Raw genomic sequence first — 230,686 nt, 5'->3', positions numbered from 1 at the left:
CGAAGGCGAATGGTGCCATACCGCCCGCTGGCCGCAGGAAGGCATCGACCTTTCCGGCCGCCGGATCGCCCTGATCGGCACGGGTGCCAGCGGCGTACAGGTGGCGCAGGAGGCGGCAAGCTGCGCGGAGCAGCTGACGCTTTTTCAGCGAACCCCGATTCTCGCCCTTCCCATGCGGCAGGAAAAACTGGACGCTGATCGTCAGCTTCGCGAAAAATCCGAATATCCCGCTGTCTTCCAGAAAAGGCTTACGACAAGTGGCGGTTTCGAATGCCAATCGCTGGACATTTCGGCCCTGGCTGTGACCGAGGAAGAGCGGACTACGCATTTCGAGGATTTGTGGCAGCGAGGAGGGTTGCGCTTCTGGTATCATAATTTCGCTGACATACTGACGAACGAGGACGCCAATCGCCACGCCTACGAGTTCTGGCGTGACAAGGTGCGCGAGCGGATCTGCGACCCGACCATTGCCGAGAAGCTCGCTCCCGATGAGCCGCCACATCCCTTCGGGACCAAGCGACCATCGCTCGAACAGAATTATTACGAGATCTTCGCACAAGACAATGTGACGCTGGTCGATCTGAACGACACCGCGATCACTCGCGTCACCGAGGCCGGGATAGAAACAGCCACTGGCATGATCCCGTGCGATCTCATTGTCTTCGCGACCGGCTTCGATGCCGGTCGTGGCGGGCTCATCGACATGAACATCACCGGCCGCGGAAGGCTGGCGCTGGCAGAAGCATGGAAGAGTGAGATCAAAGCCTATCTGGGCATGGCCGTCGCCCAATTTCCGAACATGCTGTTCGCCTACGGCCCGCTCAGCCCTTCAGGCTTTTCCAACGGTCCGACAAGCGCCGAAATCCAGGGTGACTGGATCTGCGATTTCCTGATCTGGCTGCGCGATAACAGGATCGGCCTTTTCGAAGCCGATGCGCTGGCCGAGCGAAGCTGGACCGATATGGTCGCCCAAGTAGGGTCGATGACGCTCTTCCCCAAGGCTGAATCGTGGTACATGGGCGCCAATATTCCCGGCAAACCCCGACAACTGATCAATTTCCCCAGCGTATCTGGTTACGCCGATCTATGCCACGATGTCGCACGGCACGATTATCGTGGTTTTATCAGGAATACACTATCCGGTATGGAGACTGCGCCGAAATGAATGAAATGAAACCAATCCACGACGGGTCAACAGATATTGATCCCGTATGGGCCGGCGACGGGGCGGATATACCCGAATGGTTCGCCTGGGCGCTGAGCGTGCCCCGTGAGGAAGGCTTCGTAGAGGTTGGTGGCGCGCGGGTGCATTATCTTCGCTGGGGCAGGCGTGACCGGCCCAAATTGCTCATGACTCACGGTTTTCTCGCCCATGCCCGCTGCTTTGCCTTCATCGCACCGTACCTTGCCGAAGACTACGACGTGGTGGCGTTCGATCTGGCCGGTATGGGCGATAGCGAGATGCGCGGCGTGGCCGATATAGCTGCGCGGGGAAAGGAATTTGTCGAGATCAGCGAAGCGCTCGATTTGTTTGCAGATGGAAGCAGACCGACGATCATCGCCCATAGTTTCGGCTCGGGTGCAGCGCTGACCGCCGTTTCCCAATCGCCGGATGCCTTCGCCGGCGTTATTGTCTGCGATCTCATGGTGATGCGGCCCGAAAAGCTGGAGAAATACTGGACCATGGGCAGATCGAGCCCCGGGTCGGGTAATCCTGACAAACCGGTGCGACGCTACCCCACCTACGAAGCGGCGCGCGAGAGGTATATCCTGTCGCCGCCGCAGGCAGTTGGTGAGCCGTTCCTGATGGATTACATGGCCTATCACTCTCTCCGCCGCGATGGCGAGGAGTGGACATGGAAGTTTTCTCCCGAAGTGTTCCGGCGCAGCAACAAGCCCGACGAATGGCTGACAGTAGGCCAGAGGCTGGTCGATGCGCCCGGGCGCAAAGCGATTGTGTACGGCGAGAAAAGTCAGCTCTTTGATCGCGATTCCGCCCGCTATATCCGGGAACTGGGAGGGGGAAAGATACCAATTGTTGCAGTGCCCGATGCACGCCATCATCTCATGCTGGATCAGCCGCTCGCGTTCGTCGCTGCGCTACGGGCGGTACTGGCCTTTTGGAGCCTCTGAGATCCCCCATACTAAGAGGCTGGTTCCTGGTCAGAGGCCAGCGAGATGGGGGCAAAGGGCGTCCATATTCATCTTGTACTATATCCGAACTATTGTCGCCGTCGGCACGGCGAACGCTTCGTTGGTCTCGATGCCAGCTGGGGCAAAAGCTTTATCGGGAGCAACTCGCTTAGCGCGCCAACCATTGCTGATCTTTAGCAAACGTTCACTCCGCGTGCGGTCTGGATCGTGGCCCATGGGGTCAAAAGATAAGGCGCTTTACTAATATCACGCGGATTTATATGCCCATGGACGGGGATTGGGCTAATTCTCTCCCTCTCCTCTCCTTAGACTAAGGGGCGACCCTCGAGGTCGCCCCATTTTGCAGTAAGCGGCGGAGCCAATTATCGTTGCACTGAAGAGATGGGAAGGGATGCTATATGACACTGAGAGCGATGGTGCTCGCCACTTCGGCCATCTTGGCTTGGCCGCAGATGGCTTTAGCGCAGGATTCCACAACTGATGAGGCGGAACCCCAAGGATCCGTAATCATCGTGACGGCCCAACGCCAATCTCAGAGTCTGCAAGAGGTGCCGATCGCGGTCAGTGCCTTCGATGCTACGGCTCTCGAAAGCCAGCAGATCGAAAACGCTGCTGACCTTCAATTGACGCTCCCGAACGTCTCATTTTCGAAGGGCAACTTCACCGGGTCGTCCTTCACCATCCGTGGTATCGGCGATCTTTGTGTTGGTGTGACGTGTGACGCAGCGACGGCTATCCATATCAATGGTTCCCCTCTTTTTGGTACCCGGCTGTTCGAAACAGAATATTTTGACCTTGAGAGAATTGAGGTCCTACGGGGGCCGCAGGGCACCCTCTTCGGCCGCAACGCTACCTCGGGTGTTGTCAACCTTGTGACAGCCAAGCCTGACCTCGGTTCTTTCGGCGCGGCCGGAGAGTTCGAGTATGGGAATTACAACAGCATCAAGGCCGAAGGGATGGTCAATGTCCCGATCGGCGATTCTATCGGCGTTCGGGTAGCCGGATTCTTTCTGAATCGCGACGGTTACACCACAAACCTTTTCGACAATTCGGATGTCGACGACCGAGACATGTACGCTGTTCGTGGTTCTCTTCGTTTTGAACCCGGTGCCGATACCACTCTCGACTTCATGGCATATTATTTCAGGGAAGATGACACCCGTTTACGTAATCAAAAGCAGGCCTGCCAGCGTGACCCGCTCGGCGTGCTGGGTTGTCTGAACAATCGCCGCGACTTTGACATCACCAATGCCAATTCCACAGTCGGCGCAACGCTCAGTTCGCAAGAGTTCTTCGCTATTCAGGGAATTCCCTCAGTACTGGGATTGGGAAGCCTGTACGGCCCCGATGCATTTGCAGGATTCGATAAGCCCGACGATGTGCGCACGGTAAACACGGCGTATACTCCATTCTATTTTGCCGATGAAGTGCAGCTACAGGCCCGTCTCGAGCAGCGCATCGGAGCTATGACACTGACTGCAACCGGTCTTTATCAGGACACCGAAGTCGATTCCCGGCAGGACTACTTTCTGGGCATTCAGGATCGTACCGGCTTTGCTACGGCCTTGAACGTGTTGTCCGGCTTCGCGGCCAACGGTTTGCCTACCGGCCTCCCCGCACCTGCACCGGCGTTCGTGCCAGGTTCGTCGGCGTATTTTACCCCGATTGTGGAGGCTCTCATCCCCAATGGCCCAGGGGGCGTATTGTGCACCTCCGATAACGATGATGGGAACAGGGGCGCGTTCGAAGGTAATGTATTGTGCGGCGAAACGCCGCTATCCTTCGACAGGTCTTCAGAGCAACGCGAATCCTGGAGCGGCGAAATCCTCCTTTCCAGTGATTTCGACGGAGCATTCAATTTCCTGCTCGGAGGGATCTATGCAAAGTCCAGGACTACCGACAACAGTTACTATGTAAACTCATTCGCGCTTGACTACGCCAGTGCCATTCTGGGATCGTTTGGTACTTTGGCAGGCGGTGCACCGCCATCCTACTTCGCAACATCCATGTACCGCAACAATTCTCTCGAGGCTAATCTTGAGAGCTTCGGTGTGTTCGGGGAGATCTACGTCGACCTGACCGAGCGTCTGACCTTCACCGGAGGTTTGCGGTATAACGACGACAAGAAAGACGTGACTGCGCGCACGACCTTGATTAGCTTCCTCAATCCTTACGCGAATGACGGGGAGCCGTTCGACAGCCCGATCACTCCCTTAACCGGTCCCTCTGGTCTTTTTGATGCCGATCCTGGTACGCCAGGTGAGCAGCTAACGCAATTTAGAGAAGTAGGTTTCGATGAAATAACCGGGCGTGCGGTGCTCGACTACGAAGTTACGCCTGACAATTCGATTTACGCATCTTATGCCAGGGGCTATAAATCCGGGGGTATCAACCCGCCCCTTTCGCCCGTTTTCGATGTGGCTGAAAGCTTCGGATCAGAAACCATCGACGCATTTGAAATCGGATCGAAAAATACCTTTGCGAATGGCGCACTGCAATTAAACGCTACTGCATTCTACTATAAGTATAGCGGGTTGCAGCTTAGCCGCATCGTCGCCCGTACCTCAGTTAATGATACTATCGATGCCGATATCTGGGGTGTGGAACTAGAGTCCGTTATCCGGCCCGATCCCGATTGGCTTGTCAACTTGACGTTCAGTTATCTCAACGCGGAAGTTGCCGGCGACCAGTTCTTCTCCAATCCGCGCGACCCGGGTGGCGGCGATCCTGATGCCGTCATCATCAAGGATATTAGCAACGGTGCTAATTGTGCCGTAACCGGGCCAGCCCCCGGCGCGGCCGACGCATTCGTGGCCGGAGTGAACGCAGCTCTGGGTCTTCGTGGTCCCGAAGAATTTCCTAATGACGGCAATCTTGCGTCAAGCGGCGCATTCAGCATTTGCGATGTCTTGGCCGGAGCCGTTCCGGCGGGCAGCGGCCTTGCGGTATTAAGCCCTGGCGTAGAGGTCAACATAAAAGGGAACAAGTTGCCGCAGGCCCCCGAAATGAAGGTTTCGATGGGTGTGCAGTACACCGCCACTTTCGACAATGGCATGACTCTGGTTCCTCGCGTGGACGTAGCGCTGACTGGTGAGCAATACGGCAATATCTTTAACGGCAGGGTCAACCGGATCGAGCCATTCGTGCAAGCCAACGCGATCGTGCAGTTGAACAGTGCGGATGAGCGTTGGTTCGTGCGCGGATTTGTTCAGAACATTTTCGACAGCAGCTCGGTGACAGGATTGTACTTGACCGACGCATCCTCGGGGAATTTTACCAATATCTACACTTTGGATCCTCGTAGATATGGTGTTGCTTTGGGGTTCAGTTTCTAACAGGTCCAGATCGTGTTGGCGGGGAGATCGGTGGTCCTCCCAACGACCCGAACGGACAGTGCCAGCTAGTTCGTATTTCGACCCATGACTTTATAGCTTTTCCAGAGCGGCGTAATGCTCGATGACCGCCTCGTAAGCCTACCGACGAGGCGGTCATCGAACCGGCCAAATGCGAGCTGCACTCGAAATGCCTGTACGATCGCTCGTTGATGTCGCTACGAGATGCTCGCGGAAAGCTTAAGGCCTTACATAGAAACGACAATGAAGAGTCACCGAATAGTGCAATCGGGATATCCGATGGTGATACTGGCAAACGCACTCTGCGAAAGGCGGAAACATGCTGACCCCTATGATCCAAGATTGGGTCGTAGTGCACGAGGTGCTGACGCGTTAGGAAAAGTTGGAAGGGGCTGCGGGGCAGACTTCTGAGAAAACTTATCCTAACTCTGTTCAGGTTTCATAACTGATTTTCGATCGACCGGAGCTGGCTCAACCGACGTGCGATTGTCGCGAGACAATTCGACCCATCCCAACCCAAGCGACTTCTGGATCGCGATCCAGCCATTTGTCATGGCGGCGATCGCCCGATCGAGATTTGCTCTGGCCTGTTCGCGCTTGCGGATCGAAGTGTTGAGTTCGCCTTGCGAGATTACCCCCGCGGCGCGGCGTTGCTCGTTAAGCTCCGCAGCCGTGTCGGCCTGCCGACTGATCTGCGCCAGCGCGGCTACGTTGGCTCTTTGTTGCCCGAACCGAGCAAGCGATTGTTCGGCGTCGCGTAGTGCGCCCAGGACCACTTCAAGATAGCGCGCTTCGGCCTCGTCGCGCGCACTCTCGGCCTGATCGATCGATGCTGCCGTGCGGCCGAAATCAAGCAGGTTCCACTGCAGCCGCGGCAAAGCGATTGCCGATAAGTTGCCCGGGTCCAGGATGTCGTCGGGCTCCGATCCGCCCAAACCGAGAATCCCCATGAAGGAAATCTTGGGGAAGCGAGCAGCCTCTGCCACGCCAATGCGCGCATTCGCCGCGGCCAGCATGCGTTCGGCGGCTCGAACATCCGGCCGCCGCGCTATTAGCGCTGCGGGATCGCCCACCGCGACCCGTTCGGGGGGAAGCGGAATTTCGGCCTGAGCCGCCAGGAGCCCGTCGAGTGCGCCGGGCGCTTCGCCCGTCAGCACCGCGAGCGTGTCTTTGAATACATCGATGTCCGCTTGAGCTTCCGCGATCTGCGACTTGAGCAGTTCGAGCTCGGCGTTCGCGTTACCGACCGGGAACAGCGCGAGAGCGCCCTGTGTATAGCGCTGATAGGTCAGTTCGAGAATTTGCTGCTGCAAGTCGCGCTCTCGCTGGACAAGCTCGAGCCGCCCTTGCGCTTCTCGCAGGCTCACATACGCCCGCGCGATTTCGGCGGCGAGCTGGACTTTCGCATCCTCGGCGTTCGCCACCGAGGCCGCAGCCTGAGCGTTAATGGCCTCGACACGCCGTGCCTGCCCCCCAGCGAAATCGATCTCCCAGTTTGCATTGAGCCCGACGTTGTAGACGCTGAGGCTGTCCTGCTCTTCGGTGTCTGCAGGAGCGCCGGGCGATCCCGGGGGCGGGCCACTGCCGATATCTAGCCCTGGGATATTCGCCTGGACCGCAGTCGCCTGCGCAGCCACGGCGGGTAGCCGGTTGGCGCGCTCCTGGCGGACAGAAGCCCTTGCCTGTTCGATGCGAGCGCGCGCCGCGGCCACGCCCGGATTGCCGACCAGCGCGCGCGCCTCCAGTTCATTGAGAACCGGATCGCCGAGCAGCGTCCACCAGTCGCCGGCAATCGGCGCAAACGGATCGATTTCGGGGCCGGCGCGTACGAACGCATTGCCTGCGGCGGTCGCAAGTTGCGGGGGACCGGCATAGTCGGGACCGGACATGCAACCCGCGAGGAGCGCCATGGGAGCGAGGAGGGTTAGGGTCTTGCGCATAGAGTTCTCAGTGCATCGAAAGGGATAAGTTCTTCGGGAGAGGCTTGAGGAACAGTACCAGCGGCACCGTGACCAGGGTAATCGCGCCCATGGCGAAAAAGACATCGTTGTAGGTCATCACGAACGCATCGCGCTGAATGATGCCGGAAAGCATCTCCAGCGCGGCCTGTGGGCTGCCCAGCGACGCCGTCATGCCGTCCAGGTATTCCTGTAGCCGGGGGCTGTTAGCGTTGAGGGTTTCTTCCATGCGTCGACTATGATGCCACTGGCGCTGATCCTGGAACGAGGCAAGCCCCGCGAGCGCGAACGAGCCCCCGAGGTTTCGCGCCGCGTTGAAGATGCCCGAAGCATCGCCGGCATCCTCCTTGGCAACCGAAGCTACCGTCGCCTGGTTGAGGAACATCATCGTGAGGATCATGCCGATGCCACGCAGGAACTGGCTTTCGGTGAACACTCCACCTCCCGATTCCGCTGTCAGATTTATGCTGACGAAACAGCTTAGCGCCATGATGAACATGCCCGCGCCGACCGCAATGCGGATGTGAATCCTGCGGATCATGAACGGGAGAACGGGCATCAACAGGAAAGCCGGAACGCCCATCCAGAAGATCACAAGTCCGGTCTGCAAGGCATTATAATCGGAAATTATCGCGAGAAATTGCGGGATCACGTAGGTCGAGCCATACATGACCATGCCAAGCGCCAGTGCCATCACCACGACGCTGGCAAACTGCCTGCTGAGCATCAGGCGCAATTTGAGCACGGGTTTGCGCGCGTAAAGCTGTCCGTAGGTCAGAAGTGCAAAACCCACGACCGTCATCAGTGTGAGCTGGACGATCAGCGTGGAATCGAACCACTCCTCGCGGTGGCCTTCTTCCAGAACGATGGTCAGCCCACCCAACCCAAGGATCATACCAGCTATTCCCGCCCAATCAGCCTCGCGCAGGTAAACCCAGTCGGGCTTTTCATGGGGTAGCCCGATGAATAGTAAAGCAAGGAGCAACGCGCAGACGGGCACGTTGACGAAGAAGGCGTAGTGCCAGCTCAGGTTCTCGGTAAGCCAGCCCCCCACCAACGGGCCCATTACCGGCCCAAGAACCACGGTCATTCCGAAGAGCGCCATGCCGATCGGCTGTTGCGATGGAGGCAGTCGCTTTGCGACGATGGTCATAGCGGTTGGAATAAGCGCGCCGCCCATGAACCCTTGACCGGTGCGACCGATGATCATCGTCGTCAGATCGGTGGCAATGCCGCACAACACCGAAAAGGCCGTGAAGGCAGAAACCGCGACGATGAGCAGCGTGCGAAGGCCGAGCAGTCTTTCCAGCCACGCGCTCAGAGGGATGATGATGATCTCGGCAACAAGGAAGGCTGTCGCGATCCAGGTGCCTTCGGTTCCGGTCGCGCCGATTTCCCCCTGGATCGTCGGCAGCGCCGAATTGACGATCGAGATGTCAAGCGTTGCCAGCATCGCCCCCAGCGCACCGGCGGCTACGGCGATCCAGGCCGTAGCATCGGCCTTTTCGACCGGCGGCGAAACCGCTGCAGCGGCGCCTGCCATCGGTCAGTCTCCGGCCGCGTTGCGGATCGAATCGAGTTGGTCTCTAGCGGCGCGCGTATCGACACTCGCGACAACAGACATGCCCGGCACCAGCAGACGCAGGATCTCGGGCGAAGCCTGAATGGATATGCGCACCGGGACGCGCTGAACGATCTTGGTGAAATTACCCGTCGCGTTTTGCGGAGGTAGGATCGAGAATTCTGCCCCGGTCCCGGGGGCGATGCTTTCCACTCTTCCTAATAGCTCGAGGTCCGGCAGCGCGTCGATTTCCAAGGTGACGGGTTGCCCCGGGCGGACAAGTCCGAGCTGCGTTTCCTTGAAATTTGCTGTCACGTAGAGGCGGTCGGTCGGTACGAGGCTCATAAGGCGTTGGCCAGGCTGGACAAATTGTCCAGGTCGGACCGTGAGGTCACCCACCCGCCCGGAAATACTGGCCTGGAGCGTGGTCGATGACAGGTTCAGACGGGCGGCCTCGAGTTGCGCACGAGCGGCGTTGGCTTGCGAATTGGCCTGGTCTATCTGCTCGCTAAGCGTGTTCTGTCGGCGCTGTGCCGCCGTGAGCGCGGCGCGCGCTGCCGCGACTTGAGCCTGCGCTTCTCTGGCCTGGGCCTCCAGCTGATCGAGCCTCTCGCGCGGCTCCGCTCCCGAAGCGGCAAGGGGGCGGTACCGGACAACCTGCTCAGCAGCGAGACCAGCCTGTGCAGATGCTGCTGCGAGCTGTGCACGGGCCTGGGCAATTGCCGCGTCCTGCTCTTGTTGCTGGGCGCGTACCGTATCTGCTCCGGCGAGCGACGCGGCGATCTGGGCTTCGACCTGGTTCGTTTGGGCACGATAATCTCGCACGTCCAGCTGGACAAGTGCATCGCCCGACGCGACCGTTTGATTCTCCGTCACTAATACGCGCTCGACGTAGCCCGCAATTTTGGGGGAGATGATGACGCTGTCGGCGGCAATATAAGCGTTGTCGGTGGACTGCTGGAATCTGCCGTACGTCTGATGATTGTAATACCAGTAGCTCCCGGCGAGCAGGACCAGAATGCCGGCGATCAGCAGACCCAGCCGGACCCGCGGACTGGACAACCCCGTCGGACGTGCGCCTTCATCGCTAGCCCCTGCTGTCTCGTCCGCCATGATTATTTCGCTCCTCGCCATCGTTTGAGCCGCTGCGCGAGCGATATAGCGGCCAAAACAAAATGCGAAAGTCCTTTACTATTTTTCTCCGATCGATAGGAATGTCTCATGCCAGAAGATGAGGGCACTCTCGCACTCGACAATGTCATCACCCACGATGATCGAGCGATCTTCATGATGGACCAGATCAGCCGCGCCGCGCGCAAGGCATTCGATGACCGAGCACAGCCGCTGAGCCTCAATCGTACGCAGTGGCGTGTGTTGGCGCAGCTCATCAGAGCTCCTGCCCTGAACCAGACGGACATCGCCAGGAGACTTGAAATCACATCCTCCAGCAGCGGCCTGGAAGACATGACGCCTTCGCGCTTGAGTGACCGGACGCGGCTTGCGCAAGTCATAGCAATATTCGGTCGCCACGGGCGGGGCGGCATCACGCCCGTGTTGGGACTAGGCCGATCTCAAACCAAAACACATTCGACGCGCCCGGATGCCCCGCTCGTGGCGATTGCGCCAGGGGACGAACCTCGGTCATGTTCTATAGCGGACAACCGAATGGAGCATGCGGGACGCGAACTTTCATTGCACCGGCCCTCTGCCGGACGAACAAACCGCTGGCGGCGTGCTAGATGGAAACTAACGCAAACTTCTCCCTAGTGGCGTGGATCGTTGGCATTCTGATGCTTACGACCATCGCTTTCGCGATGTGGCTAATCGATCCCAGACCAAATCAGGAAACATATCAGATCAAGTTTGATCGCTCCGTGGAAGGCCTTCAGTCGGGATCGACTGTAACACTATCGGGAGTCCCTGTGGGACAGGTAACATCGGTCCGTCTGGCGGAAAATGAACCGGAAAACGTGGTCGTTGTTCTGACTCTCGATCCTTCTGCGGCGAAAGTCCACGGCCTTGAAGCGACAATCAGCACGGATCTGATAACTGGAGAGGCTGCGCTCGTGCTCGAGGGCCGACGGGGTCGTCAGGGCATTTACACCGACAAGTCAGGAAAAAAGATCATTCCCGCCGCGGACGAAACCGGACTATTGGGGAGGGATGCGACCGCCACTGTAGAGACCGTGGCAAATAGCATTCGCGCTCTGAACGAAGGACTGGAGCCAGAAAAGCAACGGGTGATCACCTCCGATCTTGTCCGGCTTCGAGTCACGACGGCCGCACTCGCATCGGACGCCGAAGGTTGGGACGAACGATTGGCCTCAACAAAAGGAAGATTGTTAGACTTAGGGCAAAGGGTTGGTGGATGGGGAAATAATCTTCGAGATGCAGATCGGCGGATCTCAGGGCGGAGCGCTTCTGCTATCGCGCAACGACGCCTTCGCCAATTCAGGGAGGGGGTGCAGAACGCTGAAAACAAACTTTCCCAGATAAGGAGTGGCATTCCGGCGGTCGAAGATTCTTTGGTTGAAGGTGAAACGGACCTTCGCGAGCTTAGTCGCGAACTTGCTCCTCTCAGTGAAAAAATCGAAGATATTCAGGTTGAGGGAATTACATCAAATCCTCCCCTCCCAGACTATCGGCCAAAAAGAAGAGAAGCTGGAACGAATATCGATGATTTAAAGTAAACCGAACGGATGACTGCTTCCGGGCAGAGCGCGCAGCCCGTAGAATAGCGGAGATTGGAGCGCAAAGCGGATAACGACCTACTCCGCGGTCAAGTTTGAAATTGAAATTCCGAGTCCTAAAAAAGGCATCGAACCAATACATTAGAGGGATTTTGCGGGCCTTTTGCGGGCTTTTCAGCTTGACCGAAATATCTAAACATCAGAAATTAAACGGAAAAGAAGTTCGAATGTGATGCCTCTTCTGGCACCATCAACCCGTTCGCTGGTGTTCACGAACGGTTGCCTAAACCCCTAATTTCTGCCATTTTCCTGCCCTCGATCGGTCGTCGGCATTCGGCTTTGTTCGTCAGAATTCGCGATCTACTCGGGGCCTTCCTGGGGGCCCGCCCCCCAAAGGTGGGCTTGAACAGCGGGAAAAATGCGAACGGGGCCCCCAATGCCGCTAACGAACCTTGGAATAAAGCAAGCAAGTCAACGAGATAAGGAATATAAGCTATCGGACGGTGGCGGATTGTATCTGTTGGTTCGTCCAAATGGTTCTAAACTTTGGAAACATTAGCTGCGGATCAACGGACGCGAGCAAAAGCTTTCTTACGGTGCGTTCCCGGTTGTTTCGCTTCGAGAAGCTCGGGAGAGACGTGATGCAACGAAGCTAGCTCTTTCTCGGGGAGAAAACCCGGTGCAGCAAAAGCGTGAGGAGAAGCTCGCAGCGCAATTTCGTGGCAACAACTTGTTTGAAGACGTCGCCAACGAATTCGTCGTGAAGCGCGAGGAAGAAGGACTAGCTTCGTCAACTATCAAGAAATCTCGATGGTTTCTGGCTCTTCTATCAGGGACGATCGGAAACCGTCCGATTGATGAAATTAGCTCGCTAGAGTTTTTGGCCGCACTTAAAAAAATTGAAAAGCGAGGCCACCGAGAGACAGCGAAAAAGACGCGATCATTTGCTAGCCGAGTCTTCCAATATGCAGTGATAACTGGGCGCTGTAGCGCCGATCCCGCTCATCCATTACGCGGAGCATTGGTCGCGCCGGTCACCCGTCAGTACGCGGCAATTACCAACCCAGTTGATCTTGGAAAGTTGTTGCGTGCCATTGATGAGTTCGACGGGTTTCCTTCAAGCCGCTATGCTCTCAGAATTCTACCACATGTGTTCGTACGTCCAGGCGAGCTGCGTCTTGATGAATGGCAAGAATTGGATTTGGCGAAAGCTGAATGGTTGATTCCTGCGGGTCGAATGAAAGCGCGCAAAGCTCATAGGGTGCCATTGTCGAGCCAGGTTTGTGAAATGTTCAATGAGTTGGCTGCCATTCATGGCAACAGCAACCTGGTTTTCCCGTCCCTCCATGCGCGTGGCCGCCCGATTAGCGAAAACACAGTCAACCAAGCATTACGGTGGTTAGGTTATCAAGGGACCGAAATGACCGGACATGGTTTTCGCTCGACTGCATCAACGTTGCTCAATGAAAGCGGCAAGTGGAGCGCCGATGCAGTCGAGCGAGCTTTGGCCCATAAAGACACTAATGTCGTTCGAGGCATCTATCATCGCGGCGAGCATTGGGACGAGAGAGTCAAAATGGCTCAGTGATGGTCAAATTATCTAGATAAACTGAAAACCTCTTTGCCATAGCTTTGAGCGCCGATTTCACGCCGTTGAAGCTGAGTTAATCCATAACATTCATTTGGTCTGCGAACCGAAGGGACCCGCAAACCACTGCAGTCCGAATTTGGGCCGTCTCCAGCCAGTCCGCTTCTAGGCGCCGCGGCGCGAGAAGCGGACCTTTGTTCAGTTGCTAGCGAGACTCCAAACGCCACAATCATGGGCCGGCGCAAGTCGACATAGCGACCCTCCTCGTTCGCCCCAGTCTCGACGTGAGCGTTCCAGCCCGGTATCGCCATGTTGAATGGGAGCAAACCAAGGTTTCTTTTGGAGCTGCGGAAAGATGTAGAATCCATGGAGTTGATCCCAATCCCAGTGTGAAAGGATGACAGGGGCAGATCTGGGATTAACGGAACTCAGATGTGGCGCAGTGTGAGCATTGAACGTCACAGGCCAGCCAGCATCAAAATGGCAAAGAGAGTGACCAATGTCGTTTTGTAGTGAAATGAAACTGGCTTGACCAACATCTCTCACTAGCGCGTTGGTGGGGCAGCCCCTCATCCACACTGCCTTGCGACGAAGGCCGCGAAGTGTTGCTGCGTGTGGAATCAAGCCGCCATTCAATGCGACTTGGCGAACTCGCCGGCGGGAAGCTACGCTGGCCCCAATTGGTTGAGGCGTCGGGTCGCCATCATCAGCTATGTATTAAATGCCCGCGATAAATCCGGAAGAAGCGACCGTGTAACCTCGAGTAGTCAATTGAGCATGGTCGACCGGCCAACCGAGCCCTACAGTATCTCGTGACAGCGAACCAAGTTCCAGATGTGGGATCAATTTGGACTTTACGGGAAAAATCATTCGCCGTGATTTCAAAGCGAATGAGTCCGAACCCATCCACCGCACTTCGATCCAAAAGGAACGAGCCGTAGCTTTCAGCTTAGCATGAGACTCCAAACAACGCTCATCTAAGCCGTCGATCTCAATCGAAATAGGTGGGTCGGCAGCTCCTCTAATTCATCGGTTCGGTAAATCCGCCCTATCAGAGATCGCTCTCGGAACGGTCCAGTTTCGAATTCTTGCTCATTTTTGTTCATTTTTTCCAACCCAGTCGAGCGGCCTCAACCCGCTTTGCTCAAGCACTGGAAGGTCTTAAGAAATACCATCCAGTCTCGGCTATTTGTCCTGCCTCGACAAGAGTATCGTAGCGCGCTTTCAGTTGGGTGCGGTCGTCTGGAGCCGAGCCGTCGCAAAGTTGCACGGCTTCGTGCGCGGTCCGGTAGGTCTTCCCGGTTCCGGGAGGGCCGTAGAGAATGAGATTGGTAGGTCTGGGCATGTGCATTGTCTCATCGTGATCCGAAGCATTACTAGGCTGGGCTGTGTCCTGGCTTTCTCTAACGACCCAAATGAACCCCTGGACGTCCCAGAGATCGCGCGGCTGCCAACCCCATTCCGAATTTAGCGAACAGCGCCTTGGCAAGGTCGAGGACCTCTGAATATTCACCCTCGTTTAGAGGATTGTTTCCGAACGTAGTTTTACCCGTTAGCGCCCTTCCTGCGCGCCACATTGGCTCTGTGTTAATTCCCATCGCCTCCGTGGGTTGCGCAAGGGCCAGCAGCATCGAGGGAATATTGCGGCTCTCACTGTATGGCTGACTTTTGTCCTGGCCCTGGCTGAGGATGGGCCAGGCGGCTTGTACGAAGCGATTAAGCGCTATGGCCGGATCGTCATCGGACAGGATCAGGCTTCCGGCCTCGGCTTCTAATTTTCCTGGGTGGCTGGCGCGAAGGTTTTTAACCCGTGCATCGGTGCGCCAACCGAGAAGTCCTGATTGCGGTCCGGTCAAGGTATCAAGAAAGCGTCCGCCTAGTTCTTGTTCGGACAGGGAACTATCTTCCAGCGCCGCCTGTCTTTTTCAAGCAATGCATCCTTATAACCGCGTTCCTCATCGAAGTATCCGCCTTCGCTCGCGCCAAAACCCAAACGCTCAAAGTCAGAGAATTTGCTGAGAAAGCGTTGTTTGAGCCGCTCAAACTCGGCTGGGTCGAGCCTTTCATCCAGACTGTCGACCACCCTAAACCCCAGACGCGATATGAGTTCGCGCGAACGGGTGGCGTCACGTATCTGGGTATCGGCTCCTTCAACTGCCCGCAGAGCGACGTTAGCTATAGCTTTGCACGGGTAGAAAGTCTCATTCTCAGCAATCCAGTAGGTTCTGGGCCGCCTGAACTTATGCTTGTTGAGAAACGTCCCAGTCCCGAGCTCCTTGCATTCGCGTATCGCAGCAAGGACGGCTGCGCGCGTTAGTATGCCTGTGTCAGATCCTTCGGTTTCGCTGTTCCTAAAGCGCACATAAGCCGCAAGCGATGACTTGTAGCCTGACAGGCCTTCATAAAGGCTGCCTTCGATCTCAATCCCAGAAGGGTTGGGTTTGCCCGCTGTTTGATCGGCTGCAGTATAGCTAAGCTTTTCGAAGATGGTGGCGCAGCCATCCTTGTCGTAAGCGGTGTCAAGGTCGCCGAAATGCCTTTCTACCCGCCTAAGATCAGAGATACGCGTCGAAATCGAGCTGAGTGCCAGTCCCTCACCCGCCATCCATTTTTTGAACTCGTTTTCAGTCACCAACGATACACTCCCGTATGACTGTTCCAAATTTCTTCGTGTTGATCCAGCCGCATCTTCGACTACTTGCCTGATTTTCGAGCCGGGAGGGTGTACTGAGGAGCGGCACGTAATGAAATCTCGCCGCCTGGAACTCGAACAGATCGAGGCAAGCGAGGGCACGCTCGACAGGCTTCAGGGCAATCCGCTTGCGGTGCCGAAGACCCGAAGAAGTGCGCCGAAACGTTCTGCCTGCCTTCGCAATCTAGTTTGCTCGGCAAACAAGAGGTCGAGGACTTCAATTTATATCAGGTCGAGTGGAACGGAGAGCGCTTCGGCATATACGCAGGAAATTATCCCGATTTTGAGGAGCTCGGCAGCGAGTCTATCGCCATCCCACTCGATATGAACGCCAAGCTTCGAATTAACGACAAAGAGGGCGAACTCCTAGCCCAAATAAGTAGGAGTGGCCTAGGTTCGTTCACCTTACAGGTCCATGCTCGTCACGCGCTAAATGCCCTGTAGTTCATTTCGCGGCGGCGATGAGCTCCATGAAGTAGTGACCGCTAACCACCCGCATCTCGTGACGCTCTTACCGAGTTGGAGACATGCCAGGAGCAGACCAGCAACTAGCGACCCGACTACGGAAATTGTCGACCTAAGGATCAAAGCCTATAAGCTACTCGAATGCACTCGGATAAAGGGCTTTACCCAAAAATTCGGCGAGGATTTGCAGCAGCTCTACTCATCTCGACAGTGTTTACTGCGTCATGTTCGAAACAAGAGGCTCCCGGTCAGACCGCTAAGTTTCAACAGATTTCGATGCGTTCATCGCTCTATGCGGAAGCGTCTAAGGTCGTCGCTTCGCCTAAGCCCACTTTTCCATACGAACACGCCAGCGCAGTCTCTTCACAAATTAACGTCGACTATGATCTAACCTTCGCATACTTTGAGACGATATCATCGGCCGATAAGTCGTATGATATCTACGAGGTGGTCGGGGTGCCCGATACTTTTGTGGGCGTCCCACAAGGTGGCAGAGAACTACTCCTGATCACCCTTTGAGCTGAGATGCTCTAGTCCGCTAACCACCCCAATCCTGGAGACTAGTGGACAGACAAATCCGAACCCAATTTAGGTCATTCCCCCGGTTGCCGGACGGCGCTTGAAATCGAAGCGGACAATGCCGCGGTTATGACTACGAAACTAATATTTCGAGGCCTCGCAAAGGCTGGCCTAGCCGTTAATCCAAAAACGGCGCGGCGTGGTCGTCTCTGATGCGGGTCAGGCGGCCGGTATCGCGGTCGATCATCGCCCAAGTGCTCCGCGCGGAGACGATGACTTTGCCGCCCTCATCTCGGAAGTCGACGCAGCGGTCGAAGCGGGCGCCGCGCGGCGGGTCGGGGATGTAGGTCGTCGCCTCCACCCGCTCGCCCTCGCCTATGTTGCCGCGGTAGTCGATCTCGTGCCGGGTCACGACCCAGACGAAGGCCGCGCGGTGCTCGGGCGCGGCGACGGCGTTCCAGTGCTCGGTCGCCATGTCCTGCACCCACGCGAGCCACACCGTGTTGTTCACGTGGCCGAGTTCGTCGATGTGCTCGGCCTCGGCGGTGAAGCTGCGCGAGTAGCTGGCGCTCAATCCTCGACCCCGAGCTGCGTCAGCAGGAACGCGAATTCCTCCGCCTGCTCGTAGAGCCTGCGGAAGCGGCCCGACTTGCCCCCGTGGCCCGCGCCCATGTTGGTCTTGAGCAGCAGCGTGTTGTCGTCGGTCTTGTATTCGCGCAGCTTCGCGACCCACTTCGCCGGCTCCCAATAGGTAACGCGCGGATCGTTGAGGCCGGCGGTGACCAGCATCGGCGGATAGTCTTGGGCAACCACCTGATCGTAGGGCGAGTAGCTGAGGATATAGGCGAAGGCCTGTTTGCTCTCGATCGGATTGCCCCATTCGGGCCATTCGCCCGGCGTCAGCGGCAGGCTTTCGTCGAGCATGGTACTCAAGACATCGACGAAGGGGACATGCGCCGCGACCGCGCCCCATAGCTCAGGATCGGTGTTGATGACCGCGCCCATGAGTTCGCCGCCCGCGCTGCCGCCCGAAATGCTGATTTTGCCCTTGTCGGTATAGCCCTCGGCGATCAGTCCCTTCGCGACGTCGACGAAGTCGTTGAAGGTGTTGGTCCGCTCGTTAAGCTTGCCTTGCAGATACCAGTTGCGGCCCAGATCGTCGCCGCCCCGGATATGTGCATTGGCATAGGCGACGCCGCGATCGACGAGGCTGAGGACGCTGGTGGAGAAGCGCGGCTCGGTCGCGATGCCGTAAGCGCCGTAGGAATAAAGGTGCAGCGGACCGCCCATCGGCCGGTCTTTCCGCATCACGACGCTGACCGGAACCTTGGTCCCGTCGCGCGCGGTGACCGTCAGCCGCTCCGTCTTGTAGAGGTCCGCGTCGTAGCCGCTCGGGATTTCCTGAACCTTCAGCGTTTCAAGCTCGCCGGTCGCAAGGTGGTAGTCGTAGACCGTGGCGGGCGTGACCATGCTCTCGTAGCTCAGCCGCAGCTTGTCGACGTCGTATTCGGAATTGTTTCCGAGGCCGGTGGAGTAGCTCGCTTCGGGAAAGGCGATGGGCTTCACCTGCGACGCATCGCCGTAGGAGCGAATCTGTACCTGATCGAGCCCTTCGAGGCGGCCTTCGGTGACGTAGAAATCCTTGAACAGGTCGAACCCGGTCAGGTAGAATGCGTCCGATCCGGGAATGACCGTCTGCCAGTCGCCGGGCGCGGACAGGGGCGCGCGGGCGAGGCGGAAATTCACATGCTCGTCATTGGTGTAGACGAAGATCTCATCGTCGCGCACATCGACGCTGTATTCCACGCCCTTCTGCCGCGGCTTCACGAGGATCTGCTCGCCGGTCGGATCGTCAGCCCGCACGAGCCGGACTTCGCTCGTCTCGTTGTCGCCGGTGGCGATAACCAGCCAGTCCTCCTGCGCGTTGAGGCCCGTGCCGACCCGGAAGCCCTCGTCAGCCTCCTTGTAAATTTCGACATCTTCGGACACGGGCGTGCCGAGCCGGTGCAGGCGCGCGTTGTCCACGCGCCAGTTCTCGTTCGCCTTGCCATAAACGAGTGCGCTGTCGTTCGCGACCCATACGAGGCCGGACAGCGTCTCGGGTATCTCGTCCTCCAGAAGCTCACCGGTCTCGAGGTTCTTGATCCGGGCGAGGAAACGCTCCGACCCGTTGTCGTCGTAGGAATAGGCGAGCAGCTTGTCGTTGTTGCTGACCGAGATCGCGCCGAGGCGGAAATATTCCTTCCCTTCGGCCAGCGCGTTCTCGTCGAGCATGAGCTCGCGCTCGCCGCCTGCTACCGGGCGGCGGTACCACAGGCGGTATTCCTTACCTTCCTCGAACTCGGTCCAGTAAAGATAGTCGCCGTCCTTCTGCGGAACCGAGCTGTCATCCTCTTTGACGCGGCCCTTCATCTCTTCGAAGAGCGTGTCGATGAGCGCCTGGTGCGGCGCCATCTTCGCTTCGAAATAGGCGTTCTCTGCCTTGAGGTGGTTCAGTACATCCTCGTCGTCGATCGTCGGGTACGACGGGTCCTTCATCCAGTGATACGGATCGGAAATCGTGATGCCGTGGCGCGTGTATTCGTAGTCGCGCTTCTCGGCGACGGGCGGAGCGGCGTTTGTGTCGGTCAAGTCGGTCTGGTCCCTGGAAGATTGTGCTGCTGCCGGGGCGGCGGCCGCCGCGGACAGGATTGCCCATGCGGCAAGGCTTGCAAGTTTCACGGCGAGTATCCCTGTTGAAAGCGGCCCGCAGCTGCTATGTATGAAGGCATGGAATTAACGTTGCGGCCCCGCTTTTACCAGCGCACCGCGCAAACGCCAGATTAGGATCGATGATATGCTGATGCAGACCCACGAAGCGCGCCTCGATGCGCTCCGCACCGAACTCGAAAAGCGCGGCCTCGACGGTTTCGTCGTGCCCATTTCGGACGAGCACATGAGCGAATACGTTGGCTCCTACGCGCAGCGCCTTCAATGGCTCACCGGCTTCGGCGGGAGCGCGGGCAGCGCGGTCGTGCTGAAGGACAAGGCCGCGATGTTCACCGACGGGCGCTACACTGTGCAGGTGCGCGAGCAGGTCGACGGCAAGCTTTACGACTACGAGGATGTGCCCAAGACCTCGCCCGCCAAGTGGATCGCCGCCAATGCCGCGAAAGGCGCTCGCATTGGCTACGATGCATGGCTGCACGGCGTCGAATGGGCGGAAGAGGCGGAGAAGCTCTTCGCCAAGAAGGGCATCGAACTCGTCGCGGTGGACGGCAATCCGATCGATGCTGTCTGGGCCGACCGCCCCGAACCGAGCGGCGCGGTCGCGGTTCCGCACGAGGACCGCTTCGCCGGACGTTCCAGCGCGGACAAGCGCGCCGAGATCGCCGACTGGCTCAAGGAAGAAGGCTACGATGCGACGGTCATAACCGCGCTCGATTCCGTCGCCTGGGTCCTCAACATGCGCGGCGCGGACATCGCGAATACGCCGGTCGCGCTGTCCTATATTCTCGCCCATGCCGACGGCACGGCGGAACTGTTCATCGCGCCCGAGAAGGTGACTCCCGAACTGACCAAGCACCTAGGCAATGCGGTCAGCGTGCGCGAGCGGAGCGACTTCGAACCGGCGCTGGCGAGCCTCAAGGGCAAGACCGTGGCGGTCGATCCGAAACACGCGGTGGCGGGCATCTGCCGCGCGCTCGAGCAAGGCGGCGCGAAGGTCGTGCACGATGCCGACCCTGCCGTACTGCCCAAGGCAATCAAAACGCCCGAAGAACAGCAAGGCCACCGCGACGCGCAGGCCCGCGACGGAGCGGCGATGGTCAAGTATCTGCGCTGGATCGAAGAGAACGCGCCCTCGGGCGAGGTGGACGAGCTCGGCGCCGCCGCCAAGCTGCGCGAGTTCCGCGGACTCAGCGCAGACCTCAAAGACACGAGCTTCGACACGATCAGCGCCGCTGCGGGCCATGCCGCCCTGCCGCACTACAAGGTGGACGAGGACAGCAACATCCCGATCCCGCCGTCCAGCATCTATCTGTGCGATTCGGGCGGTCAGTATCTCGACGGCACGACCGACATAACGCGCACCGTCTGGGTCGGTCCCGGCGAGCCGACAGCGGAAATGATCGACCGCAACACCCGCGTCCTAAAAGGTCACATCGAACTGGCGCTGGCGACCTTCCCGGACGAGACGACCGGCGGCGCACTCGACGCGCTGGCGCGCATTCATCTGTGGAAAGCAGGCGTCGATTACGGCCACGGCACCGGCCACGGCGTCGGCAGCTACCTCTCCGTGCACGAGGGGCCGCAGCGCATTTCCAAGCCCGGCGGCGCATTTCCCGGCACGGAAACGCCGCTTCGCGAAGGTATGATCCTGTCGAACGAGCCGGGCTACTACAAGGCCGGCGAATACGGCATCCGGATCGAGAATTTGGTGCTGTGCGTCGATGCGCAGATCGAGGGTTCGGAAGGCAAATATCTCGCCTTCGAAACGCTGACGCTGGTTCCGCTCGACCGCAGGCTGGTCGAGAAGTCGATGCTGACGCCGACCGAGATTCAGTGGTGGAACGACTATCACGCAGAGGTGCGCGAAACTCTCGCACCGCAGCTCGATGGAGCGGACCTCGAATGGCTCGAACGGGAATGCCTGCCGCTCTGATCTCGCCGGTTTAGCGCCTAGCGCATCAATCCGCCTAGGATGTTGCGCACGAAGGCGGTGGCGCCGGTGCGGATCGGATCGGCGCTCGATTTCTTGCCGAGCACGGCGGCAACCGCGATCGAAGCGACCGATCCCGCCGCCGCGCGCGCCGCGCCCTTGCCCGCCTTTTCCCATAGCGAGGGCGATTTGCGCTCGCGCTTCTCGACTTCCTCGCGGCCATTCTTGGCGACCTCTTGCGCGGTCGCTTGGGCATCGGCGGCTTTCGCTTCGAGGATTTCGGCGGCGCTTTCGCGGTCCACTTCCTCGTCGTACTTTCCCTCGAGCGCGCTGACCGACTGGATGATCGCGCGTTCCTTCGCCGTAACCGGGCCAAGGCGGCTGCGCGGCGGCTTGATCAGCGTGCGCTGCACGACCGACGGCGCGCCGTCGGCCATCAGGGTGCTGACCAGCGCCTCGCCGACGCGAAGCTCGGTAATCGCCTCCTCCACGTCGAGGTCGGGATTGATCCGGAAGGTGTCGGCGGCGGCCTTGATCGCCTTCGTGTCGCGCGGCGTGAAGGCACGCAGCGCGTGCTGCACCCGGTTGCCGAGCTGGCCCGCCACCTCCTCGGGAATGTCGATCGGGTTCTGCGTCACGAAATAGACACCCACACCCTTGGAGCGGATCAGGCGGACGACCTGCTCGATCTTGTCTTCGAGAGCCTTGGGCGCATCGTCGAACAGCAAGTGTGCCTCGTCGAAGAAGAACACGAGCTTAGGCTTTTCCGGATCGCCGACCTCGGGCAGCGTTTCGAACAATTCGGCCAGTAGCCACAGCAGGAAGGTCGCGTAGAGCTTGGGCGAGCGCATAAGCCGGTCCGCCGCCAGTACGTTGACGATGCCGCGCCCGTTCTCATCGGTGCGGATGAAGTCGTTCATCTCGAGCGCAGGTTCGCCGAAGAAGCGGTCCGCGCCCTGCGCCTCGAAGCTCAAAAGCTGGCGCTGGATCGCGCCGACCGACTGTTTCGAAACATTACCGTACCGTGCGGACAGCTCCTTGGCGTTCTGCGCGGCGAACAGCAGGATGGCATGAAGATCCGCGAAGTTCAGCAGCAGCAGGCCGTTGTCGTCGGCATAGCGGAAGACGATCTGCAGTACGCCCTCCTGCGTTTCGTTGAGATCGAGCAACCGGGACAGCAGGAGCGGACCCATCTCGCTGACCGTGGTGCGGATGGGGTGGCCCTGCTCTCCGTAAAGATCCCAGAACACCACCGGATTGTCGGAATAGGCATAGTCCTCCATGCCCAGTTCCTCCGCGCGCTTTTCCAGGCTTCCCGCGTGCTTGAACGTCGGTGAACCCGGCATGGCGATACCCGACAGATCGCTCTTCACGTCCGCCACGAACACCGGGACACCTTCGGCGGAGAAACTTTCCGCGAGCCCTTGCAGCGTTACCGTCTTCCCGGTTCCGGTCGCGCCGGCGATCAGACCGTGGCGGTTCGCCCGCGACAGGTCGAGCGTCTGCCGCCCCCCGTTCTCGCCCAGACCCAAGAAAATATCCGTCATTGCCCGTCCCCGACCGCTTTGCTGTCCGCCGCGTTCACTGGCGCAACGCCGGTCCGCGGGTCAAGCGGCAAGGTGCGGGAAGCGCGCCATGCCTGGCAGGAACGGTCGGCGGGGCATTTGCCTGTTCCAATTCCGCGAGGGCGCATTATGGCAGTTCGGATGGCTGTGGACGCCCCGATGGTATTGCTGGACGACGCCCGTGCGAGCGGCGCCAGCGATGCGCTGCTTTACACGAAGCCGTCGCGCGTTTTCGTCGCACGCCGCCCCGACGAGGTCGTCCGCATCCTCGATGAGGCTTACGCCGCGCTCGGCGAGAACGGCGGATCGCTTGCAGGCTATATTGCCTATGAAGCAGGGCTAGCGCTGGAAGAACGGCTCATGCCGCTTGCCCCGCGGCGGACCGGGGCGAGCGGTCCGCTCGTCTGGTTCGGCCTGTTCGAAGAGCCGCAGCGCATTCCTGCCGCCGACGTATCCGCGTGGCTGGACGATCATGCGGCGAAAGGCGCGCTTCGGCCCTCGCTCGGCCCGCTTGAACCGCAGGTCGGCATCGCTGAGTACCGCTCGGCCATCGCCAGACTGAAGCAGGCGATCCGCAGCGGCGATATCTACCAGGTCAATTACACCCTGCCGCTGGCCGGCGGTTACACCGGCGATCCGCTCGCGCTCTACCGCACGCTGCGTCCGGCGGCGCGGGCCGGTTACGGCGGGCTGATCTTCGACGGGTCGCACTGGCTCCTCAGCCTTTCGCCGGAACTGTTCGTCTCGCTCAAAGACGGCAAGATCCGCGCGAAGCCGATGAAAGGCACGCGGCCCCGCTCGGACGATCCGGAAGAGGACGCCGCGCTAGCCGAAGAACTCGCCACCTCGGAAAAGGACCGCGCGGAAAACCTGATGATCGTGGATCTGCTACGCAACGATCTGTCGCGCGTGGCCGAGCCCGGCAGCGTGGGGGTCGAAGAACCTTTCGCCATCGAAAGCTATCCGACGGTGCACCAGATGGTGACCGGCGTGACGGCGGCGCTGTCCGAAGGTCATGGCCCGGTAGACCTTGTGCGGGCGCTGTTTCCCTGCGGCTCGATCACCGGCGCGCCCAAGATCCGCGCCTTGGAACTGATCGACGAGGCGGAGCGCGATGCGCGGGGTCCTTATTGCGGCGCGATCGGGCGTATCGATGCGAATCGCGACGCGGCTTTCAACGTCGCGATCCGCACGCTGCGCCTGACGCCGATCGAGAACCACCGCGGCAAGGCGGTACTCGGCGTCGGCAGCGCCATTCTCGGCTCTAGCGACGAGGACAGCGAATGGCGCGAATGCCTCGTAAAGGGCGAATTTGCGCGCAAGAGCTCGCCGCATCACTGCGCGCCCGGCGTCGACCTGCTTGAAACCATGCACTTCGATCCCGACGACGGGATCGCGCATCTGGCGTTTCATCTGAAGCGCGCGAAGACCAGCGCACTCGAACTCGGCATCGCGTTCGACCGGCACGAGGCGAGCAACCTGTTGCAGGCGATGAGCTTCGACCTCGACGTGCCGAGCCGCATTCGCATGCGGGTGTCGCGGATCGGTGCGATCGCGATCGAGGTGACGCCGCTGGGCGAACTGCCCTCCTGGAACGAGCCGGCGAAGTGCATTGCGCTGCCCCTGCCCGTCGATCCGGGCGATTGGCGGCTGCGTCACAAAACGAGCGATCGCGGCTTTTACGACGAAGCGCGTGAGGTGGCGATCCGAAGCGGCGCGGACGAGGCGCTGTTCGTGCGCGACGATGGTCTCGTTACCGAGGGTTCGATCACGAACCTCTTCGTGCCAGGCAAGGACGGTGTTTTCGTTACGCCTACCGCCTCGCTCGGCCTGCTGCCCGGTGCGCTGCGCCATAGCTTGCTCGAGGAGGGGAAGGCGCGTGAGGGAGAGGTCCGCATGTCCGATCTCACCGGCAGTTTCTACATCGGGAACGCCCTGCGCGGTCTCGTCAAGGCACGGCTACTGCGCGAATGAGCGATCGCGCAAACCATCCGTCCATCCTGTTCGAGGACGGCGAGGCGCTGGTCATCGACAAGCCCGCGGGCCTGCCGGTCGATCCGCCGCGCCGGGGCGGCATCAGCCTTGCCGCGCATCTCGATGCGCTGCGCCTCGGCTTCATGCGCGAACCTACCCCAGTTCACCGCCTCGATACCGACACGAGCGGCTGCCTGCTACTGGCGCGCAACCCGAAGGCGCTCAAACGCTTCCAGAAGGCGTTCGAGGATCGGCGGGTCGAGAAGCGCTACCTCGGCTTGGTCGCCGGCACGATCGCGGAAGAAAGCGGTACGATCGACATCCCGCTGTCGAAGACAAGCTCGGAAGAGCGCGGATGGCGCATGGTCGGCGACCCTTCGGGTAAGCCATCCATCACGCACTGGCGCAAGCTGACAGGGGGCGAAGGCTTCACGCTGGTCGAATTTGCACCGGTGACGGGCCGCACACATCAGATCAGGGTCCACGCGCTCGAAGGACTGGGCGCGGCGCTAGTCGGCGATCCCGTCTATGGCCAGCCCGATCCGCGCACATCGATCACCATGCTGCACGCAAGCGCACTCACGGTCCAGCGCGACGGAAAGCCGCCGATCGAGGCGGCCGCCCCGCTGCCGCCGCAATATGCACGCTTCGGAATATCGCCGGACGACTGGCGAGACAGCTGATGGACCCGGACCTCATCTCGCGCGCGCACGCACTCGCCGAAGAGCAGTTCACCGCCGGATCGGGACCGGGCGGGCAGAACGCGAACAAGGTCGCGACGAACGTGCTACTGCGGGTCAACGCCTACAAGCTGCGCCTGCCGCCGCCGGTTTTCGCGCGCCTACGCGCCATTGCGGGGAGCAAGCTGACCGCGGCGGGCGATCTTCTCATCACCGCGAATAGCCACCGGACACAGGAGGCGAACCGCTCCGACGCGCGCGACAAGCTCGAGGCTCTGCTGCGCGAGGCACACACGAAGCCGAAACGGCGCGCGAAGACGCGCGTGAACCGGCTGGGCAAGGTAAAGCGGCTCAAAGCGAAGAAGGAACGCGGCGAGGTCAAGGCGAAACGCGGCAAGGTCGACTGGTAGCCGCGTCCGCGCGGAAGCCGTGCAATTCGCTTGACTCGCGCCGCCCCTTCGGTCAATGGCGGGCGCCGGTGAGGCGGCATGGATTGTGCCGCCCTATGTTTTTCGGGCTGGCCGTCAGCCCCTTTCAGATTTTTAGGATACCGTCATGGCGAAGCCAGCAACCGTCAAGATCAAGCTCGTCTCGACCGCCGATACCGGCTTTTACTACGTGACGAAGAAGAACCCGCGCAACATCACGGAAAAGATGACCTTCCGCAAATACGATCCCGTCGTGCGCAAGCATGTCGAGTTCAAGGAAGCCAAGATCAAGTAATTCCGCGGCTTTCGCAGCTACTCGCCGGGTCGGCAGGAACCCCTGCGGTTCACCGGTGGTTCAACGCTCTGACCGTAACTATCGGAGCATGAACAGCTTGATCAAGATCACTCGTAAACCCTCCCGCATCGCGCTGGCAGTATTGCTGGCGCTGGGTGCGCCGATGGCCGTCGCGATTCCCGAAGCGCCTGCATTCGCGCAGAGTTCGCAGCAGCTCGACCGTGCGGCGAATGCGCTGCGATCGATCACGACGATGCGCGCCGATTTCAGTCAGACCGACCGGAACGGCGCGACCGTCAACGGTAAGCTGACCCTCAAGAACCCTGGCAAGATCCGCTTCGAATATGCGAAGGGCGCGAACATGCTCGTCGTGTCGAACGGCAAGTCGCTCTATCTCGTCGACTATGACGTCGATCAGGTCGAACGCTGGCCGATCAGCAAGTCGCCACTTGGCGCGCTGCTCGACCCCAACCGCGACGTGAAGCAGTACGGCAAGGTCGTCGCCACGAGCAATCCGGACGTCGTCAGTATCGAGGTACGCGACAAGGCTCGCCCCGAATTCGGTGTCATCACGCTAATCTTCGTGAAGGATGCGGCCTCGCCCGGCGGGCTCAAGCTGACGCATTGGGTCGCCCTCGATGCACAGAACAACCGTACGACCGTACGGCTGCGCAACCACAAGTACGGCGCGTCGGTTTCTGACAGCGCGTTCACCTTCAACGACCCGCGCCGCTCGTCCCGCCGACCGGGCTGAACGTCTCGTCTTTCTGCCGTTTTCCAGACGCGACGAGAATCGGAAATCATTCAGGGACCAGCAAGCAGGTTAACGGTAAATCTTAATACGCAAACGGGCGCTTTGCCGAGTTCCCCTGTTATTCGGCTCAGCAATTTTTCCCCTGATGCTAAGCGTGACGAACGCGAAACGGAACCCTCGCTCCAAAGCCCCCGGAGCGGGGGTTTTTCGTATCCGTCTTTTGTAAGAGCTCGCCTTGCCGCAATCTGCCAACATACCTAAAGCGCATGGCATGGTTTCCGTTACCACCTGGAACATCAATTCCGTTCGCCTGCGCATGCCGATCGTCGCGAAGTTTCTGAAGGAACACGCGCCCGACGTGCTGTGCCTTCAAGAGATCAAGACGGAGGAAAAGCACTTCCCCTTCGAGGCTTTTCGCGAGCTAGGCTACGAGCATATCGCGGTCCACGGGCAGAAGGGCTATCACGGCGTCGCAACGGTCAGCCGCATTCCCTTTCGCGACTTTTCCAAGCACGACTGGCAGGACAATGGCGAGGCGCGCCATATCGGCGTGGAACTGCTCGGCCCCGGTAAGGGTATGGTCGTGGAGAACGTCTACGTGCCCGCGGGCGGCGATATCCCCGACCGCGAGGCGAACTTGAAGTTCGGTCAGAAGCTCGACTTTCTCGAGCGGATGACCCGCTGGGCCGACGCGGTCGACCGTCCTACCCTGATCGTCGGCGACTTCAACATCGCGCCGCTCGAAAGCGATGTGTGGAACCACAGGCAGTTACTTAAAGTGGTAAGCCACACTCCGATCGAGGTGGATACTCTGCAACGCTTCATGGACGCGCACGGCTGGCGCGACATCGGCCGCGAACAGATTCTGGCACCCGAACGCTACTACAGCTGGTGGAGCTACCGCGCGAAGGATTGGAAGACGGGCGACCGCGGGCGGCGGCTCGATCACATGTGGGCCTCCCCCGAACTGGCGAAGCAAGTGATAGGGCACAGTGTGCTCGAAGATGCGCGGAGTTGGGAAAAGCCGTCGGACCACGTTCCGCTGACGACGGAATTCGACCTCTGAGCGCGGAATCCGCCACCCGCGAAGCCGCGGCACGGCGGGGAGCGCAGGCGGTTGACGCGCTGCGTCACGGCTGGCCGATCCGCATTGCAGATGGGCCAGTGCTTCTACCGATCGAAACGGGCGCAGGCGAATATGTTTCCGCGGAGCTGTTGCTGATCTCCGACGCGCGTGCCGTCACCCTTAAACTGACGAACCAGCGGCCCGCCGCGGTCCCGAATGCGCCCGCGCTGATTAGAGGTGCGGAGTCGTTCGCCCTAGTCGATGCGCAAGCGGTCGCCGACCCGGCGCGCGACCTCGCCAATCCTTTGAAAGGTCCGTTCAAGGCGCTGCCGTGCGATTGGGAGGGAAGCGCCCGCGCCGCGCTCGAACTGGCACGAGTTGCCGGTATCCTGCCAGCCTTCATGGTCGATCCGTCAAGCGCAGGCTTACCGCTGGACCTCGAAATTGGCGATGTCGCCGCGCAGGCAAGCCACGACGACCTGTTCATCGCGGCACGGGCACGGCTTCCCGTCGCGGTGACCGAAGAGGCGGAGATCATTGCCTTCCGCAGCCCGTCCGATATGCGCGAGCATGCCGCGCTTGTCATCGGCAAGCGCAGCGGCGAGCGGGTTCCGCTCGTCCGGCTACATTCCGAATGCCTGACCGGCGACGTCTTCGGCAGCCTCAAATGCGATTGCGGACCGCAGCTCGATGCGGCGCTTACGGCGATGACCAAAGAAGCGCGGGAGAACGGCGGCTGGGGGATCCTGCTTTACTTGCGTCAGGAAGGGCGCGGTATCGGCCTCATCAACAAGCTCAGGGCATACCGCTTGCAGGATCAGGGATTCGATACCGTCGATGCGAACACGCGTCTGGGCCTGCCTGACGAAGCGCGTGATTTCGCAGTCTCGGCGCGGATGCTCGAACTGATGAAGGTCGACCGAATCCGGCTGATGACCAACAATCTGAGTAAGGTCGTAGCCGTCGAGGACGCCGGAGTGAAGGTCATCGAGCGCGTGCCGCACCAGCTTCCCGCCAATCCGCACAACGAACATTACCTCGCGACAAAGCGCGACCGTTCCGGACATCTTCTCCTGTAACGCTACTCAGCGGAGCTGGCTGTCCTTGCTGCCGCGGCGATTGATTGCGGAGTGGCGGACCGCTCCGTCACGTGCGGACTGACACGCTACGCAGGTCCGCACGCCGGGAATGGCTGCGCGCCGCTTCTCAGGGATCGGTTCGCCGCATTCATCGCAATATTCCGCGCTTTCGCCTTTCGGAATGCGGGAGCGCGCCGCGCTCACTGCGTCGTTTACCGTATCGTCGATCTGATCCTGTACCGCGCCGTCGCGCGTCCAGCCGCCAGCCATGTCGTTCTCCTTTATCTGTAAAACCGGCAGACCATACCGCTTGTTCCAATCGCGCTTGTTTGGCAGGCCGATTGCACCTGCGAGCCGCAATGGCTAACGCCGTACCGAAAGCGGCTACGAGCGCCGCGGGCTGTCAAGGAGTATGTAATGCGCCGTTTGTCCTTTTCCATCCTCGCTGCCGGCGGCCTGGCGCTGGCCGGTTGCGCCAATTCGGAAGACGCCTCGACCGAAGCCGAAGCCGACACGGTCGAAATCCCCGCCTTCGATGCGCTGAGCGACGTCGAAAGTACGCCAGTTGCCGATCCCAATGCAAACACCGACCTCGGTCCCGATGCGGAAGCGCCGGTTGAGGAAGGCGCCGAAGGAAGCGAAGACGGCGCTGCTCCCGCTCCCGGTGAGAGCCCGGCGGTAGAGCCTACCGCGACACCAGAACCGGTTACGACCGACGAAACCGAATAAGGACGCACCCGGCATGAGTGAGATAGTCAGCGAAGGCGGCATGGACGCCGACACGTTTGCGCAGTTCACCGACCAGCTGAAACGCTACGTGCGCGAGCGTCTAATGCCGGCGGAAGAACAGGTTCTCGAAGACGACGCGATCCCGCCCGACCTGCTCGGCGAAATGCGGGACATGGGGCTGTTCGGCCTGACCATGCCGGAGGAGTACGGCGGTTCCGGCATGAACGTGCCGCAGTATATCGAGACCATCCGCGTGCTGTCCTATGCACTCCCCGCCTACCGTTCGATCACCTCGATCAATCTCGGCATGGTCTGCTCGGCGCTCAAGAACGCCGGAACCGAAGAGCAGAAATCCGAATGGCTTCCGCGTTTGGCGGCAGGCGAGATCGCCTGTTTCGGCCTGACGGAGCCGGGTTCGGGCAGCGACAGCGCCGCGATGGCGACCACCGCAAAACGCGACGGCGGTCACTACGTCCTAAACGGCTCGAAGCGTTACATTACCAATGCCCCGCACGCGAAGCTGGGCCTGATCATGGCGCGGACCAACCCTGAATCGATGCCGAAGAACGCGCATGTCAGCGCCTTTCTGGTCGACATGGAAACGGACGGCATCACGGTCGGCAAGCCCGACAAGAAGATGGGACAGCGTGGCAGCCATATCGCCGACATCTATTTCGACGACGTGCGCGTGCCTGCGGACGCCCTGCTCGGAGGCGAGGAAGGGCGCGGCTTCGCTACCGCCATGCAAAGCCTCGACAATGGGCGCCTGTCCATCGGAGCGGCGAGCTGCGGCTATGCGCGGCGCATCCTCGATACCGCGCTGCGCTACTCCGGAGAGCGCAAGGCATTCGGCGAGACCATCGGCAACTTCCAACTGATACAGGCAATGCTCGCGGATAGCCAGGCGGAGCTCTACGCCGCCGAATGCATGCTGCGCGATGCGGCAGCCAAGGCGAACAAGGGCAAGGCCATCATCGAAGCCGCCAGCGCCAAGATGTTCGCGAGCGAGATGTGCAACCGCGTGGCGGACCGCTGCGTGCAAATTCACGGCGGCGCCGGATACCTTGCGGAATACGAGGCGGAACGCTTCTACCGCGATAGCCGGATCTACACGATCTACGAGGGTACGACGCAGATCCTGCAGCTCGTCATCGCCAAGAACATGCTGCGCGATTTTGCTTCGGGAGCGGCAGCGTAATGGCGGCAAACACGCTGCGGCGCGCGGCAATCGTCTCGCCCCTGCGCACACCGGTCGGCAAGTTCCTCGGAAGCCTAGCGCCGCTCGAAGCCGGACCGCTCGGAGCGCTCATCATCAAGGCGCTGGTCGAACGCAGCGGCGTCGATCCGGAGCGGGTCGACGATGTCGTCTTCGCGCAAGGCTACGGCAGCGGCGAAGCTCCCGCAATCGGCCGCTGGAGCTGGCTCGCCGCAGGAATGCCGATCGGAACGCCCGGCTATCAGCTCGACCGGCGCTGCGGCTCCGGATTGCAGGCGGTAATCAGCGCCGCGATGATGGTGCAGACCGGCGCAGCGGATTGCGTGCTTGCCGGCGGCGTCGAATCGATGTCGAATGTCGAGCACTATTCGACCGACATTCGCAAAGGCGCGCGCTTCGGCGATCTGACGCTGCACGACCGGCTGATCCGCGGGCGGCTTATGAGCCAGCCGGCGGAGCGCTTCGGCGTCATCTCGGGGATGATCGAAACGGCGGAGAACGTCGCGAAGGACTTCGGCATCACGCGCGAGGAGAGCGACGCCTACGCCGTCCGCTCGCACCAGCGCGCTGCCGCAGCGTGGGACGAAGGCCGCTTCGACGATCATATCGTACCGGTCCCCGTACCGCAGCGCCGCGGCGATCCGGTTATGTTTGAACGCGACGAAGGCTTCCGCGCCGATGCGAGCATGGAAACGCTGGGCGCGTTCAGGCCGATCGAGGGCGGCGTCGTGACAGCGGGCAATGCCAGCCAGCAGAACGACGCGGCGGCGGCGTGCCTCGTGGTAGCGGAAGACAAGCTCGATGCACTCGGCCTCGAACCGCTGCTTTGGCTCAGCGGCTGGGCGGCGGCAGGCTGCGAACCCTCACGCATGGGCATCGGCCCCGTCCCAGCGGTGGAGCGGCTGTTTGCCCGCACAGGTCTCGGCTGGGACGACATCGGCCTTATTGAACTCAACGAGGCTTTTGCCGCGCAGGTTCTTGGCGTCTGCAAGGGCTGGGGCTGGAGCGGGGACGACAGCCGCCGCGAGATGCTGAACGTCAACGGGTCGGGCATTTCGCTCGGCCACCCAATCGGCGCGACCGGCATCCGCATCCTCGCCGACATGGCGCACGAGATGCAGCGGCGCGAGGTGCGCTACGGCCTCGAAACCATGTGCATCGCGGGCGGACAAGGCATGGCGGCGATGTTCGAGCGCGCGCATTGACCGCCTGCGTCGGACGTTAGCCGATAAGGCGCGGCAGGTCATCACCGCGACGCTAAGCAGCCTTGATCAGTCGAGCGGAAAGTCCCGAATCGGCTTCCGTGTTCCGTAGCTTTCCTGGCTTAACCGCGCGACTGATACGCCGACTACGCTGCGGGAATTCGCAAGGCGCGACACTTCGGGAACGGCTTTACGCAAATGCAAGGTTGCGGTGATATCGTCCGGCCATGTCTGCGCCCGCGAAAACCTGTGCGACCGCTTGTCTGTCGCCCTACCATGTTCCCGACGCCGTGCGGCTCAAAGGTATTGGCTGTGCGCGCTATGGCGAATGGCTGGAGCGGCAGGCGCAGAACTGCAAACGGCGCGACCCGGTAGAACATCGACGCGATATCGAGGAATATCGGCAGGCGATCCATAAGGCGGTCGAGAAGAGTTCCGGCGTCGATTGCTACACTGGTGAGCCGCTCGAATGGAACCGTCTCAACCATGACCGGCCCAAGGGCGGCGGGCAGCACAACCACCGTATCATGGGACATTATCCGACGGTCGACCATTATTACGGGACGGGGAGGCTCGAATACCGGATCTGCTGCGGCTCGGTGAACCATGCCAAAGGCGCGCTCGACCATCAGCAATTCGTCGAGCTTTGCCGCAAGGTGGCGCGCCGCCATGAGGGCTGGGGCAAAGCGTAAAGTCCGCGCCGGCTCGATGGCGGTTTGGCAGAATGGGCGCGGAGTGGTATTGCTCAAGATACTTATGAACACACACGATCAGACCATCTTCGAAAGCTCGCGGCACGATTTCACGGTACTGCCGGATATGCCTGCGGATGTTTACACCGCGCCGCTCAAGAAGCCGGAGCATGTGGACGACGACTGGCTTGAGCCCAAGCAGACCGATTACGACAGCGAGGACGACGCGATTTGGAACGACCTGTTCGCGCGCCAGATGGACGTTCTGCCCGGCCGGGCGGCGACCGCGTTCATGCGCGGTCTGGAAAAGCTCGATTTAGGGCGCGGCGGCGTTCCTGAATTCAAGACTATTTCGCAGGAACTGGACAAGCTGACGGGATGGAGCGTCGTGCCCGTGCCGATGCTGATCCCGGACCATGTGTTCTTCTGGCATCTCGCCAACCGCCGTTTCCCGGCGGGCAATTTCATCCGCACGCGCGAGACGTTCGATTACATCCAGGAGCCGGACGTATTCCATGACGTCTTCGGTCACGTCCCGATGCTCACCGACCCCGTCTATGCCGACTACATGCAGGAATACGGTAAGGCCGGGTGGAAGGCGATGCGCTACAACCGGCTGAAGGCGCTCGGCGCACTCTACTGGTACACGGTCGAGTTCGGTCTGCTCATGGAGAGCGGCGAGGTGCGCGCTTACGGGGCCGGCATCCTGTCGGGACCGACGGAGATCGTGTTCGCCACCGAGGGCGAAAGTCCCAATCGGATCATGCTCAACGTCGACCGGGTCATGCGCACCGATTACGTGATCAGCGACCTGCAGCCGACCTATTTCGTGATCGAAAGCTACGAAGATCTCTACCGGCAGACGGTGGAGCGCGATTTTGACCGCCTCTACAAGAACCTGCCGCCGGCTTTCACCTACGCGAATTCGGCGGTCATCGACGTCGACAATGTCGTGCAGCGCGGCACGCAGGAGTATCTGCTGCGCGGCGGGCGCGGAAGCGGGGCCAAGGCGGTCTGAACGTTATCAAGGCTGAAGCGAGAGCCTACGTTCGCCTAAGGCAATTAAAAACGGCCCCGGATCACTCCGAGGCCGTTTTTTAGCTACGAGAGCAGCGAGATTACATCTCGTTGCCGTCCATTTCTTCGCCAACCGTGTCAGCCTGCTCTTCCATGGTGTCTTCCATGGTGTCAGCCTGGTCTTCCATGGCCTCGACCTGAGCTTCCGGAGCGCCGGCTTCTTCCATCTGCTCAGCCTGCATGTCCATGTTGGACTCCATCTGCTCGCCTTGGTCTTCCATGGCTTCTTCCTGCGGACCGTCGCAAGCTGCGATGGACAGGCCGAGCACGGCAGCGGATGCGACAGCAAAAATCTTCTTCATGTGGTATTCCCCTTTTGAAACCGGCGGCTTTGTATCAACATCCGCCACGCGAAGTAAGCTAAATATTTTCAGTTATTTCAGACCCGTATAATTTGGGTGCGACATTCGCGATGACGATTCCGGCGAGGGCGCCGATGCATCCGAGAAGGAAGGCAACGGCCGACAGTCCGCTCCAAGCAATCGAGCCGTTAGCGGCATTACCGACGATCAGCGCGCCCATCATGCCGGCGAGCGCATTGATGGCGATCTGGCGCGAGCCTTCGCTTTGCATGATGATGGCGGTCAACCATCCGAGGATGCCTCCCACGACTATCAAAAGCAACAGACCCATAACGTGAACATTCCTTTCGGCTAAACCCCTTAACCTGAGGGTTGCCGCAAAGGTTCCGCGAATAAGTCACAAATGAGGCACGTGGGACAATATTGTCACAAATCTGGACAGGACTTCGAAAGTATTAGGCGGCCCATAGCCAGAGGAAGGCGGCACTGCCGATGATGATCCGGTACCAGGCGAAGGGCGCGAACCCGTGCTTCGAGATATAAGTCACGAACGCTCTGATCACGATCAGCGCAACGAAGAAGCTCACGAAGAACCCGATGGCAATCTCGTCCCAGCCGACCGCGCTCGTACCTGAAAGCAGCGCGTCGGGCTCGGACAGGATCTTGTAGGTCGCTGCGCCCAGCATGGTCGGCACGGCGAGGAAGAAAGAGAACTCGGCGGCGGTCTTGCGCCCCACGCCAAGCGCTAGCGCACCCAGAATGGTCGAGGCGGACCGGCTCGTACCGGGAATCATCGCAAGGCACTGCACGAAACCGATGGCAATCGCCGTTTTCCACGGCATTGCGGCAACACCGACGTCTTCCTTCGGCTTGACGATCCCCTCGACCACCAGAATTGCGATGCCGCCGATGACCAGCGCGACGGTCACGACGAGCGGGGTTTCCAGCATCACGTCGATCGCATCCTTCGCGAACACGCCGATGACCGCGGCCGGCAGAAAGCCGAGCAAAATGTTGCGGGTAAAGTGCACCGCTTCGGCCTCGCGCCGAAGCAGCCCCGTCCCCATGTTCCAGAACAGCGACCAGTAGGACACCACCACGGCAAGCACCGCGCCTAGCTGGATGACGATGTTGAACTGCGCCCACTGCCCCGGATCGTAGCCGAACAGTTCCGTCGCGAGGATCAGGTGGCCCGTGGAGGAAACCGGCAGGAACTCGGTCAGCCCTTCGAGGATGCCGAGCAGGATAGCGGTGAGGGTAAGGCTCATGGCGCGCTTCCAAGCCGGTAAGGGCGCGGCAAGTCAACGCTTTTCACCCCGCCCCCGCAGCAAAAGGCCCGTCTCGCACGATTGATGCACGAGACGGGCCGATCAGGTCACGTTGATAAGCTTACCAGATATGCACGCGCTCTTCCGGCGGCAGGTAAAGCTCGTCGTCAGGCGTCACATTGAACGCCTTGTACCAGGCATCCTGGTTGCGAACCGCGCCGTTCACTCGGAACTCTTCGGGGGAGTGCGGATCGGTCAGCAGGCGCTGCCGCCCATTGGCTTCGCGCTGCATCGAGCGCCATACCTGCGCCCAAGCAAGGAAGAAGCGCTGGTCTCCGGTGAGACCGTCGATCACCGGCGGTTCCTTGCCGTCCAGCGACAACCGATATGCACGGTACGCCATCGAGAGGCCGCCGACGTCGCCAATATTCTCTCCGAGGGTGAAACGGCCATTTACGCAGGTCGCGCCGTCGTCATACGGGCAGTATTCGTTGTACTGCGCTGCCAGCTTGTCGCCGAGATTGGTAAAGCGTTCGAGGTCGGCGTCGGCCCACCAGTTCCTGAGCGCGCCGGTCGCATCGTATTTCGCGCCCTGGTCGTCGAACCCGTGGCCCATTTCGTGACCGATGACCGCACCGATCCCGCCGTAGTTGACCGCCGGGTCGGCATCGGGGCCGAAGAACGGCTGCTGCAGGATCGCCGCCGGGAACACGATCTCGTTGAAGACCGGGTTGTAATAGGCGTTCACCGTCTGCGGCAGCATGAACCACTCGGTTTTGTCGACCGGCGTGCCGAGCTTTGCGCGGTTGTCGGCAATTTGCCAGTTTGCTGCGGAGATTCGGTTTTCAAGCGGATTGTCGCCGGTGATCTCGAGCCCTTTGTAGGTTTCGAACTCGTCCGGATAACCGATCTTTGGGTTGAACGAGTCGAGCTTCGCATAGGCCTGCTGCTTCGTTTCGGCCGTCATCCAAGGGTTCTCGTCGATGCTCTGGCGCATCGCCTTGCGCAGGTTGGCGACCAGATCCTGCATCGCCGCCTTGCTTTCCTCGGGGAAGTTGCGCTGGACGTAAGCCTTTCCGAGTACCTCGCCGAGTTGCCCCTGCGTGGCCCCGATAGCGCGTTTCCAGCGCGGTTCCTGCTCTTCCGTGCCCGACAGCGTCTTGCCGTAGAAGTTGAAGTTCGCCTGATCGATATCGCTCGGCAGGACCGATGCGTTGTTCGACAGGAATTCCTTCACCATATAGGCCTTGATGAGCGAGAGCGGCGTGTTCGCCAGCATCTTCATCATGCCAGGCGTACCGCCGCCGATCATCTGCGGTGCTTTCGCCTTGTCGATGCCCGCACCCTCCAGTTCCTTGTCGGTCGGAGGAAGCTGGCTCATCAGGAACTGCTGCTGGTCGGCGAAACCGGCAGATTGGAGCAGCGTCTCAATCGGGAAATCGCCCGCGAGCCTTTGCAGTTCGGCTCGGTCGATCTTGTTGTAGGTAAGGTCGCTGTTGCGCAGGACCGTACGGTCCCATTCGAGGCGCGCCACGTCTTCCTCGAACGCATAGACGCTCTCGGCAACCTGTGCCGGATTTTCGTATCCCGCCTTGCCCATCAGGAAGGTCAGATATTCCATGTAAGCTTCGCGGATCTGCTGGTTACGCTCGTTGTCGACGAGGTAATAGTCGCGGTCGGGCAGACCCATGCCGGAAAACCCGGTCGATACGATGTAGGTATCCGGCTCTTTCGAATCGACGCCAACGCCCGCCGAGACCAACGACGGATATGCGCCGTTGCCGAACAGGCCGACCAGTTCTTCGAGCGAAGAAGCCTGCGTGATCTTGTTCAGATAAGGCTGTGCCGGTGCCAGACCGGCGGCGTTGATCGCATCGGTGTCGAGATAAGCGTTGTAGGCATCAACGATGCGCGCTTCCTCGCTGCCCGGCGCGGGGTTTGCTGCGCGCAGTTCCGCGATCAGCGAACGGACGTCGGCCCGCGATTTCTCGTTGAGAAAGTTGAACGCGCCGAAGCGGCTGAAATCGCTCGGCAATTCGTTTTGCTCGATCCACTTGCCGTTCACGAATTCGAAGAAGTCGTCGCCCGGATCGACCGAACGGTCAAGCTGCGCGGGGTCCACACCCCAATCGCCGAAGGTCATGTCGGGGGTCGAGGCTTCGGCCTGCGTGGCCGCGGTCGCCGCACTGTCCTGCGCTAGAACCGGGGCGGCGCACATCAAGGCGAGCGCGCTCGCGCTACCGGTCAAAATCTGTTTGATCATGGAAGATATTCTCCTGTTAGCGGGACTCTGCCTGCCCCGCGCCTTACGCGCTTCGGCCGCTTTCCGGTCCCTGGAAAAGCACCGCGTCGCCGCGTGCGGCGAAGCGTTAAACGAATACGGTTTACCGGAAGATTGGCTCAACCGGTCGCCGCTTGACGGTTTCCATTGTAACTTTGTCGAAAAAACCTGCGCTGAACAGCCTTCGGCAGAGCGCCTCTAGGCCGCCTGATCGGTAAATTGAAGCGCTGCGAGCTCCGCGTAAAGACCGCCGGCTCGCGATAGCTGAGCATGCGTGCCCTGCTCGACGATCCGTCCGTCCGCCATCACGATGATGCGATCCGCAGCCCTGACGGTCGCGAGGCGGTGCGCAATGACGAGGGTGGTGCGGTCCTTCATCAGCCTATCGAGCGCGTCCTGCACCAACCGCTCCGACTGGGCATCGAGGGCACTGGTCGCCTCGTCGAGTAACAGGATCGGCGCGTCGCGCAGAATCGCACGCGCAATCGCCATGCGCTGCTGCTGCCCGCCCGATAGCCGCGTTCCGCTCTCGCCAAGGTAGGTGTCGAGCCCGTCGGGAAGCGTCGTGAGGAACTTTTCGGCATTCGCAGCGCGGGCCGCTTCCCAGATCGCCTCGTCGCTTGCTTCCCAGTTGCCGTAGCGCAGATTGTCGCGCGCATTGGCGCTGAACAGCACGCCGTCCTGCGGGACCAGCGCCATGCGCTTGCGGATTTCCGCTGGATCAACGCGTGTGAGCGGAACCCCGTCGAGGCGGATAGTGCCCGCCTGCGGGTCGTAGAACCGCTCCGCGAGCTGGAAGATCGTGGACTTGCCAGCCCCCGACGGACCGACGATCGCCACCGTTTCGCCGGGTTCGATCTCCAGCGTAAAATTGTCGATCGCCGCGACGTCCATGCGCGTCGGATAGCGGAACGTGACCCCGCGGAACGACAGGCTGCCGCGCGGCGGATCGGGCAACTTCTCTGCCCTCGACGGAGCGGTGATGGTCGCGCGTTCCTCCAGCAGCTCGGACAGGCGGCTTGCCGCACCCGCTCCGCGCAAGAGGTCGCCATAAACCTCGGTAAGCGCACCGAACGCGCCGGCAACCAAACCGCCCGTGATCACGAAGGCGGCAATCGTGCCGCCGCTGATGTTGCCTTCGGCGACGCCGATCGCACCGCGCCACATGAGTATCGTAATCGAACCGAAGATGAGCAGGATGATAATAGAGGTCATTACGGCGCGAATGAGGATGCGCCGCTTGGCCGTGTCGAAGGTCTGCTCGACCGCTTCGGCGAAGCGCCCGCCCTCGCGCCGCTCCTGGTTGAAAGCCTGCACGATCTTCATCGATGACAGCACCTCGGTCACCATCGCGCCGACGTCGGCGACGCGGTCCTGGCTCGAACGCGATACGTCGCGCAGACGTTTGCCGAACAGGGTAATCGGAATGATGATGAGTGGGATGACTAGGAGCAGGCCTAGCGTCAGTTGCGGCGCGAGAAAGAACAGGTAGATCGTCCCGCCGATCGCCATTAGAAAATTGCGCAGTGCAACGGAGACGGTCGTCCCCACCACCTGCTCGATCAGTGCGGTGTCGGACGTCATCCGGCTTGAGATTTCCTTGGGACTGTTCTCTTCGTAGAACGCCGGCGCGAGCCGCAACAAATTGTCGTGCACCCGGCGGCGAATATCGGCGACGACCCGCTCGCCCAGCCAGCTCACGAAATAGAAGCGCAGCGCAGTCCCTGCTGCCAGCACCGCGACGATCATTAGGAGATAGCGGAACCAGCGTCCGATGTCGGCCGGATCGCCTCCAGCAGCGAAGCCGCGGTCGATGATAAGCTTGAAACCGGCCGGAATTGCCAGCGTCGCCCCCGCCGTGATGAGCAGTGCGATTGCCGCGAAAGTGATCTGAACCGGATAGTTCTTTAGTGCGTCGATCACCATTCGCAGCGGTTTGAGTGAACGCGCCCGTTCCGGGGGCTCGTTCTTCCCGGTGCCGATCCAGTCCAATGCGAGTGACGAAGCCTCGCTTTCGTCCCCGCTCCTTTCCGTAACGGAAGGCGTTTGTGAAAGGCGTTCGTCCCTGTCGTCCATAGCGGTCATTTAGTCCGACCCGCGGGGGAAATCCACCGGTACAGGGAAGCCACAGCTGCGTCCTTAAATGAAACCGATCTGCGATCTTGTGCGTTGCACAATGGAAGAGACGCACCAATCTGGTGTAAGCAGGGCCGGCCCCGACAGCGTCATAACCGGCGCCGCCGGGTTAAAATACGGTCCGGGAAGGTAATTCGTCTTGCTTTATCATGCACATGAGTTGCAACAATCGTTTCTGAGCAGTGCCAGCGCGTGGGCTTCCATCGGCGCGGAACTGCTGACCAATCCAGCCAATCCGGCGGCCTATTCCGGTTTCGGCCCGATGGCGGCATCCGCGCTCGATGTGTTCGCGCATGCCTCTGCGCCGCGAGGCAAGCCGGAATTCGGTATCGACAGCGTCGTAGCGGACAGCAAAGAGCAGCCGATCACCGAAAGCATCGTGCTTACACGGGATTTCGGCGACTTGCTCCGCTTTACCCATCCCGGACTGCCGAAAGACGCGCCGCGTGTCCTGATCGTCGCGCCGATGAGCGGGCACTACGCCACGCTACTGCGCGGAACGGTAGCGCGTCTCGCCGTATCGAGCGAAGTCTACATCACCGACTGGCATGACGCGAAGCGCGTGCCGACGTCTTCGGGCCGGTTCGATCTCGACGACTATATCGATTACCTGATCGAATTTCTCGAATTCGTGTCCGAGAACGGCGAGGGAGCGGGCGGCCTGCACATGGTCGCCGTCTGCCAGCCGTCGGTTCCCGCACTCGCCGCGACCGCGCTGATGAACGGCAGCGGTAACAAGGCGCGCCCCGATACGCTTACGATGATGGGCGGACCGATCGACACGCGCGAGTCGCCGACCTCGGTCAACGATCTGGCGATGGACCGCCCGCTCAGTTGGTTCCGCCAATCCGTGATCGCGACCGTGCCGATGCAATATGCCGGGTCCGGACGGCGCGTCTATCCGGGCTTCATGCAACTCGCGAGCTTCATGAGCATGAACCTCGGCAACCACATCCTCTCGCATTACGAGATGTTCAAGCACCTGACCGCAGGCGACGAGGAAAGCGCGCAGGCGACCAAGGATTTCTACGAGGAATACCGCTCCGTTTGCGACATGACGGCAGAATTCTACCTGCAGACCGTCGAAGAGGTATTCCAGAAACACTCGCTGCCTCGCGGCACCTTCAAGCACCGCGACAAGCGCGTCGATCTGGGCATGATCACCGATACCGCGATCCTAGCGGTCGAAGGCGAGCGCGACGACATTTCGGGGCTCGGCCAGACGAAGGCAGCACTGACGCTGGCGACTGGTCTGCCCGAAGAGAAGAAGCAGTATCTGATGGCCGAGGGTGCGGGTCACTACGGCATCTTCAACGGAAGCAAATGGCGCGAGAACATCGCTCCCGAGCTTGAGGCGTTCTTCAAGAAACACGCCTGAAAAGTTGGGTCAGGTCACGCCGCCTCCCCGCTTCTCGCGGCGAATGAGCGTGTAGACAAGCTTGCGCACGAACAGCGCCAGCGCGACCGTCAGCGCTAGCAGCACCGCAGCAATCCCGGCAGCGACGTAGGGGTATTCGTACACTGCGTAGAGCGCTCCGGCGCTCACGACGTCCTCTGCCATTGAAACGGCGACGTTGCTGACCGGCTCGGGACTCGCGTTCACTGCAGCGCGAGCGCCAGCCTTTCCGCCATGGGACAACAGCGCTCCGCCACCGCCTAGTATGAAAGTGATGACCTGCCAAGCCGGATCGCCTGGATCGACGATTGCCATGGCGAGCAATGCGCCGCCGACCGGGCGGATCAGCGTATGGACGCTGTCCCATAGAGAATCGAGCCACATGATTTTGTCGGCAAAGAACTCGGCTCCGGCCGCAAAAGCGGCAATGCCGATGACCCATGGGCTTGCAAGCGCATCGAGACTGGCGAGATGGTCCGGTAGCGGAATGGCGCCCAGCCGCATGGCAAGTCCGGTCGCTGCGATGCAGAGATAAAGCCGCCACCCCGCGAGCAGACTGACACTTCCCGCAATACCCAGAAGTTCGACGATGCCCATCGGGGCAGACTGCGCGCAAACGATCTCCGCGGCAAGTGACGACGCCGCGAGCCATCCCATGATCGAAACAGGAAGGGGCCGAGAACACGCCTGGTGTCCCCCGCCCCCTGTTTATGTCGGTCCTGTGCGCGAAGCTTACAGGACCTCGAACATTCCGGCCGCGCCCATGCCGCCGCCGACGCACATGGTGACGACGACGTATTTCGCGCCGCGGCGCTTGCCTTCGATCAGCGCGTGGCCGGTGCAGCGCGCACCGGTCATGCCGTAAGGGTGACCGATCGAAATCGAGCCACCATTGACGTTGAGCTTGTCGTTATCGATGCCAAGCTTGTCGCGGCAGTAGAGGACCTGCACCGCGAAGGCTTCATTCAGTTCCCACAGACCAACGTCTTCGAGCTTGATGCCGGTCCGCTCGAGCAGCTTCGGAATGGCGAAGATCGGGCCGATGCCCATTTCGTCGGGCTCGGTCCCGGCGACCGCCATGCCGACATAACGGCCGAGCGGCGACAGGCCCCGCTTTTCAGCTTCCTTGGCTTCCATGACGACACACGCGCTCGACCCGTCGGAAAGCTGCGAGGCGTTACCCGCCGTAATCGTGGTGTCGGGACCCATCACCGGCTGCAGCGAAGCGAGGCCTTCGAGCGTGGTCGACGGGCGATTGCCCTCGTCCTTGTCGATGGTGACTTCCTCGTCGGTGACTTCGCCCGTTTCCTTGTTCTTGACCTTGTGCTTGGTCGTGACGGAAACGATCTCGTCGTCGAACTTCCCCGCTTCCTGCGCAGCGGCAGTGCGCTGCTGCGACTGAAGCGCGTATTCGTCCTGATCTTCACGGCTGATGCCATAGCGCTGCGCGACCGTTTCGGCGGTCTGCAGCATCGGCATGTAGATCGCGCCGTGCATGCCCATCAGTTCTGGATCGGGCATGACGCGCATTTCAGGCGTCTGTACCATGCTGATCGATTCCTGGCCGCCGGCCGCGACGATGTTCATATTGTCGATTACGACCTGCTTTGCCGCCGTCGCGATGCTCATGAGGCCGGACGAGCACTGCCGGTCGATCGTCATGCCGCTGACCCCGATCGGGCAGCCGGCGCGCAAGGCGACCTGACGGGCAAGGTTGCCGGCCTGCGCGCCCTGCTGAAGAGCTGCGCCCCAGAGGACATCGTCCACTTCACCCGGTTCGATGCCGGCACGCTCGATAGCGGGCTTCAGCGAGTAGGCGCCGAGCGTCGCGCCCGGCGTTGAATTGAACGCGCCCTTGTAGGCTTTGCCCATGCCGGTGCGGGCGGTGGAAACGATGACTGCGTCACGCATGATGTGATCCTTCGATTGACTTTAACTGGAGTTCGGGAGAGCGGCGCTCAGACGTAAAACATGCTGATCCATTCGCAGATCAGCGCCGGCTTTTCCTCGTCCTCGATCTCGATCGTGATCTCGACCGTCTGCTGCCACTGGCCGGGGCGCTTTTCATCCATGGCGACCAGCTTCCACTGGCCGCGAATCCGCTTGCCGCTGCGCACCGGGGTGATGAAGCGGGTTTTGTTGCCGCCGTAATTCACACCCATTTTGATACCATCGGGCTTCGGAAGATCGGAATTGGCGGACAGGTAAGGGATCATCGACAAGGTGAGGAAGCCATGCGCGATGGTGCCGCCGAACGGCGTCATCTTCGCCGCTTCCTCGTTCACATGGATGAACTGGTGATCACCGGTCGCGTCCGCGAACTGGTTGATACGTTCCTGCGACATTTCGGCCCATTCGGACGTCCCGATATGCTGGCCGACCTTTTGCGCGATTTCCTGGGGGGTCATTCGCCTCTCCTAGCTGCTTGTTCTCCCGCGCTGGCAAGTCCAGGCGCGTCCTGTGATGCCCTCGTCATGGCGCATGGCGCGGTACAGTGCAATCGCCCGCTGGCTGACCTTACGGCATCGCGGCAGGCATCAACCATCCTGCGGAAACAGGTCGCGAGCGATCGCATGTTCGCGAGCGATTCGATTCGCTAGTGCGCGAAACTAGCCCATAACTTTTTCTTGCAAAACACGATTACGGGACCGTTAACTATCGTATGGTACGCGGATCGGCTAAACCTTGCGCAGCGCCTCGCCGTGCCCTCGGCAAAACCGGCGCAGCGCGTATAGATGAAGACGAGAATCGATCGGGTCGCCAGCACTACATGAAGAAGGATCAGTCTTTGATTGCGCACAGCGGCTTTTCCGCTGCCGTCGCGCTTTGGTTCGGCCTCCTTTTCGGCGGCATCGCCGCGGTGCTGCCTGCGCAAATGCTTGCTAGCACCTTCGGTCTGAGCAGGTTGACTGCCGCGCTAATCGCAGCCGCGATCGGTATCGTCACCGGCTTCATCGCGGCGCGGATCGTACGGGCAATCCGCAGGCGCTCCCTCGCCCGCTACGACTTCGTTCCTGCCAGCGAGCCGCCTCGGTGGACCCTGCGCGACGAGGAACGCGCGCGCTTGCAGGACGCCGAAGACGAGGACGATGAAGAACCGCTCTTCGCGCATTTCACGACCGATAATTTTGTCGAGGAACCCGATGAAACGGCGGAGGAGCGCGCAGAGCCGTTTGATCTGCCGGAGGCATGGGAAGAACCGGATCACGAGGCTGGTGTCGCTTCTGAGGATTACCCTTCCGAGCAGGCTATGACTGTCGATCCGGTCGTGACGAACGATGATGCCGCCGGCGAAGCGACCGAGCGTCCGACCATCGACCCCATCCTGTCGGACGTCCCGACGACCGAGGCAGAAGGCGACACGCCCAAAACCGAAGAACAAACCACCGCTCTGCTGGAAGACGAATCGCTCGCTCTCCTCGTGCAGCGGCTGGAGGAAGCGGTCGCGCGGCTTTCCGAAAGGGACGAGCGCATCCAGAATGCGGCGCGCAGCGATTCCGAGCCGGTGCCGCGTCCTCAGAATACGGGAAGTTTTGCTGCCCGGCGCGAGAGCATCGGACCATTTCGCATGCGCACCCGGACGAGGTCGCGCCGCGACAAGTCGAAGTAGGGCTTCGCGCGGTGGCGCGTAGCAGACCGATAGCGGCAACTTTATTGGCCTGAAATAATCCTATTCCCGTTGCAGTTGCGAAAATCTCTTTCTGTCGCCAAAGGGAAGTCTTACGACATTTTGAGCAGCGCCTGACGGACCTTATCGGCATGAAGTTGCCGGACAAAGGGCTCGGCAGGTGTGCGCAGTGCATCGGAAGGAATTGGAATGGGCCTACCCCCCGCCACCGGACTGTACGATCCAGCCAACGAACACGACGCGTGCGGCGTGGGCTTCATCGCGCATATCAAGGGCGAGGCCAGCCATTTCGTCGTTTCGCAGGCACTCGAGATACTTGCCAATATCGATCACCGCGGCGCGGTCGGCGCGGACCCGCTGCTCGGCGACGGTGCGGGTATCCTGCTGCAGGTTCCGGACCCCCTCTTTCGCAAATGGGCCGCTGCCGAAGGGCATGATCTCCCCCAACCGGGTCGCTACGCCGTGGCCATGTGCTTCATGCCGCAGGACGAAGCGGCCCGCGAGTTCCTGACCGACCAGCTCGAGAAGTTCATCGAGAAGGAAGGACAGCGCGTCGTCGGCTGGCGCGATGTGCCGGTCACGCTCGACGGTTTGGGCAAGGCGGTCATCGAATCCAAGCCGGTCATCCGGCAGTGCATCGTCGCGCGCGGCGATAACTGCGCGGATCGGGACGCGTTCGAGCGCAAGCTGATCGTCATCCGCAAGCAGACGCTGAACCCGCTCGCCAAGCTGGCCGTGAAGCACGACCTGCCGGGACTGGTGCAGACGTATATCCCGAGCTTTTCCAGCCGCACGATCGTTTACAAGGGACTGTTGCTCGCAAACCAGGTCGGCAGTTTCTACGACGACTTGCGCGATCCTGATTGTGTCTCCGCCCTAGGCCTCGTCCACCAGCGTTTCAGCACCAACACCTTTCCCAGCTGGCGGCTTGCCCACCCCTACCGCTTCATGGCGCATAACGGGGAGATCAACACGGTTCGCGGCAATGTGAACTGGATGAACGCGCGGCGCCGCACGATGGAAAGCGACCTGCTCGGGTCCGACCTCGACAAGATGTGGCCGCTGATCCCGCATGGCCAGTCGGACACCGCGTGTCTCGACAACGCATTGGAACTGCTGCTGGCAGGCGGTTACAGCCTCGCTCATGCCATGATGATGCTGATCCCCGAGGCGTGGGCAAAGAACGCACTTATGGATCCGGGCAGGCGCGCCTTCTACGAATATCACGCAGCTTTGATGGAGCCGTGGGACGGGCCAGCGGCGGTTGCGTTCACCGACGGCCGGCAGATCGGCGCGACGCTCGACCGCAATGGCCTGAGGCCGGCGCGTTTCTGCACGACCAAGGACGACTTCATCCTCCTTGCTTCGGAAAGCGGAGTGCTGCCGTTCGCGGAAGAGGACATCACGCGCAAGTGGCGCTTGCAGCCCGGCAAGATGTTGCTCATCGACCTCGAAGAAGGCCGCATCATCGAGGACGAGGAGCTGAAAGCGAACCTTGCCGCCGACGAGCCCTATGCGGAATGGCTCGAACAGGCGCAGTACAAGCTCGAAGATCTCGACCATATCGAGCCCGAACTGTCCGAGACACTCGAAGGCGAAACAGATTTGCTCGAACGCCAGCAGGCCTTCGGCTACACGCAGGAAGACATCTCCCGCTTCCTCGAACCGATGGCGCAGCGCGGCGACGATCCCATCGGTTCGATGGGTACGGACACGCCGCTTGCCGTGTTGTCTTCAAGGTCGCGGCTGCTTTACGACTATTTCAAGCAGAACTTCGCGCAGGTGACCAACCCGCCGATCGACCCGATCCGCGAAGAACTGGTCATGAGCCTCCTGTCGATGGTCGGTCCGCGCCCGAACCTGCTCGGCCATGATGCCGGCACGCACAAGCGGCTTGAAGTCAGCCAGCCGATCCTCACTAACGATGCCCTCGCAAAGATCCGCAGCGTGGAAGCGGCGCTCGACGGTGCGTTCCGTACCGAGACGATCGACATCACCTGGGACGCCGCGAGCGGTGCGGACGGGCTCGCGATGGCGATCAAGGAAATGTGCTGGGCCGCAACCGAGGCGGTGCTGCAGGATCACAACATCCTCGTCCTGTCCGACCGGCTGCAAGGGCCCGACCGCATTCCGATGCCCGCAGTTCTCGCGACCTCGGCGGTGCATCATCACCTCGTGCGGCAGGGTCTGAGAATGCAGACGGGCCTCGTTGTGGAAACCGGCGAAGCGCGCGAAGTGCATCATTTCTGCGTACTGGCAGGCTATGGCGCGGAAGCGATCAACCCCTACCTCGCCTTCCAGACGCTCGAAGACATCCGCGCCCGCAAGTTCCCCGAGCTCTCGAGCGACGAGGTGCAGGCCAACTACGTCAAGGCGATCGGTAAAGGCATTCTGAAGGTCATGTCCAAGATGGGCATCTCGACCTACCAGTCCTACTGCGGTGCGCAGATCTTCGACGCGGTCGGCCTGTCGAGCAAGTTCATCGAGGATTACTTCTCCGGCACGGCGACGACCATCGAAGGCATTGGCCTGAAGGAAGTGGCCGAGGAAGCGGTGCGCCGTCACGGGCAGGCTTACGGCGACAACCCGCTCTACAAGGGTATGCTCGATGTCGGCGGCATCTACCAATTCCGCCTGCGCGGCGAGGACCATGTCTGGACGCCGAGCAACGTCGCGAACCTGCAGCACGCCGTGCGCGGCGGCATGAACGAGAGCGGCCACAAGAATTACGAGGAATTCGCGAAAAGCGTGAACGAGCAGTCGGAACGGCTACTCACCATCCGCGGCCTGATGGACTTCAAGCGCGCGGACCAGCCGATCCCCTTGGACGAAGTGGAACCGGCTGCGGAAATCGTGAAACGTTTCTCGACCGGCGCAATGAGCTACGGCTCGATCAGCCGCGAGGCGCACACGACGCTGGCGATCGCAATGAACCGCATCGGTGGACGCTCCAACACCGGCGAAGGCGGCGAGGAAACGGACCGCTTCACGCCGATGCCTAACGGCGATTCCATGCGCAGCCGGATCAAGCAGGTCGCTTCGGGCCGGTTCGGCGTGACGACCGAATACCTCGTCAATTCGGACGACATCCAGATCAAGATGGCGCAGGGTGCGAAGCCCGGCGAAGGCGGTCAGCTACCGGGTCACAAGGTCGACAAGGTGATCGGCGCGGTGCGCCACGCGACGCCGGGCGTGGGCCTGATCTCGCCGCCGCCGCACCACGATATCTATTCGATTGAGGATCTTGCGCAGCTGATCCACGATCTGAAAAACGTGCAGCCCAAGGCGCGGATTTCGGTGAAGCTCGTATCCGAAGTCGGCGTCGGCACGGTCGCTGCCGGCGTATCGAAGGCAAGGGCGGATCACGTTACGATTTCGGGTTACGAAGGCGGAACCGGCGCATCGCCGCTGACCAGCCTGACCCATGCGGGCAGCCCGTGGGAGATCGGCCTTGCTGAAACGCAGCAGACACTGCTCCTCAACGACCTACGCAGCCGAATCGCGGTTCAAGTCGACGGCGGCCTTCGCACCGGGCGCGACGTCGCCATCGGCGCATTGCTGGGCGCCGACGAGTTCGGCTTCGCGACCGCTCCGCTGATCGCAGCGGGGTGCATCATGATGAGGAAGTGCCACCTCAACACCTGCCCGGTCGGCGTGGCGACGCAGGATCCCGAACTGCGCAAGCGCTTCACCGGCGAGCCCGAGCACGTCATCAACTACTTCTTCTACGTGGCCGAGGAATTGCGGGCGATCATGGCGGAGATGGGCATTCGCACCATCGACGAAATGGTCGGGCGCGTGGACTTGCTCGATATGAGCCGCGTCCACCGGCACTGGAAAGCCGACGGCGTGGACCTCTCCCGCCTGCTCGACCGCCACGCGAGCGAGGGGCGCGAGACGCTGCGCCATACGCAGGAACAGCACCACGGTCTGGAAGGGGCGCTCGACAAGGAGCTTATCGAACGCTGCGCACCGGCGCTGGAGAAGGGCGAGGCAGTGCAGTTGGATCTGCCGATCCGCAACGTCAACCGCACGGTCGGTGCGATGCTGTCCGGCCGGATCGCCGAGAAATTTGGTCACGGCGGCCTGCCTACCGATACGATCCGCATAAACTTCACCGGTGTTGCCGGGCAAAGCTTCGGCGCGTGGCTCGCACACGGCGTCACGCTCGACCTCGCAGGCGATGCCAACGACTATGTCGGCAAGGGCCTGTCGGGCGGCCGAATCATCGTGCACCAACCCGAGGCCTCCAGCCTGGAGCCGACCGAGAACATCATCGCTGGCAACACCGTGCTCTACGGGGCCATCTCCGGCGAAGCCTATTTCGAAGGCGTGGCAGGCGAGCGGTTCGCGGTGCGCAACTCGGGCGCGGTCGCCGTCGTGGAAGGCACGGGCGACCACGCCTGCGAATACATGACCGGCGGTGTCGTCTGCGTGCTTGGCAAGACAGGGCGCAATTTCGCGGCGGGAATGAGCGGCGGCGTGGCCTATGTCTACGATCCGGCCGGCGACTTCGCGAAGCTGTGCAACACGGCGCAGGTCGATCTCGAACCGGTCTCTAATGAGCGTGACGAGGACGAGGGCACGGGCCGGCCGCAGCAGCGCGCCATCTCGGTCGACAACCTCGGCATGGGCGACATGCTGCGCCACGATGCGGAGCGGCTCAAGATCCTGATCGAACGGCACAAGCTCCATACCGGAAGCAGGCGCGCCTCCGACCTGCTGGCGGACTGGGAAACCGGTCTCGGCAAGTTCGTGAAAGTAATGCCACGCGATTACGCTCGCGCGCTCAAGGCGCTCGAGGACGAGCGCGAAGAAGCCGCCAGCGTCGCGGCCGAATGATTTATCGAAGGTAACTGCAAGTGGGCAAGGAAACAGGTTTTCTCGAATTCGACCGGCGCGAGCGCGACTACATCGCGCCCGAAGAACGGCTGAAGCACTACAAGGAGTTCATCCACACCCCGGACGAGCCCGTCCTCAAGGAACAGGCCGCGCGGTGCATGAACTGCGGCATCCCCTACTGTCACAACGGCTGTCCGGTGAACAATATCATCCCGGACTGGAACCACCTCGTCTACGAAGGCGACTGGAAGAACGCGCTCGACATTCTCCATTCGACCAACAACTTCCCCGAATTCACCGGTCGCATCTGCCCCGCCCCGTGCGAGGCAGCCTGCACGCTCAACATCGTCGATTCCCCGGTCACTATCAAAAGTATTGAGGCCGCCATCATCGACCGCGGGTGGCAAGAAGGCTGGGTAAAGCCGCAGATACCCGCGCAGAACACCGGCAAGTCGATCGCCGTCATCGGCTCGGGCCCCGCTGGCCTCGCCTGTGCCCAGCAGCTCGCACGCGCCGGACATGCCGTCACCGTGTTCGAAAAGAACGACCGCATCGGCGGCCTGCTTCGCTACGGCATTCCCGATTTCAAGATGGAAAAGCACCTCATCAACCGGCGCGCGGTCCAGATGGAGCAGGAAGGCGTGACCTTCAAGACGAGCGCCGAAGTGGGCGTCGATGTCTCCTTCGCCGCGCTCAAGGACAATTTCGACGCGATCGTCCTGTCGGGCGGCGCCGAGGAAGCGCGCGGGCTCGATATTCCGGGGGCAGAGCTTTCCGGCGTCAGGCTCGCGATGGAATTCCTGACCCAGCAGAACAAACGTAATGCGGGTGACGACGAAGTGCGCGCCGCCCCGCGCGGCACCCTGACGGCGACGGGCAAGAATGTAATCGTGATCGGCGGGGGCGACACCGGCTCCGACTGTGTCGGCACGTCGAACCGGCAGGGTGCGAAAAGCGTTACGCAGCTCGAGATCATGCCCAAACCGCCCGAAAAGGAAGACAAGGCGCTGACCTGGCCGCACTGGCCAATGAAGCTGCGCACCTCTTCAAGCCATGAGGAAGGCGCGAACCGCGACTGGGCGGTGCTCGCAAAGCGCGTGGTCGGCGAAGGCGGCGATGTCGCGGGGCTCGAATGCGTGCGGGTCGAGTGGAGAGACCGGCAGATGCAGGAAATCGAGGGAAGCGAGTTCACCCTACCCGCAGACCTGATCCTGCTCGCGATGGGCTTTACCGGTCCGACCAAACGCGGCCTGCTCGAACGCGCAGGCGTGGCCATGTCCGAACGCGGCAATGTCGAGGCGGACACCGACGCTTACGCAACGAGCGAGTCGGGCGTCTACGCCTGCGGCGACATGCGGCGCGGCCAGAGCCTCGTCGTCTGGGCGATCCGCGAAGGCCGCCAGTGCGCGCGCAGTGTGGATCTGGCGCTGATGGGGAAGACCGAGCTGCCGCGCTAAACGCGTAGGTCAGGCTACCCAGGGCGTAGCCGTGCGATCGATTGCGAGCGGCCCGGCGTAGGGTGTGCAGAGCGCGTAGGCAGCCTCGGCGCTGCCTTCCGTCCATATCTGGCGCTGGTCTTCTGTGAGGACGACCGGCATGCGCGAATGGACCTCGGCCGCATCGCCGGCGCTGTCGGTCATTACCATCGAGTAGCACGAACCCCACTCGCTGGTGTCCCGCCAGATACCCGCCACGCTGAACAGTTCGGCATTCGGAAGCGACATCCAGGTGCGCGTCTTCCCGCCCTTCGGCCCCTCCGCCTCGGCCCACGCAGATAACGGAATGAGGCAGCGCCGTTCCTCGAAACTGTAGCGCCACATATAGCTGCCAAGCTTGTCGCTGCGCGTATTGTTGACCGGCTTCGGCTTCAGCGGTTTGCCGGTCACCTTGCTCGTAAGCTGGAGCGGAAAGCCCCAGGTCATTTGCCTCAAGCGGCCACCGGCGATGACGACCCCCGGATAACCGGGAAACACCTCCGCACCAAAATTCGCTCCGCCGAGTTCGTTGACCGCCCCGAACCAGCGCGCGACCTCGTCGGCCGAATTGGTCATGCGGTAAAGATTGCACATAGGCGAGCGAGTTGCGCTTGCTGGCGCCCGAGGTCAATGCGCGTGGTGACCGGCTCCTGCCGCGGCGTCCGCATCGCGCCTACCTTTTGCTTGCGCGGAGGCCAGCGACAGGGGTGCGGTTACTGCAGGGCCGTCGTTGTCCTGATACTTTGCCCGCAATCCCTTTAGCGCCTGTTTCAGTTCGCGGACCTTTCCCTGCACCGCCGGATCGTCGAACCGGTTGTGCATTTCGTCCGGATCGGTGGCGAGGTCGTAGAACTCCCAAGCGTCGATATCGCCGTAGAAGCGCATCAGCTTGTAGCGGCCCGACTTGACGCCGTAGTGCGCGCGGACCGAGTGGAAGCCGGGATATTCGTAGTAGTGGTAGTAGATGTCCTCGCGCCAATCCGCGGGCGGCTCACCGTCGACTACCGGGCGAAGCGAGCGCCCCTGGATGCTTTGGCGGATCGGCAGCCCGGCGTAGTCGAGGAAGGTCGGCGCATAATCGACGTTCTGCACCGGCGCCTCGACACGGGTTCCCGCGGGGATGTGCCCCGGATACTGCATGACCAGCGGGGTCCTTAGCGATTGCTCGTACATGAAGCGTTTGTCGAACCAGCCGTGCTCACCGAGGTAGAACCCTTGGTCTGAGGTATAGACGACGATGGTGTTGTCCATTTCGCCCGAAGCCTTGAGCCAGTCGAGCACGCGGCCCACGCTATCGTCGACAGCCGCAACAGTACCAAGATACTGCTCCATGTAGCGCTGGTACTTCCATAGCGCCAATTCGCGCTCGTCGAGGTTGGCGGCGTTCAGTGCGTCGTTGTCCGCCTGCAGCGCCGCATCCCACGCCGCGCGCTGTTCTTCGGTCATGCGAGCGAAATCGTTCGGCCAGCGGTCGAAGCGAAGTTCGCTGCTGCCAACCTCTTCGGTCATTTTGAGATCGTGCCCTTCATACGCATCGCGGTAGATGTTCATCTCTTGCGCCGCGGCGGCGGGCCGGCCGTCGTAATGATCGAAGTAATTGGTCGGGACGGGAAAGTCGGTTTGCAGATAGGTCTGCAGATGCCTGATGGCCGGCATGAAATTGCGGTGCGGTGCCTTGTGGTGGATCAGCAGGGCGAACGGCTGTTCGCTGTCCGTCCGCTCGCTCAGCCAGTCGAGGCTCATGTCGGTCACGATATCGGTCGCGTAGCCTTCGACCACGCTCTTGCCGTTCGGCGTGATGATGTCGGGATTGTAGTACTTGCCCTGATCGTCGAGCACCGCCCATTCGCCAATGCCCGCACCCTCCGGCGAATAATTGAGATGCCACTTGCCGAACAGCGCGGTCTGGTAGCCGGAATTGCCAAGTTCGCGCACCCAGTTCCACATCGAATTGTCGAACCGCTGACCGTTCTGCGTGAATCCATGCATATGGCTGAACTGGCCGGTGAGCATGGTTGCCCGGCTCGGCCCGCAGAGCGAATTGGTGACGTAGCTGTTCTCGAACAACGCACCGTTCCGGGCGATCCGGTCGATGTTCGGCGTCGGTGCAAGCCTGCCGATTTCCGTGCCGTAGGCCGAGATCGCAGTCTGCGCATGATCGTCCGACATGATGAAGATGATGTTCGGACGCCGCTCTTCGGCCGAAGCAACGCGCTGTGCTTGCGGAGTGCTTCCCGGCGCGGTGCTGGCGCACCCCGCGGTCAGCGTTCCGATCGTCAGGGCGAATGCGGCGGCGATCCGGTGCATGCGTCTACTCCGTCAGGTTGAACGTAACGGGCGCGCTTGCCTCAAGCCCCGAAGACGGAGCGATCCAGAGATTGAATTCACCCGGTTCCCAGCCGTGCGACATGTCGGCGCGAGTGAAAGCCAGATCTTTCGGCTCGATGCGGAAGCTGACCGTCCGGCTCTCGCCGGGCTGGAGGATGACTTTCTCGAAGCCCTTCAATTCCTGTACCGGGCGGGTCACCGAGCCAACCAGGTCGCGAACGTACATCTGTACAACTTCCGCGCCCGCGCGGTCCCCGGTATTCGTGATTGTCGCGCTTGCAGTAAGCGAGCCATTCGCGCTCAGCGTAGGATTGCTGAGCGTGACCGGCGAGTAGCTGAAGTTGGTATAGCTGAGGCCGTAACCGAACCGGTAGAGCGGATCGTTCGGCGTGTTGAGATAGCGCGACAGATACTTCTGCTGCGGGTTGTCGGCCGAGTAGGGGCGGCCCGTGTTCTTCATATCGTAATGCAGCGGCTCCTGCCCCACGGTAAGCGGGAAGGTGACGGGCAGCTTGCCCGAGGGGTTGTAATCGCCGAACAGCACGTCGGCGACCGCGTGACCGCCCATCGTGCCGGGATACCATGCGTGGAGGATCGCCTCGACATTGTCGTCAGCCCATCCGATCGAATTGGGGCGGCCACTCAATACGACAAGCACCACCGGCTTTCCGGTCGCGACCAGCCGTTCGAGAAGCGCCTGCTGGTTGCCGGGCAGGTCGAGCGCCGTGCGGCTGGCCGCTTCGCCGGTCATGTCCCACTTTTCGCCCATGACGGCGACGACGACGTCCGCCTGTTCCGCCGCGGCGACAGCTTCGGCAAAACCGTCCGTGCTGCCCGAAGACGCGAACTCGTAACTGGCACCCTTGACGTAATTGATGCGTGTTCCCTCGCCTGCGCGCTGCCGCATTCCCTCAAGGATCGTGACGGGCCGCGTTTGCCGGTCGCCCGCGGCTGCCCAACTGCCGATCATATCCGCCTTGCTGTCCGCCAGCGGGCCGATGAGGGCGATATTCTTGGCCCCGGCAACAAGCGGCAGGGTGTTGCCTTCGTTCTTAAGCAGCACCATCGACTTGCGCGCAACGTCGCGGGCAGCTTCCAGAAATTCCGGCTTGTAGAGCGTCGCGTCCTGCCGTGCATTGTCGGAATAACGATAGGGATCTTCGAACAGGCCGAGGCGGTATTTCATCTCGAGGATGCGGCGAACGGCCTGGTCGATGTCGGCTTGGCTTGCGGTTCCCGCGTCGATGGATTGCTTGAGGTGCTCCATGAACACCGCGCCCTGCATGTCCATGTCGACGCCGGCGTTGAGAGCCTGCTCGCCCGCTTGCTGAAGATCGCGCGAATAACCATGCGGGATCATCTCGTTGATGGAAGTGTAATCGGTTACGACGAAGCCGTCGAAGCCCCATTGGTCGCGCAGCACGTCGGTCAGCAGATAGCGGCTACCGCTTGCCGGAACGCCATTGTATTCATTGAACGACGTCATGAACGTTGCCACGCCCTCGTCGACCGCAGCCTTGAACGGCGGCAAATAGACGTCGCGCAAAGTGCGCTCCGAAATATCAACGGTATGATAGTCGCGCCCGGCCTGCGCAGCGCCATAAGCGGCGAAGTGCTTCGCCGTGGCGAGAACGGTGTCGACCGCGCCGAGGTCGTCGCCCTGGTAGCCGCGGACCCGCGCCCGCGCGACTTGGCTGCCTAGGTAGACATCCTCGCCCGCACCTTCGGAAATGCGGCCCCAGCGCGCATCGCGGGCAATGTCGACCATGGGCGAGAAGGTCCAGTGAATGCCTTCGGACGAAGCCTCCGCAGCGGAAACCCGTGCGGACCGCTCGATCGCGTCCATGTCCCAGCTCGCGGCCTCGCCGAGCGAGATCGGGAAGATCGTACGGTGCCCGTGGATTACGTCATAACCGAACAGCAACGGTATCTTGAGGCGCGTTCCCTCGACCGCGAGTTCCTGCAACTGGCGTGTGTAGTCGGCGGTATACGCGTTGAAAATCGATCCCACCCGTCCGGCGCGGATATCGGCCTGATACGTGTCGCGCATGGTGGGACCGGTCGATTCCCAGTCACTCGTCAGAAGCGTAAGCTGGCCGATCTTTTCCTGCAGCGTCATCTGACCCATCAGGTCGTCGATGAACGCATTCATTTCCGGATCGGTTGCAGCCCAGTCCGGCTGTGCTGTCTCGACCGGCACAGTTCCTACCGCGGTCGGCTGCGACTGCGCTGCGATTTCGCGCGGCGGCGCGCCCGCCTCGACGGTAGCGCAAGCGGACAGGGCCAGCGCAGCACAACCTAGTGACAATTTTAGCACATATCCGCGCATGATTCTCTCCCGTAGCCCGAAAATTTTGCGAGTTTCGCGTTGTTTTAGCGCGATTCCGCGCCCCTGTCGCGAAGCTATACAGCTATTATGAAACCGGTTACAAGAGCCGAGTAACCATTCTGATTCGTAACGATCGGCCAAAACCGACGTGCGGATCCCCGGCGCTGCAGGGGCGGCTCCGGTTAGCAGGAGGAACCTAATGAAGGCATCTACACGCTCCCGTTCGCTGCGCAGCGCCACGCTTCGCAAATTCGCCGCAGCACTTGCTGTAGGCACCTGCACCGGCGTAATCGCGATCGCCTCCGCTCCAGCGGCGCACGCGCAGGAGTCGAATGCGTCGCTGCGCGGTACTATTACCGGCGGTGCGACGGAAATCACGGCTGTGCGAGTCGACCGTGACACGCGGCGTACAGTTACGATTTCGCCGAACGGTCGCTATAACTTCGCTTCGCTTGCGCCGGGTCAGTACCGCCTCGAAGTAACGACCGCGAACGGCGTTTTGACGACCGACGTTTTCGATCTTTCGGTAGCGCAGGATGCTTCGCTCGATTTCGACGTGAGCGAACTCGTACCCTTGCAAGACCCCGAAGTTGCGATTGACACGCCGGCGGATGGCGAAAACGTCATCCTAGTGACCGGCGAGCGCATCCGGACCCTGGAAGGCGGCGAGGTCGGCATCGATATCTCGCAGCGTCTGATCGAGCAGATTCCGCAGACGAACCGCAATTTCCTCGCTTTTGCCGATCTCGCTCCGGGCGTGCAGTTTGTCGATAGTTTCGGAGGCGATCGCCGCCTGCAGGGCGGTGCTCAGACTAGCAACTCGGTCAATGTCTTCATCGACGGTATCGGTCAAAAGGATTACGTGCTGCGCGGCGGCGTCACCGGTCAAGATTCCACAGTCGGCAATCCTTTTCCGCAGGCGGCGATCGGCGAGTACCGGGTGATTAGTTCGAACTACAAGGCGGAGTTCGATCAAGTCGGCTCGGTCGCCATTACCGCCATCACCAAGTCAGGAACGAACGAGTTTCGCGGCTCCGGCTTCGTGGACTTCACCAATCAAGATTTGCGCGCTGCGCGCCCGATCGAAATCTTCGGGACCAATCCGAGCGGGAAAACTGAGAGCAAGGACCTGCAGTACGGCGGGACGCTCGGCGGTCCGATCATTCCCGACAAACTGTTCTTCTTTGCCACCTACGAAGGCAAAGAGATCATCACGCCGCGCGACGTGACGCCGGGCCTCGACCTTGCGCCGAGCTATTTTCCGAGCGAATATCAGGGGCTTTTCGGCTCTGCGAGCGAAATCTTCAACGAGAACCTCTACTTCGGCAAAATCGATTTTACGCCGAATATGTCGGACCTATTCCAGTTTTCGGTCAAGTATCGGGATGAAGACGGCGAAGATTTCGGCAGCGGAAACGCCGCGTACAGCACGCGGACGGTTACCAGCGTCAAGGAATGGCGCGGCTTGGCCCGGTGGGAGCATACTGCGGACAACTTCATCAACGACCTGAAGCTGTCGTATGAAGACGTTACATGGAACCCTCGGCCTTTCGTTTTCGAACCGCGTAACATCTACCGCGCGGAACTATTCGAAGACGGGGTGCGGCGTGAAGGTACAATTCTGCAGACGGGTGGTAGCCGCAACTTTCAGGACAAGGGTCAGGACGGATTCCAGATTTCGAACGACTTTACCTGGATCGGCTTCGATCGCCACACAATCAAGGCCGGCGTGAAGGCTAAATGGGTTACGCTCAATTCGATCCAGCAGAACAGCTTCAACCCACAGTATGTGTATAATGTCTCGTATAATCCGGACGGCCCGCTCAACAGCGGTCCGTTCAACGATGACATTCCGTACGAGGTCAATTTCAGCGCCGTCGTGCCCGGCGATGACGTATCGCTTAATTCCGAGACGTTTCAGTTCGGTGCCTACATTCAGGACGACTGGGATGTCACCGAACGGCTCACATTGAACCTCGGTGTTCGCTGGGATTTCGAGCGTACACCCGATTTCCTTGACTACGTGGCCGACCCCGACCGTGTTGCCGCGGTGCAGCCGGATAATTATCCTAACCTCGTCAACGCCAATTACGACATCAACGACTACATCTCGACCGGGACCGAGCGCGAGGTATTCTACGGAGCAATCCAGCCGCGCATCGGCTTCTCCTACTGGCTCGACCCAGACGGGCAGTTCGTGCTGTTCGGCGGTTACGGTCGGTCCTATGACCGCAACCAATTCGACTTCATCCAGCAGGAGCTGGTTCAGGGCGCTTCGTTCGGCCGCACGTTCCGGTTTCAGAATGCGGGCGACCCGCGCGGCGAATGTACGCTTAGCGCAACCTGTGTTCCCTTCGATCCGATCTATCTGACTGAAGAAGGCCGCAACCAGCTTATTGCAAACGCTCCTCCGGGGGCTGGCGGCGAACTGCGCTTTATTAATAACGATCTGAAACTTCCCTACTCCGACCAGTTCAGTCTTGGCGTGCGTAGCACCTTCGATTTGCTGAACGTTGAAGTGGGCTACCGCCACATCGCCAGCCGCGACGGGTTCGGATATTTGCTCGGCAACCGGCGTCCGAACGGCGATTTCTTCCCTGAAACCGGAAATGCCAGTTCGCCTTTCGGAAATCCGCCAAGTCCGTACGGCTCGATCCTGATCGGAACTAACGGGATCAACACTGATCTCGACTCGGGCTATCTCAAGCTGAACAAGCGGTACACCCGAACCTCGCCGTGGTCGTTCGACGCGACCTACACCTTCACGCTTGCTGAAGAAAACCGGCGGTTCGGCGAATACTTCTCGCTCGATTTCCCATCGTTCGAAGACTATCCGGTCATCCGGTCGGCTGGGGTTCGCAAGCATCGCATCGTGATGGCTGCCACCGCAGACTTGCCGCTGGACTTCACGATGGGTGCGAAGCTGCAATATTCCTCGCCGCCTTACCTCCAGTCGTTTACTTCGACGGTTGGCGATCCCAACTCTCGCGATATCATAGCCGTCGAGCGAGACGGGCTCGGCGATCTTTGGGGCTTCCGTCAGTTCGACCTGTCGCTGACCAAGTACATCGATCTGGGTCTGATCAATGACGAAAACCGGTTTTGGGTACGTGCGGACGTCATCAACGTCTTCAACGACAGGAATTACAATAGCTTCAGTTCACTGACCGGCGAACGGAACCGGTTCGGGTACGGCACCGACGGCTTCCCCCGTTTGCTGAAAGTTTCCGCTGGCTTCGAGTTTTAAATAGTCGAGGCCTTCGGGTCGCGGGCGGCGGGGCTTCGGCCTCGCCGTTTCGTGTTTTCAATCTACCGCCGACACTCGGAAATCTTGTATGAAGCCGTTCCTTGTATCCGCCCCCGTTGCTTTCGCCCTGGCGGTCAGCGGTTGTGCGCCAGTAACCGCTCCGCCCGCTGCATCGACCCCGGTCGCCGAGCAAAGCCGCGAAGCGTTTTCCGAAGAACTGACCAAGCGCACCTTCGACTACTTCTGGGAAACGACCGATACCGAGCAGTGCCTTGCGCCCGACCGGTGGCCGAGCAATCCTTTCTCGTCCATTGCGGCGACCGGCTTCGCACTGACCGCATATGGGATCGGTGCCGAGCGCGGCTACGTCACCCGCGAAGAGGCTGCGCAGCGCACCCGCGATTGCCTCGAATTCTATTGGAACGCTCCGCAAGGTCCGGCCGAAAGCGGAACGAGTGGTCACAAGGGGTTCTTCTACCACTTCCTCAACAATGACGACGGTACGCGCAGGGGAAATACCGAGCTTTCGACGGTGGACACCGCTCTGCTGCTCGGCGGTATCTTGTTCGCCCAAAGCTACTTCGACCGGAACGACCCGATCGAAGCTGAAATCCGCGAACTCGCCGAACGCATCTATTCCCGCGTCGACTGGTCCTTCGTTCAGCGCGGCAACAGCGTCATTCCCTCCGCCAATGGCGGCAGTCCGCTGTCCATCGCCATGGGATGGTATCCCGAACGCGAGCCGGGTAGCGTCGGCGGGGGCGACTTCGGTACGCACGACTGGGTAGGCTATAACGAAGCCATGCTGGTCTATATCCTTGCCGCCGGATCGCCGACGCATCCGATTTCCAAGGAGGCCTGGGATACCGGTTGGGCCGCGGATCTGGAAAATGACTGGGGCACCTATTACGGCGAGGAATATCTTCAGTTCGAACCGCTGTTCGGACACCAGTACAGTCATGTCTGGATCGATTTCCGCGCTATCCAGGACGAATTCATGCGCGGCAAGGGCATCGATTATTTCGAAAACAGCCGCCGCGCGACACTCGCGCAGCAGGCCTACGGCGCCGACAATCCGAACCGCTGGACCGGCTATTCCGCTGCCATATGGGGCTGGACCGCGTCGGACGGGCCGACCGGGGCCGCTAATGGACGTATCGTCAATGGTAAACCGCGCAAATTTCTCGGCTATGCCGCCCGCGGCGTAAGTTCCGAGCGGGTGATCGACGACGGGACGCTCGTTCCCACTGCGCCCGGCGGCTCGGTTCCTTTCGCGCCGGAGATCACCATACCCGCTCTGATGGCAATGCGCGACGCGCAGGGGGAGCGGCTTTACACTCGGTACGGCTTCAAGGATGCGTTCAACCCGAGCTACACTTTCACCGATGCGGGCAGCCGCTCCGGCGATGTCGATCCGCAGCAAGGTTGGGTCGCGAGAGATTATCTCGGCATCGATCAGGGCCCGATCCTCGCAATGATGGAAAACCACCGCAGCGGTTTTGTCTGGAAAACCATGCGCAAGAACCCGCATATTCGCCGCGGGCTGGAGCGTTTGGGCTTTGAGGGCGGCTGGCTCGACGAGTCGGCGGACTAAGGAGCGCTGCGTTGCTTGACCGGCGCGAACTTCTGGCCATGGGGGCGGCGTCGTTCACCCTGTCCGCCTGCGCTTCGCTGGCTTCGTCCACTCGGCGGATTCGGGTCGCGACCTTCAACATATGGCATGACGCGGGTGATTGGCCCGCCCGGCTGCCCTTGCTCGTCCAAGCTCTTCGCGGGATCGATGCCGACGTAATCGGTCTTCAGGAAGTTTTGCAGGACAGCGGGAAGAACTTGCCCAATCAGGCGAGAACCATTGCCGATGCGCTTGGCGGATACTCGGTCCATTTCGCTTCTACGGCGCCAAAGAATGCTGCGAACAGATACGGAAACGCGATCCTCTCGCGTTTGCCTGCAGTTTCCGAAGACTGGCGTGCGCTTGCCCCGGCCAGTGACCATCGGACTGCGCTTCGGCTGCGGGTCAATCTCGGCAGCAGATCGGTGGACGTGGTCAATACGCACCTCGCATGGAAGCCGGAACAAGGACCTATGCGAGCTCAGCAGATCGGCGACCTGCTCGAATGGTTGCCTGCCGACAGCGTACCGCGCATCGTGATGGGCGACTTCAACGCCGAACTCTCCGCGCCGGAACTGGCTCCGCTAACGAACCGCTTCACCAGTGCGCTGGCAGCGGGAGCAAGCGATACGACGCTTAATACGGCGGAGGGGCACCGGGCGCGCGTCATCGATCATATTTTTGTCGATCCTGCCTTCTTCACGGTAACAGACGCGCGCCGTTTCGGCGATCTTCCGGTCGGTGCAAACTACCCTTCCGATCATTTCGGTGTTGCCGCCGAGCTCCGTGTCGGCTGATCCGAGATTTACCTGGCGTCCTTACTGATCAATTCCACCATCACCGGGTAGTGGTCGGACGGGAGCCGTCCGCCCCAGTGCTGCGTAATCGTAGCGTGACTTGCGACCCGGACTTCACCCGCGACGAAAATGTGATCGATCGGCTCCGCTGCGGCATGCAGGATATTGAAGCCGGTGAAAGTGCCTGCCGGGCCATAAGGCGGCTGCACGCTCATGGCGCGCGTATCGGAAAGGCGCCGGCCGACGAGCGAGGCGTATGCCGGACTGGAGGGCGCTGCGTTGAAGTCGCCCATCACGATCACGGCTTCCGTTTCCTCAGGCGCACTGTCGACCCAATCGTTGATCAAGCGCGCACTTTGCCGCCGAGCCTCAACGCCGCTGTTGTCGAAATGCGTGTTGAGCACGCGAAATGTAACGCCCGTCGCACGCTCTTTTAGGATCGCCCAAGTCGCCGTGCGGGGGTAGCCGGCGTCCCAGCCCTTGCCGGGAACTTGCGTTTCGGGTGCCAGCCAGAACGTACCGGTTTCGAGCGCTTCGAACCGATCGTCTCGCCAAGCGAGTGGGGCGAATTCACCGGCTTCCCTGCCATTGTTGCGGCCCACGCCGTAAAAGGCGTAACCCGGCATCGCAGCTTCTAGATCGCGCTTCTGATGGAGCAAAACTTCCTGAAAGCCGACGATGTCCGGACGCTCATGTCCTAGCAGCACGCCTACCATGTTTTTGCGCTGCGGCCATGCGTTCTCGCCATCGGAGGCGAGGTCGAGCCTGATGTTGAAGGTCATCACGCGAACGGACAGATGATTCAGGGGCACGGGCGCAGGAACGTGCGCACAGCCGGCAACCAGTAGTCCGATCACCAGCAATACGGCGGCGCGCAAGATGCTCACGTCGTCATTGCCCGGCTTTATCGAGCCTTTGCGATAGGAGCCACAGGTACAGTTCGGGATCGGCGTAGGCAGGATCCCATGCATTGTGGCCGAGATCGGGATAGATTGTGAGCTTGCTCATCCTCCCGCCGCACGCACGGATTGCGCGCGACATCGCGAAGCTGCCTTCCGGTATGACGACATCATCGCGGTCCCCGTGGAACGCCCATACCGGAATGTCGGTCAGGCGGCAGGCGGTTTCGGGATCGCCCCGTCCCGCTACGGGGGCAAGTGCCGCGAACTTGTCCTGTTCGGCCGCGCCCCAGCGCCACGTGGCGTGGCCGCCTCGGCTCAGGCCGGTAAGGTAAATCCGCTGCGGATCGACCGGTAAGGTTTCGAGCGCGTGCGCGAGTATCGCTTCCAGTTTCATGATATCCCAGTCCTGCTCTGCCGGCAGCTGCGGCGAAATCAGGATGAAGGGAAAATCGGGATCGCGGTCCGCATGTTTCGGAGGGCCGTGAACCTTGACCCTGGCGACATCGTCACCCCGCTCGCCCGAACCGTGAAGGAATATCATAAGGGGCCATGCGCCCGTCTTCTCGTCTTCCCCGGACAATGAGCGAGGCAGGAACAGCTGGAATGCGTAACCCTCGTCGGCCAGTCGCTCGTGCGGATGCTGGCCGACCTGGTGCAGCGGCTCTGCCCGAAGCGGTCCGGTGGAAGCGCAGCCGGAGCACACTAAAAGCGTCGCGGACAACAAAGGAAAGAGCAGAGTTCGGCTGGAATTCACGTGTGCGACCTGTCGGCTGGAATGAATACGGTTACATTCTATGCCGCAGCTCTTAATGCATTCCAAGCCCGGGGGCTCGTCCTAATTGCGGAACTCTGCGGTCGAGCCGCGGATAGCCAGCGTCGGTTCGATGACGAGATTGTCGCCAGGCCCCAGTTTTTCACCCCGCATCATTCGCAGCATCATCATCGCAGCCGCACTGCCGAGCCGTGTAATATCGGAATGCACCGTCGTCAGCTGCGGGGTTACGTACCGCGCGAGCGGAATATCGTCGAAACCGGCGACCATTATGTCGCGCCCGGCAATTACGCCGCAATCGCGCAGTTCGCTCATTAGGTCGATCGCCATCATGTCGTTGCCGGCAAACACTGCGTCGATCTTTTCCTTGCTGTCGAGCAGCAGCCGCGCCGCCTTGCGCCCGGCACCCTCGCGAAAGTCTCCCGGGATCACGCGGGGCTCACCTTCGCCGAAGCGCTCTCGCAAGACGTCGCAAAAACCCTTTTGCCGTTCGCGGGCATCGAAGTTTGCCCGCGGTCCGGAAATATGGACGATGTTGCGCGCGCCGCGCTCGACAAGGTGCTCCGTGACGAGGCGAGCTCCGGCGTAATTGTCGACTGTGACGAAGGGGATGCTGCCGTCCTTCGTCTCCGCATTCAGCAGAACGGTCGGAATTGCCTCGTTCAGCGCGCCGCAGATGGTTTCGACCCGCAAGTTGGGGGGCATCACCAGTAGCCCGTCGACACGCCCGCGCATCGCGCGCACCGCGTTCTCGGCCTCTTCCGCGCTTCCGTGCATGTTGCCGAGCAGCAGCGTCTTGCCGGCACCGTGCGAGACGAGGTCGATCCCGCGAATGATCTCCGAGAAGAATTCGCCGAACAGGTCGGGCAGGATCACGCCGATCGTATCGGTACGCTGCCGCGTCAGACTGCGCGCCCCGCTATGGGGCACGTAATTCAGTTTCGCCGCCGCAGCCTCGATCTTCTCCCGGGTACTGCGCGTTACGATCGCGAGGCCGTTGAGCGCGCGCGAGGCCGTGGCGACCGATACGCCTGCCTCCTTCGCCACTTCGCGGATTGTTACCATGCTAGCACCACCAGGCCGTTCTAACGCGGCAATCTTAAAATGCTATCGCTACCATTTTAACGAACCGGCCTCTGAAAGAGGATCGAAACGAGCAGGAGAGCCGCGAGCGCCGCGAAGGCCGCAAGCAGGATGAAGAGCGCGCCGAAACCGAATAACGGTATCAGCGCGAGCGCGAGGCCCGGCACGATCAGCGAAGGCACGGTGTTCGTCAGATTGAATATGCCGAGATCGCGGCCTCTGGTGCTGGCACGCGGCAGGACGCGCAGGGTCTGGCCTGCGTGCAGCGACAGGAATACGCCGGCCATCACGCCGAACAGGATATAGCCGGCGATACCCGCCAGCGGCGTCTCGGCGACGGACAATGCCGCGAGACCGATCGACGCGATACCGGCGCAGATCGCAAGCGGCAGGATGGGCCGCGCGATCCGGTCGGACCACCGACCGACGGCGAGCGATACGGGTACGCTAACGAAGAGCACCACCGTAAAGAGCCGCGCCGTGAAATTATCCGTAAGCCCTTCGTCCACGCTGCGGAACCAGAGCAACAGGAACGAGAAGAGGGCCGCCTCGGCGATCTGGATGCACAGCCGCGCCAGCCACATGCGCGCAACCGGATGCGCGCTGCGCGGCACGCCTCGTTCTTCGGCCCCCGCCCGCTCGTCGAGCATCAGTTGCGGCATCGGCACGGGGTTTCCGAACAGGAGCACCGGCAGGACCATCACGATTGCGATACCGGCGGACAACACCAGCCGCGTATCGGGACCCGCCAATCCCGGTATCGTCAGCAGCGCGCCTGCTAGTGCTCCGCAGGCTGGTGACAACGAAAGCAGCCCGCCGAGCGTGCCCTTCTGCGCATCGGGGATGCAGTCGCCGGCCCATGCAAGGAGCGGCCCGAGCATCATGTTGAGGGCGAACTGCCACAGTATGATGAGGGTCAGCAGCCCAGCAAAGCTCTCCGCGAACTGCATCAGGCAAAGAAGGATCGCCGACAATGCAAGACCCGCTGCAATCCACCCCTTTCGCGAGCCCGTCCGGTCACTCGCCCAGCCGAACAGGATGTTCCCGGCGCTGGCTGCGAGCGCACCCGCAAACAGGAGCGAGGACAGGACGGCAATCGTATTGTCGGTCCAGATTTCGGCGACGCGTGCGGGTAGAAGCAGCGTAAGCAGCGGAACGTAGGAAGCCGATCCTCCGGCCGAGGCGAGCGCGTAGAGCAGGAGAAACCGCCGGCTCTGCCGCCGCGGCGAAGCGCCGGTAATTGTCTCGTTCCTCATCCCGCGGCGGACCTTATCGGCGCGGCCTGTGCAATGACAGCGAAATAGAGCGACGAGGCTTTGGAAACGCTGCGGTTGGAGCGGGTAAGGGGAATCGAACCCCTCTAGCTAGCTTGGAAGGCTAGAGCATTACCACTATGCTATACCCGCTTCGCATCCGGCTGGCGGAAAGGCTCCGATACTGCGCTCCGCCGCCTCAGGTCAACACGGGATTTCGCGTTCCCGGCTACTCGGTCCTAAACCCATTCTTATTTGCAAGGGCGGCAGTTGTAGCTAGCTGTACCGCGAATATGACACGCCCCCTGACCCATCTTCAGCGGCTTGAAGCCGAAAGCATCCATATCCTGCGCGAAGTCGCGGCGACCGCGCATAAGCCGGTCATGCTGTACTCCGTCGGCAAGGACAGCGCGGTAATGCTGCATCTGGCGCGGAAAGCCTTCCATCCCTCACCCCCGCCGTTCCCGCTTCTTCATGTCGATACGACGTGGAAGTTCAAGGCGATGTACGAACTGCGCGACAAGATGGCGCGGGAAAGCGGCATGGAGCTGCTCGTGTGGCGCAACGAAGAGGCCGAAGAACGCGGGATCAATCCCTTCGATCACGGGGCGCTCCATACGGATATGTGGAAGACCCAGGGTCTGAAACAGGCGCTCGACCATTACGGTTTCGATGCCGCATTCGGCGGAGCACGCCGCGACGAGGAAAAGAGCCGGGCGAAGGAGCGGGTAATCTCGATCCGTACGGCAAGCCACGGATGGAACCCGAAGGCGCAGCGGCCCGAACTCTGGAACGTTTACAACACCCGTTTATCCGGCAGCGAATCGATGCGTGTCTTTCCGCTGTCGAACTGGACCGAGCTGGATATCTGGCAGTACATCATGGCCGAGGACATCGAGATCGTGCCGCTGTATTTCGCAGCGCCCCGGCCGACCTTCGTACATGGCGGCCAGCTCTTGATGGCCGATGACCTCGACCGGCTGGAGCGGGTGCTCGGTAAGCGCCCGGAAACGGAAACGCGTTCGATCCGCTTCCGTACGCTAGGGTGCTTTCCGCTTACCGGGGCCGTCGAAAGCGAGGCCGCGACATTGGCTGAAGTGGTCCAGGAAATGCTGCTCACCACTACCAGCGAACGGCAGGGGCGCGTCATTGACCAGGACGAAGGCGGTGCCGGCATGGAGAAGAAAAAGCAGGAGGGCTACTTCTGATGACGCACTCACCAACCCCTTCGGACAGCCCCCGCTACACGCCGGACGAGATGATCGCGGACGACATCGAAGGCTACCTTGCTCAGCATCAGGACAAGACCCTGCTGCGTTTTATCACCTGCGGCAGCGTCGATGACGGCAAGTCCACCTTGATCGGGCGACTGCTCTACGATTCAAAGATGGTGTTCGAGGACCAGCTTGCCGCGCTCGAAGCCGACAGCCGCAGGGTCGGCACGCAGGGGCAGGAGCTTGACTTCGCGCTGCTCGTCGACGGTCTCTCCGCAGAGCGCGAGCAGGGCATCACGATCGACGTCGCCTACCGCTTCTTCGCGACACAGCGGCGCAAGTTCATCGTCGCGGACACGCCTGGCCACGAACAGTATACCCGCAATATGGTCACCGGCGCCTCGACCGCCGATTGCGCGGTGATCCTGATCGACGCGCGCAAGGGCGTGCTGAAACAGACCCGGCGCCACTCCTACCTTGTCCACCTGCTCGGCATCCGGAACATCGTGCTGGCAGTGAACAAGATGGACCTCGTCGACTATACCGAAGACCGCTTCGACGAGATCGTTGCGGATTACGGCAAGTTTGCCGCGGATATCGGTATAGCCGATTTTACGGCGATCCCGATTTCGGGCTTCCGCGGCGACAACATCACGGCCGCGCCGTCGGACAACACCCCGTGGTATCGCGGAGCGAGCCTCATCGAACATCTTGAAGAGGTTCAGGTTTCGGCAGCCGAAGCCGCCGAGCGTCCGTTCCGTATGCCGATGCAGTGGGTGAACCGCCCCAATCTCGACTTCCGCGGTTTTTCCGGACTGATCGCCAGCGGCAGCATCGCGCCGGGCGACACGGTGCGGATCGTACCGTCCGGCAAGACGAGCACTGTCAAAAGCATCGCGACATTCGACGGCGACCTCGATAGCGCGCAGGCGGGCCAGTCGGTGACATTGGTGCTCGACGACGAAGTGGATTGCAGCCGCGGCGACGTGATCGCGGCCGCTGACGATCCGCCCGAAAGTTCCGACCAGTTCGAGGCGACGATCGTCTGGATGGGCGAGGAAGCGCTGAAGCCCGGCCGTGGCTACTGGCTCAAGATCGGCACACAGACGGTGACCGCCTCGGTGCAGGAGCCGAAATACGAGATCGACGTCAACACGCTCGATCATCTGGCGGCGAAAACCCTGCAGCTGAATGCTATCGGGGTTGCCGAACTCCGCACCGAACAGCCCATTACCTTCGAAGCCTACGAAGATAGCAAGGCGCTGGGCGGCTTTATCCTGATCGACAAGGTGACCAATGCGACGGTTGGTGCCGGGATGCTTCACTTCAGCCTCCGCCGTGCGCAGAACGTCCATTGGCAGCCGACGACCATTACCCGCGAAGAGCATGCGGGGATGAAGAACCAGCAGCCCCGCGTGTTGTGGTTCACCGGGCTATCCGGTTCGGGCAAATCGACCATCGCCAATGCGGTCGAGCAGCGCCTCAACCTGATGAATCGGCACACTTTCCTGCTCGACGGGGACAACGTGCGCCATGGTCTCAACCGCGACCTCGGCTTTACCGAGGCCGACCGGATCGAGAACATTCGGCGCGTGGGCGAAGTCGCCAAGCTTATGACCGATGCCGGCCTCATCGTGCTTACCGCGTTCATTTCCCCCTTCCGTGCCGAGCGCCGGATGGTGCGCGAGATGATCGCCGATGCCGAGTTCATCGAGATCTTCGTCGACACCCCGCTCGAAGTAGCCGAGCAACGCGACGTCAAAGGGCTCTACCGCAAGGCACGCGAGGGCAATCTGAAGAACTTCACGGGTATCGACAGCCCCTACGAGCCGCCGGAAGAGCCGGAAATCCGCGTCAACACCGTCGAAATGTCGGTGGAAGAAGCTGCGGATGCCATCATAGCCGCCATCCTGCCGCTGAAATGAGTGATCTGGCTAAGCTGAGCGACGCTGCACTGGCAGCGCATCTGGCAGAGCGCGCCGGGAAGCTGCTGCTCGAACTGCGCGAGCAGACTAGCCTTACTGGCAAGGCGCTCGGCAACGAGGGCGACGCGGCTGCAAACCGGCTGCTGATGCCGCTGCTGGCCGAAGCACGCCCGGAAGACGGTTACCTGTCCGAAGAAAGCAAGGACACCAAGGAGCGGCTCGATAAGGAGCGGGTCTGGATTATCGATCCTGTAGACGGAACCCGCGAGTTCGGCGAGGGACGCAGCGACTGGGCCGTCCATGTCGCGCTTTCCGTCGGCGGTGTCGCCGAAGTGGGTGCGGTCGCCCTTCCCGGCCTCTCCGGCGGAACGGTCCTGCGTACGGACGAGCCGCGTACCCTGCTCGAAGCACCGGCAACGCCGCGCATGGTGGTAAGCCGGACGCGCCCGGCCAAGGAAGCCCTGGCCGTCGCCGAAGCGCTCGGTGCGGACCTCATCCCGATGGGTTCGGCCGGCGCAAAGGCCATGGCCGTCGTGCGCGGCGAAGCGGAAATCTACCTGCACTCGGGCGGCCAATACGAATGGGACAGCTGCGCGCCGGTAGCCGTGGCCATGGCGCACGGACTCCATTGCTCACGGATCGACGGCAGTCCTTTACGCTACAACCAGGAAGACGTGTATTTGCCCGACCTTTTGATTTGCCGCAGCGAACTGGCCGAGCGGACCTTGTCGCTGGTAGCGCGGCTCGATTAGTTCGCTGGGCTGCGCTTCGCAGTCGGCGAGCCCGTAGCTGAAGGTGACGGTGATGCAGCCGCCTCGTCTTCTTCGGCATCGGTCTCCGCCATTTCATCTTCTTCCGGCACGGCGATATGGACCTCCACCCGCCGATTGGCCCGGCGGCCTGCCTCGTTGGGCGTGCCGTCCGGCATCGCGTTCGGCTCGACCGGGTTCTGCTCGCCCATCGCGATGACGGTGATCCGCTCTTCGTCGACGCCATGCTCGACCAGCCAATCGCGGACGAGGTTCGCGCGCCGTTCCGATGCCCGCAGGTTCACCTCGTCGTTGCCGCCGCTGTCGGTATGGCCGCGCAGCGTGATCTGACCCGACTCCCTGAACTGCGGCGACTGGGCGATCTCGACCAACGCCGCGCGCGCTGCTGTATCGAGCTCTCGCTGCCCTTCGGCGAAGGAGATCGTCTCGCGCAGAGGCTCCAGTGCAGCGGCTTCCATATCCGGCTGCTCGACATCCTCGCGAAAGATCGAGCGGCGGGGCACGTCCGTCACCGGCTCCTCTTCCTCGATGATACTCTCTTCGCCGCCGATCAGCGGACCGTCGCGCTCGCGGTCGCGGTCGCAGGCGGAAAGTCCTGCGAGAACGGTGGCGGCAAGTAACAGGCGTCGCATCAATTCCCTCCTATGCCGGCTGCGGATTGCCGCCGCCCCTTTTGCCGGAGCGTTTTGCAGCAGCCTCCTCGGCGGTCTTCGGTTGGGGCGGCGAATAGCTGATCACCGTATCGCCGGCACGCGGTTCGGGCCGGGCGGCATGCGTAAAGAACCGCATCTGCCCGGTATCGCGCAGCAGCATCAGCAAATGGCCGTCCTTCGGCAGCTTCTCCAACGCGTCTTCGAACGTGAATTCCTCGGTAAGCTTGGTCTTGCGGATCACCCAACCCTTCTTGCCGAGCTCGTTGACCTCGGCCACGCCGAAGCCCGCTTCGAACAAGGCGCGTCCGCGCAGCGAAAGCGGAATGGCATGCCGGTCGTCGTCGTCGCCTGCTTCGCCGAGCTGATAAACCGAATCCCGCCCGATCTCATACGCGAACTCGTTGCAGACGAGGGCATTGTAAGCCTCGTTATCGGTCGCCGCGACCAGCGTCTGGAAAGGTGATAGGTCGAGATTGTGCTCGGTCGCTTCGTTGAGGATCTCGCCGTGGTAATAGGGCAGACCCTTCTGGCGCGCGGACGCAAGTCGCTGCCAGCTCGAATCGACCACGGTCACGGGTGTCTTGAGCGCCTGCATCTGCAGCGCGAGGTCGATCGACCACGGCGTACTGCCGACAATGAGCAAGCCAGGCCGAGTGTTGCCTTTCACCTTCAGCAGCCGAGCGACGAGATCGATGGTGAAGCCGTGCGCGACGATCGTGACGACAACCACCGCGAAGCTGAGGCCGATGAGGACGCTGCCGCCCTCGAAGCCCAGTTCGGTCAAGCGCAGCGCGAACAGGCCTGAAATCGCGACAAGCACGATACCGCGCGGGGCGATCCACGCGAGCAGCAGGCGCTCGTTCCAGGGTACGCTACTCCCGAGCAGCGAGATCAACACTGTCGCCGGGCGTACGACGAACAGCAACGCGACGAGGAAACCGGCAAAGCGCCAGTTGAAGAATTCGAGGTCGGAAAAGTTGAGCGAACTCGACAGCAGGATGAAAATGCCGGAAACGAGCAGCACCGCGATGTTCTGCTTGAACGGGTGAATGCTTCGCAGGCTCGATACGTTCATGTTCGCGAGCGCCACGCCCATGACCGTAACGGCGACCAGACCGGCCTCATGTTCGATCAGGTTCGACAGGACGAACACAGCGATGACCGTTGTCAGGAGAACGGGCACTTTCAGATATTCCGGGATCAGTCCGCGCGGAAAGGACCACGCGATCACGACCGCGGCAGCGTAACCGATCAATCCGGCAAGTGCAGCGGCGATGAGCAGCGGCGGCACGACTTCGAACACGGTCGCACCATCGGCGGAGAGGCGGAAATACTCGTAGGCGATGACCGCGCAAAGCGCGCCGGTCGGGTCGTTGACGATGGCTTCCCACTTCAGGATCGAGGCCGGGCGCGCCTGGATCGACGATTGCCGCAACAGGGGAATGACCACCGTCGGTCCGGTCACGATGAGGATGCCGCCGAACAGGATCGCCACAGGCCATGCGAGCCCGGCAATCCAGTTGCCTGCGACGCTTCCGAGGAACCACCCGACGATGACCCCGACTGTCGCCAGCCTGAGCACGCCGCCCCCTGCGTGGCGGAGTTCACGGAAATCGAGGCTTAAGCCGCCTTCGAACAGGATCAGCGCAACGCCGATCGCCACCATCGGCTCCAGCATTTCGCCGAAGGTCAGCTCCGGATCGAAGATGCCGAGCACAGGACCGGCCAGAAAGCCCGCTGCCAGCATCAAGACGATTGCCGGCCAGCCCGTCCGCCAAGCAACCCACTGGGCACCGATGCCCAGTACGCCGACAAGGGCGATGACGAGTGCGGTTTCTTCCATGTCTAGTGTGCTAGCGCCCCCTGCGTCGCCGCGCTTGGCGCGCGGTCACATTACTTAACAAACCGTGTCTCTGTAGGGTTCCGACAATCGCCAATTTCGGCGCTCGGGTCAAATCAGTCGCCGTCGAACTGCATCAGCGCGGAAACGGGTACGCCGTCCGCCTCCAGTTTCGCTGCGCCGCCGAGGTCCGGCAAGTCGATCACGAACCCCGCGCATACGGCATCTGCCCCGGCCTGCCGCAGAAGCTCTGCAGCTGCGAGCGCGGTTCCGCCGGTTGCGATGAGGTCGTCGACGATAGCGATTCGGTCGCCCTTTGCGATTGCACCAGCATCCAGTTCGAGCCGGTCGGTTCCATATTCGAGCGCGTAATCGACACTCAGTGCTTCGACCGGAAGCTTGCCGGGCTTGCGGATCGGGACGAACGGCAACGAGAGGTGGACCGCCACGGCCGCGCCGAAGATGAAGCCGCGCGCTTCCATGCCGACGATCCGGTCGGGAGCGTGCGCTGCGACATTGTCGGCCAATGCGGCAACGCTATCGGCAAGGCCCCGCCCATGATTGAGCAGGGTCGTGATATCGCGGAACTGTATCCCCTTCGCCGGGAAATCCGGCACCGTTCGCACGAGCGCCCGCAGCTCTGCAGGCGTCATGCGGTCGGTTGCGGAAGCGACGGGCTCAGTCCTTGCGCTTGGCCGGCTTCACCGCTGCCCAGATCTGCTTCTTGGACAGGTAGGCAAGGATCGTCGCAAACAGGACGAAGCCAAGCACCGGCCAACCGGTCTGTGTGCGCTTCACTTTGGTCGGTTCCGCCGTCCAGCTCAGGAACGCACTGACGTCCTTCGCCATCTGGGGAATGGTCGCTTCTGTCCCGTCCTCATACGAAACCTGCCCGGTCGCCGTCAGCGGCGGAGCCATCGCGAGGTTGAGGTTCGGGAAATACGGATTGTGATAGAGTCCCTGACCCGGCGCCGCTTCGGGGAATTCGGCCAGCAGTTCTTCCGAAGGCTCCTGATAGCCCGTCAGCAGCGAGTAGATATATTCCGCCCCGCCGTGCCGTGCTTTCGCCATCAGCGAAAGGTCCGGCGGAATGGCGTTGTTGTTGGCGGCAGCAGCAGCCACGGCATTGGGATAGGGCGAAGGGAAATAATCGGTCGGTTCGCCTGCACGCAGGACGGCTTCACCCGTCTGCGGATCGACACCCGGAACCTGCCATTCGGCTGCCAGTGCCTGCACTTCGGGTTCGGTATAGCCGAGATCGGCCAGATCGCGGAACGCGACGAACTTCATGCTGTGACAAGCAGCGCAGACTTCCTTGTAGACGACGTAGCCACGCTGCAGCTGCGCCGTGTCCCACTTACCGAACACGCCGTCATGCGGAAACGAAACGGCCTTCGGTTCGAGGTGGAACTTGTGCTCCGCGGTCTCGGGCGCCGGTTCGGTAATCGAGGTGTAGGTGTCCACCCCGAAGGAAATCAGCACCACCAGCGTGAAGCCGAGGCCAACGAGAATTGCAATCAGACGAGCCATGTTAGTAAGCGCTTTCTTTCGTCTTCAAACCGCGGGCGAGGTGTTTTCGCCCAGCACCGGCTTCTTGTCCGCGTTGAGCACCGCATCGGTAATGGAATAGGGCATCGGCTCGGTCTTCTCGAAGCTCGAGATCAGCGGCAGGATCACCAGGAAGTGAAGGAAGTAATAGGCCGTCGCAAGCTGGCTCAGTGCGATAGTCCACGGGCTGAGGTGCGCACCGCCGCAATATCCCAGCACGAGGATGCAGGGGATCAGGCCGAACCAGAAGAACTTGCGGAACAGCGGACGGTAGTGACCCGAACGCACCGGCGACTTGTCGAGCCACGGCAGGAAAAACCACAGCAGGATCGACGCGAACATTGCGAGCACACCCCACAGCTTCGCGGGCAGGATGAAGTCGAAGGTGAAGGCGCGCAGGATCGCGTAGAACGGCCAGAAGTACCATTCGGGCACGATGTTCGCAGGCGTCGCCAGCGGGTTCGCCTCGATATAGTTGTCCGCGTGGCCGAGATAGTTCGGCAAGAAGAATACGACCGCGAAATAGATGAGCAGGAAGATGCCCAGCCCGAAGCCGTCCTTAGCCGTGTAGTACGGGTGGAACGGCACGGTGTCGCTCTCGCTCTTTACTTCGACGCCGGTCGGGTTCGACGATCCGGGAATGTGCAATGCCCAGATGTGCAGGATGATGACGCCCGCCGTCACGAACGGCAGCAGGAAGTGCAGCGAGAAGAAGCGGTTGAGCGCGGCGTTATCGGGCGCGAAACCGCCCAGCAGCCAGACCTGGATGCTCTCGCCGACCAGCGGGATCGCACCGAACAGGCCGGTGATGACCTTCGCGCCCCAAAAGCTCATCTGGCCCCAGGGAAGCACGTAGCCCATGAAGGCGGTCGCCATCACCAGCAGGAAGATCACGACGCCGAGCAGCCAGATCATCTCGCGCGGGGCCTTGTAGGAGGAATAGAACAGGCCGCGGAAGATATGGAGGTAGATGACGACGAAGAAGAAGCTCGCGCCGTTCGCGTGCGCATAGCGCAGCATCCAGCCCCAGTTGACGTCGCGCATGATGTGCTCGACGCTCGCAAACGCGACCTCGGCATTGGCGGCATAATGCATCGCCAGGATCACGCCGGTCACGATCTGCAACACCAGGGCGAAACCGGCGAGCACGCCGAAGTTCCACATGTAGTTGAGGTTGCGCGGCACCGGATATCCGGCACCGACCGCATTGTAGACGAGGCGAGGAAGGGGCAGCTTCTCGTCCACCCACCTCATCAGGCCGTTCGACGGCTCATACTGCTTGGCCCAGGCAAAACTCATATCGGCTCTCTCGTTTCCTAGCCTACGCGAATGACGGTGTCGGTGTTGAACGTGTATTCCGGCACCACGAGGTTGGTCGGCGCAGGACCCTTTCGGATCCGGCCCGCCACATCATAGTGCGACCCGTGGCACGGGCAGAAATAGCCGCCGAATTCGCCGCGGTTCTCGCCTTCGGTGACGCCCAGCGGAACGCAGCCGAGATGGGTGCATACACCCATCGTCACGAGAAGGCTCAGATGGCCTTCCAGCGTACGGTCGGACAAGGTCTCCGGATCGCGCAGCGCGCTCAGCGGAACCGAGTTCGCCTCAGCGATTTCTGCGTCCGTCAAGCGGCGGATGAACAGCGGCTGCTTGCGGAACACGCTCTTGATCGCCTGTCCAGGCTCGATCGCGCTGACGTCGACGTCGGTCGTGCTTTCGGCAAGCACGTCTTCGGACGGCGCCATTTGCGAAATCAGCGGGTAGAGAACGGCAAGCCCGCCCACGCCGGCGGCACTCAGAGCCGCGATATCGATGAAGTCACGCCGGCGCACGCCGCCCGGCGCGCCTGCCGTGGTGCCGTCCGCGGTAGCGGCGTGTGTATTGGGATCTGCAACCGCGCTAGCGCTTGTTTCTGACATCAGTTCCGCCTTGCCTCGATCCGGCTCATGTCCGCGCGCGGCGCAGAAGTACCGGTCTTGCCGTTAGATAAACGGCTCCGTCCAATCTGGAGCCGGTTTCGGCGCGCTGATAGCTGCAAACCGCCGCCTTGCCAACCGCCATTTTGGCACGCGGACAGCGGCAGGCGGCCCGTCCGCTACGCTTACGCTACGGCAGGCTTACGGGTGAGGAGGGAGGGAGCCGCGATCAGGCTGATCTGGCGCCGTCCGGTCGCCTCGCCCAACTCCGTAGCTCGGCGGAACGAGAAATAGCGGTCGCTCAGACTGCGGGTATCGAGGCCAAGGGCTGCAAAGCGGAATAGCCCTGCCCGGCGCAGCCGTGCACCGACATAGCGCACCAGATCGAAGAAGTAGTGCCCCTGCCTTCCCGGCACGAAGAACGCAGCGTCCTCTTCGCCGAATTCGGCCCGGAAAGCCTCGTCCACTTCGTAGCTTTCCTGCGCAATGCATGGTCCGATAACGGCGTGAATCATCTCCCGCCGGGCGCCTAGCGTCACCATCGCATCGACGCAGCTGTCGAGGATACCGCCGTGCGCGCCGCGCCAGCCCGCATGCGCGGCACCGACGATGCCGGCGTCCTCGTCAGCGAAAAGCACAGGAGCACAATCGGCGGTGTAAATGCCAAGGGCCAGTCCGGGGCGGTTCGTTACCAGAGCATCGGCCTTCGGCCACGGCGGCCCGATCGGTGCGTCGACCGTGACCGTAACGGCGGAATGGATCTGGTCGCACAGCATCGCAGCGCTGTTCGCGTCCACGATCGCGGCCGCCTCTTTCACGACAGCCGGATCGCGCGCATCGAACGGCCCGTTGCCGCCCCTGGGTCTTCGGCTGCCGAAAAATCCGTGCGGAATTCCGCCGAGCAGCGCCGAGCTCTGAGGCTCCTCAGTCAAGCGAACGGCTCACTTGCTCGTAGGTGTCGCGCGAAAGCTGCGGCGCCTGCGCGATGCGCTCCAGTTCGCTGCGCATCATCGAGGCCCACCGCGCTTCGAGCTTCCGCCACCGGCCCAGCGCGGGAACGAAGCGAGCGGCGGTTTGCGGATTGACCGGATCAAGCTTGAGAATCACGTCGGCGATCAGGCGGTAGCCCTCCCCGTCGGCAGCATGGAAGGCGTGCGGATTGCCAGCGAAGGCCATGTAGAGCGAGCGCACGCGGTTCGGATTGCGCAGCGTGAAGTCCGGGTGCTCGGCCAGCGCCTTTACGTGGGCGAGCGCTTCGGGATGCAGCGATGTCGCCTGAAGCGCGAACCACTTGTCGATGACCAGCGGATTGTCCTGGTAGCGGTTGTAGAAATCGAGCAGCGCGTGGGTCCGCTCCACCCCGTCGAGGCCGGCCAGAACCATCAGCGCGCCCTGCCGGTCGGTCATGTTGTCAGCCTGCTTGTACTGCGTGTCCGCCATGCCGGTCGCGCGCTCTGGATCGGCAGCAGCGAGATACTGGAGCGCCCCGGTCTTTACCTTGCGTGCGCCGCGAGCCGCCGCATCGAGCGAGAAGGGCACGGCAGAAGCACGCTCGTGCATCCGCACGAACCGGTCCTTCAGTTCGCTTCCGAGCAGGGCCTTCAATCCCTCGCGCGCATCGAAAATTGCGGTAGGATTCGCTGCCGACATCTGCTCCATCAGGTAGGTCTGGCTCGGCAGGATCAGTAGTTCGCCGCGCATCAGATCGTCGAGCCGGTCGTCGTCGAGGACGGCTGCGAATACGGAAGCGATGTCGGCACGCCCCGCATCGCGCTCGTCCGGTCGCAAGCTACCGCGCACCTCGCCGAGAAGGTGCGCCAGGAAAAGATCCTGCATCGCCTCGTAGCGCGCAAAGGGATCGTCGTCGTGCGCGGCGAGGAAGACCAGTTCATCGCGCGGAATGTCGCGCTCGATCGACACCGGAGCGGAGAAGTTGCGATTGACCGACAGAACCGGCTTCTTGGCGAACCCGTCGAAGGTGATGGTTTTTTCGGAATCGGTGAGAATGACCAGCTGCTCGCCATCATGCGATCCCTCATCCCTGTCGTAGAGCGCGATACGCAGAGGGATCGTCGTCGGATATTTCGCCGGCTGGCCCGGCGTCGGCGGAACCGTCTGGGCCAGCGACAGCGTCGCCGTATCACCTTCGTGCGTTAGCGAGACGCGGACCTTGGGCGTGCCCGCCTGGCTGTACCACCGGCGGAACTGTTCGAGGTCGAGCCCCGCGCCCGCTTCCATCGCGCGGACGAAATCCTCGCAGGTCGCCGCTTCCCCGTCGTGGCGCTCGAAATAGAGGTCGCAGCCTTTGCGGAACGCTTCCGGACCCGCCATCGTGCGCATCATGCGGATGACTTCGGCGCCCTTGTTGTAGACGGTCGAGGTGTAGAAGTTCGAGATTTCGCGGTAGCTGTCCGGCCGGATCGAATGGGCGAGCGGCCCGCTGTCCTCAGGAAATTGCACACCGCGCAGGATGCGCACATCTTCGATCCGCTTGACCGGTGCACTGCCCATGTCTTGGCTGAACAGCTGGTCTCGCAGGACCGTGAAGCCTTCCTTCAGCGACAGCTGGAACCAGTCGCGGCAGGTCACGCGGTTGCCCGACCAGTTGTGGAAGTATTCGTGCGCGATGACGCCCTCGACCCCGTCGAAGTCCCCGTCGGTCGCGGTCTCGACATCGGCCAGCACGTATTTCGTGTTGAAGATGTTGAGGCCCTTGTTCTCCATCGCGCCCATGTTGAAGTCGCTGACAGCGACGATGTTGAATAGGTCGAGATCGTATTCGCGCCCGAAGGTCTCCTCGTCCCACTTCATCGAGCGCTTGAGCGAATCCATCGCATGGTGCGTCCGGTCGAGATCGCCTTCGCGCACGTAGATGTTGAGCCTGACTTCGCGTCCGCTACGGGTCGTGAAGCTGTCTGTATTCGCGACGAGATCGCCCGCGACCAGGGCGAACAGGTAGGACGGCTTCGGCCATGGATCGTGCCATTCCGCCCAGTGCCGTCCGCCTTCACCCTTTCCTTCATCGACGAGGTTGCCGTTCGAAAGCAGGACCGGAAACTGCTCTTCAACGCCTTCCATCCGGACGGTATAGGTCGAGAGGACGTCGGGCCGGTCGGGGAAGAAGGTGATGCGGCGAAAGCCTTCCGCCTCGCACTGGGAACACAGCATTCCGCCCGAAGCGAACAGTCCCATCAGCGCGGTATTGTCCTGCGGACTGAACTCGGTAACCACTTCGATTTCGTGCGCATCGCCCGGCAATGTCACGGCGAGATCCGGACCGTTCATCGACCAGCTCGATGCATCCTCGCCGTCGATCTTCACCGAAAGCGGCTTCAGCCCGTCGCCGTTGAGGGTCAGCACCGGCGTCTTGCCCGCATCCGGATTGCGCTTCACCTGCATGGTATTCGTGACGCGCGTGTTCTCGAGACCGAGTTTGAACGCGAGATGCACATCGGGAACCAGCCACGCGAAAGGCATGTAGTCCTTGCGGTGGATGACGGGCGGCGCCTGCGGCGTGCGCGCCGCATCGGCCATTTCCGGGTTTCCCGACGGGTTCGAAGGTGTGCGGGCAATATCCATGGTTAGTAAAGCTGTTCCTTTCGCGGGCTGACATCGGTACCAACGCGCCTATGCCTCAGATGTTCATCTTCGGCCTCGGTTATTCGGCGAAATACATTGCCCGGGCGCTGCGTAGCGCAGGCTGGTCGGTAAGCGCCACCGGAAGCGACGGCGATGTCGACTTTTCCGACGCGGCCGCCGTACGCCGCGAACTCGCGAAAGCAACCCATGTGCTGTCCAGCGTTCCGCCGGACCGGGAAAGCGGCCTCGACCCAGTCCTCGATAGCTACGGCCACGATTTCGGACGCGCTTGGTACGGCTATCTCTCTTCCACCGGGGTCTACGGCGATGCCGATGGAGCATGGGTGGACGAGAGCGCCCCGACCGGAACCGGACGCCGTTCGGCGCGGTCCGATGCCGATGCGCTGTGGCTCGAACTCGGCGCGCACGTATTCCGCCTGCCGGGGATCTACGGACCGGGCCGGAGCGCGCTCGACCGCGTTCGCGCAGGCAAGGCGCACCGGATCGACATGCCGGGGCAGGTCTTCAGCCGGGTGCATGTCGAGGACATCGCCAGCGGCGTCATCGCAGCGATCGAAAGCGTTGCGCCAGCAGGGGCGTACAACCTCGGCGACGATCTGCCCGCGAGCCACAATGCGGTGACGGAGGAGGCCTGCCGCCTGCTCGGCGTCGGGCCTCCGCCGCTCCAGACGATGGACGAAGCAGGCCTCAGCGAAATGGCGCGCGGCTTCTATGCGGAGAACCGGCGGGTCGCTAACGGCAAGGCGAAGAGAGTGCTCGGCTGGGAACCAAGATACCCGACATTCCGGGAGGGACTGGCGAGCCTTCTGTAACCCGCGCGCTACTCGCCGCCCGCCGCGACCGGGCGCGGGGGAACCGGATGCCGCGCCTTAAGTGCCACGATCATGCCGAACAGCGCCAGTGCCGCTCCGCCGATGGTCAGCGCGTTCCAGCGGTAATCCTCGAGCAGCGTCGAGAGCAGCATGGCAACGATCACCGTCACCACCCCGTTATACGCCGCGCGGCCCGCCCCGATCTGCCGCACGAGATTATAATGCAGCGGGAAAGTCACGACCGATCCCGCCAGCGCGAGCCACGCGATGCCGCCCCAATAGTCCCAGTTCGTCGGGAACGTCGGCGGCCCGGCGGTGAACCACGCGAGCGCGAAGTCGAGGATCGTGCCGTAGAGCATCGACCATGCGAGCAGGCTCACCATCGGCAGCGCCCGGCCAGTCTCGTTGGCCTGCACGACATTGGCGATCGAAGCGCACAGGATGCCGCCCACGGCGAGCGCAATGCCGAGGCCGACGTTGCCCGCTCCGGCAACGTCGAGCGGCGGAGCGGTCCGTGTCTCATGGATCAAGAGCAGCGATATGCCGGCGATCGCGATCAGGCTGCCGAAGATGAAGCCGCGCGTGATCTTCTGGCCTAAAAGCCACCAGCCGAACAGGGCATTGGGCACCATCAGCATCGTGAACATGACCGCGACGATGCCGGAGGTCAGGTGCAGCTCGCTCCGGTAGACGAAATTGAAGTTGCCGCAGAACTGCGCGATCCCGATGGCGACGGCGAGCAGTTGTCCCTTCGCACCCAGGCTCAGCGGTCGCCGCATCATCCGCGCGACGATGAACATGGCCGGCGTCGCAAGCAGAAACCGCCATGCGATGGACCAGCTCGGCGCTACCCCGTCGATCTGCCCGGTAATGACGAACCAGGTCGATCCCCAGATGACGCCGGTCAGCACGAAGGGAACGAGCACTTTCGCGCTCAGAATGCTCGGCGGGGCGGGGCTCATAGGGAGGCGATCGCCTTCGCGAGCTCTGCCGCATCGTCTTCGCGCGTGTCCCAGCCGGTCACGAAGCGCGCGGCATCCGCGCCCCAGTCGTAGAAATCGAACCCGCGCGCACGGATAGCGTCCCGCTCTTCCTGCGAGCAGCGCATGAATACCTCGTTCGCCTCGACCGGATGTAGCAGCCGCTCGCCGCAGGCCTGCGCAATCTCCGCGGACGCGGCATTGGCCGCGCGCGCATTGGCGAGCCACAGGTCGCCGTCGAGCATGGCTGCGATCTGCGCGGCGAGATAACGCCCCTTCGATTGCAGGTGGCCCGCCCGTTTCCGCCGATAGCGCGCCACGTCTGCCAGCGAGGGATCGAAGAAGATGATCGCTTCCGCGCTCATCCCGCCGTTCTTGACGAAGCCGAAGGATAAGGCGTCTGCACCGCCCACCGCTTCGGCGGGAGAACAGCCGAGAAAGGCGGCGGCATTGCCGAAACGCGCTCCGTCGACATGGAAGCCGAGCCCGCGATCCTTGGCGAGCGAGCCCAGCGCCGCGATCTCGTCCGGGCGGTAGACCCGGCCGTATTCGCTTGCCTGCGTCACCGACAGCGCGTGCGGCTGAACCTGATGCACATCGTCGCGGATCGGGTCGACGACCGCGCGCACGCTGCCCGGAGTCAGTTTGGCTCCCTCGCCGTCCGCCAGCAGTAGCTTCGCGCCGTGAAGATAGAAGCCCGGCGCACCGCCCTCGTCCATCTCGATGTGCGCTTCCCGGTGGCAGACGACGCCCCCGTGCGGTGGGCACATAGCGGCAAGCGCGAGGCAGTTCGCGGAGGTTCCGGTTGCGGTCCACAGTACCGCCACCTCGCAGCCGAAAACATCGCCCATTCGCTCGTCCAGCGAGCGGCTGATGGCGTCGTTATCGTAGGGTGCATCGGCTTCGTCCGCAGCGCGCATCGCCTCCCACAGCGCCGGGTGCACGGCCGCCGAATTGTCGGACAGGAACAGCTTGGGGCGGGCGGATCGGGATGCGGCTTCGCTCATGCGGAACGGCCTTATAGGTGCAGGCGTTCTTGGCAAGAAGGAGAACGCGCATGGCAGGCAGCAGCTACGATATCGAACACGTCGGCGACGAAGACAGCGGCGAATACCGGGCAACGGTCGACGGCAAGGTCGGCAAACTGACGTGGAAGAAGCGCAACGAGGGCATTCGCGTCGCGGACCACACGCTCGTCCCGCCCGAAATCGGCGGACAGGGCGTCGCAGCGGCGTTGGTCGATGCGCTTATCGCCGACGCGAAGGAACATGGGTTCAAGATCGTCCCGCAGTGTTCCTACGTCGAGCATCAGTTCGACGAGCACCCCGAATGGGGCGACCTGCGCGCGCAGTAACCTTGCGTCAGGCGAGTTCGGAAAAGTCGCTTTCGGTCATGCTTGCGAGCAATGCGCGCCGCAGTTCGCGGGCGCGCTCCAGCGGAAGACCTTCGATCGATAGCGTTCCGCCGGCAAGACCGAGCTTCAGCGAGGCATAGCCGCGCAGCCGCGAAAGCGGACCCTGCGCGATTTCGACCGATTGCAGTTTTCGGCGCGAAGCGATGTCGAGCTTCGGCGACAGCACCCCGTGCGCGCTGTAAAGCTGGCGATCGCCCAACGCGTGACGCCGCTTGCGCCACAAGATCCATTGTTCGGCGGTGAAGAGTACGGCGCCCGAAACCAGTACGATATACACGACGTCCGGAATGAACAGGTCGAGGCGCGCGAATACGCCAGCTGCCGATAGTCCAGCGAGCAGCGCCGCAATGACCGCGAATAGTAGACCCGCGAAGACTGCGCTGTCCACGCCGAAGCGGCGGCTGCTGCGCTGCCATTCCAGTTCCGGCGGCGGGGTGACGAAACCCGCCTCGCGAACGATCGGCTCGATTTCGCCCATCTTCGCGAACGGTGCGGCAACGTGGCTCGCATTGCCACTGTCCTGCGCGAGACTGACGAGCTTGAGTGAGTGCCAGCCGAACCAGCGGCGCAGGAAGCCGGTCGCGATCTCCAGCGCCTGCACCCGGTGAACCGGCATCACGACATCGGTACGCGTGAGCAGCCCGCGGCGGCGGCGAAAACCTTTTGCCGTACGGTGAAGGGTAAAGCCCCATTCGCGCAGAGCCGTGCGAATAAGGCCGGTCGCGAAACCGATCACCAACAGGCTCGCTGCGGCAATGAACGCACCGATGACCTGCGCCGCGAAACCGAGTCCGGCCAGCCAAGCGCCCGGACCTGCCAGAAGGCGCTGCCATTCCTCGAAATCGAACATGTCGAAGGGAAGCAGCACCTCGAACTGCTGCGCACCGGCGAACACCGCCGCGACGACGACCAGCGAGAACTCGAACATGCCGAACGTAAGCACGCGCCGCGTGTCCATGGCGAACAGCGGCGCGCCTTCATCCGCCGGTCCGTCGTTTTCCTCACCGCCCACCGGAGCGGTGTCGGCCGTACCGTCGCGCCGCTCGCGGACCAGTTCGCGCAGCCGTTCTCCCTCTTTCTCGGCGAGGTAGGTGAGCTTCAGTTCGTCCTTCCCGCCCGCACCGGTTTCGAAACGAACCTCGACGAGGCCGAGCAGGCGCGGAATCAGGCTCTGCTCGATGCTGACGTCCTGGATACGCTCGTAGGGAACGGCGCGCGCCTGCCGCGCCAGAACGCCGCTTTCGACGCGGATATCCTCCGCGCCGACATGGTAGGTAAAACGGTACCACTGGACGTAAGCGAGCGCGAAGAAGGCGAGCAGGAGTGCGACTCCGATGCCGAGTAGCACGGCGAGCGGCGCTCCGTCCGACCGGATCGTGTAGAACAGCGCCAGCAGCGGCAGGACCATCGAACGGGCGACTTGCAGGCCGTTTGCAAGAAATGTCTTTGGATCGGTCCGCTTGGCTTCGTCCGTTTCCTCCGGCGCACTGGGCATAGCAGAAGCCGGACCGACGCGTATGACCCGCCCGGAAGATGCTTCGGACGAATCGTTCACAGCGTCTCGCGCTTGATATGCGCGCGGATTTCCTCGCGCATGGCGAGCGCCTCTTCATGCAGCAGGCCCGGCAAGTGGACCGAGGCGTTGTGCGTTCCTGCGGTATGCAGCGTGAGCGTTGCGAGTTTGTAGTAGCGCTGCACCGGCCCCTGATCGACGTCGATGTGCTGCACCCGTCCGAACGGCACCACCGTATCGGAATGCCACCATAAACCGCGCACCACCCGTAGCCGGTCGCCCGACATCGCGAAGCCCTTGAAACGGTAACGGCGCCGCGGAATGCGCCAGAGGATAAAGATCGCGACAAGGAGGTACAGGCCCGCGAACAGTCCCGCCGGCGCGAAATCCGCAATTTCGAGCACGATGACGCCAGCCAGTACCGGCAGCAACATCAAGAGCGCGTTGATCCGCAGCACCTTTATGTGATCGGGATGGAGCGGGGTCAGCGCTCCGTCGTCATCGTGTTCGCTCGATAGTGCGCGCTCTTCCATAGCGTATTAGATGACTAGGACAGCGCGCAAAGGCAACAGGTCAGTCACTTCCGCGCCGGAAAACGGGTTTGCGCCGCTCCATGAACGCCTGCGAGCCTTCGCGGAAATCCGGCAGATCGAACGCATCGGCGAAGACTTGCAGCGTATCCTCGTCGTCCTCGCTCTGCCCTTCGAGCACGCGGCGGACAAATTTCTTGGCCTCGCGCGCCGAATGCGGACTGGCCGCGAGCACCATGTCGGCAATATCAGCGAATTCGTCCGCGACGACTTCGACCAGGCCGATCCGTGCAGCTTCTTCCGCATCCAGCAGCGCGCCCGTAAACAGCATGCGCTTCGCCTGCCCCGGTCCGACCAGATCGACCAGCAGCTTCACGTCGTGCAGCGGATAGACGAGCCCCAGCTTCGCGGGCGTGATGCCGAAGCGCGCCGCCGGTGTCGCAACCCGAATGTCGCAGGCAAGCGCAAGGCCGCAGCCCCCGCCGATGCAATCGCCCTCGACGAAGGCGAGCGTAGGTACGGGGAGGCGCGCCAGTTCGCTCTGCACCGTGTTGATCGCCGCCTGATTGGCGGAGCGCCAGCGCTCGTCGTCCTTGTTCGCGACCATTTCGGAAATGTCGGCACCTGCGCTGAAGGCACCCCCGGCGGCGGAACGCAGCACGAGCAGCTGCACCCGCTCGTTCGTTTCGACCTCGCGTAACAGCGCCAGCATCCGCTGCCACATCTCGAGGCTCAGCGCATTGCGCTTCTCCGCGCGGTCGAGCAGCAGTTCGGCCATGTCGCCGCTGAATTCGAGGCGGATGCTCACGTCGCGTTATCTCCCGTCATGCGCGCACGGCCCGGTCCCGTGCCACCCGGCCAAGGGTAAGGGTCCGAACGGTAGTCGCGCAAGAATAGGGAAGCGAGGGAAGATGGTGCTGCTGGAGAGAATTGAACTCTCGGCCTCACCCTTACCAAGGGTGCGCTCTACCACTGAGCTACAGCAGCGTCTCTTGCCAAGGCGCGCGCTATTGTCGCGGCGCCGCTTCATGTCAAGCGAAGCTTGCACTATCGGCCCTCCCAAGCGAGAGGTGTAATCGATGAGCGACGATACCAAAGAAGCCAGCCGCGAGGAACGGCTCGCCGCACAGCTGCGCGAAAACCTGCGGCGGCGCAAGGCGCAGGCGCGTGCGATGAAGGAAAGCGGCGAGGCTCCCCTTCCCAAGCCGCCGGGTAAAAGCTAACGGCATTCGCTCGCCTTTCCGGCGGCTACAGGGCCGCGCGACAAAGCAGGAAACCGGATGCCCAAACTGATTCTCGTGCGCCACGGCCAAAGCCAGTGGAACCTCGAAAACCGCTTCACCGGCTGGTGGGACGTCGACCTGACCGGCAAGGGTATCGAGGAAGCGAAGGCCGCTGGCGACCTTCTGGCCGAAAAGGACGTGCTGCCGACGGTCGCTTTCACCTCCTACCAGACGCGGGCGATCAAGACGCTGCACCACGCGCTCGACCGCTGCAACCGGCTGTGGATCCCGGAGACGAAGGACTGGCGGCTGAACGAGCGGCACTACGGCGGGCTCACCGGGCTCGACAAGCAGGAAACGCGCGACAAGCACGGCGACGAGCAGGTCCATATCTGGCGCCGCAGCTTCGACGTGCCGCCACCCGAAATGGAGAGCGGCGGAAAGTACGACCTGTCGGTCGATCCCCGCTACGCCGGCATTCCCGTTCCCACGAGTGAAAGCCTGAAGCTGACGATCGAGCGGGTGCTGCCCTATTTCCAGAGCGACATCCTGCCGATGATCTCCGCCGGCGAGACGGTCATCATCTCCGCCCACGGCAATTCACTGCGCGCGCTGGTGAAGCATCTCTCCGGCATCTCGGACGATGACATCACCGGCCTCGAAATCCCGACCGGCCAGCCGATCATCTACGAATTCGACGATGCGATGAAGCCTGCCGAGCGCTACTACCTCAAGGATTCGTAAATGGCCGCGGATACGCCAGCAAGGGTCGCGATCGTGATGGGGAGCCAGTCCGACTGGCCAACCATGCGCTGCGCCGCGGATGTTCTCGACGAGCTCGGCGTTGCCTACGATGCCCGCATCGTCTCGGCCCACCGGACGCCCGACCGGCTCCATTCCTTCGGTAAGGGCGCGGCGGACGAGGGCTTTCACGTCGTCATCGCCGGTGCAGGCGGTGCAGCGCATCTGCCGGGTATGATCGCGGCGTTGACGCATCTGCCCGTGCTGGGAGTGCCCGTGCAGTCCAAGGCGCTGTCGGGGCTCGATAGCCTCATGTCCATCGTGCAGATGCCTGCGGGCGTTCCGACCGGCACGCTCGCGATCGGGGAGGCCGGTGCGACCAATGCCGGCATTCTGGCCGCGTCGATCCTGGCGCTGTCGAACGAGAACATCGCCGAGCGGCTCAAGGCCTACCGCGCCGCGCGCAGCGAGGCGGTGGCGGAGCGTCCGGCGGACTGATGCTTCCTCCCGGCAGTACCATCGGCATTCTCGGCGGCGGCCAGCTCGGCCGGATGATGGCCGTGCCCGCAGCGCAGCTGGGTTATCGCTGCATCGGTTTCGCGCCGGAAGGCGACAATGTCGCGGGCGATCTCTGCGCTGACTTCATCACGGCCGATTGGGACGACGCCGCGGCACTGGCCGAATTCGCCCGGCGCTGCGACGTCATCACCTGGGAGTTCGAGAACGTGCCGGTGGCCGCGGTCGAGCAGCTGCCCCAAGCGAAAGTGCCCTGCCCGCCCCGCGCGCTCGAGATCGCGCAGGACCGGCTGCTGGAAAAGAACTTCGTAGAGGAGCTGGGTGGACGCGCCGCTCCCTTCGCTGCCGTGGACGACGCCGCGGATTTGCGCGCAGCGGCGGCGCGGATCGGCACGCCGGGCATCCTCAAGACGCGGCGCGACGGCTACGACGGCAAGGGGCAGTGGCGGATCGAAGCCGCTGCCGACCTCGATAGCCTCGAATTGCCAGGCGATTCGCTGATCTACGAGGGTTTCGTACGCTTCGAGGCCGAATTCTCCGTAATCGTGGCGCGCGCGGCGGACGGGGCAGTACGCTTCTACGACAGCACGCATAACGAGCATCGCGGCGGTATCCTCGCGCGCTCGGCGCTCCCCGCCCCTGCGATCGTCGGCAAACAGGTCGAAGAGGCACGCGATCTTGCGCGCAAGGTCGCCGATGCGCTTGGGTATGTAGGGGTGCTGACGCTCGAATTCTTCGCCTGCGCGGACGGGCCGGTCTTCAACGAGATGGCCCCGCGCGTCCACAATTCGGGGCATTGGACGATAGAGGGCGCGGTCACGAGCCAGTTCGCGAACCACATCCGCGCCGTCGCGGGCCTGCCGCTGGGCGAGACTACGCCCATCGCGCCGCGCATCGCGATGGACAACATCATCGGAGACGCGGTCGAAAACGCGGCGGATTACCTGACCGAAGCCGGCTGCCACCTGCACCTCTACGGTAAAGAGGACGTGCGGGACGGGCGCAAGATGGGTCACGTCACGCGGCTTTTCCGAAACGCGGAACAGGCGTGAGCGCCATCTTCCTCGCCTATGCCCGCGCCGCGAATGGCGCGATCGGCAAGAACGGCCGCCTTCCCTGGCACCTGCCCGCGGATCTGAAGCGCTTCAAGGCGCTGACGATGGGGGATGAGGGCCGCGGTCTACCGATGATTATGGGCCGCAAGACCTTCGAAAGCTTGCCCGGCATTTTGCCCGGCCGCCCGCATATCGTCGTCACGCGGCGCGAGCGGTGGGACAGCAGCGGCGCCGAGCTTGCGCATTCGATCGACGAGGCGCTGGCGCTGGCGAAGAAGCACGGCGACATGATTGCGGTCATCGGCGGGGCGGCCATCTTCGACGTCTTCATGCCGCGCGCGGAGCGCATCGAACTGACCCAGATCCACGCCGATTTCGAAGGCGACACCTTCATGTCCGCGCCCGGTGCGGAATGGGAAATCTCCGCGCGGCAAGATTTCGCGGCGGAAGGCGACCGGCCCGCCTATTCCTTCCTCACGTACCGGCGGGTCGACGCCGCATGAGATGGCTCGACCACCGCGATCCCGTGCCGGGTCCGCTGCACGGCGCGGTCATCGCGCTCGGCAATTTCGACGGTTTCCACAAAGGACACCAGGCGGTCGCGGGCGAAGCGATCGAGTGGGCGCGCAGCGAAGGACGCCCCGCCATCATCGCGACCTTCGATCCGCACCCGGTGCGCTTCTTCAAGCCGGACGTGCCGCCTTTCCGCCTCACGACACTTGAGCAGCGGCAGGAACTCTACCTCGCCGCCGGAGCCGCCGCGATGCTGGTGTTCCACTTCGACGCTGAGCTGGCTGGCACGAGCGCAGAGGATTTCATCACCGATATCCTCGCCGAACGGCTCGGCGCGCGCGGCATCGTGACCGGGGAGGACTTCACCTTCGGCAAGGGCGCTGCGGGTAACGCGGCAATGCTCGCCGAGGTCGGCGCACGGCATGGTATCGAAGCGCGCACGGTCGGCCCGGTCGCCTCGGGCGGCGAGGTCGTATCCTCCAGCCGCATCCGCGAGGCGCTACGCCAGGGCGATCCGCAGGAGGCCGCACGGCTGCTCACCCGCCCCTTCGCCATTCGCGGCATCGTCGAACACGGCGACAAGCGCGGGCGCGACATTGGCTATCCTACCGCGAACCTCGTCGTCGAGAGCTACATCCGCCCGAAGTTCGGCATCTATGCCGTGACGGGCCGCATCCTCGCCACCGGGGAAGTGCTGAAAGGCGCGGCGAATATCGGCATTCGTCCGCAGTTCGAACCGCCGAAGGAGTTGCTCGAACCCTATTTCTTCGACTTTTCCGGCGATCTTTACGGGCAGGAGATCGAGGTCGTGTTCCACCATTTCATCCGGCCCGAAGCGAAATTCGATTCGCTGGATGAGCTGAAAGCCCAGATGGCAAAGGATTGCGAGGATGCGCGAAGGCATCTAAGCGGCGCGGTCATATGACCGACGAAACCAAGCGCGATTACAAGGATACGGTTTTCCTTCCCAAAACCGATTTTCCGATGAAGGCCGGCCTTCCGCAGAAGGAACCGGGGATTCTCGCCAGTTGGCAGGATGCGAGCCTCTACGGCCAGCTTCGTGAAGCGCGCGACGGGGCGGAGAAGTTCATTCTCCACGACGGTCCGCCCTACGCCAATGGCGACATGCACATCGGCCATGCGCTCAACCATGTGCTGAAGGACATGGTGTGCCGCACGCAGACGCTGCTCGGCAAGGATGCGCCCTATGTGCCCGGCTGGGACTGCCACGGCCTGCCGATCGAGTGGAAGGTCGAGGAGCAGTACCGCAAGAAGAAGAAGAACAAGGACGAGGTTCCGATCAAGGAGTTTCGCGCCGAATGCCGCGCTTATGCGCAGCATTGGGTGGACGTCCAGCGCGAGCAGCTGAAACGGCTCGGCTGCCTTGGCGATTGGGACAATCCCTACCTCACCATGCAGTACGACAGCGAAGCGACGATCGTTGCCGAACTGATGAAGTTTGCCGAGGCCGGGAATCTCTACCGCGGATCGAAGCCGGTGATGTGGTCTCCGGTCGAAAAGACCGCGCTGGCCGAAGCCGAGGTCGAATACGAGGACATCACCTCGACCCAGATCGATGTGGCGTTCGAGATCGTGGAATCGCCGATTGAGGAACTGGTCGGCGCGCACGCGGTGATCTGGACGACGACGCCGTGGACGATCCCGGTGAACCAGGCTTTGGCTTATGGGGCGGAGGTTGAGTACACTCTATTCATGCAGAGCGGTGGGCCGCTAGGAAGCTGCTCCTTCCTCGTCGCCACTGATTTACAGGAAGAGTTCAAACGTCGAACCGGCCTTGGCTTTGAGGAGAGCAACTTCAATCCTCGTACGTGGCAAATCAAAGGCTCCGACCTCGCCGGAACCGTCGCGCGCCACCCGATGCACCATCTCGGCGGGTTCTATGCCAAACCCCGCCCGTTCCTCCCCGGCGATTTCGTCACGACCGACAGCGGCACCGGCCTTGTCCATATGTCGCCTGACCACGGCGAGGACGATTTCGAGCTGTGCAAGGCAAATGGGCTCGACCCGGTTTTCGCGGTCATGGACGACGGGCGCTACCGCGACGACTGGCTGTGGTTGGGCGGGGACGACGACCGCCGCCGCGCGGTCATCAACCCCGGCTTCAACGCGCCCGACGGCCCGATTTGCTCCGACCTGCGCGAAGCAGGCGCGCTGCTCTCCGCCAGCGCTGACTACGCGCATTCCTACCCGCACTCGTGGCGTTCCAAAGCGAAAGTCATCTACCGCTGCACGCCGCAGTGGTTCGTGCCGATGGACAAGCCGCTCGGAACGGGCGATTTCGAAGTCGCACCCGGCAATCCGCTCGCCGGAGCGGTCGCTCCCTTCGTATCGCAGGACCATTCCACCCTGCGCGAACGCGCCCTGTCGGAGATCGAGCGCGTACGCTTCGTGCCCGAGAAAGGCCGCCGCCGTATCGGCAGCATGGTCGAAGGTCGCCCCGACTGGGTGCTTTCGCGCCAGCGCGCCTGGGGCGTGCCGATCACGCTGTTCCTGAAGAAGGGGACTAGCGACTATCTGCAGGACGCGGCAGTCAACGCCCGGATCGTCGCCGCCGTGCGCGAAGAGGGCGTCGATGCCTGGGACGAGGCACGCAAGGCCGAATATCTCGGCTCCGGCTATGAGCCGGACGAATACGAGATGGTCAGCGACATCCTCGATGTCTGGTTTGATTCGGGTTGCACCCATGTCTTCACGCTGGAGAGCGGGCGCTGGCCCGCGCTGACATGGCCCGCCGACCTCTATCTCGAAGGCAGCGACCAGCACCGCGGCTGGTTCCAGTCCTCGCTGCTCGAAAGCTGTGCGACGCGGGGCCGTGCGCCTTATGATGCGGTGCTGACCCATGGCTTCACCATGGCGAGCGACGGAAAGAAGATGTCGAAATCGCTCGGTAATACGGTCGATCCGCTGAAGATCATGGAGCAGTACGGCGCGGACATCATCCGCCTGTGGGCGCTGTCGGTCGACTTTACCGAAGACCACCGGATCGGTGACGAGATCCTGAAAGGCGTCGGCGACCAGTACCGCAAGCTCAGGAATACCTTCCGTTACATGCTCGGCGCGCTGTCGGACTTCGACTACGAAAGCGAAGGCGTCGAACCGGGCCAGATGCCGGAACTCGAGCGGTACATTCTCCACCGCCTGAAGCGGCTCGACACCGCGCTGCGCCAGTGCATCGCCGATTACGACTTCAACGAATACACCCGCGCGTTGTCCGAATTCGCGAACGAGGACCTGTCGGCCTTCTTCTTCGATATCCGCAAGGACCGGCTCTACTGCGACGATCCGGCAAGCATGGAGCGCCGCGCCTACCGCACCTGCCTCGACATCCTGTTCCATGCGCTGGTGCGCTACGCTGCGCCGGTGCTGGTATTCACGGCCGAAGAGGTGTGGACCACGCGCTTCCCCGATCGCGGCAGCGTGCACTTACAGGAACTGCATCAGCTACCGGATGAGTGGCAGGACGATACGCTGGCCGCCCGCTTTGCCGATCTGCGCGAGCTTCGCGAAGACGTGATGGAAGCGATCGAGCCGCTGCGGCGGGAGAAAATCATCCGTTCAGGCCTCGAAGCCGAAGTCACCGTCCCGGAAGACGCTGTGCCGCAGGGTTTCAGCGACGCGGACCTCGCCGAATTGTTCATCACCGCGTCAGTGACGCGCGGGCAGAGCCTCGCCGTGCAAAAGACGGACGAGAACAAGTGCGGCCGCTGCTGGCGCCTGCTGCCGAGCGTGCCCGAAGACGGCGCGCTCTGCGGCCGCTGCGAGGACGTGCTCGCATGACCCCCGTCAAGCGCAACCGCCTGATCGGTCTTGCTCTCGCCTTCGCGATCTTCGCGGTGGACCAGCTCGTCAAATGGTACGTCAGCGGTCCGCTGCAATTGCGGCAGCGCGGCCTCATCGAACTCATCCCGTTCTTCGACCTCCGCTGGACCGAGAACTACGGCGTGTCGATGGGCATGTTCGAGGCGACGAGCATGGAAATGCGTTGGGTGCTGGTGCTCGTTACCGCGGCCATCGCGGGCGTGGTCACGATCTGGATGCTGCGCGAGAAGCTCATTGGCGACATCCTTGGCCTGTCGCTGATCCTCGGCGGCGCACTCGGCAACATCAAGGACCGCTACGAGCTCGGCTATGTCATCGACTATGCCGACCTGCACTTCGGGGATTTCCGTCCCTTCTTCATCTTCAACCTTGCCGACGCCGCCATCACTATCGGCGTCGTCATAATCCTTGCGCGCGCTTTCTTCGTCAGCGAGAAAGACGACACATCCGCGAAGGGCAAACCTTCGCAAGCAGTGCCCACCGGCACGGAGAACTGATATGAAAAAGAGCGTTACGATCCTGACCCTCGCCGCCGCATCGAGCGTGCTGGCTGCTTGCGGCAGCACTGGCCTTCTGAACCGCGAACGCCCGGACGAGTTCGCCGTGCAGCGTCAGGCGCCGCTGGTCGTGCCGCCGGACTTCAACGTGGTCCCACCGTCGAGCGGTGCGCCCCGCCCGTCCGAGAATGCAGCCGAACAGGCGCTCGACGTGCTCTTCGGCGGTCCCGCGCCGCGCAGCAGCGTTGAAACGAGCGCGCTCGACCGCGCCGGCGCTGCCGATCCGGGCATCCGTTCCTCGGTCGGCGATGTCGCTACCAACACGGTCGACAAGGGCCGCGTGACGCGCGACATCGTCGCCGCGCCGCAGGGCGACGGGCAGTTCGCGCAGGCGGTTATCCCGCAGTAATAACGCTCGTCTAAAAGGGCCGCTTCAGCCGCCGCACTGCGCGCGGTGAAGCAGTTTGTGGTCGGCGAGCACCAGCGCCATCATCGCTTCCACCACCGGTACGCCGCGGATACCCACGCACGGGTCGTGGCGTCCCTTGGTCCGCACGTCCGCCGCTTCGCCGTCTCGCGTAATGCTCGGCACGGGCGTCAGGATCGAGCTGGTCGGCTTGAACGCCACGCGGCATACTACCGGCTGCCCGGTCGAGATGCCGCCCGCCGTTCCGCCCGCATGGTTGGCCGCGAACTCGGGACCGTCCTCACCCGGCCGCATGGCGTCGGCGTTTTCCTCGCCCGATAGCCGCGCGGCAGCGAAACCGTCGCCGATCTCGACGCCCTTCACCGCGTTGATGCCCATCATGCCCGCGGCGATGTCTGCGTCCAGCTTTGCATAGATCGGCGCGCCCCAGCCCGCCCGAACGCCTGTCGCGACGCATTCGACTACTGCGCCCAATGACGAGCCGTTCTTGCGCGCCTCGTCCACCAGCGCCTCCCAGCGCTTCGCCGCCCAGGCATCGGGGCAGAAGAAGGGATTGTTGCCGATCTCGCTTAAGTTGATCGCGTCGCGGTCGATGGCGTCGCCGCCGAGTTCGCAAACATAGGCGGTGATCGAAACCTCGGGAATGACGAGTCGCGCCACCGCACCTGCCGCGACCCGCGCTGCAGTTTCACGCGCGGAGGAACGCCCGCCGCCGCGGTAATCGCGAAAGCCGTATTTCGCGTCATAGGCGTAGTCCGCATGGCCGGGGCGGTAGGTCTGCGCGATTTCCGAATAATCCTTCGATCGCTGGTCGGTATTCTCGATCATCAGGCTGATCGGCGTGCCGGTCGTGCGTCCTTCGAACGCGCCGGACAGGATCTTCACCCGGTCGGGCTCCTTGCGCTGCGTCGTGTATTTCGACTGGCCGGGCCTCCGCGCATCGAGGAAGGGCTGGATCTGCTGCTCGTCGAGGTCGAGGCCGGGCGGGCAGCCGTCCACCACCGCGCCGAGTGCCGGTCCGTGACTTTCCCCCCAGGTCGTGAAGCGCAGAACGCGCCCGAAACTGTTCCAGCTCATGCCGCTCAGCATTGGCGCAGGAGGGGGCAAGTGTCTAGCGGGGCTGGACCGAAAGCGCGCGCTGCGCCAGAGAACAAACCATGATTGCAAAGCTCACGGGCAGATTGGACGAAACCGGCGCCGATTGGGCGGTGATCGACGTCGCGGGCGTGGGCTATCTCGTCCATTGCTCGACCAAGACGCTGGCCGCTCTGGGAGAGCGCGGCGAGACCTGCACTATCCATACCGATCTGCAGGTCAGCGAGAACGATATGCGCCTGCTGGGGTTCGCCGATGCGGGCGAGCGCGACTGGTTCCGCCTGCTGACGCAGGTGCAAGGGGTAGGCAGCAAGGTGGCGCTGGCGATCCTCTCCGCCCTGTCGGCAGGCGAACTGCGCGAAGCCTGCTCGCGCGGCGATGCGGCGAGCGTAGCACGCGCGCAGGGCGTGGGACCGAAATTGGCAGGCCGGATCGTCAACGAGCTCAAGGACAAGGCCGGCGCGCTTCCGGGCGGCGGCATTGCAGGCGCGGCGGGAACGGTGACGCCGGTGGGTAGCGCGAGCGCCGATGCGGTATCCGCGCTCGAAAACCTCGGCTTCAAACCGGCCGTCGCGGCGCAGGCGGTCGCGCGGGCGCAGGGCGAACTCGGCGAAAAGGCGAGCGAGAGCGAACTTATCCGCGTCGCGCTCAAGAAAGCGGCGGGATGAAAAACATCTCGCGGGACTGGCGACTTGCGATCCTCACCGCATATTTTGCGGTTTCTGCTGCTGCGATGATCCAGATGGGACAGCCCGATACGATCTTGTGGTACGCGGTTTCCATCCTGTTCTTGCTTTGGGTATTGGCCCCGGTAGCGGTGCTTTGCCTCATCCCGCTATGGCGCAGGCTAGCGGGGATCGGCGCAGCTATAAGCGCAATTTTCGGGGCATGGATTTATATCGATGTCGCATTCATCCCGCCTTCGGATGCACAAGACGGTCTTATCTTCCTTTTCCTGCCAATCTGGCAGTTCTGTTTCGTGGTACTGTGGCTGGCGGCGATTGCCCTGTACCGCTGGTTATCCTTGAAGGAGCGCTGACATGAGAATGCTTTTGGGTCTGGCCCTTTTGTTTGCTGCGCCCGCAGCCGCGCAGGATGCCGGCGTGCGCTTCGGGCCGGTGTTCGAGGACTTCGGTCCGCATCTCGCGGTTCCCGGCATCGACGAGGTTCCTGCGGGCACCGAGTTCTCTCACAGCTTCAACGTTGCGAGCGAGGCGCCGAACGGACAGCGCAACCGCGGGTTCGAAAGCGCGGCGCGCTTCATCAACATGCATGCCGCCGCTGGGGTCGATCCCGAGAACGTGCGGCTCGCGGTCGTGGTGCACGGTCCGGCGGTAAAGGATTTGCTCGACAGCGAGGACAATGCCTCCGCCGCGATGGTGCGCGAAATGCTCGACGCGGGCGTGCGCTTCATCGTCTGCGGGCAGAGCGCGATCGGCCAGAACATCGCGCAGGATGACATGATCGAAGGCGTAGAAATGGCGCTATCCGCGATGACGGCCCACGCCCTGCTGCAACAACGCGGCTACACGGTGAACCCGTTTTGAAACGCGCCGTAGTCCCTTTGTCCTTGTTTGTTCTGGGCTGCATCACGGGCTGGCAAGCGAACGACTGGCTATCGATCGACGACTGTCTCGATGCCGGGGGCGCCTGGAACTACGAACGCGAACTTTGCGACCTAGAATGACCGACCCCGTCCCTCTCCACTCCCCCGACCGGCAGCCGGACGACCCTGACGCGGCGCTTCGGCCCAAGTCGCTTAGCGAGTTCATCGGGCAAGAGGCGGCGCGGGAAAACCTGCATGTCTTCATCGAGGCAGCGCGGAAACGCGGCGAGGCGATGGACCACGTGCTGTTCTTCGGGCCGCCGGGGCTCGGCAAGACGACGCTGGCGCAAATCATCGCCAAAGAACTCGGCACCGGCTTTCGCGCGACCAGCGGGCCCGTTGTCGCGAAGGCGGGCGATCTCGCTGCGCTGCTTACAAATCTCGAGCCGAACGACGTCCTTTTCATCGACGAGATTCATCGCCTCAATCCGGTAGTCGAGGAAGTGCTGTATCCCGCGATGGAGGACCGCGCGCTCGACATCATCATCGGCGAAGGGCCGTCGGCGCGCAGCGTGCGGATCGACCTGCCGCCCTTTACGCTGGTCGGCGCGACCACCCGGCAGGGCCTGCTGACGACGCCGCTGCGCGACCGGTTCGGCATTCCGGTGCGCCTCAATTTCTACACCGAGGATGAACTGCGCGAAGTCGTGACGCGCGGCGCACGCCTGCTCGGCATCGCGATCGACGAGAAGGGCGCGCGCGAGATCGCGCGCCGCAGCCGCGGCACGCCGCGCGTGGCGGGCCGACTGCTCCGCCGCGTGCGCGATTTTGCCGAGGTTGCGGGCGCTAAGACTGTCACGGCCGCTCTCGCAGACAATGCGCTGACCCGGCTCGAAGTCGATTCACTCGGCCTCGATGCGATGGATCGTCGCTATCTCACCATGATCGCGACCACCTACAAGGGCGGCCCCGTCGGAGTAGATACGCTCGCGGCAGGACTCGCTGAGCCGCGCGATACGGTGGAGGAAGTGGTCGAACCTTACCTCATCCAACTGGGTTTAATTGCACGCACCGCGCGCGGCCGCTGTCTGAACGATGCGGGCTGGCAGCACCTCGGTCTGAACACGCCGCAGCCAAAAGGCGGCCTGCAGGGCGGACTTTTCGCAGAGAAATGACGCGGCGATACGCGCATTAACCAGATAAGTTCCAGCCTCTGCACTGTGCCATTTTAGGACAGTCGGTACACTGCGTTTTCATGCTTCGGTAACTCCGATTATTAGCCAACGCGAGCCCAGGTGGAGTCGCAAAACTGGTTAGCTCTTGGAGATTTTGAAATGCGTAAGTTAATCACTGCAGGCCTGCTGGCATCGGCCAGTCTGATGGCCACCTCTGCCTCCGCCGCCCATCTCGTCTTCGACGAGAACGGCGATACCTACACCACCAACTTCGACGGTTTTGGCAGCGGGGACGCTTCGCAATACGAAGGGCTATCGAGCAGCCTGACACTGACGCTGCTATCGGGCATCGGCACCGATATGCTGACCTTCAGCTATTCGCTCGCCAACACTTCGTCGGCGGCTACCCAGCCGATGTCGCGCGTAACCGGTTTCGGGTTCAATTCAGACACCGAGATCGAGGGCGGCACCGCAACCGGCTCGCTGAACAACTTCCGCTTCGATCGTACTTTCCCGAACGGTCTGGGTTCGATCGACGCTTGCTTGACCAGCGGCAACGGCAACAACTGCAACGGCGGCGGCGGCGGCGGCGCCACCATGATGACGCCCGCGACCGGTGAATTCACGCTGTCTTTCGGTGACGACGTCGACTCGCTCGTACTGCGCGAATTCCTTGTCCGCTATCAAAGCGTCGGCATGAACGGCGAGGGTTCGGGCAGCGGTAGCCAAATCGTGGATATTCCGGGTGCCGTTCCCGAGCCTGCAACCTGGGCGCTGCTGCTCCTCGGCTTCGGCTTCATCGGCGCGACGATGCGCACGCCGCGTCGCCGCCAGGAACTGCGCGTTCGCTACAGCTAAGACCGAACGACTACACTTTTACGCGTCAAACGCCGCCGCTCCTTACCGGGAACGGCGGCGTTCTTGTTTGTATCGGGTCGTCATGAGCTTTCGGTAAGATATCCGCGGCCCTCCGCCCCGTTTCGGCACTAAATCTATATCGGACTGGCGCGCGTAGTCGGAGAAGCGCTCAATTGAACCGCTGCGTCACGCGTCGCGGAACTCTCGGTCCGGACAGCGTCAGACGCGGCGAAAAGCGTAAGAAGGCGGACACCACGCCGCATTACGGAACTTCGGCGCTGGAAAGGGCGGAGCGCATAACGCTTCCGCCCTTTTTCCGAACTGATAGCTGCGCGCGCCAGAAACCCGCCGCCGCGCCTCCGACGTTACGCTGCCAGCTTGCGCAGGACGTAATGCAGGATGCCGCCGTTCTTGTAGTACTCCATCTCGTTGGCGGTATCGATCCGGCACTTCGCCATGAAGGTCGCCTTGGTGCCGTCGCCATGCGTGACTTCGACTTCGACGTCCTGGCCCGGCGTCAGATCAGCGAGACCGCGGATGGTGAAGGTATCGTCACCGCCTAGGCCGAGCGTCTCGCGCGTGTCGCCTTCGCGGAACTGCAGCGGGAGCACGCCCATGCCGATGAGGTTGGAGCGGTGGATACGCTCGTAGCTCTCGACGATCGTCGCACGCACACCCAGCAGGATGGTTCCCTTGGCCGCCCAGTCGCGGCTCGAGCCGGTGCCGTATTCCTTGCCGCCGATGACGACGAGCGGCGTACCGTCCGCCTTGTGCTTCATCGCCGCATCGTAGATCGGCATCTGCTCGCCCTGGTAGGTCGTGTAGCCGCCCTCGACGCCCGGAACCATCTCGTTCTTGATGCGGATGTTGGCGAATGTGCCGCGCATCATCACCTCGTGATTGCCGCGCCGCGAACCGTATGAGTTGAAGTCCGCCTTCGCGACCTGGTTCGACTTCAAATACTCGCCCGCGGGCGAATCTTCCTTGATCGAACCCGCGGGCGAAATGTGGTCGGTCGTCACCGAATCGCCCAGAATGGCGAGCGGCTTTGCATCCGCGATGTCGGTCACCGGCGCAGGCGTCAGGTCCATGCCGTCGAAGAACGGCGGGTTCGCGACATAGGTCGAGCCCGGGCGCCACTGGTAGGTGTCCGACGCGGTGACGTTGATCGCCTGCCAATGTTCGTCGCCCTTGTAAACGTCGGCATAGCGCCGCTCGAACATGCCTCGGTCGATGCTGCTGGCGCGCAGGTCGGCGATCTCCTGACTGGTCGGCCATACGTCCGCGAGCATCACGTCGTTGCCGTCCTGATCCTGCCCGAGCGGCGTGTCGGTAATGTCCTCGGTTACCGTGCCCTTGAGCGCGTAGGCGACCACGAGCGGCGGCGAAGCGAGGAAGTTGGCGCGCACGTCGGGCGACACGCGGCCTTCGAAGTTGCGGTTGCCCGACAGGACCGACGCAGCGACGAGGTCGTTGCCGTTGATCGCGTGAGAGATCGGCGGTGCGAGCGGACCCGAGTTGCCGATGCAGGTGGTGCAGCCGTAGCCGACCAGATCGAAACCGAGCGCGTTGAGATCGTCCTGCAAACCCGCCTTGATCAGGTAGTCGGTGACGACCTGACTGCCCGGCGCGAGCGAGGTCTTCACCCATGGCTTCGGCTTCAGGCCCTTGGCCCGCGCCTTCTTCGCGACGAGGCCCGCCGCGATCATGACGTCGGGGTTGGAGGTGTTGGTGCAGCTCGTGATGGCGGCGATCACGACGTCGCCGTCGCCGACATCGTGGCTTTCGCCCTCTACGTCGACACGCAGCGGTGTGTCCTTGCCGTAGATCGACTTGAGATCGCGGTTGAACAGCTCGTCCACCATCGGCAGCGCGACCTTGTCCTGCGGGCGCTTCGGTCCGGCGAGCGAGGGGACCACGCTGCCCATGTCGAGTTCGAGGGTCTTGGTGAAGACCGGCTCGTTGTCCGGCTCGAACCACATGCCCTGTTCCTTCGAGTAGGCTTCGACCAGCGCGATCGTTTCCTCGTCGCGGCCGGTCATGCGCATGTAGTCGATGGTCTTGTCGTCGATGCCGAAGATGCCGCAGGTCGCGCCGTATTCGGGTGCCATGTTGGCGATGGTCGCGCGGTCGGCGAGGCTGAGCTGCGACACGCCGGGGCCGTAGAACTCGACGAAGCTGCCGACGACGCCTACTTCGCGCAGCATCTGCACGCAGGTCAGCACGAGGTCGGTCGCGGTGATGCCTTCGGCCATCTTGCCGGTCAGCTTGAAGCCGACGACCTGCGGGATGAGCATGGAAATCGGCTGGCCGAGCATCGCGGCTTCGGCCTCGATCCCGCCGACGCCCCAGCCGAGTACGCCGAGACCGTTGATCATCGTCGTATGGCTGTCCGTGCCGACGCAGGTGTCGGGATAGGCGATGAGATTGCCTTCGGGGTCTTTGCTCGCCCACACGCCTTGCGCGATGTGTTCGAGGTTCACCTGATGGCAGATGCCCGTGCCCGGAGGGACCGCGCTGAAGTTCTCGAAGCTCTTACTGCCCCATTTTAGGAAGTCATAGCGCTCCGCATTGCGCTGGTATTCCATGTCGACGTTATGCTCGAACGCCTTTGGGTGACCGAACTCGTCCACCATGACCGAGTGGTCGATGACCAGGTTGACGGGAACCTGAGGATTGATCTTCGCGGTATCGCCGCCGAGCTTGCTGATCGCATCGCGCATCGCGGCAAGGTCGACCACGCAGGGAACGCCGGTGAAGTCCTGCAGCAGCACGCGGGCCGGACGGTACTGGATTTCGTTGCCCGTCTGCGGGCTTTTCAGCCAGTCCGCGAGCGCCTGCGCATGCTCCTGGCCAACCGTGAAGCCGCCGTCTTCGAAGCGGAGCATGTTCTCGAGCAGGACCTTGAGCGAAAAGGGCAGGCGCGACACGTCGCCGATCGTCTCGGCCGCCTTGGCGAGCGAATAATAGGCATAGTCCTTGCCGCCGACGCTGAGTGTGCTGCGGGTGCCGAGCGTGTCCTGTCCGACCTGTGTCATGCGGGAATTCCTTTACTGTTGGAGGCAGCGCACATCCGGGCGGATTTGCGACGTGCCGATATGCTGTGCCGCTTGCGCTGTGACGCGCGGAAAATCAAGGGAGCGGCGCGCTCCGGTGGTACGATATTCGAACGCTGTCAGAGCGCAGTCTGTTCCGGCCTGCGCCGCGCGGCGATCATGCAACCTATTACGATCAGCCCCGCCCCGATGAGCGTGGTTGCCGTCACCGGCTCGCGGAAGAACAGCCAGCCGAACAACGCCGCCCAGAGGAAACCGCTGTATTCGAGCGGGATCAGCACCTGTGCCTCCGCCCGCGCATAGGCCCATGCAATCGCGAGCGCGCCTGCCACGGTCAGCACGGCCGCTATGCCGAGGTCGCTCCAGACGGCGGGATCCGGCAGGACGAGTAGGAAGGGCGCGAAAACGCCAAGCACCAGAGCCTGCACCCCGCCGTGGAAGGCGGCGATCTCGAGCGGTATGGCTGCAAGCGATTGCTTGCGGATCAGGATGAAATTGACGGCGTAGAGCAGCGCCGACACGAAAATGGCCGCAAGGCCGAGCCAGGTTTCCTCGCCGGCATTGCCCCGCCCGATCTTTCCGCCGACGATGACGAGCGTGCCCGCGAAGCCGAGCACGGCTGCTGTGATGGCTTTCGGCCCGATGGTCTCGCCAAGGAATACCGCCGCGAGATACAGCGCGAGGATCGGCGCGACGAAGGAGATCGCGATGGTCTCCGCGATCGGCAGCTTGGTCAGCGCATAAAAGAACGTAAGGCCCATGAAAGCGGAGACCACGCCGCGCGCTAGGTGTAGTCGCAGCACGGTGCGCTCCGGCCACTTTGCACCCAGCAACAGCCACAACGGCGTGGCGATGACGAAGGACAGGGCAACGCGCAGGACCGAAGCGCTGTAGGCTCCAACGGCGAGCGCCGCGCCTTTCATGAAGGCGTCCATCAGCGCCAGTAGTCCGACACCCGCGAGAGTAAGCGCCATCGGCATGAGGGGGTGATCGCGCTTCATGGTCCGCTGGCGCCTTAAAGGGCGGTCAGGCGCGCGTCACCAACCATGATGTGGCGCTCGGCATCATTGAACCCCGTTTAGGTGCGTTTGTGGACGCTTTTTGCGAAGCTTCAGAAAACGCCCGGATTCGTCCGCTCGAAGGTGTTCGGATTGTCGGGTTTGAGGAGAACGAGGTCGTGCTGGTCCGGCGTATCGACGAGGCTTCCGTCCGCCGCGATGCCGTAGCTTTCAGCCATCAGCAACCGCCCGTTGGGCAGCTCGTCGAGGGCATAGCGGAACTCGTCCGGCCCCATCGCGAAGCATCCGTTGGACCGGCCGAGCACGCCCCACTTCGCGACATGCGCAGGGCTGGCATAATCCGCCGGGTGCATCACGATCGCACGGTCGAGCGCCATGTCGTTGCTCGGATCGAGCCCATCCAGCCGCATCGATTTGCCGAATTGCCCGACGTAATGACCGCGGGTGCGATAGGCGCCGCGGCTACTCGCAAGCGATTCGGGTACGTTCGACCAGGCGCGCAACCAGCCGGTGTGCTTCTCGTCGGAGCCGTAGCCATGCGTGCAGTAGAAGGAGCGGACCATACCCCCCTCCATATCGACGAAGTGAATGCGCTCCTGCGCCGAATGCAGCCCGAAATCGACGATCGCAACCATGTCGGTGAGCGGAATCGCGCTCCCCAGGCGGTCCAGTTCGTAACGTGCGATCTGCAGAAGCTTCCCGTCGCGCGAAGCCGCAGGCGAGGGCTTCGGCGCTGCGACCGTCGTCACTTTCCGCTGCTCCGGCAGCAGGGCCAGCCCGCCGAGGGCCGCTCCGCCGAGAATGAGATCGCGCCGTTTCATATGCGCCGACTATCATAGCACGCCGTTTATCGGGCGTGAACCGGCGGTTCTCAGCCGCCCAGCGACATGGTCTCGCCTGCGATTTCCACCCGCTCGAGCTTCTGCAGATACGACTGGCCGAGGAGCGATACGCCGAGGCCAGTCGGAATGACCGCTGCTTCCACATTCGTCGCGATATGGCCGTTCAGTTCCACCTCGGCGAGCCTGACCGGAACGCCCTTGACCGGGCCGCTTGCCCCATGCGCAACGACGATCGCATCCTGTTCGCGCCATGACAGGCCGATGTCGCGCGCGTCCGCGGCGGTCAGCGCAATGAAGCTCGCACCGGTATCGACCATCATCTCGGTTTCCGCGCCGTCGATCATGACGGACGCGTAGAAATGCCCGTCGGGCCGGCGTTCGAGAACCGTTTCTCCGGCAGCCCAGCTGTCGTAAGCCTCGCTCGCATCGGCGGCATATGCGGTCTTGTTGTCCGCGTTAGCCTCCGCTGCCCCCTCGGCAGAGGGGCGCGGGACGAAAACGAAGGCGGAGCCCATCATCAATCCGCAGAGAAAGACAGCCTGCATCTTCATGCCGCCATTTTACGGTTCGGCCGGTTAAGAGAGTGTAACCTCTTTCGCCGCCGTTTCGCTCACCGGAACCGGGAACAGCGCATTCTCGCGCGCCATCGCGATCATCGAATTCGCATGCCTGCTCGCGACTTCGCGCTGGTCGGTCCCGTATCCTCCGCCGAGCGCGCTGGCGATCGGAAGCCCCCGTTGCCGCGCCTGCCTCACGACGTAGCGGTCGCGCCGCGCCAACCCCTCGCTCGTCAGCGCCAGACGGCCGAGCCGGTCGCCCTCGTGCGGATCGACGCCAGCCTGATAGAGCACTAGGTCGGGGGCGAACTGCGAGATGACGGGCGGCAGCTGCTTCTCCAGCGCGGCCATGTAGCCATCGTCGTCCAGACCGTCCGGCAGCGGCACGTCGAGCGAGGAACGCGCTTTCCTTGCCGGAAAGTTCTTCTCCGCATGAAGCGACAGCGTGAAGATGTCCTCTCGCCCCGCCGTCAGGCTCGCCGTTCCGTCACCTTGATGGACGTCGAGATCGACGATCAGGATACGGCGCGCGTTCCCTTCCGCGATCAGGCGGTTCGAGGTCACCGCAAGATCATTGAAAACGCAGTAGCCTGCGCCCGTGTCGTGTAGCGCATGATGGCTCCCCGCCGCCGAATTGGCCGCGTAGCCGTGCTGCATAGCGAGCCGCGCCGCAAGGTAGGTTCCACCGTTGGTATGCTGGACGCGGCTCGAAATACGTTGCGTCACCGGAAAGCCGATGCGCCGCTCTTTCTCACGCGGGACAGTCTGGGTGAAAACCTGCTCGACATATTCGGGGGCGTGGACCGCCTCGAGCCAGTCGCGCGGCATCGGGGCAGGCGCATGCTCGGTCAGCGGATAGCCACTTTCGCGCAGCACGATCATGACAAGCTGGTATTTGTCGAACTTGAACGTGCCGCGCTCCGGCGGCGGCGCCATGTAATCGGCGTGATGGACGATGTGCAGCACCGCCTGACCTAGCTTTCCGCCTCTACTTTGGCCGCGATCGCCCGCTCCGCGAGTTCTGCCGCTTCGGTTTCATCACCCGGCTCGAGGATCTCGACCTTGCGGCCGATCAACTCGTTATAGGTGCGGAAAAACACGCCGAGTTCCCACATCATCGTTTCGTGCAACTCGCCGAGCCGCTCGATCTCACCGAAGGTCTGGCTGAGCGGCGGCACGCCGACGAGCCGGTCGTTGCGAACCATTTCGCCGCCCTCCTCCTGCTGCATCCGCAGGATCGCGACGGGTCGGACCCCGACCACCGTCCCCGAGGGAAGCGGCCCGCCGGTCAGGACCATCACGTCGAGCGCGTCGCCATCGTCCGCCAGCGTCGCGGGAATGAAGCCAAAATTGGCCGGAAAGCTCAGCCCCTTCGGAAGCTCGATCGCCCAGCGAAATATGCCGAGCTTCTTGTCGAGGTCGATCTTGTGCGTGTTGCCCTTCGGACATTCGATGAACGCGTGAAGCAGGCCGTTCTCGTCGCGCGCCGGCAGCCGGGCGAGGTGTTCGGCGTCGATCAAGAGAACTGCTCCGCGGCGTTCACGCTATTCTGCGGCTACCGCTTCGGCATCGCCCGCATCAGTCATGTCGGCTTCGATCTGCGCAGCCTTATCCTCGACCAGTTTGACGATGTGATCGAGCATGGCACCATCATCGATATGGTGGTCCTTCATGCCCGACAGATAGACCATGTGCTTGCCGTTGCCGCCGCCGGTCAGGCCGATATCAGTCTCGCGCGCCTCGCCGGGTCCGTTTACCACGCAGCCGAGAACCGACAGCGAAAGCGGCGTCTTGATGTGCTGCAGACGTTCCTCGAGCGCCTGGACCGTCCGGATGACGTCGAACCCCTGCCGCGCGCAGGAGGGGCATGACACGACCCTTACGCCGCGCGTTCTGAGGCCGAGCGCCTTCAGTATCTCGAACCCGACGCGCACTTCCTCTTCCGGCTCGGCGGAAAGCGAGACGCGGATCGTGTCACCGATGCCGGCCCACAGGAGAGAGCCCAGACCGATCGAGGACTTCACCGTCCCGCCGATCAATCCGCCAGCCTCGGTAATACCAAGGTGGAGCGGGCAATCGACCGTTTCGGCAAGCCCGTGATAAGCGGCGACGGCGAGGAATACGTCGCTTGCCTTTACCGCAACCTTGAACTCGTGAAAGTCGTGGTCCTGCAACAGCTTGATATGGTCGAGCGCGCTTTCGACCAGCGCTTCGGGGCACGGCTCACCGTATTTTTCGAGCAGATGCTTCTCGAGGCTGCCCGCATTCACGCCGATGCGGATCGCGCAGCCGTTGGCCTTCGCTGCGCGGACGACTTCAGCCACGCGCTCGCTGCTGCCGATATTGCCCGGATTGATCCGCAGGCAGGCCGCGCCCTTGTCCGCCGCTTCCAGCGCGCGTTTGTAGTGAAAGTGAATGTCCGCGACGATCGGCACGTTCGCGGCAGACGTGATCTGGTCGAAGTCGCGCGTCGATTCTTCCGTCGGGCAAGAGACGCGGATGATGTCGGCGCCCGCATCCTCGCACCGGCGGATCTGGTCGATGGTCGCGCCGATATCCTCCGTTGCCGTATTGGTCATCGTCTGGACCGTGATGGGCGCATCCCCGCCGACCGGGACACTGCCGAGCATGATCTGACGGGATTGGCGGCGCTCGATCGTGCGCCAGGGGCGTATCTCATTCATAGGTAACAAGCATAGGGGCTGGACCCTGAAGGAGCAATGGACAGCAGCAGGAGCGGACAGCGCCGGGCGATAGCCTCTTGCCAACGGCGGTACGTTGGAGAATGTGCCGCGCGATGCTTAAGCCTACGGAACACAAGAGCGAAGCGAGCGACGGTCCGCTGCTGTTCGGGCGCGTGCTCGACGGCAAGGGCGGCGGACGCGTGGTCGATTGGGCCGAGGCAAGGGAATGGAAACCTTCGGAGCCGGGCGAGGTCCTTTGGGTGCACCTCTGCCGTAACCAGCCCGGCGTGCAGGAATGGCTCGAAAGCACTCTGGACGTGCCCGAACCCACCGCGGAACTGCTGGTCTCCGATTCAACGCGCCCGCGCGCTTTTCGCGAGGGACGCACGCTGGTCGCGACCCTGCGCGGCATCAACTTCAATCCCGGCGCGGAGCCCGAGGACATGATCTCGATGCAGCTGTGGTGCGACGGGCGGCGGCTTATCACGCTGCGCCGCCTGCCGCTGCAGACGCCCCGCGATGTCCTCTCCTTGATCGACCGCGGTCACGGGCCGCCCGACGCCGGCGCGACGATTACGCTGCTCGCCGAATTCATGGTCGCGCGCATGAACCAGTCGATCGTCGACATGAACGAGGTCATCGACCAGCTCGAAGACGAGGATCCCGACGACGATCCCGAAAGCATGCTCTCTCGGATCGCGGCCATCCGCCGCAACTGCCTCGGCCTTCAGCGGCACATGTCGCCGCAGCACGAAGCGCTGGAGCGGATCAGCCGCGATGCGCCCCCATGGTTCGAAGAGCATGACCGGCGGGAGATCGCCGAAACCATCGACCGGCTGCGCCGCTACCTCGACGATATCGACATCAGCAAGGAGAGCGCGCTCGTCATCCAAGACGACCTTCGTGCGCGCAGCCTCGCGTCGAGCGAGCATGCGACGTACATGCTGACCATCGTCGCCGGCATTTTCCTGCCGCTGTCGTTCCTGACCGGGTTGCTCGGAATCAATGTCGGCGGGATGCCGGGCGTGGACGATCCGGACGCGTTCTGGGTAGTCGCAATTCTGTGCACCTCCATTCTCATCGTGCTGATGATCGTCTTCAAGAAGCTCAAATGGCTCTGAGCCCGCACATTCGCCAAGGTTAAGAAAAGGGCGCGAAAGCCGAAGCTCCCGCGCCCTTTCTACTCACGTCGTCCTACCCGTGCTTAAGCACCGGGAGGAAGCGGCTTGTCGTTTTCGCGCTCCGCTGGTTTCGGGCTGGCTGAAGAGCCGAGCTTGCGCGAACGAGCATGCTCGTCGAGTTCTTCCAGCTTGCGTCCGGCCCATTCGCGGCCGCCGAGCCCGAAGGCCAGCGCTCCGGCAACTGCACCGCCGATGACCAGGGCGCTGAATGCCGTCAGGACGATTTCCTCGCCCACGCCCATGAACTGCAGGCCCATGAAGGTGAACAGCAAGATGGTCGCCCACTTGATGATCGAAGCGGCCAGCCCCGATTCCTCGCTGCCGCCGATCATGGATGCGATCATGCGGGCGATGAGGAAGCCGACGAGGATGACGACTGCGCCGAAGATCACCTGACCGCCCAGTTCCAGCACCTCGTTGAGGATCGCCGTAAGCTCGGGGAAGCCGAGCAGGCGGGTCGCCGCAACGGCGAAGAACAGGATGATCGCGATCTGCGCGACGCGCGCGACGATACTCGAAATAGTCGTGCTGCCTGGCAGGAGGTCAGTCGAACCGATCGCGCGGTCGACACCGAGGCCCGGCAGGATTTCCTTCAGCAATTGCACGACGAATCGGCTGACGAGATAACCGATGCCGAGCAGCAGCGCTGCGCCGATGATCCGCGGAATGGCGTTGAGGATCATCGCGAGCATGTTGCTGGCGGGCTCGGAAATCGTTTCCAGTTCCAGTGCATCGAGCGCCAGGATCGATACGAAGATGACGATCACGGCATAGACGATCGTACCGATCGTGGACGACAGGCGCGAGTTCCCGGTCAGGGTTTCGCCCCCGCCCCGGTTAATCCACTTGTCGAAATCGACGGTCTGCAAGGCGGTGACGGTTAGGTCGCGCACGATCTTCGCGATCATCATGCCGATGAAGAAGATCAGCCCGGCGCCGATCAGGTTCGGAATAAAGCCCGCAATGTCGTTGAGCAGGGTTTGGACCGGGCTCATCGCCCCGCCGAGGTCGAATACCTGCAATACGGCAAGCAAGCCGATCAGCCAGATGAGCAGGCTGACGATCTTCCCGAGCGATTCACCGAGACTGGTACCGTTTGCGGCATTGCGCTGAAAGAACGAGACATTGTCGACCAGCTTGGCGAAGGCCCACTTCGCCGCTTTGGCCAATGCCCATGTGACGACCAGGATGACGATGGCGAGCACCACCTTCTCCAAGATGCTGACCGCTAATTGCTGGTCGAACCGGTAATTACCGAAGCCCATGCTTATTCCCCTGTTGTCTAATACCCCGGGCGGCGCACAAGACGCCGCCTGCCTGAAATAGCGTATGAACGACTCGGATGTTCCGAGATGGCTCGACTTGCGCGTTTCCGAAGACGCTTCCGTCGCCGGGAGAAGGTGATATGGTCACCATATGCGCTACCTTCTCGCTGTCATCGCCCTAGCATTTGCCCCCGCCCTGTCGGCGCAGGAAACCGCAGGAACCGCCGAACAGCAGCGCTGGTCGCTCGCCATTCACGGCGGCGCCGGTGTCATCCTGCGAGAGAACATGACTCCCGAGGAAGAAGCGAGTCACAAGGCGGCACTAGCCGCGGCGCTCGACGCTGGCAGCGAGGTGTTGAAAACGGGCGGCACGGCGCTAGACGCGGTGGAAGCTGTCATCGTCCGGCTTGAAGACGATCCGCAGTTCAATGCCGGGCGCGGCGCCGTCTTCACCTGGGACGAGACGAACGAGCTCGATGCGGCGATCATGGACGGTCGCACACGCGAGGCCGGAGCGATCACAGGCGTGACCGCGATCAAGAACCCCATTCTGCTTGCCCGCGCCGTGATGGCTGACGGGCGGCACGTCTTCCTGAGCGGCGCAGGCGCGGAGACTTTCGCAAAGGACCGCGGCATCGAAACAGTCGATCCGGCCTACTTCCGCACCGAGCGGCGGCTCGAATCGCTGAAGCGCATGAAAGCAAACGCGCTGTCCGCGCTCGACGTCGACCACAAGTTCGGGACGGTCGGCGCCGTGGCGCTCGATACGCACGGAAATCTCGCAGCCGGCACATCGACCGGCGGGCTGACCGGCAAGCGCTGGGGCCGCATCGGTGACGCGCCGATCATCGGAGCCGGAACCTACGCCGACAATCGGTCCTGTGCCGTCTCCGCAACCGGCGCGGGTGAGTATTTCATTCGGGTCGGGGTGGCGCGTGAGATTTGCTCGCGGCTACGCCTGACAGACCTTCCCGCGCAGACAGCCGCTGACGAAGTGATGGCTGAGGTGAAGGAACTGGGCGGTGACGGCGGTGTGATCCTCGTCACGCCTGCAGGGGACGCGCTCTTCAGCTTCAACACGCCGGGCATGTATCGCGGCCGCGCGACCAGCGAAGGTATGCGTGAGGTCGCAATCTTCGCTGGCGAAGACGTTACTCCGTAACGCCTCGGCGCATCGCCTGCTGGTAACTACCGAGAATGCGCAATTCCTTGCTGTGGAACTCCAGTTCTTCGAGCGCGCGGTCCACGGCCCGGTCGCCGGGCGCCCCGACGATATCAGCGTAGAACATCGACGCCTCGAAGCTCGCATCCTTCTGGTAGCTTTCGAGCTTGGTCATATTGACGCCGTTCGTCGCGAAGCCGCCCAGGGCCTTGTAGAGCGCAGCAGGGACGTTCTTCACTTCGAAGACGAAGGTCGTCATCAGCGGCGCATCCGGCAAGGAAACGGGATCGCGCGCTTCCTTGGCCAGAACGACGAAGCGGGTCGTGTTGTTCGCCGCGTCCTCCACTCCGTGCTCGATGATCTTGAGACCGTAGAGGTCCGCTGCGACCGCCGGGGCAATTGCGCACAGCTTCGGATCGCCGCGCTCCGCCACGAAGGCAGCCGCCCCTGCAGTATCCGCATGGCTCAGCGGCACGATGCCGCGCTCCCGCAAATAATGCCGCGACTGGCCAAGTGCTTGCGGGTGGCTGTAGGCGGCCTCGAACGGTCCCTCGCCTAGCGCCATCAGCGCGTGGCGGATAGGCATGAAATGCTCCGCCACGATCGCAAGTCCGCTTTCGGGAAGCAGGAAGTGGATATCGGCTACGCGGCCATGCTGCGAGTTCTCGATCGGAATGATCGCGCAGCCGGCCCGCCCGTCTTTCACCGCCTCCAGCGCGTCCGCGAAGCCGAAGCACGGCAGCGGCAGCGCTTCGGGTGCGAACTGCATGGCCGCCGCGTGTGAATTGGCGCCGGGGCTGCCCTGAAAGGCGATGGCACGCGCCGGGTCTTCAGCGGCGACTTGGCGAAGCTGATCGACGAGCGCGCGAGCGGGGGCGGGAAAGCTGTCCATGATCGTGCGCCGATTACGAGCGCATGCGGCTAGCCGCAAGCGGATTGACCGACTTCCGGGCCCGCGGCTGGCGCGAGACCCTTGCCACTGCCGCCTCGCACCTTTAGAGCGACGCGCAAAGCGAGGCGCGCACGCCTCGCATCCGATTCATACTGCCGCAGGACCGACTTACCGCCATGAACGACCGCACGAACACCATCTTCGGCTGGATCCTTTTCGCGGGCATTATCGCCCTCGGACTGTCGATCGCGTCCGGCCTGTATTTCCATGCGGACGATCCGGAACGCCCTGAGACCATGGCCTACTCGGTAGAAGTCGCGGAAACCGGCGGCGGCGAGGCGGAAGTGCCGATCGCGAACCTGCTTGCCGCGGGCGATGCGGCAGCCGGCGAGAAAGTCTTTGCAAAATGCACGGCCTGCCACTCGATCAATTCAGGCGGTCCTAACGGCATCGGACCGAATCTGTACGGCGTCCTCGGCTCAGCCATCGGCGGTCATGCTCCCGGCTTTGCCTACAGTTCTGCGCTCAAGGAAGTGGGCGGCACGTGGGACTATGACGCGATGAATGCGTGGCTGGAAAATCCGAAGGCCTTCGCGCCGGGTACGAAAATGAGCTTTGCCGGTCTCGGCAATCCACAAGACCGCGCCAACGTCATGCTTTACATGCTGCAAAACGGCGGCGGCCCGCCCTTGCCGGAACCGGTAGAGATCGAAGAGGAAACCGCGATCGAAGGCGAAACCGACGGGACGGGCGAAGGCCCCGGTGCAACCGAAGGCGCGGCACCAGATACGGTGGAAGCGGCTGGTGCGATGGGCGACGAGCAGCCCGTACCGAGCCAGGGCGGCGGCGCAGCCGAAAACTAAGCGGGCGCGTCCTCTGTCACCGCGCGGGGTTTGAAGCCCTGCGCAACGACATACCATTCGGACGAACCCTTGCGGCTTGCAGGCGGCTTGGCGTGTTTTACGCTGGTGAAATGTCTCTTCAGAAGGTCGAGCAGCGCGGTATCGGTACCGCCGGCAAGCACTTTCGCAACGAACGCTCCGCCTTCCTCAAGCGTGTCGATAGCAAACCACGCGGCCGCCTCTACCAGCCCCATCGTCCGCAAATGATCGGTCTGCTTGTGCCCGACCGTATTCGCCGCCATGTCGGACAGAACCAGGTCCGGCGGTCCGCCTAAAGCCTCGATCAACTTGCCGGGCGCAGCATCGTCCATGAAGTCCATCTGCATGATTTGCACGCCCTCGATCGGTTCGACTTCAAGCAGATCGATACCGACGACGCCTGCCTTGGGCCGCTTTTCGCGCACGACCTGTGCCCAACCGCCCGGCGCTATGCCTAGATCGACCACGCGGGTCGCCCTCAAGAGCAGCCCGAATTTCTCGTCCAGTTCCTTGAGCTTGTACGCGGCACGGCTGCGATAACCATCGTCCTTCGCCCGTTTGACGTAAGGGTCGTTCAACTGCCGCTGAAGCCACTTGCGCGAGGATTCGGAGCGCTTCTTGTTGCTTTTGACACGCCGGTCGGGATTGCTGCGAGAGCGCGCCATGCTCAGCCGTTCTTTCCGCGCAGTTCGCGTACCGCGCGGCGGCTGTTCTCGCCTTCCATATCGGCTGCCATCAAGCTGCGCAGGATGCCCTCCCGAATGCCGCGGTCAGCCACCCCGAGCTTCTGCGCCGGCCAGATGTCGAGGATCGATTCGAGGATCGCGCAGCCCGCGACAACGAGGTTCGAACGGTCGTCGCCGATGCAGGGAAGCTGCGCGCGTTCGCGGCGCGACATGCCCGATAGGCGGGTGCTGATGTCGCGCATCGAATGAGCCGGAACGATCAGTCCATCCACCGCACGCCGGTCGTACTGCGGCAATTTGAGATGGAGACTGGCGAGCGTCGTCACCGTACCGCTCGTGCCGAGCAGGCGGATGGAATCGCGGTCCTGTCCATGTTCCGCGATCCTTTCCGCGAAGGGCGCGAAACTGTCGCTGACGAGGCGGCACATCTCGCGGTAGCGCGTGAGGCGGGAGTGCTCGTCACCTTCTTCCGTACCTACCGTATCGGTCAGGGAGACCACGCCCCAGGGAACGCTTTGCCAGTCGATAATGTGCGGCACCTTCCCGCCGGGTTCGATCAGCACGAGCTCGGTCGACCCGCCACCGATGTCGAAGATCACTGCCGGACCGGGACCTTGTTCCAGGAGGATATGGCAGCCGAGCACGGCAAGACGCGCTTCTTCCTGCGCGGTGATGATGTCCAGCACGATGCCCGTTTCCCGCTGCACGCGCGCGATGAATTCCTCGCCGTTGGACGCGCGGCGACATGCCTCTGTCGCGACCGACCGTGCAAGGTGCACATTGCGCCGCCGAAGCTTGTCGGCACAGATATTGAGCGCGCTCATCGCGCGGTCCATGGCGGCGTCTGACAGCCGCCCGCTCATGGCGAGACCTTCGCCGAGCTTCACGACCCGGCTGAATGCATCGATTACGGTGAAGTTCTCGCCGGTGGGTCGAGCAATCAGCAGGCGGCAATTGTTCGTACCGAGGTCGAGCGCCGCATAAGCCTGCTTCGCCTGTCCGCGCCGCGCAACTTCCTGCTGCTTGCTACCCGCCGGGGATCCCGAAACGGTTTCCGGCGCGTTTCGCGGCTGCCGCTGCCGGTCCGAAGTCTTTGCCCGCTGAGGACGTTTGTAGCGGAAATCCGCTACCTTGCCGGACGTCGCGCCCCGTGCATTGCGAGCTCCCTTATTCGTGTCCGGCGGGGGAGTATCCGCCATAATTTATATCTTTCTTATCCGCTCGCTGCGCATTTTGCAGCGAGGACCTGACATGAAGGCTAGCCCCAATACGCGGCAGGAGCAAGTGGCGCTTCCAAGGCATGCCGCTTACGGCTTGACCGGACGGGACCGCGGACCTAGATGGCCGTTCCGACCGGCCGGGCGCCAGACGCCCGCCGCCGTCCGCCCGGTGCCCCGTCGTCTAATGGCAAGACTACGGACTCTGACTCCGTCAATCGAGGTTCGAATCCTCGCGGGGCATCCAAGCTCATATCCTTTGACACCAAAGCTTGCCCGCTGTGACAAAATTTCTGCCCTCGTGCGTTTGCGGGCGCGCATGAAAGCCGTGTCGATTGGCAAACCTGATGTTGGCAGTCTTCGACTTAGTCCCTGAATTGCTGGGAAACCTTTCTACAAAAACAGGGTGCAGGGCGCCTGTTGGGAAAAGGGTGCCTTGCGGTAGGGGGGCTCATCACGTTCGCAACGCGAGGTGAAGCCAATGAGGACAGTCCACGAAGATGACCGACGGCTGCTCTAACCGTCACCACCTGTATCTGCGTCACAGTCGTTTGTTCGATTATATCGGCAGCGGATTTTGCAAGAGGTGTCGGCTTTCCCGAACTTGTTGCAAAGATGAGGGCACTTACCACAGCGCCAACAAGGGCTGCTCCTGCCGCAGTTGTCCCAACCGGTGCCTTTTCAAATTCTTTCTTTGCGTTTTTCGCGATCTTTGATTTCGCTACAGCCTTGAGCAATACATCGAGGCTACCCTCTCGCAGCCCTATGACTTGAAGCTCAGCGCCTTGACCTCGGGCTACCGTGGCGGCGCGCTGCAGAAAACGCCCTAGGTTGGTAGCTGTCACGCCATCTTTGCTGTCAAAGTGTAAGGCAAATTCATTTGACGCGAGTTCCAACCCTGACGCCGTTGCAGTCACACTATTTCCCTTTCGCTGCCTGAGGCCGGAAAGTCCGGAAGCGGCTCATCAGTCGACACGGCTGACTTCAACTTCAGCGCCATCCACTCGGACCCGAAACACATTACCGTCGGCCTCAATCTCAAAGACATGGTTGATGAAGCCAAGGTAAAGCGTGTCAGTCGGCCCCTCTTTTTCGTTTTCTACGTCAAAGCTCTTGAGATCGTCTGCTTCGCTCATGTGAGCGATCCCATATCGAAGTAGCTTTAGTCCCGAAGGCGTAGCGGAGAGCTCATGCATCACTGCTTCTACGGCGATTATAGCCGCGCCATTGCGGTTAAGCTTTATCTGTTTCTTCTTCCCCAATCTCCTTAACATCTTCGCCTTGGTGACCCACCAATTCCAACTATCCTCGACGCGCTTGCCGCCGAAGAATATGGCGAGCGCACTTGGGCCGATCCATTCCCAATTCTCAGCGATGAACGTAACAAACGCCGGCAGGCTTGCACTGGGACCAACGTCCGCATCTTCAAACTGGAAACCAAACTCGTTTTCTAAGTCCAAGCGGAACTTTTCTCGCCGTTCTTCCCAATCTTCTTCGTCCGAAAAATAGGTCTCATCGACGACTGCGACCTGTATATCAGTATCAGATTCGACCCGCTGCATAGGGGTTCTTTAGCAACCACGGTATGACCAGCAAAGTGCTGACGATGCACCGCATGGGTCAATATGCGCACATTGGTAAGACCTTAGGCGTCTGACGGCTCTCGTTGAGCCGGACTCGATCTAATATCTGGTGCTTGCGCTTCTGCGTTCGAAAACAGACAGTCCCCAACTGGCCCAACTGCCGTCAGCGAACGAAACCCCGGCCTCACAATATACGCTAGCGCTCCCAATCCCTTAGCCCTACGGTGAAGCAATGGAGGCGGGGTTCGATCTTGGATAAGAAGGCGCTAAGCGAACGCGACATCTGTACGAAGTTCATTACCCCTGCCGTAAAAGCAGCGGGATGGGATGAACTTACCCAAATCCGCGAAGAAGTAAGTTTTACCAAGGGCCGCATTGTTGTGCGCGGCAAACTCGTTTCGCGCGGCAAAGGCAAGCGCGCGGACTACATTCTTTATTACAAGCCCAATATCCCGCTCGCGCTGATCGAGGCCAAGGACAACAAGCAGCCGGTTGGCGGTGGTATCCAGCAGGGGCTGGGATATGCCGAGGCGCTCGACATCCCTTTCGTCTTCTCCTCCAATGGCGACGGATTTGTCTTCCACGACCGGACCGGTAACAGCGAAGCACGCGAAACCACCATCGGGCTGGATGCCTTCCCATCGCCCGAAGAGCTCTGGGCGAGATATGCTACCTGGAAGGGATTGACGGTCGAGGGCCAGCAACTGGTCCTCGAAGACTACTATGACGATGGCAGCGGGAAGCAGCCGCGCTATTACCAAGTCAACGCAATCAACGCCGTGATGGAGGCGGTCGCCAAGGGGCAGGACCGCCTGCTCCTCGTCATGGCGACCGGCACCGGCAAGACCTACACCGCATTCCAGATCATCTGGCGACTGTGGAGGGGCGGACACAAAAAGCGCATCCTCTTCCTCGCCGATCGCAACGTGCTGGTCGACCAAACCATGGTGAATGATTTCCGGCCTTTTGGCCCTGCCATGGCCAAGCTCTCCGCCAACGCCAAGACCATCGAGCGGGAGGACGGTTCGTCGATCGATCTGACGATCGCAATGGACAAGAAGCGCCGTGTGGATACGGCCTACGAGATCTACCTTGGCCTCTACCAGGCGATCACTGGGCCGGAAGAGCGGCAGAAACTCTTCAAGGAGTTCTCGCCGGGCTTCTTCGACCTAATCGTGATCGACGAATGCCATCGCGGCAGCGCCGCCGAGGACAGCGCCTGGAGGGAAATCCTTGAGCATTTTTCGGGTGCCACGCAGATCGGCCTGACCGCCACGCCCAAGGAGACGAAATATTCCTCCAACATACACTACTTCGGCGAACCGGTTTACAGCTACACGCTAAAGCAGGGTATTCGTGACGGCTTTCTGGCACCGTACAAGGTCATCAAGGTCCACATCGATCGCGACGTGGAAGGCTACCGACCCGAAAAGGGCCAGCTTGATCGCGATGGCAACGAGATCGAAGACCGCATCTACAATACCAAGGATTTCGACCGAAACTTGGTGCTGGATGACCGGACCAAGCTGGTGGCCAAGAAGGTCACGCAGTTCCTGAATGAGAGTGGCGACCGCTATCAGAAGACCATCGTCTTCTGCGTCGATCAGGAGCACGCGGCCCGGATGCGGCAAGCGCTGATCAACGAAAACGCCTACCTGGTTGACGAGAACTCGCGTTACGTCATGCGCATCACCGGCAACGATCCGGAAGGCCAGGCCCAGCTCGGCAATTTCATCGACCCGGAGAGCCGCTATCCCGTGCTGGTTACCACGTCTCGCCTGTTGTCCACCGGTGTCGATGCCCAGACATGCCGCCTGATCGTGCTCGACCGCGAGGTTGGCTCGATGACCGAGTTCAAGCAGATCGTCGGGCGCGGCACGCGCGTCCACGAGGATACCCGCAAGTTCTACTTCACCCTCATGGACTTCCGCGGCGCAACCAACCACTTCGCGGACCCAGACTTCGATGGCGAGCCGGTACAAATCTTCGAGCCAGACCCGGATGGCCCGATCACACCGCCCGATCCGGATCCCATGGATGAAGATGGCGAGAGTGACGACGACACTCATGGCGATGAAACCATCATCGACGGTGGCGGCGATCAGCCAGACATCACCTTCCTCGATGGCCCCGGCAAGAAGGGCAAGGTCTATGTCGACGGCGTCTCCGCAGTCATCATTGGCGAGCGGGTCGAATACCTAGACGAGAGCGGCAAGCTCGTCACCGAAAGCCTGCGCGACTTCACCAAACGCGCGCTGCGCAAGCATTTCGCCAGCCTCGACGATTTCCTCCAGCGGTGGACCTCAGCCGATCGCAAGCAGGCGCTGGTAGACGAGCTGGCAGCAGAGGGGCTCGACCTTGCGGTCATCACCAGCGAACTCGGCAAGGACCTCGATCCGTTCGACCTCATTTGCCACGTCGCTTTCGATCGTAAGCCGCTCACCCGCCAGGAACGCGCAGCCAACGTCCAGAAGCGCGACGTTTTCGCCAAGTACGGCGAACAGGCCCGCGCCGTCCTCAGCGCACTGCTCGACAAATACGCCGATGAGGGCGTGCTCAATCTCGATGATGCCAACGTTCTGCGCATCCCGCCCTTGAACACGCTGGGCACGCCCCTACAGCTCATCAAGGCCTTCGGGGGGAAGGCTGGTTTCGAGGAAGCCGTTCACGCCCTTCAGAACGAAATCTATCAGGACGTGGCTTGAGATGGAGAAAATCGGCAGCCAGAAAATCTGGTCCTTCTTCGATTCAAATCCGAGCTCAAGGCCCGCAGCCAATCACACGATCCGAGGGGGAACCGGGCACGAGGTCAAATCTTACCTCGACCTGGCGAGAAAGGTGGCCGAGCTTCAGTTCCTCAATCGCGACCATGTCCTGCTGTTTCGTGGACAGTCCAAAGATCATATGACCACCAAGGGCAACAGTATGCTCAAGGCGAGCATCTTCAGAAACGACGGCAACAAGGTGCCGTCAAAAGCTACCTTGGAAAAGCGCTTCCAAACTCTCAAGCAGGCCGAAAAGCTACTTGTCCACGCTTACGGCACCGCTGGCCTGAAGGGAGCAGAAAGGCTGCGACGTAATCGGCTGATACGGTGGTCCATCTTGCAGCACTATGAGATCTGCAAGACGCCGCTACTGGACGTGACCCACTCTCTCAGGGTGGCTGCATCCTTCGCAACCGCGGGAAACGACGGCCAAGTAGCGTTTCTCTATGCCTTTGGGGTTCCGAACTTGAGCGGGGCGGTTACGGCCAGCTCTGAGGCAGGACTGCAAATTGTGAGGCTTTCCAGCGCCTGCCCGCCAGACGCAGTCCGCCCTCACATCCAGGAAGGATATCTGGTCGGAGAATACCCCGAAATTCCAGACTATGAGCAGCAGAGCCACTATGCCTTCCATGAAATGGACTTCGGCCGCCGCTTGGTCGCCAAGTTCCGGTTCAATCCGCAGACGTTTTGGGCGTCAGTCAAATATCCGCCCGCGACACATGAGGCTCTGTACCCGAGCGCCCAGCGCGATCCGCTGCCCGAGATCGCAAAAAGTATAACCGAAACAATCTCCAAGGATATTGCCTAACCCATGTCAGTGCGTACCCTCGTCAAATCGATCCAGGACATCATGCGCAAGGACAGCGGCGTCGATGGCGATGCGCAGCGCATCAGCCAGCTGTGCTGGCTGTTCTTCCTGAAGATCATCGACGATCAGGACCAGGAACTGGAACTGATGCGCGAAGGCTATCAGTCGCCGGTGCCGGAGCAGTTCCAGTGGCGCAGCTGGGCCGCCGATCCCGAAGGGCTGACGGGGGAGGCGCTTCTGGCGTTCATCAATGAAGAGCTGTTCCCGGTGATGAAGGGCCTCAAGCCCACTGGCCAGCCCGGCGATCGCCGCCGCGTGGTCCGCGATGTGTTTGAGGATGCCTACAATTACATGAAGTCCGGTCAGCTGCTGCGACAGGTGGTCAACAAGATCAACGACATCGACTTCAACAATTTGACCGAGCGTCAGCATTTCGGCGACGTATACGAACAACTGCTCAACGATCTGCAATCGGCCGGCAACGCGGGTGAATACTACACCCCCCGTGCCGTCACCGCTTTCATGGTGGACCGTATCGATCCCAAGCCGGGCGAGATCATCTTCGATCCGTCCTGTGGCACCGGCGGCTTCCTCACTTGCGCCATGAAGCATATGCGAGAACGCTATGTAAAGCGCCCCGAGGACGAGGCGCTGATGCAGCAATCGTTTCGCGCCGTCGAAAAGAAGCCGCTGCCGCACATGCTCTGCGTCACCAACATGCTGCTGCATGGCGTGGAGGACCCCGGCTTCGTGCGCCACGACAACACGCTGGCCCGCCCCTACATCTCGTGGGAGCAGAAGGACCGTGTCGATGTGATCCTCACCAACCCGCCCTTCGGCGGCAAGGAAGAGGACGGGATCGAAAGCAACTTCCCCCAGCATTTCCGCACGCGGGAAACGGCAGACCTGTTCCTGGCCCTGTTCATCCGTCTGCTGCGCAAGGGCGGCGTGGCGGCGATCGTCCTGCCCGACGGCAGCCTGTTCGGCGAAGGCGTGAAGACCCGGTTGAAAGAGGCGCTGCTGGAGGAATGCAACCTCCACACAATCGTTCGCCTGCCAAATTCCGTGTTCAAGCCCTATGCCTCCATCGGCACCAACCTGCTGTTCTTCGAGAAGGGCGAGCCGACCAAGGACATCTGGTTCTATGAACATCAGGTGCCGGAGGGGCAGAAGGCCTATTCGATGACCAGGCCGATCCGTTTCGAGCATTTCGCCAGCTGCATTGACTGGTGGGGCGGTGCGGAGCGCAAGGGGCGAGAGGAAGGCCCGCAGGCGTGGAAGGTCAGCTTCGATGAGGTGAAGGCGCGCGGCTACAATCTCGATTTCAAGAACCCGCATAGCGAGGAAGCCGATCTGGGTGATCCTGCTGAATTGCTGGAGGCACTGAACGCTGCTGAGGCAAAAACCGCGAACTTGCGCGACCAGCTCAAGGCCGTTTTAGGCGAGGCGCTGGTCCGATGAAACAGTGCCTGTTGCGCGAGGTTTTCGCGCGCTTTGGCGATCATCCTGATCGCATCAGCGAATTCCGCAAGGTAATCATTGCATTGGCTATATCTGGCAAATTGAAGCCAGAAGACGGCGGCCTGTCTTCCAGCTACATTTTGGCAGAGGTTGAGGCGCAAAAAGCAAAATTGTTTGCCGCCAAGCAGATCTCAAAACCAAAGCTCTACTCTGCAATTACTGAAATTGATTTGCCTGAGCAGTTTAGTGATCCCAGCGGCTTTGTAGCGCTTGGAACGATTGCCAAAATTGAAAAGGGCCTCACTGGCATCAAACAGGCTGTGGCAGGCGCCTTTCCGTTGGTGGTGACGGCTGCCGAGCGCGGCGCATGCAATCACTTCGATTTTGAGGGTGCTGCGGCAATCATCCCTCTTGTGTCATCGACGGGTCACGGAAGTGCCAGCATCAATCGGCTGCATTATCAAGAAGGACAATTTGCGCTTGGAACAATCCTCGCCGCTGTTTTCCCGTTCGCGCCCGAGTTGGTCTCTGCACGGTTCATTTACGAGTACCTGTCGGCCTTCAAGGATGAACTTCTCGTCTCTCGTATGACGGGCACCGCGAATGTCACCCTGAGCATTAGCAAGATTGCCGCAGTTCCTATCCCTCTGATCTGCCCAAGCGTTCAGCGTGACATCGATGAGTTGATGAACCTGTGCGATCGGCTTGAGGCGGCCTGGGCGGAGCGCGAGGCGGCGCGGGACAGCTTTGCGCTGTCCACCCTGGCCAGGCTCAACACGCCAAATTCCGAGAGCTTTGGCCCAGAAACCTTCAGCGAAGACGCCCGCTTCGCGCTGGACAACCTCACAACACTCACCACCCGCGCCGACCAGATCAAACACCTGCGCCAAACGATCCTCAATCTCGCCGTGCGGGGAAAGTTGGTTGAGCAGGATGCGGAGGATGAGCCGGCTACTGATCTGCTTGCAGCATTCGCTAAGGCCAAATTGGATCGCAAGCGCCTAACGGGGGATGCGCGGATCAAGCCTGCCGCCACACCAAGGCCGGAAAACCTGCCGATTGACCTGCCAACTGGCTGGACAGTCCAATCGTTTGAAAACCTGTTCCTGTTTATCGACTATCGCGGGAAGACGCCGCCGAAAACCGAAGATGGTGTTCCGCTCATTACGGCGAAGAATATTCGCATGGGCTTTTTGAACAGAGAGCCACGAGAGTTCATTTCGCAGACCACTTTCAGAACGTGGATGACGCGAGGGTTTCCACAAATCGGGGACCTGTTTTTCACAACGGAAGCGCCGCTTGCCAATGTATGCCTAAACGACATTGCGGAACCATTCGCGCTTGCTCAGCGATCAATCTGCCTTCAGCCCTACTCAAAGATCGACACCAAGTTCTTGCTGTTCGCTCTTATGAGCGAACCCTTGCAGGCTCTCATTGACGCCCACGCCACCGGAATGACCGCGAAAGGCATCAAGGCAGCAAATCTCAAACCGCTGCCAATTCCCATCCCCCCTCTCGCCGAGCAGCACCGCATCGTCGCCAAGGTCGATGAACTGATGGCCCTGTGCGATCAGCTCGAAGCCAGCCTCACCGAAGGCGAACAAACCCGCTCCCTACTGCTCGAATCCGTCCTGCACAACGCGCTCGAACCTGAGGATGCCAGAAGTCGGACGCCCGGCACTCAGCCGGCTCCGTAGCCGTCCACGATAGGTCACCTTGAAATAGAATGCGTTGCAGACTTCGGTTTCCGGCAAACGCTATTACATTGTGCAGGATGGGAAATTTCGTTCTCTTGGAAATGGCTCGATGACTGCTCGGAATCGCCCGTGCCCATGTGGCAGCGGGAAGCGATTCAAGCACTGTCACGGTGCGTTCGCTGTTTCGCGCGGAGACAATGACGATGTTACAGACGAGGAGTTGATTGAAGCTCTAAAGCGAGCAGATGATGAAGGAATGCGGTTGGGCGAAGAACCGCCCGCTCGTAGCCTGCAAAATATCGGGCGTGCGCTACGGGAATTTGGTTACGAATCATTCGTGCTTATGGGCCGAGGGACTCCTCTCATTGTTGAGCGAGCACACAAGCTGAATGACATGCTGTTCGTTCCCAAAGAGCTGAGGAGTGAGGGGATGCACCTTGGTGCATTCATGTTTCGGGACATGTTCTGTCGGCTTTATGCTCCAATTGCTTTTGGCACAGTTCGCATCGACTTTTGGCAGATGCTCGACTTGTCAGACTTTCAGAAGCAGTGGCTGGCCGACGATCCTGAAGCGCTGGCTCGGTTCGTTGACCAGGCCTCAGACATTCTGGATTTTGGTTATGGGTGGCAAGAGTTCGGTCACGGAAGGTCAATAGACGCGCGGGGTCGGGACTTGATTTGGCGCTCCCACGTCCAGCTTGAGGCGGCCGCTGCGACTGCGACAACAGCTTATGACTTTCGCGGGACAGTTCAAAGCGCGTTGCTGGGAACCGAGCTTGCCTTAAAGGCGGGCCTTGCGGCGGAAGGCATGAGCGACAAAGAGCTGAGCAGCAAAAACAAGATTGGCCACAATTTGGAGGCAGCAGCTACCAGTCTTGCTGGTTGTTGTCCCAATTTCGACCTTGATCGCGTGATACGTGTTGTGCGGACGTTCCCAGATTTTGTGGCAAGTCGATACAACCTGCCTGCACCAAGTCGCGTCGAAACCGGAAATATCCTCATGGGAGCACAATACGTCGCTTCCGAGGTGACAAGGCAATTCTCTGACCGCGACGGACGGAAGGGCAATCCCGAGAACGGCCCAAGGCGTTACCCGGCCTAATTCAGTGCTTCATTTGTAACGCTTGAGGTCCCTTTGTAAGAATATAGAGCGTACCACCTTAATGAGATGCCGGGGAAGCCGGAATTGCGGAGGGAAGGGGGCTGACATCTGACGTTCGAAAAGTGTCCGGTGAGCGATCGCTTCCGTGCACCCTTATGCACGTTCTTCAGGATACTGGGTTCATCAGAAGCCCTGTTCCGACGTCTTCGAACCGCACGATCCCGCCCTTACGCAATCCGAGGCGATTACGAAGATGGCATGGCAATCGAACTCGACCGTCCCGATCAATCGCAGCATGCACGACCAAAGGGGCAACGCCTCCGTCTGATCGATGGATCCGCGGATCTAGCCCAACAATCACGGGGTCATGTTCAAACAGTTCTGTGATGAGCTCCTCGGCGGAAGCCCGATCAAACAGGCCGTTCGATTTTACCAAGACCCCTCGCTGGCTCGCAAGACGAAATGCAGACGTATGATGAAGCCGGAGCCGCGCTGCGATTTCAGTCGTGCTGATGATTGCCTTGGTCAGATCCAGGGCCTGAGCGACACTAACTTCGCGACAGTGGTCGCCGGGCCCCAGAAGAAAGTCGGAATATCTCGAGAAATTCGTGATCGACAGGCTGAGCATGTCGGCCAAATCCGATTTGAACAGCGGAGCTCCGGCTGAAAGGTCGGGCCGATGGGCGAACGCAGGCAAGGTAAGCACCTCATCGGTCCGAAAGCGAATGCGATCACCCAACCGGCGAGATCCTGGCGAAACGGCAGCGTCAAGTTCTCCTTTTGCGATGGCAGCGAGAACAGCAGCCCAAGGCTTAGGCCCACCTCCCAACCGCAGCATGAGCTTCTCTAGCTTGTAGGGATAGTTACCGGTTGCCTGCGGCATTTGCGCATCGAGGGCGTCAACGAACGACGAGAGAGACCTCTCGCGAACTGTGAGCTTGTTCGATCGTCCGGGCGGCGTGGGGGCTGCCTCCAAGCAACCAAGGTCGACTAAGTGCCTGACAGCGTAGCTCGGTATGCCTAGTCGACCGGCCGCACGCTCAACTCTCTCGCGAGGTTGGAATTTGTAGAGCAGCTTGGTGATCGCCTGCTTCTCAAAAAGAACGTGTAAGCGATGTCCGTCGAGTGCAAGCACTGACGGAATTTTGCCCGATCTGCGCATGGCGACCAACGCGCTCACCTGGCTCCCGACCAGATCGGCCACTTGCTGGCCGGTGTAGCCGCGGTCGGTCGCGTTTCGGCTCCGCTCCGCAAAGCCATCGACCACCGTTCTGACCGGCGTCGACAATTGTTGTTTGCGGCATCGCTGTAGGAAACGATAGCTCGCTCCAGAGTTTTCGTCGCCGCGAGATTTGGCGTGCTTGTTGATCCGATCCGCGATGAAATCCTCGAACGCGTGCGGCCAGCCCTTCAAAAGCGGCCAGCTGCTTGCCAATGCGGGGACGATGTAATCCCTCGCCTTGTCCAGAGAGAGCGTCCACAAGGTCAATGGACGTCCGGCACGATGGTCCAACACCGGAGCAATCAGGCAGACGAGCTTCAGCAAATCGTCAGTGCTTAGCTGCGCTAGTTCGGGGGGGAGGAGGCGTCTGGTCTTCTCCCGCCTCAATGGATCGGGGTGAACGAAGTCCACAAGCTGCTGAAGGTTCTCGCGTAACTCTTCTGGCACTAACTCGGTTACAGCTCGCGTAAGTGGTTCTCCGCAAAAATCGCATAAATCGATTCCGACAGTCCGACGCCATCGCTGTTGCCGCCGACACGCCGGGTGAGGGCACCGATCAACCAGGTATTCCCAAGTCTCGGTGCAGAATGGGAAAAGGCGCAGGGTCCAAAGCGCCCGATGGTGGGGCGATGCCTTGAGCGCGGAAGGCGAAAAGCGACGATAGGTGAATTGGAAATGGTCCTTCGAAAGCTCTACCCCAAACATGGTTCGCGTGCCCCCGTGCGGAGACAACAGCGGCGCGTGCTGTCGCAATCGTTCTGGTTCCACTTGGAGGCAATCGGCGATTGTCGCCAAACCCTCCTTATTACAGAACGCGGCGTGGGACCGTTCACCGACCTCGGCCCCTCCGAGCTCTGTGATTTGTGCCATCCGTGGGAAATGGTGGGCGGCCGCCACCCGTGCGACATAGCCATCGAGCGACTCCCCATCGAAAATGGGCAGGGTCCGCGAGACGCGCCAATGTGCAATATGCTCCATTATGCGTTCCCTCCATGGAAGGGATTATGAGAGCCAAATCCATTGCTGATCGCATATCCGTCGACAGCTTCCATGAGGTCTTGGCGGCTTACGAAACTGCGATCCTCACGTAAGGCGGTGCTCATTGCGTGCTGAACAATATTACAGATCCGTCGTAAGCTTCCGTCAGAGGCTTGCCACAAGGGATAAGCGATAGATTCTTCGCAGAGACCAGCCTCACAATCGACGAGGCCAGTTTCGACCATCGCTTGGTCGAGATCTTTGACGAAAGCCAGAAACAGCTCTTGATCGCCCTTGAACGTCCATCGCATCGGCGAAAGATCGACGCTGTCGGTAATCCGCTCCCGTAGCTGGGGAACCTGGGCCAAAACATTGTTCGCCCTTTCCGATCCAACGAAGGCCACTGGTGCCACCCCCGCGTCCATGATCTTTTGACGAATAATATTTGCGATAGGAGCGCTCATGGTCGGGCGCCTCGCAGCGCGATCAAACTCATCGAACACGATCAGCTCAACGCCCATTCGCTCGATTTCAGCGAGGGCGCGCGGCCAACGTGTCTTCTCAGACCCTGCTTCCGGCCTAGGGGCGCCAAGCGCTTGCAAGATGGACGTTGGCACGGAGTCGGTCGTTCCGGCGGTATCTATCTCGACATGAAGCAGCGGGATTTGTCCTTCTGCTGCATTACCTCGAAGGATCCGATCGAGCCCTTTAACGGCCTCGGACTTACCAGCTCCATGAGGAGCCACGATCATGGCTGCCCCACATGCCGCTCCAGGCGATCGATAGAGCGCTGCGATCCTCAGCTCGTCCAGAATGGCCATGGCACTGGTCTGCGGCGGAAAATCAACGCGTATCGCACTGAATTTTGCTTGCGCCTTGCCAACGAGTAGCGCCCGTTCGGATGGTGTGAGAGGGGCGCTCATGCGTAACCTCCCTTGCCTGCGATGTTCCTACGAGTTCGATCGTGTGGTGGAAGCTGCTCTCGGGCGAGATCGGTTTCCTCACGGCGATCATCGAGAGCGGTCTTCGCTCGTCCTTTTTTGGGAGTTGGCCGCGAGGAGAGAATTTCGTGATCGAGGGAAGTCAGCGCGGCACGGTCGTGAGAAATGAAATCGCCGAGGCTGATTGGCTGTGGGTTGGTATTCGCCAGGTCGACGATGTTCCCGGTGATCTCCTTTACCCGCGGAATTTCGAGCAGTTGCGCGACCCGTTTACGCGACTCTGCGAGAGACCTGGGCGATATACCGCGAATGGCATGCACAAGCCGCCCACGCATGGAAAGGCGTTCCTGTTCAGTGTTGAACGCCGCGCCCTCAGCTTTTGCTTCGTCCTGGATCTTCTTGTGTAGCCACATCGGCATGCCATCTGCGTAGTTCTCGTCGGCACACTGCAACTCGACATACTTACGGGTTCTGCGATTCCACACATGGATGGTGCTGATATCGGCGTGGTCGTAACGAAAATGGACTGTCGCTGTAGCGTCGTCGCGACGCTTCCGCCGCGGCTCCATTGGTACGAGATCATTCAGCAGAGCCGGGACAGCTTCGATGTTGTGATACCGCAGACCGAATGCCCGCACACCTGACGGGGAAACCTGCGCGTCTTCCACGACGTCCATGGTGTCGCGGCGGAAGCTTTCGAAATCGGCAAAATTGTTAATGCCGTATTTGTTGAGGTCTTTCTCGAATACCAGCGCAGGTTGTCGGTCACCAATCCCATCGTGAGGCGACGTGTTGTAGTCCGCTACGATCTGGTTCGCGACAGCCTCAAGCTCGTCGAGCGTTACGAGCGCATGGTCCTCAGCATTGTACCCCAGGCGCCGGGCATCATGAATCGTAAGCGTACGCCCGGGAAGGTCACTGCACAGCTTCGTATTCATCGTATCGATGGCGCGCTCACAGATCGCACGATACCGCGGTCGTTTGATCGGACAGAATCGTACTGAAAATCCTGCGTGACGTGCGGCAGCTTCCATCGCATGACTACGAAATTCGCTGGCATTATCGACAATCACTTCACCTGCCTTGCCGCGCAGCATGGCAAGGATTGCGTACCTGCTTACCATTTGTGGCGGCGGACGCTTGGGAAGGGCCATCCGTCGCAGCGCTTCTCCTAATGTCCATATGCTCGGATCGGTGAAAGTAATAACGTAGCCAACGATTGCGCGACTTTTTACGTCAATAACGAGCGTCAGCCAGGGGCGGCCCAGCACCATTTCCAGTTTCGGACAAACGACGTGGACATTGATCCAGGTGTGATCGATGATGACCCGCTGCATGACGAAATCAGCGGTCAACGGTTTGCCAGCCCCCAACCAATCCTGCTCGGCTGCCTGTTTTGCGATTCGCCGGGCGAGTGTTTCAGATGATTCCAGCGCGTGACAGGCACGGCGAATGGTCCGCTCATCAAGTACTTTCAGAGGCTTTCTTGGCATCTCGATGAACGGATGAGTACCTTCGTTGATTTGCCAGATCGTAGCGGAATAATCGGCATGAATGGTGGCGACCGAACTCCCCTCGTCGAGGCCGTTCAGAACGCATAACCACATCGCCTGCTTGTTCAGATCGTTTTTCCTGACCTTTTCGATTTGCCTTCCAGTCAATGAGACCATGTGACGTGGGTGGCGATTGCCAACATAGCCTCGAGATGCTCGCCAGCCTCGGATCGTGCGGGGGCTTGGGGCGAGGCCATGCTTTTCTATCAAATCCGGCGTCCAGTATTTATCCATCGCTTTTTCGATTGCTTTGTTGCCGTTCTTGATCCCGTGCTTGTCGAGCAGTTCACAGATCACAGCACGCTTCAATGCCGTCGCATCGAGTGCCACGGCATCGCCAAGCGCCCACTCTGACTCCTCGTTGAAGTTGCGAATTTGGTTGCCGCTGAGCGGCGTCCGGATCGCGGCGCTTCCGTCTAGCAACATTTGATCAAACTGTTGATCGGTCGGCAGGGCCAGCGAGCCATCAGGTTGCTCGCACTGAAAGTGGATGCCCTTGACCCTATGGATCAGGAGCAGTCGCTCGCCAGCATACATGTGAGGCAAGTACTCTGCGCCGTTGATTTCGATAACGGTACCAGGCTGAAATTTGTTGTAAGTCATAAGTCTATTTCCTGTGTGATGGGATGCGCTCAGCACGTGTCGTTCGAGCGCGAGCAAAGGCGCTCGCACGAAAGGCACATCGATTTTGTGGTGCTGCACAGCAGGCCAATCGGGCCCTGAATTGCCGACAGTGTTAGTGAAGCGTGACTTCGGTCGTGTCGAACAACGGTCGAGACAGATCGATTTCGACCTTCCTTGCCACGGTCAAAGCTTGGACGATCGCTTCAGCGTAGCGCCGGTTGCCGGGCTCGATTGCATCGGCAAGGTCACCAAAGGTTGTAAAGCCGTCCGTTTTGCTGCAATGCTTCTCAAACCTATGGCGATGTTCGGGTCGGATGGTTGTGAAGGCCCTACTGGCGAAGTGGGTCACATTGCGACGATGGACGATGCTGAGCCAGATCTGGTCTTCGAAGATGACCCTGAAACGCATACCCCGCTCATCACAAATCTGTTTCACTCGGGCGAGCTTGTCGCGATATGCGGGATCGCTAAGATCGCGCCTGTCACGTTTGATTTCGACAATCGTGATTGTGCCATCGGGAGCAGTCAGTTCAACATCGGCGGTGTAGATCTCCTTGCCATTCGGTCCGATGAACTCGAAACGCACCGCTTCGGACGCCATATTCGCAACACCGGGTTCCACCTCGGCTCGCACGAGAAAATCGCGCTGTGCAATCCCTTCATAGTGCAAGAGACGCCCGGCCTTTTTGCTTGCGAGCCAGCCATTTTCGTGGGCCAAGCCGCCATTGAAGGTCCGCAAGGCGCCGCCGTCGGTCGCACGGACAATGCGTACGTCTGCTTTGTCGGGCTTCGGTTCGCGAACGTAGCGCGCGGGCGGCGGATACATCCCAGAAGGGGTGGGTGCGAGTGTCGGTTGAACCACGTCGCTGCGGCCGGGGCATTTCTGTTTGATCTTCATCTGATTTCCTCTCGCCATCGCTTCGTCTGCGATGGACGCAAGTTTCTATGGCCCGAGGAACCCTCGAACCTTGACAAGCCTGGCGGAATGAAGGAAATCAGAAACGTTCGATCTCTGGATCTTGCATGGCCCCAGTCGCTGTTCGAGCAGCGCTGGGGTCCTTCATTTCCGGAAGGCGCGCATCGTTTTAGATGCTAAGCTTCCTATGCGCTCATTTGTGTCTCCTCTAAGTGCGCGTAATGCTGTGGCCAGAGCTGTGCGGGCGTTAGGCCCGCAGCTTCGGCGATGGCCGCTTCAATTCGACGCGATCTTCCGCGTCCTTTCGACACCATAGTTACAGCTGTTGGCCGAACGTCGAGCGAACGAGCAATTTGTGACAGCGAAGTCCCCTGGACTTGCAACAACCATTTCAGATGCTCGTGTTGTTGTTCACTGTTCATGTCGAACCTTACCGCTGAACGCTTTTCCGCATTTATGATCGATTGATCACGGTGGAATCGATTCGAAGACGAACTGTCAAGTGAAGGCGTTCAACTTCGAACAGTTTTCCCGTGAGATCGAGGCAATTCTGAAACCAAGACGAGGTGGTTTTTAGTTAAGGATTTACAAAGCTATCCTGTTTAATGTTCGAAATCCTGTTAGTTCTCCTGTGCAATTCAAATATCGATAAGATATCTAGTCAATGATGCTATTTACCATGCCCGGTGTGTGGCAAAAGGAGCGGCATCGCTCCAGAAATTAACCGGAAGACCGGTCGGAGTTATGCCGAGTTGGACACAGAATGCATTCAAGAGATATCCACAAGCGGCTATCGACAGGATGCTCGACATGCGCCGGGCTCGATCGCTGATCGGTAAGCCGAGATTGGGCTGGAGTGGAATTTCTACCGTGCGCTGGTGATCGATGAACTTCAATTGGAAGGTTATCCGGTCGAGATTGCCACTTTGAGCAACTGTCGTTTTGCCCGAAGCCGGCAAGCGCATGGATTTAGGTACCAGTGAAAAATTGCACGTATCAGCCTAGATCGAACGCACAGGGTTCGTCTGACAATTACTGGTTTAACCACTAATGTGTGCCGGGCCCGCATGCCCGGCACACCTTACCTATAGCCCTATCGGACTTTTGGCGGGCTCCGTGCGGGTTCGCCGCCATTCCCACCACCACGCTCGATCCGCCTCACAGTGCGGCTTCTCCTGCGGTCCCCGCGCTTATCGGGTCCGGGTCCCCGTTACGCCGCCTGCTGTAGTTCGGTAAGCTTCTGGAATTCGGTCAGCAGCTGCGGATGATGTTGCGCGAGATAGCGGACGACGGGAGCGCTGCTCAGCAAGCTTCCGAGGTAGGCTGTCGCCAAAACCAGATCGAGATGATCGGCACCGTAGCTCTGTTCAATTAGCTTAAATTCTCGGTCTAGCCGCGCTGACTCGCGGCTCATCAATTCGATCTGCGCTTCTGTAAGACCACGTACGGCTCGCTGCTTCTTCTCGACCAACTCATCTTCGGGTGTCGCTGCCACGATCGATTTGACATAGCCGGTCGAGTAGCGGTTCATCGCAACCATTATCTCGGCGGCGGCGATCTGACGCATCGGCTTCATTTTACGCAGTTCTGTGAACGCATTGAGCGGCACATGCTTATCGCGCAGCAGGTCAACGGCTTCAGGACAGATGCCGGTAAGCAAGTTCCGTTTAGCGCGGATGTTGGCGATATTGACATTGAGCGCTCGGGCAAGCCGTTCTTCCGACACACCTTTCTTCACCGCGTTGAGTATCATCCGATGCTCCTGAATGATCGCGATGCGGCTGACGCGTCGATTGTAAGTGAACGCTTCGTCTTCGAGCGCAATTAGACAGACCACTTCGGTGTCGCCGCGCTCGAGCAGGATGGCGAGCCGGAGATGGCCATCGAGTAGATGATAGCGTGACGATCTCTGCCGGTCGGGCACCACGACCGGCGGTTCGATGATCCCGACTTCGGTAATTGAGGCTGCGATCTGCCCATACTTCACAGATTTGCGTACCGAGTTGGGGACTTCGCGCAGCGGCATGATCTCGGCGATCGGAACACGCAGCGTCGTATGCTCGAACCCGTCGGGCAGAACGATCGGCTTCCTCGAACTCATGTCGTTGCACTCGTATTCGGGTTGAGGCGTTCGGCGAGCCGTTCGGGCATGGTCGCGAGGTCCTCATCTTCCAACAAAGCGAGAAATCCCTCATCCCCCGAGAGCCGTCGCATCGCCTCGGTTATCAACATCAGCCGGTTCTGCGTCGTTTCGGCGCGGGCAATGAGCGCGCGTTTGCGTTCGGTTTCTTCCTGATAGGCCTTGACGAGCGTGTCGGCGGAGACGCGTTCGCGCGACCGGTCCTCCGAACTACCAAGGCCTTTTCCTCTTCGCCGACGCATTTCGATGAGCTTTCGCGCGGCTAGCAAGCGGCGCCCTTTCAGCTGGCCATTCTCGTAGGCTTTGGAGAGGGCTGCTTGGACATCGTGGTCGGGTGCTTCGGCGATCTCGACCGCGACGCTGACGGGGATGGTCCCGCTTTCTACTGAGCGGAGCAAGCGCTGCTCGCCTTTCTCGATCAGGCGCGCCACGCCATGAACGTATTCGAGCGAAAGGCCGGTCTTGCGCGCAATCTCAGGATTCGAGTAGCCGCGCTCTTGCATTCCGCGAATGTCCTGCAGCAGATCGATCGCGCGGTGCTGGCGGCGCGCGCAGTTCTCAACGAGGCTAGCGACCAGGCAGTCCTCAGGATCGGCTGACACGACCAGCGCCGGTACCTCGGCCTGCCCCAACGTGCGAAAGGCTTCGAGCCGACCCTGACCGCAGACCAGATCGTAGAAAGGACCTCCAGCCTCTATCCGCCGCGTGACCGTAATCGGTTTCTTCAGGCCGATCTTGGCGATGTTGTCGACGATGTCTCGGAACGCCTTCTTGTTGCGCACGCGCGGATTGACGACGTTTACGCGGTCAACCGGGATCATTTCGATCCGCTGTGCAGGCCGTGCGCCAGTCATGCCGCCGCTCTTAATGGGACGCGTGCCGCTAACCGGTAAAAGACATCGAGGGTGTCGTAGCGATAGGCATCAAGCGAGAGCCCGTTATAGTCGGCGAGCCGCAGAGTTGCCTCGCGCATATCGAGCGCAGGAAGCAGATAGTAGTCTTTAACGACCTCGTTGCTTGGATCCATCCGCACCGCGATCGTTATGTCGGGACGAAGTTTTTCGTCGAGGCGAAGCTTCCAGCGATTGCTTCCGGCTGCTGTCTGAAAACAGCGGGCGATCGTGACTGAGACCGTAAACTCGCGGTTGATCCGCAGCAGATCTGTCTGCTCGTCAACCGAAACACCGCCACCCAATTGTTCGATGCCAGTCACTATCGAAGCTAAGACATCCGGATGCATCGCGCGCAGTCGCCGGTTAATTTCGAGATAGCGATAATCGCGATCGGGCGCGAACCCGACGAGCGTGTAGGCCCGCAGAAGGCTTCCGAACCGGGTGCGATACGAACTGCTGGACGGGCATGCTTCGACTTCGTCGATAATCAGACCGGAAAGGTAGCCTTTCTTCTCCAATATCTGTGACAGCGCTGCGAGCATCTGCTCGTCGGACAGGGTTTCAGATCGCCTAGCAATCATTTCTTGCGCCGCCTCGAACATCGCCTGTTCGACGATCGGCTCAAATGCTCCGTCTGCACGAATCCATTCTTCGGGCGCATTCTCGATATGCTCGCCCTTCAGTTTGAAGGAGGTGCGCGCCCAGACATTGTTGCCGATATATTTCTCATTGATCAGCAGCTGGTGAACGGTGCCACGCGTCCACGCCCGTCCCAGATCGGTGCGGATGCGTCGGGCGTTCAGATCCAGAGCGATTTGGGCTTCACTTTCGCCTTTGTCGACGAAGCGGCGGTAGACCTCTCGCACTACTACAACCTCGTCCTCCGGACCCGGAACGAGGATGACCCGATCGGTCGCAATGCTTTTGTGCTCCCCGCGATCGAGCGTTCCTTTCGCTTCGCCGTTCTGGTCAACCAGCAAGCGGCGCAGGCCAAAGCCGGCTGCACCGCCTTGACGGTATCCGAGGCGAATCAGATTGGCTTGGCCGGCAAACACCTTGACTGAGAGTTCGCGACTGTATTCGCCCGCCATCGCCCGTTTGACCGTCTTGATGATCGACGAGCCGATGCTGCCATCGTTCTCAAACTGCTCCGCGCAATAATGCACATGGACGCCGGCACGCCTGAGGCGAAGTTCATAACTCGCCGCTTCATCGGGATCTTGGAAGCGGCCCCAGCGGCTCACGTCATAGACGAGAAGTGCGTCGAAGTCAGAGCGACCGTTCTCGACATCCTCAAGCAGTGCCCTCAGTGCGGGTCGACCGCCAATATTAAGTCCGCTCTTTCCCTCGTCCGCATACGTTCGGACGATCTCAAATCCGCGCTTCTCAGCATAAACTGCAATCGCGGATGACTGGTTGTCGGTCGAATACTGCTGATGTTCGGTCGACATGCGCACGTACTGGGCCGCCCTGACTTTCGTCGGCGGATGTTCCTTCGGATCGTCTTCTGTCCACCGAATAATCATGCGACTCCTCGCGAATAAAGCAAGTCCGCCTCGAATTTTCGGGGTACACGAGGAGAAAGAAAAAAATGGCTCCTAAAAGCGGAAGCAAATTTCCTGGCAGTGCGATCGAATTGTCGGATACGCTCATCGCCGGAATGATCGGAACTGCGCTTCGATCGCAATTGGGGGGATCGCGCCAAGCGGCGAAAACTGTCATGCGCTGGACGCATGTCAGCGATCACACCGCGCGCTCCTGGATCAATGGCCAGACAAGTCCCAGCAGTCTGCATCTGCTTGAGATGGCAACGCAATCCGAACCGATCATGGCGGTAATTCTCAAACTGACCGGGCACCCTTCACTAGCGCTTACGCTCGACCTCGCGGCCGTAGAATATGCGCTTGAGAAGACACTCAAGCGAATTCGTTTACTTCGCGGCGAAATCCCTGAATGAAGCCTTATTTTTTCATCTGTCGGCGGTCGGAAGCAGGTCGCTGATCATCGCAAGGAATGACGATGGAGTGGACGGCGCATGGGACCTCACGTCGCCACTTGATAAGTGCATCGCGACGCTGTCGTTCAAGTTCTGCAAGCCGGTCATATCCACCGACATTGCGTGCAGCTTCGGCCGCACGGCGTTGCTGTTCGAGAGTCAGGATTAGGGGCACCCCAAAACCATAACCGAAATGCGCAGCCGAAAATAGCGCTGGTCAAAACTGGTCTCATTCATCGGCAGTTTGAGGTGGTAAACTTGAGCAATTGAACGACGGAAACGAGGGCGCGTAGCTGCCATCCGTTTGGGCTCGAACGGACGATAGCTTACGGGCAATCACGCTAATTCCGGAAATGTACACGATTGGAAAGCAACGCTGCCCCTTGCCAATGGTCATCACGAGCTGTGCAATAGCCGACGCGCAATTCAGTCTGCCTCGCCGGTCCAATCGTCATAGCTATCCGGCAGATGGCTGAGGTCTTCGGGCGGCTTCATAAAGGTTTCCCATTCCTCCACCGTCAACAAGTCGGTCCGGACGCTCTTCTGCAGCCGCGCGTCCCAGTCAGGAATTGCAGAGACGCGGACGAGCATCACGTCTACTTCGCCGTTGTGGAAGATCTCGAAAGTCCGCGTCTTTGCCAGCTCAAGGTATTTGCCTACATCCTGCTTGAGCTCGTCGACCGAGATGCGAAAACATGCATGTGGTCTCATAAGAATAGAACCTTTCAGTTGCATACAACAATCCCGCTGACCGCGGGGCCAGGTGGCGATGCAGTCGAGCAGGCGAAAGGTTCGTAAAAATTATAGCCGCAGAAACGCAGAAAGGAAGCTTGTTCTAAGGTCCGAACAAAAACGAACTGAGCCAGCGTAGGATCTGCTACTTCAGGTAGCCCAAAGCTCCAAAGCGCAGAAGAGAGGCCTCGCTAAGGCAGTTAGATCGCCGATGGCGACATCATATCGAACCGCTTTGGTCACTACCGCGGATCCGATTACGATCATGTCGGAATTCCCAAGTAGGTATTCCATAAAATAGTATTATGCGTCATTTCTTGTCAGTCCAACCGAATACGCGCCGACGCAGCTCGGTATAATGAAGAGTTTGCCATTCCTCTTCCGTTATCGCAGACTTCAGTTTAGTTTGCGAAGTGGGTGCCGTGATTTGGGTGCCTGCGGAGTGAGATTTTTGCCGAAAGATGCTTCTCGGTCCGCTTCGCTCTCTCCAGTTCGGGTGCCGCGCATTGTAAATCCAATCGCTGTCCTCTGCGGTCGCTATAGCAAAGGCAATTTCGGGATCTCGACAATTCCGGAAGGCAGTTAAATCGATCACCATCGCAGACTTCTGCAACGCCCTGAATTGTACTTCGAAAGCTGATTTCTGACCACGTTTGACAAAGAACAAGACCGCAATCTCGCCGCGTTTTTCGCCCTTCACGGTCGTGACCCATAAGCCGGCGCATCGCCCGATTATCTCTTCGCGGATTTCGTCGACTGTAGTGGTCAATCGCCGTCCCTGTATGGACGGTAAAGTAAGCTTTCCAACTTCAAGTAGGGTTCTACGAGCGAACCTAGAAAGTGCCCTCAATTGCGCCTGCTCGCAAGCTTCAACGGTGCCGGCTTTATGGGCGAAATGGTTGGTCCGAACACTGCCTTTCCGCGCGACGAGGGGCGCACCGCAAGCGCAAATAAGCCCATCGGCCAGCCCCGGTGCGGCGTCGTCGATATGCACCAGCGCCCCGTTCTCTTTCTCACCCCATGCGATCATCGCCTGCGCGGATGAGCGCTCTGTAGCGCTCCCGGTAACAACATAACCGAGGCTATTTAGGTGTTTCGGTCGGTTCATGATGCCTGAAAAGCTACTTGCTTTTCTTCGCAATTAGCAAAGAAAAAAAGCGGTGATACAGTCGGTCGAATGCGGAGCTTCTGAGGATTAAGGGCCGCTCAAGCTTTTGCGATATCCTGAATTGAAACTACCTTGACCTAACGTATTGAGATCGCGTTATCAGCCATATGGGTTGTCAGAATTTGGGTGGATCGGTCCAAACACTTGTCACTCGAATTTGACAAATCACGATTTGTTCTGGCGTTCTGAGTCCATCTTTGCTGTCAAAGGACAGCTCACAGCCTCATTCAGGCGCGACGCCCGAATAGTCCGCACCGTACACGGCATCGCGGAAGTGGTGGTGGAGGGGATTGTCGAACGGCACTTTCTGCGCCGCGAACACGACCGCCATGTCCTGCGCCGGATCGACCCAGAAGAGCATTGAGGGGAAGCCGTCCCAGAAGAACTCTCCTACTGTCCCGCGGTTTTCTTCCGGGGATTGCGGCGGCGCGGTGCGCACGAAGAAGTCGATACCGAACCCGCCCGTGCCTTTGCTCGGCAGCCACGAACGGTTCTCCGCATTTATCTTCGGATCGAGTACGTTGGTTGCCATGAGCCGGATCGTGGCAGGCTTCAGAATGCGCACGTCGCCGAGTTCGCCTTCGTTCAGTAGCATCCGCGCGAAACGCATGTAGTCGTCCACGGTCGTGACGATCCCTGAGCCGCCCATCGTCATGGGTTTGCCGGCGAAGTTCGGCTCCAGCCATGCCTCGCGCGGCATCGGCTCAAGCGCTCCGCTTGCACCGGTGATGTAGATCCGCGCAAGCCGGGCGAGGTCTGCTTCGCTGCGCTTCCAGCCACTGTCGTTCATGCCGAGCGGCGTGAAGATGTTCGCATCGACATAGTCGGCGAACGCCATGCCGGACAGGACCTCGACCAGCCGCGCCTGGACGTCGACGCTCGCCGAATAATTCCAGCGCGTGCCTGGATCGGTGACCAGCGGAACCTGCGCCATTTTTAAGGAGAATTCGGCCAGGGTGTTGTCGGGCGAGAGCGGCTGCGGGCGCTCCCATATGATGTCCGCAGGTTCGTCCGAACCGCCGTAAGTAAAACCCGCGGTATGGCGCAGCACATCGCGTATGGTCGGCGGGCGCGACGGATCGCGCAGCACCGGATTGCCGCTTTCGTCCAGCCCGGTCGCAACCTTCAGCCCCTCATATTCAGGAAGATACCAGTAAAGCGGATCGTCGAGGCCGAAACGCCCCTGTTCCCATAGCTGCATGAGCGCGACGCCGGTTACCGGCTTCGTCATCGAGAATATCTGGACCAGCGTATCACGCGCGAACGGGCGGTTCTCTTCGCGCGATGCGTATCCCGCTTTCTCGAAACAGGCCTCGCGTCCGCCCTGCCATACGAAGGCCGATGCCCCGACCGTGCGGCCCTGAGCGACAGCGCTATCGAGGAAACTGCCGATACGCGCGCAGTCGGGGGAAAACGAAGCGCTCTGCACGTCGGGCGCGGCGGGGATGCTTGCACATCCCGCGAGAGTGAAGGCCCCTACCAAAGCCAGTCCAAGTAATTTCATGGAGGTTTTCTCTCCTGCGTTTTAATGACCGCGCGCTTCGCCGGCTCCGCGTGGTACGCGGATGGAATCGACCAGCTTGCGTACCTCCGCAGGGGGGGCCGCGGTCAGTTTGGCGACCGCCGCCGCGACAACAAAGTTGATGACCATTCCGACCACGCCGATGCCTTCGGGCGAGATGCCGAACAGCCAGTTCGCCTCGATATTCGCCGCCGGATCGGCGAGCTTGAAGTAGGCGATATAGCCGAAGGTGAAAACGAGTCCGCACACCATCCCGGCGATCGCACCTTCCTTGTTCATTCGCTTCGAGAAGATGCCGAGGAAGATAGCGGGAAACAGGCTCGCCGCAGCGAGGCCGAAGGCGAAGGCGACCACTTGCGCGACCCAGCCGGGCGGATAGATACCGAGGTAGCCCGCCACGACGATCGCCGCAGTCGCCGCGAGCCGCGCCGCCAGAAGCTCGCCCTTCTCGGATATGTTTGGCCGGAAAGTCGATTTCAGCAGATCGTGGCTGACACTGCTCGATATGACGAGCAGCAATCCGGCGGCGGTCGAAAGGGCCGCGGCAAGCCCTCCGGCGGCGACCAGCGCGATCACCCAGCCGGGAAGCTGCGCGATCTCCGGATTGGCGAGCACCATGATGTCCTGATCGACGTAGACCTCGTTCGCCGAAGCCGGATCGGGCGCATTGCTCACGGTCCGTTCGCCTGATGCTCCGGTCCGGCCCGTATATTCGGGCGCGCCGGCAAAGGCGCTTCCCGAAGAGAGCTGCATCACTCCGTCCGCATTCTTGTCCTGGAACGCGATCAGGTCGTTGCGCTCCCAGTTGGTGAACCACTCGGGCGCTTCGGCGTACGGCGTGCCGTCCACGGTCTCGACGAAGTTGAGCCGCGCGAACGCCCCGACTGCTGGCGCGGTCGTATAGAGCAGCGCGATGAATACGAGCGCCCAACCGGCGGATTTGCGCGCGTCGCTCGCTTTCGGCACGGTAAAGAAGCGGACTATGACATGCGGAAGGCCGGCGGTTCCCACCATCAGTGCCAGCGTGATGCAGAACACGTCGATCATGGATTTGGAGCCGTCCGTATAGGCGGCGAAGCCCAGGTCCTGAAGTACTAGATCGAGCTTCTGCAAGACGTAGAGCCCGCTCCCGTCGTTTACCTGCGATCCGAGTCCAAACTGCGGCACGGGATTGCCGGTGATTAGGAAGCTGATGAAGAACGCCGGAACCATATAGGCGAAGATCAGCACGCAATATTGCGCGACCTGCGTATAGGTAATGCCTTTCATCCCGCCGAGCACGGCATAGATGAAGACAATCCCCATACCGATGACGATGCCGAGCGTGATCTGCACGTCGAGGAAGCGGCTGAACACGATGCCCACGCCGCGCATCTGTCCGGCGATATAGGTAAAACTGATGAAGATGAGGCAGATGACCGCGACCACGCGCGCGGCTTTAGAATAGTATCGTGTGCCGATGAAATCCGGGACCGTGAACTGGCCGAACTTGCGCAGGTACGGGGCCAGCAGAAGTGCCAGCATCACGTAGCCGCCGGTCCAGCCCATCAGGTAAACGCTGCCGTCGTAGCCGAGGAAGGCGATCAGGCCTGCCATCGAGATGAAGCTTGCTGCGCTCATCCAGTCTGCCGCCGTGGCCATACCGTTGACGACCGGATTGACGCCGCCGCCCGCCACATAGAATTCGGACGTGGAACCGGCGCGGCTCCACAGGGCGATCCCGATGTAGAGCGCGAAGGACAGGCCGACGAACAGGTAGATCAGGGTCTGGGTCGCCATGACCGCTCAGTCGTCCAGGTCGTATTTGCGTTCGATCCGCCGCATCTTCCAGACGTAGAAGAAGATGAGGCCGATGAAGACGTAGATCGAGCCCTGCTGCGCGAACCAGAAGCCGAGCGGATAGCCGCCGATCATGAACCGGTCGAGATAGTCCCGAAACAGGATGCCTGCGCCGAAGGAGCAGAGAAACCAGATCGACATGAGCGTGATGAGCAATCGCACGTTCTCGCGCCAGTATGCATCGTGCCGCTCGCGCATCTCAGCCTCCCGCGCTGCTTCGTCCTCTTCCACAACGCGCCCCCTCTTTTGTCCGACTATTGAGGAAACGGAGGTTATTGCGAATGCGCAAGGCGGGCAAGCCGTCGCGCGCCCTCGGGCAGACAATTGTGGAAGGACGGAGCGAAACCGGAAGTTAACCATCTTGGCATAGGCGGCAACTTAACGGGAGAAGCTTGTGTATCAGGAAAAGATCGCGACCGCCGAATTGCTCAACCAGCAGCGGCTCGCCGCTTATCGTATCGGCGAGGAAGACCAGCAGGCTTTCGCCCGGATCAGCGCCATGCTGCGTCCGCATTCCATCTCGCTTGCGACCGAGTATCTGGACCGCTTTCTGAGTGCGGCCGGGCTGAAGCTGGATGACGCCACGCGGTCTTCGCAGATCGAGAAATCTGCCGACTACGGCCGCAACAAGTTCACGCCGCCGATCGACGATTCATGGATACGCAGAGTCGAGAAGATCGGCGCGCTGCAGTTCAAGCTGCGTGCGCCCAGCTACGCCCATCTGTCCGCCCTCAACGTCACCCACTGCATGTCGATGCAGATCATTCTCGATGAGGCCTCGTCTATTCAGGAGGGCCGGTATCTGGTCGAGGCGTTCATGCGGATTGCCGCGCTCGAAGTCGACATCATGATCTCGACTATCCAGTCGCTCGAGCAGGAAGCGTTCAGAGATCAAATCGCCAAGAACGCACAGACCTTCGAACAATCGATATCCGCCATCGTCGCTTCCACCACTACGGATAGCGCGAACGCGAACGAGAAAGCGCGGGACGTAGCGAAGGCGGCACGCGAATTGCTGACGCTGTCGAACGACGTCGCGACCGCCTCGACCCAGACTTCGTCCGCCATGTCCGAAGCTGCCCGCATGTCGGGCGGCCTCGGCACGATGATCGAGAATATCGAGCACGAGCTATCGACCGCCTTCGCCAGTTTTTCGGAGCTTTCGGACGCGGCGAAGCGCGCCAAGGACAGTTCGTCCGGCCTGCTGACGCATACCAAGTCGATCGACCAGATCGTGAGCACTATCAATTCAATTGCCGACCAGACGAAGATACTCGCCCTGAACGCCCTGATCGAGGCAGCATCGTCCGGCAAATACGGTGCCGGCTTCTCGGTCGTGGCAAACGAGATGAAGGTGCTCGCAACGCAAACCGAAGCCGCGACGCAGGAAATCGGAGCACAGTTGCAGCAGATCAGCGACTCGTCGAACCGCTCGGTCGGCGACTACACGTCGATGAGCGAAAAGTTCGACGGTCTGCGGCAAACTGCGGAGCGCCTTCAGGCCTCGGTCGCCGAGCAGGGAAAAAGCGTGCAGGCGATTGCCGCGTGTATCGACGAAACCTCGCAAAGCGCAGAGTTCTCAGCACACGCGATCCGCGAGATCAACCAGCGTACCGAGGGGGTCTCGGCGAATATCGGCGACGTGCAGGCGAAGGTCAGCCGACTGGATGAGGAACTGAACCGGTTGCAGGCATCGGCGGACACCTTCCTGCGCAGTCTCCACGGTTAGGTCTGCGGGCGCCGGTCCTCAGTTCGTGCGGTCGCCGGCATAGGACGCGACGAACGCGCCGTGGTCAGGCATGCGGGCGACCTGCGCTGCAACGGCCTCTCGCTGCTGCTGCAGGGTAAGCGCGAGCCGCTCGCTGTCCATTAGGTTGGCGAGCTTGTGCCAGGCCCGCGGCATCAGGCCTTGCCCCAGCATGACATAGAGCCAGCTCTCGGTCCGAAACAGGTCGAGCGATTCCTGCCATGCCTGCGCATGCTCGGCGAAGTTCTCGATCCGCGCCTTCAGGCTGTCCGGTATGCCCATGGCCGCGCGCTCGCGCCAAAACGCAGAATCGGTCCGCTGGGTCAGGTGATAGTGAAGGATGATGAAATCGCGGACGTGTTCCAGTTCGCGGTCGGCCAGATCGTTCCACCGGTCACGCAGGGCAGGCGTCATCCCGCCGAACGGGAAGAGCTGAATGAGCCGGGTTACCCCGATCATGATGAGATGGATGCTGGTCGATTCGAGCGGCTCGACGAAACCCGATGACAGGCCTAGCGCGAGACAGTTCTTCGCCCACATCGTCTGCCGCCGGCCGGTTGTAAAGCGGATCAGACGCGGCTCGGTGACAAGTTCGCCAGTGACGTTTTCCAGCAACCGCTCGCGCGCGGCATCCGCCTCTAGATAGTCGCTCGCGAAGACCAGACCGTTGCCGGTCCGGTGCTGCAGCGGAATGCGCCAGCGCCAGCCTGCATCGTGCGCCGCTGCGACGGTGTAAGGCGCGGGTTCACCGGTGTTCTCGGTCTGGACCGCCCATGCGCCGTCGGTGGGAAGCCACTCGCTCCAGTCGTCGTAGCCTACGCCAAGCGTCTGTCCGATCAGCAGCGCCCGAAATCCGGTGCAGTCGATGAACAGGTCGCCTTCGATCCGCTGCCCGTCTTCCAGTAGCAAGCTGGTGATGTCGCCGGTCTCTTGGTCCTGTTCGACCTCCGCGATGCGGCCTTCGACGCGCCGCGCCCCGTCACGCTCCGCGATCGCGCGCAGGAATGCGGCGTAGCGTCCGGCGTCGAGGTGATAGGCATAGCTTGGCGAGGGATTTCCGGCGGTCGTGAACTTTCCGGCCAGCGCAGCCTCGTGTTCGAGGCAGTAAGAACCGATCGGCGCATCGATTCCCTGCTCGCGTCCCTCGAGCCAGAAATGCTGGAATTCGGCCACCCAGTTACGCATTTCGAACTTACCGAAACTGTGCAGATAGCTGTCGCCGAGCGCGCCCCAGTCGTCGAACCGTATGCCGAGTTTGAAGGTAGCGCCGGTCGCCGCCATGAATGCGCGCTCGTCGATCCGCAGATATTCATGAAAGCTGCGTGCCGTGGGTATGGTCGCTTCGCCGACGCCGATAGTGGGTATCGCGTCGCTCTCGATCAGTGTGACTTCGACCAACCGGCCAAGCTGGCGGGCGAGGCCGCATGCCGCTATCCATCCGGCGGTGCCGCCTCCCGCGATTACGACACGCGTGAGGACCGGATCGCTCACCGCTGGATCCTGCGTGTCACGACTGCACGCAGACGGCGGGCGAGCATGGGGTCGATCTCGCCGAGCGGACCGAGAACGTGTTCCTGCAAGTGACCGGCTGCGTCCTCACCATCGCCGAAAACGTAATGGTCGAATACCGCCTTCCAGGCAGCACGCTCATGCGCCGGGCGCTGCCGGATAGACAGCAGTGCGTGCATCAAGGTGATCTGCGGCGTGTCGACATATTCGGGAACCGCGTTCCACCACCAGTTCACGAGGATGTTGAACGCGTCCAGACCCTCCACCTGGTGCCACCACATCGCTGGATAGACCAGAATATCGCCGGGTTCGAGAACGACCGATTGGGCGGTTTGCAATGCCTCTGCGAAGCGCGGGTAGCGGGCGAAGTCGGGGGCGGAGAAATCCACCATGCTGACCACTTGCCCGCCCGGCGTCGGCTCCAGCGGACCGGGGTACAGATTGCCGATCTGGTCAGGCGGAAACAGGGTGAAGCGCCGGCACCCCGCCGCGCAGACCGCGCAGTTGTTCGAAAGGTCGTAATGGGCAGCCGTCACGGTGCGGTTACCCATCCACAGGCTTCCGACCACCGGTGCGCAATCGGGCCCGACCACCCCTTCAAGTCCTGGATCGTTCTCCGCCCATAGTCCCGGAAAGAAGAGTTCGAGGTCGGTCGAGCCGACGTAGATCGTCTCGTCCGAGTCTCCTGCGATTTCCGCGAGCAGCGGATCGAGCGGCTCTTTGCTCGCGCGGAAATTGAACCCGTCGAGTGCCTGCGCGTAATGAAAGCGTCCGTTCTGTTCGGGGTCGGCGCGGTATACCGTCAGCGGGCGTCCCGATGATTTTGCCCGCAGATAATTCATCACCGCGGCGCTCGAATCGCGGGCATGGCGAACGATCGGAAGGTCGGTACCCGCCCCTTTGAACACCACGGGTTCGCCCCGCTCTTCTACGAATGTGTCGAGTGCCGCGCCTTGAGGAAGCGGTTCTTCACTGACCGCTACCGCTCGTGTCTCCGGTACGGAGTGCAAGGCGCCGCCCATCGCTATGCCCCGCGCTTCCGCTTGCGCTGTATGAGCCGGTTGATGTTGCCGAGCGAGTGCGCGATCAGCACCGCCGGTTGCAGGAAGCCTGCCGCGCTCAGCTTCGTGAGCGCGCCGGATGAAAGCGCGTCGATCGCTTCGGGTAATATGGCATGGAAATTGTCGAACTTCACTGCCTGCGTTTCCGACACTTGCACATTGAACGAAAGCGGCTGGATCAGTTTCGCATCGTCAAAGGCTGCTGCCATCCGGCGTGTCGGTTCCATTCCGGAATGAATCAGGCGCAGAGCATCGAGAGCGTTTTCGAGCGCCAGTGCATGGCCGCCGTGCGGCAGGAAAATCGGGTCGGCGTTCTCCGCGTCCTCGGTAATCTTCGGATGGTCGAGCACGACATGGATGACCGGGTCATCGCTCTCGCCTTTGCCGAGCAGAAACGGCCCTTTCCTGGCAGCCGCCGGAATGTAGTCCGCATCCCATCCGGCTCCGGAAGCAAAGAGGAGCTCGTCCGGTTGCAATCCGGTCAGGGCAATGGGCGAGGCGCTCCCGTCCTGATCGCGCGAAAACAGGATCGGATATTCGCGCTGCACCTGCGGTAATTCAGGCAGAAAGACAGCGACCTGCCCCACCGCATCGCCGAAATCCGGCCCGCTCTCGCGCCGCAGCCGCAGATCGGCATGAGCGATGTTGTCGAGTACGGCCGTTCGCATGGCAAAAGCCTACAGCTTTGGTTGAAAATGAGAAGGGCCGCTACCGCATGGGACCGGCAGCAGCCCTTCCTTACTGGCTATGTTCCTGAACAATCAGAAGCGTAGCCGAGCTCCGACGTAGTAACGCGGACGTCCGTCGACGATGAACCACGGCTGGTTCTCGGTCCGGGCGTAGGTCTTCACGTTCGACCCGGTCAGGTTAATACCCTCGAACGATACCGAGACGTTCTCCGTGATATCGTAGCTGACGTTGAGGTCGAGCTGGTCGTAGGCATCCACGAAGACCGGGTTACGCGACGATCCGCGGCTGTTGTTGGCCAGGAACGTATCACGCCAGTTGTAGGTCAGGCGGGCAGACAGGCCGAAGTTCTCGTAGATGAGAGACGCGTTGAACGTGTCAGACAGTCCCAGCAGCGCGAACTGGTCGGCACTCGGTGAAGCGGTGATGTCGTAGCCGACGTCGCCGCGAACGAGCGTGTAGGCTGCCGCAACGCCGAGACCGGTTTCACCGAGGAAGTACTGCCCAGCCACTTCGAAGCCGTAGATATGGGCATTCTCGCTGTTGACCGGACGCTGCGTCTGGAACTGGTAGAACGGGTCGTTGGCGTTGGCGACGACGTCGTAATCTCCCAGTACGCTATCGACGAAGCCTTGATTGAGCCCGCTCGGGCCGAGATTGGCGTTGAATTGAGTGATCGCGTCGTCATAGCCGAATTGGTCGATCAAGGCGGTCAGGGTGAACAGGTTCACGTCCGACAGATCGAGATTGTTGTTCTGCAGATAGGACAGCGCCTGGCCGGAACGCGTTCCCGCCGCGCCCGAACTCGGATCGCGGAGACCGAACAGTTCCTGCGTGATCTGGCCGGTTCCGACGAAGTTCTGGACGCGCTTGTCGAAGAAGCCCGCCGAGACGTAGCTTGAAGGCGCGAAGTACCATTCGAGGCTGGCATCGAAGTTGTCCGATACGAGCGGGATCAACTGCGGGTTACCGGCATTGCCGCCGGGGACCCCGCCTAGCGCCGTCGGACGGTTCGGGTTGCCCGGGTTGGTCGAGGCGAACAGCGAACCGAAGTCAGGCCGCGCAATCGTCCGGCCGAAGGAAATGCGCCCCTTCAGATCGTTGGTGAGGTCGATCGCGAAGTCGAGCGCCGGAAGGATATGGTCGTAGCTGTTGTCCCCCTGAACCGGCTGCTCCTCCTCACCGAGCACGGCGACGAAGTCGTTGTCCGCAGCCCAATTGATGTTCTGCGGGACACCTTGCAGCGTGATCGACTCCGATTCCGTCCTCTCGTAGCGGACGCCGGCGACGATATTGATCGGCATTTGCATCAATTCGGAGTTGATCTCGACCTGGCCGTAAATCGCCCAGATGTCTTCCAGCACACGGTTGTTACTCGTCGAATCGACCGTTCCCGCTACGTCGAACGCCGTGAACAGTTCGGTCGCATCGCCGCGGAACGCCGTTGCGAGCGGATCGCCGGCAGCAATGCCGGTGTCGAAGTCCTTCCACTGACAGATCAGGCAGAACGGCATCAGCGCGTTTGGCGCCGTTTCCGCGATGTCTCCGATATTGCCCACGCCCCAGTCGCCGAGCGCGTTGTAGGTGCTGGTCGTACGGCTGGTCATGTCGGCGGAGCGGTAGCTTCCCCCGAACTGCACCCGGTCGTCGTCGCCCATTTCCCAGATACCGTCGAGGCGGACTTCGTCGACGGTCTGCTCCTGAAATGCCGTCTGGCTACGTGCCACCTGCGTCCCGAGATCCGGAATATCGAGCACGCCGTTGTTATTGCCGTTCACCGAATCGTCAAACGTGATGAACTGCTGCGGGAAGCCGTCGACGATGCGCAGTCCCTGGTCGACGATACCCTTCTGTGCGAGAGCGAACAGCGTGGAAGTATGGCCGAGCGGGTTGTTCGGCTGAGCTTCCGCCTTCGAATGATGTCCATCGAGTATCAACGTCAGATCGTTGGTGACGTTGAACTCGACATTCAGACCGAGCGAAAAGAGTTCGTCCTTCGTCGCTCGGTACTGCTGCTCGAAGCCGCCGTCCTTGGGTGCCGTGATGACGTCGTCGATGAAGATCGCCGTGGCGACCTGGTCGTTGCCGTCGAACTCGATCGCATCGAACGGACGGTTGTACCAGGTCGTCTGGTCGGCGCGCTTCTCTTCGGCTTCGTTGCTGTAGTAGGTCGCGTCGGCGGTCGCCGTAATCCGGTCGCTCGGCGCGAATTGCAGGGTCAGTTGCCCGTTGATCCGCTCGCGCTGGAATTCAGAGTAGTTGTAGCGCGTATCGTTCGGGATCGCGATGAGCGTGTCGGGATCGGACGGCGGATTGCTCACCACGGTCGAACCGTCCGCGCGGCGGAACGTCGTGCTGGATGCGAACTGGCTGTAAGGCAGGATGTTCCAGTCGTTTGCGGTCTCTGAAACGGCGGAGTTGTTGCGCTTCTGGTAGCTGCCGAACAGGCCGATGCCGAGCGTGCCGTCGACGTTGGTCCAGTTAACGAGACCAGAAACTTCCGGCGTCACGCGCGAGTAATCGTAGGTGTCGGAACCGTCGTAAAGCAGCTTGGCGCCGATCGAACCGGTAAAGCCTGCCGGTGCGTCGAGCGGACGCCGCGTAACGATGTTGATCGCCGCGCCAATGCCGCCGCCCGGAACCGCCGCGCGGGCAGTCTTGTACACTTCGAGCCGCCCGACGCCTTCCGATGCGAGGTTGGCGAAATCGAACGAGCGGGTCGTGCCGGAAACGAAGTCACCGTTCTGATCCTGTCCGACGGAAGCGATGCTCGCGGTCGGCAGCGTCCGGCCGTTCAGGGTGACGAGGTTGAAGCCGGGACCAAAACCGCGGACGGTAACGCGCGAACCTTCGCCGTTCACACGGTCGATCGACACGCCGGTGATGCGCTGAAGGGATTCTGCGAGGTTCGTGTCCGGGAACTTGCCGATTTCCTCTGCGGAAATACCGTCGACGACGCCCGAGGAATTGCGCTTCAGATCGATCGCGCGATCGAGCGAAGCCCTGATGCCGGTAACGACGATGACTTCGCTATCCTGCTGGGAAATGACTTCGTTGTCGGGCGCGCCGCCATCCTGCGCTGCAGCGTTGGTAGCGCTAACGAAACTGACCGCGATCGCGAGCGCGGACGCAGTACGTACTGCGCCGGAGCGCGTAGAAAAGCCTATCATTCGATCCTCCCACATACCGGCTCATACCGGCTCGTTGGTAGCGCTATCATTCCTGCGCCATTTGCCGGAGTATTCCTAAAGTTGTTTGGAAGTCAATCGTTCTTTCCCAAAATTTCCCTTACGGCAGCGCTGATGTTGCAATGTAATCTTTCGGTAACCGGTTACATTCGGCGCTGTAGGGTCAACCTGTTGTCAATTAGAGACAAGCCAGTTGCTTTTTCCCTTTAGTCTGACAAATAAGGGGCAAAACAGGGGATGAGGAACGTGACGATCGCTCTCAAATACGGTGTTAGTGCCATTTGTCTGATGTTGGCGAACGCTGCCGGAGCCGCGGAGGCGGAACGCACCGCCGCAGGAGCGCTTACTGACGGCACGGCCATCGAAAAGGTAACGCTATCAAACGACGCAGGCGTGTCAGCCAGCATCCTCACCTACGGCGCGACCTTGCAGGCTTTCGAATCGCCCGATGCCAATGGCAATGTTTCCGACATCACCCTCGGTTATGACGAACTCGCCGATTACGAGGCTTATCCCAATTATTTCGGCGTTACGGTCGGGCGGTTCGCGAACCGGATTGCGAACGCCAGCTTTTCGCTCGACGGAAAGCGCTATTCGCTCACGGCGAACGACGAGCCCAATTCGCTGCACGGCGGCATTACCGGGTTCGACAAGCGTGTGTGGCGCATCACCTCGGTCGAAAGCGGGCCGGTTGCCTCTGTCACGATGGCTCTCAGCAGCGAAGACGGCGATCAGGGCTATCCCGGCAATGTCGACGTGACCGTTACCTACACGCTCGATGAAGGAGGTGATCTCGGGATCATCTTCGAAGCGACGACCGATGCGCCGACCATCGTGAACATGACCAATCACGCGGTCTTCAACCTGTCGGGCACGGACAATTTCCGCAGCGCGATGGATCATTACCTGACGATCCCGGCAAGCCGCTTCACCCCGGTCGACGAGCGGCTCATCCCGACGGGTGAACTGCGCGACGTTACCGGTACGGTGTTCGATTTCACCAACTGGCGGCAGGTCGAGGAAGGTTTGCGCAATGCATCGAACGAGCAGATCGTCCTCGGTCGAGGCTACGACCATAACTTCGCGCTCGACAAGGGCGTAACCGCCACTCCGCAGCCGGTAGCCCGGCTCGCCGATCCGACGAGCGGGCGCATGCTCGAGGTGCTCAGCACCGAACCCGGCATCCAGTTCTATAGCGGCAACTTCCTCGACGGTACGGTCGTCGGGCGAAGCGGGATCGTCTACCGGATGGGCGACGGGATCGCGCTCGAACCGCAGAAATTTCCCGATGCGCCGAACCAGCCCGGGTTCGTGTCGGCCCGGCTCGATCCCGGAGAGACCTATCGTCACCACATGATCTACCGGGTCGGACTGATCGACCAGAACGAAGGTGCCCGCTGATGCTGCGCAGTCTCGCCCTCGCCGCCGCGCTCGCTATCGGCAGCACTGCTCACGCTCAGGACGTCACTGTCACGCTCGATTCAGACGCTGAGGGTCACAAGCTCGACAAGCACCTCTTCGGGCAGTTCGCTGAGCACCTAGGCGAAGGCATCTACGGCGGTGTCTGGGTCGGCGAAGACAGCGAAATCCCGAACGTACGCGGCATCCGCACGGACGTCGTGGAAGCGCTCAAGGCCATCCGCGTCCCCAACGTCCGCTATCCCGGCGGCTGCTTTGCCGACGAATACCACTGGCGTGACGGGATCGGTGACGACCGCAAGGTCACGGTCAATGCGAACTGGGGCGGCGCGCTCGAACCCAACACCTTCGGGACGGACGAGTTCTACGACTTCATCGAGCAGATCGGCGCGGAAGCTTTCATCTCGGTCAATGTCGGTTCGGGCACGATCCGGGAAGCGGCCGACTGGATGGCCTACATGACCGCCGACCAGCAGAGCAGCGCCGGACAGGAACGCGCAGCCAACGGTCATCCGGAGCAATACGAGGTCCGCTTCCTCGGCCTAGGTAACGAGAACTGGGGCTGCGGCGGCAACATGCGTCCCGAACATTACGTCGATTTGATGAAGCGTCACGCCCGCTTCGACAGGAACTACAACCTCTCGCAGACCGGCGAGCGCGCAATGGAGCGTGTCGCAGTCGGCCCGAGCGACGACGACACCCGCTATACCGAGGCGGTGATGAAAACCTGGTCGGAGCGGGACTGGAGCTGGTCAATCGAGGGGCTGTCCCTCCATAGCTACACCGTGCCGCAGTGGCCGCCGTCGCTGCCGAGCACTGAGTTCGGAGAAGACGATTACGCGCTAATCCTCGATACAACGCTGAAGATGGACGAGCGCATCGCGACGCATTCGGCCATCATGGACAAATACGATCCCGAAAAGGAAGTCGCGCTCGTCGTCGACGAATGGGGCGTCTGGCTGGCCGAAGACCCCGGCACGCGAGAAGGCTTCCTGCAGCAGCAGAACTCGCTGCGCGACGGCATCCTCGCAGCGCTGAACTTCAACATCTTCGCCCGCCACGGCGACCGCGTGCGCGCTGCCAATATCGCGCAGATGGTAAACGTGCTTCAGGCGCTGATCCTGACCGACGGGCCGAAGATGGTGCTGACGCCGACCTACTACATCCACCAGATGTATCTTCCGATGCAGGATGCGACACTCGTTCCGGCAAGTTTCGAGGCGGGCGAATATACCTATGGCGATATGACCCTGCCGGGTGTCGATGCGATCGCATTCCGCTCGAAAGACGGGGTGCTGCATACGGCGCTGGTCAATCTCGACCCGCATGAGGCTCGCGAGATTGCGATCGACGCCGGGGCGCGCGGCATGACTAGGGCGAGCGGTCAGGTGCTAACCGGCCCGAACGTCAATTCGCTCAACACCTTCGAGGCGCCGCAGACCGTCGTGCCGAAACCGATCCGCGGACGGGTCGATGGCTCGCGCATGACGGTCACGCTACCGCCGAAATCGGTGGCCATTATCGCGCTGCAGTAAGAGCGGCCGGCTATTCTACGAACGGCTCGACTTCGCGCCGTTCGCCGATCGCGAGCGCTATCTCGACCAAGGCGAGCGGCGTCAGGTCCACATCGCTTTGACCCTGTCTGACGAGTTCTGCGAAGCGAGCGTAAAGCGCCGGATATTCGGCATCCTCGCCCTCTAGTTCGCCCTCAGGCGTGCGAAGGCGGCTACCGCCCATGGAAAGCAGCATTGCGCCTTCGTCAGTATCTACCGCGATATCCCATGTCTGCTCGCCGGTCTGCAGGAAATCCATGTCCAGCGAGACTGGCAGGCCGTCCTCGCCCTCCATCGTGACGTTACCGGCAATGGGCGCGGCGCAGTTCGCGGGGATGTCGAGCCGCGCGCCGGTCACGGTGAGCGAACCGGGCAGGATTACCGAGACGATGGAGAACGCGTTTATCGCCGGGTCGAAGACCCCGAACCCGCCCTCTTCGAAGATCCACTTCTGGCCCGGATGCCATACGCGAACGTCTTCGCGCCACGTGATCGCAACCGAGTTGATCTCTTGGCCTTCGAGCCACCGGCGCGCTGATTCGACAGCATAAGCCTCGCGCGAATGCCACGCGGCGAAGAGCGATTGCCTCTGCTTCTCGGCCAGACGGATCAGCTCTTCCGCTTCCGCGACGGTCGCGGCAGGCGGCTTTTCCAGCATGACGTGGAAGCCGCGTTCCAGCGCTTCGCTCGCAAGAGCAGCCCGGTACTTCGGAGGCGTGCAGATGGCCGCAGCGTCGACCGCGATACCGCTAGCCGCAAGCGCGTCGAAGTCGCTGAAAAGTGGTGCACCTTCCGCGTCTTCGGCAAACGGATCGATTACCGCTACCAGTTCGAAATCTGAGGAAGCTCCAATCGCAGGAAGGTGCTGGTCGCGGGCGATCTTGCCCAGTCCGACGACCGCAATACGGATCGGCGCTTCGCTCAAAGTGCAGCGACTCTCACTGGTGTTTCCGCTGCCTCGTCAACGCGCAGCGTATTGCGCAGCGGCAGAGCGAACGGCGGCGCAGAAATCTCGAACCTGTCGTCTTCGCGCGTCTGGATGTCGTCGGCGAAGCTGGCGGTCGACGTGCCGAAGAAGTGGACGTGCACATCGCCCGGCTGCCGGAAGACCGCGTATTTGAAGTGATGATGCTCAAGATTGGCGACCGTATGCGCCATGTTCGCTTCGCCCGTCAGGAACGGCTTTTCCCATAGCGTCGCATCGTTCCGCACGATCCGCGCGGTCCCGCGTATGTCCTGCGGAAGCGCGCCGGTCAGCAGTTCAGCGCCCAGCGATGCCTGCCGCAGTTTCGAATGCGCCAGCCAAAGGTAATTGTGCTTTTCCGTCACATGGTCCGAATATTCGTTGGCGAGACAGAAGCCGAGCCGGTGCGGCGTACCGTCCGGACCGATCAGGTAAATACCGGCGATCTCCGGCTCTTCCCCACCGTCTTTGGCGTAGGAAGGCCGGTCGAGCGCGCCTTCGGTACCGACGAGGTTGTGACCGCTGCCCTTGTAGAACCATTCGGGCTGCTGACCGACGGCCCCGTCCGCGGGCTTCCCGCCTTCGAGCCCTTCCAGAAACATCCGCATGGAATCGGTCGCATCACCGCTCGCCGCCGCCTTATGCATCCGGTCGCGCCCTTCCGCACTGCCCAGATGGGTAAGGCCGGTCCCAGTCAGAAAGAGGTGCGCGGGGTCGGAATGGTCGATAGCTGGCAAGAGGCGGCCCGCCGCAAGTTCCGCTTCGACATCGACTGCTTCGCCGAGTTCGGCATCGCTTACCGCTTCGGCCAGCGTCTTGCCTGCCTCGATAGCCGCCTGCGCCAGTTCACGCGTCGTCGCGAAGCCGTGTACCACGCGGTGTTCTTCCTCAATCTTCGCCACAACCTGCCGCGCCCCTGCGGCGGTTCGTTGCTGCAACAATATCATGGCCGAATTGTCCCTAACCCTCGTCCAGCAGTCCGCGAGCCGCTTGCTCGACCGGCAGGATCAGTCCTTTCTCGTCGAACCGCATCCGCTCGACGGCAACCGCGCGCCGACCGATCGCGCCCTGCTGATCACCAACCGACAGCGTTCCGACATGGTAGAAGAGATACCATTCACCTTTGAACTCGGCGATGCCCGGATGGATCGTGAAACTGTTCGCGGCCGTTCCGGTAATTTCGCCGCGCCATGTCCACGGCCCCTCGATCGAGGGCGCGGTCGCGTAGGAGATGCGTTCGTCCTCGCTGATCGCCTTGTCCATTGAGGCATAGGCCAGATAGTACAGATCGCCGCGCTTGAAGATCCACGGACCTTCCTCGAAATCGGGCAGGTCGATCTGCCGGATCGGCCCCGAGAAGCTGACCATGTCGTCCGCGAGCGGCGCAATGTAGCAATTTGCATTGCCCCAAATCAGCCAGCTCTGTCCGTCCTCCTCGGTCCAGACGGTCGGATCGATGTCGTCCCAGTGATGCGGACCGTCGGTATCCTCGTTTCGCACGAGCGGCTTGCCGAGCGCATCGCGGAACGGACCGAGCGGGTTGTCGGCCACCGCGACGCCGATGGCCTTGCCGTGCGAGCCCTGCTCCTCGTCATGTTCGACGGCGGTGTAGAACCAGTACCTGCCGTTCTTTTCATGAACCTGACTCGCCCAGGCGTCGCGCGAGACCCAGCTGAAGTCGGTCGGCTGCATGACCGGCCCGTGCGCAGTCCACTCGCGCATGTCGGTGGTCGAATAGGCGAGCCATTCGGTGATGTTGAACATCTGGTCGCCGCGCGCCTCGTCGTGACCGACGTAGAGATACAACCGGTCGCCCACGACCAGCGGCGCAGGGTCCGCCGTATAGCGGTCCCGGACAATCGGGTTGCCGTCGTACGTGAATGTCGAAGCCGCTGGCGGCGGCGGTGTCTGGGCCGCACAACCTGCGAGAAGCGGCGCGGCGAGGAGAAAGGCTAAACGCATATCTCTTGTTTAGTCCTACAAATCGAAGTGTCAAAGCTTCGCTTTCATTCTCGGGCGCTCGGTTCGCCCCGCGGCCCGGTTGACCTTGCGCCGCGCTTGGCGAATACCGGGATGGTAGCCGACAAGCGGCGATAAGAAGGTGGGTGAGAGTGGCGGGAACGAGCGGCAAGGGAAAGCCCGATCATCAGCGGCCGCTGGTCGACACGCCGAAGGGATCGGGCCGGAGGCTGCGCGGCGTCCTGCTCGATTTTCTCGGCGAACGGATTGTGACCGGCGAAGTCGCTCCGGGCGAAACTCTGCCGGGCGAAGTCGAAACCGCCGAAAAGCTCGACATATCACGTGGCGCCTACCGCGAGGCGGTGAAGATGCTTGCGGCGAAGGGGCTCGTCGAAAGCCGTCCGAAAACCGGGACCCGAGTGCTCGAACGGGTGCGCTGGAACCTGCTCGATCCCGAAGTCATGCGCTGGGCGTTTGCCGGTCGGCCGGATGCAGGTCTCGTCCGGGACCTGTTCGAGATGCGCGCCGCGGTCGAGCCATCCGTGGCGCGCCTTGCAGCGAAGCGGCGCAGCGACGCGCAGGTCGAGCGGATGCGGCAGGCGCTCGCTACCATGTCGGAAGCGGGCCTCACCCACGAGATTGGGCGCGATGCCGACCGGATGTTCCACGAGACATTGCTGGCAGCTACCGGCAACCAGGTGATGATGACGCTCAGCGCCAGCATCAGCGCAGCCGTCGCCTACACCACCATCTTCAAAAGCCGCGCAGGCGGGTTCCGGCGCGATCCGGTGCCCGATCACCTGCGTGTCTTTGAAGCGGTTGCGGCGCAGGACGAGGAAGCCGCCGCGGGCGCGATGCGCGAGCTACTCGACCTTGCCTATGACGATACCCAGCACGCGCTGGCCGATCACGCTGCGAAGGCCTGAAACGATCAGTCCTGCTCGTCGGAAGGGCAAATCAGGTTCTTGCCGAAGAAAGGCAGCACATGGTCTTGCATACGAAATGCGAGCCGGTTGGTATGATCGCCCTCGTAGATCGTGAACTTGTGGTCGATGCCATATTCGGTCAGGGCCGCGTCCATCGCCTTCGAATGGTCCAGCAGCCTGTCCTCGTCGCCCACGTCCATGCCGATGGCGCGGTAGGACTTGAGGCCGGGAATATACTGGTCGATGAAGGCGAGCGGTGCGTTAGCGGTGAATTTCGCCAGTATCTCGGGCCGCGCGTTTCCTTCCGCGTCGAACGGAAAGTCGAGAAAGAGCGGAGCGTTGTTCGGATTGGGAGCGAAGGCCGCCGACATCGCGAGCGGTCCGCGCGCTTCGTTGGGAAGATCCGCAAGCTGGTCCACGCTTTCGATCGCGTGGAGACGGGCGGCTAGCGCCGGCTCGATCTCAAACATCGGGCCCGGCTTCAATCCGCCGGGGCTCATCAGGTACAGCGCGCCGAAGGTGTCCGCGTGCTTGATGCCGATCCGCGCGGCGCCGTAGCCGCCCATCGAATGGCCCACGAGGCCGCGGCTCTCGCGTTCGGGCACGGTCCGGTAATTCGCGTCGATGTAGGGGACGAGTTCGTCCGCGACGAAACTCTCGAAGTCGCCCACCGTAACACCGCTCGCATATTGCGAGCCGCGATGCCGCGTCTTGCTGCTAGGCAGGACGATAATCATTTCCGGCGTGCCTTTTGCGAACGCACCTTCCGCGGTTTGCGGCATGTGGATTTCGCCCATCCATTGCTGCGCATCGATCCAGAAGCCGTGGAGCGCGTAGACGACGGGATAGCGGCGGTCTGGCTCGCTGGCGTAGCTTGGAGGAAGCACGACAAACACTTCGCGGTCAGCCGGATTGCCTTCGAGATTGCCTGCGATTGCGTCCGAATACACGCTGATTGTCTCGACCTTTGTGGGCAAGGCACCGGCAACCCGTTCGGGTGCATCGGTCGCGACCTGCGCGCTTACGGCGGCGGGAAGCGCAGTAACGGCCAGTGCTGCTAATGCCGCCTTGAACCACGCCGATATTCGTCCGCTTTTCATTCGCATGTCCTCTGGCTGGCAATTCTCAGTGATTGTCGCGCGGCAGGCCCTTGGTAGCCGCGATCCGGCGGTATTTCTCCGCCCCTTCGAGGATCGCGCCGCTGTCGAGTTGCCCGACCAGCGCCCGCTGCACCTCCTGCCAAGGGGTCTGCGATTCCGGATAGGCATAACCGCCGTTTGCCTCGAGCGCCTCGCGCCGGGCGGCAAGTTCGTCCTCGCCGATCAGCAGCGTCACTTGCCGCGCCTTGAGATCGATCCGCAGCCGGTCGCCGCTTTCCACTAGTGCCAGCGGGCCATTAGCAGCCGCTTCGGGCGAGGCGTTGAGGATGGAGGGACTTGCCGACGTGCCGGACTGCCGCCCGTCGCCGATGCACGGCAGCGCGCGAACCCCGTCGCGCAGCAGGTATGCCGGCGCGCGCATGTTCACCACTTCCGCTGCGCCGGGATAGCCGATCGGCCCGGCGCCGCGCATTATAAGCATATGGCGATCGGTTATGCCGAGCGCGGGATCGTCGATCCGCGCGTGGTAATCCTCCGGACCGTCGAACACTACGACCGGCCCTTCGAAAGCGTCGGGATCGTCCGGGTCGGACAGGTAGCGATTGCGGAATTCGTCGCCGATGACGCTCGTCTTCATGATCGCGGCATCGAACAGATTGCCGCAAAGCACGAGGAAGCCCGCATCCTTCACGAGCGGATTGTCGAATGAGCGGATGACCGCCGCATCCTCGATCTCGGCATCGCGGCAATTATCGCCGATCGTGCGGCCGTTCACCGTCATCGCGCTTTCGCGGATCAGGCCCTGGCGCATCAACTCGCCGACGACTGCCGGAACCCCTCCGGCGCGAAAGAAATCCTCGCCCAGATATTCGCCCGCCGGCTGAAGGTTTACGAGCAGCGGCACGGCATGGCCGAACTCTTCCCAATCCTTCAGCGACAGCTCGACACCGACGTGCCGCGCCAGTGCGGCCAAGTGGATCGGCGCATTGGTCGAGCCGCCGAGCGCGGAACTCGCGACGATGGCGTTCAGGAAGCTGTCGCGGGTCATGATGTCGGAGGGCTTGAGGTCCTCGTCCACCATTTCGACTATACGCTTGCCGGTCAGGTAGGCCGCCTCCTGCCGGTCACGGTGCGGCGCGGGAATGGTCGCCGTTCCGGGCAGCATCATGCCGAGCACTTCGGCAAGCGAGTTCATCGTCGTCGCCGTGCCCATAGTGTTGCAATAGCCTGTCGAGGGGGCACTGCTGGCGACCAGCTTGATGAAGCCCTCGTCGTCGATCTCCCCCGCAGCCAGCATTTCGCGCGCTTTCCACACGATCGTGCCCGAGCCCGTGCGCTCGCCCTTATGCCAGCCGTTGAGCATCGGCCCGACCGAGAGCGCGATTGACGGAATATCGACCGTCGCCGCCGCCATCAGGCAGGCGGGCGTCGTCTTGTCGCAGCCGGTCGTCAGCACCACGCCGTCGAGCGGGTAGCCATAGATCAGCTCGACCAGCGCCATGTAAGCGAGGTTCCGGTCAAGCGCTGCGGTCGGGCGCTTGCCGGTTTCCTGTATGGGATGGACTGGAAATTCGAGTGCGATACCCCCTGCCTCTCGAATGCCTTCACGAATGCGTTCGGCCAGCACCAGGTGATGGCGATTGCACGGCGACAAGTCGCTGCCGGTCTGCGCGATCCCGATGATCGGCTTGCCGCTGCGCAATTCGGTGAGGCTAAGGCCGAAGTTCAGATACCGCTCCAGATAAAGGGCGGTCATGTCGATGTTGTCGGGATTGTCGAACCAGGCGCGGCTGCGCAGTTTGCGTGTCATGACGCGTCTTGAAACCTTGTCGTTTGCGGAAGCGGACTTGCGTCAAATCAAATAGTCCGACAAATACGGTGATTGCAAGCAGGGTTTCTTGGGAGAGAAGCATGGCCGTAGCGCCGCAGCAGAATATTACCGCCGGAACCGGGACTGATAAGTCGTTCAATTACAAGCCGGCGCTGGCGCTTCTGGCGAGCCTCTTCTTCATGTGGGGCTTCATCACCGTCATCAACGGAACGCTGCTCCCGCATCTCAGGAGCGTGTTCGACCTCAGCTATACGCAGACTACCCTGATCGAGAGCGTGTGGTTCATCGCCTACGGGGTGATGGGCATGCCCTCGGCCTTTCTGATCGAACGGACCGGTTACAAGAAGGCGATCATCATCGGTCTGTCGGTCATGGCGCTCGGCGCCCTCTGCATGGTGCCCGCTGCGCAGCTTCCCTCCTACGGCGTGACGCTGTTCGCGCTGTTCGTGATCGCGAGTGGCATCACCCTGCTTCAAGTCGCGGCGAACCCCTATGTCGCGGTCATCGGGCCGCCCGAAAGCAGCGAATCGCGCCTGACGCTGGTGCAGGCGTTCAACTCGCTCGGCACGTTCCTCGCGCCCTATTTCGGCGGTTACCTGATCTTGAGCCGAACGATCGGCGGCACCTCGCTCGAAGGGACCGAACTCACGCAGGCGCAGCGGCTCGCCGACGCGCAGGCGACGGAGCTTCCCTATATCCTAGTAGCAGTAGTGCTCGTCATAATCGCCGCGGTCATCTGGCGCTCCAACCTACCGCAGCTAGGCTCCGCCACCAGCAGGGTCGCGCGCGAAGAGCGCAAGAAGCTGTCGCTGTGGAGCCACCGTAACCTCGTCTTCGGGGTGCCGGCGATCTTCATCTACCTGATCGCGGAAATCGGCGTGGCGAACCTGTTCATCAACTTCGCCATCCTGCCGGAAATCGCTGCGATCACCCCGGCAGAGGCGGCCGATTATCTCGCGCTGATGTGGGGCGGCATGATGGTGGGCCGGTTCGCGGGCAGCTTCATTTTGCGCAAGTTCCCCGCGGACAAAACGCTCGCGGCCTTCGCGTCCTTCGCCATGCTGGTGATGATCGGCGCTGCTACCCTGCAGGGACCGGCAGCGATGTGGTGCCTGATCCTTGTCGGGCTGGGCCATTCGATCATGTTCCCCGCGATCTTCGCGATGGGCATCCGCGGTCTCGGCCCGTTGACGGAGGAAGGTTCCGGCCTGCTGATCACCGCCATCGCGGGCGGTGCGCTCGTCGTAGTGCAGGGCTGGCTCGCCGACCTGTACGGCCTGCAGAACAGCTTCTGGCTGACGGTAGCCTGCGAGATCTACGTGCTGTGGTATGCGATCTGGGGCTCGAAACCCAAACAGACCCTAGAGGCAGCCGAGGCGTCCACAACGGGGGCCTAAGCGCATCGAGACGCCCACAAACCTCCGCCGAGCGAGAACAAGCGAGCGCATCGTTCGATCAGGCCTCGCGTCGCACCTTGCCAGCCGGGACCGGCAGCCCGAAAAGCTGCTCGATCGCCGGGTCCGCATGTTCGGCGACGTGGAGGGTATCGTTGTGGGAAAGTTCGGGATACCGCTCGAACACGAACGTCTTGATGCCCTGTCCCTTGTAGGTGGCGACCGGCACGAATTCGCCTCTACGCTCTGCCCCGGTCGCTTCGGCGACCCGGCGGACGACTTCCTCGGGGTCAGTGAGAAGCTCGCTGTGCGACAGCAGCATATGCCCCGCAGCGCGCTTACTGGTACTGCGCCAGTTGCGCAGCTTCGCAGCCCGCATGGCGACCGGATTGGCGAAAGGACGCTGCGTGCGCGGACAAAGCTCTTCTGCGATGGGCATACCGAACTTGGGGTGCGCCTCGTCGATGCCCCAGAAATCCGTATCCCACTGCGTGCGCCACGGCGCGCGGATGAAGTCGGCAAAATCGAGCGATTTCAGTTCGGGATGGGCGTGCCACGGGCGCCGATGCAGGCTGCGCAGCCACTGACCGACCTCGCGCGCGATCACGATGACGAAGACATCGTCCGCAAACTCGCGCGTTTCGGGCACGAGCCAGTGCTTGAACCCGAATTCCTCGGTGAACGTAAGCGTATCGAAATTGGCTTCTATGAGGCGGATGAGCGCATTCGTGCCGCTGCACCTTTGGCCGTAGACCTGGAAGCGGTTAAACTGACTTACGCTCAAAGACTTCTCCATCATTGCCCGCCGCCCAGTATCGGCCCATTCCTTCAATATCCGCATGATATTTGTTAGTTCCGGGCAACAAGCCCATATGCGAAACGTCCATCGCACGGCTGCCATCAGACACCGCCGACCGAGCGAAAACTGCCGAGGACCGAAAATTTGAGCAAACCGATCGTTTTCTTCGCGCACCACCAGGGGCGCGGCCATGCCAACCGGATCATGGCGATCCTCGACCATTTGCCGGAAACCCGCCCGGTCACGATCCTTACCGCAGCGCCGCAGCAGTTCGACGAGCGCTCGCGCGAGGCGGATCTGGTCCAGCTTCCCAACATGATCGGCGCGCCTTCGCGCAGCGGCGCGCTGCACGACCAGCCGACCCCCGAACTGCTCCACTGCGTTCCCCTCGGCGTCGAGGAAATGCGCCGCCACATGGGCATAATCGCAGAGACCTTGCGCGATGCCGACCCGGCGCTGTTCGTGGTCGATGTCTCGGCCGAGATTGCGCTGCTCTCGCGCATCATGAGCGTTCCGGCAGTGACCATCCGCATGCACGGGGACCGCGGCGACCTCGCCCATCTCGCCGGCTACGAGGCCTGCGTCGCCATGCTCGCGCCGTTCGACGAGGCGATCGAGCAGGACAGCTACCCCGACAGCCTGCGTGCACGCACCTTCTACACCGGCGGGCTATGCACGACCAACGCGCCGCTGCTGGAGAAAGCGGAGGCGCGCGAGCGGCTCGGGCTGTCGCAGGACCGGCCGATCACCCTCACCATCGCGGGCGGCGGCGGCTCGGGCACGCCTTATGCGCCGCTGACCGTCGCGGCACGCGCCGAGCCGGATACGCTGTGGCTGGTCGCCGGACCCGTCCACCGGGAAGGGCACGAGACCGACTTCGGCAATCTTACCGAACTCGGCTGGACCGACAAGCTGACCGAATATCTCTGCGCCGCCGACCGCGTCATCGCGTCCGCGGGCGACAACACCGTTCACGAGATAGCCCGCGCGGGAAAGCCGTTCCTGTGCATTCCCGAATGGCGCTATTTCGACGAACAGCAGGCGAAGGCGCGCGAACTGGCGCGGGTCGGCGCGGCGGTCTACCGCGAGACGTGGCCCGCTTCGATCCCGGAATGGCAGCGCGCCCTGGCGGAGACGGACGCGCTCGATACCGCCCGGCTCGCGGCGCTGCACGACGAGGACGCTGCCCGGAAGGCAGCGGAATGGCTCGAAGGCCTAGCCCGCGATCTATGGGCGGTCAGCTGAAGAGAACGTCGTCGCCCTGCCGGGTTTCCGCGATTTCGCTTTCCGTGGGGCGGCGCACGATCGCAAGCTCCGCATCGTTCCGGCGAACGTGCCCGCGCCGCTCGAAATCGTCGAGCCAGTATTCCATGCACCATTTGCCCCAGATGCTCCGGTAGAGCCGGGCATTGCGGACGATGCTGTCGAAATGCTGCAGCGGCGGCTTGTGGACTTGGTGGTGCTGGTGAAAACAGACGGTGCCGCCGATCCAGTACAGATGCGCGCCCGACTGCTTCAGGCGCTGAGCGAAGTCGGTCTCTTCCGCGCCGTAACCGATGAAGCGTTCGTCCATTCCGCCGGCCTTGGTCCAGCTTTCCTTCGCGAGGATGAAAGCGAGACCCCATAATTCGCCGAAGTCCTCGATCCCGGCGAGCGGGCAATCGGCGACGGGCGCCTTGCTGGGATGCCGCTGCCCGACCTGCGCCAGCCGCGCATAGTCCGGCTCGCCCGGACGCTCTGCGGAAAACCATCCGCGCTTGTTGCCGGGCAGGTAGCGCACTTCGGGCAGATAGACTCCGTCAGCGTCGTAGGTGGCCGCTTCGGCGGCGCGGCGCACGAATTCGGGATCGGGAATGCAGTCGACATCGAGAAAGGCGAGCACGTCGCCCTGCGCCGCCTCGGCTGCACGGTTGCGCGCGGCGGCCAGCGGCATCGGGTCCGCGTCTACCTTGACGAGGCGCACGGGAAAGCGGTTACCGTCAGGAACTCGCGGCGGCTCGGCCTGCATGTAGGATATGACCAGCTCGTCGGGCGGGACGACCTGCGCCGAAAGGCCCGCGACCAGATGATCGAGATGCGCCTGCCGTCCGCGAACGATCGTGAGAACCGAGACGGACCGGTAGCTGGTCACCAGCAGCCTGCCGCCTGATAGTGCTTCACCCCTTCGAGGATGCCGGCGGCGTAGGTTCCGCGCGCCATGTAGGCGTGCGACAGCGACGGGTCCTTGGTCAGCCCGTCGCTCGCATTGCCGACGACGATCGGGAAGGGGCAGGAACGCAGCATGGTAAGGTCGTTGCCGCTGTCGCCGGCGACGACCACACGTGACTGCGTCAAGTCCATCCGGTCCGCGACGTGCATGACGGCCGAACCCTTGCCCACTCCTTCGGGCAAGATGTCGAGATAACGGAGGTGGCTTGCTACGACGTCTACCGGAATATCCGCCTGCCGGAACGCGCGGCGCACAGCCTCCGGATCGCTTCCCTCGACGAAGTAGCTGGCCTTGCCGCTATGCTGTTCGAGCAGAGCTTGCGGGCGCAGGTCGAGCTTCTTCGCCAAGGCGCGAACTTCCGCGTCCTGCCAGCCGCTCTCCACGCGCTTGAGCCATGCCGCGTCCTCCACGAACCGGCGGTTCTCGCGGTCGTACCAGTGAATGCGCGTGCCGACGCTGCTGATGATGACGTCGGGCGTCGCCACGCCTTCGGAGGCAAGGATCGACTGCGCGCTGTGGAAGCTGCGGCCGGTCGCGATGCCGAGCGCGATGTGGTTCGCATGCTCCTGCTGCCAGACGAGAAATTCGCGCAAAGCCTCGCGGTCGCCGAGCAGCGTGTTGTCGATGTCGCAGACCAGCAGGCGGTCCCATTCTGGTGCGGGATCGGGTTCGGTCGTCACTTCGCGCACGAGCCGGTGGTACAGCTTGCAATGCGCCTTCCAATCGTAGGCGGACACGGCTTCCACGCCTGCCGCGGCGTAGCGTATCCACTTTCGCCGGTCGGTCACGATCTCTCGGCAGGCACGGGCAATCGCACCCGCATCGCGCGGAGAAACGAGCTCGCCGTTGTGGCACCGCTCGACAATGTCGTTGGGGCCGCCGCTGTCGGTAGCGACGACGGGTAGGCGCGACGCCGCCGCTTCGAGCAGGGTCAGGCCGAAGGGCTCGTTCAGAGCCGGGTTGACGAACACGCCGCCGCTTTCGCGGGCGAGCGCGTAGTAAGCCGGAATGTCGGCAGGAACATGGTTCTTCGGATAGGCGACCTTGCCGTAAAGGTCGTGCCGGTCGATGGCCGCGATCAGCTCTTCCATGACGTCGCGGCATTCGTCCTCGAGCGCCGCGATATTGCTGCGGCAACCGGCGACGATGACGAGGTTGGCGGCTTCCTGCAGCGCCGCGTCGCTCGCATAAGCCTCGACGAGGCCGAGCAGGTTCTTCTTGCGCACCGGCCGCGCAATCGCGAGCAGCATCGGCTTGGCCGGCTCGCGCAGGAATTGCGCCAGGTCGTCGCGCACTTTCTGGGTCGGTTTCGCGCTTTCGAAGCGGGTCAGGTCGCAGCCCGGCGGAAGAACGCGGATACGCCCGCTCTCGATATTCCCGTAATGGGCGTATTGCGCTTCGGCTTCGTCGCGCGAACTGGCGATGACGGCGTCGGCCTGTTCGAGGGCGCGTTCCTCGATGGCGATGCGTTTCTCGAGTTCCGCGTCGGCCTTGCCGTTCACCTCGCGCTTCACCGCGCCGAGCGAGTGACCGGTGAAGATATAGGGGATGCCCCGTTCTTCCTTGGCATGACGGGCAAGGATGCCCGCATCGGCGTAATGGGCGTGGATCAGGTCCGGCGCCCGCTCCAGCCCGTCAAGGTAGTCGAGAAAGGCCGCGCAAAGTTCGTCGTGGCGTTCGCGAAGACGTTCCTTGGGCAGATAGGAAGAATCGCCGTCGTCCAGCCGGATGACGCGAATCTTGCCGCTCTGCTCCGCGCACTGGGCTTCGAACCGCATGCCGAGCGACGCATCCGCGAACCCGCGCGTGACGATGTCCACCCGCTCCACCTTCGGGTCGTTCGCACTTGCGCAAGCCAGTTCGAGCAGAAAGGTGATGTGCCCGCCGGTGTCTGCATTAACTCCGTAAGGCACGTCCGATAAAGTAAGGCAGCCCTGCAGGGCGATATGGCAAACAAACATCGACGGACTCCTGGTGTGAAGCTATCGATGGTTGAGCGCGCCCGTAGTTCCTTAATATCAGGACAACAAATGTTTGCCACGTGCGAATAGCCCATATCGCTCCCGTCATTCACCCGGTTCCTCCCGCGACCTACGGCGGGACGGAGCGCGTCATTGCCGATCTTGCGACCGAGCAGGTTGCCGCGGGGCACGAGGTCGCGGTTTTCGCTCCCGCGGACAGCATGCTGGCCGGGGTGAAGCAGATCGGAACCTACCATTCGCTCACTTGGCACAAAGCTCGGCACGATGACGTGCCGCCCGGCGTGCCGGCCGAACTCGAAGCCTGCCAGCTGCGCGATGTGCTGACCCGCGGCTCCGAGTTCGACGTGCTGCACCTGCACGGCTCGGCCCATGCAAGCGCCGCGGCGGAGCAGCTCGGCATTCCGGCATTCCGCACGATTCACTGGCGGGCCGACGAGCTCGATCACCGCGAGCATTTCCGCGCCTTTCCGGGTGAGCGGGTTATCGCGATTTCGGAAAGCCAGGCCCGCTCGGTTCCCGCCGGAAGCCTAGCCGGGGTAGTGCATCACGGCATCCCGGCGGATCGCTACCGGCAGGGCAGCGGGAGCGGCAGCTATCTCGCCTTTCTAGGCCGGATGACGGACCAGAAGCGGCCCGACCGGGCGATCGAACTGGCCCGCCTGGCCGGCCGCGACCTCCAGCTTGCCGGACCCGTCGATCCGGGCAACCCGGACTATTTCGACCGGGTCGTCGCGCCAAGCCTCGGCGAGCGCATCCGCCACGTCGGCAGCATCGACGATCAGGGGAAGCAGGCGTTTCTCGGCGAAGCGGCGGCGCTCGTCTTCCCGATCGACTGGCCCGAGCCCTTCGGCCTCGTCATGATCGAGGCGATGGCCTGCGGAACTCCTGTCATCGGATGGCGCCAGGGCAGCGTTACCGAAGTCGTCGACGAAGGGGTTACCGGCATCGTGGTGGACAGCGTCGAGGAGGCAGCGGCGCGCGTCGGCGAAGTGATTACCCTAAACCGCAGCACGATCCGCGCCCGCTTCGAGGAGCGCTTCTCCGCCGGCCGCATGGCGGAGCAGACGCTGGCGCTCTACCGGGAGGCTTGCTCGTCCCGGTCCTCGAGGCTTTCGAGCGCAAGATCGCCGTCGCCGTAAAGATAGTCGCCGCGAAACTCGGCCAGCCGTTTCAATTCGGCCTCGTCGAGCACTTCGATCCGGCCTTCGCCGCTGAGTTCGAGAACGCCCCGCTCCTTCAGCGTGCGGAAGCTGCGATTGGCGTGGACCGAGGTGATGCCGCAGGCTTCAGCGTAATCGCGCTGGAGAAGCTGCAAGGGCAGGGTATGGCCGTCGTAGAGGTCGACGAACCGGTAGCGTTCGATGATCTCGCAGATGAGATGTGCAATGCGCCCCTCCGCGTTGAGGCGTCCGAGGCGGAAGATCCACTCGCGGTGCATGGCGGCGTCGAGCAGCGTCGAGAACCATAGCGCCCGTGCCAGATGGCCGGACTTCTCGACCAGTCCGGCAATCGCGGAATGCGGCACTTCGGCCAGCTTCACATCGCCGAGCGCAGTGGTCGAATGGTCGAGACGTTTCATGGGAAACCCGTGCAGATCCACGAAATCGCCGGGAATGTTGAGACCGACCAGCTGCCGCTCGCCGCCCCGGTCGTCGAGATGCCGCAGCACCACCCCTTCGATGATGTAGTAGGAATACTCGACCCGCTGGCCCCGCCGGACCAGCGTTTCGCGCGGCTGGATCGTCACGATGCGCGAAATGCAGTCTTCGAGCCACTGCTTCTCCTGCGTACCGAGTTCGTGACGCAGCCTGCCTTTCAGGAATAGCTTGGTATGCAACAGATCACTCCACCCGGTCTGAACTTGGTCGACGCTTCGAATTAACGCGTGTTAAAACCGCACAAACGACGCTGCGGCAACATCATTTTATCATTCTTCGCCGTTCGTATCGCTCGGCACGGCCAGCGCCGTCGTGCGCGGAAGCGACTGAAACGTCCCCTGTTCGTCTTCCGGCACGGCCTTGCTGGCGAAGATCCGCCACAAGCCGAAGGCCGTCGCCAACAGCGCGGTTCCGCCGATCGCCGCGAACAGGCCGGCAGGTCCGACCAGCAACATGACCGTGGAGGCGAGCAGCGGACCCGCTACCGCGCCGACCGAATAAAGGAGGACGAGGCCGCCGCTCGCGCCGACCCGTTCCTCGGGCCCGACATGGTCGTTGGTATGCGCGACGCAGAGCGGGTAGAGCGCGAAGCTCAGCCCTCCGAACAACGCGGCGAGCGGGAACAGCAGCGCCCGCATATCCGCCATCACGACCAGCGCTCCGCAGACGAGGGTCGCCGCGAACATGGTCGCGACCAGCACGAGGCGGCGGTCGAACCGGTCCGACAGCATGCCGAGCGGCCATTGCAGCAACACGCCTCCGCCGATCGCACAAGAGGTGAAGAATGCGACATCGGCGAGGCTCAGGCCCATACGGCGGACGAACACCGCGCCCAGCGCGTAGAAGGCGCCCAGCATCACGCCCGTGGCCGTAGTCCCCACCACCCCGAGCGGCGAGATTGCGTAGAGGCGCTTGATCGGCAGCGCCTTCAGATCCGCGATCGAGGGCTGCGCCGTCTTCGTCAGGACAACCGGAACCAGCGCGAGCGAGAGCAGGATGGCGGAGAACATGAACGGCAGCGCGGGGGCTTCGCGGCCGACGGTGAGCAGGAACTGCCCGAGCGCCTGGCCTAGGTAGAGCGCGACCATATAGGCGGCGAGCGCGGAACTGCGCGTCTTGCTGTCCGTCCGGTCGCCGAGCCAGCTTTCGAGGCACACGAAAATGCCGGCCATCGCGAACCCGTCGAGGAAGCGCAGGACCGTCCAGAAGCCGACGTCCTGCCACAGCGCATAGGAGAGGCTGCTGGCGGAAAAGACCGACACGAAGGCGGCGATCGAGCGAATATGGCCGACCTCGGACACCACCTTCCCGGCCCGCAGCGCGCCCAGCGTCAGTCCGGCAAAATAGGCGGTTCCGACGAGACCGATCAGCGGCGCTGCCGTGCCCGCCGTCTCCAGCCGCACCGCGATCAGGGTCGACAGGAAGCCGCTGCCAGCCATGATCATGAAGATGGCGAGCAGGATGGTGCGGATGTTGCCGATTGCGCCGATCATGGCGCGCCCATACCGCGGCACCGCCCGTTTCGCCACATTTACCCTACGGCAGCGCGTGGACAATCGTGCGGCGCGGCGCGTATGCCGCCCGGATGACCGATACGATTGCATTCGAGGATTTCCTCAAGGTGGACATTCGCTGCGGGACCATCATCGACGCGCAGCCCTTTCCCGAAGCCCGCCGACCGGCGATCAAGCTATGGGTCGATTTCGGCGAAGAGATCGGCGTCAGGAAAAGCAGCGCGCAGATCACCGATCTCTATACGCCGGAAGGATTGACGGGGCGGAAAGTCATGGCGGTGGTCAACTTCCCGCCGCGCCAGATCGGCCCCTTCATGTCCGAAGTGCTGGTACTGGGCTTTCCCGACGCGCAGGACCGGATCGTGCTGGCGTCGCCGGGCGAGGTGCCGAACGGGTCGCGTCTCGCCTAGCGGCCCGAGCGCGGCTTCATGGTCGCCGCGCTAGCGCCGCTCAACGTCCGCTTCGGCCAGCGCTTCCTCGCAGCCCGCTGCCGTGGTCGGGACGCCGTGCTTCTTGCGCAGCAGGTCGAACCAGACGGCCTTGACGATGGAGACGCCCATCAACGCCACGACGAAGGAGAACGGCAGTGCGCCGATGATCATCGTGATCCGGATCGCCTCGATCCCGCCGAGGATCAGCATGCTGCCCACGACGAATGCGAGCGCTGCGCCCCAGAACACGATGTGATACTGGCGCTGCCCCTCGGTCTCGCCCGCGCCGTTGATCGTGTTCACGATCAGGATCGCGCTGTCGGCGGAGGTCACGAGATAGGTCATCAATAGGACGACGATCAGCCCCGATACGGCCAGCGCGAAGCCTGGGTCGAGCAGGACCGCCAAGGTGGCGTAGAGCTGGTCCGAAATCCCGGCGCTCACGATGCTGCCGCCCGCCGCGCCGTTCAGTTCCAGCGCGATCGCCGTTCCTCCGGCGAGCGTCATCCAGATGAAGCATACGAGCGATGGGACGAGCACGACGCCGATGATGTATTCGCGGATGCTCCGCCCGCGGGAGATGCGCGCGATGAACATGCCGACGAAGGGCGAGAAGGCGATCCACCACGCCCAGTAGAAGACCGACCAGTCGAGCTGCCACTGGACGAGTTCCGCGCCGACCGGCCCCTCTTCGGAGAACAGGGTCAGAGAATTGGGTACGAGCGTGCTGATGTAATCGACGAGCCCCTGACCGAGCAGTTGCAGCCCGAACAGCCCGAAACCGGCAAAGGCGAACAGCGTGAGGAGCATGACGGAAAGGCCGAGATTGAGGTTCGAGAGCCACTTGATGCCCTTGCCGACGCCCGACAATGCGCTCAGCGTCGATGCGCCGACCAGCAGTACGAGCGCCGTGATCACCGCGATGATCGACGAGGAACCGTCGGCGTCGAGCAGCCAGTCGCCGAGGCCCAGCCGCGCCAGTCCGGCGACGAACTGCTCGACCCCCAGTCCCATGGTCACCGCGACACCGAGGATCGTCGCAACGACCGCGACGACATCGACGACGTGCCCCGCGAGCCCCGACATCGCCTTGCCGAACAGCGGCGCCAGCGCGGAGCGGATGGTGAGCGGCAGCCCGCGGCGGTAGGCGACGTAGCCGATCGCGAGGCCGACCAGCGCGTAGGTGCACCATGCGGCGAAACCCCAGTGCAGGAAGGTGTAGACATAGGCAGAGCGGACCGCCTCCGCACTGCGCGGCTCGACCAGTCCGCGGATGATTTCCGGATTGTTGTTGAAATGCGCGAGCGGCTCCCCGGTCGAATAGGTCAGCATCCCGATGCCGATCCCCGCGCCGAACAGCATGGCGAACCACGACAAGCTCCCGAACTCGGGCTTCTCGTCCGGGTTGCCGATCCTGAGCCGCCCAGTCTGCGGAACGACCGCGAGCACCGCACCAATCGTCATCAGCGCCGCGACCAGATAGACGTACCAGCCCGCGAAAGTCGCGATAATGGTCGAATTTGCGGCGGTCAGCGTCTCGCTGGCGCTTACCGGGAAGAAGATCGCCCACATGATGATCAGCGACACGATGATCTTCGCCGGGATCGTTACCGCGCGGCTGAAACCGTCGTAGAACCCCCGGTCGTGCGTGTTGATCGGAAGATCGACCAGCGGCGGTGCTATGAGACGGTTCTCGGGATCTGTCATGACAGGCGCGCTTTCGGTTTGCTCGGAAGCCCAAAAGTCGGCGAAGTCCGACCGGGAAAGGCTCTACATACGCATTAGCGCCGAGCAATCAAATCGCGCCGCCCGGCAGCGAGCGGCGAGAACCACTAGCAGCCAGTGTCAGGAAGCGCGTGCGAGCGCCTCCATCACGCCGACCAGAGCCGCGCCGCGCTCGGCATCGCGACCGGTAAGCCCGGCCACCATGCGCTTCGCTGCCGCAACCTCGCTCGCGGTCGGACCGCCGGGGCGCCCAAGCGCCGCACGCATGGCCGCAATGTCGCTCGCATTTGCCGCACCGCCCCGCTCAAGCTGGTCGAGATAGGCGAGGCCAACGACCGGCTGCGCAGGCCACGTCACCGGCAGCTGGCGCTGCGGGTTGAACGCTTCGCCGGTAGTCGCCAGCGAGGCTGCCGCAATCTCGTTCTCGGTCAGATACTCACTCGGCTCGAGGCTCAATACGTCGAGCCCGCGCGCGATTTCCGTGCCGTAGATCTTGCCGTCGTAGAAATAGGCCGACCAGTATCCGCCGAGCACCAACTGGTCCTCATCGATCGGCCCGCGGTCGAAATAGGCGATCTCTCGCGGGTTCTGGCTGTCGGTGAAGTCGAAGATCGACAGCCCGCCCTGATACCATGCCTGCACCATGATATCGCGGCCCGGTACGGGAACGATCGAGCCGTTGTGCGCGACGCAATTCTCCTTGTCGCCCTGCGGTGCAGGCAGCTTGTAGGTACCGCGCCGTTCAAGCTGGCCGCCCTCGATGTCGTAGATCGCGTCCGCACCCCAGGACATATCGTCATAGGCCCGGCAGCGCGCCCGCGCGCCCCCGCCCCATTCGTCGGTGAATAGCACCTTGGTGCCCTCGTTGTTGAAGGTCGCGGAATGCCAGTAGGCAAAACCGTCGTCGGTCACCGCATCGATCCGCTTGGGTTCGAGCGGCTCGGTAATGTCGAAGATGATCCCGTTGCCCGAACAGGCGCCCGCCGCGAGATTGGCGGTCGGGAAAACGGTGATGTCGTGGCACTGGTCGGTGCGGCGGCTGTCCTGCGTGCCCGCGCCGTGGTCGCCTCCGCGCCACAGGCCGGCGAGGTTGCCGCTTTCAGGATCGGCGAACACCGCCGGGCTCGACACGATGCGCGCGGCGGACGGATTGTCGACCGGAATCTCGATCACGTCGATGCGGAACAACGCGGTCCGCGAATCGCCCGGCACGTCGCCGACGCAGCCGGCCAGCTCCTCTTCGTCGCGCACGCTCGACGTGCCCGAGTTGTAGACCACGATGCGGCCGTTGTTGTTTTCGGGCAGCGTCACGACCGAATGCGTGTGCGAACCGCGGCAGGTCTGCACCTGACCGACCTGCATGGGACGGGTCACGTCCGAAATGTCGAAGATGCGCAGGCCGCGGAAGCGGTCTTCGCTGACGTCTTCCTCGATGCCCTGGATGCCGCAATCGACCCGGCCGCTCGTCTGTTCGACCGACATGATGAGGAGGTTGCCGACGACCGAGACGTCGCCCTGTCCGCCGGGGCAGACGACCGAAGACACGAGCTGCGGCTCGCCGCCTTCGGCCAGCCGGTAGATGTTGAAGCCGTGATAGTTGCCGGCCACCAGCATATCGCCGGAGAATGCCATGTCGGTATTGGCGAAGCTCAGGAACGAGCCGCGCTGACCGAAGTCGGGGCTACCCGCTTCGCGCTCTTCCCGTTCGGCTTCTGCGCTGTCCTCTTCCTCTTCATCGTCGCCGGATTCGATCAGCGGCTGCAGGCCTGCCGGATTGGCCGGATCGAAGAAACCGGCGGGCTTGGGCAGCGCGTGCTCCAGCGTCATGTTCCAGGCAGCCTGTCCGGCATCGCGGAAACCGGCGGCAAGGCTGGCCCGCTTGTCGGAGGAAAGCGTCGAAAGCCGCGCGTTCATCTTGTCGACTTCGGACACCTGATCGGCGCGCACCCCGTTCACGAACTCGAGCAGCACCGGATCGTAAGCCGAACCAGACTGTTCGAGCAGCCAGTCGACCATGTCGATCGCGCCGCGGTGATGCGCGATCATGAGTGTAAGGAACTTGCGCTCGAACGCTGTGCCCTGAAGGTTGGACAGTTCTTCGATATCGGCAGGCGTGGCCATTCCGGTCATGACGAGGCCGTCCGCCATGTGCATCGTGCCGCCGGCATGATGCGCCGCGTGCATGTCGGCTTCAAGCGGCTGGCCCCGGCTGCGCAGCCAGTCGCGCATGAATTCGATCTCGTCCATCTGCCCGGCCTCGATCCGCTCGGCCACGTCGGTCAGCACCGGGTTGTTGCTGCGGCCGTCGACGAGGTTGGAAAGCGTCAGCGCCTGCGCGTGATGCGGGATCATGTATTGCAGGAACTTCACGTCGGCGGGCGAATAGCGGCTTTCGGCAAGCTTCACCGCTTCGTCGCTGCTGATGGTGCGCGGCGCAGCGCCCGGCGCACCCGGCTGCACGATCGGCGCGTCCTGCGCGCTGGCAGCGGTAGCGAGCGCAGCAAGGGACGAACCGGCGAGAGCGAGGGCGAGGCGGCGAAATGTCATTGAGGGCGACTCCGGATTTCTGAAGGGCCGAACCTTGAACAGGCGCGGCGGTCTTTCGACTTGCTAATCAATGCGGACGCACATGGAAAGCGCCGTGTGCGAAGGCGGCCCGCCTTGCACGCTTGGTTGCAGCGCCCTAAGCGCAGCGTCCGATTACGGAGTTACGAATGACCAAGCCGACCGAACGCGACCTGAACGACCGACGCTTCTACAAGGCGGAGCAGGAAGCGAAATTCTCCGACGCGTTGCCGCACGAAACCCCGCAGACGCGGCATCCGGCATACAAACTGGCGTTCCAGGACGCCGATTTCCTGCTGCGCGACGAACTGCGGCCGGTGCGTTTCCAGCTGGAACTGCTGAAACCCGAAATGCTGCTCGAAGAAGCGGGCGTCGGCTCGACCTTCGTGATGTACGGCTCCGCCCGCATCCCGCCGCCCGAAGCCGCCGAAGCGGCACTCGAAGGCGCGAAGGATCTGCCCGACGAAGAGCGGCGCGTGGTCGAGAACCTCGTCAAGAAGTCGAAATACTACCAGGAAGCGCTCAATCTCGCCAAGCTGGTGAGCGAGAAATCGATCATCGAGGGCGGCAAGCGGCAGTTCGTGGTAACCTCCGGCGGCGGGCCGTCGATCATGGAAGCGGCCAACCGCGGCGCGTCCGAGGCGGGCGCGGAAAGCATCGGCCTCAACATCGTGTTGCCGCACGAACAGGCACCCAATCCCTATGTGACGCCCTACCTGTCGTTGAACTTCCATTATTTCGCGCTTCGCAAGATGCACTTCCTGCTGCGTGCGAAGGCGGTCGCGGTGTTTCCCGGCGGTTTCGGCACGTTCGACGAGTTCTTCGAGCTTCTGACCCTGATCCAGACCGGCAAGATGAAACCGATGCCGATCATGCTGTTCGGCAAGGAGTTCTGGAGCCGGGTGATCGATTTCGAAGCGCTCGCGGAGGAAGGCACGATCAACCGCGCCGATCTCGAACTGTTCGAATGGTGCGAGACTGCGGACGAGGCCTGGGCGCACGTCGCGAATTTCTACGACCTGAAACGCTAGGGCTCAGTCGAGGCTGCGCACCGCCTGATGGCCGAGCGGGCCTCCGCCCGCGCCGAAGCCGGGGGCGGCAAGGATCGCCTGCCGCACGAATTTGCGGGACAGGCGCACGGCGTTTTCCAGCGGCTGACCGTGCCCCAGAAGCGTCGCGATGGCGCTCGACAGGGTGCAGCCCGTTCCGTGGGTATGAGGCGTGTCGATGCGATAGTCGTCGAACGACGCCATGCGGCCGTGCGGATCGATCAGCAGATCGCGCAGCCGGGTGCCCTCACCGTGTCCGCCCTTAGCCAACACCGCGACATCGTGCCGGTCCGACAGCGCGTGCGCAGCCTCGGTGACCTGTTCAGGCGTGTCGCACTGCATTTCCGTCAATTCGGCAAGCTCGGGCAGGTTCGGCGTGACCAAAGTCGCGAGGTCCATTAGTTCGCGAAAGGCGGCGATCGTTTCCCCGTCAGCCAGCACCGCGCCGCTTGTCGCGACCATGACCGGATCGAAGACGACGGGCGTTCCGGGTTCGACAGTAAGAAGAACGTCCCACAGAGCGCGAGCCGTTTCAGGTCGACCGATCATTCCAATTTTTATGGCGTCGATACCGATGTCATTATCGCACGAGAAGAATTGCTGCTCCACAAACTCCGCGGGGACGGGATGTATCGCTTGCACCCCGCAGGTATTCTGCGCCGTAAGGCTCGTGACGACGCTCATTCCGTAGCCGCCGAGCATGGCGATCGTCTTGAGGTCCGCCTGAATCCCCGCCCCGCCGGAGGAATCGGACCCGGCGATCGTCAGGATGCGCGGCGGTTTGCGCTCGGACATTGTTACGCGGCTTTTCTTACCGCGTCGCAGATGCGGTCGACGACCGCCTCAACCTGTGCCTTGTCATCGCCTTCCGCCATCACGCGGATGACCGGTTCGGTCCCCGATGGGCGGATTACGAGCCGTCCTTTACCCTCAAGCTCTCGCTCGGCATCACTGATGGCCTGTTTGACATCATTGTGGTCGAGCGGCTTGCCGCCCTCGTATCGCACGTTCTTTAGTAGCTGCGGGACCGGATCGAACAGGTGCAGCATCTCGCTCGCCTTTTTGCCCGACTGCACCAGCGCTGCAAGCACCTGTAGCGCAGCAACCGTGCCGTCGCCGGTGGTCGCAGAATCGAGCAGGATCATGTGGCCCGACTGCTCGCCGCCGACGTTAAAGCCGCCCTCCTTCATCATTTCGAGCACGTAGCGGTCGCCAACCTTGGACCGGTGCAGCGCGAGCCCCTGACCTTGCAAATAGCGCTCCAGCCCGAGGTTCGACATGACGGTCGCGACGATCCCGCCGCCTCGCAGATCGCCGCTCTCAGCCATGCGCGTGGCGATCAGCGCCATGATCTGGTCGCCGTCGACGACCACGCCCTTCTCGTCGACCACGATCAGCCGGTCGGCATCTCCGTCGAGCGCGATGCCGATGTCGGCGCCCTCTTCGACCACTCGCGCTTTCACCGCTTCCAGCGAGGTGGACCCGACCTTGTCGTTGATGTTGCGCCCGTTGGGCTCGACCCCGAGCGTGACGACTTTCGCGCCGAGTTCCCAGATCGCCGACGGGGTCACTTCGTAAGCCGCGCCGTTCGCGCAGTCGACGACCACCTTCAGCCCGTCGAAGCGGACCTCCTGCGGCAGGCTCATCTTGACCGCGTGGATATAGCGTCCGCGCGCATCCTCGATCCGGCGCGCACGCCCGATGTCGGGAGCCGCGGCAAGCGTCGGCTCATTCGCCATCTCGCGCTCGATCGCAAGTTCGTCATCGTCGGACAGCTTGAACCCGTCGGGGCCGAACAGCTTGATGCCGTTATCCTCGAAAGGATTGTGACTGGCGGAGATCATCACGCCGAGGTCGGCGCGCATCTCGCGCGTCAGTAACGCAATGGCCGGCGTCGGCAGCGGTCCGGTCATGATCACGTCCATCCCGACGCTGGTGAAGCCGGCGACGAGCGCGCTTTCCATCATATAGCCCGAAAGCCGCGTATCCTTGCCGATGACCACGCGGTGCCGGTGATCGCCGCGCAGGAAGTGCTTGCCGGCCGCCTGGCCGACGCGCATGGCCGTCGCCGCGGTCATCACCCCGTCGTTGGTGCGCCCGCGAATACCGTCGGTGCCGAAAAATTGTCGCGCCATTGCTGTCTTCCGTATTTCTGGGTTCGGCCCTCGGGCCGGGAATTGCCACGCGCCTTAGCCGCGTTACAGAGGGAATGAAAAGGGGCAGCGATGGTCGACAACTCTAAACATCCGGCAAATAAGTCCGGCAACACAGACGCTTCGCCGCGTCTCGTGACGATCCGCCTGCCCGTCTGGTGGACCATGGGCGGCCTGATCGCCGGCCTTCTCGTCGGGATGATAACGGCAGAGACCGATCTTGGCGCCATGCTGGCCACCATTACGGAGCCGGTCGGGACGCTGTGGCTGCGCGCGCTCCAGATGACGATCATCCCCTTAGTCGCGGCGCTGCTGGTCATGGGCATCTCGCAGCTCGCCAAGGCGGCCAGCGCGGGCAGCACGGCTCGGCGCATGCTGCTACTCGTATTCGTCATCCTCGTTCTCGGCGGGATCGCCAGCGTCGTCCTCATGCCCCTGCTGCTGGAGGTTTTCCCGATACCCGCGTCGGCGGGAGCTTTCCTGTCGGACAGCGCGGGCGAGGCGCAGCCGGTGCCCGAGATCGCCGAGTTCCTGAAGTCGCTGATCGCCCCGAACCTGTTTGCCGCGGCAAGCGAGACGGCGATGCTGCCGCTGACCATCTTCTTCGCGCTTCTTGCGCTGGCGCTGCAGCGTATTCCGGAAAGCCAGCGCGCGACGCTGCTCGCCTTCTTCCATGCGCTCGCCAACGCGATGCTGGTCATCATCGGCTGGGTGCTGTGGCTGGCACCGGCAGGTGTGTTCGCGCTGGCGGTAGGCGTCGCAGCCCGCGCAGGTGGCGGCGCGTTCCTAGCGCTCGGCCACTACATCGCTGTCGTATCGGCAATGGGCGCGGTCATCCTGCTCGCTGCCTATGTCATCGGCATCGGCCTCGCGCGTATCGGGCCGGGCCGGTTCTTTACCGCACTCCTGCCCGCCCAGGCCGTTGCCATCTCGACGCAGAGCTCGCTCGCCAGCCTGCCCGCAATGCTCGACAGCGCCAAGCGCCTCGACATCCGCGAGGAGGTCGCCGAATTCGTCCTGCCGCTGGCCGTCGCCATCTTCCGCGCGACTAGCCCGGCGATGAACCTCGCCGTGGCGGTCTACGTCGCCTATCTCGCCGGTGTAGAGCTTACTCCGACCGCCCTGATCGCGGCGGTTGCGGTGGCTTTCGTCATATCGATCGGTTCGGTCAGCCTGCCCGGCTCGATCAGTTTCGTCATCTCGATCGGTCCGATTGCGCTCGCGATGGGTGTCCCGATCGAGCCGCTCGCTATCCTCGTCGCGGTGGAGATGCTGCCCGACATTATGCGCACGCTGGCTAACGTCACCATGAACGTGGCAGTCGCTTGCGCGGTCGACCGTTCGGCTGGGGCAAGAGACTGACCTTCCGGTACAGAATCTTTGCAACCCTTCGCTTCACGGCGCGTTATTAACCATGAACCCCACATAAACGAATAGCAGGAGACTAGCTTTGGCTTTCAAGCTCATGGAATTGCCCTATGGCGAAACCGCTCTCGACCCGGCCGTATCGGCGGAAACCCTTTCCTACCATCACGGCAAGCACCATCAGGCCTATATCGACAAGACCAACAAGGCGATCGACGGCACGGACCACGCCGACAAGTCGCTCGAGGAAGTGATCGCGGCGGCCCGCGGCTCGGACCAGGGCCTGTTCAACAATTCCGCGCAAAGCTGGAACCACGGTTTCTACTGGCATTCGATGGCGGAAGATAAGGGCCATCCTTCCGAAGAACTGAAATCCATGATCGAACGCGACTTCGGCTCCATGGACGACCTCAACGACAAGCTGGCCGAACGCGGCGCAGGCCACTTCGCCAGCGGCTGGGTGTGGCTTGCGGAAAAGGACGGCAAGCTGTCCATCGAGGAAACACACGACGGCGACACGCTGGCGGATAGCGACTTCAACCCGCTGCTCACCATCGACCTGTGGGAGCACGCCTATTATCTCGATCACCAGAACAAGCGCCCGGAATATCTAAAAGCCGTGATCAGCGAAAAGCTGAACTGGAGCTTCGCGTCCGAAAATCTCGCTCGCGGCGAAACATGGTCGTACCCCGGCTGATCTTCACGGTTAGCTAGAACATCAAACCCGTCGATGCCCACGCGGTGTCGGCGGGTTTTCTTTGCCCAGAACTCAGGCGGCTTGCCCGGTCGTCTGCTCGGCTTCGATCTGCATCGCCCGCGCGGTTGCGGGAAAGAGCGACTCGCCGAACACAAAGCCGATCAGGTTGGGGCGCCCGACGTGGTCGAAGAACGCGGTCAGTGTCAGCAGGATCGGCACGGAAAGGAGCGCGCCGACGAAACCCCAGATCCAGCTGAAATAGCTGAGAGCGATCAGGATCATAACCGGGCTCATCGTGAAACGCGCACCGAGGATGGACGGCGTGACGACGTTCGCTTCGATCGTATGCAGGCCGAGATAGGCCGCGGCCGGTAGCAGGCCGAGCAGGATCGTCTCCGACGTACCGATGCCGAAGAAGCTCAGGATCAGGACCATGGCGAGCGGTCCGATATAGGGCAGGAAGTTGAGCAGCATCGCGAGGCCGCCCCACATGATCGGCGCATCCACTCCGAGCAGCCAAGCGCCCAGCGTCACCACCACGCCGACACCTGCGTTGATGCAGGTCACGGTGAAGATGTAGGCCGCTACCCTGTCCTGCACTTCGCGCATAACCCGCGCAGCCTTGACGCTCGAGCCGAGTGACGAGCGATCGAACAGCAGCCGCTGCCGCAGCCGCGTGCGCGCCTCGATCATGAAGAACGTCATCAGGAAAGCGAGCAGCGTTTCGATGAGCACGCTCGGCGTGGCGAAAGCGAGCTCCTCTAGCAGGGTCGGACCTTCGACAACGACCCCTTCCGACGTCGTGCCCATCACCTCGCCGAGCTTTTCGTTGAGTTGCGCGATCCAGAAGAACTGCTCGCGCAGTTCGTAGAACCTGAGGCTTACCGTGTCGATCAGCGCCGGCAGGCGTTCGACCAGCGCGATCGCCGGCTGCAAGATCAGGGTGAGCGCGAGAATGAGGATAGCGAAAAACGCCAGCAGCGCGAACAGCGACGCAAACACGTTCGGCACGCCGAACTCGGCCAACCGGTCGGCGAGCGGTGACAGGATGATGGTGAGAACGATTGCCGAAACGAGCGGCAGGAAGACGACCGATCCGATCGAAAGCACGAAGGGAAGCGCGAAGAACAGCCCCAGCCCCAACAACACGACAAGCGCCGACATCAGGCGCAGTTCCTGCGAAGCGGTGGTCGCTGCCGGCTCCTCCAATGCGGGCGAGGCTGCCTCCACGGCCTGCGGCGGGCCTGCGTCCATGTCGGTCATTTCCGCTGAGGTAGCGGCGAACCGCCGTGGCCGGGTGTCACTTGTCGCCCGTCAGGAACGCGCCGCAATGCCGTTACCCGCGGCGACATCATCCAGCTCTTCGAGGATCGCGCGATGCGCTGCCTCGTCATCGATATGGCGTTTCGGGATATCCCCGTCCGTCAGCATCGAGGTGAGCGCTGCGCGTGCACGCCCGACCCGGCTCTTGATCGTACCGATCGCGCAGCCGCAGATTTCCGCCGCCTCTTCATAGGAGAAGCCGCCAGCCCCGACCAGCAGCAGTGCCTCGCGCCGCTCCGGCGGCAGCGTAAGCAGGGCGCGGTGCATGTCCGACAGGTGGATCGGCTCTTCCTGTCCGGCGGGCGCCGTCAGGATGCGCTCAGCGACACCTTCGTCGTATTCGCCGCGAAAGCGGTTGCGGCGCATGTCGGTAAGATAGGCATTGCGCAGAATCACGAAGGTCCATGCACGCATGGACGTGCCGGGCTCGAAACGCTGCTGCGCGGCCCACGCCTTCAGCATCGTTTCCTGAACGAGATCGTCGGCCATATCCGCGCGTCCGCACAGACCGCGCGCGAAGGCGCGCAGGTGCGGGACGACCTGCGTCAATTCCTGCTTGAAGTCGGCTTGCTCCGCAGCCGTGCGCTTATTCGACCCCATCAATCGCCTTTGTTGTCCAGTTTCGACAGCAGATCCTTGAAGCTGTCAGGCAATTCCTCGTCTACCACAGAATCATACAACTGTCGCAGTCCGTTTGCCCATTCGGCGTCCGTGACATCCTTTTTTTTGGTGGCGCTGATTTCGGCGCTGCCCGTGCCACCTTTGTCTTTGTTACCCGCCATCATGGAATATCACAAATGTCCTGTCATAACCCTACTACAAAAGCCGAACGAACCAGCCGATCGCCGTGGCATCGAAGCGTTCGAAAACGCGCCGAAAACCTGCCGTAACCCCGATCAAATTGGGGAACGATGCGGTTTCTCTATGGTTCCCTGCCTATACGCGATTGTCATTTGACAATTTTGACCATCATGTCGAGTTAATTCAAGGAATGGCGTGCGCAGTGCAGCAGGTTCCCTATTGCCATCAGTGATGCGGAGCGCCCATGGCCGGGCGTAATTCCGATCCGGCATCATCGCGGCGATTGCTGTTGCGCTTTCCTCGGGCGCTACCGGTCGCGATCTTCGTGCTCATCACGGCTATCACGGCCTTCAGCGTCTTCGCAATCGAACGGGGCGAGCGCAGCGGCGAGCGGGCGGAAATGGCCCGCCTCGCAGAGTCGGCCGGCGCCTCGCTCGAACTGAACGCCGCTACCAACGCGTCCTATTTGCGCGCGGCCGCCGCTCTAATCGGTGCGCTCGACGAAGTCAGCAACGCCAGTTTCGGCGAGATCATTCGTGAACTGCGCCTGGAGCGCAGCTACAGCGGCGCCGAGGGTATCGGCTGGGCGCCATATCTCGAAACCGGCTCTCCCGGCGCGGCGACCGCAGCGCAGCAGCGTTTTCAGGAGGAGACCGGCCGCCCGATCTATCCGTCGCTACTCGACCGGCAGAGCGAGCACAGCGCACCGGTCATGTTCCTCGTACCCGACAATGCGCGCAACGATGTCGCGATCGGGTTCGACATGTATTCCAACGAACGGCGCCGGGAAGCGATGGACCGCGCGGCTGCCGAAAACGCGCCGGTTTTCAGCGGTCCGGTGCAATTGGTGCAGGACAATCCCGAGCCGCGGCCGGGCTTCCTTGCATATATGCCGGTCTTCGCCGGCGACGACGGACAGGGCCAACTACGCGGATTTCTCTACAGCCCGTTCAATGCGCAGACCTTCCTGAGTTCGGCTGTTCCGGACGACGATCCGGTAAGAGGGGGAATGGGCGTCTATCTTTTTGACGGTGCTCCGTCGGACCAGGCCCTGCTCGCGGCGCTTCCTTCCAGCGAGAGGACGGGACGCTATTTCACCAAGCCGCTTACGATCGGCAACCAGCGGATGACGCTGGTCGTCGAATCCGCGCGCTCGGAAGCGCTATCCAAGCTGTCGATGCTGACCCTTCTGTTCGGACTGCTCGTCGCCAGCCTCCTGATGCTGGTGGTGCGCTTGCTGACGAAGCAGGCGCGCGAGGACGAAAAGTCTCTCGCCTGGTTGCAAGAGCAGAATTCGATCCGCAATTCGCTGACCCGCGAACTCAACCACCGGGTCAAGAACACGCTCGCGAACGTTCTTTCCATCATGGCCCTTACGCGTAAGCGCGCATCCAGCCTCGACGAGTTTGCCAACGCCCTCGACGGCCGTATCCGCGCACTGTCGGCAACCCACGACCTGCTGACGCAATCGGACTGGAACACCACGCCGATCGAAGCCGTCGTCGACGCTGAACTTGCCCCCTACGCGCAGAGTACCGACAGCATCGTTCGCCGCTCCGGCCCAGACGTCGAGCTTGCGCCCAACGATGCCCTGTCGCTGGGAATGGCGCTTCACGAACTCGCTACCAATGCGGCGAAATACGGAGCGCTGAGCCGCCCGGGCGGAACGGTGGCGATCGACTGGAGCCTGACGGATACCGGACTGGCGCGGCTTCACTGGGAAGAATCCGGCGGTCCGGCGGTCGAGCAGATGCGCGGACGCGGTTTCGGCACCGATCTCATCGAGAAGATCGTGGCGCACGAACTGCGTCATCCGGTCGAGCTGTCGTTCGCCAGAACGGGCGTCACGTGCACGCTGCACGTGCCGGTTCGTCAGCCGAGCGAGTTCAGGATGCGAGCGGGAAAGAACAAATAAAAAATCGCCCGCGCACGAGGCGCGAGCGATCCTTTTCGGCTAGAGCCGGAACGTTCAGTTCTTGTCTTTGGCTCCGAAGAACAGCGCCTGGCTGATCGCTGCGCGCACCGTCTGTTCCTGAAATGGCTTGGTCACGAGATAGGTCGGCTCCGGACGGTCGCCGGTCAGCAGCCGTTCCGGGTAGGCCGTGATGAAAATCACCGGCACGCTGCCTATGGCGAGAATATCGTCCACCGCATCGAGACCGGAGGAACCGTCGGCCAACTGAATATCGGCCAGCACGAGGCCCGGCGTCTTTTCCGCCACGACTTCCTGTGCCTGCGTACGGGTCGCGGCCGTGCCGCAAATATCGTGACCTAGTGACTTCACCAGATCTTCGAGCTGCATGGAGATCAGCGGCTCGTCCTCGATGATGAGCACGCTGGTATTGGCTTCGCGGTCAATTTCGCCGACTGCGTCCTGCACCAGTTCGTTCACCCGGTCAGGTGAAAGTTCCATGATCTGCGCCGCATCCTCGACCGAGAAATCTTCCAGGGTCGTGAGCAGCAGCGCCTGCCGGTTGAGCGGCGTGATCGCCTTCAGGCCGGTTTCCGCACCACCCTCGTCACCGATCTCGCTGTCGCGCCCGTCGGACACTTCCATATAGGCCGAAGACCAGACCTTGTTGAAGGCCGTATAAAGCGGTACGCGGCCACCTTCGAGCGAGGACTTTACCTCGTCGTCGGCCAGCGCGGCTTCCAGGGTAGCACGAACGAAGGCATCTCCAGTGGCTTGCGATCCAGTAAGAGCGCGGGCGTAACGCCGCAGGTAAGGCAGATTTTTCGCGATTTGATCGCCAAGCGACATAGTTAACTCCCGATAAGTAGGCGCTGCCGAAACGCGTGGCCGCGTGGGCGGTTCCAGTCAATGCCCGCGTGGCGAGCGAGGACGAAGAAATAACCGCGCGCAACTTTGCGCTCGCAACAAGCAGCTTATGGCATTTGACTTTCTCATCCGATAAAGCAATGAATTTCCGGGCGGATATGGGGGGGCATCTTGGAAACTTTAAGCAGCGTCACACCCTGCGCGCAGTGCCCCTTGCAGTATTGCGACGGGTTGCGGCCGCTCGCGGAAATGCAGCTTGCCTACATGCAGGAATACAAGTCCGGCGAGGTGTTCGTAGGGCGCGGCCAGCATCTGCTGAAACAGAACACGACGACCGACCATCTCTATACCGTGCTCGGCGGCGTCATGCTTCGCTACCGGACGCTCGATGACGGGCGGCGGCAGATCGTCAACTTCCTGTTTCCCGGCGACCTCATCGGCCTGCAAAGCGCCTTCGACGACGAAGTGTGCCATTCCGTCGAAGCGCTGGTCGACAGCCGCCTGTGCCGGTTCGAGAAGCAGGACTTCCACGATCTGATCGTCAAGCATCCGAGCCTGGGCTTCGACATCACGTGGCTCGCCGCAAAGGAGGAAACGGCGCTCGAAAGCCATCTCGTGTCGCTCGGCCAGCGTTCGGCGAAAGAGCGCGTGACTTACCTTGCCGTCTGGCTGCTGAACCGGGCATCGGCGACCGGAATGCTCGAAGACGACAACCGCCTTACGCTGCCGATCAAGCAGGCGCAGATAGCCGATATGCTTGGACTGTCCCTCGTCCATACGAACAGGACGCTGAAGGCTTTGAGCCGCGAAGGGCTGGTCGATTGGAAGCCGGGCCGCATTCGCATCGCGGACATAGACAAGGCCGCGAAGTATGCGGAAGTGCCGCGTTACTCAAAGAACGATCGACCATTTATTTAGCTGCTAATCCATAGGCTTAGGGGAGTCGAAAAATTTCTGGACGCTTCGGGGAACCACTTTTTATCCGGCGCATTTTCCTATTGTCACCGCCGAGACCCCCCCTCCCGTCCAAGCGGCTGTGACACGATCCCGAAAGGCCTCCACTTACGAAAGTGGAGGCCTTTTTTCTTGCATGAACCGATGTGTTGCTACACGCGCAGACAAGGGCGATCGGTTCTGATCGGGCAGAAGTCCGGAAGTGTTGGAACCCTAGCTAATGGCGTTCTTGAGCCGGTTCAGCAGGCCTTCCTTGCGCGGCCTGCGCATGAGGTCGAGCAGCTCCTTCGCCTCGAACGGCTTGCGCATAACCGGACCCATCTCGGCGATGCCGGCAGGAATGTCTTCCGGCGCTCCGGTCGAAAAGATGATCTGCGGCGCGTTAGGCTTGAGCGACTGAACCAGTTCGGCGATCGCCCAGCCGTCGTCACTATCGGCAAGATGGACGTCCAGGATCACGACGTCGGGCTTCTCGGTGCGGAGCAATGCCATCGCCTGATGCGTCGTGGCGCAGCTTTCCACCGTCGGAATGCCCGCATCGCGGAAGCAGTCCTCCATCGCCATGGCGAGAACGGCATTGTCCTCCACGATCAGCACGTGATCGGGCAGCGTTAGTTCAGGCTTGCCGGGTTGCGCTCCGCCCATTGTCGGCAGGTCTCCACAAAGGATTGCGAGAAAAGTGCTTTCTATACGGTGCTGCAACGGCGAAGGTTCCTTGGTGCCGTGCATCAACCGCTCATATCTCCTTCACATAGATAGCATATTCGCGGTTTATGTCACTGTCGATCGCTTCGGCAATCGCAACCATTCCCTGATTGTCGTCAAGGATCCAGCCCACCTCTCCGTCGACCGCTTGAAACTTCTCTGCGGAGATGCGCCGGATACGGTCGATCATCATGAAGGCAAGCTGGCTCGCCATGCGCGAATTGTGATATTCCTTCAGCACGCCCATCAGCGGAACGCGCATCCCGGTGCCCCTCGGTTTTCTCAGCCAGCGCAGCATCTTGATCCAGCCGAACGGAAAGAGCTTGCCGCCCGTCTCGCGCAGCACGTCGTTGACGTTCGGGATCGTCATGATGAAGGCGACCGGCCGCCCGTCGAGCTCCGCGATCAGGTTGATGTCGGGATGCAGGATCGCCTTCAGCTTCTTTGCGGCATAGGCGATCTCGCGGTCGGTAAAGGGTACGAAGCCCCAATTGCCGGACCAAGCGTCGTTAAGGATGTGCAGGACGGTCTGCACCTCCTCATCGTAATTGCGCAGATTGAGCGGGCGCACGTTGATGTGCGGATTTCGCTCGCCCGACTTCACGATACGCTCGACGATTGGCGGGAACTCGCGCTGCACCGGCAGGGCATAGGTGTAGAGCGATTTCTCGTGGCAGTATCCTGCCGCCTCGATCCACTGCCGGTAATGCTCTGGATGGTGGCCCATCATTATCATCGGCGGATGCTCGAAGCCCTTGATGAGCAGGCCCGGCTCTTCCCAGATCGACAGGGACAGCGGGCCGAGGACGCGCGAGACACCGCGCTCTTTCAGCCAGGCTTCTGCCGTTTCGAGCAGCCGCGCCGCAACCTCACCGTCTGCCGCGTCGAAATAGCCGAACGAACCCGAACCCGGACCGAAGCCCTGCTCCGGCGGCGTCTTTTCCGCTTCGTGGTCGATATGCGCGGAGATGCGCCCGACGCATTCCCCGCCCCGCTTGGCAAGGAATAGCTGGACGCTCGCATGCGCGAAGAACGGATTGCGCGCCGGGTCGATCAGTTCGAGCTGCTCGGAACGTAGCTGCGGCACGGCGTTGGGCGTGGCGGCGGCAAAGGCCCGGCCGCAGTCCACGAAGGCTTCGCGGTCCTTCCGGTTCGCCGCGTCGAGCGGCTCGATGGTGATCGCGTTCATGCGCGAAGCATCTAGCGCCGCCCGGTAATCGACGCCAGAGCGTTAGCCTTGCGCTTCGGCCTTCTTGGCTTCCGCCATGGCACGCCTGCGGGGGTGGCCGCTGGCGATCCCGCCCGACAAGTCCTTCACCCAAGGATAGGTCTTCGCCACTTCCTCGTCATAGCCGAGGTTGAACACGGTCGGCGAACGCTTCGGAATGTCCTTCTTCTCGTAATAGGTGCCGAGCAGCCGGTCCCAGAAGTAGTTCGTGATCCCGTAATTTCCGTTCTCGTGGAAATAATGGTGTTCGTTGTGGCGCTGCTTCATGTGCTGCACCCACTTCCATTTCGGCTTGAAGGAGAGGTGCTGGATGCAGTGCATGAACTCGTAATAGCAGGTCGTCAGCAATCCGGCGGTCAGCGCGGCAAGCGCCCCGCCCGGCCCAGCGATCAGCCAGCCGATCGGGACCGTCGCAACCGCGATCGTCGGTAGCGTCGTGTGCAAGGCGCCGAACAGGACCGACAGGTCGTTAGGGTCCTGATGGTGGTCGTAGTGAATGCGCTTCCACGTCGGGGAGAGCCACTTGGACTTCCACATCCATTTGCCGTGCAGGACATACTGGTGGAGCAAATGCCAGACCAGCGGATAGACGATCACGCCGGCGGCAAAAGCCGCCGCCGTACCGAGCGGGCTTGCCGGAAACTGCGTGTAAAGCGCGACAGCGACCGCGGTCAGCGCCAGATACGCGATGATCGTGTAGTGCTGGAAATACGCAACGATCAGCTCGCCCAGCGTCATCCGGTCGAGATAATGGCTCCGCTTCCAGAACGGCAATTCGCTGTTGTCCTTGGCGGTGCTGATATCGTCGAAATTACGGGCCACGAGGGTTTGTCCTGTCTAGCGGTGAGAGGCGGATTTAGCGCTTGGACGGGCAAATTTCCACCAGCCCGGTCCGAAGCGCAATGCGGTGTTGCTGCGACGCAACATACGTACTCGCCGGTTAATCACCCCTGACTGGACCTTCGCGGAGCCTCTGTCGCGGCGTCAGAGATCAATGTCGGCTTCGACGCCGTCCTCATTGACGCGCGCTTTCACGCCTTCCTCGTCGATGTTCGCGTCGACCCCGTCTTCGCCGAAAGTGACGTTCGATCCGGTAACCCCGTCAACCGGCTCGATCTCTTCCACCTGAGGCTCGGTAGTCGCAGCCGGATCCGCCGTTTCCATTGCGGCAGTTTCGGTTTCGGTTGCCGGCTCCGGTTCTGCGCATGCAGCCAATGCGGTGAGGAAGCTAAGCGAGGCGATGGCGGCGATGTTTTTCATGGCGGTTCCCTTTACAGATGCGAACGCTCCGTGCGCCTATTCCTCGGTGCGCACAAGCACCGTTTCGCCGATCAGGAGGAACAGGAAGAACGGCGCCCACGCTGCGAGGAACGGCGGATAGCCGCCGAAACTTCCCATCGCGAGTGCGGCATTGTCGACCACGAAGTAGGCGAAGCCGAGCGCCATGCCAATCAGCGCGCGAACGAACAGTGCGCCCGACCGGGCGAGGCCGAATGCCGCAATCCCGCCCAGCAGCGGCATGAGCAGCGAGGAGAGCGGCCCGGAAAGCTTGTGCCACCATTTGGAGCGCAGTTCGTCCGTATTGCGGCCGGCTGTTTCATACGTATCGATCGTCTCGCCGAGTGCGAAGAAGGATACGGTGTCGGGATCGATGCTCGACAGATCGACTTCGCCCGGCGTCAGGTCTGGTGCGACTACCACCGATTCCACCGGCTCCGCCCCTGCGTTCTCGACCGTGAAACGCTCGGCATCCGTCAGCCGCCAGCCGGGCGCGGCAAACTCGGCGCGCGGACTGCGGATCTGCTCGACGATCTGCCCCTCCGGACTGCGCCGGTACCACGTCACGCCGTCCATGGTTATATCGTTGCCGGTGCCGGAAACGGATGCAGCCGAGAGTATGTCCGGCCCGTCCATCAGATAGACGTTTGCTCGCACGCCCGAATCTTCCGGGATCGTGCCGTAGTCGTTCGCCTGCCATGCCTTGAGGGTCGCCGTGGCCCTAGTCACGACCCGCTCGTTGAACACGAAACTCACGGCGGATACCGCGAGCGCGGCGAACAGTAGCGGCGCCAGAACCTGATGCGCCGAAAGACCCGCCGCCTTCATCGCGATGACCTCGCTGTTCTGATTGAGGACGAGCAGCGTCAGGATCGTCGCCAAAAGGACGGAATAGGGCAGGAAGCGCGCCACGAGCTGCGGGATACGCAGGCTCGCATATTGTAGCAGTTCGGCCTGTCCATTCCCCTCGACGGCGAGGATCGTGCCGCTGGTGGACAGAAGGTCCAGCATCATCAGGACCAGCACCAGCATGACCAGCACGGCGAGAATGCGCACGACGAACAACTTCGCAAGGTAGCGGGTAAGCGTCATCGACGGGAAGAAATCAAGCATTTCCTAAGGCCGCCTATTCCGCCGGGGCCGGTATGGCGTTTGCGCCCTTGGAACGGCGGCGTATCTTGAAGATGCGGCGGATACCCTTGGCGGTCTTCGCGGCGGCGGATTCGAGCGCGCCGATCGCCTGACCGCCCGGAACGTAAGCGACGCGGTAGAACATCCAGATGATGAGCGCGGCGAACAGCAGGAACGGCACCCACAGCGCCACGAAGGGTTCGACGCGTCCGAGCGCTGCCACGTCCTCTCCGTATTGATTCACCTTGTGGTAGGCGACAACCATCACGATCGAGACGAACACGCCCAGTGCGCTGGTAGATCGCTTGGGCGGTATGCCGAGCGCGACGGCGAGCAGCGGAAGAAGTAGCATCATCACCACTTCGACCAGCCGGAAGTTGAAACTCGCCTGACTGGCATCGCGCTTGGCCTCGGGTGCGGTACTGTTCCAGCCGATTCGGAGAAGTTCGGGCAGAATATACTCGCGCTCCGCATCGCCGCGATCCCGGAACGCCTCGATCGCGGGCAGGTCTATCGGCAGATTGTGCTCGGTGAAGCTGAGAACGCGCGGAGCTTCCTCGTCGGCGGTGCCGCCCATGTCCTGCACGATCGTGCCGTTCGATAGGCGCAGGATTATGGTATCGGGATTATCGGTCGTCGCGAGGAACGCGCCTTCTTCGGCGGAGATCGACAGGACGTCGCCCTGCTCGCTCGCGACCCGCGCGAAAATGCCTTGGAGCCGGCGTCCGTCGTCCTCGCTGTCGTCGATCCGCAGCGCCATTCGGTCGGCGAGCGAGGTGAATTCGCCCACCTTGATCGATGCACCCAATGCGCCTGAGCGAAGCTCGTATTCGAGTTGTTCGTAGTAATAGCGGCTGACCGGCTGGATGTAGAACACCAGCGCGACGTTGATCGCGATCAGCACCGCAGTGATGATGTACGGCACACGCAGCATCCGCCCGTAGCCCATTCCGACGCCCCGCAGCGTATCGAGCTCGCTCGAAGTCGCGAGCTTACGGAAGGCGAGAAGGATGCCGAGCATAAGACCCAGCGGGATCGCGAGGCTCGCGTATTCGGGGATGAGGCTGGCGAGCATCTTGAACACGACGCCGACCGGGCCGCCCTCGGTCGAGACGAACTCGAACAGGCTGAGCATCTTGTCCAGCAGCAGCAACGTCGCGGCGAGCGCGAATACGCCGAGCATCGGCACGATGACCAGGCGGAAGATGTAGCGGTCTATGGAGGGGATGAAGCTGAACAATGCGCCGCTGTCGGAAGCTGAAAGGGTACTGCGGCCTTCGACCTTAGCGCGCCAGTGCGCTCACGTCATGTCCAATTGCGTAATCGCGGTTACGCAAGCGCGAAGCGATCAGGCCTTTTCCAGCGTGCACTGCAGCGGATGCTGGTTCTGCTTAGCAAAATCCATTACCTGATTGACCTTGGTTTCGGCCACTTCGTACGGGAAAACCCCGCATACCCCGACGCCCTTCTGGTGGACGTGAAGCATGACGCGCGTCGCTTCCTCGAGGTTCATGCGGAAGAACCGCTTCAGCACCATCACGACGAACTCCATCGGAGTGTAATCGTCGTTCAGCAGCAGCACCTTGTACTGGCTAGGCTTCTTGGGCTTGGCCCGCGTTTTCGTCGCGATGCCGACCTGGCTGTCGTCGTCCGAGCCGCCGCCCTTGCCGTCGTCTTCACCGGCAGCGCGCAGAACCAGATGTTCAGCGGCGTCTTCGAAAGAAGCGTGGTCAGAGAGGACGAGAGAATAGCGCATGGTGGAACAGGCAATATCGTGATGCGGCGGTGAAGCGCAAGGTGTCGTGGTCATGTTTGGAAGGCGCTTCGCCGCGCCATTGTCTTCAAGCGTAGCGAGGCAAACCGGCCCAGACGCAAAAAGGGCCAAGCGGTTTCCCGCCCGGCCCTTTTTTGATCCGGTCAAAGGTGACTTACCTTACGCAGCCTTCGAAACCTTTTCGACGGCGACGCTGACGCGGTTGGAAACCGGTGCGAACGTGTCATTGACGAGCTTCATCAGCATCTCGGTGTTCTTCGACGTCTGCGAGATCGCGGTATCGAAGTTGCGGCGGGCGATTTCGCCCTGCAGCTGCATCAGTTCGGTCGGCGACTTGGCAGCGGCCATCTTCTTCACGTCGTCGGTCATCGTTTCGTAAGCCGATTTCGTGTCTTCGACGGCCATGCGGCTGAAGTTCTGCATGCCGGTCGTAAAGACCTTCGACGATTCGACCAGTGCTTCGACGTTGCCCTTACCGAATTCGGTCATTTCGGACGCGACTTCGGTGGTCTTTTCGTAAGCGGTCTTCATTCGTGCCTGCATGTCGGCAGCGGCATCCTGCATGGAGGACGTCATTTCGATATTCGGTGCGGTAGCCATGATTGTATCCTTCGTGATCTTGGTAGTCTGTTCGGGTTTGGTATTCGAAACCGCCTCGGGGGCCGGCGTCGCCTCGGGTGCAGGCGCAGCCTTCTTCTTGGCAGCAGATTTCTTCATCGGAGGTATCTTCGCCGGTTTCGGAGCAGCCGGTTTCTGGGGGGCTTGCTTCTTGGAAGTCTTCTTCGCCGGAGCAGTATCCTTCGCCGCAGCGTCTTCCGACGATGCGCGAGCATCGACGGCATCAGCGACTGCTTCTACTGCCACGTCTTCCACCGGAGAGTCCGCAATGGCCTCGGCGACTTTCTTCGCGCTGGCCTTTTCGGTCGCAGCCTCGGCATAAGCCTTCTCGGCCTGTCCGTCGGTCTTGCTATCGTTGTCCTTCTTGGCGGTCGCCATAATATCCTCGCATTTGTTGCAGTGCACAAAATACGGATTGGCAGCCTGAAGTCAAGGACTTTTTGTGCAGTGCAGCATTTTTGAGGTAGCAGCCTTATCGGCTCATTACGTAGCGTCCAGGCGCATCCTCGATCACCGTGTCGCCCTTCCCGCCAGGCTTGCGCTTCCCCTTCGCGGGCACCTTGTCGGAGCCGTGCGACTTGATCCACTCGAGCCAGTTCGGCCACCAGCTGCCCGGATGTTCGTCCGCACCTGCGACGAAATCGGCGAGACTTTCGGCTTCGTTCTCGTTCGTCCAGAACTGGTACTTCTTCGCCTCGGGCGGATTGACCACTCCCGCAATATGCCCCGATCCGGCGAGCACGAACTTCACCGGTCCGGCGAAGTGGTCCTGCAGCCGCCAGACGCTTTCGGCCGGCGCGATGTGATCCTCCTTGCCCGCTTGGATATAGGTCGGCGTTTTGACCTTGGTGAGATCGATCGGCGTGCCGTCCACCTCGATCGCGCCCGGCTGCACCAGCTTGTTGTCGCGGTAGAGGTCCTTCAAATAGCTCTGGTGCCACTTTGCCGGCAGGTTCGTGACGTCGCCGTTCCAATGGAGCAGATCGAAAGCGGGATAATCCTCTCCGAGCAGGTAATTGTTGACCACGTAATTCCAGATGAGGTCCGTCCCCCGAAGCATGTTGAACGTCGCGGCCATGACGCGCCCGTCGACATAGCCGTCGGTCGTCATCTTCTCGAGCGCCGCAATCTGGGTATCGTCGACGAAATTCAGCAGTTCGCCTGCCTTCTCGAAATCAACTTGCGCGGTGAAGAAGGTCGCGCTCTTGACCTTGTCCGCCCCGCCGCGCTGTACCAGCAGCGACAGGGTCGCCGCCAGCGTCGTTCCGGCAACGCAGTATCCGATCGCGTGTACCGCCTCGACGTCCAGCCGCTCGCGAACGTGATCGATCGCTTCGATCTGGGCGCGCACGTAATCGTCCCAGATCACCTCGGCCATGCTCGTATCCGCCGATTTCCAGCTGACCATGAAGACCGAGATGCCCTGCTCCAGCGCCCAGCGCACGAAGCTCTTCTTCTCGTTGAGGTCGAGAATGTAGAACCGGTTGATCCAGGGCGGGAAGATCAGGAGCGGCGTTTCCAGCACCTTGTCGGTCGTAGGCGTATACTGAATGAGCTGGTAGATCGGCGTTTCGTGTACCACCTTGCCCGGCGTAACCGCGATGTTCTCGCCCAGCTTGAAGGCATTGGCATCGGTATGGGTAAGCTGGCCGCGGCGGAGATCGTTCAGGAAATGCTCCATGCCCTTGATGAGGTTCTGGCCGCCGGTCTCGATCGTCCGTTGAAGCACGACGGGATTGGTCACCGCGAAGTTCGCGGGACTGACAGCATCGACCATCGCTTCGGAAAAGAAGCGCATCTGTTCGCGCTTGTCCTCGTCCAGGCCCGGCATGGTATCGACCAACTCGCGCGCCTTCTCGGCAATCATCAAGTAAGTCTGATGGATGAGTATGTAAGCGGGGTGGCCGCGCCATTTCTCGTCCTTAAACCGCTTGTCCGAATGGGGCAGCTCCGCCGGCTCGCTGGCATCGGCATTCGGCATCGCCTTGCCCAGCGCCGCCTGCCACACCTTCACCCCGTCATCCCACGCCTTCATCTGGCTCTGCGGGTCGAGCATCTTCTGCCACTGCGCCGCCCAGCCCTGCGCGAGCGTCATCATCTGAGCCGGGTCCATCCAGCCCGCCATCGGTCCGCCGTCCTGCGCGCGCTGCATCGCCTCGGACTGGAACTGCGCCCACTGCGCCTGCAGGTTAGTGGCGACCGCGGTCCACTGCTCCATCTCGTCCGATCCCACCTGCGGCAGCATCGCGCCGCCTGCGAACGGCGCCATCATCGTCTGCGCCGCCTCGACCTGCTGACGGAACATCTGCGTAAGCTGGTCTGGCTGGTCGGTCGTGTCGGTCATGGGCATCCTCGTCCGTTTTATTTATCGGGCCGGAACAAGCGGCGCTTGGGAACGCAGAAGCTATAACCGGCAATTCAGACGATTGCACGGCGCATTGCAATGCGTCACAATTACCGCAAGAGCGCGTAAGAAAATTATCGAATTGCCGCCCAGCGCCTTCCTTCTGGAGCATGATGGAACACGACTTTTACCGTATCAAGCGACTGCCGCCCTACGTGATCGCCGAAGTGAACCAGCTGCGTCACCAGGCGCGGCAGGAGGGGCGCGACATCATCGACCTAGGCATGGGCAATCCCGATCAGCCGCCGCCTCCGCACGTGATCGCGAAACTGTGCGAGGTTGCGCAGAAGCCGAGCGCGCATGGCTATTCGCAGTCGCGGGGCATTCCTGGCCTTCGGCGCGCTCAGGCCAATTATTACGGACGGCGCTTCGGCGTCGATCTCGACCCGGAACGCGAAGTCGTCGTCACGATGGGTTCGAAAGAGGGGCTCGCGAGCCTCGCCAATGCGATCACCGCGCCGGGCGATGTGATCCTCGCGCCCAACCCGTCCTATCCGATCCACACCTTCGGCTTCATTATCGCGGGCGCGACCATCCGCAGCGTTCCGGTGACGCCGGACGAGGAATACTGGAAAGCGCTCGACAGCGCGATGCACTTCACCGTCCCGCGGCCGAGCGTACTGGTGGTGAACTATCCGTCGAACCCCACCGCGGAAGTCGTCGATCTTGCCTTCTACGAGCGGCTCGTCGCATGGGCGAAGGAGAACGGCGTCTGGATCATCTCCGACCTCGCCTATTCGGAGCTTTATTTCGACGGCAATCCCACCCCCTCGATCATGCAGGTGCCGGGCGCGAAGGATGTCGCGATCGAGTTCACCTCCATGTCCAAGACCTACTCGATGGCAGGTTGGCGCATGGGCTTTGCGGTCGGCAACCGCGAACTCATCGCGGCGATGAGCCGGGTGAAAAGCTACCTTGATTACGGCGCCTTCACGCCGATCCAGGCGGCGGCGTGCGCGGCACTCAATGGTCCGCAGGACATCGTGGAAAGCAACCGGAAGCTCTATCACAAGCGCCGCGACGTCATGGTCGAAGCGTTCGGCCGGGCCGGGTGGGAGATACCTCCGCCCGCAGCCTCGATGTTCGCCTGGGCCCCGCTTCCTGCCGTGTTCCGGGACATGGGTAGTCTCGAATTTTCCAAGAAGCTGCTGACCGAAGCCGAAGTCGCGGTTGCCGCCGGAGTCGGCTACGGCGAGAAGGGCGAAGGCTTCGTCCGCATCGCGATGGTCGAGAACGAACAGCGGCTGCGGCAGGCGGCGCGCAACGTGAAGCGGTTCTTCAAGGATTACGGCGTCAATTCCTGACGCCCCGACAACGACAGGCGGAGAGACAATGCAGCAGGTGATCGAGAATAACGGCCGCATATCGGCCGAACTCGGGAACGACGGCGTAGCGCATGTGCGCCTTCAGCGCGCCGACAAGATGAACGCGCTCGATCCCGCCATGTTCGATGCGATCATCGTCGCCGGGGATACGCTGTCGCGCACTCCAGGTCTGCGCGCCGTGGTGTTATCGGGCGAAGGGCGCTCGTTCTGCGCCGGGCTCGACACGTCGAGCTTCGGCTCTGCCGGTTCGGGGGACGAACCGCCGATTACCGAACGCACTTACGGCAACACCAACAAGTATCAGGAAGTCGCGATGACGTGGCGGCGCCTGCCCGTGCCGGTGATCGCGGCGATTCACGGCGTATGCTTCGGCGGGGGCATGCAGATCGCAAGCGGCGCTGACATCCGCGTGGTCCATCCCGAGGCCCGCATGGCGATCATGGAAATGAAATGGGGCCTCGTTCCGGACATGGGCGGCTACGCGCTATGGCGCGGGCTTGTACGAAACGACGTGCTGCGCGAACTTGTTTATACCAACCGCGAGTTCTCCGGCGAGGAAGCGGTCTCGCTCGGCCTTGCGACCTGTTGCGACGACAATCCTCTGGAACGCGCAAACGCCATCGCAGCGGAAATCGCCTCGCGCAATCCCGATGCCGTGCGCGCCGCCAAACGCCTGTTCGACGTAATGCAGGACGAAGGTACTGACCGCATACTCATGGCCGAAAGCGAGGAGCAGGCGAAGGTCATCCGCCAGCCGAACCAGATCGAAGCGGTGATGGCGGGCATGCAGAAGCGCCGGCCGAAGTTCACCGATAGCTGAGCCGTACGGCTCTCAGCCGAAGATCGCGACTTGCTGCATTCCGGCAAGCATCTGCTTGCCGTCTGCGTTCCACAGCCGCAGCCGCTCGCTCGAATAGCCTTCGTCGGCGAACATGCTGCCGTTCTCGGTCAGCCACCAGCCGTCCGTGGTCGCAGGCGCGGTATCGAGCAGGTTGAAGGACCAGTTGATCGAGCTGAGCGGACCTTGTCGCTCCATCACCCGCATCGCGCCCGGCGGCAGCGTGTCGCCGAGCAGGACCATCTCCGCCACCGGATCGAGTCCCGACGGCTCCTTCAGCTTGATCCAGCGGCGCACGACAGGCTCGCCCGGTCCGCTGAAGTCCTGCGCGCGGCGTATCTCGTAATTCTGGTGCAGGAAGCTCGGTGCCTTCGACGTGTCGAGTTCTTCGGCTTCCTTGGCCGGACCGGTCCAATTGTCGGGCTTGTCAGGCGCGACTTTCGCATTCGCCTCGCGCGCACCGCCGAAGAGCCAGAAGGCGGTAAGCGCGACGTTCCCGTGCACCAGGATCTCGCTGCGGACCTGCGTGACGCTACGCCCCTGCCGCACCGATTCAGCGCGGAGCGAGAAGCGCTCGCCCACCGGCGCGACGAAACCGATCTGCCCTGCCCTCAGCGGCGGCAGGTCGGGAAAGGCGCGCACGGCTGTCAGGTATGCGATCAGCGCCGACATCCCTCCGTACATCGTGCGGCCCTGCATCCACTTCTCGGCGTCCTTGAACCCCATCTCGGCATCGGTAGGCCCTATGTCGGCCAGCTTGTCGGCTAAAGTCATGCCGTTGCGATACCGGGCTGAACCCATTTCGCAAGAAGGCAATATCGCGATTGCGTTTGTCCTTCCCCCGCGCTAGGGGCCGCTACTTCCGGCGGGCGACACGCTCGATCGGAAAGTGGCCCGATGGCGGAGTGGTTACGCAGAGGACTGCAAATCCTTGCACGCCGGTTCGATTCCGGCTCGGGCCTCCACTTTCCGGTTTCTCCAGCGGCAGGCGCCGCGAAACCGCGGAAAACAGAGCGCCGCTTTAGCTCAGTTGGTAGAGCACATCATTCGTAATGATGGGGTCAGAGGTTCGAATCCTCTAAGCGGCACCACTACTTTCACCAGTAAAGTCTGCAGCTTACGCCTGAAGATGCGTTGGGCGTGATGGGCGATTTTGGCCTACCGAAGACGTCTTCACCCAGTTGAGAAGCTGGCAAAGCTTCAGGCTACTTACGCATTCTCACGTAGAATCAATAAGCTTAAAACGGTTTGGCTAGGATGCTGACCCACTCAGTTGTTTGCGTACTTCCAACAGCTGATTATTTTCGAAGCGGCTGAAAGGCCATAAATACCAATCACTTTCGTAATCATGGGTTCAGCGGTTAGGAATCGAAAAGCAGTCCTCCTACGTTCAAAAGACAAACAGGACGCGCTAATCGGAACGCCGTTCGGTTGGGTCCTGTTTGGGTAGATTCGGATGGGAAAGGTGCACCACTCGATCTACGTGGCAGCCATTCGCTCTGATGCCCAACGGATGACTGCTGATGGGCCGGCTGCAGACTGTCCGCTTTGAGGAAGATGGTAGCTCAGACCGGCCACGACCTTTTGATCTAGTAAGCGAAAAGACCCGAGGTGGCGTGCGCTTGTTCGGGTTGCGTCGTTTTTCCCCAAGGGAATCCTCGGCAAAAATTAGCTGCGCTTTCAACAGCGGGCAGACTTCTATATGGTAGCTAATGGCAGCGAGACCCTTTCGGCCTCGCTTCCCGAAGGTGTCTTGACGGTTTCCTTCGAGATCGGTGCCCGCATCGTCGTTCAGGCGGGCGGCAACGGCCTCGGCTCCATGGCGAAAGCCAGCATCCCGGTGCGGGTTGCTTGGCCCTCCGCTGTTGAAAAGGAGAAGTCAGTGCTCTGTGTTATCCAACGCCCCAACAGGGCACCGGACAATCTTCGGGGAGCTGGGATCGCGGGGCGCCCTCGCGAGGCGAGCAATGCGTCCGCCGCGCCCAGCCGCCGGAATGGCGGCGGAGGCGAACCTGTTCACGGTTTGTTCCGCTGGCTTTTTGGGTTGGTTGCATGTATAGCCTTGGCAGGCGGCCTTCCGGTTGGCACAACTGGACTGCCCGTTCGTGTCGAGATCGGTGCCCGCATCGTCGTTCAGGCGGGCGGCAACGGCCTCGGCTCCATGGCGAAAGCCAGCATCCCGGTGCGGGTTGCTTGGCCCTCCTATGTGCCGCCGGTGTGGTAATTTCCATGGGGAGCCGGCGGTAGCTAATGAACGCTTTCGAACGATCGGTTACCGCTGAAAGCTTGTCGGCCATTTGGGTCGGGAAGCTCAAGAAGCTTCGCCGGTCTTGCTTCGGCGTAGATCGGGTTTCCGCTGATAAGTTCGAGGCGAATCGAGACCGCGAGATCAGAGCGATACGCTCTCGCCTCTCTGGCGAAGAGGCACCATTCAAGAGCCACGGCCTGCTAGCGCTCGCGAAGAAAAAGCCAGACTCCGAAAAATACCGCATCATTTGCGTCCCCACGATGTCTGACCGGTTGATCCAGTTCGCACTTCTGCGAACTCTCAAGGACAAGTTGCGACCTATGGGCCTTGATAACCCTGTGTCCTATGGGATCGCTGAGGGGGCCGCTCGCGGGGTGAAGGGCGCTCGTACGTTCGCATGTGAAGCGCGGGATGCGCACCCCTACGTCTACAAGACCGACATTCAACAGTTCTTCGATAATATTCGGAGGGACCAGCTGTCTCGATGTCTGACCCGAGTAGTTCGACAGTCCTCGCTGCTGCCCTACCTCGACGCATTCCTGCAAACGGAGATTTCAGAGGGCTTTGATAGAAACTGGCGTTCTATCGCCACCGCGAGCGGCATTCGAAAGGGAAAAGGCGTTCGCCAAGGCATGCCGCTGTCACCGCTTTTTGCGGGTGCATATCTCCGCGACTTCGATCGCGCGATGGTGCGCTCGAAAGTGCCAGTCGCTCGGTACGTTGACGACATCGTTGCGTTCTTTGACTCCGAGGCAACGGCGCTCGATTTTCACGAGCGGGTGTCAGATGCGCTCGGTGAATTAGGTCTAACCCTCGGAGCGCCTAACGCTGCCGGATCGAAGACAGCCATATTCCCACCGGGTGAGCCCGCTCCATTTCTCGGAATGGAGATCAGCAGGGCGCCAACGGGGAAACACTTGTTGCGTGTCTCTGCGAGCTGCATCGGTGATTGCGTGACGCGCGTAAGGCTCGCTGGCGACCTGGACTACCTGCAGGAGAAAAAGGTTCGCCTCACCGGAATGGGTCAGTACTTCAAATCAATCTTGAACGGATACATCCACGCATATGCGGAAGCCCGCAACTGTGATGACCTCAAGGCGGCCGTAGAGCAGGCCGCCAAGGCGGCCCAAGCGTCGATCTTACGCGAACTGTTTGGTCGGGCACGGCTTGAGAGCCTTTCCGCCAAGCAGTTTGATTTCATCGGTATAGAGAGGGACACCATCTTGCCGAAAAAAGCAGGGTCGGGGACACTCGCAGAAGACTAAGCGGCTAGCCGCTGAAGAAGATTTCGGACAGAGCTCGCGTGCCAGTGGGTTCCCTCCCCATGCTCCTGACCGTCTTCGTTCTCAGGCGCTAGCACGGTCGAACTCGTCACTGTCGACCAGGCGGATGATGATCGTCTGCGAGCTGAGGACGGGCGTTCCGGACGAATAGGAGACATGTGACCCGTCCTCGAAGCGATGCTGCGTCGTTCCCGCGAACGCCTCCAGCGCAAGGGGCAGGGTGGCGTTGGGGTTGTGGAAGACCTGAATTTCGTCCGACCAGCGCTCCCCGGAGCCGGCCTCAACGAGTTCGTCGAACATCGTGCCGACGACTGCGTTAGGATCGGGATCGAGTCGAAAGCCTATGCGACGGTAGATATGTCGGCCGGGGGCGAAGCCCGCGTCCACGCCCATGCGGTCGAACTTGGCCAGGGTTCCGGCATTGGAAAATACCACAGCGGAGACGTTTTCGGCCCCTGGCCGATCGAAGAACCCGGCCTCGACCGACTTGCCCTTATAGACGTGATCCTCAACCTTCACGCTCCTGATCGACAGCGATCCGTCGATGAATTGCCACTCGACCCTGTGACCGTATAGATAGCGCCAGAGCGCCTCCTGCGTGTAGGTCATCGATCCTAGCGAGGTCTCATCGCCCGGCTTGTGGAAGTCCGCGACTGCTATGACGAAGGGCTTCCCCGCGCCCGGCCCGCGCTCCCAGTAGCTTTCGCCGGCGGCGGTCTTCTTGTTTAGTTTTCCGGTCAGGGCAGCGCCGAACTTCATCGGCATGTAGTCTTTGCAGAAATCCTTGATTTCTTCCGGCGTTCGGGGATTCGGGTGGTCAGCGAGCACGCCCCCTTGTGACGGAGCACAGGTCGTCGCCTCGATCGTGAACTCGCCCCTCGGCGAAACGCAGTGGAAGTCAGGCGCTTCCGGCTGGGTGACGTCATAGCCCATTTCTCTCAGCATACACTCGCCGAGCTAACCGCAGCTACACCCTGCCTGCCTTTAAACGACGGTAGATTCACAACCGAAGCCGAAGCCGTCGATCGCTATGAGAACTGGCTCGAAGTCCTGTTTATCCTGTCGGACGATGGCTTTGGCCTGACGCTGTTCGTGCAGCTTGACCCGAGCACCGACGAGCGACTCCTGCTCGCTTGTGACGCCTTAACAGCAACGCCGCAGTTGAGTGACAACCACTAAACAGGACCTACCGAGACCTGCCAGCGCATAGCGCGTCAGGCGAACCTTCAATTCTCAACTCTCGCAAAACCAACGCTGCTGACAATCCGGCAGCACCCACGCGGCGTCCACTTCGGGCGCCTTTTTCATTTGGAGAAAGACAATGCTTTCCATCTACGACGACGCAACAGCCGCGGCCGCACTCAGCCAGCCGCTAAACCCACAGCTTAAAGACCTAATTGAAGCGAGGCTCAGCGACGCAAGGAAGCTCGGTCTTAGCGAGCAAACGCACATTGTCGTCATCCAGCCACAGGATAGCGAAGCAGCGCTTGTAACCGAGCTCGGCTGGTCGCCTTTGGTCCACCCGATCGACGGCACCCGGTACGGTGCAGCAGACTTCGAGCCCTACTGGGCATGGCTCGAGGACGTGGGCGGCTGTTACGAACTGCTGCACCCGGTAGGCAACGCAGGCTTCGCTTACATTCTGCTGATCGAGAAGGGAGCGAGCAAGTTTGCCGCGATGTGTCAGGAGGCGCTGCAAGCAGGGAGCGACTCATGCGACTTCTAGGCTACATTGTAGCCGGCTGCATCGCGCTTGCCGTATTGCAGGCCGCGGTCGTCGCAGGCGTAGTTCTATGTCTCCTGCTATGGCTGTACGCTCTCATCGTTCACCTTGCGAACGATACCCTGATGGCTGCCGTGGAAGCCGGGGCGGCTGGTATCACAGGATGGGCGAAGCCATGAGCCTTCAGAACCTCCAACAAACGTTGAAGGCAGGCGGCTGCAATCAGGCTGATCAGGTTATTCTGCTTATCGAAGAATGCCTTCGAACCGGTGTTGCTGCGGGTACGGACATCGTCTCGGCCGTTGCAGCACTTGGCTATAACAAGCAGTACGTTGGACTAACGCTAAATCAGCATACCGGCAGTATGCCAAAGCAGCACTACTGGTTCAAAACTGCTAACGGCGACTACAACCTGCACGAGTGAACCTATCAACCCCGGACCCCTTGGCAGCAGCCTTGCGGGTCCGGGGCTTCTTATTATCGTTTTTCGCTTTCTCTTGCGTCCGTGCCGCCAGAGGTCCGAACCGCACGCCAGAGAGCCGCTATGCTGGTCAGGACCGCCGCTACGCCGAGCAGGAAATCTCCGTCGATTACGATCATCGTCATCTCCTCTCGGACCATCTTGTTTCATATTTGTTCTGAAGTAGGAAAGAGGTTTTGCGATTTGGCAAGGCGTACGGAGTACGTAAAGCCTTCGTGAAGCAGCGCGCGGCGCCTCTACGTTGCTTGTCAGACCCACAAGATTGTTACCCAACGCATCGGGCTCGACGCTCGGATGCCAGAAGTGCGCACTAGCTTCGCCCGCTTAGTAGCACCTACTTCCGATGTGCATGTGGCAGTATCCGCGCCATGCGAGGCGGTCAAAATGGCGTAGTTCATTACCTGACTGGCAATGAATTCATCCGACGGCTCAGCAGATCATCATAGTATTAGCAAGACGAAAGAGGGCCATTTCGACGCGCTTCTGGCAATGCACCGAGGCCCCCTGCCTTAGTGCGATGTAACGCTAAACGTTTGCGGGTTCCGCCGTCGGGGTTTCTACCTTTTCAGTATGCCGCTCAAGGCTCCAAACCGTACAGGCTAATACCACGAATACGCCAATAGCGGCAGTTGCTACTACATCATTCTCACCGCACAAATGCCATAAGACTACCACGAGGACGGGGGCTATGCCTGCAGTGTAGTAAAATACATACCTAAGCGCCTGCGTGAGGTAAAACCACATAACGATGTCAGTACTTACGCTCGTTCGCTTGGGCAACGAGCCACTTCGTCAAACCGTTGATGATTGAACGCAGCCAATTTAACATCATAGCGTGCCTCTCTGAAAGCGAATCAGCGAGAAGGCTATCTGTCATTCTAGTTAAAGCAAAGTTGAAAAGCGCCTGGTTACAGTTGCTGACAAAACCCTGTCGCAAGGGAGATGGCAAATGTTGTGACCCACAGTTTTTCCGCAGTCGAGATTACTGTTACTATGATAAGGACTAACCGATCCTTCTTTCCAGGCTAATTTGCCCTCATTCCGCCGGTTGACGACATGGCAGACATATCGGCGAGCACGATAGATCGGTTGCCTCAGGAGTCTTGTGAGCCGGTCCGCCTCCCGAGGTTCTGATCGCGCGGTGAGGTCGTAGTTGCCATTTAAGCGAGGTCTGCGCCAAATCGTCGAAGCCAATAAATTGAATTTTTAGACAATCTTTGTATGGGCGATACAACTTCACTCCGAACCTGGTCCCATTTCATGAATATTCACGCGTTCGCCGGTACGGCCAATAATGCACGTTTTTTGCTCTCGGAGAAGGCGACTGGCACATCTTCTGCCTTACCAGTCACTTACGAAATTTCCGGACCCTTAAATCTCGAAAAACTCGCTGATGCCGTTGAGGCAGTGATATTGGCCAATCCAATGTTGCGTGCTGAAAGTACGCTAGAAAACGGTTCAAATGTGACGATCACGGTTTTTAGTGATGCTGCACCCTTAGTAATACACGACCTAAGCGGACGTGAAGCAGCCGATGTTGAACCGGCAATTCGAGAGTTTATCGGACGGGAAATTAAGGCCGCCGGCACTCGCTTTCGCGCAACAATCGTAAAAGTCAGTCAGAAGCGTTTTTTTCTAACCTGCATATTCCATCACAGCTTGATCGACGGAGTTTCAATCGGCTTATTCTTCGATACGCTTGCGAAAGTCTATAACAGCAACAGCAGTCTCGATGCCCTTTTCTCAGATGCCGACCTAAACTTCCAAAATGTTTGCAATGAGACCCGTAATGCCGAGGCATTGCGCGCAGATGCCGATGGTGCGTACTGGTCCGAACTACTTGCGAATAACGATACACCTTCACCAATCGCCTCTGCCCTAGCAGAGGAGTACGATGATCGTTTGCAAACCGGGTGTGTTCAACGGTTCATTACTGACAGCGAACACGATGCGATACGTCAGCGAGCGCGCAAGATAGGCGTGCGAACATTCTCACTTTATCTAACGCTCGGCCAGAGCGTCCTCCAGCGTATGACCGGCCAAAATGATGTGATCGTGTCTATGCAGAGCGCTGGCCGCAGAAATTTCGAAGGCAATTCCAACACTATCGGACTGTATTCTCGCGCGCTAGTCATCCGTGCAGGTGACAAACCAGCAGTTAACTTGGCCGAACGAGCGCGGTTAGCAGACGCGCAGGTTGACGGCGCATTGGTACACGAAATGACGCCGTATCAGGATATCCTCGGACACATGGAGGGGACTCCGCGTTTTGCCTTTAATTGGTATCCGGTTCAGGAGCCGCTCTCGTTTGCCGGATGCTCCTGCGAAGAACGAATAATCTATCCTTGGCAAACGACCTTCGATCTGAATTTTCATTTCGTACGCATCCCGGGAGGGGTCGACTTTCGTTTGTTCTTCAACCGAGCGCATTGCGATGAAAGAGCAGCAAATGTCGTCGCCGATCAGCTTCATCATTTAGTTCAAACCGCGCCAACAACGCCTGACGAAGCGAACCTGCCAACTTTAGGTGGGCCCCTGTCAGGAACGGTGGTTACCGACTTGATGACAGGTCGAATAGAAGAAGTCTTTCGGCAGTGCGCTGCGAACTGCGCGGAGAAAACCGCAATCCATTCTTTTGATCGCTGCGTTTCTTACCGCGAATTAACCGACGAAGTCACCAATGTGGCAGCGGCCTTGTCCGAGCAAAAAGTCAAAGCGCCCCGGGTGATGGTGGTTGGTGAACGCGGACCAGGCTTGGTGGTGGCTGCGCTCGCGGCTCTTAAAGCAGGTGGGTCATTCGCTATTGTCGACGCTGCGTATCCTGAGGGCCGAATTGCGCAGTTTCATCAAAAGCTGGTTCCGGACTTTGTGGTATTTTGCGACAATGCCGACAGCGACTTCCTTCAAACCACCGACTGTTCATACGAACGCATTGATTGGGTACCTAGCAGTGATATCGCTGCGATTATGGCTCGCACTTCCCACGCGGAATTGCCAGGCTCCGAAAATGTCGCCTACTGGCTGTTCACGTCCGGCAGCACAGGCGAACCGAAATGTGTATCGAGCGATCACGCACCTTTGCTCAATGCAATCTCGTGGCAACGTTCAACGTTCGGCATACGCGAAGCTGACAAGACAAGTTTTTTGTCCGGGGTCAGCCATGATCCGTCTTTGCGTGACATATTCCTGCCCCTGTTGACCGGAGGAGAATTACATATCCCCGATCCGGCCAAAATCCTCGAGCCGGGGTACGTACGGGATTGGCTGAAAGAGCAACGTGTTACAGTGGCGCATTTGACGCCAGCTATGACGCAGGTGATCGGTGCAGGTCGAAATGTTTCAGCAACCCTTCCACACCTGCGCCTGCTCTTCGTAGGAGGTGAACGTGCCAGCACCAAAGCACGGCAGGAACTCCGCGAACTCGCTCCGCACGCCGCACTTATAAATGTTTACGGGGCCACCGAAACGCCACAGATTGTGCTTTACAAGGATATCACCGAGCGTTGCGAGACACTCCGTTCGGAGCGCGCGATTGGTTATCCGCGCGCAGACGTCACCGCCGAAGTAAGGGGGCGCGACAACCGGTTATGCGGATATTTCGAACCGGGCGAAATCGCGATTGTTTCGCCGTTTCTTTCTAACGGATATAATTTTGGCGAAACGGATAAGACATCGCCTTTTGACTTTGCCGAGAGCACCGGAAAGCCGCTATCGTATCGTACAGGCGATGTGGGGTATGTAGATGATGCAGAAGGCATTGTGCTGCTTGGACGCGCCGACGACCAAATAAAAATTCGCGGTTATCGGGTGGAACCGGGTGAGGTAACAGCGCAACTGCGGGCGCTGGTTGGTCATGACGAGGCAGTTGTCTTGGCCGTACCGCACCAAAATGCTCACCGCCTGATTGCTTATATAGCCGATACACCAGCGACTGACATAGAACACTTGCGTTCTAGATTACGCGACAAGCTTCCGCCCTATATGATGCCTGAGGGGTACGTGGCCGTTGCTGAACTGCCGAAGTTACGAAACGGGAAGATCGATCGCACCGCACTGTTCTCAATTACAGCAGAGCTCGATCAAGGCTCGCAAACGGTAGTTGCTCCAGCAACCGCGAGTGAGCGTCAGTTGGTTGAAGTTTGGGAACGTGTTTTAGGCGTGTCGCCAATTAGCGTTAACGAAAGCTTGTTCGATCTGGGAGGTGATTCTCTTACTGGCGTCATGTTGATGGTAGAACTCGAGCGCGAAGGACTGGACGAAAATGTCGCCCGGTCCATTCTTGCTGGGGCAACCATTCGTGAAATTGCGCGCAAGACGGACGAGGGGTCGCCGCCGGAGGAAGCAAAGCCCCTCTCGTTCGAACCTGGGCCGCTTCTGTCGCGCACAGCAATCCATATGGCTCGCGGTTTGCTTGTTATTTTGATTATCGCCGGTCATTGGTTTCCAGGTGTAGCTGAGCGAATAGCGTTCTTCGCATCAATAAAGCCGATTCTGACGCCTGTCTTTAACCTTAGTACGCCCGGTTTTGCGATAATTTTCGGCATCAGCTTCGGTTATTTTAATTTCGAGACCTATCAAACGCGAAAAGCGATCTTCAACAGGCAGCTTCGCCTTGGTGCGATCTTTCTCTTCATCGCGATGCTCTTCATATCAGCTAATCTTGGTATCGGACGATACTTGGACGACCGCGGCCCAACTTTAGCGTTCTTAATTTCGTCACTGTACAGTGTGATCGGATTTTACCTGCTTGCGCTTATTTCGCTACCTTGGTGGTTTGGCTATTTTAATAAGTTTGGCTTCACTCGAAGATCACTCGCAGTCATTCTCGCCGGTTTTATCGTGATGGACCAGATCACGCAGTATCTCTTTCCTTACGATTTGCCGGACGGGCCGCTTCAGCTTTTACGCAACTATGTTGCTGCCAAGTTCAGCTATTTCAGTCTTGGCATCGGTGCGATTGCCGGCATTTACATGGGCCACAAGCTACGGGAATCGCCAAGGTTGCCGCTACGCAGCGAGTTTCTTATCGCCAGTACATCCTTCATGGTCTTGGGAGTCGTTTGGGGCTATTTCTTGGGAGATTTGCCCGAACTCGAACGAGGATCGCAGCGCATCGATTACTGGAAGTGGTTGCTCTATTTTGGTGCCTCAATGGCTCTCGTGAGCGGTCTCTGGTTCTTCCTCACGAGCAAACTCGTTGGCGTTGGGATCGTGGACTGGATAATTAAGCTGGTCGCATCGATCGGATCGCTAGCTCTATTTTTCTTCGTCTTTCACGGCTTTGTTCAAGGGCTGAAAGGTATTTTCGATTCGTTGGGAAGCTCAGACATCGTCGGACTGTTGCTAGCATTGGTTATCTTCGGCGCTATCAGCGCTTTTGGTATTCGAAAGATGTGGCGGTTATATTTCTGATGAAAGCCGATAAAGTAGCGCGTCACTAGACGCTATCGATCTCTTCGTTCTGCGAAAGTATGAACGTTTTTGATCGTCCAGGCGAGGAGTCACCTAGCTCTGACCTTTGGATGGGCTGTGCGCGTCAGTATGATAGCGTGCCTCAGTGGGGCTAGACGGGGTCACTTTTCCGCATTTCACCGAGCCGAAGAACTTTAGTTAGGAAACGCAGCAGACTGTCTCTTACATACTTTGGGTGGTAATTGGGTCGAACCGCTGCAGCCTCTAAGCTAACTACCTATCAAATTGAAATGCTGTACTTTTTGCAAAATCGTAACTAGATTTCGTAATGATGGGGTCAGAGGTTCGAATCCTCTAAGCGGCACCACCTCTCAAAAGCGACTATTCGACGACCTTGAGCAGCGAGCGCGTGATGACCTCCGCCTCGCACGGTTTTTCGCAGTTGATCACCGTTCCCTCGCAGCAAGGCTCGAATTCGCGCGCGGTCTCGTTCGCCGAGTGGAACAGTACCGGGACACCTTCGCGCATCAGTCGCTGGGCAAGCTCGTAAGTCGTGCCGTCACATAGCCGCACGTCGAGAATTGCTGCGTCGATCCTGTGCGCATCGATCTCGCTGCGGCACTGGCTGACGTGCGCGAACGGTCCCAAAACGGTGCCGCCCATATCCTCGACCAGTTCGGCAAGTGCCATCGCGACCAGTGCCTCGTCCTCGGCAATAAGAATGCTGCAGCCTTCCAGATCCTGCCGCGCAGAGGCATCGCCGGCATCATTCGTGCCGTCTGCCAAAGTCAGGATCGGAGTATTCGCTCTCATGTCAGGCCAACGGCGAGAACAAACAAATGTTTCCCGAGAAAATTATTATAAATCGGTAATTTGCACGAAACGACACCGAAAAAATCGCTGTTTTGAAGCTCCCGACTCGCGAGATATTGCGAGCTTACGTATTATCGCGTTCCTCCCGCTGCGCGCTGCCCTATTCGTCCGTTACGACCTGGCTGACGAGTAGCTTGTCGATCCTGCGACCGTCCAGATCGACGACTTCGAAACGCCAGCCGTGCTGCTCGAAGAAATCGCCTTCCTGCGGCAGGCGCTTCATGACCGCGAGAACGAAGCCGGCCGCCGTCGCGAAATCGCGCTCGCTGCCGTATTCAAAGTCGAGCTTGTCGGCGAGCGCGTCGGCGCTGAGCCCGCCGGACACGAGGTAGGATCCGTCGGCCCGCTCGGTAATCGTCGGCACTTCCCCGTCGTCCTGATCGCTTGCGAACTGGCCTACCATGGCGGTCAGCAGGTCAGCCGGGGTCACGATACCATCGAGGTGGCCATATTCGTCGTGAACCATCGCCATCGCGACCTCGGCTTGCTGCAGAACCCGCAGTCCGTCGATCGCATCGAGCTGGTCCGGGACCACCTCGGCTCGCTTCATCAGCGAAGCGATCTGCGGCTTTCCGCCCGCGACCAAGGCAGCAAGCAGATCGCGCACCTTGATGACGCCGACGATCTTGTCGGCGCTCCCTTCCCCTACGGGGAGGAGCGAGTGCGGGCTCTTGTCGATGACCTTGCGGATTTCTTCCTCGTCCGCGGAAATGTCGAGCCAGTCGATTTCCGGCCGCGGCGTCATCAGTTCGCGCACGGGGCGATCGACCATTCGCACGACCCCGGCGAGCATCTGGTGCTGCTCGTGCTCGATCACACCGGATCGCGTAGCGTCTGCGAAGAGCATGTGCAGTTCCTCCGCCGTTACGGAAGACTGACCGGCAGGACGAATTCCGAGCGCCCGGATCAAAAGCCCCGACGTCGTGTCGAGTATCCAGACGATCGGGGCCGCGACTTTTGCGAGGATCGCCATCGGACGCGCCATGATGATCGCGATCGGGGCAGCCGCACGAAGTGCGACCTGCTTCGGGACCAACTCGCCCACCACCAGGCTGAAATAGGTCGTCAAGGCTATGACGAGCGCGAAGCCAGCATCGTCCGCAACGTCGACCGGCACCCCCAGGGCCGCGAGGCGTTCGCCGACTGGCCCACCGAGGCTCGCTCCCGAGTAAGCACCCGCGATAATGCCCACGAGCGTGATCCCGATCTGCACGGTGGAAAGAAACTTGCCCGGATCGGCTGCGAGTTCGAGGGCGGTCTGGGCACTCGTGCTGCCCTTCTTGGCCGAGCTGCGGAGATTGGCCGTGCGCGCCGACACGATCGCAAGCTCCGACATCGCGAACACGCCGTTGATGAGAATGAGCCCGGCGATGACGAGCAGGTCTGTCCATGGAAACGGGGTCACCGGAACCTCGCTAGCAGAAACGCGCGCCAGCACAATATATCGCACTGCGGAACGGCTCATGCCTTCAAATGTTAGTGGCAGGTGACGCTGGTGGGTGCGTACGGACTCGGTTTCTACGGGGCCGATGGCCGGAACTGCCGGCCGAACCTAGAGGGAGTAATTACAATATGAAACGTTCGAAAATTTTCATCGCCAGTCTGGCGAGCATCTCGCTGCTCGGCGTATCGGCCTGCGTAACCGACCCCAATACCGGCGAGCGAAAGATCTCGCGCACCAGTATCGGCGCTGCACTGGGCGGCACGCTCGGCTACGTGCTCGGCGACGTCATCGGCGGCTCGACGGCCCGCATCATCGGGGCCGGCATCGGCGGCAGCGCCGGAGCAGTCATCGGCAAGCAGTTCGACGACCAGATCCGCGAACTCGAAGAGGAAACGGCCGGTTCGGGCATCGATGTTGAAGAAGTCGGCGACCAGCAGGCGATCCTGCTCAAGCTGCCGGACGGCGTGACGTTCGACGTCGATTCGTCCACCATCTCGCCGGGCTTCCGCACCACGCTCGACACGGTGGCGAACTCGATGATCAAATACCCCAACAGCCTCATCGACGTATATGGCTTTACCGACAATACCGGCTCGGATGCATACAACATGCGGCTGTCGAAAGAGCGTGCGGACGCGGTGGCAAACTACCTCGTTTCGCGCGGCGTTTCGCGTTCGCGGATCGCCACGAAGGGTTACGGAGAGAACCCGGACTACTTCCGCGCAACCAATGACACGCCGGAAGGCCGGGCGCTGAACCGCCGGGTCGAAATCAAGATTACGCCGATCAGTCAGGAAGACGTGGCCGAAGCGCAAGCGGCCAGCTGAACGCTCGATCCGAACCGGATAAAAGAGAGGGGCGGCCGCACGGCTGCCCCTTTTTTTGCGCTCGATTGGAGCGTTCAGGCGGCTTTCCAGTTACGCGGACTGCCCTGATGTTCCACTATCCACTGCTGCACGTTACTCGCCTGCAAGGGCTTGCTGAACAGATAGCCCTGAATGTTGCGGCATCCCTCGCGGCGCAGAATGTCGAGCTGGCCCGGGTCCTCGACGCCCTCGGCCAGCGTATCCATGCCCAGCGCCTCCGCCAGTGTCGTGATCGCGCGAATGACCGCGTGGCCGTTCCCGCCGTTCGCCAGGTCCTGCACGAAGGACCGGTCGATCTTCACCTTGTCGAAGGGGAACGATCGAAGGTAGCTGAGCGACGAGTACCCAGTCCCGAAATCGTCGAGCGCGATCTTGACGCCGAGATTGCGAAGCCGGTGCAGGGTCGAAAGCGTCTTCTCCACATTCGCGATGAAGATGCTTTCGGTGATTTCGAGTTCAAGGCGCTGCGGCGCGATGCCTGAGGTAGAGATCGCTTGCAGAATCTTCGTCGCCAGTTCGGGCGATCCGAACTGCTTTGGCGAGACGTTGACCGCCACGGAAAGGTCGCCGTCCCAAGTCGCCGCGTGACGACAAGCCTCGCGCACCACCCATTCCCCGATCGGCAGAATCAGTCCCGTTTCCTCCGCCAGCGGGATGAACTCGACCGGACTGACAAGGCCATGTTCGGGATGCTCCCAGCGGATCAGCGCTTCGAACCCTTTAAGCCGCTCTTCCGACAGGCTGTAAAGCGGCTGAAAATGCAGGGTGAACTGCCCGTCCCGGATCGCAGTCCGCAGGTCCAGCTCCATCTGGCGGCGCCTGCGCGCCTGTTCGTCCAGCGAAGGTTCGAAGAAGTGGTAATTGGCTTTGCCGTCTCTCTTCGCTCGGTAAAGCGCCAGATCGGCATTCTTCATCAGCGTATTGCTGTCCGCGCCGTCGCCGGGTGCAATCGCGATGCCGAGACTGGCCGAGCAATCGGCCTGTTGCCCTTCGAGAGTGATGGTTCGGATGAAACATGCCTGGATGCGGGCGGCGAGGTCGGCAAGGTTCTGCCCTGCAGCGATGTCGTCGACGAGAATGGCAAACTCGTCCCCACCGAGGCGCGCGATCAGCGCCTCCGGCAGGTTCAGGCGCAAATGATCGGCGACGTCGCGCAGCAAGGCGTCCCCGGCTGGGTGCCCCAGCGTGTCGTTCACGACCTTGAAATCGTCGAGATCGACGTAAACGACCATCAAGCGTTCGTCGCCGCCGCGCCGGTTGACGGCCTGTGACAGCTGCTCCACGAACAGTTTTCGGTTGGGCAAATTGGTCAGGCCGTCGTGAAGGCCGACATGCGTGATCTTGCGTTCACGCTCCTCGATCGCATCGACCATCGTATTGAAGCTACGGGCGAGCCGTCCGATCTCGTCATCGGTTTCGACCGCGACATGGGCATCGCGCCCGTCGCTGACCCGCCGCGCCGCCTCGTCGAGCTTTTGCAAAGGCTTCGTGATGGTGCGCGCCACGCGGAAGCTCAGGCTGAGAACGAGCAGTAGCGCGAATACGCCCAGCCCGCCGATCAGCCAGTTGAGGCTGCTGTATTGCTCCAGCGAAGCGGTCAGCGAATGGCGCAGCACCAGCCGGGGGTGCAGCCCTTCTTCGAGGACGGGCAAGGCCGAGATTCGGTGCAGCATGCGCGTGTCGCTCTCGCGCTCGAAGACGTGGCCGAGTGCCTGCGCGTCGAGATCGGCCGGCAGGTCGCGCCGGCGAATTACATCGGCATCCAGTTCGACCGCGGCCAGCGATTTGAGGCGCTTCATTTCGCGGCCGTCCAGCGGCTGGGCGAGAACCAGCCAGCCGACAAGATTGGGCACCTCGATCGGAGAAGCGGCGGCAAGTGCAAGGTCGTCGCCGAGTTCGATCACGCCGTGGTTTTCACCGGCATCCAGTGCATCCCACAGGCGTAGTGTATCGGGCGGAGGCTTGCCCGATGCGCCGACCAATCCGCCATCCAGACCGACGACGAATGCCGTGTCGAGTTCCGATCGGCCTCGCAAGCTGGCGAGCGCGCTGGCGATGGTCGCCCGGTCGTCGGTCGCTACCGCCTCGCGAAACCCGAAGTCGCGCGAAAGTACTTCCGCCGAACTGCGCATCTGCTGGGCGCGAACATCGAGAAGCTCGTCGAAAACCCGAGCATTCGCGGAGAGGTCGCGCGCCGCGCTCTCCTCGCCGAAGCGAGCGACGCCCTGGCTCACGATGACCATGATCGCTGCCAGCACCGCTCCAAACAGCAGCGCGTACAGCACGCCGATCCGGACCTTCAGCGACCCGAACCGCAGGCTGTCGAAGTTCTTGAGCGGTCCGGTCATCGCAGTTCGACGCTGACCTTGCGCGAGACCGAGCCGGTAAGGTTCAGCGTATAGCGCTTCTCGTTCCCGGGGGCGCGCAGCCGAGGGTGCCAGACAGTGACCCTAGCGGCACCAAGCGGCACCGAGGCGGCACTGAAGACGCCATTGCGGTCCGTTTTCGCAGCATAGGGCGTATCGACCACTCGGATAAAGCCCTGCATGTTGTCGTGAATGTTGCAGCCGAGCGCCACGGTGCCGGTGCTGCCGAAAAATTGCGAGCGCGTCTGGTCCCGGCCGTACAGGTCGATCTCGAAACGGGCCGGCTTGGAAAAGCTGAAAACCGAATGACGCACCGTATCGAGGTTTGGGAAAGCGACCGTGCTGCCTTTCGCAACGACCAGCGTTCCGGGCGTAAACTGCTGGTCCTTCTGCGCCATCGCCATGTGCCAGGGGAACCGGATCGCTCCGGTGTGTCCGGCAGCGGGTTCGACCTCGACCACCGCGCCGCTGACCGGCAGTCCCCGCGCGTCGACGACCTGGATGCGAACGCTCGACCCCTGCGCCGCCCATACGGATGCAAGCGGAAGCGTGATCGCACTGGCAAGCGCTAAGGCAATTTTCCATTTCATCGCGCGCCAGCCGCTAAAGGCAAACCCTTAAGAATCCGCTTAAAGTACTACGAAAGGCGGTTAGCGAGATATTTACCAAACCCGCGTTAACCGGCGCGCATGACGAGGACGAACCGATCGCTTTTGCTTTTCACGGCCGCTCTCGTGTCGCTGCTTTCTTCGCCGGCGGCGGCCGAGAACGAGCCATTGCTCGACGGAGACAAACTGCTGCTCACGAACGGCGTGTCGACGGTCGAAGGCAGCAGCGGCGGCGGGATCGCGACCTGGGCGACCATTTCCGGCATGGAAACGGACCGCGGCATCGGCATCAGCGGTCATGCGACACTTATCGAGCTGCCCAATTTCGGCTGGCGCAGCTACGGCGCATCAATCGGCATCGCCAACCGGATCGAGCTTTCCTACACCCGCCAGGAATTCGACACCCGCGATGTCGGAGCCGCGCTCGGCATCGGGCAGGGATATGTCCTCAACCAGGACGTCTACGGGGCGAAGGTCCGGCTGCTGGGCGACCTAGTCTATGGCGAGCCGCTGCTCCCGCAAGTCAGCATCGGCGTCCAGCACAAGCGCAGCGATGATGGCCCCGTTGCCGCCGCAGTCGGTGCGGCCACCGACGAGAGCACCGATTTCGTCCTTTCCGCCACCAAGCTGCTTCTGGCCCATAGCGTCCTCGTCAGTGCGGCAGCGCGCTATACCGAGGCCAACCAGGGCGGCCTCCTCGGTTACGGCAGCGCGGCGGGCAAGGGTTACTCGCTCCAGTTCGAGGGATCGCTCGCCTACCAATTGTCGCGCCGGGCGGTCGTCGGCACCGAGTTCCGCACCAAACCCGACAATCTAGGTCTGGGAGAGGATGACTGGTTCGACGTGTTCGCCGCCTACGCCGTGACCGATAATGTGACCGTAACAGCGGCCTATGCCGATCTCGGTTCGATCGCCACTTTCGAAGACCAGCGCGGCGCGTATCTCTCCGCGCAACTCGCATTCTGACAAGTCCCGGATAGCCGTATGATGATCACCGCCGCAGCCGCCCTGCTTCTTCTTCAGCAGGCTCCCGCCGACAACACCGACTGGGACGCAATCTTCGGCGTCGAAGAGAAGGTCCGAGATCCCGAAACCGGTGAGCTTCCGGTCGAACCCTACGTTGAAGATAACGCGAACGCCGGGGCCGACCCATTCGAAAGCGGCAAAATGGCGCAGCAATTCGGTGGGCGCGAGGGCATCAGGCGTATCAGCGACCGGCTGGTCGAACTGAATTACGCAGATCCGCGCGTCGCCGACATCTTCATCGCACATGACCGGGTAAGGCTGGAGCGAACCCTGTTCGAACAGTTCTGCTACATTCTGGGTGCCGGCTGCGACTACACCGGTCGCGATATGGCGAGCAGCCACGCTTCGCTCGGCACCACGCGCGCGGACCTCAATGCTTTGGTCGAAAATTTGCAGCAGGCGATGCGCGAGTCGGATGTGCCGTTCCACGCCCAGAACCGCTTTCTCGCCAAGCTCGCGCCGATGTCGAAGGACGTCGTGACCCGCTAGCGCTCGACCAGCGTCGCTGCACGTTCCGCGACATGCGCCTGCGCGTCCGCGTGAATGGCCGGAGCGCTAACGAGCAGACCGAACGCGCGCGGATTGCGCTTGTTGTAGGCGAGCGGCTTACCGAACGCGTCGGTAACCGCGGCGCCCGCTTCGCGCGCTATGAGCGCCGCGGCGGCAATATCCCATTCGAAACCCCAGCGCAGCGTCGTGACCAGGTCGGCGGCATCCGACGCGACCATCGCGACACGCAGTGCAATCGAGTTCGGCTTTGCGACGCTTTCGAGAATGCGGTCCACCTTCGCCAGACTGTCTGCCGGAACGCGCGCGCCTTCGAGCGATCCGCGGGTCGAAGCTTTCAGGCGATTTCCGTTCAGTGAAGAACCCTTGCCTGCCTCTGCCTTCCAGAACTCGCCGCGCGCCGGAGCGGCCAGCATTCCGAGGAGCGGTCTGCCTTCGCTGATGAGAGCCACCGACACGCACCACCCGGGCCGCCCGCGAATGAAATCCCGCGTTCCGTCAATCGGATCGACAAGCCAGATCAGGCTCTTGTCGAGACGCTGCGGCTCATCCACCGTCTCCTCGGAGAGCCAGCCCGCCGCCGGAAGCAGCGCCGACAACTCGCGCCGCAGGAACGCATCGACCGATAGATCGGCAGCGCAGACCGGATTGCCCGGCGATTTCTCCCACGTCTCGACCGCATGGCCCGCGCCCGGCCACTGGCCGAAACCAAGCTGCGCGGCGTCCGCGACAATGCGTTCGAGGCGTTGTGTGTCGATCATGGATGCTAATGTAGGAACGGTTGAGCCGTTCGGCACTTTTCAAGGCGGCTCATCCATGCTTATGCGAGCGCGCATCGAAGCGCACGCGAAATGCGCGACCGGAAATCAGACCGAGGACAATTTTATGAACATCCACGAATATCAGGGCAAAGAACTTCTGGCCGAGCATGGCATCGCCGTTCCGGCCGGACACGCCGCGATGAGCGTGGAAGAGGCCGTTGAAGCGGCGAAGAAACTGCCCGGACCGCTCTATGTCGTAAAGGCGCAGATCCACGCGGGCGGCCGCGGCAAGGGCAAGTTCAAGGAACTGGATGCCAATGCGAAGGGCGGCGTTCGCCTCGCCGAATCGATCGAAGAGGTCGAAGCAGCGGCGAAGGAAATGCTCGGAAATACGCTCGTCACCGCTCAGACCGGCGACGAGGGGAAGCAGGTCAACCGGCTCTATGTGACCGACGGAGTGGACATCGCGCAGGAATACTACCTCTCGCTGCTCGTCGACCGGGCGAGCGGGCAGGTCGCGATGGTCGTATCGACCGAAGGCGGCATGGATATTGAGGCCGTCGCGCACGACACGCCGGAGAAGATCACGACGATCACCATCGACCCGGCGCAGGGCTTCATGCCGCACCACGGCCGTGCGGTAGCCTTCGCGCTCAAGCTGGAAGGCGACACGAACAAACAGGCGCAGAAGTTGTCGAAGAAGCTCTACGAAGCATTCATGGCCACCGACTGCGCAATGCTCGAAATCAACCCGCTCGTCGAAACAAAGGACGGCGATCTCCTGGTGCTCGACACCAAGATGAGCTTCGATGCCAATGCGCTCTACCGCCACCCGAATATCGAAGAAATGCGCGACGAGACGGAGGAAGACCCCGCCGAAGTCGAGGCGAGCGAATATGATCTCGCCTACATCAAGCTCGACGGAAACATCGGCTGCATGGTCAACGGCGCCGGCCTCGCGATGGCAACGATGGACATCATCAAGCTCAATGGCGCGTTCCCGGCGAACTTCCTCGACGTGGGCGGCGGTGCGAACAAGGAGAAGGTGACCGCGGCCTTCAAGATCATCCTGAAGGACCCGGCAGTCGAAGGCATTCTCGTCAACATCTTCGGCGGCATCATGAAGTGCGACATCATCGCCGACGGCATCGTCGCGGCGGCGAAGGAAGTGAACCTGTCGGTACCGCTGGTCGTGCGCCTCGAAGGAACGAACGTCGACAAGGGCAAGGACATCCTCAACAATTCGGGCCTGCCGATCGTAAGCGCTGACGACCTCGGGGATGCTGCCCGCAAGATCGTGGCAGAGGTGAAGGAGGCGGCGTAACAGCGCCCCTCCGCTGCAATCTGTTTAGCCAAAAACCGGATAAACTCCGCTTCCCGTGCGTTAAAGGGAGACAACGCTTGCGCGCACTTGCCTTGACGTTTACGTAAACGCTAGTTATCAGGCGCGCAAATCCTCGAGACGAAAGGCGGAGTAGATGAAAATCCTCGTACCCGTTAAACGGGTCATCGATTACAATGTGAAGCCGCGCGTAAAGGCCGACGGCTCGGGCGTGGATCTTGCCAACGTCAAGATGAGCATGAACCCGTTCGACGAAATCGCGGTCGAAGAAGCGATTCGGCTGAAGGAAGCTGGCAAGGCCGACGAAATTGTCGCGGTCAGCATTGGCCCGGCAAAGGCTCAGGAGACGCTGCGCACAGCGCTCGCAATGGGCGCAGACCGCGCGATCCTCATCGAGACCGACGATGACGTCGAACCGCTCGGCGTCGCGAAGATCCTTAAGGCGATCGCTGAAGAAGAAAAGCCGGGCATCGTCATGCTCGGCAAGCAGGCGATCGACGACGACAGCAACCAGACCGGCCAGATGCTCGCTGCCCTGATGGGCCGGCCGCAGGGAACGTTCGCCAACACGGTCGAAGTCGATGGCGACAGCGTGACGGTGAAGCGCGAAGTCGACGGTGGTCTCGAAACCGTCAAACTGACCATGCCGGCGATCGTCACCACCGACCTGCGCCTCAACGAGCCGCGCTATGCTTCGCTGCCCAACATCATGAAGGCGAAGAAGAAGCCGCTCGATACGAAAGCGCCGTCGGACTACGGCGTCGACATCGCGCCGCGCCTCAAGACGACCAACGTGTCCGAACCGCCGGTCCGCCAAGCAGGCGACAAGGTCGAGGACGTGGACGCACTGGTCGCCAAACTCAAATCACTGGGAGTCGCGTAATGAAGACGCTCGTACTCGTCGAACACGACAATAGCGAAATGAAGGACGCGACGCTCGCGGCCGTAACCGCTGCCGGCAAGCTCGGTGAGGTGCACCTGCTCGTCGCGGGATCGAACTGCCGCGCCGTTGCAGAGCAGGCCGCGAAGATTGCAGGCGTCGGCAAGGTCCACATCGCGGACGACTCCGCCTACGAAAACAGCCTGGCCGAAAACGTCGCGCCGCTCGTCGCGGACCTGATGGGGCATCACGACGCTTTCGTCTCGCCCGCCACCACGACCGGCAAGAACATCGCACCGCGCGTCGCAGCCATGCTCGACGTGATGCAGATCTCCGACATCCTTTCGGTCGAAGGGGAGAAGACGTTCACCCGGCCAATCTACGCCGGCAACGCTATCGCCACGGTCGAATCGAGCGACGAAAAGCTCGTCATCACCGTGCGCGGAACGGCCTTCGACAAGGCCGAAGCGGAAGGCGGCTCGGCCGAGATCGAGGAAGTTTCCGGACCGGGCGATGCCGGTATTTCGAGCTTCGTCAGCTCGGAGATTGCGGAAGGTGGCGACCGCCCCGAGCTAACCAGCGCGAGCATCATCGTATCGGGCGGACGCGCGCTAAAGGACGGCGAAACCTTCGAAGAGATCATCATGCCGCTTGCCGACAAGCTGGGTGCTGGCGTTGGGGCGAGCCGTGCAGCCGTCGACGCGGGCTATGTGCCCAACGACTATCAGGTCGGGCAGACCGGCAAGATCGTCGCGCCGGACGTCTATTTTGCCATCGGCATCTCGGGGGCGATCCAGCACCTTGCCGGCATGAAGGACTCCAAGACCATCATCGCCATCAACAAGGATGAGGACGCACCGATCTTCCAGGTCGCGGACATCGGCCTGGTGGCGGACCTGTTCAAGGCCGTGCCGGAGCTTACCGAAAAGCTTTAATCTTAAAGCGGTTGAAAATCGTAACCCCTTCGGGCCATCATCCGGTTCGAAGGGGTTTTTCATGTTCGCATTCCGATGTCTATCATATGCCGTTGCCGCAATTTCCTTGGTCGCCGCTCCGCATTCCGCCGCGCTGGCCGAGGACGAGGCGGTCGTGCTCAAGCCGTCCAGTCCCTGGAACCTAGACTACGGGGAGCATCGATGCCGAATCGCGCGGACGTTCGGTGAGGGCGAAAATCTGAACGTCTTCTATCTCGAACAGTGGCAACCCAGTACGGGCGCATCGTGGCTCGTGGCAGGTCCCGCCATTGATGGGTACAGGGCGGGACGCACAACCAATTTCAAGTTCGGCGAAAAGGGGGACAGCGGCGAATTTGAGATGCGCGACATGACGATAGGCGAGTTCGGAAAGGCAGTTACATCGAGAAGCTCCGTCGTCAGCAAAGAGGCGAATGCGGTCGAAAAAACCGTTAATGACCCTGATTTTTACGAGCGTGACGGATTGGAGCAACTCGATAGCGTAAAAGCATCCGGCATAGACAAGCTTTCCATTTCTCAAAACGGACAGCCTAGCGTCATACTAAAGTTCGGCGACTTGGAAAAACCGTTAGCTGCGATGAATCAGTGTATGGCAAATCTTGTTGCCCGTTGGGGTTTTGAGGTCCCAGAGCAAGAGACGGTCGCAGTAGCCCCCAAGCCTGTCGATATAATGCCGGTAGCGCGCCGCATTCAGCGCAATTATCCTGCGAGCGCGATAATCAAGGGCGCCCAAGCTGATTTTCAGGTCCGACTCAACATCGAAGCAGACGGCATCATCTCGGATTGTCAGCTCGTCAATCTGACGCTTGCCGACGACTTCGACATGAAGCGCCACCCTTGCGCGGCTTTCATGGAGCTAGCCAAATACGAACCTGCGCGTACGGCGACGGGAAAACCGATCCGAAGTTACGTAATTCAACGGATAAGGTACACGATGTCTGATTGAGCAATAGTGACGCGAATTCACGCGCTCCGCTGTCATAAGGTATTTTCGCGAAAGGCTCGCTAGAATGGTTTTGCATAAGCTGCTCTCTTTATGCGCCGCTGCCAGTTTGACGATCGCCACTTCCGCCACCGCGGAACGCGAGGTCGAAACGTTGGACGCAACGAGCCCTTGGCATCTGGATATGGCAGAACACAAGTGCCGGTTGGCGCGCGCATTCGGTAATGAGGATACTCCAACGATCTTTTATCTGGAACAATGGGGACCGTCAGAAAGGGCAATATGGGCTGTAGCGGGTCCGCAAACCGCAACCTTCCGGGCAGATCGCGCCGCAACCTATTCGTTCGGCCCCAATGGGGAAACGAGCGAGTTCAAGTTTTTCGATAGCGCGTTCGGCAGCTTCGGAAAATTGCTGTCCGCTCACACGGCAATAGCCGGCAAAGCTGTCATCGATCCCGACGCAATTGAAGTTGATGCTATTGTTGTTGATGATCGTGGAGGAAGCGCGCCCGGCATGCCGCAACTTGACGGAGAAGCAGCGGCGGGGGTGTCGCGGCTAACCATTTCGCAACATGGCCGGTCCGATCTGGTGCTAAGCCTCGGCAATATGGACAAGCCGGTCAAGGCACTCAACGCCTGCATCGAAGACTTGGTAAAATATTGGGGGTTCGACCCTGAAGAGCAGCGGCGCGTCGCCTCTCCGCCAGAGATCACGAACTTCCGCACGGTATATCGGGAGGTAACTAAAACCTATCCGAAGGATGCAATTGCTGAAGGTAGGCAAGCCGATTTTTACTTACGTTTGAACATCGACAGCACCGGAAAAGTTTCCGACTGTGTGCTATTGAACCAGACCGTGACCGATGGGTTTGAAATGGCAGTCGACCCATGCTCGACATTCATGAAAAGCGCGAAGATCAAGCCTGCACTCGATGTTGACGGTCGGCCGGTTCGAACCTTTTTTACGACGCGGATCGTATACCGGCGTTCCTGATGGGGCTTTCAGACTAGTAGCTGTCCCAGCAGATGCAGCGTCACGCCGACCAGCCCGCCTACTAGGGTGCCGTTGATGCGAATGAACTGCAGATCGCGGCCGACCGCGCTTTCGATGCGGCTTGTAACCGTTTCACTGTCCCAGCGCTTCACGGTTTCCGAAACGAGTTGGACGATCTGCCCGCCGTAGCGGGTCGCTATGCCGACCGCGGTCCGGCGCGCGAAGCGGTTCACCTGCGTCTGCAGGCGCGCGTCGTCGCGTAGCGCCTTGCCCATCTCGGCCAGGCTGTCGCCGACCTGCCCAGACAGCGCGGCGCTGCCCCCGCCTTTCAGCATGTCGATCAGGCCGGCGCGCATCCGCTCCCAGACGCCCTGCCACCAGTCGCCAAGCGCCGGATTGGCAAGCAATTCGTTCTTCATGCCTTCCACCCGCGCCTGAAGCTCGGGGTCTTCGCGCAGGTTGCGCGCGAGTTCGGACAGGCCTTCTTCGACCTTCTGCCGCAGCGGATGGTTCGGATCGACCAGAACCTCGGCAAGCAGGCGGTACAGACCGTCGAGCACCGAACTGGCGAGCCGTTCGTCGAGGCCGGTAAAGCGCAGCAGCGCGTTCGCCCGTTCGTGAATCATCGTGCGGATAAGGTCCTCGTTGTCTTCCACCACGAGCCCCGCCCAGCGGATCGCACTGTCCACCAGCGGGCGGTGGCGGTCGTCGGCCACCATTGCCGAAAGCATCTGGCCGAGGAGCGGCGCGACCTTCATCCGCTCGAGCTGCGCGGCAAGACCTGCTTTCACCTGGCCGCCCAACCGGTCGGGATCGAGCGATTCAAGGACTTCGACCAGCAGCTCCCCCGCCCCCGCCCGAACGCGCGAGGTCGCCTCCGCGTTCGGATCGGCAAGGTAGTTTCCGATGCCGCGCGCAAGGTTCATGTCGCGCATCCGCCGCGCCACCACGGGCGCGGTCAGGAAATTCTCCCGCAGGAATCCCGCCATGGTATCGGCGATCCGGTCCTTGTTTTCCGGAATGATGGCGGTGTGCGGGATCGGTATGCCGAGTGGATGCCGGAACAGGGCGGTAACCGCAAACCAGTCGGCCAATCCCCCGACCATGGCCGCTTCGGCAAAAGCGTGGACGAAGCCCCAGGCGGGATGGGTATCGAGATATTGACCCGACAGCAGGAAGATCCCGGCCATCAGGATCAGCATGCCGGTCGCGGTCATCCGCATCCGGCGCGCCCGGTCTTGCGGCAGCCGATAGCCGCGCAGCGCTAGCTTAGGGTCGCTGCCAGTTCCGTGCCTGATGGACCGCGCAGGAACGTCGTCCTTGTCCGCGCCCATCTACTCCGCCGGCACCGTGTCGCCGTCGGCGCCCGACCCGGGATACTCCGCACGCTGTCTGTCGCCGGGACGATAGGTGAGGAGCCGGTCGCGCAGCCACGGTCCGGTCCGCTTCTCGAAACTGTCGGCGAGGCTGAAGCCCGCCGGCACGATCAGCAGGGTAAGCAGCGTCGAGACGACCAGGCCGCCGATCACGACCGTACCCATCGGTGCCCGCCATGCGCCGTCACCCGACAGCGATACCGCGGTGGGAACCATGCCCGCGGTCATGGCGACCGTGGTCATCACGATCGGCTGAGCGCGCTTGTGGCCTGCGTCGAGGATCGATTCGAGCTTCTCGCCGCCGGCGTGCATGGCCTCGATCGCGAAGTCGATTAGCAGGATCGAGTTCTTCGAAACGATGCCGAGCAGCATGAGAACGCCGATGAGGACGGGCATCGAAAGCGGCTGACCGACCATGTAGACAAGGAAGATGCCCCCGAGAGGCGCCAGCGCCAGCGAGCACATGTTCACGAGCGGGCTCATCACGCGCTTGTAGAGCAGCACCAGCACCGCGAACACGAGCAGCACGCCCGCGATCAGAGCGATGATGAAGTTCTGGAACAGTTCCTGCTGCCATTCTTCTTCGCCCACAACATCGCGGATGACGCCTTGCGGCAGGTTCTGCAGGATCGGCAATTGGTCGATCTGCTGCTGCGCCTCGCCCTTGACGACACCTTGCGCGAGGTCCGCGCCGACGAACACGCGCCGGTTCTGGTTGTAGCGCTGGATTGTCGTGGGGCCGGAACTGAAGCTGACTTCCGCGACCCGGCTCAGGGGAACCGAGCCGCCGCCGGCAGTTGGAACGGGCAGGTTGCGGATCGTCGTCAGGTCTTCGCGCGAACTTTCTGGCAGTTTCACCCGGATCGGAATCTGGCGATCGGACAGCGAGAACTTGGCGGCGTTCTGTTCGATCTCGCCCATGGTCGCGATGCGGATCGTCTGGCTCAATGCGACGGTCGATACGCCGAGCGACGCGGCCAGTTCCTCGCGCGGCTCGATGACGATCTCGGGCCGGTTGATGTCCGCGCTGATGCGTGGTGCGACCAGCGTATCGAGACCCTTCATCTGCTCGACGAGCGTGGCCGCCGTCTCTTCGAGGAGGTCGGGGTTCGATCCGGCGAGCATGACGGTCATGTCGCGGCCCGAGCCGAACCCGCCCGATTGCGACTGGAAGCGGACGCGCGCGTCGGGGATTTCCGCAAGTGTCGGAGCGAGATCGCGCTCGAATTCGATCGAAGTCTTTTCGCGGTCCGGGTCGAGCGTGATGAAGATGGACGCATTGCCTTCGCGCACGCGTTCGAGCGCCAGTTCGACTTCCGGCTGCTCGTAAAGCAGGGCCGCGACGTTGTCGGCCACGCGCTCGGTCGTTTCCAGCGTGGTACCCGGCACCATCTCGATCTCGACACGGCTGTTGTCGTCGTTGATCGTGGGCTGGAACTGCGCCGGCGTGTTCATGAATAGCAGGATGGTGAGCATGAAGGCGAAATAACCGATGCCGAGCATCCAGACGCGGTGGTCCTTGAAGCGCGCGAACATGTAGCGCCAGCCGCCAGCGATCCGCGAGCCGAACAGGCGAGTGACGAGCGCGCACGCGCCGAAGTACAGGAACATCGCCGCTACGCCGATGCCGACCACTATCGCCAGTTGCAGCACCGACATGATCTTTTCGACGAGTACGTAGAGGAAGCTTTCCGGACCCGGCGTCAGAGACGATGCGAAGAGCGCGGGTACCCCAAGAGAGGAAATCATGCCGAACGATTTGAAGATGGCGATCGCGGGAACGATCAGCGTGCCGAGCAGGAACAGAATGCCGCCGACGCTGTACAGGAACCTGCCGCGAGGGGCGTCGAGCGATCCTCGCGCTTGCACCATTTCGCTACGGTCGAGCGACCAGTGCAGGATGCGCATGTAACGCTCCATCCACTTGCCTTCGCCGTGCTCCGCGTGACCCTTCGCTTCCAGGAAGTAGGCGGCGAGCATCGGCGTGATCATGCGGGCGACGGCGAGGCTCATCAGCACCGATACGACGATGGTGATGCCGAAGTTCTTGAAGAACTGACCGGATATGCCCGGCATCAGGCCCACGGGCAGGAACACGGCGACGATGCAGAAGGACGTTGCCACCACGGCAAGGCCGATCTCGTCCGCCGCGTCGATCGATGCCTGGTAGGCGGATTTGCCCATCCGCATGTGCCGCACGATGTTCTCGATCTCCACGATCGCATCGTCGACCAGCACCCCGGCGACAAGCCCCAGCGCGAGCAACGACAGGAAGTTCAGATTGAAGCCGAGCAAATCCATGAACCAGAAGGTCGGGATTGCCGAAAGCGGGATGGCGACGGCGGCGATCACGGTAGCGCGCCAGTCGCGCAGGAAGAAGAACACCACGACCACGGCCAGGATCGCGCCCTCGATCATCGCGGCGATCGAGCTTTCGTACTGGCCTTCCGTATATTTGACGGTGTTGAAGAGCGGTATGAAGCGAACGCCCGGGTTTTCGGCCTCGATGTCCGCGATGACTTCCTTCGCCTCGTTGAAGACGGTCACGTCGGATGCGCCCTTGGCCCGCGACATCGAGAAGTTCACGACCTCCTTGTCTCGCACCTTGCTGATCGAGGTACGCTCGCTGTAGCCGTCGCGCACGGTCGCGATGTCCGACAGCTTGATGGTGCGCCCGTCGCCGAGCTGTATCTGCTGCTGCGACAATTCGTAAGCCGTATCGGTGCTGCCGAGCACGCGCACCGACTGGCGGGTCCCGCCGACTTCGGCGACGCCGCCGGCCGCATCGATATTGCTGACGCGCAGCGCATTGTTGAGCTGCGCCGCAGTCACGCCGAGCGACTGCATCTTCGCCAGATCGAGGATGACCTCGATTTCCCGGTCGACGCCGGCAAACCGGCTTGCCTCGGCCATGCCTTCGATCGAAAGCAGGCGCTTCGACACGGTATCGTCGATGAACCAGCTCAATTGCTCGATCGTCATGTCGTCGGCTTCGACGGCGTAGATCGCGAGGAAGCCGCCCGAGATATCCTGCTTCATGATCCGCGGTTCGAGGATACCGTCCGGCAGGCTGCCGCGTACACTGTCTACCGCGTTCTTGACCTCGGCCGTCGCATCGTTGGGATCGGTGCCGATCTCGAATTCGACGAACGTATTGGAATTGCCTTCGCTGGCCGTGGAATTCAGCGACTTCACGCCGTTGATCGAGCGAACGGCGGATTCGACGCGCTGCGTGATCTGGTTCTCGATCTCGGTCGGCGCGGCGCCGGGCTGGGAGATCGAGATGCTGACTGCAGGAAACTCGACGTCCGGATTGTTGACGACGTCCATGCGCGCGAAACTGAGTATCCCGGCGAGCAGTAGGGCCGTGAAGAATACGAGCGGGATGACCGGATTGCGGATCGACCACGCTGAGATCTTGTTGAAATCCATCAGTCGGCGCTGCTCTCTGCGAGGACCGGGCGAATGGTTTCGCCTGCAGTCAGGAAGCCGCCGGCGCGTTCGACGATACGTTCGCTGCCGTCGAGCCCGCTGACCACGGAAACGCCCTGTGAGGTGACGATCCCGGTTTCGATGTCGCGCCGCTCGGCCGTGTTGTTCTCGCCGACGATGTAAACGAAGCTGCCCTCGTCATCGGACAGGATCGCGCTTTCGGGAAGGATCGGGGCCGTGAAGGAGCCGCCGCCGATGCTTGCCGTCGCGAAGCCGCCCGGCCTCAGTTCGGGCGCATAGGGCAGCGCGATGCGGACGCGCCCCTGGCGGTCCTGCTCGTTGATGACCGGAGCGATCTGCCAGACCTGGCCGGTAAAGCGCTTGTCCGTGCCGACCGGCGTGACTTCAGCCGGGACGCCGGCGGAAATACGTGCGAGTTCGGTTTCGCCCACTTCAGCCAGCAGCTCCATCTCTCCGCCGCGTGCGATCGTGAACAAGACGCCGGAACCGGCGGAGACCGTCTGGCCGGGTTCGACGTTGCGTTCCAGCACGAGGCCGGCCGCAGGTGCGACGATATTGAGCCGAGCGTTGCGTGCCTGAAGCTCGCCGAGCTGTGCACGCGCCACACTTACTCGTGCACGCGCTGCGTCACGAGTTGCAGTCAGCCGGTCGATCTCGGCCTTGGAAATAAAGCCGCGGTCGATCAGTTGCTGCGCGCGCTCGAGATTGCTTTGCGCAAGGTCGGCATCAGCCTGTGCCACATTGATCTGTGCGCGGGCCGCTTCGGCCTGCTGCGACTGGACCGAGCGATCGATCACCGCCAGCACTTGCCCTTCGCGGACCCAGTCACCGGCATCGACCGGAACGGAAACCACACGGCCGCCCTCGCCATTTGCGCCGATCGGCATTGAACGGCGCGCGGCGAGCGTGCCGGTTGCGGTGATGACACCCTCGACCGTGCCGGAACCGGGAGAAATGACGGTTACACTAGGAGCCTGTTCGCTCCGTTCGCCAGCGGCGAGCGCATCCGCATCCTCGCCCTTGAACGCGAAATAACCGCCGACGATCGCGGCGAGCAGCAAGACCGCAAGCCCGATCCAAAGCCATTTACGGCTGCGCCCCTCGCGCGTTTCTCCGTCCGGCCCGATGTTTCCGGCCAGCGGCTCGGCAGTTTCCGAACGTATGCGGTTGTCGTAGTTCATCGGGTCGCGCCTCGATCCTGACCGTGCGAGTGGTGTATTATCTTACTATATCACTGATGGCAAGAGAACCTAGGGTCGCGGCACTCGCTGCACAAGCAATGCATCGACGGATGACATATATCTCCGACCAATGCTTATCGCTTGTTTCGCAGGCGCAATACAACAAAAAAGGAGCGAGCCGGCCGTAGCCGCCCCGCTCCCGCTATTTTGAAGTCAATCGTGTTTAGCGAACGCGTCCGCGCTGGACGAGGTTCACGATACCGAGCAGCACGATCGCACCGATGATGGCGATGATGAAACCGGTGAGCGAGAATTCCTGGATCGAACCCTGCACGTTGAAAAGCGCTCCAGCGAGCAAGTTACCGATCAGCGCGCCGATGATGCCGACGATGATATTCCAGAATATGCCCATCGAGGCATCCCGGTTCATCACCAGACTTGCCAGCCAGCCGGCGACACCGCCGACAATAATAGCGATAATCCAACCCATATATTCCTCCTGTTCTACTCTTCCGGTCAGTGTGACCTTGAGGCATAGAACGGGCGGATCAGCGCAATGGTTCCCTGGGTTCTTGCTGTCAGCTAACGATACTGCGTCAATCCGTAATAAAGCATCGCCAATCACTTACGAACGTTAAAGCAACGCCGAACAAACTGTCCGCGGCTATCTCAATATTTCAACTGCCGCTCATAAAGGTCGCGGTAATGCTGAATGCGCGTGACGCGAAGTCCTTGCATGCCGGAGCGGTCGACGGCGCGCTGCCAAGAAGCGAACTCTTCGAGAGTGAGGTCGTAGCGTTCCAGCACTTCGTCCACCGTCAGCAGGCCGCCGGTGACCGCGGCGACGACTTCGGCCTTACGCCGCACAACCCAGCGACGGGTAGACGGCGGCGGTAAATCGTCGATCGTAAGCGGCTCTCCCAAGGGGCCGATTACCTGGTCGGGTCGAATGTCCTGATGTTCCATCATTGCGTCTCTCGATCGTTCTTGCCCGCTACGAACCGGGTTGGTGCGGCAGTAGGATCGCCGGCTTTCTCATCCCTTAAATTATTGAGGTTAAAATCCGCTTCACTGCGCCTTCGCCGACTGGCGTTCAACGACGCGAAGCGCCCGTTTCCGTCGATTTCCGCCAAACTGGACCGCAAAAGCTCTGCCCTGAGATCTCGTGTTGCGGCGAATTGCGCGACGAGTTCCGACCACCTGAGCTGCTGCAAGGACTGCGCATCGCGGTCCTCGAGAGCATTCATGGCGCTGATATTTCCCTCAATCATGGGAAGCCTTCTAAACCGCCGATAGTAAAGAATGCGTGAAATGAAATAGGCGTGCAATTACCGACATATACTACGCATCCCCTTGTTAACGCGTATCATTTTTCCAGAAAAGGTTAACGCCATTCGCAGTTTGATTCGTGTTGTCCTGTCCGCCCATTCTTACTGGCAATGGCGCTGCCGCCCGTGCTAATGGGGTGGTTACCCATGAACACCCAGACCACTCTCGATCGCTCTGCGAAGCGCAGGGCTATGCCCGAGGCAGCGGAAGCCGCCGCGCTGTTCGACCTGCCGAGAGCCGCATCCGAATGCCGGATCGTGGTCGCCATGTCGGGCGGTGTGGACTCGTCCGTGGTCGCTGCGCTTGCAGCAGCAAGCGGTGCGGAAACCATCGGGATCACCTTGCAGCTTTACGATTACGGCGCAGCGACAGGCCGGAAGGGCGCCTGCTGTGCCGGTGACGACATAAGCGATGCGCGGGCTGTATCCGATCGCCTTGGCATCGCGCATTACGTGTTCGATCACGAAAGCGCCTTTCGCGGCAGCGTGGTCGAGCAGTTCGCCGACGACTATCTCGCAGGACGCACGCCCGTGCCTTGCATTCGCTGCAACATGGGGCCGAAGTTCACCGACCTGCTCGACATGGCACGGGAACTGGGCGCAGATTGCCTTGCGACGGGTCATTACGTTCGCAGAATAGCCGGAGAGGATGGTGCAGAGCTTCACCGCGCGCACGATCCTGCGCGTGACCAGTCCTATTTCCTTTACGGGACGACCGACGTGCAGCTCGATTACCTGCGCTTCCCCCTCGGGGGAATGCCGAAGGCACGCGTGCGCGAACTCGCCGCCGCGGCAGGGCTTCGCAATGCGGCCAAGGCCGACAGCCAGGACATCTGCTTCGTACCTGATGGTGACTACGCGAAGATCGTCCGCAGCCTGCGCCCGGAGGGCGGCGAACCGGGCGACATCGTTCATGCGGAAACGAAGAAAGTGCTTGGACGTCATAAGGGCATCATTCATTATACCGTCGGGCAGCGCCGCGGCCTCGACATCGGCGGACTCGCCGAGCCGCTCTATGTCTTGGGGATCGACGCGGCGGAGAGGCACGTGCTCGTCGGCCCCAAGCGGATGCTCGCGGTTAGCGCGGCGCGGCTGATCGAGACGAACCGTATCGGTCCGCTGCCCGAGGGCAAGCAACTCACGGCAAAGGTCCGGTCGCTGTCGAAGCCCGTACCGGTTACGCTCGACGGCCCACTCGGAGATGGCGCGGAAACGACCATCCGCTTTACCGACCCCGAACTGGGAGTCGCACCGGGCCAGGCGGCGGTGATCTATGCTGGGGACCGAGTGATCGGTGGCGGATGGATCGAAAAGACCGAACGCGTTTGAATAGCTGTCTATTCTAGCGCTACGCTACTTGTCATGCGGCTACTGGCGTGGTCGATGAGATTATGCGCAACTTCGAACTCGCGGCTGCATGACCAGGACCGCTCTTATTACCGGGATCACTGGTCAGGACGGCGCCTATCTCGCCCGTTTTCTGCTTGAGAAGGGCTACGAGGTACACGGAATGAAGCGCCGCAGTTCATCCTTCAACACGGGACGGATCGAGGGCATCTATCAGGATCCACATGAGCATAATCCGCGCCTTACCTTGCATTACGGCGATCTAACCGACGCCACCAATATCATCCGCATATTGCAGGAAACGCGGCCGGACGAGCTCTACAATCTGGCAGCGCAAAGCCACGTGCAGGTAAGTTTTGAAACGCCCGAATATACGGCGAATTCAGACGCCACCGGGACGCTGCGACTGCTTGAGGCTATTCGCATACTGGATCTCGTCGACACGACGCGCTTCTTTCAGGCGTCGACGTCTGAACTGTATGGCAACGTCGGTATCACGCCTCAGAACGAGAGCACGCCGTTCCGCCCCCGGAGTCCCTACGCCGTCGCCAAGCTCTATGCCTACTGGATCACGGTGAATTACCGCGAGGCTTACGGAATTCATGCCTCGAACGGGATTGCGTTCAATCACGAAAGCCCTTTGCGCGGCGAGACTTTCGTGACACGGAAGATCACGCGCGCCGCAGCGGCCATCAAACTCGGCTTCCAAGACCGGCTGTATCTCGGCAATCTTGACGCAAAACGCGACTGGGGGCACGCCCGCGAATATGTCGAGGGTATGTGGCGGATGTTGCAGCAGGACGAGCCTGACGATTACGTCTTGGCGACAGGCGTTACCACGACTGTTCGCGACTTCACGCTGTGGGCCTTCGAGGATGCGGGTCGCCCTATCGAATTCGAAGGTGAGGGCCTCGATGAGAAAGGCCGCTGCATCAAGACCGGTGAAATCCTGGTCGAGATCGACCCCCGCTATTTCAGGCCAACCGAAGTTGATTTGCTGATCGGCGACCCCTCGAAAGCAAGAGAGAAACTGGGCTGGGAGCACCAAACCAGCGTCAGGGAACTCGTGCGCGACATGGTGCGGGCGGACCTGATCGTTATTCCGCGCGAAGCAGAACAACACACCGATTTCGGTAATCGCCCATGACCGGCACCTTCAGTCTTGAAGGAAAGCGCATTTACGTTTCGGGAAACCGCGGCATGGTCGGTTCGGCTCTAATCCGCCGTCTTGAACGCGAGAACTGCAAAGTCCTAACGGCTCCGCGCAGCATGGATCTGCGCGAGCAAAGCCAGGTCCGTGACTGGTTTGCCGAGAACACCCCCGATGTAGTGATCGTCGCCGCGGCAAAGGTCGGGGGCATTCACGCGAACGATACGAAGCCCGCCGATTTTCTCTACGACAATCTGATGATCGCGAGCAACCTGATCGAGGCGGCTCGGCAAGCAAGCGCAGAGAAGCTTCTTTTCCTCGGCTCGTCCTGCATTTACCCGCGTGATGCATTGCAGCCGCTGGAAGAAGCGGCATTGCTGACCGGGCCGCTCGAGAAAACCAACGAATGGTACGCTATCGCCAAGATCGCAGGCATCAAACTGTGCCAGGCGTATCGCCGTCAGTACGGATGCGACTATGTCAGCGCCATGCCGACCAACCTTTATGGTCCGGGCGACAATTACGACCTGCAGACGAGCCATGTTCTGCCTGCCCTGCTACGCAAGGCGCACGAGGCGAAGGCACGCGGTGACGATACGCTGCCAGTTTGGGGCAGCGGGCGTCCGTTGCGCGAGTTCCTGCACGTCGACGATCTCGCCGACGCGTGCATATTTCTGCTAAAACACTATAGCGGCGAAGAGCATGTGAACGTCGGCTCCGGAGACGAGGTTTCTATTGCCGAACTGGCCGGCGTCATCAAGAATGCAGTCGGGTTCGAGGGAGAACTGGTATTCCAGGCGGACAAGCCGGACGGAACGCCGCGTAAACTGCTCGACTGCACAAAGCTCGAAGCTCTGGGTTGGAGCGCGCGCATCGGTTTGGGCGAGGGTATTGCGGCCACGTATGCAGAATTCGGTGCCTCCACTACCCACGATTAGTTCACTTCATTCCGAATATCTTGTCTTTTCTCGGGACAGCAGATCGTACGCAAATCACGCATTTGCGAGGTTTTCCGTGTAGGTTAATGATTTCCCTTTACTTTATCGCATAAGTTTATTGTCGCTTCGGAAACCAAAAAGTGCTTTCGGCATTGTCTGTTTGGCTGCGGCTACGGATCGCTTAGACAGCCGCCACTTTTCCAGGGAGACTAAGTAATGAACACTGCTCGAATTTCGAAGCGCGCTATCGGCTTGGCCGGGATCGCAGGACTGGCGCTAGCAGCGACGATAGCAAACGCGCCTGAAGCCAAGGCAGACGAATGTCTGCTCGACACGAACAACAACGGTACCGCAACCAGCGGCACCGATACTACGCTTGGCGCGAACGGCACCGACGATGATACGGCGCTTGCCTGCGGTAGCAACGCAACTGCAACGGCCCCTGGCTCTACGGCTATTGGCGCAGAAACGGATGCTACGAACACTCGGGCGCTCGCAATCGGCTTCGGCGCTCAAGCTAGCGGACAGAGCTCGATCGCAGTTGGCGAGATTGCGAATGCCGGAACGACTTTCTCAACGGCGATTGGCGCGGGTTCGCTCGCCAATGCCGCAAATGCCACGGCGGTAGGAACGACGAGTACCGCAAGCGGTGTTTCTTCCGTCGCTCTAGGTGATGCAGCATCGGCTTCAGGACTTCGGTCCGTAGCCTTCGGTCGAGGTTCGAACGCGGCGGGCGACTACTCGATTGCCTTAGGAACGGACGGGTCGGACTTTGGATCGGACGGTGCGGAAGCGTTGGGTGCGAACTCAATTGCATTGGGGAATGAAGCGAAGGCAAGAACAGCTAATTCGATTGCGATTGGTCAGAATGGAGTAGCCTCTGGGGTTGAGGCGGTTGCGATTGGTTTGAACTCGGTAGGTTCGAACGA

At 61.4% G+C, this 230,686-nt stretch carries 196 protein-coding genes, 5 tRNA genes and 3 pseudogenes (1 of these 204 cut by a window edge); 93 read left to right on the top strand and 111 right to left on the bottom strand.

The window, feature by feature from the left end:
• From HUV48_RS09270 to HUV48_RS09260, 3 genes are all read left to right on the top strand, one after another.
• Window positions 1-1,165: the 3' portion of a flavin-containing monooxygenase gene (locus HUV48_RS09270; RefSeq protein ID WP_160682993.1), read on the top strand. 473 nt of this gene lie to the left of the window's left edge; 1,165 of the gene's 1,638 nt are visible here — the last part of the coding sequence; its start codon lies beyond the left edge, outside the window; the stop codon is at window positions 1,163-1,165.
• The gene (locus HUV48_RS09265; protein WP_050599570.1) at window positions 1,162-2,133 is read left to right on the top strand and encodes an alpha/beta fold hydrolase; all 972 of its coding nucleotides are present in this window, start codon (window positions 1,162-1,164) and stop codon (window positions 2,131-2,133) included. The genes HUV48_RS09270 and HUV48_RS09265 overlap by 4 nt, the downstream gene beginning before the upstream one ends.
• 419 nt (window positions 2,134-2,552) lie before the next feature.
• Window positions 2,553-5,489 (top strand): TonB-dependent receptor, encoded by a 2,937-nt coding sequence (locus HUV48_RS09260; protein WP_176267525.1) that lies wholly within the window; start codon window positions 2,553-2,555, stop codon window positions 5,487-5,489.
• A gap of 440 nt (window positions 5,490-5,929) precedes the next feature.
• Here HUV48_RS09260 and HUV48_RS09255 read toward each other — a convergent pair whose 3' ends face one another.
• Genes HUV48_RS09255 through HUV48_RS09245 form a run of 3 tightly spaced genes read right to left on the bottom strand, consistent with a single transcriptional unit; the run spans window position 5,930 to window position 10,139 of the window.
• Entirely contained in the window at window positions 5,930-7,417 is a 1,488-nt protein-coding gene (locus tag HUV48_RS09255; RefSeq protein ID WP_006834178.1) for an efflux transporter outer membrane subunit, read from the bottom strand.
• Between the two features lie 37 nt (window positions 7,418-7,454).
• Window positions 7,455-9,008 (bottom strand): DHA2 family efflux MFS transporter permease subunit, encoded by a 1,554-nt coding sequence (locus tag HUV48_RS09250; protein WP_006834177.1) that lies wholly within the window; start codon window positions 9,006-9,008, stop codon window positions 7,455-7,457.
• A gap of 3 nt (window positions 9,009-9,011) precedes the next feature.
• On the bottom strand, window positions 9,012-10,139 hold the full coding sequence (locus tag HUV48_RS09245) for an HlyD family secretion protein (RefSeq protein WP_063511170.1): 1,128 nt from the start codon (window positions 10,137-10,139) through the stop codon (window positions 9,012-9,014).
• 108 nt (window positions 10,140-10,247) lie between these two features.
• Between HUV48_RS09245 and HUV48_RS14675 the strand changes: the two genes are divergently transcribed.
• The 4 genes and pseudogenes from HUV48_RS14675 to HUV48_RS09230 all read left to right on the top strand — a co-directional run bounded on the left by HUV48_RS14675 (window position 10,248) and on the right by HUV48_RS09230 (window position 13,304).
• Window positions 10,248-10,793, top strand: coding sequence for a MarR family winged helix-turn-helix transcriptional regulator (locus HUV48_RS14675; protein ID WP_119511589.1), 546 nt, complete (start codon window positions 10,248-10,250; stop codon window positions 10,791-10,793).
• Complete coding sequence (locus HUV48_RS09235; protein WP_006834175.1) at window positions 10,766-11,716, top strand: MlaD family protein; 951 nt, start codon at window positions 10,766-10,768, stop codon at window positions 11,714-11,716. The genes HUV48_RS14675 and HUV48_RS09235 overlap by 28 nt, the downstream gene beginning before the upstream one ends.
• A 418-nt stretch (window positions 11,717-12,134) precedes the next feature.
• A pseudogene (locus HUV48_RS14670) lies at window positions 12,135-12,404 on the top strand (Arm DNA-binding domain-containing protein); the annotation flags it as partial.
• Window positions 12,396-13,304, top strand: coding sequence for a tyrosine-type recombinase/integrase (locus tag HUV48_RS09230; RefSeq protein ID WP_318656077.1), 909 nt, complete (start codon window positions 12,396-12,398; stop codon window positions 13,302-13,304). The pseudogene HUV48_RS14670 and the gene HUV48_RS09230, both read left to right, overlap by 9 nt.
• Before the next feature lie 1,144 nt (window positions 13,305-14,448).
• Here HUV48_RS09230 and HUV48_RS09225 read toward each other — a convergent pair.
• From HUV48_RS09225 to HUV48_RS09205, 5 genes are all read right to left on the bottom strand, one after another.
• Window positions 14,449-14,649 carry a hypothetical protein gene (locus HUV48_RS09225; RefSeq protein WP_176267355.1) on the bottom strand — a complete coding sequence of 67 codons (201 nt, stop codon included), beginning with the start codon at window positions 14,647-14,649 and terminating at the stop codon, window positions 14,449-14,451.
• 58 nt (window positions 14,650-14,707) lie between these two features.
• Window positions 14,708-15,160 carry a hypothetical protein gene (locus HUV48_RS09220; RefSeq protein WP_176267524.1) on the bottom strand — a complete coding sequence of 151 codons (453 nt, stop codon included), beginning with the start codon at window positions 15,158-15,160 and terminating at the stop codon, window positions 14,708-14,710.
• A 20-nt stretch (window positions 15,161-15,180) separates the two neighbouring features.
• Window positions 15,181-15,936 carry a ScoMcrA-related endonuclease gene (locus HUV48_RS09215; RefSeq protein WP_501037480.1) on the bottom strand — a complete coding sequence of 252 codons (756 nt, stop codon included), beginning with the start codon at window positions 15,934-15,936 and terminating at the stop codon, window positions 15,181-15,183.
• Between the two features lie 1,222 nt (window positions 15,937-17,158).
• A complete protein-coding gene (locus HUV48_RS09210; protein WP_176267522.1) occupies window positions 17,159-17,554 on the bottom strand; it encodes an acyl-CoA thioesterase in 396 nt (131 codons plus the stop codon).
• Window positions 17,551-19,701, bottom strand: coding sequence for a S9 family peptidase (locus tag HUV48_RS09205; RefSeq protein WP_176267521.1), 2,151 nt, complete (start codon window positions 19,699-19,701; stop codon window positions 17,551-17,553). The genes HUV48_RS09210 and HUV48_RS09205 overlap by 4 nt, the downstream gene beginning before the upstream one ends.
• A gap of 115 nt (window positions 19,702-19,816) precedes the next feature.
• Between HUV48_RS09205 and HUV48_RS09200 the strand changes: the two genes are divergently transcribed.
• Complete coding sequence (locus HUV48_RS09200; RefSeq protein ID WP_176267520.1) at window positions 19,817-21,622, top strand: aminopeptidase P family protein; 1,806 nt, start codon at window positions 19,817-19,819, stop codon at window positions 21,620-21,622.
• 17 nt (window positions 21,623-21,639) lie between these two features.
• Here the strand turns inward: HUV48_RS09200 and HUV48_RS09195 are convergent, their stop codons facing one another.
• Window positions 21,640-23,166 (bottom strand): helicase HerA-like domain-containing protein, encoded by a 1,527-nt coding sequence (locus tag HUV48_RS09195; protein WP_176267519.1) that lies wholly within the window; start codon window positions 23,164-23,166, stop codon window positions 21,640-21,642.
• 159 nt (window positions 23,167-23,325) lie between these two features.
• On the opposite strand from HUV48_RS09195, the gene pabB reads away from it, so the two are divergent.
• From pabB to ribA, 7 genes are all read left to right on the top strand, one after another.
• Window positions 23,326-25,158, top strand: coding sequence for an aminodeoxychorismate synthase component I (gene pabB / locus HUV48_RS09190; RefSeq protein ID WP_176267518.1), 1,833 nt, complete (start codon window positions 23,326-23,328; stop codon window positions 25,156-25,158).
• A complete protein-coding gene (locus tag HUV48_RS09185) occupies window positions 25,155-25,841 on the top strand; it encodes an RluA family pseudouridine synthase (RefSeq protein WP_176267517.1) in 687 nt (228 codons plus the stop codon). The genes pabB and HUV48_RS09185 overlap by 4 nt, the downstream gene beginning before the upstream one ends.
• The gene (arfB, locus tag HUV48_RS09180) at window positions 25,841-26,248 is read left to right on the top strand and encodes an alternative ribosome rescue aminoacyl-tRNA hydrolase ArfB (RefSeq protein WP_176267516.1); all 408 of its coding nucleotides are present in this window, start codon (window positions 25,841-25,843) and stop codon (window positions 26,246-26,248) included. Before HUV48_RS09185 ends, arfB begins: the two co-directional genes overlap by 1 nt.
• Before the next feature lie 145 nt (window positions 26,249-26,393).
• Window positions 26,394-26,561 (top strand): 50S ribosomal protein L33, encoded by a 168-nt coding sequence (gene rpmG, locus HUV48_RS09175; protein WP_010233410.1) that lies wholly within the window; start codon window positions 26,394-26,396, stop codon window positions 26,559-26,561.
• An 88-nt stretch (window positions 26,562-26,649) separates the two neighbouring features.
• Window positions 26,650-27,315 (top strand): LolA family protein, encoded by a 666-nt coding sequence (locus HUV48_RS09170; RefSeq protein WP_176267515.1) that lies wholly within the window; start codon window positions 26,650-26,652, stop codon window positions 27,313-27,315.
• 271 nt (window positions 27,316-27,586) lie between these two features.
• Entirely contained in the window at window positions 27,587-28,381 is a 795-nt protein-coding gene (locus HUV48_RS09165; protein ID WP_176267514.1) for an exodeoxyribonuclease III, read from the top strand.
• Window positions 28,330-29,460 carry a GTP cyclohydrolase II gene (gene ribA, locus HUV48_RS09160; RefSeq protein ID WP_176267513.1) on the top strand — a complete coding sequence of 377 codons (1,131 nt, stop codon included), beginning with the start codon at window positions 28,330-28,332 and terminating at the stop codon, window positions 29,458-29,460. The genes HUV48_RS09165 and ribA overlap by 52 nt, the downstream gene beginning before the upstream one ends.
• A gap of 6 nt (window positions 29,461-29,466) precedes the next feature.
• Here the strand turns inward: ribA and HUV48_RS09155 are convergent, their stop codons facing one another.
• Window positions 29,467-29,730: a DksA/TraR family C4-type zinc finger protein gene (locus tag HUV48_RS09155; RefSeq protein WP_176267512.1), complete on the bottom strand. Its 264-nt coding sequence runs from the start codon at window positions 29,728-29,730 to the stop codon at window positions 29,467-29,469.
• A 147-nt stretch (window positions 29,731-29,877) separates the two neighbouring features.
• Here HUV48_RS09155 and HUV48_RS09150 point away from each other — a divergent pair, with 147 nt between their 5' ends.
• The 5 genes from HUV48_RS09150 (at window position 29,878) to phhA (ending at window position 34,317) form a co-directional block, all read left to right on the top strand.
• A complete protein-coding gene (locus tag HUV48_RS09150) occupies window positions 29,878-30,189 on the top strand; it encodes a hypothetical protein (RefSeq protein WP_176267511.1) in 312 nt (103 codons plus the stop codon).
• Window positions 30,190-30,202: 13 nt separating this feature from the next.
• Window positions 30,203-31,387: an acyl-CoA dehydrogenase family protein gene (locus tag HUV48_RS09145; RefSeq protein WP_225871623.1), complete on the top strand. Its 1,185-nt coding sequence runs from the start codon at window positions 30,203-30,205 to the stop codon at window positions 31,385-31,387.
• Window positions 31,387-32,610 carry an acetyl-CoA C-acetyltransferase gene (locus tag HUV48_RS09140; RefSeq protein WP_176267510.1) on the top strand — a complete coding sequence of 408 codons (1,224 nt, stop codon included), beginning with the start codon at window positions 31,387-31,389 and terminating at the stop codon, window positions 32,608-32,610. The genes HUV48_RS09145 and HUV48_RS09140 overlap by 1 nt, the downstream gene beginning before the upstream one ends.
• A 224-nt stretch (window positions 32,611-32,834) precedes the next feature.
• Window positions 32,835-33,299 carry a hypothetical protein gene (locus HUV48_RS09135; protein ID WP_176267509.1) on the top strand — a complete coding sequence of 155 codons (465 nt, stop codon included), beginning with the start codon at window positions 32,835-32,837 and terminating at the stop codon, window positions 33,297-33,299.
• A gap of 127 nt (window positions 33,300-33,426) precedes the next feature.
• Complete coding sequence (gene phhA / locus HUV48_RS09130) at window positions 33,427-34,317, top strand: phenylalanine 4-monooxygenase (protein ID WP_176267829.1); 891 nt, start codon at window positions 33,427-33,429, stop codon at window positions 34,315-34,317.
• Window positions 34,318-34,417: 100 nt separating this feature from the next.
• Here phhA and HUV48_RS09125 read toward each other — a convergent pair whose 3' ends face one another.
• The 4 genes from HUV48_RS09125 to HUV48_RS09110 form a co-directional block, all read right to left on the bottom strand.
• Window positions 34,418-34,678 (bottom strand): hypothetical protein, encoded by a 261-nt coding sequence (locus HUV48_RS09125; protein WP_176267508.1) that lies wholly within the window; start codon window positions 34,676-34,678, stop codon window positions 34,418-34,420.
• A gap of 58 nt (window positions 34,679-34,736) precedes the next feature.
• Window positions 34,737-35,009 carry a GlsB/YeaQ/YmgE family stress response membrane protein gene (locus HUV48_RS09120; protein ID WP_176267507.1) on the bottom strand — a complete coding sequence of 91 codons (273 nt, stop codon included), beginning with the start codon at window positions 35,007-35,009 and terminating at the stop codon, window positions 34,737-34,739.
• A gap of 124 nt (window positions 35,010-35,133) precedes the next feature.
• Entirely contained in the window at window positions 35,134-35,946 is an 813-nt protein-coding gene (locus HUV48_RS09115) for an undecaprenyl-diphosphate phosphatase (protein ID WP_176267506.1), read from the bottom strand.
• Between the two features lie 121 nt (window positions 35,947-36,067).
• Window positions 36,068-38,209 (bottom strand): M13 family metallopeptidase, encoded by a 2,142-nt coding sequence (locus HUV48_RS09110; RefSeq protein ID WP_176267505.1) that lies wholly within the window; start codon window positions 38,207-38,209, stop codon window positions 36,068-36,070.
• Here HUV48_RS09110 and HUV48_RS09105 point away from each other — a divergent pair.
• Entirely contained in the window at window positions 38,208-38,429 is a 222-nt protein-coding gene (locus tag HUV48_RS09105; RefSeq protein ID WP_176267504.1) for a hypothetical protein, read from the top strand. The genes HUV48_RS09110 and HUV48_RS09105 overlap by 2 nt on opposite strands.
• Here HUV48_RS09105 and HUV48_RS09100 read toward each other — a convergent pair.
• Window positions 38,426-40,153: an ABC transporter transmembrane domain-containing protein gene (locus HUV48_RS09100; RefSeq protein ID WP_225871647.1), complete on the bottom strand. Its 1,728-nt coding sequence runs from the start codon at window positions 40,151-40,153 to the stop codon at window positions 38,426-38,428. The two genes, HUV48_RS09105 and HUV48_RS09100, sit on opposite strands and share 4 nt — an antisense overlap.
• 349 nt (window positions 40,154-40,502) lie before the next feature.
• Between HUV48_RS09100 and HUV48_RS09095 the strand changes: the two genes are divergently transcribed.
• Window positions 40,503-41,741 (top strand): polyhydroxyalkanoate depolymerase, encoded by a 1,239-nt coding sequence (locus tag HUV48_RS09095; protein WP_176267502.1) that lies wholly within the window; start codon window positions 40,503-40,505, stop codon window positions 41,739-41,741.
• 9 nt (window positions 41,742-41,750) lie between these two features.
• Here HUV48_RS09095 and HUV48_RS09090 read toward each other — a convergent pair whose 3' ends face one another.
• The 3 genes from HUV48_RS09090 to HUV48_RS09080 all read right to left on the bottom strand — a co-directional run bounded on the left by HUV48_RS09090 (window position 41,751) and on the right by HUV48_RS09080 (window position 44,167).
• A complete protein-coding gene (locus HUV48_RS09090) occupies window positions 41,751-42,356 on the bottom strand; it encodes a DUF4126 domain-containing protein (protein ID WP_176267501.1) in 606 nt (201 codons plus the stop codon).
• 135 nt (window positions 42,357-42,491) lie between these two features.
• On the bottom strand, window positions 42,492-43,670 hold the full coding sequence (locus HUV48_RS09085) for an acetyl-CoA C-acyltransferase (RefSeq protein WP_176267500.1): 1,179 nt from the start codon (window positions 43,668-43,670) through the stop codon (window positions 42,492-42,494).
• Between the two features lie 47 nt (window positions 43,671-43,717).
• Window positions 43,718-44,167 carry a MaoC family dehydratase gene (locus HUV48_RS09080; RefSeq protein WP_176267499.1) on the bottom strand — a complete coding sequence of 150 codons (450 nt, stop codon included), beginning with the start codon at window positions 44,165-44,167 and terminating at the stop codon, window positions 43,718-43,720.
• Window positions 44,168-44,529: 362 nt separating this feature from the next.
• Here HUV48_RS09080 and HUV48_RS09075 point away from each other — a divergent pair, with 362 nt between their 5' ends.
• From HUV48_RS09075 to HUV48_RS09065, 3 genes are all read left to right on the top strand, one after another.
• Entirely contained in the window at window positions 44,530-45,369 is an 840-nt protein-coding gene (locus tag HUV48_RS09075) for a hypothetical protein (RefSeq protein WP_176267498.1), read from the top strand.
• Window positions 45,370-45,576: 207 nt separating this feature from the next.
• The gene (gltB, locus tag HUV48_RS09070; RefSeq protein WP_176267497.1) at window positions 45,577-50,229 is read left to right on the top strand and encodes a glutamate synthase large subunit; all 4,653 of its coding nucleotides are present in this window, start codon (window positions 45,577-45,579) and stop codon (window positions 50,227-50,229) included.
• 20 nt (window positions 50,230-50,249) lie between these two features.
• The gene (locus HUV48_RS09065; RefSeq protein ID WP_176267496.1) at window positions 50,250-51,686 is read left to right on the top strand and encodes a glutamate synthase subunit beta; all 1,437 of its coding nucleotides are present in this window, start codon (window positions 50,250-50,252) and stop codon (window positions 51,684-51,686) included.
• Window positions 51,687-51,695: 9 nt separating this feature from the next.
• Here HUV48_RS09065 and HUV48_RS09060 read toward each other — a convergent pair whose 3' ends face one another.
• The 3 genes from HUV48_RS09060 to bglX are packed head-to-tail and all read right to left on the bottom strand — an operon-like array spanning window position 51,696 to window position 56,361.
• Window positions 51,696-52,298, bottom strand: coding sequence for an SOS response-associated peptidase (locus HUV48_RS09060; RefSeq protein ID WP_176267495.1), 603 nt, complete (start codon window positions 52,296-52,298; stop codon window positions 51,696-51,698).
• A 33-nt stretch (window positions 52,299-52,331) separates the two neighbouring features.
• Complete coding sequence (locus HUV48_RS09055) at window positions 52,332-54,011, bottom strand: sulfatase family protein (protein WP_176267494.1); 1,680 nt, start codon at window positions 54,009-54,011, stop codon at window positions 52,332-52,334.
• 4 nt (window positions 54,012-54,015) lie between these two features.
• The gene (gene bglX, locus HUV48_RS09050; RefSeq protein WP_176267493.1) at window positions 54,016-56,361 is read right to left on the bottom strand and encodes a beta-glucosidase BglX; all 2,346 of its coding nucleotides are present in this window, start codon (window positions 56,359-56,361) and stop codon (window positions 54,016-54,018) included.
• 199 nt (window positions 56,362-56,560) lie between these two features.
• On the opposite strand from bglX, the gene HUV48_RS09045 reads away from it, so the two are divergent.
• The 3 genes from HUV48_RS09045 to HUV48_RS09035 all read left to right on the top strand — a co-directional run bounded on the left by HUV48_RS09045 (window position 56,561) and on the right by HUV48_RS09035 (window position 62,017).
• The gene (locus HUV48_RS09045) at window positions 56,561-59,608 is read left to right on the top strand and encodes a TonB-dependent receptor domain-containing protein (RefSeq protein ID WP_176267492.1); all 3,048 of its coding nucleotides are present in this window, start codon (window positions 56,561-56,563) and stop codon (window positions 59,606-59,608) included.
• A gap of 88 nt (window positions 59,609-59,696) precedes the next feature.
• Window positions 59,697-61,202 carry a glucoamylase family protein gene (locus tag HUV48_RS09040; RefSeq protein WP_176267491.1) on the top strand — a complete coding sequence of 502 codons (1,506 nt, stop codon included), beginning with the start codon at window positions 59,697-59,699 and terminating at the stop codon, window positions 61,200-61,202.
• An 11-nt stretch (window positions 61,203-61,213) separates the two neighbouring features.
• Window positions 61,214-62,017: an endonuclease/exonuclease/phosphatase family protein gene (locus HUV48_RS09035; protein ID WP_176267490.1), complete on the top strand. Its 804-nt coding sequence runs from the start codon at window positions 61,214-61,216 to the stop codon at window positions 62,015-62,017.
• Between the two features lie 8 nt (window positions 62,018-62,025).
• On the opposite strand, the gene HUV48_RS09030 is transcribed toward HUV48_RS09035, so the two are convergent.
• The 5 genes from HUV48_RS09030 to HUV48_RS09010 all read right to left on the bottom strand — a co-directional run bounded on the left by HUV48_RS09030 (window position 62,026) and on the right by HUV48_RS09010 (window position 66,180).
• Window positions 62,026-62,904 (bottom strand): endonuclease/exonuclease/phosphatase family protein, encoded by an 879-nt coding sequence (locus tag HUV48_RS09030; protein ID WP_176267489.1) that lies wholly within the window; start codon window positions 62,902-62,904, stop codon window positions 62,026-62,028.
• 4 nt (window positions 62,905-62,908) lie between these two features.
• Entirely contained in the window at window positions 62,909-63,673 is a 765-nt protein-coding gene (locus HUV48_RS09025) for a carboxylesterase family protein (protein ID WP_176267488.1), read from the bottom strand.
• An 81-nt stretch (window positions 63,674-63,754) separates the two neighbouring features.
• The gene (locus HUV48_RS09020) at window positions 63,755-64,756 is read right to left on the bottom strand and encodes a LacI family DNA-binding transcriptional regulator (protein ID WP_176267487.1); all 1,002 of its coding nucleotides are present in this window, start codon (window positions 64,754-64,756) and stop codon (window positions 63,755-63,757) included.
• Between the two features lie 56 nt (window positions 64,757-64,812).
• The gene (locus tag HUV48_RS09015) at window positions 64,813-66,030 is read right to left on the bottom strand and encodes an MFS transporter (RefSeq protein WP_176267486.1); all 1,218 of its coding nucleotides are present in this window, start codon (window positions 66,028-66,030) and stop codon (window positions 64,813-64,815) included.
• Between the two features lie 76 nt (window positions 66,031-66,106).
• A tRNA-Gly gene (locus HUV48_RS09010) sits at window positions 66,107-66,180 on the bottom strand.
• Window positions 66,181-66,320: 140 nt separating this feature from the next.
• On the opposite strand from HUV48_RS09010, the gene cysD reads away from it, so the two are divergent.
• From cysD to HUV48_RS08995, 3 genes are read left to right on the top strand one after another with little or no spacing between them, the layout of a single operon-like run.
• Window positions 66,321-67,235: a sulfate adenylyltransferase subunit CysD gene (gene cysD / locus HUV48_RS09005; protein ID WP_176267485.1), complete on the top strand. Its 915-nt coding sequence runs from the start codon at window positions 66,321-66,323 to the stop codon at window positions 67,233-67,235.
• A complete protein-coding gene (cysN, locus tag HUV48_RS09000; protein WP_318656076.1) occupies window positions 67,235-69,166 on the top strand; it encodes a sulfate adenylyltransferase subunit CysN in 1,932 nt (643 codons plus the stop codon). Before cysD ends, cysN begins: the two co-directional genes overlap by 1 nt.
• A complete protein-coding gene (locus HUV48_RS08995) occupies window positions 69,163-69,918 on the top strand; it encodes a 3'(2'),5'-bisphosphate nucleotidase CysQ (RefSeq protein ID WP_176267484.1) in 756 nt (251 codons plus the stop codon). The genes cysN and HUV48_RS08995 overlap by 4 nt, the downstream gene beginning before the upstream one ends.
• Here the strand turns inward: HUV48_RS08995 and HUV48_RS08990 are convergent.
• The 8 genes from HUV48_RS08990 to pepN all read right to left on the bottom strand — a co-directional run bounded on the left by HUV48_RS08990 (window position 69,915) and on the right by pepN (window position 79,472).
• The gene (locus tag HUV48_RS08990) at window positions 69,915-70,568 is read right to left on the bottom strand and encodes an OmpA family protein (protein ID WP_176267483.1); all 654 of its coding nucleotides are present in this window, start codon (window positions 70,566-70,568) and stop codon (window positions 69,915-69,917) included. The genes HUV48_RS08995 and HUV48_RS08990 overlap by 4 nt on opposite strands.
• Before the next feature lie 10 nt (window positions 70,569-70,578).
• A complete protein-coding gene (locus HUV48_RS08985; protein ID WP_176267482.1) occupies window positions 70,579-72,432 on the bottom strand; it encodes a cation:proton antiporter in 1,854 nt (617 codons plus the stop codon).
• Between the two features lie 113 nt (window positions 72,433-72,545).
• Window positions 72,546-73,082, bottom strand: a complete 537-nt coding sequence (locus tag HUV48_RS08980) for an adenine phosphoribosyltransferase (RefSeq protein WP_176267481.1) — start codon at window positions 73,080-73,082, stop codon at window positions 72,546-72,548.
• Window positions 73,083-73,107: 25 nt separating this feature from the next.
• The gene (locus tag HUV48_RS08975; RefSeq protein ID WP_176267480.1) at window positions 73,108-73,959 is read right to left on the bottom strand and encodes a cytochrome c1; all 852 of its coding nucleotides are present in this window, start codon (window positions 73,957-73,959) and stop codon (window positions 73,108-73,110) included.
• Between the two features lie 24 nt (window positions 73,960-73,983).
• Window positions 73,984-75,276: a cytochrome b gene (locus HUV48_RS08970; protein ID WP_176267479.1), complete on the bottom strand. Its 1,293-nt coding sequence runs from the start codon at window positions 75,274-75,276 to the stop codon at window positions 73,984-73,986.
• 17 nt (window positions 75,277-75,293) lie between these two features.
• Entirely contained in the window at window positions 75,294-75,896 is a 603-nt protein-coding gene (gene petA, locus HUV48_RS08965) for a ubiquinol-cytochrome c reductase iron-sulfur subunit (RefSeq protein WP_176267478.1), read from the bottom strand.
• A 182-nt stretch (window positions 75,897-76,078) separates the two neighbouring features.
• Window positions 76,079-76,825: a peptidoglycan editing factor PgeF gene (gene pgeF, locus HUV48_RS08960; protein ID WP_176267477.1), complete on the bottom strand. Its 747-nt coding sequence runs from the start codon at window positions 76,823-76,825 to the stop codon at window positions 76,079-76,081.
• Window positions 76,818-79,472, bottom strand: a complete 2,655-nt coding sequence (gene pepN, locus HUV48_RS08955) for an aminopeptidase N (RefSeq protein ID WP_176267476.1) — start codon at window positions 79,470-79,472, stop codon at window positions 76,818-76,820. The genes pgeF and pepN overlap by 8 nt, the downstream gene beginning before the upstream one ends.
• A gap of 50 nt (window positions 79,473-79,522) precedes the next feature.
• Here pepN and HUV48_RS08950 point away from each other — a divergent pair, with 50 nt between their 5' ends.
• Window positions 79,523-80,305: a Rossmann-fold NAD(P)-binding domain-containing protein gene (locus tag HUV48_RS08950; protein ID WP_176267475.1), complete on the top strand. Its 783-nt coding sequence runs from the start codon at window positions 79,523-79,525 to the stop codon at window positions 80,303-80,305.
• Window positions 80,306-80,313: 8 nt separating this feature from the next.
• Here HUV48_RS08950 and HUV48_RS08945 read toward each other — a convergent pair whose 3' ends face one another.
• Entirely contained in the window at window positions 80,314-81,267 is a 954-nt protein-coding gene (locus tag HUV48_RS08945) for a DMT family transporter (RefSeq protein WP_176267474.1), read from the bottom strand.
• Window positions 81,264-82,292 (bottom strand): threonine aldolase family protein, encoded by a 1,029-nt coding sequence (locus HUV48_RS08940; protein ID WP_176267473.1) that lies wholly within the window; start codon window positions 82,290-82,292, stop codon window positions 81,264-81,266. Before HUV48_RS08940 ends, HUV48_RS08945 begins: the two co-directional genes overlap by 4 nt.
• A 50-nt stretch (window positions 82,293-82,342) precedes the next feature.
• On the opposite strand from HUV48_RS08940, the gene HUV48_RS08935 reads away from it, so the two are divergent.
• Window positions 82,343-82,639 carry a GNAT family N-acetyltransferase gene (locus tag HUV48_RS08935; RefSeq protein WP_176267472.1) on the top strand — a complete coding sequence of 99 codons (297 nt, stop codon included), beginning with the start codon at window positions 82,343-82,345 and terminating at the stop codon, window positions 82,637-82,639.
• A 7-nt stretch (window positions 82,640-82,646) separates the two neighbouring features.
• Here the strand turns inward: HUV48_RS08935 and HUV48_RS08930 are convergent, their stop codons facing one another.
• The 4 genes from HUV48_RS08930 to HUV48_RS08915 all read right to left on the bottom strand — a co-directional run bounded on the left by HUV48_RS08930 (window position 82,647) and on the right by HUV48_RS08915 (window position 85,729).
• A complete protein-coding gene (locus HUV48_RS08930) occupies window positions 82,647-84,194 on the bottom strand; it encodes a PH domain-containing protein (protein ID WP_176267471.1) in 1,548 nt (515 codons plus the stop codon).
• A gap of 56 nt (window positions 84,195-84,250) precedes the next feature.
• Window positions 84,251-84,745, bottom strand: a complete 495-nt coding sequence (locus tag HUV48_RS08925) for a PH domain-containing protein (protein ID WP_176267470.1) — start codon at window positions 84,743-84,745, stop codon at window positions 84,251-84,253.
• A gap of 40 nt (window positions 84,746-84,785) precedes the next feature.
• On the bottom strand, window positions 84,786-85,550 hold the full coding sequence (locus HUV48_RS08920) for an enoyl-CoA hydratase/isomerase family protein (protein ID WP_176267469.1): 765 nt from the start codon (window positions 85,548-85,550) through the stop codon (window positions 84,786-84,788).
• A 104-nt stretch (window positions 85,551-85,654) separates the two neighbouring features.
• A tRNA-Thr gene (locus tag HUV48_RS08915) sits at window positions 85,655-85,729 on the bottom strand.
• A 92-nt stretch (window positions 85,730-85,821) separates the two neighbouring features.
• Here HUV48_RS08915 and HUV48_RS08910 point away from each other — a divergent pair.
• From HUV48_RS08910 to HUV48_RS08870, 9 genes are read left to right on the top strand one after another with little or no spacing between them, the layout of a single operon-like run.
• Window positions 85,822-85,965: a hypothetical protein gene (locus HUV48_RS08910; protein ID WP_176267468.1), complete on the top strand. Its 144-nt coding sequence runs from the start codon at window positions 85,822-85,824 to the stop codon at window positions 85,963-85,965.
• 57 nt (window positions 85,966-86,022) lie between these two features.
• Window positions 86,023-86,709 carry a 2,3-diphosphoglycerate-dependent phosphoglycerate mutase gene (gene gpmA / locus HUV48_RS08905; RefSeq protein ID WP_176267467.1) on the top strand — a complete coding sequence of 229 codons (687 nt, stop codon included), beginning with the start codon at window positions 86,023-86,025 and terminating at the stop codon, window positions 86,707-86,709.
• Window positions 86,710-87,204 (top strand): 5-(carboxyamino)imidazole ribonucleotide mutase, encoded by a 495-nt coding sequence (gene purE / locus HUV48_RS08900; RefSeq protein ID WP_176267466.1) that lies wholly within the window; start codon window positions 86,710-86,712, stop codon window positions 87,202-87,204. It abuts the gene before it with no gap.
• On the top strand, window positions 87,204-88,274 hold the full coding sequence (locus tag HUV48_RS08895) for a 5-(carboxyamino)imidazole ribonucleotide synthase (protein ID WP_176267465.1): 1,071 nt from the start codon (window positions 87,204-87,206) through the stop codon (window positions 88,272-88,274). The genes purE and HUV48_RS08895 overlap by 1 nt, the downstream gene beginning before the upstream one ends.
• Window positions 88,271-88,780: a dihydrofolate reductase gene (locus tag HUV48_RS08890; RefSeq protein ID WP_176267464.1), complete on the top strand. Its 510-nt coding sequence runs from the start codon at window positions 88,271-88,273 to the stop codon at window positions 88,778-88,780. Before HUV48_RS08895 ends, HUV48_RS08890 begins: the two co-directional genes overlap by 4 nt.
• Complete coding sequence (locus HUV48_RS08885) at window positions 88,777-89,715, top strand: bifunctional riboflavin kinase/FAD synthetase (RefSeq protein WP_176267463.1); 939 nt, start codon at window positions 88,777-88,779, stop codon at window positions 89,713-89,715. Before HUV48_RS08890 ends, HUV48_RS08885 begins: the two co-directional genes overlap by 4 nt.
• Window positions 89,712-92,588, top strand: coding sequence for an isoleucine--tRNA ligase (ileS, locus tag HUV48_RS08880; RefSeq protein WP_176267462.1), 2,877 nt, complete (start codon window positions 89,712-89,714; stop codon window positions 92,586-92,588). The genes HUV48_RS08885 and ileS overlap by 4 nt, the downstream gene beginning before the upstream one ends.
• Complete coding sequence (gene lspA / locus HUV48_RS08875) at window positions 92,585-93,127, top strand: signal peptidase II (protein WP_176267461.1); 543 nt, start codon at window positions 92,585-92,587, stop codon at window positions 93,125-93,127. Before ileS ends, lspA begins: the two co-directional genes overlap by 4 nt.
• Before the next feature lies 1 nt (window position 93,128).
• Window positions 93,129-93,536: a DUF3035 domain-containing protein gene (locus HUV48_RS08870; RefSeq protein WP_176267460.1), complete on the top strand. Its 408-nt coding sequence runs from the start codon at window positions 93,129-93,131 to the stop codon at window positions 93,534-93,536.
• Between the two features lie 24 nt (window positions 93,537-93,560).
• On the opposite strand, the gene aroC is transcribed toward HUV48_RS08870, so the two are convergent.
• Window positions 93,561-94,631 carry a chorismate synthase gene (gene aroC, locus HUV48_RS08865; RefSeq protein WP_176267459.1) on the bottom strand — a complete coding sequence of 357 codons (1,071 nt, stop codon included), beginning with the start codon at window positions 94,629-94,631 and terminating at the stop codon, window positions 93,561-93,563.
• Window positions 94,632-94,711: 80 nt separating this feature from the next.
• On the opposite strand from aroC, the gene ruvA reads away from it, so the two are divergent.
• From ruvA to HUV48_RS08835, 5 genes are all read left to right on the top strand, one after another.
• Entirely contained in the window at window positions 94,712-95,317 is a 606-nt protein-coding gene (gene ruvA, locus HUV48_RS08860; RefSeq protein WP_176267458.1) for a Holliday junction branch migration protein RuvA, read from the top strand.
• On the top strand, window positions 95,314-95,688 hold the full coding sequence (locus HUV48_RS08855) for a hypothetical protein (protein WP_176267457.1): 375 nt from the start codon (window positions 95,314-95,316) through the stop codon (window positions 95,686-95,688). Before ruvA ends, HUV48_RS08855 begins: the two co-directional genes overlap by 4 nt.
• Before the next feature lies 1 nt (window position 95,689).
• Entirely contained in the window at window positions 95,690-96,196 is a 507-nt protein-coding gene (locus tag HUV48_RS08850) for a DsrE family protein (protein ID WP_176267456.1), read from the top strand.
• A gap of 136 nt (window positions 96,197-96,332) precedes the next feature.
• Complete coding sequence (gene ruvB / locus HUV48_RS08840; protein ID WP_176267454.1) at window positions 96,333-97,370, top strand: Holliday junction branch migration DNA helicase RuvB; 1,038 nt, start codon at window positions 96,333-96,335, stop codon at window positions 97,368-97,370.
• A gap of 120 nt (window positions 97,371-97,490) precedes the next feature.
• Window positions 97,491-98,228: a cistern family PEP-CTERM protein gene (locus HUV48_RS08835; protein WP_176267453.1), complete on the top strand. Its 738-nt coding sequence runs from the start codon at window positions 97,491-97,493 to the stop codon at window positions 98,226-98,228.
• 365 nt (window positions 98,229-98,593) lie between these two features.
• Here the strand turns inward: HUV48_RS08835 and acnA are convergent, their stop codons facing one another.
• From acnA to ispG, 7 genes are all read right to left on the bottom strand, one after another.
• Window positions 98,594-101,266: an aconitate hydratase AcnA gene (gene acnA / locus HUV48_RS08830; RefSeq protein ID WP_176267452.1), complete on the bottom strand. Its 2,673-nt coding sequence runs from the start codon at window positions 101,264-101,266 to the stop codon at window positions 98,594-98,596.
• A 137-nt stretch (window positions 101,267-101,403) separates the two neighbouring features.
• A complete protein-coding gene (locus HUV48_RS08825; protein WP_176267451.1) occupies window positions 101,404-102,285 on the bottom strand; it encodes a DMT family transporter in 882 nt (293 codons plus the stop codon).
• 110 nt (window positions 102,286-102,395) lie between these two features.
• Window positions 102,396-103,124 (bottom strand): murein L,D-transpeptidase catalytic domain-containing protein, encoded by a 729-nt coding sequence (locus HUV48_RS08820; RefSeq protein WP_176267450.1) that lies wholly within the window; start codon window positions 103,122-103,124, stop codon window positions 102,396-102,398.
• Window positions 103,125-103,174: 50 nt separating this feature from the next.
• A complete protein-coding gene (locus HUV48_RS08815) occupies window positions 103,175-103,690 on the bottom strand; it encodes a retropepsin-like aspartic protease family protein (RefSeq protein WP_225871622.1) in 516 nt (171 codons plus the stop codon).
• Between the two features lie 30 nt (window positions 103,691-103,720).
• Window positions 103,721-104,638: a histone deacetylase family protein gene (locus tag HUV48_RS08810; RefSeq protein ID WP_176267827.1), complete on the bottom strand. Its 918-nt coding sequence runs from the start codon at window positions 104,636-104,638 to the stop codon at window positions 103,721-103,723.
• A gap of 38 nt (window positions 104,639-104,676) precedes the next feature.
• On the bottom strand, window positions 104,677-105,222 hold the full coding sequence (locus tag HUV48_RS08805) for an inorganic diphosphatase (RefSeq protein WP_176267448.1): 546 nt from the start codon (window positions 105,220-105,222) through the stop codon (window positions 104,677-104,679).
• A gap of 24 nt (window positions 105,223-105,246) precedes the next feature.
• Entirely contained in the window at window positions 105,247-106,386 is a 1,140-nt protein-coding gene (gene ispG / locus HUV48_RS08800; RefSeq protein ID WP_176267447.1) for a flavodoxin-dependent (E)-4-hydroxy-3-methylbut-2-enyl-diphosphate synthase, read from the bottom strand.
• A 113-nt stretch (window positions 106,387-106,499) separates the two neighbouring features.
• Between ispG and HUV48_RS08795 the strand changes: the two genes are divergently transcribed.
• Window positions 106,500-107,507 (top strand): zinc transporter ZntB, encoded by a 1,008-nt coding sequence (locus HUV48_RS08795; protein ID WP_176267446.1) that lies wholly within the window; start codon window positions 106,500-106,502, stop codon window positions 107,505-107,507.
• An 83-nt stretch (window positions 107,508-107,590) separates the two neighbouring features.
• On the opposite strand, the gene HUV48_RS08790 is transcribed toward HUV48_RS08795, so the two are convergent.
• Window positions 107,591-108,832: a mechanosensitive ion channel gene (locus HUV48_RS08790; RefSeq protein ID WP_176267445.1), complete on the bottom strand. Its 1,242-nt coding sequence runs from the start codon at window positions 108,830-108,832 to the stop codon at window positions 107,591-107,593.
• Between the two features lie 151 nt (window positions 108,833-108,983).
• Between HUV48_RS08790 and HUV48_RS08785 the strand changes: the two genes are divergently transcribed.
• Window positions 108,984-109,994 carry an isoaspartyl peptidase/L-asparaginase family protein gene (locus HUV48_RS08785; RefSeq protein WP_176267444.1) on the top strand — a complete coding sequence of 337 codons (1,011 nt, stop codon included), beginning with the start codon at window positions 108,984-108,986 and terminating at the stop codon, window positions 109,992-109,994.
• Here the strand turns inward: HUV48_RS08785 and HUV48_RS08780 are convergent.
• Window positions 109,984-110,886 carry a prephenate dehydratase gene (locus tag HUV48_RS08780; protein ID WP_176267443.1) on the bottom strand — a complete coding sequence of 301 codons (903 nt, stop codon included), beginning with the start codon at window positions 110,884-110,886 and terminating at the stop codon, window positions 109,984-109,986. The two genes, HUV48_RS08785 and HUV48_RS08780, sit on opposite strands and share 11 nt — an antisense overlap.
• Before the next feature lie 176 nt (window positions 110,887-111,062).
• Here HUV48_RS08780 and HUV48_RS08775 point away from each other — a divergent pair, with 176 nt between their 5' ends.
• Window positions 111,063-111,749: a c-type cytochrome gene (locus tag HUV48_RS08775; protein WP_176267442.1), complete on the top strand. Its 687-nt coding sequence runs from the start codon at window positions 111,063-111,065 to the stop codon at window positions 111,747-111,749.
• On the opposite strand, the gene HUV48_RS08770 is transcribed toward HUV48_RS08775, so the two are convergent.
• Together HUV48_RS08770 and HUV48_RS08765 are read right to left on the bottom strand one after the other, a co-directional pair.
• Window positions 111,746-112,432, bottom strand: coding sequence for an RlmE family RNA methyltransferase (locus HUV48_RS08770; protein WP_176267441.1), 687 nt, complete (start codon window positions 112,430-112,432; stop codon window positions 111,746-111,748). The genes HUV48_RS08775 and HUV48_RS08770 overlap by 4 nt on opposite strands.
• A 2-nt stretch (window positions 112,433-112,434) precedes the next feature.
• Window positions 112,435-113,652: a Ppx/GppA phosphatase family protein gene (locus HUV48_RS08765; protein WP_176267440.1), complete on the bottom strand. Its 1,218-nt coding sequence runs from the start codon at window positions 113,650-113,652 to the stop codon at window positions 112,435-112,437.
• 191 nt (window positions 113,653-113,843) lie between these two features.
• On the opposite strand from HUV48_RS08765, the gene HUV48_RS08760 reads away from it, so the two are divergent.
• Window positions 113,844-113,917, top strand: a tRNA-Gln gene (locus HUV48_RS08760).
• 718 nt (window positions 113,918-114,635) lie between these two features.
• On the opposite strand, the gene HUV48_RS08755 is transcribed toward HUV48_RS08760, so the two are convergent.
• Window positions 114,636-115,232 carry a hypothetical protein gene (locus HUV48_RS08755; protein WP_176267439.1) on the bottom strand — a complete coding sequence of 199 codons (597 nt, stop codon included), beginning with the start codon at window positions 115,230-115,232 and terminating at the stop codon, window positions 114,636-114,638.
• Window positions 115,233-115,504: 272 nt separating this feature from the next.
• Between HUV48_RS08755 and hsdR the strand changes: the two genes are divergently transcribed.
• The 5 genes from hsdR to HUV48_RS08730 are packed head-to-tail and all read left to right on the top strand — an operon-like array spanning window position 115,505 to window position 123,086.
• The gene (hsdR, locus tag HUV48_RS08750; RefSeq protein WP_176267438.1) at window positions 115,505-117,958 is read left to right on the top strand and encodes an EcoAI/FtnUII family type I restriction enzme subunit R; all 2,454 of its coding nucleotides are present in this window, start codon (window positions 115,505-115,507) and stop codon (window positions 117,956-117,958) included.
• A gap of 1 nt (window position 117,959) precedes the next feature.
• Window positions 117,960-118,826, top strand: coding sequence for an FRG domain-containing protein (locus HUV48_RS08745; RefSeq protein WP_176267437.1), 867 nt, complete (start codon window positions 117,960-117,962; stop codon window positions 118,824-118,826).
• Window positions 118,827-118,829: 3 nt separating this feature from the next.
• Window positions 118,830-120,287, top strand: coding sequence for a type I restriction-modification system subunit M (locus tag HUV48_RS08740; protein ID WP_176267436.1), 1,458 nt, complete (start codon window positions 118,830-118,832; stop codon window positions 120,285-120,287).
• Window positions 120,284-121,984 carry a restriction endonuclease subunit S gene (locus HUV48_RS08735; protein ID WP_176267435.1) on the top strand — a complete coding sequence of 567 codons (1,701 nt, stop codon included), beginning with the start codon at window positions 120,284-120,286 and terminating at the stop codon, window positions 121,982-121,984. The genes HUV48_RS08740 and HUV48_RS08735 overlap by 4 nt, the downstream gene beginning before the upstream one ends.
• 34 nt (window positions 121,985-122,018) lie before the next feature.
• Window positions 122,019-123,086: an SEC-C metal-binding domain-containing protein gene (locus HUV48_RS08730; RefSeq protein ID WP_176267434.1), complete on the top strand. Its 1,068-nt coding sequence runs from the start codon at window positions 122,019-122,021 to the stop codon at window positions 123,084-123,086.
• Between the two features lie 166 nt (window positions 123,087-123,252).
• Here HUV48_RS08730 and HUV48_RS08725 read toward each other — a convergent pair whose 3' ends face one another.
• The 9 genes and pseudogenes from HUV48_RS08725 to HUV48_RS08690 form a co-directional block, all read right to left on the bottom strand.
• Complete coding sequence (locus tag HUV48_RS08725) at window positions 123,253-124,632, bottom strand: hypothetical protein (protein ID WP_225871660.1); 1,380 nt, start codon at window positions 124,630-124,632, stop codon at window positions 123,253-123,255.
• 267 nt (window positions 124,633-124,899) lie between these two features.
• Window positions 124,900-125,286 (bottom strand): annotated as a pseudogene (locus HUV48_RS14665) (TniQ family protein); the annotation flags it as partial.
• A complete protein-coding gene (locus HUV48_RS08720) occupies window positions 125,286-126,209 on the bottom strand; it encodes a TniB family NTP-binding protein (RefSeq protein WP_176267432.1) in 924 nt (307 codons plus the stop codon). The pseudogene HUV48_RS14665 and the gene HUV48_RS08720, both read right to left, overlap by 1 nt.
• The gene (locus HUV48_RS08715) at window positions 126,206-128,383 is read right to left on the bottom strand and encodes an integrase catalytic domain-containing protein (RefSeq protein ID WP_176267431.1); all 2,178 of its coding nucleotides are present in this window, start codon (window positions 128,381-128,383) and stop codon (window positions 126,206-126,208) included. Before HUV48_RS08715 ends, HUV48_RS08720 begins: the two co-directional genes overlap by 4 nt.
• Before the next feature lie 133 nt (window positions 128,384-128,516).
• Window positions 128,517-129,302 (bottom strand): hypothetical protein, encoded by a 786-nt coding sequence (locus tag HUV48_RS08710; protein WP_176267430.1) that lies wholly within the window; start codon window positions 129,300-129,302, stop codon window positions 128,517-128,519.
• 203 nt (window positions 129,303-129,505) lie between these two features.
• Window positions 129,506-129,742, bottom strand: coding sequence for a helix-turn-helix domain-containing protein (locus HUV48_RS14660; RefSeq protein WP_176267429.1), 237 nt, complete (start codon window positions 129,740-129,742; stop codon window positions 129,506-129,508).
• A 788-nt stretch (window positions 129,743-130,530) separates the two neighbouring features.
• Window positions 130,531-131,346: a plasmid partitioning protein RepB C-terminal domain-containing protein gene (locus HUV48_RS08700; protein ID WP_501037479.1), complete on the bottom strand. Its 816-nt coding sequence runs from the start codon at window positions 131,344-131,346 to the stop codon at window positions 130,531-130,533.
• A 71-nt stretch (window positions 131,347-131,417) separates the two neighbouring features.
• A complete protein-coding gene (locus HUV48_RS08695; protein ID WP_176267427.1) occupies window positions 131,418-132,314 on the bottom strand; it encodes a plasmid partitioning protein RepB C-terminal domain-containing protein in 897 nt (298 codons plus the stop codon).
• Window positions 132,311-133,879 (bottom strand): recombinase family protein, encoded by a 1,569-nt coding sequence (locus tag HUV48_RS08690; RefSeq protein WP_225871621.1) that lies wholly within the window; start codon window positions 133,877-133,879, stop codon window positions 132,311-132,313. Before HUV48_RS08690 ends, HUV48_RS08695 begins: the two co-directional genes overlap by 4 nt.
• A 65-nt stretch (window positions 133,880-133,944) precedes the next feature.
• On the opposite strand from HUV48_RS08690, the gene HUV48_RS08685 reads away from it, so the two are divergent.
• Window positions 133,945-134,310, top strand: coding sequence for a hypothetical protein (locus tag HUV48_RS08685; RefSeq protein ID WP_176267426.1), 366 nt, complete (start codon window positions 133,945-133,947; stop codon window positions 134,308-134,310).
• 67 nt (window positions 134,311-134,377) lie between these two features.
• Window positions 134,378-134,518 (top strand): hypothetical protein, encoded by a 141-nt coding sequence (locus HUV48_RS08680; RefSeq protein ID WP_176267425.1) that lies wholly within the window; start codon window positions 134,378-134,380, stop codon window positions 134,516-134,518.
• 257 nt (window positions 134,519-134,775) lie between these two features.
• Here HUV48_RS08680 and HUV48_RS08675 read toward each other — a convergent pair whose 3' ends face one another.
• The 5 genes from HUV48_RS08675 to HUV48_RS08655 all read right to left on the bottom strand — a co-directional run bounded on the left by HUV48_RS08675 (window position 134,776) and on the right by HUV48_RS08655 (window position 139,841).
• The gene (locus HUV48_RS08675) at window positions 134,776-135,060 is read right to left on the bottom strand and encodes a hypothetical protein (protein WP_176267424.1); all 285 of its coding nucleotides are present in this window, start codon (window positions 135,058-135,060) and stop codon (window positions 134,776-134,778) included.
• A gap of 331 nt (window positions 135,061-135,391) precedes the next feature.
• Window positions 135,392-136,189 (bottom strand): competence protein CoiA family protein, encoded by a 798-nt coding sequence (locus HUV48_RS08670; RefSeq protein WP_176267423.1) that lies wholly within the window; start codon window positions 136,187-136,189, stop codon window positions 135,392-135,394.
• Window positions 136,190-136,472: 283 nt separating this feature from the next.
• Complete coding sequence (locus tag HUV48_RS08665) at window positions 136,473-137,753, bottom strand: serine hydrolase domain-containing protein (protein WP_176267422.1); 1,281 nt, start codon at window positions 137,751-137,753, stop codon at window positions 136,473-136,475.
• 21 nt (window positions 137,754-137,774) lie between these two features.
• Entirely contained in the window at window positions 137,775-139,550 is a 1,776-nt protein-coding gene (locus tag HUV48_RS08660) for a sodium:solute symporter family protein (protein WP_176267421.1), read from the bottom strand.
• Window positions 139,551-139,556: 6 nt separating this feature from the next.
• Window positions 139,557-139,841 carry a DUF4212 domain-containing protein gene (locus HUV48_RS08655; protein ID WP_318656075.1) on the bottom strand — a complete coding sequence of 95 codons (285 nt, stop codon included), beginning with the start codon at window positions 139,839-139,841 and terminating at the stop codon, window positions 139,557-139,559.
• 163 nt (window positions 139,842-140,004) lie between these two features.
• Here HUV48_RS08655 and HUV48_RS08650 point away from each other — a divergent pair, with 163 nt between their 5' ends.
• Window positions 140,005-141,339 carry a methyl-accepting chemotaxis protein gene (locus tag HUV48_RS08650; RefSeq protein WP_176267420.1) on the top strand — a complete coding sequence of 445 codons (1,335 nt, stop codon included), beginning with the start codon at window positions 140,005-140,007 and terminating at the stop codon, window positions 141,337-141,339.
• An 18-nt stretch (window positions 141,340-141,357) separates the two neighbouring features.
• Here the strand turns inward: HUV48_RS08650 and HUV48_RS08645 are convergent, their stop codons facing one another.
• The 4 genes from HUV48_RS08645 to HUV48_RS08630 form a co-directional block, all read right to left on the bottom strand.
• A complete protein-coding gene (locus HUV48_RS08645) occupies window positions 141,358-142,848 on the bottom strand; it encodes a tryptophan halogenase family protein (RefSeq protein ID WP_176267419.1) in 1,491 nt (496 codons plus the stop codon).
• Window positions 142,845-143,876: a cupin-like domain-containing protein gene (locus HUV48_RS08640; RefSeq protein ID WP_225871620.1), complete on the bottom strand. Its 1,032-nt coding sequence runs from the start codon at window positions 143,874-143,876 to the stop codon at window positions 142,845-142,847. Before HUV48_RS08640 ends, HUV48_RS08645 begins: the two co-directional genes overlap by 4 nt.
• 14 nt (window positions 143,877-143,890) lie before the next feature.
• On the bottom strand, window positions 143,891-144,595 hold the full coding sequence (locus HUV48_RS08635) for a SapC family protein (protein WP_176267417.1): 705 nt from the start codon (window positions 144,593-144,595) through the stop codon (window positions 143,891-143,893).
• A 93-nt stretch (window positions 144,596-144,688) separates the two neighbouring features.
• Complete coding sequence (locus tag HUV48_RS08630; protein WP_176267416.1) at window positions 144,689-147,784, bottom strand: TonB-dependent receptor; 3,096 nt, start codon at window positions 147,782-147,784, stop codon at window positions 144,689-144,691.
• 255 nt (window positions 147,785-148,039) lie between these two features.
• Between HUV48_RS08630 and HUV48_RS08625 the strand changes: the two genes are divergently transcribed.
• Window positions 148,040-149,203 carry an aldose epimerase family protein gene (locus HUV48_RS08625; protein WP_176267415.1) on the top strand — a complete coding sequence of 388 codons (1,164 nt, stop codon included), beginning with the start codon at window positions 148,040-148,042 and terminating at the stop codon, window positions 149,201-149,203.
• Window positions 149,203-150,756, top strand: a complete 1,554-nt coding sequence (locus tag HUV48_RS08620; protein ID WP_176267414.1) for an alpha-N-arabinofuranosidase — start codon at window positions 149,203-149,205, stop codon at window positions 150,754-150,756. The genes HUV48_RS08625 and HUV48_RS08620 overlap by 1 nt, the downstream gene beginning before the upstream one ends.
• A gap of 10 nt (window positions 150,757-150,766) precedes the next feature.
• Here HUV48_RS08620 and HUV48_RS08615 read toward each other — a convergent pair whose 3' ends face one another.
• The 3 genes from HUV48_RS08615 to HUV48_RS08605 are packed head-to-tail and all read right to left on the bottom strand — an operon-like array spanning window position 150,767 to window position 153,700.
• A complete protein-coding gene (locus tag HUV48_RS08615) occupies window positions 150,767-151,699 on the bottom strand; it encodes a Gfo/Idh/MocA family protein (protein ID WP_176267413.1) in 933 nt (310 codons plus the stop codon).
• Entirely contained in the window at window positions 151,696-152,685 is a 990-nt protein-coding gene (gene araD1, locus HUV48_RS08610) for an AraD1 family protein (RefSeq protein WP_176267412.1), read from the bottom strand. Before araD1 ends, HUV48_RS08615 begins: the two co-directional genes overlap by 4 nt.
• A gap of 13 nt (window positions 152,686-152,698) precedes the next feature.
• On the bottom strand, window positions 152,699-153,700 hold the full coding sequence (locus tag HUV48_RS08605; protein ID WP_176267411.1) for a family 43 glycosylhydrolase: 1,002 nt from the start codon (window positions 153,698-153,700) through the stop codon (window positions 152,699-152,701).
• Window positions 153,701-153,849: 149 nt separating this feature from the next.
• Here HUV48_RS08605 and HUV48_RS08600 point away from each other — a divergent pair, with 149 nt between their 5' ends.
• A complete protein-coding gene (locus tag HUV48_RS08600; RefSeq protein WP_176267410.1) occupies window positions 153,850-154,623 on the top strand; it encodes a FadR/GntR family transcriptional regulator in 774 nt (257 codons plus the stop codon).
• 5 nt (window positions 154,624-154,628) lie between these two features.
• On the opposite strand, the gene HUV48_RS08595 is transcribed toward HUV48_RS08600, so the two are convergent.
• Complete coding sequence (locus tag HUV48_RS08595) at window positions 154,629-155,723, bottom strand: alpha/beta hydrolase (protein ID WP_176267409.1); 1,095 nt, start codon at window positions 155,721-155,723, stop codon at window positions 154,629-154,631.
• Window positions 155,724-155,748: 25 nt separating this feature from the next.
• Complete coding sequence (locus HUV48_RS08590) at window positions 155,749-157,533, bottom strand: IlvD/Edd family dehydratase (protein ID WP_176267408.1); 1,785 nt, start codon at window positions 157,531-157,533, stop codon at window positions 155,749-155,751.
• A 101-nt stretch (window positions 157,534-157,634) separates the two neighbouring features.
• On the opposite strand from HUV48_RS08590, the gene HUV48_RS08585 reads away from it, so the two are divergent.
• Window positions 157,635-158,951: a sugar MFS transporter gene (locus tag HUV48_RS08585; protein ID WP_176267407.1), complete on the top strand. Its 1,317-nt coding sequence runs from the start codon at window positions 157,635-157,637 to the stop codon at window positions 158,949-158,951.
• A gap of 58 nt (window positions 158,952-159,009) precedes the next feature.
• On the opposite strand, the gene HUV48_RS08580 is transcribed toward HUV48_RS08585, so the two are convergent.
• Window positions 159,010-159,789 (bottom strand): hypothetical protein, encoded by a 780-nt coding sequence (locus HUV48_RS08580; protein ID WP_176267406.1) that lies wholly within the window; start codon window positions 159,787-159,789, stop codon window positions 159,010-159,012.
• Between the two features lie 102 nt (window positions 159,790-159,891).
• Here HUV48_RS08580 and HUV48_RS08575 point away from each other — a divergent pair, with 102 nt between their 5' ends.
• Window positions 159,892-160,992: a glycosyltransferase gene (locus HUV48_RS08575; protein WP_176267405.1), complete on the top strand. Its 1,101-nt coding sequence runs from the start codon at window positions 159,892-159,894 to the stop codon at window positions 160,990-160,992.
• On the opposite strand, the gene HUV48_RS08570 is transcribed toward HUV48_RS08575, so the two are convergent.
• Window positions 160,985-161,878: a glycosyltransferase gene (locus tag HUV48_RS08570; RefSeq protein ID WP_176267404.1), complete on the bottom strand. Its 894-nt coding sequence runs from the start codon at window positions 161,876-161,878 to the stop codon at window positions 160,985-160,987. The two genes, HUV48_RS08575 and HUV48_RS08570, sit on opposite strands and share 8 nt — an antisense overlap.
• Window positions 161,875-163,917, bottom strand: coding sequence for an HAD-IIB family hydrolase (locus HUV48_RS08565; protein ID WP_176267403.1), 2,043 nt, complete (start codon window positions 163,915-163,917; stop codon window positions 161,875-161,877). Before HUV48_RS08565 ends, HUV48_RS08570 begins: the two co-directional genes overlap by 4 nt.
• Window positions 163,918-163,997: 80 nt before the next feature.
• On the opposite strand from HUV48_RS08565, the gene HUV48_RS14510 reads away from it, so the two are divergent.
• Window positions 163,998-165,077 carry a glycosyltransferase family 4 protein gene (locus HUV48_RS14510; RefSeq protein WP_318656074.1) on the top strand — a complete coding sequence of 360 codons (1,080 nt, stop codon included), beginning with the start codon at window positions 163,998-164,000 and terminating at the stop codon, window positions 165,075-165,077.
• Here HUV48_RS14510 and HUV48_RS08555 read toward each other — a convergent pair.
• Entirely contained in the window at window positions 165,014-165,775 is a 762-nt protein-coding gene (locus HUV48_RS08555) for a Crp/Fnr family transcriptional regulator (protein WP_176267402.1), read from the bottom strand. The genes HUV48_RS14510 and HUV48_RS08555 overlap by 64 nt on opposite strands.
• Before the next feature lie 90 nt (window positions 165,776-165,865).
• Window positions 165,866-167,089, bottom strand: coding sequence for an MFS transporter (locus HUV48_RS08550; protein ID WP_176267401.1), 1,224 nt, complete (start codon window positions 167,087-167,089; stop codon window positions 165,866-165,868).
• Window positions 167,090-167,181: 92 nt separating this feature from the next.
• On the opposite strand from HUV48_RS08550, the gene HUV48_RS08545 reads away from it, so the two are divergent.
• Complete coding sequence (locus tag HUV48_RS08545; protein ID WP_176267400.1) at window positions 167,182-167,520, top strand: tRNA-binding protein; 339 nt, start codon at window positions 167,182-167,184, stop codon at window positions 167,518-167,520.
• 30 nt (window positions 167,521-167,550) lie between these two features.
• On the opposite strand, the gene HUV48_RS08540 is transcribed toward HUV48_RS08545, so the two are convergent.
• Window positions 167,551-169,248, bottom strand: coding sequence for a BCCT family transporter (locus HUV48_RS08540; RefSeq protein ID WP_176267399.1), 1,698 nt, complete (start codon window positions 169,246-169,248; stop codon window positions 167,551-167,553).
• Window positions 169,249-169,386: 138 nt separating this feature from the next.
• Window positions 169,387-171,813 carry a DUF305 domain-containing protein gene (locus tag HUV48_RS08535; RefSeq protein ID WP_176267398.1) on the bottom strand — a complete coding sequence of 809 codons (2,427 nt, stop codon included), beginning with the start codon at window positions 171,811-171,813 and terminating at the stop codon, window positions 169,387-169,389.
• Between the two features lie 167 nt (window positions 171,814-171,980).
• Here HUV48_RS08535 and HUV48_RS08530 point away from each other — a divergent pair, with 167 nt between their 5' ends.
• On the top strand, window positions 171,981-172,862 hold the full coding sequence (locus HUV48_RS08530) for an LOG family protein (RefSeq protein WP_176267397.1): 882 nt from the start codon (window positions 171,981-171,983) through the stop codon (window positions 172,860-172,862).
• A gap of 3 nt (window positions 172,863-172,865) precedes the next feature.
• On the opposite strand, the gene thiD is transcribed toward HUV48_RS08530, so the two are convergent.
• Together thiD and glmM are read right to left on the bottom strand one after the other, a co-directional pair.
• Entirely contained in the window at window positions 172,866-173,675 is an 810-nt protein-coding gene (gene thiD, locus HUV48_RS08525; protein WP_176267396.1) for a bifunctional hydroxymethylpyrimidine kinase/phosphomethylpyrimidine kinase, read from the bottom strand.
• Window positions 173,676-173,677: 2 nt separating this feature from the next.
• Complete coding sequence (glmM, locus tag HUV48_RS08520) at window positions 173,678-175,015, bottom strand: phosphoglucosamine mutase (RefSeq protein WP_176267395.1); 1,338 nt, start codon at window positions 175,013-175,015, stop codon at window positions 173,678-173,680.
• A 90-nt stretch (window positions 175,016-175,105) separates the two neighbouring features.
• Here glmM and HUV48_RS08515 point away from each other — a divergent pair, with 90 nt between their 5' ends.
• Window positions 175,106-176,395: a dicarboxylate/amino acid:cation symporter gene (locus HUV48_RS08515; RefSeq protein WP_176267394.1), complete on the top strand. Its 1,290-nt coding sequence runs from the start codon at window positions 175,106-175,108 to the stop codon at window positions 176,393-176,395.
• Window positions 176,396-176,483: 88 nt separating this feature from the next.
• Complete coding sequence (locus HUV48_RS08510; RefSeq protein WP_176267393.1) at window positions 176,484-177,095, top strand: superoxide dismutase; 612 nt, start codon at window positions 176,484-176,486, stop codon at window positions 177,093-177,095.
• Between the two features lie 72 nt (window positions 177,096-177,167).
• Here the strand turns inward: HUV48_RS08510 and HUV48_RS08505 are convergent, their stop codons facing one another.
• From HUV48_RS08505 to HUV48_RS08495, 3 genes are read right to left on the bottom strand one after another with little or no spacing between them, the layout of a single operon-like run.
• Window positions 177,168-178,358, bottom strand: coding sequence for an AI-2E family transporter (locus tag HUV48_RS08505; RefSeq protein ID WP_225871619.1), 1,191 nt, complete (start codon window positions 178,356-178,358; stop codon window positions 177,168-177,170).
• 51 nt (window positions 178,359-178,409) lie between these two features.
• Window positions 178,410-179,018: a sigma-70 family RNA polymerase sigma factor gene (locus tag HUV48_RS08500; protein ID WP_176267392.1), complete on the bottom strand. Its 609-nt coding sequence runs from the start codon at window positions 179,016-179,018 to the stop codon at window positions 178,410-178,412.
• Window positions 179,018-179,203, bottom strand: a complete 186-nt coding sequence (locus tag HUV48_RS08495) for a NepR family anti-sigma factor (protein ID WP_404799930.1) — start codon at window positions 179,201-179,203, stop codon at window positions 179,018-179,020. The genes HUV48_RS08500 and HUV48_RS08495 overlap by 1 nt, the downstream gene beginning before the upstream one ends.
• Before the next feature lie 260 nt (window positions 179,204-179,463).
• Between HUV48_RS08495 and HUV48_RS08490 the strand changes: the two genes are divergently transcribed.
• Window positions 179,464-181,134 (top strand): CHASE domain-containing protein, encoded by a 1,671-nt coding sequence (locus tag HUV48_RS08490; protein WP_176267391.1) that lies wholly within the window; start codon window positions 179,464-179,466, stop codon window positions 181,132-181,134.
• 54 nt (window positions 181,135-181,188) lie between these two features.
• Here the strand turns inward: HUV48_RS08490 and HUV48_RS08485 are convergent, their stop codons facing one another.
• Window positions 181,189-181,980 (bottom strand): response regulator, encoded by a 792-nt coding sequence (locus HUV48_RS08485; RefSeq protein WP_176267390.1) that lies wholly within the window; start codon window positions 181,978-181,980, stop codon window positions 181,189-181,191.
• Window positions 181,981-182,247: 267 nt separating this feature from the next.
• On the opposite strand from HUV48_RS08485, the gene HUV48_RS08480 reads away from it, so the two are divergent.
• On the top strand, window positions 182,248-182,916 hold the full coding sequence (locus HUV48_RS08480; protein ID WP_176267389.1) for a Crp/Fnr family transcriptional regulator: 669 nt from the start codon (window positions 182,248-182,250) through the stop codon (window positions 182,914-182,916).
• 249 nt (window positions 182,917-183,165) lie between these two features.
• On the opposite strand, the gene HUV48_RS08475 is transcribed toward HUV48_RS08480, so the two are convergent.
• The 9 genes from HUV48_RS08475 to HUV48_RS08435 form a co-directional block, all read right to left on the bottom strand.
• Window positions 183,166-183,597 carry a response regulator transcription factor gene (locus HUV48_RS08475; RefSeq protein ID WP_176267388.1) on the bottom strand — a complete coding sequence of 144 codons (432 nt, stop codon included), beginning with the start codon at window positions 183,595-183,597 and terminating at the stop codon, window positions 183,166-183,168.
• 91 nt (window positions 183,598-183,688) lie between these two features.
• Window positions 183,689-184,846: an N-acetyltransferase gene (locus HUV48_RS08470; RefSeq protein ID WP_176267387.1), complete on the bottom strand. Its 1,158-nt coding sequence runs from the start codon at window positions 184,844-184,846 to the stop codon at window positions 183,689-183,691.
• A gap of 42 nt (window positions 184,847-184,888) precedes the next feature.
• Entirely contained in the window at window positions 184,889-185,707 is an 819-nt protein-coding gene (locus HUV48_RS08465) for a sterol desaturase family protein (protein ID WP_318656073.1), read from the bottom strand.
• Window positions 185,708-185,869: 162 nt separating this feature from the next.
• Complete coding sequence (locus HUV48_RS08460) at window positions 185,870-186,145, bottom strand: hypothetical protein (RefSeq protein ID WP_176267386.1); 276 nt, start codon at window positions 186,143-186,145, stop codon at window positions 185,870-185,872.
• 36 nt (window positions 186,146-186,181) lie between these two features.
• Window positions 186,182-187,276, bottom strand: coding sequence for an LPS export ABC transporter permease LptG (lptG, locus tag HUV48_RS08455; protein WP_176267385.1), 1,095 nt, complete (start codon window positions 187,274-187,276; stop codon window positions 186,182-186,184).
• A 13-nt stretch (window positions 187,277-187,289) separates the two neighbouring features.
• The gene (locus HUV48_RS08450) at window positions 187,290-188,534 is read right to left on the bottom strand and encodes an LptF/LptG family permease (protein WP_176267384.1); all 1,245 of its coding nucleotides are present in this window, start codon (window positions 188,532-188,534) and stop codon (window positions 187,290-187,292) included.
• A gap of 108 nt (window positions 188,535-188,642) precedes the next feature.
• The gene (clpS, locus tag HUV48_RS08445; protein WP_318656085.1) at window positions 188,643-189,050 is read right to left on the bottom strand and encodes an ATP-dependent Clp protease adapter ClpS; all 408 of its coding nucleotides are present in this window, start codon (window positions 189,048-189,050) and stop codon (window positions 188,643-188,645) included.
• A gap of 177 nt (window positions 189,051-189,227) precedes the next feature.
• The gene (locus HUV48_RS08440) at window positions 189,228-190,064 is read right to left on the bottom strand and encodes a phasin family protein (RefSeq protein WP_176267383.1); all 837 of its coding nucleotides are present in this window, start codon (window positions 190,062-190,064) and stop codon (window positions 189,228-189,230) included.
• A 94-nt stretch (window positions 190,065-190,158) separates the two neighbouring features.
• The gene (locus HUV48_RS08435; protein ID WP_176267382.1) at window positions 190,159-192,030 is read right to left on the bottom strand and encodes a PHA/PHB synthase family protein; all 1,872 of its coding nucleotides are present in this window, start codon (window positions 192,028-192,030) and stop codon (window positions 190,159-190,161) included.
• Between the two features lie 173 nt (window positions 192,031-192,203).
• On the opposite strand from HUV48_RS08435, the gene HUV48_RS08430 reads away from it, so the two are divergent.
• Both HUV48_RS08430 and HUV48_RS08425 read left to right on the top strand, forming a co-directional pair.
• Window positions 192,204-193,394: an LL-diaminopimelate aminotransferase gene (locus tag HUV48_RS08430; protein ID WP_176267819.1), complete on the top strand. Its 1,191-nt coding sequence runs from the start codon at window positions 192,204-192,206 to the stop codon at window positions 193,392-193,394.
• Between the two features lie 28 nt (window positions 193,395-193,422).
• Window positions 193,423-194,235, top strand: coding sequence for a crotonase/enoyl-CoA hydratase family protein (locus HUV48_RS08425; protein WP_176267381.1), 813 nt, complete (start codon window positions 193,423-193,425; stop codon window positions 194,233-194,235).
• Between the two features lie 12 nt (window positions 194,236-194,247).
• Here HUV48_RS08425 and HUV48_RS08420 read toward each other — a convergent pair whose 3' ends face one another.
• A complete protein-coding gene (locus HUV48_RS08420) occupies window positions 194,248-195,054 on the bottom strand; it encodes an acyl-CoA thioesterase (protein ID WP_225871617.1) in 807 nt (268 codons plus the stop codon).
• Window positions 195,055-195,144: 90 nt separating this feature from the next.
• Here HUV48_RS08420 and HUV48_RS08415 point away from each other — a divergent pair.
• The 4 genes from HUV48_RS08415 (at window position 195,145) to HUV48_RS08400 (ending at window position 197,766) form a co-directional block, all read left to right on the top strand.
• Window positions 195,145-195,218, top strand: a tRNA-Cys gene (locus HUV48_RS08415).
• A 50-nt stretch (window positions 195,219-195,268) separates the two neighbouring features.
• A tRNA-Thr gene (locus HUV48_RS08410) sits at window positions 195,269-195,344 on the top strand.
• A 611-nt stretch (window positions 195,345-195,955) separates the two neighbouring features.
• Window positions 195,956-196,477, top strand: a complete 522-nt coding sequence (locus tag HUV48_RS08405) for a hypothetical protein (protein ID WP_176267379.1) — start codon at window positions 195,956-195,958, stop codon at window positions 196,475-196,477.
• 26 nt (window positions 196,478-196,503) lie between these two features.
• Window positions 196,504-197,766 carry a reverse transcriptase domain-containing protein gene (locus tag HUV48_RS08400; RefSeq protein WP_176267378.1) on the top strand — a complete coding sequence of 421 codons (1,263 nt, stop codon included), beginning with the start codon at window positions 196,504-196,506 and terminating at the stop codon, window positions 197,764-197,766.
• 81 nt (window positions 197,767-197,847) lie between these two features.
• Here the strand turns inward: HUV48_RS08400 and HUV48_RS08395 are convergent, their stop codons facing one another.
• Entirely contained in the window at window positions 197,848-198,729 is an 882-nt protein-coding gene (locus HUV48_RS08395; protein WP_176267377.1) for a hypothetical protein, read from the bottom strand.
• A 376-nt stretch (window positions 198,730-199,105) separates the two neighbouring features.
• Here HUV48_RS08395 and HUV48_RS08390 point away from each other — a divergent pair, with 376 nt between their 5' ends.
• From HUV48_RS08390 to HUV48_RS08380, 3 genes are read left to right on the top strand one after another with little or no spacing between them, the layout of a single operon-like run.
• Window positions 199,106-199,510 (top strand): hypothetical protein, encoded by a 405-nt coding sequence (locus HUV48_RS08390; RefSeq protein ID WP_176267376.1) that lies wholly within the window; start codon window positions 199,106-199,108, stop codon window positions 199,508-199,510.
• Window positions 199,498-199,686 carry a hypothetical protein gene (locus HUV48_RS08385; RefSeq protein WP_176267375.1) on the top strand — a complete coding sequence of 63 codons (189 nt, stop codon included), beginning with the start codon at window positions 199,498-199,500 and terminating at the stop codon, window positions 199,684-199,686. The genes HUV48_RS08390 and HUV48_RS08385 overlap by 13 nt, the downstream gene beginning before the upstream one ends.
• On the top strand, window positions 199,683-199,931 hold the full coding sequence (locus tag HUV48_RS08380; protein ID WP_176267374.1) for a hypothetical protein: 249 nt from the start codon (window positions 199,683-199,685) through the stop codon (window positions 199,929-199,931). Before HUV48_RS08385 ends, HUV48_RS08380 begins: the two co-directional genes overlap by 4 nt.
• 53 nt (window positions 199,932-199,984) lie before the next feature.
• Here the strand turns inward: HUV48_RS08380 and HUV48_RS14505 are convergent, their stop codons facing one another.
• Window positions 199,985-200,107, bottom strand: a complete 123-nt coding sequence (locus HUV48_RS14505) for a hypothetical protein (protein ID WP_263970496.1) — start codon at window positions 200,105-200,107, stop codon at window positions 199,985-199,987.
• A 1,141-nt stretch (window positions 200,108-201,248) separates the two neighbouring features.
• Between HUV48_RS14505 and HUV48_RS08375 the strand changes: the two genes are divergently transcribed.
• Window positions 201,249-205,400, top strand: a complete 4,152-nt coding sequence (locus HUV48_RS08375) for an AMP-binding protein (RefSeq protein ID WP_176267373.1) — start codon at window positions 201,249-201,251, stop codon at window positions 205,398-205,400.
• A gap of 381 nt (window positions 205,401-205,781) precedes the next feature.
• Here HUV48_RS08375 and HUV48_RS08370 read toward each other — a convergent pair whose 3' ends face one another.
• Window positions 205,782-206,213, bottom strand: a complete 432-nt coding sequence (locus tag HUV48_RS08370; RefSeq protein ID WP_176267372.1) for a response regulator — start codon at window positions 206,211-206,213, stop codon at window positions 205,782-205,784.
• Between the two features lie 160 nt (window positions 206,214-206,373).
• Complete coding sequence (locus tag HUV48_RS08365; protein WP_176267818.1) at window positions 206,374-207,678, bottom strand: hemolysin family protein; 1,305 nt, start codon at window positions 207,676-207,678, stop codon at window positions 206,374-206,376.
• A gap of 167 nt (window positions 207,679-207,845) precedes the next feature.
• Here HUV48_RS08365 and HUV48_RS08360 point away from each other — a divergent pair, with 167 nt between their 5' ends.
• Window positions 207,846-208,544, top strand: a complete 699-nt coding sequence (locus tag HUV48_RS08360) for a YiaD family glycine zipper/OmpA-like lipoprotein (protein ID WP_176267371.1) — start codon at window positions 207,846-207,848, stop codon at window positions 208,542-208,544.
• A gap of 74 nt (window positions 208,545-208,618) precedes the next feature.
• Here the strand turns inward: HUV48_RS08360 and HUV48_RS08355 are convergent, their stop codons facing one another.
• Window positions 208,619-210,931, bottom strand: a complete 2,313-nt coding sequence (locus HUV48_RS08355; RefSeq protein ID WP_176267370.1) for a putative bifunctional diguanylate cyclase/phosphodiesterase — start codon at window positions 210,929-210,931, stop codon at window positions 208,619-208,621.
• Window positions 210,928-211,539 (bottom strand): cupredoxin domain-containing protein, encoded by a 612-nt coding sequence (locus tag HUV48_RS08350; protein ID WP_176267369.1) that lies wholly within the window; start codon window positions 211,537-211,539, stop codon window positions 210,928-210,930. Before HUV48_RS08350 ends, HUV48_RS08355 begins: the two co-directional genes overlap by 4 nt.
• Before the next feature lie 99 nt (window positions 211,540-211,638).
• Between HUV48_RS08350 and HUV48_RS08345 the strand changes: the two genes are divergently transcribed.
• Together HUV48_RS08345 and HUV48_RS08340 are read left to right on the top strand one after the other, a co-directional pair.
• Complete coding sequence (locus HUV48_RS08345) at window positions 211,639-212,523, top strand: DUF3034 family protein (RefSeq protein WP_176267368.1); 885 nt, start codon at window positions 211,639-211,641, stop codon at window positions 212,521-212,523.
• An 18-nt stretch (window positions 212,524-212,541) separates the two neighbouring features.
• Window positions 212,542-213,072 (top strand): group I truncated hemoglobin, encoded by a 531-nt coding sequence (locus HUV48_RS08340; protein ID WP_176267367.1) that lies wholly within the window; start codon window positions 212,542-212,544, stop codon window positions 213,070-213,072.
• On the opposite strand, the gene HUV48_RS08335 is transcribed toward HUV48_RS08340, so the two are convergent.
• Window positions 213,069-213,851 (bottom strand): 3'(2'),5'-bisphosphate nucleotidase CysQ, encoded by a 783-nt coding sequence (locus HUV48_RS08335; protein ID WP_176267366.1) that lies wholly within the window; start codon window positions 213,849-213,851, stop codon window positions 213,069-213,071. The genes HUV48_RS08340 and HUV48_RS08335 overlap by 4 nt on opposite strands.
• Before the next feature lie 124 nt (window positions 213,852-213,975).
• Between HUV48_RS08335 and sucC the strand changes: the two genes are divergently transcribed.
• The 5 genes from sucC to HUV48_RS08310 all read left to right on the top strand — a co-directional run bounded on the left by sucC (window position 213,976) and on the right by HUV48_RS08310 (window position 218,984).
• Window positions 213,976-215,175 carry an ADP-forming succinate--CoA ligase subunit beta gene (sucC, locus tag HUV48_RS08330; protein ID WP_176267817.1) on the top strand — a complete coding sequence of 400 codons (1,200 nt, stop codon included), beginning with the start codon at window positions 213,976-213,978 and terminating at the stop codon, window positions 215,173-215,175.
• 154 nt (window positions 215,176-215,329) lie between these two features.
• Window positions 215,330-216,076: an electron transfer flavoprotein subunit beta/FixA family protein gene (locus HUV48_RS08325; protein WP_176267365.1), complete on the top strand. Its 747-nt coding sequence runs from the start codon at window positions 215,330-215,332 to the stop codon at window positions 216,074-216,076.
• Entirely contained in the window at window positions 216,076-217,008 is a 933-nt protein-coding gene (locus HUV48_RS08320) for an electron transfer flavoprotein subunit alpha/FixB family protein (RefSeq protein ID WP_176267364.1), read from the top strand. The genes HUV48_RS08325 and HUV48_RS08320 overlap by 1 nt, the downstream gene beginning before the upstream one ends.
• A gap of 61 nt (window positions 217,009-217,069) precedes the next feature.
• Window positions 217,070-217,993, top strand: coding sequence for an energy transducer TonB (locus HUV48_RS08315; RefSeq protein WP_176267363.1), 924 nt, complete (start codon window positions 217,070-217,072; stop codon window positions 217,991-217,993).
• 64 nt (window positions 217,994-218,057) lie between these two features.
• The gene (locus HUV48_RS08310; protein WP_176267362.1) at window positions 218,058-218,984 is read left to right on the top strand and encodes an energy transducer TonB; all 927 of its coding nucleotides are present in this window, start codon (window positions 218,058-218,060) and stop codon (window positions 218,982-218,984) included.
• A gap of 8 nt (window positions 218,985-218,992) precedes the next feature.
• Here HUV48_RS08310 and HUV48_RS08305 read toward each other — a convergent pair whose 3' ends face one another.
• The 5 genes from HUV48_RS08305 to sciP all read right to left on the bottom strand — a co-directional run bounded on the left by HUV48_RS08305 (window position 218,993) and on the right by sciP (window position 225,963).
• Complete coding sequence (locus HUV48_RS08305) at window positions 218,993-220,207, bottom strand: DUF445 domain-containing protein (RefSeq protein WP_176267816.1); 1,215 nt, start codon at window positions 220,205-220,207, stop codon at window positions 218,993-218,995.
• A gap of 111 nt (window positions 220,208-220,318) precedes the next feature.
• The gene (locus HUV48_RS08300; protein WP_176267361.1) at window positions 220,319-223,792 is read right to left on the bottom strand and encodes an efflux RND transporter permease subunit; all 3,474 of its coding nucleotides are present in this window, start codon (window positions 223,790-223,792) and stop codon (window positions 220,319-220,321) included.
• On the bottom strand, window positions 223,792-224,994 hold the full coding sequence (locus HUV48_RS08295; RefSeq protein WP_176267360.1) for an efflux RND transporter periplasmic adaptor subunit: 1,203 nt from the start codon (window positions 224,992-224,994) through the stop codon (window positions 223,792-223,794). The genes HUV48_RS08300 and HUV48_RS08295 overlap by 1 nt, the downstream gene beginning before the upstream one ends.
• 223 nt (window positions 224,995-225,217) lie before the next feature.
• The gene (locus tag HUV48_RS08290; protein WP_176267359.1) at window positions 225,218-225,484 is read right to left on the bottom strand and encodes a GlsB/YeaQ/YmgE family stress response membrane protein; all 267 of its coding nucleotides are present in this window, start codon (window positions 225,482-225,484) and stop codon (window positions 225,218-225,220) included.
• 179 nt (window positions 225,485-225,663) lie between these two features.
• Window positions 225,664-225,963, bottom strand: coding sequence for a CtrA inhibitor SciP (gene sciP, locus HUV48_RS08285; protein ID WP_176267358.1), 300 nt, complete (start codon window positions 225,961-225,963; stop codon window positions 225,664-225,666).
• A gap of 506 nt (window positions 225,964-226,469) precedes the next feature.
• On the opposite strand from sciP, the gene mnmA reads away from it, so the two are divergent.
• The 4 genes and pseudogenes from mnmA to HUV48_RS08265 all read left to right on the top strand — a co-directional run.
• On the top strand, window positions 226,470-227,651 hold the full coding sequence (mnmA, locus tag HUV48_RS08280; protein WP_404799929.1) for a tRNA 2-thiouridine(34) synthase MnmA: 1,182 nt from the start codon (window positions 226,470-226,472) through the stop codon (window positions 227,649-227,651).
• A gap of 88 nt (window positions 227,652-227,739) precedes the next feature.
• Entirely contained in the window at window positions 227,740-228,816 is a 1,077-nt protein-coding gene (gene gmd / locus HUV48_RS08275; protein WP_176267357.1) for a GDP-mannose 4,6-dehydratase, read from the top strand.
• Window positions 228,813-229,757, top strand: a complete 945-nt coding sequence (locus tag HUV48_RS08270; RefSeq protein WP_176267356.1) for a GDP-L-fucose synthase family protein — start codon at window positions 228,813-228,815, stop codon at window positions 229,755-229,757. Before gmd ends, HUV48_RS08270 begins: the two co-directional genes overlap by 4 nt.
• A 216-nt stretch (window positions 229,758-229,973) precedes the next feature.
• Window positions 229,974-230,686 (top strand): annotated as a pseudogene (locus HUV48_RS08265) (hypothetical protein); the annotation flags it as partial.

Origin of the sequence: Qipengyuania atrilutea (assembly GCF_013370205.1) — a bacterium.
Taxonomy (GTDB): domain Bacteria; phylum Pseudomonadota; class Alphaproteobacteria; order Sphingomonadales; family Sphingomonadaceae; genus Actirhodobacter; species Actirhodobacter atriluteus.
Note: the sequence above shows the minus strand (reverse complement) of the source record. Positions and strands in the feature narration are given on the sequence as shown.

What these genes read in the sequence shown, in the direction of transcription:
- HUV48_RS08820 (WP_176267450.1), bottom strand. Translation starts at nt 103,124, where the DNA reads ATGAAACGGCGCGATCTCATTCTCGGCGGAGCGGCCCTCGGCGGGCTG.
- HUV48_RS08785 (WP_176267444.1), top strand. Translation starts at nt 108,984, where the DNA reads ATGCGCTACCTTCTCGCTGTCATCGCCCTAGCATTTGCCCCCGCCCTG.
- HUV48_RS09020 (WP_176267487.1), bottom strand. Translation starts at nt 64,756, where the DNA reads ATGGTAACAATCCGCGAAGTGGCGAAGGAGGCAGGCGTATCGGTCGCC.
- HUV48_RS09120 (WP_176267507.1), bottom strand. Translation starts at nt 35,009, where the DNA reads ATGGGTCTGTTGCTTTTGATAGTCGTGGGAGGCATCCTCGGATGGTTG.
- HUV48_RS08995 (WP_176267484.1), top strand. Translation starts at nt 69,163, where the DNA reads ATGAGTGATCTGGCTAAGCTGAGCGACGCTGCACTGGCAGCGCATCTG.
- HUV48_RS08780 (WP_176267443.1), bottom strand. Translation starts at nt 110,886, where the DNA reads ATGGACAGCTTTCCCGCCCCCGCTCGCGCGCTCGTCGATCAGCTTCGC.
- HUV48_RS08930 (WP_176267471.1), bottom strand. Translation starts at nt 84,194, where the DNA reads ATGCCCAGTGCGCCGGAGGAAACGGACGAAGCCAAGCGGACCGATCCA.
- HUV48_RS08400 (WP_176267378.1), top strand. Translation starts at nt 196,504, where the DNA reads ATGAACGCTTTCGAACGATCGGTTACCGCTGAAAGCTTGTCGGCCATT.
- HUV48_RS08595 (WP_176267409.1), bottom strand. Translation starts at nt 155,723, where the DNA reads ATGAAAAGCGGACGAATATCGGCGTGGTTCAAGGCGGCATTAGCAGCA.
- HUV48_RS09170 (WP_176267515.1), top strand. Translation starts at nt 26,650, where the DNA reads ATGAACAGCTTGATCAAGATCACTCGTAAACCCTCCCGCATCGCGCTG.
- HUV48_RS09135 (WP_176267509.1), top strand. Translation starts at nt 32,835, where the DNA reads ATGTCTGCGCCCGCGAAAACCTGTGCGACCGCTTGTCTGTCGCCCTAC.
- HUV48_RS08795 (WP_176267446.1), top strand. Translation starts at nt 106,500, where the DNA reads ATGCTTAAGCCTACGGAACACAAGAGCGAAGCGAGCGACGGTCCGCTG.
- gltB (WP_176267497.1), top strand. Translation starts at nt 45,577, where the DNA reads ATGGGCCTACCCCCCGCCACCGGACTGTACGATCCAGCCAACGAACAC.
- HUV48_RS08530 (WP_176267397.1), top strand. Translation starts at nt 171,981, where the DNA reads ATGACCAAGCCGACCGAACGCGACCTGAACGACCGACGCTTCTACAAG.
- HUV48_RS08340 (WP_176267367.1), top strand. Translation starts at nt 212,542, where the DNA reads ATGATGATCACCGCCGCAGCCGCCCTGCTTCTTCTTCAGCAGGCTCCC.
- HUV48_RS08700 (WP_501037479.1), bottom strand. Translation starts at nt 131,346, where the DNA reads ATGCCGCTGCGCGAAGTCCCCAACTCGGTACGCAAATCTGTGAAGTAT.
- HUV48_RS08685 (WP_176267426.1), top strand. Translation starts at nt 133,945, where the DNA reads ATGGCTCCTAAAAGCGGAAGCAAATTTCCTGGCAGTGCGATCGAATTG.
- HUV48_RS08335 (WP_176267366.1), bottom strand. Translation starts at nt 213,851, where the DNA reads ATGATCGACACACAACGCCTCGAACGCATTGTCGCGGACGCCGCGCAG.
- HUV48_RS09015 (WP_176267486.1), bottom strand. Translation starts at nt 66,030, where the DNA reads ATGAGGAACGAGACAATTACCGGCGCTTCGCCGCGGCGGCAGAGCCGG.
- HUV48_RS08670 (WP_176267423.1), bottom strand. Translation starts at nt 136,189, where the DNA reads ATGAACCGACCGAAACACCTAAATAGCCTCGGTTATGTTGTTACCGGG.
- HUV48_RS09140 (WP_176267510.1), top strand. Translation starts at nt 31,387, where the DNA reads ATGGCGGCAAACACGCTGCGGCGCGCGGCAATCGTCTCGCCCCTGCGC.
- HUV48_RS08355 (WP_176267370.1), bottom strand. Translation starts at nt 210,931, where the DNA reads ATGACCGGACCGCTCAAGAACTTCGACAGCCTGCGGTTCGGGTCGCTG.
- pepN (WP_176267476.1), bottom strand. Translation starts at nt 79,472, where the DNA reads ATGGATATTGCCCGCACACCTTCGAACCCGTCGGGAAACCCGGAAATG.
- HUV48_RS08715 (WP_176267431.1), bottom strand. Translation starts at nt 128,383, where the DNA reads ATGACTTACAACAAATTTCAGCCTGGTACCGTTATCGAAATCAACGGC.
- sciP (WP_176267358.1), bottom strand. Translation starts at nt 225,963, where the DNA reads ATGATGGAACATCAGGACATTCGACCCGACCAGGTAATCGGCCCCTTG.
- HUV48_RS08590 (WP_176267408.1), bottom strand. Translation starts at nt 157,533, where the DNA reads ATGACACGCAAACTGCGCAGCCGCGCCTGGTTCGACAATCCCGACAAC.
- HUV48_RS08515 (WP_176267394.1), top strand. Translation starts at nt 175,106, where the DNA reads ATGGTCGACAACTCTAAACATCCGGCAAATAAGTCCGGCAACACAGAC.
- HUV48_RS14660 (WP_176267429.1), bottom strand. Translation starts at nt 129,742, where the DNA reads ATGAACAGTGAACAACAACACGAGCATCTGAAATGGTTGTTGCAAGTC.
- clpS (WP_318656085.1), bottom strand. Translation starts at nt 189,050, where the DNA reads ATGCGCTATTCTCTCGTCCTCTCTGACCACGCTTCTTTCGAAGACGCC.
- HUV48_RS08635 (WP_176267417.1), bottom strand. Translation starts at nt 144,595, where the DNA reads ATGCGAACGGCCGTACTCGACAACATCGCTCATGCCGATCTGCGGCTG.
- HUV48_RS09085 (WP_176267500.1), bottom strand. Translation starts at nt 43,670, where the DNA reads ATGCGTGACGCAGTCATCGTTTCCACCGCCCGCACCGGCATGGGCAAA.
- HUV48_RS08370 (WP_176267372.1), bottom strand. Translation starts at nt 206,213, where the DNA reads ATGAGAGCGAATACTCCGATCCTGACTTTGGCAGACGGCACGAATGAT.
- HUV48_RS08290 (WP_176267359.1), bottom strand. Translation starts at nt 225,484, where the DNA reads ATGGGTTGGATTATCGCTATTATTGTCGGCGGTGTCGCCGGCTGGCTG.
- HUV48_RS08925 (WP_176267470.1), bottom strand. Translation starts at nt 84,745, where the DNA reads ATGGAAGAGCGCGCACTATCGAGCGAACACGATGACGACGGAGCGCTG.
- HUV48_RS08870 (WP_176267460.1), top strand. Translation starts at nt 93,129, where the DNA reads ATGAAAAAGAGCGTTACGATCCTGACCCTCGCCGCCGCATCGAGCGTG.
- HUV48_RS09045 (WP_176267492.1), top strand. Translation starts at nt 56,561, where the DNA reads ATGAAGGCATCTACACGCTCCCGTTCGCTGCGCAGCGCCACGCTTCGC.
- HUV48_RS09055 (WP_176267494.1), bottom strand. Translation starts at nt 54,011, where the DNA reads ATGCACCGGATCGCCGCCGCATTCGCCCTGACGATCGGAACGCTGACC.
- HUV48_RS09110 (WP_176267505.1), bottom strand. Translation starts at nt 38,209, where the DNA reads ATGATCAAACAGATTTTGACCGGTAGCGCGAGCGCGCTCGCCTTGATG.
- HUV48_RS09090 (WP_176267501.1), bottom strand. Translation starts at nt 42,356, where the DNA reads ATGGGCATCGTCGAACTTCTGGGTATTGCGGGAAGTGTCAGTCTGCTC.
- HUV48_RS08375 (WP_176267373.1), top strand. Translation starts at nt 201,249, where the DNA reads ATGAATATTCACGCGTTCGCCGGTACGGCCAATAATGCACGTTTTTTG.
- HUV48_RS09125 (WP_176267508.1), bottom strand. Translation starts at nt 34,678, where the DNA reads ATGAAGAAGATTTTTGCTGTCGCATCCGCTGCCGTGCTCGGCCTGTCC.
- HUV48_RS08420 (WP_225871617.1), bottom strand. Translation starts at nt 195,054, where the DNA reads ATGGGTTCAGCCCGGTATCGCAACGGCATGACTTTAGCCGACAAGCTG.
- HUV48_RS08675 (WP_176267424.1), bottom strand. Translation starts at nt 135,060, where the DNA reads ATGAGACCACATGCATGTTTTCGCATCTCGGTCGACGAGCTCAAGCAG.
- HUV48_RS09080 (WP_176267499.1), bottom strand. Translation starts at nt 44,167, where the DNA reads ATGACCCCCCAGGAAATCGCGCAAAAGGTCGGCCAGCATATCGGGACG.
- mnmA (WP_404799929.1), top strand. Translation starts at nt 226,470, where the DNA reads ATGAACACCCAGACCACTCTCGATCGCTCTGCGAAGCGCAGGGCTATG.
- HUV48_RS08435 (WP_176267382.1), bottom strand. Translation starts at nt 192,030, where the DNA reads ATGACCGACACGACCGACCAGCCAGACCAGCTTACGCAGATGTTCCGT.
- HUV48_RS08945 (WP_176267474.1), bottom strand. Translation starts at nt 81,267, where the DNA reads ATGAGCCCCGCCCCGCCGAGCATTCTGAGCGCGAAAGTGCTCGTTCCC.
- HUV48_RS08310 (WP_176267362.1), top strand. Translation starts at nt 218,058, where the DNA reads ATGGTTTTGCATAAGCTGCTCTCTTTATGCGCCGCTGCCAGTTTGACG.
- HUV48_RS08295 (WP_176267360.1), bottom strand. Translation starts at nt 224,994, where the DNA reads ATGAACTACGACAACCGCATACGTTCGGAAACTGCCGAGCCGCTGGCC.
- arfB (WP_176267516.1), top strand. Translation starts at nt 25,841, where the DNA reads ATGGACCCGGACCTCATCTCGCGCGCGCACGCACTCGCCGAAGAGCAG.
- HUV48_RS08545 (WP_176267400.1), top strand. Translation starts at nt 167,182, where the DNA reads ATGACCGATACGATTGCATTCGAGGATTTCCTCAAGGTGGACATTCGC.
- HUV48_RS08585 (WP_176267407.1), top strand. Translation starts at nt 157,635, where the DNA reads ATGGCCGTAGCGCCGCAGCAGAATATTACCGCCGGAACCGGGACTGAT.
- rpmG (WP_010233410.1), top strand. Translation starts at nt 26,394, where the DNA reads ATGGCGAAGCCAGCAACCGTCAAGATCAAGCTCGTCTCGACCGCCGAT.
- HUV48_RS08385 (WP_176267375.1), top strand. Translation starts at nt 199,498, where the DNA reads ATGCGACTTCTAGGCTACATTGTAGCCGGCTGCATCGCGCTTGCCGTA.
- araD1 (WP_176267412.1), bottom strand. Translation starts at nt 152,685, where the DNA reads ATGATATTGTTGCAGCAACGAACCGCCGCAGGGGCGCGGCAGGTTGTG.
- ruvA (WP_176267458.1), top strand. Translation starts at nt 94,712, where the DNA reads ATGATTGCAAAGCTCACGGGCAGATTGGACGAAACCGGCGCCGATTGG.
- bglX (WP_176267493.1), bottom strand. Translation starts at nt 56,361, where the DNA reads ATGCGCGGATATGTGCTAAAATTGTCACTAGGTTGTGCTGCGCTGGCC.
- HUV48_RS09060 (WP_176267495.1), bottom strand. Translation starts at nt 52,298, where the DNA reads ATGTGCAATCTTTACCGCATGACCAATTCGGCCGACGAGGTCGCGCGC.
- sucC (WP_176267817.1), top strand. Translation starts at nt 213,976, where the DNA reads ATGAACATCCACGAATATCAGGGCAAAGAACTTCTGGCCGAGCATGGC.
- HUV48_RS08895 (WP_176267465.1), top strand. Translation starts at nt 87,204, where the DNA reads ATGCTTCCTCCCGGCAGTACCATCGGCATTCTCGGCGGCGGCCAGCTC.
- HUV48_RS08770 (WP_176267441.1), bottom strand. Translation starts at nt 112,432, where the DNA reads ATGGCGCGCTCTCGCAGCAATCCCGACCGGCGTGTCAAAAGCAACAAG.
- HUV48_RS08480 (WP_176267389.1), top strand. Translation starts at nt 182,248, where the DNA reads ATGCAGCTTGCCTACATGCAGGAATACAAGTCCGGCGAGGTGTTCGTA.
- HUV48_RS09115 (WP_176267506.1), bottom strand. Translation starts at nt 35,946, where the DNA reads ATGAGCCTTACCCTCACCGCTATCCTGCTCGGCATCCTCGAAGGGCTG.
- HUV48_RS08910 (WP_176267468.1), top strand. Translation starts at nt 85,822, where the DNA reads ATGAGCGACGATACCAAAGAAGCCAGCCGCGAGGAACGGCTCGCCGCA.
- HUV48_RS09150 (WP_176267511.1), top strand. Translation starts at nt 29,878, where the DNA reads ATGCGCCGTTTGTCCTTTTCCATCCTCGCTGCCGGCGGCCTGGCGCTG.
- glmM (WP_176267395.1), bottom strand. Translation starts at nt 175,015, where the DNA reads ATGGCGCGACAATTTTTCGGCACCGACGGTATTCGCGGGCGCACCAAC.
- HUV48_RS14675 (WP_119511589.1), top strand. Translation starts at nt 10,248, where the DNA reads ATGCCAGAAGATGAGGGCACTCTCGCACTCGACAATGTCATCACCCAC.
- HUV48_RS08660 (WP_176267421.1), bottom strand. Translation starts at nt 139,550, where the DNA reads ATGGCGACCCAGACCCTGATCTACCTGTTCGTCGGCCTGTCCTTCGCG.
- HUV48_RS09075 (WP_176267498.1), top strand. Translation starts at nt 44,530, where the DNA reads ATGAAGAAGGATCAGTCTTTGATTGCGCACAGCGGCTTTTCCGCTGCC.
- HUV48_RS09145 (WP_225871623.1), top strand. Translation starts at nt 30,203, where the DNA reads ATGAGTGAGATAGTCAGCGAAGGCGGCATGGACGCCGACACGTTTGCG.
- HUV48_RS08740 (WP_176267436.1), top strand. Translation starts at nt 118,830, where the DNA reads ATGTCAGTGCGTACCCTCGTCAAATCGATCCAGGACATCATGCGCAAG.
- HUV48_RS09225 (WP_176267355.1), bottom strand. Translation starts at nt 14,649, where the DNA reads ATGCCCAGACCTACCAATCTCATTCTCTACGGCCCTCCCGGAACCGGG.
- HUV48_RS08315 (WP_176267363.1), top strand. Translation starts at nt 217,070, where the DNA reads ATGTTCGCATTCCGATGTCTATCATATGCCGTTGCCGCAATTTCCTTG.
- HUV48_RS09250 (WP_006834177.1), bottom strand. Translation starts at nt 9,008, where the DNA reads ATGGCAGGCGCCGCTGCAGCGGTTTCGCCGCCGGTCGAAAAGGCCGAT.
- HUV48_RS09185 (WP_176267517.1), top strand. Translation starts at nt 25,155, where the DNA reads ATGAGCGATCGCGCAAACCATCCGTCCATCCTGTTCGAGGACGGCGAG.
- HUV48_RS08325 (WP_176267365.1), top strand. Translation starts at nt 215,330, where the DNA reads ATGAAAATCCTCGTACCCGTTAAACGGGTCATCGATTACAATGTGAAG.
- HUV48_RS08825 (WP_176267451.1), bottom strand. Translation starts at nt 102,285, where the DNA reads ATGAAGCGCGATCACCCCCTCATGCCGATGGCGCTTACTCTCGCGGGT.
- HUV48_RS08580 (WP_176267406.1), bottom strand. Translation starts at nt 159,789, where the DNA reads ATGCGGATATTGAAGGAATGGGCCGATACTGGGCGGCGGGCAATGATG.
- HUV48_RS08810 (WP_176267827.1), bottom strand. Translation starts at nt 104,638, where the DNA reads ATGGCGCCGCCGCCGGAGCGCGGCACGTTCAAGTTCGACAAATACCAG.
- HUV48_RS08940 (WP_176267473.1), bottom strand. Translation starts at nt 82,292, where the DNA reads ATGAGCGAAGCCGCATCCCGATCCGCCCGCCCCAAGCTGTTCCTGTCC.
- ispG (WP_176267447.1), bottom strand. Translation starts at nt 106,386, where the DNA reads ATGAATGAGATACGCCCCTGGCGCACGATCGAGCGCCGCCAATCCCGT.
- HUV48_RS08320 (WP_176267364.1), top strand. Translation starts at nt 216,076, where the DNA reads ATGAAGACGCTCGTACTCGTCGAACACGACAATAGCGAAATGAAGGAC.
- HUV48_RS09265 (WP_050599570.1), top strand. Translation starts at nt 1,162, where the DNA reads ATGAATGAAATGAAACCAATCCACGACGGGTCAACAGATATTGATCCC.
- HUV48_RS08440 (WP_176267383.1), bottom strand. Translation starts at nt 190,064, where the DNA reads ATGGCGACCGCCAAGAAGGACAACGATAGCAAGACCGACGGACAGGCC.
- aroC (WP_176267459.1), bottom strand. Translation starts at nt 94,631, where the DNA reads ATGAGCTGGAACAGTTTCGGGCGCGTTCTGCGCTTCACGACCTGGGGG.
- ileS (WP_176267462.1), top strand. Translation starts at nt 89,712, where the DNA reads ATGACCGACGAAACCAAGCGCGATTACAAGGATACGGTTTTCCTTCCC.
- HUV48_RS08390 (WP_176267376.1), top strand. Translation starts at nt 199,106, where the DNA reads ATGCTTTCCATCTACGACGACGCAACAGCCGCGGCCGCACTCAGCCAG.
- HUV48_RS08790 (WP_176267445.1), bottom strand. Translation starts at nt 108,832, where the DNA reads ATGGGCTTCGGTAATTACCGGTTCGACCAGCAATTAGCGGTCAGCATC.
- HUV48_RS08535 (WP_176267398.1), bottom strand. Translation starts at nt 171,813, where the DNA reads ATGACATTTCGCCGCCTCGCCCTCGCTCTCGCCGGTTCGTCCCTTGCT.
- HUV48_RS08505 (WP_225871619.1), bottom strand. Translation starts at nt 178,358, where the DNA reads ATGACCGACATGGACGCAGGCCCGCCGCAGGCCGTGGAGGCAGCCTCG.
- lspA (WP_176267461.1), top strand. Translation starts at nt 92,585, where the DNA reads ATGACCCCCGTCAAGCGCAACCGCCTGATCGGTCTTGCTCTCGCCTTC.
- HUV48_RS08630 (WP_176267416.1), bottom strand. Translation starts at nt 147,784, where the DNA reads ATGATAGGCTTTTCTACGCGCTCCGGCGCAGTACGTACTGCGTCCGCG.
- HUV48_RS08485 (WP_176267390.1), bottom strand. Translation starts at nt 181,980, where the DNA reads ATGTCGCTTGGCGATCAAATCGCGAAAAATCTGCCTTACCTGCGGCGT.
- HUV48_RS09235 (WP_006834175.1), top strand. Translation starts at nt 10,766, where the DNA reads ATGGAAACTAACGCAAACTTCTCCCTAGTGGCGTGGATCGTTGGCATT.
- thiD (WP_176267396.1), bottom strand. Translation starts at nt 173,675, where the DNA reads ATGTCCGAGCGCAAACCGCCGCGCATCCTGACGATCGCCGGGTCCGAT.
- HUV48_RS08850 (WP_176267456.1), top strand. Translation starts at nt 95,690, where the DNA reads ATGAGAATGCTTTTGGGTCTGGCCCTTTTGTTTGCTGCGCCCGCAGCC.
- HUV48_RS08775 (WP_176267442.1), top strand. Translation starts at nt 111,063, where the DNA reads ATGAACGACCGCACGAACACCATCTTCGGCTGGATCCTTTTCGCGGGC.
- HUV48_RS08745 (WP_176267437.1), top strand. Translation starts at nt 117,960, where the DNA reads ATGGAGAAAATCGGCAGCCAGAAAATCTGGTCCTTCTTCGATTCAAAT.
- HUV48_RS08690 (WP_225871621.1), bottom strand. Translation starts at nt 133,879, where the DNA reads ATGATTATTCGGTGGACAGAAGACGATCCGAAGGAACATCCGCCGACG.
- HUV48_RS08620 (WP_176267414.1), top strand. Translation starts at nt 149,203, where the DNA reads ATGCTGCGCAGTCTCGCCCTCGCCGCCGCGCTCGCTATCGGCAGCACT.
- HUV48_RS08475 (WP_176267388.1), bottom strand. Translation starts at nt 183,597, where the DNA reads ATGGGCGGAGCGCAACCCGGCAAGCCTGAACTAACGCTGCCCGATCAC.
- petA (WP_176267478.1), bottom strand. Translation starts at nt 75,896, where the DNA reads ATGTCAGAAACAAGCGCTAGCGCGGTTGCAGATCCCAATACACACGCC.
- HUV48_RS08490 (WP_176267391.1), top strand. Translation starts at nt 179,464, where the DNA reads ATGGCCGGGCGTAATTCCGATCCGGCATCATCGCGGCGATTGCTGTTG.
- HUV48_RS08935 (WP_176267472.1), top strand. Translation starts at nt 82,343, where the DNA reads ATGGCAGGCAGCAGCTACGATATCGAACACGTCGGCGACGAAGACAGC.
- pabB (WP_176267518.1), top strand. Translation starts at nt 23,326, where the DNA reads ATGGCTGTGGACGCCCCGATGGTATTGCTGGACGACGCCCGTGCGAGC.
- HUV48_RS08460 (WP_176267386.1), bottom strand. Translation starts at nt 186,145, where the DNA reads ATGAAAAACATCGCCGCCATCGCCTCGCTTAGCTTCCTCACCGCATTG.
- HUV48_RS08605 (WP_176267411.1), bottom strand. Translation starts at nt 153,700, where the DNA reads ATGCGTTTAGCCTTTCTCCTCGCCGCGCCGCTTCTCGCAGGTTGTGCG.
- HUV48_RS08425 (WP_176267381.1), top strand. Translation starts at nt 193,423, where the DNA reads ATGCAGCAGGTGATCGAGAATAACGGCCGCATATCGGCCGAACTCGGG.
- gmd (WP_176267357.1), top strand. Translation starts at nt 227,740, where the DNA reads ATGACCAGGACCGCTCTTATTACCGGGATCACTGGTCAGGACGGCGCC.
- HUV48_RS08720 (WP_176267432.1), bottom strand. Translation starts at nt 126,209, where the DNA reads ATGAGCGCCCCTCTCACACCATCCGAACGGGCGCTACTCGTTGGCAAG.
- gpmA (WP_176267467.1), top strand. Translation starts at nt 86,023, where the DNA reads ATGCCCAAACTGATTCTCGTGCGCCACGGCCAAAGCCAGTGGAACCTC.
- HUV48_RS08395 (WP_176267377.1), bottom strand. Translation starts at nt 198,729, where the DNA reads ATGCTGAGAGAAATGGGCTATGACGTCACCCAGCCGGAAGCGCCTGAC.
- HUV48_RS08885 (WP_176267463.1), top strand. Translation starts at nt 88,777, where the DNA reads ATGAGATGGCTCGACCACCGCGATCCCGTGCCGGGTCCGCTGCACGGC.
- HUV48_RS08360 (WP_176267371.1), top strand. Translation starts at nt 207,846, where the DNA reads ATGAAACGTTCGAAAATTTTCATCGCCAGTCTGGCGAGCATCTCGCTG.
- HUV48_RS08855 (WP_176267457.1), top strand. Translation starts at nt 95,314, where the DNA reads ATGAAAAACATCTCGCGGGACTGGCGACTTGCGATCCTCACCGCATAT.
- HUV48_RS08300 (WP_176267361.1), bottom strand. Translation starts at nt 223,792, where the DNA reads ATGGATTTCAACAAGATCTCAGCGTGGTCGATCCGCAATCCGGTCATC.
- HUV48_RS08270 (WP_176267356.1), top strand. Translation starts at nt 228,813, where the DNA reads ATGACCGGCACCTTCAGTCTTGAAGGAAAGCGCATTTACGTTTCGGGA.
- cysD (WP_176267485.1), top strand. Translation starts at nt 66,321, where the DNA reads ATGACACGCCCCCTGACCCATCTTCAGCGGCTTGAAGCCGAAAGCATC.
- HUV48_RS08380 (WP_176267374.1), top strand. Translation starts at nt 199,683, where the DNA reads ATGAGCCTTCAGAACCTCCAACAAACGTTGAAGGCAGGCGGCTGCAAT.
- HUV48_RS09245 (WP_063511170.1), bottom strand. Translation starts at nt 10,139, where the DNA reads ATGGCGGACGAGACAGCAGGGGCTAGCGATGAAGGCGCACGTCCGACG.
- HUV48_RS08990 (WP_176267483.1), bottom strand. Translation starts at nt 70,568, where the DNA reads ATGCGACGCCTGTTACTTGCCGCCACCGTTCTCGCAGGACTTTCCGCC.
- HUV48_RS08345 (WP_176267368.1), top strand. Translation starts at nt 211,639, where the DNA reads ATGACGAGGACGAACCGATCGCTTTTGCTTTTCACGGCCGCTCTCGTG.
- HUV48_RS14505 (WP_263970496.1), bottom strand. Translation starts at nt 200,107, where the DNA reads ATGATCGTAATCGACGGAGATTTCCTGCTCGGCGTAGCGGCGGTCCTG.
- phhA (WP_176267829.1), top strand. Translation starts at nt 33,427, where the DNA reads ATGCCTGCGGATGTTTACACCGCGCCGCTCAAGAAGCCGGAGCATGTG.
- HUV48_RS09100 (WP_225871647.1), bottom strand. Translation starts at nt 40,153, where the DNA reads ATGGTGATCGACGCACTAAAGAACTATCCGGTTCAGATCACTTTCGCG.
- HUV48_RS09200 (WP_176267520.1), top strand. Translation starts at nt 19,817, where the DNA reads ATGCTGATGCAGACCCACGAAGCGCGCCTCGATGCGCTCCGCACCGAA.
- HUV48_RS08755 (WP_176267439.1), bottom strand. Translation starts at nt 115,232, where the DNA reads ATGCAGCGGGTCGAATCTGATACTGATATACAGGTCGCAGTCGTCGAT.
- HUV48_RS09260 (WP_176267525.1), top strand. Translation starts at nt 2,553, where the DNA reads ATGACACTGAGAGCGATGGTGCTCGCCACTTCGGCCATCTTGGCTTGG.
- HUV48_RS08735 (WP_176267435.1), top strand. Translation starts at nt 120,284, where the DNA reads ATGAAACAGTGCCTGTTGCGCGAGGTTTTCGCGCGCTTTGGCGATCAT.
- HUV48_RS08405 (WP_176267379.1), top strand. Translation starts at nt 195,956, where the DNA reads ATGGTAGCTAATGGCAGCGAGACCCTTTCGGCCTCGCTTCCCGAAGGT.
- HUV48_RS08350 (WP_176267369.1), bottom strand. Translation starts at nt 211,539, where the DNA reads ATGAAATGGAAAATTGCCTTAGCGCTTGCCAGTGCGATCACGCTTCCG.
- lptG (WP_176267385.1), bottom strand. Translation starts at nt 187,276, where the DNA reads ATGCTTGATTTCTTCCCGTCGATGACGCTTACCCGCTACCTTGCGAAG.
- acnA (WP_176267452.1), bottom strand. Translation starts at nt 101,266, where the DNA reads ATGACACAGGTCGGACAGGACACGCTCGGCACCCGCAGCACACTCAGC.
- HUV48_RS08985 (WP_176267482.1), bottom strand. Translation starts at nt 72,432, where the DNA reads ATGGAAGAAACCGCACTCGTCATCGCCCTTGTCGGCGTACTGGGCATC.
- HUV48_RS08495 (WP_404799930.1), bottom strand. Translation starts at nt 179,203, where the DNA reads ATGATGGCGGGTAACAAAGACAAAGGTGGCACGGGCAGCGCCGAAATC.
- HUV48_RS09040 (WP_176267491.1), top strand. Translation starts at nt 59,697, where the DNA reads ATGAAGCCGTTCCTTGTATCCGCCCCCGTTGCTTTCGCCCTGGCGGTC.
- HUV48_RS09155 (WP_176267512.1), bottom strand. Translation starts at nt 29,730, where the DNA reads ATGGCTGGCGGCTGGACGCGCGACGGCGCGGTACAGGATCAGATCGAC.
- HUV48_RS08975 (WP_176267480.1), bottom strand. Translation starts at nt 73,959, where the DNA reads ATGGCTCGTCTGATTGCAATTCTCGTTGGCCTCGGCTTCACGCTGGTG.
- HUV48_RS08765 (WP_176267440.1), bottom strand. Translation starts at nt 113,652, where the DNA reads ATGGCGGATACTCCCCCGCCGGACACGAATAAGGGAGCTCGCAATGCA.
- HUV48_RS09105 (WP_176267504.1), top strand. Translation starts at nt 38,208, where the DNA reads ATGGAAGATATTCTCCTGTTAGCGGGACTCTGCCTGCCCCGCGCCTTA.
- cysN (WP_318656076.1), top strand. Translation starts at nt 67,235, where the DNA reads ATGACGCACTCACCAACCCCTTCGGACAGCCCCCGCTACACGCCGGAC.
- HUV48_RS08305 (WP_176267816.1), bottom strand. Translation starts at nt 220,207, where the DNA reads ATGCGGATGACCGCGACCGGCATGCTGATCCTGATGGCCGGGATCTTC.
- HUV48_RS08695 (WP_176267427.1), bottom strand. Translation starts at nt 132,314, where the DNA reads ATGACTGGCGCACGGCCTGCACAGCGGATCGAAATGATCCCGGTTGAC.
- HUV48_RS08625 (WP_176267415.1), top strand. Translation starts at nt 148,040, where the DNA reads ATGAGGAACGTGACGATCGCTCTCAAATACGGTGTTAGTGCCATTTGT.
- purE (WP_176267466.1), top strand. Translation starts at nt 86,710, where the DNA reads ATGGCCGCGGATACGCCAGCAAGGGTCGCGATCGTGATGGGGAGCCAG.
- HUV48_RS08565 (WP_176267403.1), bottom strand. Translation starts at nt 163,917, where the DNA reads ATGTTTGTTTGCCATATCGCCCTGCAGGGCTGCCTTACTTTATCGGAC.
- HUV48_RS08430 (WP_176267819.1), top strand. Translation starts at nt 192,204, where the DNA reads ATGGAACACGACTTTTACCGTATCAAGCGACTGCCGCCCTACGTGATC.
- HUV48_RS08500 (WP_176267392.1), bottom strand. Translation starts at nt 179,018, where the DNA reads ATGGGGTCGAATAAGCGCACGGCTGCGGAGCAAGCCGACTTCAAGCAG.
- HUV48_RS08980 (WP_176267481.1), bottom strand. Translation starts at nt 73,082, where the DNA reads ATGACGCCTGCAGAGCTGCGGGCGCTCGTGCGAACGGTGCCGGATTTC.
- HUV48_RS08665 (WP_176267422.1), bottom strand. Translation starts at nt 137,753, where the DNA reads ATGAAATTACTTGGACTGGCTTTGGTAGGGGCCTTCACTCTCGCGGGA.
- HUV48_RS08470 (WP_176267387.1), bottom strand. Translation starts at nt 184,846, where the DNA reads ATGAACGCGATCACCATCGAGCCGCTCGACGCGGCGAACCGGAAGGAC.
- ruvB (WP_176267454.1), top strand. Translation starts at nt 96,333, where the DNA reads ATGACCGACCCCGTCCCTCTCCACTCCCCCGACCGGCAGCCGGACGAC.
- HUV48_RS09165 (WP_176267514.1), top strand. Translation starts at nt 27,587, where the DNA reads ATGGTTTCCGTTACCACCTGGAACATCAATTCCGTTCGCCTGCGCATG.
- HUV48_RS09255 (WP_006834178.1), bottom strand. Translation starts at nt 7,417, where the DNA reads ATGGCGCTCCTCGCGGGTTGCATGTCCGGTCCCGACTATGCCGGTCCC.
- HUV48_RS08950 (WP_176267475.1), top strand. Translation starts at nt 79,523, where the DNA reads ATGCCTCAGATGTTCATCTTCGGCCTCGGTTATTCGGCGAAATACATT.
- HUV48_RS08970 (WP_176267479.1), bottom strand. Translation starts at nt 75,276, where the DNA reads ATGAGTTTTGCCTGGGCCAAGCAGTATGAGCCGTCGAACGGCCTGATG.
- HUV48_RS08540 (WP_176267399.1), bottom strand. Translation starts at nt 169,248, where the DNA reads ATGACAGATCCCGAGAACCGTCTCATAGCACCGCCGCTGGTCGATCTT.
- HUV48_RS08815 (WP_225871622.1), bottom strand. Translation starts at nt 103,690, where the DNA reads ATGCAGGCTGTCTTTCTCTGCGGATTGATGATGGGCTCCGCCTTCGTT.
- HUV48_RS08710 (WP_176267430.1), bottom strand. Translation starts at nt 129,302, where the DNA reads ATGAAGATCAAACAGAAATGCCCCGGCCGCAGCGACGTGGTTCAACCG.
- HUV48_RS08550 (WP_176267401.1), bottom strand. Translation starts at nt 167,089, where the DNA reads ATGATCGGCGCAATCGGCAACATCCGCACCATCCTGCTCGCCATCTTC.
- HUV48_RS09195 (WP_176267519.1), bottom strand. Translation starts at nt 23,166, where the DNA reads ATGACGGATATTTTCTTGGGTCTGGGCGAGAACGGGGGGCGGCAGACG.